The sequence below is a fragment of the Bordetella genomosp. 5 genome (genome assembly GCF_002261475.1).
GTDB lineage: Bacteria > Pseudomonadota > Gammaproteobacteria > Burkholderiales > Burkholderiaceae_B > Bordetella.
The window spans coordinates 458,558-683,511 of the sequence record NZ_NEVN01000004.1 but is presented as its reverse complement, the minus strand read 5'-3'; the positions used below and the strand labels follow the sequence as shown (position 1 = coordinate 683,511).

Annotated in this window: 212 protein-coding genes, 1 tRNA gene and 3 pseudogenes (1 of these 216 cut by a window edge); 104 read left to right on the top strand and 112 right to left on the bottom strand. The window is 67.4% G+C overall.

What is annotated here, in order from left to right; genetic code table 11:
- Positions 1–734, bottom strand: partial view of an NADP-dependent oxidoreductase gene (locus tag CEK29_RS09600; protein ID WP_094799355.1) — the 5' portion only. Its footprint begins 319 nt before the window's first position; the window shows 734 of its 1,053 coding nt (coding positions 1–734); it begins with the start codon at positions 732–734; the stop codon falls past the left edge of the window.
- Positions 735–928: 194 nt separating this feature from the next.
- Here CEK29_RS09600 and CEK29_RS09595 point away from each other — a divergent pair, with 194 nt between their 5' ends.
- The 3 genes from CEK29_RS09595 to CEK29_RS09585 all read left to right on the top strand — a co-directional run bounded on the left by CEK29_RS09595 (position 929) and on the right by CEK29_RS09585 (position 2,866).
- The gene (locus CEK29_RS09595; protein WP_094857938.1) at positions 929–1,477 is read left to right on the top strand and encodes a YbaK/EbsC family protein; all 549 of its coding nucleotides are present in this window, start codon (positions 929–931) and stop codon (positions 1,475–1,477) included.
- Positions 1,478–1,485: 8 nt separating this feature from the next.
- Positions 1,486–2,271, top strand: a complete 786-nt coding sequence (locus tag CEK29_RS09590) for an NRDE family protein (protein ID WP_094857937.1) — start codon at positions 1,486–1,488, stop codon at positions 2,269–2,271.
- 142 nt (positions 2,272–2,413) lie between these two features.
- Complete coding sequence (locus CEK29_RS09585) at positions 2,414–2,866, top strand: carboxypeptidase-like regulatory domain-containing protein (RefSeq protein ID WP_094857936.1); 453 nt, start codon at positions 2,414–2,416, stop codon at positions 2,864–2,866.
- A 124-nt stretch (positions 2,867–2,990) separates the two neighbouring features.
- Here CEK29_RS09585 and CEK29_RS09580 read toward each other — a convergent pair whose 3' ends face one another.
- Entirely contained in the window at positions 2,991–3,365 is a 375-nt protein-coding gene (locus tag CEK29_RS09580) for an MAPEG family protein (RefSeq protein WP_094799351.1), read from the bottom strand.
- A 207-nt stretch (positions 3,366–3,572) separates the two neighbouring features.
- Between CEK29_RS09580 and CEK29_RS09575 the strand changes: the two genes are divergently transcribed.
- Positions 3,573–4,421 (top strand): CPBP family intramembrane glutamic endopeptidase, encoded by an 849-nt coding sequence (locus tag CEK29_RS09575; protein WP_094857935.1) that lies wholly within the window; start codon positions 3,573–3,575, stop codon positions 4,419–4,421.
- Between the two features lie 16 nt (positions 4,422–4,437).
- Here CEK29_RS09575 and arfB read toward each other — a convergent pair whose 3' ends face one another.
- On the bottom strand, positions 4,438–4,854 hold the full coding sequence (gene arfB, locus CEK29_RS09570) for an alternative ribosome rescue aminoacyl-tRNA hydrolase ArfB (protein WP_094799349.1): 417 nt from the start codon (positions 4,852–4,854) through the stop codon (positions 4,438–4,440).
- Between the two features lie 132 nt (positions 4,855–4,986).
- On the opposite strand from arfB, the gene queE reads away from it, so the two are divergent.
- The 7 genes from queE (at position 4,987) to CEK29_RS09535 (ending at position 11,653) form a co-directional block, all read left to right on the top strand.
- Positions 4,987–5,619: a 7-carboxy-7-deazaguanine synthase gene (gene queE, locus CEK29_RS09565; RefSeq protein ID WP_094799348.1), complete on the top strand. Its 633-nt coding sequence runs from the start codon at positions 4,987–4,989 to the stop codon at positions 5,617–5,619.
- A 31-nt stretch (positions 5,620–5,650) separates the two neighbouring features.
- Positions 5,651–6,094 carry a 6-carboxytetrahydropterin synthase QueD gene (queD, locus tag CEK29_RS09560; protein WP_094799347.1) on the top strand — a complete coding sequence of 148 codons (444 nt, stop codon included), beginning with the start codon at positions 5,651–5,653 and terminating at the stop codon, positions 6,092–6,094.
- A gap of 303 nt (positions 6,095–6,397) precedes the next feature.
- Complete coding sequence (locus tag CEK29_RS09555) at positions 6,398–6,871, top strand: MarR family winged helix-turn-helix transcriptional regulator (RefSeq protein ID WP_094799346.1); 474 nt, start codon at positions 6,398–6,400, stop codon at positions 6,869–6,871.
- Complete coding sequence (locus tag CEK29_RS09550; protein ID WP_094857934.1) at positions 6,868–9,015, top strand: FUSC family protein; 2,148 nt, start codon at positions 6,868–6,870, stop codon at positions 9,013–9,015. The genes CEK29_RS09555 and CEK29_RS09550 overlap by 4 nt, the downstream gene beginning before the upstream one ends.
- A complete protein-coding gene (locus CEK29_RS09545) occupies positions 9,012–9,224 on the top strand; it encodes a DUF1656 domain-containing protein (protein WP_094799344.1) in 213 nt (70 codons plus the stop codon). Before CEK29_RS09550 ends, CEK29_RS09545 begins: the two co-directional genes overlap by 4 nt.
- Before the next feature lie 4 nt (positions 9,225–9,228).
- Positions 9,229–10,170 (top strand): efflux RND transporter periplasmic adaptor subunit, encoded by a 942-nt coding sequence (locus tag CEK29_RS09540; protein ID WP_094799343.1) that lies wholly within the window; start codon positions 9,229–9,231, stop codon positions 10,168–10,170.
- Positions 10,171–10,210: 40 nt separating this feature from the next.
- Positions 10,211–11,653 carry an efflux transporter outer membrane subunit gene (locus tag CEK29_RS09535; protein WP_094857933.1) on the top strand — a complete coding sequence of 481 codons (1,443 nt, stop codon included), beginning with the start codon at positions 10,211–10,213 and terminating at the stop codon, positions 11,651–11,653.
- A 34-nt stretch (positions 11,654–11,687) separates the two neighbouring features.
- On the opposite strand, the gene CEK29_RS09530 is transcribed toward CEK29_RS09535, so the two are convergent.
- On the bottom strand, positions 11,688–14,417 hold the full coding sequence (locus CEK29_RS09530) for a hybrid sensor histidine kinase/response regulator (RefSeq protein WP_094857932.1): 2,730 nt from the start codon (positions 14,415–14,417) through the stop codon (positions 11,688–11,690).
- On the bottom strand, positions 14,410–15,222 hold the full coding sequence (locus tag CEK29_RS09525; protein WP_094857931.1) for a response regulator transcription factor: 813 nt from the start codon (positions 15,220–15,222) through the stop codon (positions 14,410–14,412). The genes CEK29_RS09530 and CEK29_RS09525 overlap by 8 nt, the downstream gene beginning before the upstream one ends.
- Positions 15,223–15,411: 189 nt before the next feature.
- On the opposite strand from CEK29_RS09525, the gene CEK29_RS09520 reads away from it, so the two are divergent.
- Entirely contained in the window at positions 15,412–16,791 is a 1,380-nt protein-coding gene (locus CEK29_RS09520; RefSeq protein ID WP_176456869.1) for a TULIP family P47-like protein, read from the top strand.
- 12 nt (positions 16,792–16,803) lie between these two features.
- Here the strand turns inward: CEK29_RS09520 and CEK29_RS09515 are convergent, their stop codons facing one another.
- The gene (locus CEK29_RS09515) at positions 16,804–17,589 is read right to left on the bottom strand and encodes an SDR family oxidoreductase (protein WP_249278986.1); all 786 of its coding nucleotides are present in this window, start codon (positions 17,587–17,589) and stop codon (positions 16,804–16,806) included.
- Positions 17,590–17,778: 189 nt separating this feature from the next.
- On the opposite strand from CEK29_RS09515, the gene gmk reads away from it, so the two are divergent.
- Genes gmk through CEK29_RS09500 form a run of 3 tightly spaced genes read left to right on the top strand, consistent with a single transcriptional unit; the run spans position 17,779 to position 20,966 of the window.
- Entirely contained in the window at positions 17,779–18,411 is a 633-nt protein-coding gene (gmk, locus tag CEK29_RS09510; RefSeq protein ID WP_094799338.1) for a guanylate kinase, read from the top strand.
- A 39-nt stretch (positions 18,412–18,450) separates the two neighbouring features.
- Positions 18,451–18,654, top strand: coding sequence for a DNA-directed RNA polymerase subunit omega (gene rpoZ / locus CEK29_RS09505; RefSeq protein ID WP_003811126.1), 204 nt, complete (start codon positions 18,451–18,453; stop codon positions 18,652–18,654).
- A 23-nt stretch (positions 18,655–18,677) separates the two neighbouring features.
- The gene (locus CEK29_RS09500; RefSeq protein ID WP_094799337.1) at positions 18,678–20,966 is read left to right on the top strand and encodes a RelA/SpoT family protein; all 2,289 of its coding nucleotides are present in this window, start codon (positions 18,678–18,680) and stop codon (positions 20,964–20,966) included.
- A 27-nt stretch (positions 20,967–20,993) separates the two neighbouring features.
- Here the strand turns inward: CEK29_RS09500 and glnQ are convergent, their stop codons facing one another.
- The 3 genes from glnQ to glnH all read right to left on the bottom strand — a co-directional run bounded on the left by glnQ (position 20,994) and on the right by glnH (position 23,211).
- Positions 20,994–21,722, bottom strand: coding sequence for a glutamine ABC transporter ATP-binding protein GlnQ (glnQ, locus tag CEK29_RS09495; RefSeq protein ID WP_094857929.1), 729 nt, complete (start codon positions 21,720–21,722; stop codon positions 20,994–20,996).
- Positions 21,719–22,375, bottom strand: a complete 657-nt coding sequence (gene glnP, locus CEK29_RS09490) for a glutamine ABC transporter permease GlnP (RefSeq protein ID WP_094857928.1) — start codon at positions 22,373–22,375, stop codon at positions 21,719–21,721. The genes glnQ and glnP overlap by 4 nt, the downstream gene beginning before the upstream one ends.
- Positions 22,376–22,458: 83 nt before the next feature.
- Entirely contained in the window at positions 22,459–23,211 is a 753-nt protein-coding gene (glnH, locus tag CEK29_RS09485) for a glutamine ABC transporter substrate-binding protein GlnH (RefSeq protein WP_094857927.1), read from the bottom strand.
- A gap of 200 nt (positions 23,212–23,411) precedes the next feature.
- Between glnH and CEK29_RS09480 the strand changes: the two genes are divergently transcribed.
- The gene (locus CEK29_RS09480) at positions 23,412–24,431 is read left to right on the top strand and encodes a C45 family autoproteolytic acyltransferase/hydolase (protein WP_094857926.1); all 1,020 of its coding nucleotides are present in this window, start codon (positions 23,412–23,414) and stop codon (positions 24,429–24,431) included.
- 2 nt (positions 24,432–24,433) lie between these two features.
- Here the strand turns inward: CEK29_RS09480 and CEK29_RS09475 are convergent, their stop codons facing one another.
- Together CEK29_RS09475 and CEK29_RS09470 are read right to left on the bottom strand one after the other, a co-directional pair.
- Positions 24,434–28,066: a hydantoinase B/oxoprolinase family protein gene (locus CEK29_RS09475; RefSeq protein WP_094857925.1), complete on the bottom strand. Its 3,633-nt coding sequence runs from the start codon at positions 28,064–28,066 to the stop codon at positions 24,434–24,436.
- Between the two features lie 73 nt (positions 28,067–28,139).
- Positions 28,140–28,667 carry a winged helix DNA-binding protein gene (locus CEK29_RS09470; RefSeq protein ID WP_094857924.1) on the bottom strand — a complete coding sequence of 176 codons (528 nt, stop codon included), beginning with the start codon at positions 28,665–28,667 and terminating at the stop codon, positions 28,140–28,142.
- 480 nt (positions 28,668–29,147) lie between these two features.
- On the opposite strand from CEK29_RS09470, the gene CEK29_RS09465 reads away from it, so the two are divergent.
- The 3 genes from CEK29_RS09465 to CEK29_RS09455 are packed head-to-tail and all read left to right on the top strand — an operon-like array spanning position 29,148 to position 31,919.
- On the top strand, positions 29,148–30,122 hold the full coding sequence (locus CEK29_RS09465) for a TRAP transporter substrate-binding protein (protein WP_094857923.1): 975 nt from the start codon (positions 29,148–29,150) through the stop codon (positions 30,120–30,122).
- Between the two features lie 2 nt (positions 30,123–30,124).
- Positions 30,125–30,625, top strand: coding sequence for a TRAP transporter small permease (locus tag CEK29_RS09460; protein WP_094857922.1), 501 nt, complete (start codon positions 30,125–30,127; stop codon positions 30,623–30,625).
- The gene (locus CEK29_RS09455) at positions 30,618–31,919 is read left to right on the top strand and encodes a TRAP transporter large permease (RefSeq protein WP_094857921.1); all 1,302 of its coding nucleotides are present in this window, start codon (positions 30,618–30,620) and stop codon (positions 31,917–31,919) included. Before CEK29_RS09460 ends, CEK29_RS09455 begins: the two co-directional genes overlap by 8 nt.
- A 114-nt stretch (positions 31,920–32,033) precedes the next feature.
- Here CEK29_RS09455 and CEK29_RS09450 read toward each other — a convergent pair whose 3' ends face one another.
- The gene (locus CEK29_RS09450) at positions 32,034–32,924 is read right to left on the bottom strand and encodes a LysR family transcriptional regulator (protein ID WP_176456868.1); all 891 of its coding nucleotides are present in this window, start codon (positions 32,922–32,924) and stop codon (positions 32,034–32,036) included.
- Positions 32,925–33,033: 109 nt separating this feature from the next.
- Here CEK29_RS09450 and CEK29_RS09445 point away from each other — a divergent pair, with 109 nt between their 5' ends.
- Positions 33,034–33,987 carry an alpha/beta fold hydrolase gene (locus CEK29_RS09445; RefSeq protein ID WP_094857919.1) on the top strand — a complete coding sequence of 318 codons (954 nt, stop codon included), beginning with the start codon at positions 33,034–33,036 and terminating at the stop codon, positions 33,985–33,987.
- Positions 33,988–34,085: 98 nt separating this feature from the next.
- Here the strand turns inward: CEK29_RS09445 and CEK29_RS09440 are convergent, their stop codons facing one another.
- The 6 genes from CEK29_RS09440 to CEK29_RS09415 all read right to left on the bottom strand — a co-directional run bounded on the left by CEK29_RS09440 (position 34,086) and on the right by CEK29_RS09415 (position 40,645).
- A complete protein-coding gene (locus CEK29_RS09440) occupies positions 34,086–35,441 on the bottom strand; it encodes an amidase (protein WP_094857918.1) in 1,356 nt (451 codons plus the stop codon).
- Between the two features lie 68 nt (positions 35,442–35,509).
- Positions 35,510–36,190 (bottom strand): DUF2848 domain-containing protein, encoded by a 681-nt coding sequence (locus CEK29_RS09435; RefSeq protein WP_094799324.1) that lies wholly within the window; start codon positions 36,188–36,190, stop codon positions 35,510–35,512.
- Between the two features lie 148 nt (positions 36,191–36,338).
- Positions 36,339–37,622 (bottom strand): TRAP transporter large permease, encoded by a 1,284-nt coding sequence (locus tag CEK29_RS09430; RefSeq protein WP_094857917.1) that lies wholly within the window; start codon positions 37,620–37,622, stop codon positions 36,339–36,341.
- A complete protein-coding gene (locus CEK29_RS09425) occupies positions 37,619–38,239 on the bottom strand; it encodes a TRAP transporter small permease subunit (RefSeq protein ID WP_094858014.1) in 621 nt (206 codons plus the stop codon). The genes CEK29_RS09430 and CEK29_RS09425 overlap by 4 nt, the downstream gene beginning before the upstream one ends.
- A 102-nt stretch (positions 38,240–38,341) precedes the next feature.
- The gene (locus CEK29_RS09420) at positions 38,342–39,385 is read right to left on the bottom strand and encodes a TRAP transporter substrate-binding protein (RefSeq protein ID WP_094857916.1); all 1,044 of its coding nucleotides are present in this window, start codon (positions 39,383–39,385) and stop codon (positions 38,342–38,344) included.
- Positions 39,386–39,730: 345 nt separating this feature from the next.
- The gene (locus CEK29_RS09415; RefSeq protein WP_094799321.1) at positions 39,731–40,645 is read right to left on the bottom strand and encodes a LysR family transcriptional regulator; all 915 of its coding nucleotides are present in this window, start codon (positions 40,643–40,645) and stop codon (positions 39,731–39,733) included.
- 84 nt (positions 40,646–40,729) lie between these two features.
- Between CEK29_RS09415 and CEK29_RS09410 the strand changes: the two genes are divergently transcribed.
- Positions 40,730–41,743 (top strand): DMT family transporter, encoded by a 1,014-nt coding sequence (locus CEK29_RS09410; RefSeq protein ID WP_094857915.1) that lies wholly within the window; start codon positions 40,730–40,732, stop codon positions 41,741–41,743.
- A gap of 25 nt (positions 41,744–41,768) precedes the next feature.
- On the opposite strand, the gene CEK29_RS09405 is transcribed toward CEK29_RS09410, so the two are convergent.
- Complete coding sequence (locus CEK29_RS09405; protein ID WP_170948424.1) at positions 41,769–42,440, bottom strand: ABC transporter ATP-binding protein; 672 nt, start codon at positions 42,438–42,440, stop codon at positions 41,769–41,771.
- Here CEK29_RS09405 and CEK29_RS09400 point away from each other — a divergent pair.
- On the top strand, positions 42,439–43,095 hold the full coding sequence (locus CEK29_RS09400) for an arylesterase (RefSeq protein ID WP_170948423.1): 657 nt from the start codon (positions 42,439–42,441) through the stop codon (positions 43,093–43,095). The genes CEK29_RS09405 and CEK29_RS09400 overlap by 2 nt on opposite strands.
- A 153-nt stretch (positions 43,096–43,248) precedes the next feature.
- On the opposite strand, the gene CEK29_RS09395 is transcribed toward CEK29_RS09400, so the two are convergent.
- The gene (locus tag CEK29_RS09395) at positions 43,249–45,210 is read right to left on the bottom strand and encodes a SurA N-terminal domain-containing protein (protein WP_094857914.1); all 1,962 of its coding nucleotides are present in this window, start codon (positions 45,208–45,210) and stop codon (positions 43,249–43,251) included.
- A gap of 280 nt (positions 45,211–45,490) precedes the next feature.
- Here CEK29_RS09395 and ugpQ point away from each other — a divergent pair, with 280 nt between their 5' ends.
- Together ugpQ and CEK29_RS09385 are read left to right on the top strand one after the other, a co-directional pair.
- Positions 45,491–46,240 (top strand): glycerophosphodiester phosphodiesterase, encoded by a 750-nt coding sequence (gene ugpQ, locus CEK29_RS09390; RefSeq protein WP_094799484.1) that lies wholly within the window; start codon positions 45,491–45,493, stop codon positions 46,238–46,240.
- 9 nt (positions 46,241–46,249) lie between these two features.
- Complete coding sequence (locus CEK29_RS09385) at positions 46,250–47,110, top strand: 23S rRNA (adenine(2030)-N(6))-methyltransferase RlmJ (protein ID WP_094799317.1); 861 nt, start codon at positions 46,250–46,252, stop codon at positions 47,108–47,110.
- A gap of 101 nt (positions 47,111–47,211) precedes the next feature.
- Here CEK29_RS09385 and CEK29_RS09380 read toward each other — a convergent pair whose 3' ends face one another.
- From CEK29_RS09380 to CEK29_RS09370, 3 genes are all read right to left on the bottom strand, one after another.
- Positions 47,212–48,648 carry a dihydrolipoyl dehydrogenase gene (locus CEK29_RS09380; protein ID WP_094799316.1) on the bottom strand — a complete coding sequence of 479 codons (1,437 nt, stop codon included), beginning with the start codon at positions 48,646–48,648 and terminating at the stop codon, positions 47,212–47,214.
- A 131-nt stretch (positions 48,649–48,779) separates the two neighbouring features.
- Positions 48,780–49,508 carry a glutathione peroxidase gene (locus tag CEK29_RS09375; protein ID WP_094799315.1) on the bottom strand — a complete coding sequence of 243 codons (729 nt, stop codon included), beginning with the start codon at positions 49,506–49,508 and terminating at the stop codon, positions 48,780–48,782.
- A 128-nt stretch (positions 49,509–49,636) separates the two neighbouring features.
- Positions 49,637–49,834: a heavy-metal-associated domain-containing protein gene (locus CEK29_RS09370; protein WP_094857913.1), complete on the bottom strand. Its 198-nt coding sequence runs from the start codon at positions 49,832–49,834 to the stop codon at positions 49,637–49,639.
- Between the two features lie 208 nt (positions 49,835–50,042).
- Between CEK29_RS09370 and CEK29_RS09365 the strand changes: the two genes are divergently transcribed.
- Together CEK29_RS09365 and cueR are read left to right on the top strand one after the other, a co-directional pair.
- Positions 50,043–52,310, top strand: a complete 2,268-nt coding sequence (locus tag CEK29_RS09365) for a heavy metal translocating P-type ATPase (protein WP_094857912.1) — start codon at positions 50,043–50,045, stop codon at positions 52,308–52,310.
- A gap of 32 nt (positions 52,311–52,342) precedes the next feature.
- Positions 52,343–52,738, top strand: a complete 396-nt coding sequence (cueR, locus tag CEK29_RS09360; RefSeq protein WP_094799482.1) for a Cu(I)-responsive transcriptional regulator — start codon at positions 52,343–52,345, stop codon at positions 52,736–52,738.
- 4 nt (positions 52,739–52,742) lie between these two features.
- Here the strand turns inward: cueR and rlmD are convergent, their stop codons facing one another.
- The 3 genes from rlmD to CEK29_RS09345 all read right to left on the bottom strand — a co-directional run bounded on the left by rlmD (position 52,743) and on the right by CEK29_RS09345 (position 56,747).
- Complete coding sequence (rlmD, locus tag CEK29_RS09355) at positions 52,743–54,194, bottom strand: 23S rRNA (uracil(1939)-C(5))-methyltransferase RlmD (RefSeq protein WP_094858013.1); 1,452 nt, start codon at positions 54,192–54,194, stop codon at positions 52,743–52,745.
- Positions 54,195–54,291: 97 nt separating this feature from the next.
- On the bottom strand, positions 54,292–55,392 hold the full coding sequence (locus CEK29_RS09350) for a M14 family metallopeptidase (RefSeq protein WP_094857911.1): 1,101 nt from the start codon (positions 55,390–55,392) through the stop codon (positions 54,292–54,294).
- A complete protein-coding gene (locus CEK29_RS09345) occupies positions 55,389–56,747 on the bottom strand; it encodes an MFS transporter (protein ID WP_094857910.1) in 1,359 nt (452 codons plus the stop codon). The genes CEK29_RS09350 and CEK29_RS09345 overlap by 4 nt, the downstream gene beginning before the upstream one ends.
- Before the next feature lie 149 nt (positions 56,748–56,896).
- Between CEK29_RS09345 and CEK29_RS09340 the strand changes: the two genes are divergently transcribed.
- Positions 56,897–57,826, top strand: coding sequence for a LysR substrate-binding domain-containing protein (locus tag CEK29_RS09340; RefSeq protein WP_094857909.1), 930 nt, complete (start codon positions 56,897–56,899; stop codon positions 57,824–57,826).
- Positions 57,827–57,935: 109 nt separating this feature from the next.
- On the opposite strand, the gene CEK29_RS09335 is transcribed toward CEK29_RS09340, so the two are convergent.
- The 6 genes from CEK29_RS09335 to surE all read right to left on the bottom strand — a co-directional run bounded on the left by CEK29_RS09335 (position 57,936) and on the right by surE (position 63,096).
- A complete protein-coding gene (locus CEK29_RS09335) occupies positions 57,936–58,685 on the bottom strand; it encodes a TorF family putative porin (RefSeq protein WP_094799309.1) in 750 nt (249 codons plus the stop codon).
- A gap of 331 nt (positions 58,686–59,016) precedes the next feature.
- Positions 59,017–59,607, bottom strand: coding sequence for a hypothetical protein (locus CEK29_RS09330; RefSeq protein WP_094799308.1), 591 nt, complete (start codon positions 59,605–59,607; stop codon positions 59,017–59,019).
- A gap of 231 nt (positions 59,608–59,838) precedes the next feature.
- Positions 59,839–60,618: a 3'-5' exonuclease gene (locus CEK29_RS09325; protein WP_094799307.1), complete on the bottom strand. Its 780-nt coding sequence runs from the start codon at positions 60,616–60,618 to the stop codon at positions 59,839–59,841.
- Entirely contained in the window at positions 60,615–61,511 is an 897-nt protein-coding gene (locus CEK29_RS09320; RefSeq protein ID WP_094857908.1) for a peptidoglycan DD-metalloendopeptidase family protein, read from the bottom strand. The genes CEK29_RS09325 and CEK29_RS09320 overlap by 4 nt, the downstream gene beginning before the upstream one ends.
- 17 nt (positions 61,512–61,528) lie before the next feature.
- Positions 61,529–62,353, bottom strand: a complete 825-nt coding sequence (locus CEK29_RS09315; protein WP_170948422.1) for a protein-L-isoaspartate(D-aspartate) O-methyltransferase — start codon at positions 62,351–62,353, stop codon at positions 61,529–61,531.
- Complete coding sequence (surE, locus tag CEK29_RS09310; protein ID WP_094799305.1) at positions 62,338–63,096, bottom strand: 5'/3'-nucleotidase SurE; 759 nt, start codon at positions 63,094–63,096, stop codon at positions 62,338–62,340. The genes CEK29_RS09315 and surE overlap by 16 nt, the downstream gene beginning before the upstream one ends.
- Positions 63,097–63,327: 231 nt before the next feature.
- Between surE and plsY the strand changes: the two genes are divergently transcribed.
- The gene (gene plsY, locus CEK29_RS09305) at positions 63,328–63,966 is read left to right on the top strand and encodes a glycerol-3-phosphate 1-O-acyltransferase PlsY (protein WP_094799304.1); all 639 of its coding nucleotides are present in this window, start codon (positions 63,328–63,330) and stop codon (positions 63,964–63,966) included.
- A gap of 74 nt (positions 63,967–64,040) precedes the next feature.
- On the opposite strand, the gene CEK29_RS09300 is transcribed toward plsY, so the two are convergent.
- From CEK29_RS09300 to CEK29_RS09285, 4 genes are read right to left on the bottom strand one after another with little or no spacing between them, the layout of a single operon-like run.
- Positions 64,041–64,625 carry a DUF4286 family protein gene (locus CEK29_RS09300; protein WP_094857907.1) on the bottom strand — a complete coding sequence of 195 codons (585 nt, stop codon included), beginning with the start codon at positions 64,623–64,625 and terminating at the stop codon, positions 64,041–64,043.
- Between the two features lie 13 nt (positions 64,626–64,638).
- A complete protein-coding gene (locus tag CEK29_RS09295) occupies positions 64,639–65,178 on the bottom strand; it encodes a carboxymuconolactone decarboxylase family protein (protein ID WP_094857906.1) in 540 nt (179 codons plus the stop codon).
- A gap of 3 nt (positions 65,179–65,181) precedes the next feature.
- On the bottom strand, positions 65,182–66,150 hold the full coding sequence (locus tag CEK29_RS09290) for a Bug family tripartite tricarboxylate transporter substrate binding protein (protein WP_094857905.1): 969 nt from the start codon (positions 66,148–66,150) through the stop codon (positions 65,182–65,184).
- A gap of 54 nt (positions 66,151–66,204) precedes the next feature.
- Entirely contained in the window at positions 66,205–67,077 is an 873-nt protein-coding gene (locus CEK29_RS09285; RefSeq protein WP_094857904.1) for an amidohydrolase family protein, read from the bottom strand.
- A 105-nt stretch (positions 67,078–67,182) separates the two neighbouring features.
- On the opposite strand from CEK29_RS09285, the gene CEK29_RS09280 reads away from it, so the two are divergent.
- Positions 67,183–68,094: a LysR family transcriptional regulator gene (locus CEK29_RS09280; protein ID WP_176456867.1), complete on the top strand. Its 912-nt coding sequence runs from the start codon at positions 67,183–67,185 to the stop codon at positions 68,092–68,094.
- An 11-nt stretch (positions 68,095–68,105) separates the two neighbouring features.
- Here the strand turns inward: CEK29_RS09280 and tsaD are convergent, their stop codons facing one another.
- A complete protein-coding gene (gene tsaD / locus CEK29_RS09275; RefSeq protein WP_094799298.1) occupies positions 68,106–69,143 on the bottom strand; it encodes a tRNA (adenosine(37)-N6)-threonylcarbamoyltransferase complex transferase subunit TsaD in 1,038 nt (345 codons plus the stop codon).
- Positions 69,144–69,265: 122 nt separating this feature from the next.
- On the opposite strand from tsaD, the gene CEK29_RS09270 reads away from it, so the two are divergent.
- From CEK29_RS09270 to CEK29_RS09260, 3 genes are all read left to right on the top strand, one after another.
- The gene (locus CEK29_RS09270; protein WP_094857902.1) at positions 69,266–70,558 is read left to right on the top strand and encodes an NCS2 family permease; all 1,293 of its coding nucleotides are present in this window, start codon (positions 69,266–69,268) and stop codon (positions 70,556–70,558) included.
- A 274-nt stretch (positions 70,559–70,832) separates the two neighbouring features.
- Positions 70,833–71,849, top strand: coding sequence for an LLM class flavin-dependent oxidoreductase (locus CEK29_RS09265; protein WP_094799296.1), 1,017 nt, complete (start codon positions 70,833–70,835; stop codon positions 71,847–71,849).
- A 91-nt stretch (positions 71,850–71,940) separates the two neighbouring features.
- Positions 71,941–72,321, top strand: coding sequence for a thioredoxin family protein (locus tag CEK29_RS09260; RefSeq protein WP_094799295.1), 381 nt, complete (start codon positions 71,941–71,943; stop codon positions 72,319–72,321).
- 11 nt (positions 72,322–72,332) lie between these two features.
- On the opposite strand, the gene CEK29_RS09255 is transcribed toward CEK29_RS09260, so the two are convergent.
- The 11 genes from CEK29_RS09255 to ggt all read right to left on the bottom strand — a co-directional run bounded on the left by CEK29_RS09255 (position 72,333) and on the right by ggt (position 85,583).
- Positions 72,333–72,935 carry an IMPACT family protein gene (locus CEK29_RS09255; RefSeq protein WP_094857901.1) on the bottom strand — a complete coding sequence of 201 codons (603 nt, stop codon included), beginning with the start codon at positions 72,933–72,935 and terminating at the stop codon, positions 72,333–72,335.
- 138 nt (positions 72,936–73,073) lie between these two features.
- The gene (locus CEK29_RS09250) at positions 73,074–73,919 is read right to left on the bottom strand and encodes a substrate-binding periplasmic protein (RefSeq protein ID WP_094857900.1); all 846 of its coding nucleotides are present in this window, start codon (positions 73,917–73,919) and stop codon (positions 73,074–73,076) included.
- 8 nt (positions 73,920–73,927) lie between these two features.
- Positions 73,928–74,701, bottom strand: coding sequence for an ABC transporter permease (locus CEK29_RS09245; RefSeq protein ID WP_094857899.1), 774 nt, complete (start codon positions 74,699–74,701; stop codon positions 73,928–73,930).
- Positions 74,698–75,696 (bottom strand): ABC transporter substrate-binding protein, encoded by a 999-nt coding sequence (locus CEK29_RS09240; protein ID WP_094799291.1) that lies wholly within the window; start codon positions 75,694–75,696, stop codon positions 74,698–74,700. Before CEK29_RS09240 ends, CEK29_RS09245 begins: the two co-directional genes overlap by 4 nt.
- A 79-nt stretch (positions 75,697–75,775) precedes the next feature.
- Positions 75,776–76,546: an ABC transporter ATP-binding protein gene (locus CEK29_RS09235; RefSeq protein ID WP_094799290.1), complete on the bottom strand. Its 771-nt coding sequence runs from the start codon at positions 76,544–76,546 to the stop codon at positions 75,776–75,778.
- A 200-nt stretch (positions 76,547–76,746) separates the two neighbouring features.
- Positions 76,747–78,351 (bottom strand): ABC-F family ATPase, encoded by a 1,605-nt coding sequence (locus tag CEK29_RS09230; RefSeq protein ID WP_170948420.1) that lies wholly within the window; start codon positions 78,349–78,351, stop codon positions 76,747–76,749.
- A gap of 253 nt (positions 78,352–78,604) precedes the next feature.
- The gene (locus CEK29_RS09225; RefSeq protein WP_255176113.1) at positions 78,605–80,452 is read right to left on the bottom strand and encodes a dipeptide ABC transporter ATP-binding protein; all 1,848 of its coding nucleotides are present in this window, start codon (positions 80,450–80,452) and stop codon (positions 78,605–78,607) included.
- A 14-nt stretch (positions 80,453–80,466) separates the two neighbouring features.
- The gene (locus tag CEK29_RS09220; protein WP_094857897.1) at positions 80,467–81,342 is read right to left on the bottom strand and encodes an ABC transporter permease; all 876 of its coding nucleotides are present in this window, start codon (positions 81,340–81,342) and stop codon (positions 80,467–80,469) included.
- Positions 81,339–82,283: an ABC transporter permease gene (locus CEK29_RS09215; RefSeq protein ID WP_094799287.1), complete on the bottom strand. Its 945-nt coding sequence runs from the start codon at positions 82,281–82,283 to the stop codon at positions 81,339–81,341. Before CEK29_RS09215 ends, CEK29_RS09220 begins: the two co-directional genes overlap by 4 nt.
- A gap of 74 nt (positions 82,284–82,357) precedes the next feature.
- Positions 82,358–83,875 carry an ABC transporter substrate-binding protein gene (locus tag CEK29_RS09210; RefSeq protein WP_094857896.1) on the bottom strand — a complete coding sequence of 506 codons (1,518 nt, stop codon included), beginning with the start codon at positions 83,873–83,875 and terminating at the stop codon, positions 82,358–82,360.
- 79 nt (positions 83,876–83,954) lie between these two features.
- Entirely contained in the window at positions 83,955–85,583 is a 1,629-nt protein-coding gene (gene ggt, locus CEK29_RS09205; protein ID WP_094799285.1) for a gamma-glutamyltransferase, read from the bottom strand.
- A gap of 131 nt (positions 85,584–85,714) precedes the next feature.
- Here ggt and CEK29_RS09200 point away from each other — a divergent pair, with 131 nt between their 5' ends.
- Complete coding sequence (locus tag CEK29_RS09200) at positions 85,715–86,611, top strand: LysR family transcriptional regulator (protein WP_094857895.1); 897 nt, start codon at positions 85,715–85,717, stop codon at positions 86,609–86,611.
- Positions 86,612–86,694: 83 nt separating this feature from the next.
- Here the strand turns inward: CEK29_RS09200 and CEK29_RS09195 are convergent, their stop codons facing one another.
- The 3 genes from CEK29_RS09195 to CEK29_RS09185 all read right to left on the bottom strand — a co-directional run bounded on the left by CEK29_RS09195 (position 86,695) and on the right by CEK29_RS09185 (position 90,207).
- Positions 86,695–87,033: a P-II family nitrogen regulator gene (locus tag CEK29_RS09195; protein WP_094799283.1), complete on the bottom strand. Its 339-nt coding sequence runs from the start codon at positions 87,031–87,033 to the stop codon at positions 86,695–86,697.
- A gap of 34 nt (positions 87,034–87,067) precedes the next feature.
- Positions 87,068–88,702: an NAD+ synthase gene (locus tag CEK29_RS09190; protein WP_094857894.1), complete on the bottom strand. Its 1,635-nt coding sequence runs from the start codon at positions 88,700–88,702 to the stop codon at positions 87,068–87,070.
- A gap of 206 nt (positions 88,703–88,908) precedes the next feature.
- A complete protein-coding gene (locus CEK29_RS09185) occupies positions 88,909–90,207 on the bottom strand; it encodes a mechanosensitive ion channel family protein (RefSeq protein WP_094799479.1) in 1,299 nt (432 codons plus the stop codon).
- Positions 90,208–90,333: 126 nt separating this feature from the next.
- On the opposite strand from CEK29_RS09185, the gene argH reads away from it, so the two are divergent.
- On the top strand, positions 90,334–91,755 hold the full coding sequence (argH, locus tag CEK29_RS09180; RefSeq protein WP_094799281.1) for an argininosuccinate lyase: 1,422 nt from the start codon (positions 90,334–90,336) through the stop codon (positions 91,753–91,755).
- 232 nt (positions 91,756–91,987) lie between these two features.
- Here argH and CEK29_RS09175 read toward each other — a convergent pair whose 3' ends face one another.
- Positions 91,988–92,572, bottom strand: a complete 585-nt coding sequence (locus CEK29_RS09175) for a nitroreductase family protein (protein WP_094799280.1) — start codon at positions 92,570–92,572, stop codon at positions 91,988–91,990.
- Positions 92,573–92,682: 110 nt separating this feature from the next.
- Entirely contained in the window at positions 92,683–93,117 is a 435-nt protein-coding gene (gene cadR, locus CEK29_RS09170) for a Cd(II)/Pb(II)-responsive transcriptional regulator (RefSeq protein ID WP_094799279.1), read from the bottom strand.
- A gap of 145 nt (positions 93,118–93,262) precedes the next feature.
- Here cadR and CEK29_RS09165 point away from each other — a divergent pair, with 145 nt between their 5' ends.
- The 6 genes from CEK29_RS09165 to CEK29_RS09140 all read left to right on the top strand — a co-directional run bounded on the left by CEK29_RS09165 (position 93,263) and on the right by CEK29_RS09140 (position 98,669).
- Positions 93,263–95,779 (top strand): heavy metal translocating P-type ATPase, encoded by a 2,517-nt coding sequence (locus CEK29_RS09165; protein ID WP_094857893.1) that lies wholly within the window; start codon positions 93,263–93,265, stop codon positions 95,777–95,779.
- Between the two features lie 135 nt (positions 95,780–95,914).
- The gene (locus tag CEK29_RS09160; protein ID WP_094799277.1) at positions 95,915–96,829 is read left to right on the top strand and encodes a LysR family transcriptional regulator; all 915 of its coding nucleotides are present in this window, start codon (positions 95,915–95,917) and stop codon (positions 96,827–96,829) included.
- 239 nt (positions 96,830–97,068) lie between these two features.
- Entirely contained in the window at positions 97,069–97,317 is a 249-nt protein-coding gene (locus CEK29_RS09155; protein WP_094857892.1) for a type II toxin-antitoxin system Phd/YefM family antitoxin, read from the top strand.
- Complete coding sequence (locus CEK29_RS09150) at positions 97,307–97,588, top strand: type II toxin-antitoxin system RelE family toxin (RefSeq protein ID WP_094799275.1); 282 nt, start codon at positions 97,307–97,309, stop codon at positions 97,586–97,588. The genes CEK29_RS09155 and CEK29_RS09150 overlap by 11 nt, the downstream gene beginning before the upstream one ends.
- Positions 97,589–97,750: 162 nt before the next feature.
- Complete coding sequence (gene xth, locus CEK29_RS09145) at positions 97,751–98,530, top strand: exodeoxyribonuclease III (protein ID WP_094857891.1); 780 nt, start codon at positions 97,751–97,753, stop codon at positions 98,528–98,530.
- Positions 98,531–98,593: 63 nt separating this feature from the next.
- Positions 98,594–98,669, top strand: a tRNA-Ala gene (locus CEK29_RS09140).
- A 436-nt stretch (positions 98,670–99,105) separates the two neighbouring features.
- On the opposite strand, the gene CEK29_RS09135 is transcribed toward CEK29_RS09140, so the two are convergent.
- From CEK29_RS09135 to CEK29_RS09120, 4 genes are all read right to left on the bottom strand, one after another.
- The gene (locus CEK29_RS09135; protein ID WP_094857890.1) at positions 99,106–101,526 is read right to left on the bottom strand and encodes a TonB-dependent siderophore receptor; all 2,421 of its coding nucleotides are present in this window, start codon (positions 101,524–101,526) and stop codon (positions 99,106–99,108) included.
- An 83-nt stretch (positions 101,527–101,609) separates the two neighbouring features.
- Positions 101,610–102,578 carry a DUF4880 domain-containing protein gene (locus CEK29_RS09130; protein ID WP_094857889.1) on the bottom strand — a complete coding sequence of 323 codons (969 nt, stop codon included), beginning with the start codon at positions 102,576–102,578 and terminating at the stop codon, positions 101,610–101,612.
- Positions 102,579–102,595: 17 nt separating this feature from the next.
- On the bottom strand, positions 102,596–103,102 hold the full coding sequence (locus CEK29_RS09125) for a sigma-70 family RNA polymerase sigma factor (RefSeq protein ID WP_094799271.1): 507 nt from the start codon (positions 103,100–103,102) through the stop codon (positions 102,596–102,598).
- A 71-nt stretch (positions 103,103–103,173) separates the two neighbouring features.
- A complete protein-coding gene (locus tag CEK29_RS09120) occupies positions 103,174–103,521 on the bottom strand; it encodes a carboxymuconolactone decarboxylase family protein (RefSeq protein ID WP_094799270.1) in 348 nt (115 codons plus the stop codon).
- A gap of 185 nt (positions 103,522–103,706) precedes the next feature.
- Here CEK29_RS09120 and CEK29_RS09115 point away from each other — a divergent pair, with 185 nt between their 5' ends.
- Positions 103,707–104,648 (top strand): AraC family transcriptional regulator, encoded by a 942-nt coding sequence (locus CEK29_RS09115; RefSeq protein WP_094857888.1) that lies wholly within the window; start codon positions 103,707–103,709, stop codon positions 104,646–104,648.
- Positions 104,649–104,810: 162 nt separating this feature from the next.
- Here CEK29_RS09115 and CEK29_RS09110 read toward each other — a convergent pair whose 3' ends face one another.
- A complete protein-coding gene (locus CEK29_RS09110) occupies positions 104,811–105,530 on the bottom strand; it encodes a hypothetical protein (RefSeq protein WP_094857887.1) in 720 nt (239 codons plus the stop codon).
- A 337-nt stretch (positions 105,531–105,867) separates the two neighbouring features.
- Here CEK29_RS09110 and CEK29_RS09105 point away from each other — a divergent pair, with 337 nt between their 5' ends.
- Positions 105,868–106,635 (top strand): M48 family metallopeptidase, encoded by a 768-nt coding sequence (locus CEK29_RS09105; protein ID WP_094799267.1) that lies wholly within the window; start codon positions 105,868–105,870, stop codon positions 106,633–106,635.
- A gap of 255 nt (positions 106,636–106,890) precedes the next feature.
- On the opposite strand, the gene CEK29_RS09100 is transcribed toward CEK29_RS09105, so the two are convergent.
- Complete coding sequence (locus CEK29_RS09100; protein ID WP_094799266.1) at positions 106,891–107,916, bottom strand: Bug family tripartite tricarboxylate transporter substrate binding protein; 1,026 nt, start codon at positions 107,914–107,916, stop codon at positions 106,891–106,893.
- Positions 107,917–108,134: 218 nt separating this feature from the next.
- On the opposite strand from CEK29_RS09100, the gene CEK29_RS09095 reads away from it, so the two are divergent.
- The gene (locus CEK29_RS09095; protein ID WP_094858012.1) at positions 108,135–109,889 is read left to right on the top strand and encodes an IlvD/Edd family dehydratase; all 1,755 of its coding nucleotides are present in this window, start codon (positions 108,135–108,137) and stop codon (positions 109,887–109,889) included.
- Between the two features lie 11 nt (positions 109,890–109,900).
- On the top strand, positions 109,901–110,575 hold the full coding sequence (locus CEK29_RS09090) for a GntR family transcriptional regulator (RefSeq protein ID WP_094799265.1): 675 nt from the start codon (positions 109,901–109,903) through the stop codon (positions 110,573–110,575).
- On the opposite strand, the gene CEK29_RS09085 is transcribed toward CEK29_RS09090, so the two are convergent.
- Positions 110,533–111,504: a LysR family transcriptional regulator gene (locus tag CEK29_RS09085; protein ID WP_094857886.1), complete on the bottom strand. Its 972-nt coding sequence runs from the start codon at positions 111,502–111,504 to the stop codon at positions 110,533–110,535. The two genes, CEK29_RS09090 and CEK29_RS09085, sit on opposite strands and share 43 nt — an antisense overlap.
- Before the next feature lie 119 nt (positions 111,505–111,623).
- On the opposite strand from CEK29_RS09085, the gene CEK29_RS09080 reads away from it, so the two are divergent.
- The gene (locus CEK29_RS09080) at positions 111,624–112,589 is read left to right on the top strand and encodes a 3-hydroxyacyl-CoA dehydrogenase family protein (RefSeq protein ID WP_094857885.1); all 966 of its coding nucleotides are present in this window, start codon (positions 111,624–111,626) and stop codon (positions 112,587–112,589) included.
- Complete coding sequence (locus CEK29_RS09075; RefSeq protein ID WP_094857884.1) at positions 112,586–113,428, top strand: 3-keto-5-aminohexanoate cleavage protein; 843 nt, start codon at positions 112,586–112,588, stop codon at positions 113,426–113,428. The genes CEK29_RS09080 and CEK29_RS09075 overlap by 4 nt, the downstream gene beginning before the upstream one ends.
- Before the next feature lie 12 nt (positions 113,429–113,440).
- Here the strand turns inward: CEK29_RS09075 and CEK29_RS09070 are convergent, their stop codons facing one another.
- The 3 genes from CEK29_RS09070 to CEK29_RS09060 all read right to left on the bottom strand — a co-directional run bounded on the left by CEK29_RS09070 (position 113,441) and on the right by CEK29_RS09060 (position 116,528).
- On the bottom strand, positions 113,441–113,980 hold the full coding sequence (locus CEK29_RS09070) for a DNA-deoxyinosine glycosylase (RefSeq protein ID WP_255176112.1): 540 nt from the start codon (positions 113,978–113,980) through the stop codon (positions 113,441–113,443).
- The gene (locus tag CEK29_RS09065) at positions 113,950–114,576 is read right to left on the bottom strand and encodes a class I SAM-dependent methyltransferase (protein ID WP_094857883.1); all 627 of its coding nucleotides are present in this window, start codon (positions 114,574–114,576) and stop codon (positions 113,950–113,952) included. Before CEK29_RS09065 ends, CEK29_RS09070 begins: the two co-directional genes overlap by 31 nt.
- A gap of 95 nt (positions 114,577–114,671) precedes the next feature.
- A complete protein-coding gene (locus tag CEK29_RS09060; protein WP_094857882.1) occupies positions 114,672–116,528 on the bottom strand; it encodes a phosphoenolpyruvate carboxykinase (GTP) in 1,857 nt (618 codons plus the stop codon).
- Positions 116,529–116,856: 328 nt separating this feature from the next.
- On the opposite strand from CEK29_RS09060, the gene CEK29_RS09055 reads away from it, so the two are divergent.
- From CEK29_RS09055 to CEK29_RS09045, 3 genes are all read left to right on the top strand, one after another.
- The gene (locus CEK29_RS09055) at positions 116,857–118,125 is read left to right on the top strand and encodes a Zn-dependent hydrolase (RefSeq protein WP_094799259.1); all 1,269 of its coding nucleotides are present in this window, start codon (positions 116,857–116,859) and stop codon (positions 118,123–118,125) included.
- A gap of 76 nt (positions 118,126–118,201) precedes the next feature.
- Entirely contained in the window at positions 118,202–118,537 is a 336-nt protein-coding gene (locus CEK29_RS09050) for a thioredoxin family protein (protein WP_094799476.1), read from the top strand.
- Between the two features lie 77 nt (positions 118,538–118,614).
- Positions 118,615–119,505 (top strand): DMT family transporter, encoded by an 891-nt coding sequence (locus tag CEK29_RS09045; RefSeq protein ID WP_094858011.1) that lies wholly within the window; start codon positions 118,615–118,617, stop codon positions 119,503–119,505.
- Positions 119,506–119,544: 39 nt separating this feature from the next.
- Here the strand turns inward: CEK29_RS09045 and CEK29_RS09040 are convergent.
- A pseudogene (locus CEK29_RS09040) lies at positions 119,545–120,264 on the bottom strand (GNAT family N-acetyltransferase); the annotation flags it as partial.
- Positions 120,265–120,399: 135 nt separating this feature from the next.
- On the opposite strand from CEK29_RS09040, the gene pdxR reads away from it, so the two are divergent.
- Positions 120,400–121,896: a MocR-like pyridoxine biosynthesis transcription factor PdxR gene (gene pdxR / locus CEK29_RS09035; protein WP_094857880.1), complete on the top strand. Its 1,497-nt coding sequence runs from the start codon at positions 120,400–120,402 to the stop codon at positions 121,894–121,896.
- 4 nt (positions 121,897–121,900) lie between these two features.
- On the opposite strand, the gene CEK29_RS09030 is transcribed toward pdxR, so the two are convergent.
- Positions 121,901–122,281: a DUF2784 domain-containing protein gene (locus CEK29_RS09030; RefSeq protein ID WP_094799256.1), complete on the bottom strand. Its 381-nt coding sequence runs from the start codon at positions 122,279–122,281 to the stop codon at positions 121,901–121,903.
- A gap of 3 nt (positions 122,282–122,284) precedes the next feature.
- On the bottom strand, positions 122,285–122,581 hold the full coding sequence (locus tag CEK29_RS09025; RefSeq protein WP_094799255.1) for a hypothetical protein: 297 nt from the start codon (positions 122,579–122,581) through the stop codon (positions 122,285–122,287).
- Positions 122,582–122,778: 197 nt separating this feature from the next.
- On the opposite strand from CEK29_RS09025, the gene gorA reads away from it, so the two are divergent.
- On the top strand, positions 122,779–124,137 hold the full coding sequence (gene gorA / locus CEK29_RS09020) for a glutathione-disulfide reductase (protein WP_094857879.1): 1,359 nt from the start codon (positions 122,779–122,781) through the stop codon (positions 124,135–124,137).
- A gap of 63 nt (positions 124,138–124,200) precedes the next feature.
- Here gorA and CEK29_RS09015 read toward each other — a convergent pair whose 3' ends face one another.
- Complete coding sequence (locus tag CEK29_RS09015; protein ID WP_176456866.1) at positions 124,201–125,055, bottom strand: DUF72 domain-containing protein; 855 nt, start codon at positions 125,053–125,055, stop codon at positions 124,201–124,203.
- A gap of 197 nt (positions 125,056–125,252) precedes the next feature.
- On the opposite strand from CEK29_RS09015, the gene CEK29_RS09010 reads away from it, so the two are divergent.
- The 5 genes from CEK29_RS09010 (at position 125,253) to CEK29_RS08990 (ending at position 129,094) form a co-directional block, all read left to right on the top strand.
- Entirely contained in the window at positions 125,253–125,885 is a 633-nt protein-coding gene (locus tag CEK29_RS09010) for a LysE family translocator (protein WP_094858010.1), read from the top strand.
- 122 nt (positions 125,886–126,007) lie between these two features.
- A complete protein-coding gene (locus CEK29_RS09005; RefSeq protein WP_094858009.1) occupies positions 126,008–127,138 on the top strand; it encodes a 3-deoxy-7-phosphoheptulonate synthase in 1,131 nt (376 codons plus the stop codon).
- 271 nt (positions 127,139–127,409) lie between these two features.
- Positions 127,410–127,763: a VOC family protein gene (locus tag CEK29_RS09000; protein ID WP_094799252.1), complete on the top strand. Its 354-nt coding sequence runs from the start codon at positions 127,410–127,412 to the stop codon at positions 127,761–127,763.
- Positions 127,764–127,808: 45 nt separating this feature from the next.
- The gene (locus CEK29_RS08995) at positions 127,809–128,621 is read left to right on the top strand and encodes an NYN domain-containing protein (RefSeq protein WP_094799251.1); all 813 of its coding nucleotides are present in this window, start codon (positions 127,809–127,811) and stop codon (positions 128,619–128,621) included.
- Positions 128,622–128,725: 104 nt separating this feature from the next.
- Positions 128,726–129,094, top strand: coding sequence for an I78 family peptidase inhibitor (locus CEK29_RS08990; RefSeq protein WP_094799250.1), 369 nt, complete (start codon positions 128,726–128,728; stop codon positions 129,092–129,094).
- A 179-nt stretch (positions 129,095–129,273) separates the two neighbouring features.
- Here CEK29_RS08990 and CEK29_RS08985 read toward each other — a convergent pair whose 3' ends face one another.
- Positions 129,274–130,152 (bottom strand): hypothetical protein, encoded by an 879-nt coding sequence (locus CEK29_RS08985; RefSeq protein WP_176456864.1) that lies wholly within the window; start codon positions 130,150–130,152, stop codon positions 129,274–129,276.
- A 14-nt stretch (positions 130,153–130,166) separates the two neighbouring features.
- Positions 130,167–130,772 carry an LON peptidase substrate-binding domain-containing protein gene (locus CEK29_RS08980; protein WP_094857878.1) on the bottom strand — a complete coding sequence of 202 codons (606 nt, stop codon included), beginning with the start codon at positions 130,770–130,772 and terminating at the stop codon, positions 130,167–130,169.
- A 47-nt stretch (positions 130,773–130,819) separates the two neighbouring features.
- Between CEK29_RS08980 and CEK29_RS08975 the strand changes: the two genes are divergently transcribed.
- Together CEK29_RS08975 and CEK29_RS08970 are read left to right on the top strand one after the other, a co-directional pair.
- On the top strand, positions 130,820–131,251 hold the full coding sequence (locus CEK29_RS08975) for a VOC family protein (RefSeq protein ID WP_094799248.1): 432 nt from the start codon (positions 130,820–130,822) through the stop codon (positions 131,249–131,251).
- A gap of 4 nt (positions 131,252–131,255) precedes the next feature.
- Positions 131,256–132,695, top strand: a complete 1,440-nt coding sequence (locus tag CEK29_RS08970) for a DHA2 family efflux MFS transporter permease subunit (protein ID WP_255176111.1) — start codon at positions 131,256–131,258, stop codon at positions 132,693–132,695.
- Positions 132,696–132,705: 10 nt separating this feature from the next.
- On the opposite strand, the gene CEK29_RS08965 is transcribed toward CEK29_RS08970, so the two are convergent.
- Positions 132,706–133,617 (bottom strand): LysR family transcriptional regulator, encoded by a 912-nt coding sequence (locus tag CEK29_RS08965; RefSeq protein WP_094799246.1) that lies wholly within the window; start codon positions 133,615–133,617, stop codon positions 132,706–132,708.
- A gap of 151 nt (positions 133,618–133,768) precedes the next feature.
- Here CEK29_RS08965 and CEK29_RS08960 point away from each other — a divergent pair, with 151 nt between their 5' ends.
- The 6 genes from CEK29_RS08960 (at position 133,769) to CEK29_RS08935 (ending at position 140,995) form a co-directional block, all read left to right on the top strand.
- A complete protein-coding gene (locus tag CEK29_RS08960; RefSeq protein WP_094799245.1) occupies positions 133,769–134,743 on the top strand; it encodes an alpha/beta fold hydrolase in 975 nt (324 codons plus the stop codon).
- A 26-nt stretch (positions 134,744–134,769) separates the two neighbouring features.
- Complete coding sequence (locus CEK29_RS08955) at positions 134,770–135,759, top strand: tripartite tricarboxylate transporter substrate binding protein BugE (RefSeq protein WP_255176110.1); 990 nt, start codon at positions 134,770–134,772, stop codon at positions 135,757–135,759.
- Between the two features lie 572 nt (positions 135,760–136,331).
- On the top strand, positions 136,332–136,853 hold the full coding sequence (locus CEK29_RS08950; protein ID WP_094799244.1) for a Csu type fimbrial protein: 522 nt from the start codon (positions 136,332–136,334) through the stop codon (positions 136,851–136,853).
- 13 nt (positions 136,854–136,866) lie between these two features.
- Positions 136,867–137,613 carry a fimbrial biogenesis chaperone gene (locus CEK29_RS08945; RefSeq protein ID WP_255176109.1) on the top strand — a complete coding sequence of 249 codons (747 nt, stop codon included), beginning with the start codon at positions 136,867–136,869 and terminating at the stop codon, positions 137,611–137,613.
- Between the two features lie 122 nt (positions 137,614–137,735).
- On the top strand, positions 137,736–139,961 hold the full coding sequence (locus CEK29_RS08940; RefSeq protein WP_094799470.1) for a fimbria/pilus outer membrane usher protein: 2,226 nt from the start codon (positions 137,736–137,738) through the stop codon (positions 139,959–139,961).
- On the top strand, positions 139,958–140,995 hold the full coding sequence (locus CEK29_RS08935) for a Csu type fimbrial protein (protein ID WP_141218329.1): 1,038 nt from the start codon (positions 139,958–139,960) through the stop codon (positions 140,993–140,995). The genes CEK29_RS08940 and CEK29_RS08935 overlap by 4 nt, the downstream gene beginning before the upstream one ends.
- On the opposite strand, the gene CEK29_RS08930 is transcribed toward CEK29_RS08935, so the two are convergent.
- On the bottom strand, positions 140,996–141,379 hold the full coding sequence (locus tag CEK29_RS08930; RefSeq protein WP_141218328.1) for a hypothetical protein: 384 nt from the start codon (positions 141,377–141,379) through the stop codon (positions 140,996–140,998).
- 133 nt (positions 141,380–141,512) lie between these two features.
- A complete protein-coding gene (locus tag CEK29_RS08925; protein WP_094799241.1) occupies positions 141,513–142,475 on the bottom strand; it encodes a GlxA family transcriptional regulator in 963 nt (320 codons plus the stop codon).
- A 133-nt stretch (positions 142,476–142,608) separates the two neighbouring features.
- Between CEK29_RS08925 and CEK29_RS08920 the strand changes: the two genes are divergently transcribed.
- Complete coding sequence (locus CEK29_RS08920) at positions 142,609–142,980, top strand: DUF1428 domain-containing protein (protein WP_094799240.1); 372 nt, start codon at positions 142,609–142,611, stop codon at positions 142,978–142,980.
- A 14-nt stretch (positions 142,981–142,994) separates the two neighbouring features.
- Here the strand turns inward: CEK29_RS08920 and CEK29_RS08915 are convergent, their stop codons facing one another.
- The 3 genes from CEK29_RS08915 to CEK29_RS08905 form a co-directional block, all read right to left on the bottom strand.
- Positions 142,995–143,450: an SRPBCC family protein gene (locus tag CEK29_RS08915; protein ID WP_249278979.1), complete on the bottom strand. Its 456-nt coding sequence runs from the start codon at positions 143,448–143,450 to the stop codon at positions 142,995–142,997.
- Positions 143,451–143,651: 201 nt separating this feature from the next.
- Positions 143,652–144,623 carry a tripartite tricarboxylate transporter substrate-binding protein gene (locus CEK29_RS08910; protein WP_094799239.1) on the bottom strand — a complete coding sequence of 324 codons (972 nt, stop codon included), beginning with the start codon at positions 144,621–144,623 and terminating at the stop codon, positions 143,652–143,654.
- A 262-nt stretch (positions 144,624–144,885) separates the two neighbouring features.
- Positions 144,886–145,353, bottom strand: a complete 468-nt coding sequence (locus CEK29_RS08905; protein WP_255176108.1) for a GNAT family N-acetyltransferase — start codon at positions 145,351–145,353, stop codon at positions 144,886–144,888.
- 213 nt (positions 145,354–145,566) lie between these two features.
- On the opposite strand from CEK29_RS08905, the gene CEK29_RS08900 reads away from it, so the two are divergent.
- A complete protein-coding gene (locus CEK29_RS08900; protein ID WP_094858005.1) occupies positions 145,567–146,805 on the top strand; it encodes an MFS transporter in 1,239 nt (412 codons plus the stop codon).
- A gap of 111 nt (positions 146,806–146,916) precedes the next feature.
- A complete protein-coding gene (locus CEK29_RS08895; protein ID WP_094857875.1) occupies positions 146,917–147,618 on the top strand; it encodes a hypothetical protein in 702 nt (233 codons plus the stop codon).
- A gap of 7 nt (positions 147,619–147,625) precedes the next feature.
- Here CEK29_RS08895 and CEK29_RS08890 read toward each other — a convergent pair whose 3' ends face one another.
- The 3 genes from CEK29_RS08890 to CEK29_RS08880 all read right to left on the bottom strand — a co-directional run bounded on the left by CEK29_RS08890 (position 147,626) and on the right by CEK29_RS08880 (position 149,758).
- On the bottom strand, positions 147,626–148,555 hold the full coding sequence (locus tag CEK29_RS08890) for a ZIP family metal transporter (RefSeq protein WP_094799235.1): 930 nt from the start codon (positions 148,553–148,555) through the stop codon (positions 147,626–147,628).
- Positions 148,556–148,746: 191 nt separating this feature from the next.
- Positions 148,747–149,061: a hypothetical protein gene (locus CEK29_RS08885; protein WP_094857874.1), complete on the bottom strand. Its 315-nt coding sequence runs from the start codon at positions 149,059–149,061 to the stop codon at positions 148,747–148,749.
- Between the two features lie 16 nt (positions 149,062–149,077).
- Positions 149,078–149,758, bottom strand: a complete 681-nt coding sequence (locus tag CEK29_RS08880; RefSeq protein ID WP_094799233.1) for a DJ-1/PfpI family protein — start codon at positions 149,756–149,758, stop codon at positions 149,078–149,080.
- A gap of 143 nt (positions 149,759–149,901) precedes the next feature.
- On the opposite strand from CEK29_RS08880, the gene CEK29_RS08875 reads away from it, so the two are divergent.
- Positions 149,902–151,182: an allantoate amidohydrolase gene (locus CEK29_RS08875; protein ID WP_255176107.1), complete on the top strand. Its 1,281-nt coding sequence runs from the start codon at positions 149,902–149,904 to the stop codon at positions 151,180–151,182.
- Between the two features lie 81 nt (positions 151,183–151,263).
- Here the strand turns inward: CEK29_RS08875 and CEK29_RS08870 are convergent, their stop codons facing one another.
- Entirely contained in the window at positions 151,264–152,553 is a 1,290-nt protein-coding gene (locus CEK29_RS08870; RefSeq protein ID WP_094857872.1) for a M20/M25/M40 family metallo-hydrolase, read from the bottom strand.
- Positions 152,554–152,810: 257 nt separating this feature from the next.
- Between CEK29_RS08870 and CEK29_RS08865 the strand changes: the two genes are divergently transcribed.
- The 3 genes from CEK29_RS08865 to CEK29_RS08855 all read left to right on the top strand — a co-directional run bounded on the left by CEK29_RS08865 (position 152,811) and on the right by CEK29_RS08855 (position 154,249).
- Positions 152,811–153,491 carry a GntR family transcriptional regulator gene (locus CEK29_RS08865; RefSeq protein ID WP_094799230.1) on the top strand — a complete coding sequence of 227 codons (681 nt, stop codon included), beginning with the start codon at positions 152,811–152,813 and terminating at the stop codon, positions 153,489–153,491.
- A 4-nt stretch (positions 153,492–153,495) separates the two neighbouring features.
- A complete protein-coding gene (locus tag CEK29_RS08860) occupies positions 153,496–153,978 on the top strand; it encodes a GNAT family N-acetyltransferase (protein ID WP_094857871.1) in 483 nt (160 codons plus the stop codon).
- Between the two features lie 91 nt (positions 153,979–154,069).
- Positions 154,070–154,249 carry a DUF3008 family protein gene (locus tag CEK29_RS08855; protein ID WP_094799228.1) on the top strand — a complete coding sequence of 60 codons (180 nt, stop codon included), beginning with the start codon at positions 154,070–154,072 and terminating at the stop codon, positions 154,247–154,249.
- Here CEK29_RS08855 and CEK29_RS08850 read toward each other — a convergent pair.
- On the bottom strand, positions 154,246–155,145 hold the full coding sequence (locus CEK29_RS08850; RefSeq protein WP_094857870.1) for a LysR substrate-binding domain-containing protein: 900 nt from the start codon (positions 155,143–155,145) through the stop codon (positions 154,246–154,248). The genes CEK29_RS08855 and CEK29_RS08850 overlap by 4 nt on opposite strands.
- A gap of 136 nt (positions 155,146–155,281) precedes the next feature.
- Here CEK29_RS08850 and CEK29_RS08845 point away from each other — a divergent pair, with 136 nt between their 5' ends.
- Positions 155,282–156,199 (top strand): alpha/beta hydrolase family protein, encoded by a 918-nt coding sequence (locus CEK29_RS08845; protein ID WP_094858004.1) that lies wholly within the window; start codon positions 155,282–155,284, stop codon positions 156,197–156,199.
- A 13-nt stretch (positions 156,200–156,212) separates the two neighbouring features.
- On the opposite strand, the gene CEK29_RS08840 is transcribed toward CEK29_RS08845, so the two are convergent.
- On the bottom strand, positions 156,213–157,268 hold the full coding sequence (locus CEK29_RS08840; protein ID WP_094857869.1) for a LacI family DNA-binding transcriptional regulator: 1,056 nt from the start codon (positions 157,266–157,268) through the stop codon (positions 156,213–156,215).
- 114 nt (positions 157,269–157,382) lie between these two features.
- Between CEK29_RS08840 and CEK29_RS08835 the strand changes: the two genes are divergently transcribed.
- The 5 genes from CEK29_RS08835 to CEK29_RS08815 are packed head-to-tail and all read left to right on the top strand — an operon-like array spanning position 157,383 to position 163,554.
- Complete coding sequence (locus tag CEK29_RS08835) at positions 157,383–158,402, top strand: TRAP transporter substrate-binding protein (protein ID WP_094799225.1); 1,020 nt, start codon at positions 157,383–157,385, stop codon at positions 158,400–158,402.
- A gap of 21 nt (positions 158,403–158,423) precedes the next feature.
- Entirely contained in the window at positions 158,424–160,319 is a 1,896-nt protein-coding gene (locus CEK29_RS08830; protein ID WP_094857868.1) for a TRAP transporter large permease, read from the top strand.
- 46 nt (positions 160,320–160,365) lie between these two features.
- On the top strand, positions 160,366–160,905 hold the full coding sequence (locus CEK29_RS08825; RefSeq protein ID WP_094799223.1) for a VOC family protein: 540 nt from the start codon (positions 160,366–160,368) through the stop codon (positions 160,903–160,905).
- Between the two features lie 10 nt (positions 160,906–160,915).
- On the top strand, positions 160,916–162,190 hold the full coding sequence (locus CEK29_RS08820; protein ID WP_094799222.1) for a ribulose-bisphosphate carboxylase large subunit family protein: 1,275 nt from the start codon (positions 160,916–160,918) through the stop codon (positions 162,188–162,190).
- Entirely contained in the window at positions 162,187–163,554 is a 1,368-nt protein-coding gene (locus tag CEK29_RS08815; RefSeq protein WP_094857867.1) for a four-carbon acid sugar kinase family protein, read from the top strand. The genes CEK29_RS08820 and CEK29_RS08815 overlap by 4 nt, the downstream gene beginning before the upstream one ends.
- Before the next feature lie 34 nt (positions 163,555–163,588).
- Here CEK29_RS08815 and CEK29_RS08810 read toward each other — a convergent pair whose 3' ends face one another.
- The 3 genes from CEK29_RS08810 to CEK29_RS08800 form a co-directional block, all read right to left on the bottom strand.
- The gene (locus CEK29_RS08810; RefSeq protein ID WP_094857866.1) at positions 163,589–164,161 is read right to left on the bottom strand and encodes a GNAT family N-acetyltransferase; all 573 of its coding nucleotides are present in this window, start codon (positions 164,159–164,161) and stop codon (positions 163,589–163,591) included.
- Positions 164,162–164,233: 72 nt separating this feature from the next.
- A complete protein-coding gene (locus tag CEK29_RS08805; RefSeq protein WP_094857865.1) occupies positions 164,234–165,247 on the bottom strand; it encodes an aldo/keto reductase in 1,014 nt (337 codons plus the stop codon).
- Between the two features lie 81 nt (positions 165,248–165,328).
- Entirely contained in the window at positions 165,329–166,726 is a 1,398-nt protein-coding gene (locus CEK29_RS08800) for a DHA2 family efflux MFS transporter permease subunit (RefSeq protein WP_094857864.1), read from the bottom strand.
- 224 nt (positions 166,727–166,950) lie between these two features.
- Here CEK29_RS08800 and CEK29_RS08795 point away from each other — a divergent pair, with 224 nt between their 5' ends.
- Together CEK29_RS08795 and CEK29_RS08790 are read left to right on the top strand one after the other, a co-directional pair.
- Positions 166,951–167,535 carry a TetR/AcrR family transcriptional regulator gene (locus tag CEK29_RS08795; protein WP_176456863.1) on the top strand — a complete coding sequence of 195 codons (585 nt, stop codon included), beginning with the start codon at positions 166,951–166,953 and terminating at the stop codon, positions 167,533–167,535.
- 114 nt (positions 167,536–167,649) lie between these two features.
- On the top strand, positions 167,650–168,300 hold the full coding sequence (locus CEK29_RS08790) for a DsbA family oxidoreductase (RefSeq protein WP_094857862.1): 651 nt from the start codon (positions 167,650–167,652) through the stop codon (positions 168,298–168,300).
- A 161-nt stretch (positions 168,301–168,461) separates the two neighbouring features.
- On the opposite strand, the gene CEK29_RS08785 is transcribed toward CEK29_RS08790, so the two are convergent.
- A complete protein-coding gene (locus CEK29_RS08785; protein WP_141218327.1) occupies positions 168,462–169,631 on the bottom strand; it encodes a hypothetical protein in 1,170 nt (389 codons plus the stop codon).
- A 248-nt stretch (positions 169,632–169,879) separates the two neighbouring features.
- On the opposite strand from CEK29_RS08785, the gene CEK29_RS08780 reads away from it, so the two are divergent.
- The 4 genes from CEK29_RS08780 to CEK29_RS08765 all read left to right on the top strand — a co-directional run bounded on the left by CEK29_RS08780 (position 169,880) and on the right by CEK29_RS08765 (position 175,105).
- The gene (locus CEK29_RS08780) at positions 169,880–170,401 is read left to right on the top strand and encodes a sigma-70 family RNA polymerase sigma factor (RefSeq protein ID WP_094857860.1); all 522 of its coding nucleotides are present in this window, start codon (positions 169,880–169,882) and stop codon (positions 170,399–170,401) included.
- Positions 170,389–171,381 carry a FecR family protein gene (locus CEK29_RS08775; RefSeq protein ID WP_094799213.1) on the top strand — a complete coding sequence of 331 codons (993 nt, stop codon included), beginning with the start codon at positions 170,389–170,391 and terminating at the stop codon, positions 171,379–171,381. Before CEK29_RS08780 ends, CEK29_RS08775 begins: the two co-directional genes overlap by 13 nt.
- A 67-nt stretch (positions 171,382–171,448) precedes the next feature.
- Positions 171,449–173,914 carry a TonB-dependent siderophore receptor gene (locus tag CEK29_RS08770; protein WP_094799212.1) on the top strand — a complete coding sequence of 822 codons (2,466 nt, stop codon included), beginning with the start codon at positions 171,449–171,451 and terminating at the stop codon, positions 173,912–173,914.
- Positions 173,915–173,920: 6 nt separating this feature from the next.
- Positions 173,921–175,105, top strand: coding sequence for a PepSY-associated TM helix domain-containing protein (locus CEK29_RS08765; RefSeq protein ID WP_094857859.1), 1,185 nt, complete (start codon positions 173,921–173,923; stop codon positions 175,103–175,105).
- Between the two features lie 167 nt (positions 175,106–175,272).
- Here CEK29_RS08765 and CEK29_RS08760 read toward each other — a convergent pair whose 3' ends face one another.
- The gene (locus tag CEK29_RS08760; RefSeq protein WP_094857858.1) at positions 175,273–175,890 is read right to left on the bottom strand and encodes a LysE family translocator; all 618 of its coding nucleotides are present in this window, start codon (positions 175,888–175,890) and stop codon (positions 175,273–175,275) included.
- Positions 175,891–176,042: 152 nt separating this feature from the next.
- On the opposite strand from CEK29_RS08760, the gene CEK29_RS08755 reads away from it, so the two are divergent.
- Positions 176,043–176,966 (top strand): LysR family transcriptional regulator, encoded by a 924-nt coding sequence (locus CEK29_RS08755; protein ID WP_255176119.1) that lies wholly within the window; start codon positions 176,043–176,045, stop codon positions 176,964–176,966.
- Between the two features lie 63 nt (positions 176,967–177,029).
- Here CEK29_RS08755 and CEK29_RS08750 read toward each other — a convergent pair whose 3' ends face one another.
- From CEK29_RS08750 to CEK29_RS08740, 3 genes are all read right to left on the bottom strand, one after another.
- Positions 177,030–177,239 (bottom strand): AbrB/MazE/SpoVT family DNA-binding domain-containing protein, encoded by a 210-nt coding sequence (locus CEK29_RS08750; protein ID WP_094857856.1) that lies wholly within the window; start codon positions 177,237–177,239, stop codon positions 177,030–177,032.
- 124 nt (positions 177,240–177,363) lie between these two features.
- A complete protein-coding gene (locus CEK29_RS08745; protein ID WP_217903866.1) occupies positions 177,364–178,014 on the bottom strand; it encodes an imm11 family protein in 651 nt (216 codons plus the stop codon).
- A gap of 168 nt (positions 178,015–178,182) precedes the next feature.
- Positions 178,183–179,319 (bottom strand): hypothetical protein, encoded by a 1,137-nt coding sequence (locus tag CEK29_RS08740; RefSeq protein WP_094857854.1) that lies wholly within the window; start codon positions 179,317–179,319, stop codon positions 178,183–178,185.
- A 530-nt stretch (positions 179,320–179,849) separates the two neighbouring features.
- On the opposite strand from CEK29_RS08740, the gene CEK29_RS08735 reads away from it, so the two are divergent.
- Positions 179,850–181,463, top strand: coding sequence for an ABC-F family ATP-binding cassette domain-containing protein (locus CEK29_RS08735; RefSeq protein ID WP_094857853.1), 1,614 nt, complete (start codon positions 179,850–179,852; stop codon positions 181,461–181,463).
- 77 nt (positions 181,464–181,540) lie between these two features.
- Here CEK29_RS08735 and CEK29_RS08730 read toward each other — a convergent pair whose 3' ends face one another.
- From CEK29_RS08730 to CEK29_RS24085, 4 genes are all read right to left on the bottom strand, one after another.
- On the bottom strand, positions 181,541–182,779 hold the full coding sequence (locus CEK29_RS08730; protein WP_440588312.1) for a M16 family metallopeptidase: 1,239 nt from the start codon (positions 182,777–182,779) through the stop codon (positions 181,541–181,543).
- Positions 182,780–183,047: 268 nt separating this feature from the next.
- Positions 183,048–183,935: a methylenetetrahydrofolate reductase gene (locus CEK29_RS08725; RefSeq protein ID WP_255176106.1), complete on the bottom strand. Its 888-nt coding sequence runs from the start codon at positions 183,933–183,935 to the stop codon at positions 183,048–183,050.
- Positions 183,936–183,992: 57 nt separating this feature from the next.
- Complete coding sequence (locus CEK29_RS08720) at positions 183,993–184,910, bottom strand: LysR family transcriptional regulator (RefSeq protein ID WP_094857850.1); 918 nt, start codon at positions 184,908–184,910, stop codon at positions 183,993–183,995.
- A 285-nt stretch (positions 184,911–185,195) separates the two neighbouring features.
- Positions 185,196–185,327: a hypothetical protein gene (locus CEK29_RS24085; RefSeq protein WP_255176105.1), complete on the bottom strand. Its 132-nt coding sequence runs from the start codon at positions 185,325–185,327 to the stop codon at positions 185,196–185,198.
- Between CEK29_RS24085 and msuE the strand changes: the two genes are divergently transcribed.
- From msuE to CEK29_RS08705, 3 genes are all read left to right on the top strand, one after another.
- A complete protein-coding gene (gene msuE / locus CEK29_RS08715; protein ID WP_094799201.1) occupies positions 185,326–185,907 on the top strand; it encodes an FMN reductase in 582 nt (193 codons plus the stop codon). The genes CEK29_RS24085 and msuE overlap by 2 nt on opposite strands.
- A 246-nt stretch (positions 185,908–186,153) precedes the next feature.
- Positions 186,154–187,137, top strand: coding sequence for a DUF1852 domain-containing protein (locus CEK29_RS08710; protein WP_094799200.1), 984 nt, complete (start codon positions 186,154–186,156; stop codon positions 187,135–187,137).
- A 30-nt stretch (positions 187,138–187,167) separates the two neighbouring features.
- Positions 187,168–188,196, top strand: a complete 1,029-nt coding sequence (locus CEK29_RS08705; protein ID WP_094857849.1) for a methionine synthase — start codon at positions 187,168–187,170, stop codon at positions 188,194–188,196.
- A 68-nt stretch (positions 188,197–188,264) separates the two neighbouring features.
- On the opposite strand, the gene CEK29_RS23990 is transcribed toward CEK29_RS08705, so the two are convergent.
- The 14 genes and pseudogenes from CEK29_RS23990 to CEK29_RS08635 all read right to left on the bottom strand — a co-directional run bounded on the left by CEK29_RS23990 (position 188,265) and on the right by CEK29_RS08635 (position 203,148).
- A complete protein-coding gene (locus tag CEK29_RS23990) occupies positions 188,265–188,543 on the bottom strand; it encodes a hypothetical protein (RefSeq protein WP_255176123.1) in 279 nt (92 codons plus the stop codon).
- A pseudogene (locus tag CEK29_RS24080) lies at positions 188,470–188,667 on the bottom strand (HipA N-terminal domain-containing protein); the annotation flags it as partial. The pseudogene CEK29_RS24080 and the gene CEK29_RS23990, both read right to left, overlap by 74 nt.
- Position 188,668: 1 nt before the next feature.
- Positions 188,669–188,929: a helix-turn-helix domain-containing protein gene (locus CEK29_RS08690; protein ID WP_094857848.1), complete on the bottom strand. Its 261-nt coding sequence runs from the start codon at positions 188,927–188,929 to the stop codon at positions 188,669–188,671.
- A gap of 134 nt (positions 188,930–189,063) precedes the next feature.
- Positions 189,064–189,468 (bottom strand): annotated as a pseudogene (locus tag CEK29_RS08685) (nucleotidyl transferase AbiEii/AbiGii toxin family protein); the annotation flags it as partial.
- Positions 189,465–190,202: a type IV toxin-antitoxin system AbiEi family antitoxin domain-containing protein gene (locus CEK29_RS08680; RefSeq protein WP_094857847.1), complete on the bottom strand. Its 738-nt coding sequence runs from the start codon at positions 190,200–190,202 to the stop codon at positions 189,465–189,467. The gene CEK29_RS08680 and the pseudogene CEK29_RS08685, both read right to left, overlap by 4 nt.
- A gap of 410 nt (positions 190,203–190,612) precedes the next feature.
- The gene (locus CEK29_RS23665; RefSeq protein WP_141218326.1) at positions 190,613–192,031 is read right to left on the bottom strand and encodes a hypothetical protein; all 1,419 of its coding nucleotides are present in this window, start codon (positions 192,029–192,031) and stop codon (positions 190,613–190,615) included.
- A complete protein-coding gene (locus CEK29_RS08670) occupies positions 192,028–193,752 on the bottom strand; it encodes a VPA1262 family N-terminal domain-containing protein (RefSeq protein ID WP_094857845.1) in 1,725 nt (574 codons plus the stop codon). The genes CEK29_RS23665 and CEK29_RS08670 overlap by 4 nt, the downstream gene beginning before the upstream one ends.
- Before the next feature lie 291 nt (positions 193,753–194,043).
- Complete coding sequence (locus tag CEK29_RS08665; protein ID WP_094857844.1) at positions 194,044–194,943, bottom strand: hypothetical protein; 900 nt, start codon at positions 194,941–194,943, stop codon at positions 194,044–194,046.
- Between the two features lie 309 nt (positions 194,944–195,252).
- Positions 195,253–196,446, bottom strand: coding sequence for an AlbA family DNA-binding domain-containing protein (locus tag CEK29_RS08660; RefSeq protein WP_094857843.1), 1,194 nt, complete (start codon positions 196,444–196,446; stop codon positions 195,253–195,255).
- A 104-nt stretch (positions 196,447–196,550) separates the two neighbouring features.
- Complete coding sequence (locus tag CEK29_RS08655) at positions 196,551–197,738, bottom strand: tyrosine-type recombinase/integrase (RefSeq protein ID WP_094857842.1); 1,188 nt, start codon at positions 197,736–197,738, stop codon at positions 196,551–196,553.
- A 306-nt stretch (positions 197,739–198,044) separates the two neighbouring features.
- Positions 198,045–199,637 (bottom strand): glutamine-hydrolyzing GMP synthase, encoded by a 1,593-nt coding sequence (guaA, locus tag CEK29_RS08650; RefSeq protein ID WP_094799195.1) that lies wholly within the window; start codon positions 199,635–199,637, stop codon positions 198,045–198,047.
- Between the two features lie 95 nt (positions 199,638–199,732).
- On the bottom strand, positions 199,733–201,193 hold the full coding sequence (gene guaB, locus CEK29_RS08645; protein ID WP_094799194.1) for an IMP dehydrogenase: 1,461 nt from the start codon (positions 201,191–201,193) through the stop codon (positions 199,733–199,735).
- Between the two features lie 226 nt (positions 201,194–201,419).
- Positions 201,420–202,451 carry an MBL fold metallo-hydrolase gene (locus tag CEK29_RS08640; protein ID WP_255176104.1) on the bottom strand — a complete coding sequence of 344 codons (1,032 nt, stop codon included), beginning with the start codon at positions 202,449–202,451 and terminating at the stop codon, positions 201,420–201,422.
- Between the two features lie 127 nt (positions 202,452–202,578).
- A complete protein-coding gene (locus CEK29_RS08635) occupies positions 202,579–203,148 on the bottom strand; it encodes a TetR/AcrR family transcriptional regulator (RefSeq protein WP_094857840.1) in 570 nt (189 codons plus the stop codon).
- 281 nt (positions 203,149–203,429) lie between these two features.
- Here CEK29_RS08635 and CEK29_RS08630 point away from each other — a divergent pair, with 281 nt between their 5' ends.
- The 11 genes from CEK29_RS08630 (at position 203,430) to CEK29_RS08580 (ending at position 214,817) form a co-directional block, all read left to right on the top strand.
- Positions 203,430–204,410 carry a LysR family transcriptional regulator gene (locus tag CEK29_RS08630; RefSeq protein ID WP_094857839.1) on the top strand — a complete coding sequence of 327 codons (981 nt, stop codon included), beginning with the start codon at positions 203,430–203,432 and terminating at the stop codon, positions 204,408–204,410.
- Complete coding sequence (locus CEK29_RS08625) at positions 204,407–205,858, top strand: flavin-containing monooxygenase (RefSeq protein ID WP_094857838.1); 1,452 nt, start codon at positions 204,407–204,409, stop codon at positions 205,856–205,858. Before CEK29_RS08630 ends, CEK29_RS08625 begins: the two co-directional genes overlap by 4 nt.
- Entirely contained in the window at positions 205,855–206,829 is a 975-nt protein-coding gene (locus tag CEK29_RS08620; RefSeq protein WP_094799189.1) for an ABC transporter permease, read from the top strand. The genes CEK29_RS08625 and CEK29_RS08620 overlap by 4 nt, the downstream gene beginning before the upstream one ends.
- A complete protein-coding gene (locus tag CEK29_RS08615) occupies positions 206,826–207,749 on the top strand; it encodes an ABC transporter permease (RefSeq protein WP_094799188.1) in 924 nt (307 codons plus the stop codon). Before CEK29_RS08620 ends, CEK29_RS08615 begins: the two co-directional genes overlap by 4 nt.
- Positions 207,746–208,756, top strand: coding sequence for an ABC transporter ATP-binding protein (locus CEK29_RS08610; RefSeq protein ID WP_094799187.1), 1,011 nt, complete (start codon positions 207,746–207,748; stop codon positions 208,754–208,756). The genes CEK29_RS08615 and CEK29_RS08610 overlap by 4 nt, the downstream gene beginning before the upstream one ends.
- Positions 208,753–209,751: an ABC transporter ATP-binding protein gene (locus CEK29_RS08605; RefSeq protein ID WP_094799186.1), complete on the top strand. Its 999-nt coding sequence runs from the start codon at positions 208,753–208,755 to the stop codon at positions 209,749–209,751. The genes CEK29_RS08610 and CEK29_RS08605 overlap by 4 nt, the downstream gene beginning before the upstream one ends.
- Positions 209,752–209,822: 71 nt before the next feature.
- Positions 209,823–211,397, top strand: coding sequence for an ABC transporter substrate-binding protein (locus CEK29_RS08600; RefSeq protein WP_094799185.1), 1,575 nt, complete (start codon positions 209,823–209,825; stop codon positions 211,395–211,397).
- A 3-nt stretch (positions 211,398–211,400) separates the two neighbouring features.
- Complete coding sequence (locus CEK29_RS08595) at positions 211,401–212,720, top strand: acyl-CoA thioesterase/bile acid-CoA:amino acid N-acyltransferase family protein (protein ID WP_094857837.1); 1,320 nt, start codon at positions 211,401–211,403, stop codon at positions 212,718–212,720.
- Positions 212,720–213,253 (top strand): CMD domain protein, encoded by a 534-nt coding sequence (locus tag CEK29_RS08590; RefSeq protein ID WP_094857836.1) that lies wholly within the window; start codon positions 212,720–212,722, stop codon positions 213,251–213,253. The genes CEK29_RS08595 and CEK29_RS08590 overlap by 1 nt, the downstream gene beginning before the upstream one ends.
- Entirely contained in the window at positions 213,250–213,861 is a 612-nt protein-coding gene (locus tag CEK29_RS08585; protein ID WP_249278976.1) for a peroxidase-related enzyme, read from the top strand. The genes CEK29_RS08590 and CEK29_RS08585 overlap by 4 nt, the downstream gene beginning before the upstream one ends.
- Positions 213,862–213,983: 122 nt before the next feature.
- On the top strand, positions 213,984–214,817 hold the full coding sequence (locus CEK29_RS08580) for a class I SAM-dependent methyltransferase (RefSeq protein WP_094799182.1): 834 nt from the start codon (positions 213,984–213,986) through the stop codon (positions 214,815–214,817).
- Positions 214,818–214,881: 64 nt separating this feature from the next.
- Here CEK29_RS08580 and CEK29_RS08575 read toward each other — a convergent pair whose 3' ends face one another.
- The 3 genes from CEK29_RS08575 to CEK29_RS08565 all read right to left on the bottom strand — a co-directional run bounded on the left by CEK29_RS08575 (position 214,882) and on the right by CEK29_RS08565 (position 218,297).
- Complete coding sequence (locus CEK29_RS08575; RefSeq protein WP_094857835.1) at positions 214,882–216,189, bottom strand: acyl-CoA thioesterase/bile acid-CoA:amino acid N-acyltransferase family protein; 1,308 nt, start codon at positions 216,187–216,189, stop codon at positions 214,882–214,884.
- Positions 216,190–216,197: 8 nt separating this feature from the next.
- Positions 216,198–217,184, bottom strand: a complete 987-nt coding sequence (locus tag CEK29_RS08570; protein WP_094857834.1) for a Bug family tripartite tricarboxylate transporter substrate binding protein — start codon at positions 217,182–217,184, stop codon at positions 216,198–216,200.
- A gap of 138 nt (positions 217,185–217,322) precedes the next feature.
- On the bottom strand, positions 217,323–218,297 hold the full coding sequence (locus tag CEK29_RS08565) for a LysR substrate-binding domain-containing protein (RefSeq protein WP_094799179.1): 975 nt from the start codon (positions 218,295–218,297) through the stop codon (positions 217,323–217,325).
- 173 nt (positions 218,298–218,470) lie between these two features.
- On the opposite strand from CEK29_RS08565, the gene CEK29_RS08560 reads away from it, so the two are divergent.
- From CEK29_RS08560 to CEK29_RS08540, 5 genes are all read left to right on the top strand, one after another.
- Positions 218,471–219,382, top strand: coding sequence for an amino acid ABC transporter substrate-binding protein (locus CEK29_RS08560; RefSeq protein ID WP_094799178.1), 912 nt, complete (start codon positions 218,471–218,473; stop codon positions 219,380–219,382).
- Between the two features lie 132 nt (positions 219,383–219,514).
- Positions 219,515–220,261 carry an amino acid ABC transporter permease gene (locus CEK29_RS08555; RefSeq protein ID WP_094799177.1) on the top strand — a complete coding sequence of 249 codons (747 nt, stop codon included), beginning with the start codon at positions 219,515–219,517 and terminating at the stop codon, positions 220,259–220,261.
- A 9-nt stretch (positions 220,262–220,270) separates the two neighbouring features.
- Positions 220,271–220,960 (top strand): amino acid ABC transporter permease, encoded by a 690-nt coding sequence (locus tag CEK29_RS08550; protein WP_094799176.1) that lies wholly within the window; start codon positions 220,271–220,273, stop codon positions 220,958–220,960.
- Between the two features lie 37 nt (positions 220,961–220,997).
- Entirely contained in the window at positions 220,998–221,732 is a 735-nt protein-coding gene (locus CEK29_RS08545; RefSeq protein ID WP_094799466.1) for an amino acid ABC transporter ATP-binding protein, read from the top strand.
- 5 nt (positions 221,733–221,737) lie between these two features.
- Positions 221,738–222,796, top strand: a complete 1,059-nt coding sequence (locus tag CEK29_RS08540) for a threonine aldolase family protein (protein ID WP_094858003.1) — start codon at positions 221,738–221,740, stop codon at positions 222,794–222,796.
- Positions 222,797–222,803: 7 nt separating this feature from the next.
- Here the strand turns inward: CEK29_RS08540 and CEK29_RS08535 are convergent, their stop codons facing one another.
- Positions 222,804–223,367, bottom strand: coding sequence for a DUF1415 domain-containing protein (locus CEK29_RS08535; RefSeq protein WP_094799175.1), 564 nt, complete (start codon positions 223,365–223,367; stop codon positions 222,804–222,806).
- Between the two features lie 82 nt (positions 223,368–223,449).
- Positions 223,450–224,922, bottom strand: a complete 1,473-nt coding sequence (locus CEK29_RS08530; protein WP_094857833.1) for a M20 family metallopeptidase — start codon at positions 224,920–224,922, stop codon at positions 223,450–223,452.
- Between the last annotated feature and the right edge of the window lie 32 nt (positions 224,923–224,954).

The following is a 224,954-nucleotide window of genomic DNA, read 5'->3' as shown; positions in this document are numbered from 1 at the left end:
CGTGCGCGGGTATTGAGACGCGGCAGGACCGCGTCGAAAGTCTTGCCGCCCACGTTCTCGAAATACACGTCGATGCCCTTGGGCGTGACCTCCGCGAGCGCGCCGGCCAGGTCCGGGCCACGATGATCCACGCACGCGTCCATGCCCAGCACTTCGACGGCGTAGCGGCACTTGTCGGCGCCGCCCGCCACGCCGACGACCCGGCAACCCTTCAGCCGTGCCACCTGCGCGACGACCGAGCCCACCGCGCCGGTGGCCGCGCCGACCACCACGGTTTCGCCGGGCTGGGGCTGGCCGATGTCCAGCAGCCCCTGGTAGCCGGTATAGCCCGGCATGCCCAGCACGCCCAGCGCATACGAGGGATGCTCCGGCGCCGCGCCGAGCGGCAGCAGACCCGTGCCATCCGACAGGCTGTAGTCCTGCCAGCCGGCATACGACAGCACCCAGTCGCCGACCTGATATTTGGGATGATGGCTGGCCACGACGCGACTGACCGTGCCGCCCACCATCACCGCGCCCAGCGCCACGGGATCGGCGTACGACGCCGCGTCGCTCATGCGGCCGCGCATGTAGGGATCGAGCGAGAGATAGACGGTGCGCAGCAGCACCTGGCCCTCGCCGGGTGTGGGCACCGCATCGGTCTCGAGCCGGAAATCCTCGGCAACGGGCTCGCCCTGCGGGCGCCGTGCGAGCACGACACGGCGATTGATCGTGGCGGATTGAGATGTCGTCATCGGATACAGCCTCCTCGCGCAATGCGCATGGTGGGCGCGGGTCCGCATGGCCGGTGACGCCGGCCGGGCAACCTGTCCGCGCCCGTTCCCTCTCTTTTACACCATGCGCCTTGCGGGGCCCTACGCACGCGGCGGCGTATCATGGAGCCCCGTTCGACAGCTCATTCCGCCTTCGCGGCGGCGCCCCTCCGACGATGGACATCTTCCAGCAATTGCAAGACCTGCTCGACGCGCAAGGCGCCACCTATCAGCTTCTGCGCCACGCGGCGGAGGGCCGTTCCGCCGAGGTGGCCGCGATCCGTGGCACGCAGGTCAGCCAGGGCGCCAAGGCTCTGGTCTGCCGCGTGAAAATGAGCTCCACCGTGCGCCAGCATGTGCTGGCCGTCTTCCCGGCCGATGGCCAGGCCGATCTCGACGCGATCGCCGCCGCGGCGGGTGGCAAGAAGGCATCGCTGGCCACGCGTGACCTCGCCCGCGAACTCACGGGCTGCGAGATCGGCGCGATTCCGCCCTTTTCGTTCAATCCGGATCTGATGCTGCTGGTGGATCCCACGCTCGAGCACCGTCATGAGCAGATCGTTTTCAACGCCGGCCGCCTCGACGCGTCGATCCTGATGCGGGCGGACGACTACTTTCGCATCGCGCGGCCCCGCGTGGCCCCCCTGGTGCGCCCGCCCGATGCCGCGCCCGTGCAGGCCGATTCCGCCCCGCCCGCCGGCGCGGCCGACGTCGACGCGACCTAGGATCCGCCATGTGCCTTGCCGTCCTCGCCCTTCATCATGTGCCCGGCATGCCGGTCCTGATCGCGGCCAACCGCGATGAGTTCCATGCCCGCCCCACCGAGCCCATCCACCCCTGGCCCGGGCAGCCGGTGCTTTATGCCGGCCGCGATCTGCAGGCCGGCGGCAGCTGGATGGGCACGACGGACCGGGGCCGCTTTGCACTGGTCACGAACTACCGCGAGGTCGGGCGCCAGCACACCGATGCGGTCTCGCGCGGCGCCCTGGTCGAAGCCTACCTGCGCGGCGACGAGGCGCCGGCCGACTACGTGGCGCGTGTGGCCCGCGAGGGGGAGCGCTACAACGGATTCAATCTCATCGTCGGCGATCTGCGTTCGGCCTGGTATTGCAGCAATCGCGACCCGGGCTCGCCGCGCCGGCTGGCGCCGGGCGTGTATGCGGTCTCCAACGCCCTGCTCGACACGCCCTGGCCGAAGCTGGTCCGCCTGAAAGCCGCTTTCACGCACGTGCTGGAACACGCCAACGCGGCCTTCGCGCAACAGATTCCGGCCCTGTACGCGGCGCTCGACGACCGCACCCCGGCCAGCGACGCCGATCTGCCGCGCACCGGCCTGCCGCTGGATCGCGAGCGCCTGTTGGGCAGCCCGTTCATCGTGAGCCCGGATTACGGCACGCGCAGCTCCACGCTGCTCGCCTGGCATGCCGACGGACGCGGCGAGCTGCACGAGCGCACCTTCGATCCGGACGCGCGCATCCGGCGCGAAACCGATCTGGCTTTCCGCGTCAGTCCAGGCTGAAAGCTCTGCCGGATTTGTTCACAACCGGCAACGAACTTGCATGGCTTCCCATGGTCGAATCAGACATTCCGGGATGAACGGCGACCGGGCTTTCGAACTGCCCCGCCGCGCCTGCCGGAACCGACCGATAGGAGTGTTCGCCATGAAGAAAAACCACGAACGTTCGATGATTGCCGCCGCGATGATCGCCGGCACCCTCGCCTTCTCCGGGCTCGCCCATGCCCAGGAAACCCTGCCCGTGCTGCCGCAGGCACAGACCCAGGGCTCGGTGCAATTTGTCTCGGGCGGCATCGGCGAAGGCCAGTCGCAGGCGCTGCAGAAGGCCTCGTCGCAGTACCGCCTCGCCCTCACCTTCGCCCAGCGCGGCGACGGCGGCCGCGGCGTCTACCTGGCCGACGTGCCCGTGCAGATCACCGACGCCAAGGGCGCCACGGTGCTCAACACCACCTCCCAGGGACCTTACCTGCTGGCCAACCTGCCGTCCGGCGAATACACCGTCAAGGCAAGTTCCAGCGGTGTCGAAAAAACGCAGAAGGTGAAAGTGGGCGCAAGCGGCACCACCCGCGCCAGCTTCGAGTGGCCGCTCAGCAAGTAAGCGGGCCACGCGCCTGGCGCCGCGGCGTCGGGCCCATTCGATTGCACGTCTGACCGCTGTGCGCCACGAAGGACGCAGGCCGGCATATTGCCGGCCTGTTTTTTATCCAGCAGCAAAGCCTGGCTCAGCGGCCCGAGAAGAGGATCACCACGTTGAGCACCAGGCCGGTCGCCCAGATGAGCGAGCGCAGCGTGCCGTAGCCGCCCACGTACAGCGCGACGTAGACGACGCGCGTGAGCAGCCAGGCGCCCATGAGCACGGCGAGATGGCGCGGATCGGCGTGGGTGTGCAACGCATACAGCACCGCCGCGTAGAAAAACGGCAGCGACTCGAACCCGTTGTTCTGCGCCGCATGCGCGCGCGCACGCCAGCCCTCCTGACGCGCGAGCCACTCGCGCGGCGCGTTGTTGTCGAAGCGCTTGCCGCCCGCCTTCGCCAGCCCGGCCGACACGATCGGCAGCACAGCGGCCACCACCATCAACCACGCGATCACATGCATCCCTGTCTCCTCCTCCGGCGACGGATGCCGGGCGTCACATGATTGCCTGCCCGTTTCAAGGCGTCAATCGGACCGGTGTCGCTTCGGCAGGTATGCGCCCGCACGGCGTCACGTCACGCAATCTCCGCGCCTTCGTCCGAACGCGCGCCGTGCCGCCCCCGGCCCTCGCATACACTGCTGCGCACCCCTGGCTTCCCTTGCCGCGCCATGCCTGCCCACGCCCCCTGGCTGATCCTGATTCCTTCTTACCTGCTGCTCTGGCCGCCGGCGACCCGGCGCGTCGCGCTGATGGGCATCGCCGCCGGTCTGCTGCTAGCCGCGATCGGCGGACAGATCGACGCGCGCGTGCTCGCCCCGCTCGCGCTGCTGGGCGCGTCCGCGTGGGCGGTGTGGCAAGGCAGCCCGCAAGGCGCGTCCGCGCGCGGCTGGCTCACGCCGGTGGGGCACGCGGTATTCGTGCTGACGGCCCTCGGCCTCGCGCTGCACCTGTTCCCCGGCTTTCACAACACGCGCGTCATCGACGGCGTCCGGTTCGATCCGCGGGCGGTGCCGTTCACGCTCTATCTGAACTTCGACAAACCGCTCGTCGCGGCCTGGATCCTGCTGGTGCTGGCCCCGCCCTGCCTGGGCCGCAGCGCGGCCGCCACGCTGCGCGCCGCGTGGATGGCCACCGCCGCCGCCTGCCTCGCGTGCCTGGGTCCGGCCTGGCTGTTCGACTACACGCGCTGGTCGCCTCATTGGCCGGCCCAGGGCGGGATCTGGCTGCTGAACAACGCCGTGCTCGTGACGCTGGCGGAAGAAGCGTTTTTTCGCGGCTATGTGCAGCAGCAGCTAAGCCGCAGGCTGGGCTTCGCGGCGGCATGCGGCATCGCCGCGTTGCTGTTCGGGTTGGCACACTGGGCGGGCGGGCCCGCCATGATCGCGCTCGCCACCGTGGCGGGACTCTGCTACGGCTGGGCGTACCGGCACGGCGGCCTGGCCGCGGCCGTGGCCGCGCATCTGGGGCTCAACACCGTGCACTTCGGCTTGTTCGTCTATCCCGCGCTGGCGGGCTGAAGCGGCGTGCGCCGGGTCAGTCGTCGCGCACGCGGCCCCGCATGCGCTTGACGTCGCCATGCTGGACCTTGCGCTGCACCCGCCGCTGTTGCGAGGCGCGCGTGGGGCGCGTCGCCTTGCGCGGACGCTCTTCGTGCAAGGCCTTGCGCAGCAGCACCAGCAGGCGCTCGACGGCGTCGGCGCGGTTCTTTTCCTGGCTGCGAAACGCCTGCGCCTTGATCACCACGACGCCCTCTTTCGTGACCCGATGATCGTCGAGCGCCATGACCTTGTCCTGCACCTCGGGCGGCAAACCGCTGGCGCGCAGGTCCAGGCGCAGGTGCACCGCGCTGGAGACCTTGTTGACGTTCTGGCCGCCGGCGCCCTGGGCTCGGATCATGCCGAAGACCAGATCGCGCGGATCCAGGTAGAAAGCGTCCTTGATATGCAACATAGGGCGTGAGTCTACCCCCTTATCGGGCCGCGTGCGGCAGCGTCCGCGCCTCGGTCGGGCGCAGGTTGGCCCGGTGCCGGTAAAATGCGGGATTGTTCTCCACCTCCGGCCTGTCCGCCCGGAGGCACCCGCATGACTTACTCCGCCAAAGAAATCTTCAAAACGCTGCAGGGCGAAGGCGCCCAGGCCGGCCGCGCGGCCGTGTTCTGCCGCTTCGCCGGATGCAATCTGTGGTCCGGCCGCGAAAGCGACCGGGCCAGCGCCGTCTGTACCTTCTGCGACACCGACTTCGTCGGCACCGATGGCGTGGGCGGCGGCAAGTTCGCCACGGCCCAGGCCCTGGCCGACACGCTCGCCCGCACCTGGGGCCCCGAGCGCGCCGGCCGCTATGTGGTCTTCACGGGCGGCGAACCACTGCTCCAGCTCGACACCCCGCTCATCGAGGCGGTGCATGCCGAAGGCTTCACCATCGCCATCGAGACCAACGGCACGGTCGAGCCGCCGCCCGGCATCGACTGGATCTGCGTCAGCCCCAAGGGCAGCTCCACCATCGTGGTGCGCAAGGGCAACGAGCTCAAGCTGGTCTATCCGCAGCGCGAAGCGCCGCCAGAGCGCTACGCCGATCTCGAGTTCGAGCACTTCTTCCTGCAGCCCATGGACAGCCCGCAGCGGCTGGCCCATACCGAGGCCGCGGTGCAGTACTGCATGCAACATCCGCAGTGGCGGCTGAGCGTGCAAACCCACAAATACATAGGCATTCCATGAACGTCCGCATGAGCACGACGAGGTACGCGTCGTGATTTCCGTTACCCGCAGGCTCGAATTCGACGCCGGCCATCGCATTCCCGACCATCGCAGCCAATGCCGCAACCTGCACGGGCACCGCTATGTGCTCGAGCTCACCCTCACGGGCGACATCGTGCAGGCGCCCGGCGAGTCCGACAACGGCATGCTGATGGACTTCTCCGAGATCAAGTCGATCGCAAAGACGCACGTCGTCGACGTCTGGGACCACGCGTTCCTGGTATTCGAGGGCGACACGGCGGTGCGCGCGTTCCTGGAAACGCTGCCCGGCCACAAGACCGTGGTGCTCGACCGCATCCCCACGGCCGAAAATCTCGCCACCATCATCTTCGGCATCCTCGCGCCGCACTACCACGGCCACTACGGCGCCGACCTGCGGCTCACGCGCGTGCGCCTCTACGAAACGCCCAACTGCTGGGCCGACTGCACCGCCTGAGTTCCCGGCACGGGCGCGCCGGCCGGCGCGCCCGCCGCTCGCTCTGCCCCCGCTCGCTCTGCCCCCGCTGCCGCCCGGCCCGCTGCCGTCGTGCCCGCCGCCGCCCTGGCCGCCGGCACTCCCTCGTTGCTCCCCTGACCGCCGCCTTCGACGCCACCGGTTCCCCGCCTCCCTGCCCGACCCTGGTCAATCCGCCCCCTTTTTGGTGAGCCGGGCCGGCTGCTCACCATTAGGCACAATCGATCAGAATTATTGCGATTTCCTATTTATTAGCTTCCTACTAAATAGGATACAATGCACTCCATGAACACGCCTTCCGACGCCCGCCTCATGGCCATGACCGCCAACCTCATGGTGCTCTCGCGCGCCTATCGCGGCGCGGCCGACAAGGCACTGGCCGACTTCGGCATGTCGCAGGCCACCGCCTGGCCGGTGATCCTCACCGGACGGCTCGGCGATGGCGTGCGCCAGGGCGTGCTGGCCGAGGCGCTCGGCGTCGAGGGGCCGTCGCTGGTGCGCGTGCTGGATCAGCTCGTCGCCGCCGGCATGATCGAGCGCCGCGAAGACGCCCAGGACCGCCGCGCCAAGACGATTCACCTGACCGATGCCGGCCAGGTGCTGCGCGAGCGCATCGAGGGCGTGCTCATTCAGTTGCGCCGGCAGCTGTTCGATGGCGTGAGCGAAGCCGATCTCGAGGTCTGCCTGCGCGTGTTCGACACCCTCAAGACCGCGCTGGGCCGCCAGTCGGCCGCCTCCATGGAGGACTACCGGCCATGAAGCTGCCCACCGCCGAGGAATCGCTCTTTTCGATCAAGTGTTACCTGGGCGCCATGTTGGCGCTTTATGTTTCGTACACCATCGGATTGCCGCGCCCCTTCTGGGCGGTCACCACCGCCTACGTGGTGTCGCAGCCCTGGTCGGGCGCCGTGCGCTCGAAGGCGGTGTACCGCCTGGGCGGCACCTTCTTCGGTTCGGCCATGACGGTGTATTGCGTGCCGCGGCTCGCCAACTATCCCGTGCTGATGACGCTGGTGATGGTGCTGTGGGTGGGCACCTGCCTCTATATCGCGGTGCTCGACCGCACGCCGCGCTCGTATCTCTTCATGCTGGCCGGCTACACGGCCGCCATGATCGGCTTTCCCAGCGTGACCGACCCGTCCACCGTGTTCGACACCGCGCTGGCCCGCGTCGAGGAGATCAGCCTCGGCATCCTCTGCGCCACGCTCGCCCACAGCCTGATCCTGCCGCGCGGCATCGCCGCGCCGCTCATGGGCCGCCTCGACGCCACGGTGCGCGATGCCCGCAGCTGGATTCAGGACGTGCTCAATCGCCGCGACGAGGCCCGCCATGCGCGCGACCGCCGCGTGCTGGCCAACGACATCACGCAGCTGCGCCTGCTCTCCACCCATGTGCCGTTCGACACGGGCAACATCCGCTGGACGGCCGACGCGCTGCGCGCCATGCAGGATCACATCGCCGCGCTCACGCCGGCCGTGTCCGCCGTCGAAGACCGGCTCCAGGCGCTCTCCGCCGCTGGCCACGAGCTGCCCGCGCCGGTGGCGCAGGTGCTCGACGATATTTCCGTCTGGATGGACGGCTCCCGCACCGCCACACGCGATCAGGCGGTGAAGCTGCGCGCCGCCCTCACCCGTCTGGAGCCCACGCTCGATGCACAGGCCAGCTGGCAGGACGCGCTGCTCACCAGCCTGCTCGTGCGGCTGCGCGAGCTGGTCGACACCTACGATGCGTGCCTGGCGCTGCGCCTGGACATCCGCGACGGCCTGCACGGCGTGCCGCATCTGTCGGCGCGGCCCCGCCGCCTCACCCGCGGCCAGGCCCTGCATCGGGATCACGGCATGGCGCTGCTCTCGGCGCTCGCTGCCGGCGTCGCGATCTCGATCTGCTGCCTGTTCTGGATCGGCACGGCCTGGACCAACGGCGCGACCGCCGCCATGATGGCCGCGATCTTCAGCTGCTTCTTCGCCGCGCAGGACAACCCCGTGCCCGGCATCATGCAGTTCCTGACCTACACGATCTACTCGATCCCGCTGTCGGCGCTGTACCTGCTCGGCATCATGCCCGCCGTGCATTCGTTCGAAATGCTGGCCCTGACGCTGTTTCCGGTGGCGTTCGTGACGGGCGTGTACATCATGCGGCCGGCCAGCACGGGTAAGGCGATGGCGGTGTTCTTCGGCCTGACCGGCACGCTCGCGCTGCACGACACCAACACGGCCGACCTCGTGTCCTTCCTCGACACGGTGGTCGCCCAATGCATCGGCGTCGCCATGGCCGCCCTGATCGCCGCGCTGTTCCGCAGCGTGAGCGTCGAAGCCAGCGCGCGCCGCATCCAGGCCGCCAATTGGCGCGAGCTGATCGCGCTGGCCGGCAATCGCCGCGTGCCTGGACGCCAGGCCTACGCGAGCCGCATGCTCGATCGCATCGGTCTGCTGCAGCCGCGCCTGGCCCTGAGCAAACGCGCCGACGATCAGTTGGCCGACGACGCCCTGAAGGATCTGCGGGTGGGCAAGGACATCGCCGAATTGCAGCGCGCGCGCCGCCATCTGCCGGTCGCCGACGTGGCGATCCAGCCCGTGCTCGATGGCCTGGGCAATTTCTTTCGCGAGCGCAACGCGGGCCGGCGCGGCACGCGCACGCCCGAGCTGCTCGATCGCATCGATCAGGCGCTGGCCAGCGTGTGCGCCAGCGCGAACCACTCCGAGGGCCCGCGTGCGGACGCCCCCGGTACGGACGCGCCGCGCACGGGCGGACCCCGCATGGGCGGCCCCCGCACGGGCGGACCCCGCACGGGCGGACCCCGCGAGCGCGCCGTGGTGGCGCTGGTGGGTATCCGGCGCGCCCTTTTCCCCGATGCCGAAGACTATCGTCCGCGGCGTCTTGATTCCGCAGGGTATGCATCATGATCGGCGAATTCAATTTCTACGGCGTCTTCTTTCCGTGGCTGCTGGTGCTGGCCGTGCCCACCCTGGCCGTGGCGTGGATGACGCGGCGCGTGCTGGCACGGGTCGGCTTCTACCGCCTCGTGTGGCACCCCGCGCTGTTCGATCTGGCGCTGTTCGTGGTGCTGCTGTATGGCGCCAGCCTGATTTCCCCTTATTTTTTCCAGAGATAGCAGTATGAAACTCCCAACCATGCTTCGCCCCGCTGCGCTCGGCCGTTATGCCGTGACGGCGCTCGTCGTGGCCGCCGCCGCGTACGCCGGCTGGCAGCTCTGGGTGCACTACGAAGTCGAACCCTGGACCCGCGATGGCCGCGTCAAGGCCAACGTGGTGCAGGTCGCACCCGACGTGTCCGGCCTCGTCACCCAGGTGCCGGTGCACGACAACCAGGACGTCAAGGCCGGCGACGTGCTGTTCGAGATCGACCGCGCCCGATTCGCGCTGGCGCTCGACCAGGCCGACGCCGCCGTGCGCGCCCAGCAGGTCGCCCACGATCAGGCCGCGCGCGACGTCAAACGCAATCGTTCGCTCGGACAGCTCGTGTCGGCCGAGACGGTCGAACAGAGCCAGACCCGTCTGCAGCAGACCGACGCCGCGCTCGCGCAGGCCAAGGTCCAGCTCGACGTGGCCAAGCTCAATCTCGAACGCAGCCGCGTGATCGCGGCGGTCGACGGCCGCGTCACCAACCTCGATCTGCGCGTGGGCGCCTATGCCACCGCCGGTCATCCCGTCATGGCCCTGGTCGATGCCCATTCGTTCTACATCGAGGGCTACTTCGAAGAGACCAAGCTGGTACGCATCAAAGAAGGCGATGCCGCCCTCGTCACGTTGATGGGCGACGACCGCCAGATCCGCGGCCATGTCGAAAGCATCGCCATGGGCATCGCCGATCGGGACCGCAGCACCAGCGCCAACCTGCTCCCCAATGTGAACCCGACGTTCAATTGGGTGCGGCTCGCGCAGCGCATCCCGGTGCGCGTCAAGATCGACAGCATTCCCGACGGCGTGCGGCTGGTCGCCGGTCAGACGGCCACGGTCGCCATCGACAACGCCACGCCTGCCGCGGCTACCGCGGCCGCCCCGGCGGCCAGCACGCCGCCGTCCGGTCGCGCGGGCTGATCGCACTTTTCTTTTATCGTTTGCCTACAGAAGTCTTGCCATGAAAACCCGCCTACTCCTGCCGCTTGCGTTCGCGCTCGCGCTGGCCGGCTGCGCCGCCGTCGGTCCCGACTATCACGTGCCCGCCGAGGCCGTGGTCAAGCGCGACGCGGCCCAGGGGCCGTTCACGCAGGCCGAGGCGATGGTCAGCCGGGCGCCGCTGCCGGCGCACTGGTGGCGCCTATATCAAGATCCCACGCTCGACGGGCTGGTCGAACAGGCGCTCGCCGCGAACACCGATCTGCGCGTGGCGGCCGCCAATCTCGAGCGCGCGCAGGCCGTCACGCGCGAGACGCAGGCGGGCCAGGAGCCCACGTTGGGCGTCAACGCCTCGCCGACCTTCGGTCATGGCTCCGGCATCCAGCAACTGCAGCCCGACACCCGCCCGCAAGACCGATGGTCGTATTCGAGCGGCGTCAGCATCGCCTATCAGGTCGATCTGTTCGGCCAGATCCGGCGCGCGATCGAAGCCGCGCAGGGCGACGAGGCCGCCGCGCAGGCCGCCTACGACAGTGCCCGCGTCACGCTGGTCGCCGAGACCACCCGTGCCTACGCCGATATGTGTGCGGCCGGCATGCAGCTCGCCTCCGCGCGGCAGTCGGTCAAGGTGCAACGCGATTCGTTGCAGGCGGTCGAGCGGCTGCAGCAGGCGGGCCGCGGCACCGCCCTCGATGTCTCGCGCGCCCGCGGTCAGCTCGAGCAACTGCAGGCCAATCTGCCGCCTTTCCAGGCCCAGCAGCGCATCGCGCTGTACCGTCTCGCCGCCCTCACCGGCCGGGCGCCGGCCGAGTTGCCCACGACGCTGCTGCAATGCGCGCAGCCCCCGCGCCTGACGCAGACGATCCCGGTGGGCGACGGCGCGGCCCTGCTGCGGCGCCGGCCCGACGTCCGTCAGGCCGAACGCACGCTGGCCGCGGCCACGGCGCGCATCGGCGTGGCCACGGCCGACCTCTATCCGAAAATTTCGCTCGGCCTGTCCGGCGCCTCGGGCGGACCGGCCAGCATGCTGGGCGACCGAGGCACGTTCAGCTGGAGCGTCGGGCCGCTGATCAGCTGGACGCTGCCCAACACCGGCGCCGCGCAGGCCCGCATCGCCGAGGCCCAGGCCTCGACCAAGGCCGCGCTCGCGCGCTTCGACGGCACGGTACTCAACGCCCTGCGCGAAACCGAGAGCGCGCTGGTGAGCTATGCGCGTCAGCTCGATCGCGACGCCGCACTGAGCGCGGCACGCGACCAGAGCCGCCTCGCGGCGCAGCAGGCGCGCCAGCTGTTCACGCTGGGCAAGACCGACTACCTCACGGTGCTCGACGCCGAACGCACGCTGGCTGCCAACGAAAGCGCGCTGGCCGCCTCGCAGGCGCAGCTCTCGTCGGATCAGGTGGCGCTGTTCCTGGCGCTCGGCGGTGGCTGGGAAGACGCCGGCGCGCCTGCCGCGCTGCGCTGAGCAGGCGCCGGCAGAGCGCTCGTCCGCGCGCTGTTCAGGCGGAATCCGGGCGCTCGCACAGCGCACGGATCGCGCCGAGATCGCCCAGACGGGCGAGCCCGCGGATCTGCTCGCCCAATGCGTCGAGCGCGGGATCGCGCGCCCGCAGCGCGCGCGCCCAGTCCATCAGGTCGGAAATGGCGCCGCTGTCGAGCAGCGCGTGCAGCTGTCGCAGATCGTCGGCGGACAGTCGCGGCGCGGACGCCGACACGGGCGCGGGTGCCGCCACCTCGTTCACCGACAGCCGCAACAACCTGGCCAGCACGTGCCTCAGGTCCACCAGGCTGATGGGCTTGAGCAGGCTCGCGTCGTAACCCGCACCGCCGCCCGACCGCGTGTCGTGCGGCGTGGCCGACACCGCGACCACCGGCACCTCGGGCCAGCGTGCGCGCGCGGCCGCCAGCACCGCCGCGCCGTCGGCACCTTCCATGCGGTGGTCCGTGAGGATCAGGTCCGGCCGTGGCGCATCCGCGCGCTGAATGCGCGCCAGCATGCCGAGCCCGTCGGCCTCGCTCTCGACCGCGAAGCCCAGGCTGGTCAGCTCCTCGACCAGGAACTCGCGGATTTCCGGCGTATCTTCGGCCAGCCACAGTTGCTTGCCCTGCCCCTCGAGCGCCGGCAACGCGTGCGCCGCCGTCGCGAGGTAGTGATGCGACACTCGGGATTCGTCCAGCACCCGGACCGGCAGGGTCACGTGCACGGAGGTGCCCTCGCCCACCCTGCTATCGACGCGAACGTGGCCATCCATGCGCTCGGTCCAGTGCTGCACGATGGCCAGGCCCAGGCCCACGCCGGGCTGGCTGTCCGCCGCCGCAAGCCGCTGGAACGGCTCGAAAATGCGCTGCAGGTCTTCCGGCGCGATGCCGCTTCCGGTATCACGCACCGAGAGCACGAGATGCCCTGAAACGGCGTCCGTCGCCGATGCCGCGGCGGCCGGTGCCGCCGCACCGTCCACCTCGCGGTAGTCCGCGGTCAGCGTCAGGACACCGTGCTGCGTGAACTTGGCGGCGTTGTCGATCAGATTGGACAGCACCTGCCGCACGCGCCTGCCGTCGAGATCCAGCACGGTCGGCACCTCGGCCGACACGCGCAGCACGAAGCGATTGCCGTTGCGCGCCGCGATCGGGCCGGCCTCCTTCGCAATCACGTCCAGCAGCGCGTGCACGTATTCGGGCGAAAGCCGCAGCGCCTGGCCGCCCGCCCCCGCCGCGTAATCGATCAGGTCGTTGACCATGCCCAGCATATGGTCGGCGCTGCGGCGAATGATCGTGCCGCGCGGCGCGTCGTCGCGCCCACCGGCCTGGATCAGATCCGCGAAGCCGATGATGGACGTGAGCGGCGTGCGCAGGTCGTGGCTGATGCGGGCCAGGAAGTCCTGGCGCACCCGCCCTGCCTCGTCGGCGCGAATGAGCGCGGCCTGCAGGGCCTGCGTACGCTCGGTCACGGCCTGATCGAGCCGCTGGTGTTCGCGTTCGCGCGCCTGGGTCAGGGCCTCCTGGGCCGCCAGCCGTTCCTGGCGTTGCTGCCGCGCCCGGCCGTGCAACAGCACGCCCAGCATCAACGAGATCGCCATCAGGTCCCACGCAATCTCCGGCCCGCCGCCCCAACTGCCCGGCAACAGCCCGTGGATAAAGGCCAGTCGCAGCACCAGGCACACCAGATAGACCGCGAACGACAGCAGAAACACGCGCGCATTGGCATGACCCCGGCGCCATCCATCCACCATCGACACCAGCCAGACCAGGGCCCACAGCAGCACCAGCCCGATCATCGCCTGTGCGCTGACGCGGTAATCGCCCAGCGCGGCCCACACGCAGCCGATCGCACCGCAGACGGTGAGCGCGTGATACACCCAGCGCCACAGCCGCACGCGCTGCAGATCCGCGAAGCGCATGGCCATGTAGCCGAAGAGTGTCGTGGCCAGCGTCGCGAGCACCGTCGGGGCGCGCAGCACCCATTCGCCGCCGTCGGTCAGCACATAGCGATACAGCAGACCATGAAACGCCAGGCTGTAGAGGATCTCGGCGAGAATGGCCACGGCCAGCAGCAGGAACACCGGATCGCGCTGCGACACCCCCAGCAAGGCCGTGTAGAGGCACACCATCGCCAGCGCGCCGATCAACAGCGCCATCACCAGCGTGCCGCGCTGCTCCACGCCCACGAAGGCCGCGGGCGTCCAGAGCACGGGTTCCATGTTGATCGCAGAGCGGCTCTGCACCCGGACCAGCACCGTCATCCGCTCACCCGGCGCCAGCAGCAAAGGCAGGACCGACACGGTGGCGGGCACTTCGCGCAGCGACAGGGGCTCGCGGTTGCCGGCGAGCAAGGTCTTGAAGGGGCGCTGTGTGTCGTCGTCGAACAGGTAGAAACGGACGTCTTCCAGCCGCGGCACGCCCAGCGACAGCCAGCGCTCCTGGATGTCCGGCGTGGAATTGCTCACTTCGAGGCGCAGCCAGAATGCCGAGGCCGAGTAGCCGCGATTCAGCCAGGCCGCGCTCACGGGCTGCCAGGCCGCGTGCAGCATGTCGGCGGCTTCCTGCCGGCCGGCGCGATCCTCCACGCCACGCAGCACGCCCTCCAGGCGCAGGCTGCCACTGAGCGCGCTCAGATCCACCACGGGTTGCGGCGGCTGGCCGCGCGCGGGCATGAAGAACCCGGACAGCAAGAGCAGAAGAACGAGAACAGAGACCAGCGACCGCGGCCACGCGCTGTGGCGGTCAGGCATGCGGATCCGACTCCTGGCGCAACGCCGTCGGCGGCATACCGAAACGCTCGCGAAACGCCGTGGAGAAATTGCCGCGGTTGCCGTAGCCCACCGCCTGCGAGATCGCCTGAATATCCAGGCCGGTCTCGCACAACAGGCGGCGCGCTTCGCGCATGCGCTCTTCACGCAAAAACTCGAACACGGTGGTGCCCGCGCAGCGGCGGAACGCCTGGTTCAGGCGCCGTGCGTTGGTGCCCAGCGCCTGCGCCAGCGGCATCAACTCCGGCGTGTGGTCCAGCCGCTCGCGCAGCAGCTTGCGCGCGGCCCGAAACAGCACGCCGTCGAGCGAGGCGCCGGCGGCGGCCGCCGACATGCCCTCTTCCGGGCGCGGCTCGGGCGGCGCCGCCGGCGCCACCCGCAGATGAATCAGGAGGCGCAGGCGCACCTCTTCGAAGTCGAACGGCTTGGTCACGTAATCGACCGCGCCGGCCGACAGGCCCGCCACGCGCTCGTTGGGCAACACCGCCGCCGTCAGGAAGATGATCGGGATGCCGTGCGTGGCCCGGTCGGCCTTCAACAGGCGGCAGGCCGCGACGCCATCGCAGACCGGCATCGTGACATCCATCAGGATGATGTCGGGCTGCACCAGCAGCGCCTTCCGATAGCCGTCGTTGCCGTCTTCGGCCACATAGACCCGGCAATCCTGGCTGGTCAGGAAGTCCACCAGCAGCATGCGGTCTTCGGGGCGATCCTCGACGACGAGCACGCGCAAGCCGGCAAGCTGGCCGGGTGCCAGCGGATCGGGGGCGTCATTCATGCCGCGCATTCTTCCACGGCGGCCCGCGGCCGGACGCACTGCGACAGACATCTCTCCTGCCGCCGCACGAATATTTTTCCTTGCGGCAAACCTGTCCTGCATTCCAGCAAACCTCGCAGATCAAAACGCTATCTGGCGATGATAACGTTTGTTACAGCGCCCCACCAACGGGGGCTCCAGCGCAGTTGGCACACAAGCATGAGTTCACTTCTTCAAGCGCCCCGCCGGGGCGTCCCGACCCTGGGCTGGGACCTGGTATACGCCGTCGAGATCTCGCATCTGAACGCGCGCATCGCGGCCGGGCAACCTGCGCCGCGGCAATTTTCCTCGGCCTACGGTGAAGAAATTTCCGTCGAGGGCACGCTGGGCGCATGGCAGATCGTGCCCGGCGGCGGGGCGGATCGGATCTTCCTGCAGATTCCCATCCTGCATGCCAGCATGCGGCACGCCGACCGCATCCAGACTTTTTATGGCTCGGTCACGGTGTCGGTCAGCCTGGCCTACGTGGCCGAGGCTGAAGGTCACACGTTGCGGATCCGGAGCGATCGCGACGACGACAAAGCCGCCTTCCATATCGAACGCACGGACCTCGGCGCGCTGTGCGGGCTGATGGGGCGTTCCATGGTCGAATCCTCGTTGCACGACTGGATCGCCACCCATGCCGGGGCCTTCCGACATGCGCTCGCCACCATCGCGCTCGATCCGCCGCGCACCGACGCGCCGCACGCCTGGCTCAAGCCCACCACCATCAGCTACGCCTATGCCGACCGGCCGGCGCGCGGCGACGGCGTGCTCGCCATTCTGGCCATGACCAACGGCCGCCCGGGCGGACACCTCAAGCAGCAGGTGATGGCCAGCGTGATCGCCGACAAGCAGCCGGCGGCCATGCTGATCTCGCCGCACCTGCTGCTGGACAGACTGATCCTGCCTGCGCTGGCCCTTGCCTATCCGGGCACGCAGCGCGAAGACTTCGAGTTCGTGGGCGACTTCCCGATGCTGCAGCTCAAGGCGCCGCGTCCGCTCGGCGTCGATCAGGACGACGGCTTGCCCGCCGCCCCCACCCTGCACTCGCTCACCCTGTCTTTCACGGGCAATCAATTCGTCTGCGAGAGCGAAACCTCGTTGAGCGACGGCGTCGTCACCGAACATCGGCGCGTGCTGAGCCGCCAGGTGCTGCGCATGCAGACCGACGCCGAGGGCCGGCGTCGCATTGCGTTCGTTCAGGAGGGCGAGGCCGAAGTGCATCCGTGGAGCACGATGCACGCCGACGCGCCGAGCCGGACATCCCCGGCCCCCGCCTGGCAGCCGGCGATGGCCGGCGTCGTGTCGCTGCTGGTGAACGGCCCCGTCATGCTGGGCGGCCTGGCGCTTGCGGCCCTGACGGGCGGCCTGCCGCCGCATGCAGACGCCGAGCCCGCCGACCCATCCTGTGGCGGGCCGTGGGGCCTGCCGGCCGAGCCGCTCGCGTGCGATGCGAGCCGCCCGTTCGCCTGGGATGGCAGCGCATCGTTTGCGCTGAAGTCGGTCGACCTGGCCGAGAGCCTGCGCTTTTCCGGCACGCCCTGGCCCCAGGCCTGACCGCGGCCTGGCTCAGCCGCGGCCGACGAACGGCATGTTGGTCGCCATGATGGTCATGAACTGAACATTGGCGTCGAGCGGCAGCTTGGCCATGGCCACCACGGCGTGCGCCACGTGCGCCACGTCCATGCGCGGCTCGACCGAGGTCGTGCCGTTGGCCTGGAGCACCCCCTTGGCCATGCGCTCGGTCATGTCGGTCGCGGCATTGCCGATATCGATCTGACCGCAGGCGATGTCGTACTGACGGCAGTCGAGCGAAATCGACTTGGTGAGGCCGGTCACGGCATGCTTGGTGGCCGTATACGCGATCGAATACGGCCGCGGCGCATGCGCCGAGATCGAGCCGTTGTTGATGATGCGTCCGCCGCGCGGATTCTGGGCCTTCATCAGCCGGATCGCGGCCTGGGCGCAGAAGAACATGCCGTTCAGATTGGTATCGACCACCTCGCGCCAGGTCTCGATCGGCAGATCCTCGATCGGCACCGCCGGCGCGCCGCGCCCGGCATTGTTGAACAGCACATCCAGGCGGCCATACTCGCGCTGCGTCGTTTCGAACAGCTCGCGCACGGATTCTTCGCGCGTCACGTCGGTGGGCACCACCAGCGCCCGCACGCCATCTTCGCCCGCCGCGATGCGGGTCTGGTCCAGCGGCTCGCGGCGCCGTCCGGCGAGCACGACCCGATATCCCTGGGCCAGGAACTCGAGCGCGACGGCGCGGCCGATGCCGGTCCCCGCGCCAGTGACCAGGGCGACCCGGGCAACCGGGATCTCGGGCGTTTCAGACGTTTGGGAATTCACGGATCGCTCCAGCGGTAGATTTGTAACCGCGCCATCCTACCCCAAAGGTCGCGGGTGCATTGCAAGCGCCGGTGACGATTTTGCTCCAGCCTTGCAACACCTTGGCGTAGCCTTCCGCACGGGGCCGGCGCGCCGCGATCCGTGCCGATTTGCTATGCTTCGCCTCTCGTTCCGTGTGTTTTCCGCTCCATGTCCGCTCACTCCGGCAATGTTTTCATGGTCGTCGCCCCCAGTGGCGCCGGCAAATCCAGCCTGGTCCGCGCTCTGCTCGACCGCGACCCGTCCATCGTGCTGTCGATTTCCTGCACCACGCGCGCGCCGCGTCCGGGTGAAGAGGATGGCCGCGAATATCGTTTCGTTACGCCCGAGGCGTTCAACGAGATGCGCGAAGGCCAGCAGTTGCTCGAATGGGCCGAGGTGCATGGCAACTTTTATGGCACGCCGCGCGACCGGATCGACGCCGCCACCAAGGCCGGCCAGGATGTCCTGCTCGAGATCGACTGGCAGGGTGCGCGCCAGGTGCGCCAGCGTTACCCCGACGCGATCGGGATTTTCATCCTGCCGCCCTCGATCGAAGAGCTCGAGTCGCGCCTGAAGGCGCGCGGCCAGGATGCCCCGCAAGTGATCGCGCGCCGCCTGCTGGCGGCGGGGGGCGAAATCGCCCACGCGCCTGAATGCGAATATGTTATTATTAATCAAGAATTTAGCGTAGCCCTCGCGGAGCTGAACCAGATCGTCAGCGCCGCACGGCTACGTTTTTCGTCTCAGGCTGTCCGAAATTCCCAGTTGTTCGCACAACTCGGCATCCCGGCCGCACACTGAAGCGATCCCCTATCACCCGTCAGCATCAGGTATTTCTCCATGGCCCGTATCACTGTCGAAGACTGTCTGAATCAGATCCCCAATCGTTTCAAGCTCACGCTGGCCGCCACGTACCGCGCCCGCGAGCTGGCTCAGGGCCACGCCCCGCGCCTGGACAGCAAGGACAAGCCCACGGTGACCGCGCTGCGCGAAATCGCTTCCGGCCTCACCGGCCTGGAAATGCTGCGTAAAGTCCCGACCTGATCACGGCCGGGGAGGCGGCAGGCATGGCTTTTCCCGGACTGAAGTACGCATCTTCAGGACTGCTCGCGGCGCTGCGCGCCGGCTCTCGACTGGGCCGGCGCAGCCCGAAAAAAAACGCGGCCCTGCCCCAGGCGCAGGCGGCTGAAGAGGCCGCACAGGCGGCCGCGCTGCCGGTCGCCTCGCTCGCTCCCCTCACCGAGATCATCAGCACCTACCTCGATCCGAAAGAGGTCGAACGGGTGCGCGAGGCGTATCGCTTCGCCGATCAGGCCCACCTGGGCCAGTTCCGCGCCAGCGGCGCCCCCTACATCTCCCATCCGATCGCCGTCACCGAGATCTGTGCGGGCTGGAAACTCGACGCCAATGCGCTGTCGGCCGCCCTCATGCACGACGTGATCGAAGACCAGGGCGTCACCAAGCAGGAGCTGGCCGAGCGCTTCAGCCCCGAGGTGGCCGAACTGGTCGATGGCTTGTCCAAGCTCGACCGCCTCGATTTCGCCACCAAGGCCGAGCAGCAGGCCGAGAGCTTTCGCAAGATGCTGCTGGCGATGGCGCGCGACGTGCGCGTCATCCTCATCAAGCTGGCCGACCGCCTGCACAACATGCGCACGCTGGACGCGGTCAATCCCGAGAAGCGCCGCCGCATCGCGCGCGAGACGCTCGAGATCTACGCGCCCATCGCGCATCGCCTCGGCCTGAACCTGCTGTTCCGCGAACTGCAGGATCTGTGCTTCGCGGCGATGTATCCGAATCGCTATCAGGTGCTGTACAAGGCCGTGCTGGCCGCGCGCGGCAACCGCCGCGAAGTGATCAGCAAGATCGAGGACGCCGTGCGCGCCGCCCTGCCCGCCGCCGGCATCGAGGCCGAGGTCACGGGCCGCGAAAAAACGCTGTTCGGCATCTATCGCAAGATGGCCGACCAGAAAAAGACCTTCTCCGAGGTCCTGGACATCTACGGGTTCCGCGTCATCGTGCACACGCTGCCCGAGTGCTACCTCGCGCTGGGCACGCTGCATCAGCTTTACCGGCCGGTGCCGGGCAAGTTCAAGGACTACATCGCCATCCCCAAGGTGAACGGCTACCAGTCGCTGCACACGACGCTGGTCGGCCCGTATGGCACGCCGGTGGAATTCCAGTTCCGCACGCGCGACATGCATCACATCGCCGAAGAAGGCGTGGCCTCGCACTGGCTCTACAAAGAAGCCGACCTCACGCTCAACGAGCTGCAGAAGCGCACGCACCAATGGCTGCAGTCGCTGCTCGACATCCAGAGCCAGACCGGCGATTCGGGCGAGTTCCTCGAGCACGTCAAGGTCGACCTGTTCCCGGACGCGGTGTATGTCTTCACGCCGCGCGGCAAGATCATCTCGCTGCCGCGCGGAGCTACGCCGGTCGATTTCGCCTACGCCATCCACACCGACATCGGCAACCAGGCCGTCGCGGCCAAGATCAACAACGAGTTCGTGCCGCTGCGCACCGAACTCAACAGCGGCGACGCGGTCGAGATCATCACCTCGCCCGCCTCGCGCCCCAACGCGCAGTGGCTCAACTACGTGCGCACCGGCCGCGCCCGCTCCGAGATCCGGCATTACCTGCGCACGGTCAAATACGAAGAATCGGTCGCGTTCGGCGAACGCCTGCTCACGCAGGCCCTGCAGGAGCTGCACCTGCCGCTCGCGCCCGCCGACGATCCGATGTGGGAAAAGCTGGCCCGCAGCAGCGGTGCCTCGTCGCGCGACGAGATCCTGGCCGACATCGGCCTGGGCAAGCGTCTCGCCGCCGTCGTGGCGCGCCGCTTCGCGCCGGAGCACGCGCTGGTGGCCACCACCGCCGCGGCCGTCGACGAAATCACCTCGGCCCGCAGCGCGCCCATCCTGATCCAGGGCAACGAGGGCCAGGCCGTGCAGCTGGCTCCGTGCTGCGGCCCGCTGCCCGGCGATCCCATCATCGCCGGCATGCGTCTGGGCCACGGCCTGGTCGTGCATATCGACGACTGCCCCGTGGCGGCGCGCCAGCGCGCCCGTGAGCCCGAGCGCTGGGTCACGGTGGCGTGGGACAGCCACACCGCCAAGCACCTGGCCACGCGCCTGGACATCGTCACGCGCAACGAGCGCGGCGTGCTCGGCCGTCTGGCCGCCGAGGTCACCGCGGCCGACGCCAACATCGTGCACGTCACGATGCACGACGATGCGGTATCCACGGTCTCGCTGCACCTCACGGTGCAGGTCGACAGCCGCAAGCACCTGGCCCAGGTCATCCGCGCCATCCGCCACGTACCCCAGGTACAGAAGATCGTGCGCGTGAAGGGCTGAGCGGGTCGCCCCGCTCGCGCGCTTCGCTCAGCTCACGTGCTGCAGAAAGTCCCGCAGCCGCTGGCTCGGCGGGTCGCTCAACAGCGCGGCCGGCGCACCGTCGTGCGCGATCTTGCCGCCGTCGATGAACAGCAGCCTGCTGCCGACCTTGCGCGCGAATTCCATTTCGTGCGTGACCACGATCATGGTCATGCCCTCTTCGGCCAGGTCACGCATCACCTTGAGCACTTCGTGCCGCAGCTCGGGGTCCAGCGCCGACGTGGGCTCGTCGAACAACATCAGCTTGGGCCGGATCGCCAGCGCCCGGGCGATGGCCACGCGCTGCTGCTGTCCGCCCGAGAGCTCCGCGGGATAGTGCCCCGCCCGCTCTGACAGCCCCACCTTGGCCAGCAGATCCAGAGCCAGCTCGTGGGCTTCGTCGCGGCTCATGTCGCGCGTGTGCACCGGCCCGAACATCACGTTCTGCAAGGCGGTCATTTGTGGGAACAGATTGAACTGCTGAAACACCATGCCGGCCTCGCGCCGGATCTCGCGCACCTCGCGCGCCGAGCCCCGCACGCTGAGGCCGTCGACGCGCAGATCGCCGTCGTCGATGGTCTCCAGCACATTGATGCAGCGCAGGAAGGTGGACTTGCCCGACCCCGAGGGCCCGACCACCACCACGACCTCGCCCGCGTCGATCGCGAGCGAGATCCCGTCGAGCACCGTGGTCTCGCCGAAGCGCTTGATGACGTTGTCGAACTCGACCATGCTCATAGTATGCGCATCCTGGTTTCGAGCAGCCGCAGGCCCAGCGCCATCATGCCGGTCAGGATCAGATAGATGATGGCCACCGCCGACCAGATCTCGACCGCGCGGAAGTTGCTGGCCATGATCTCCTGCCCCTGGCGCGTGAGTTCGGCAACGCCGATCACGATGAAGAGCGAAGAGTCTTTCAGGCTGATGATGCATTGATTGCCGAGCGGCGGGATCATGCGCCGGAACGCGATGGGCCCGATGATGTAGAACAGGATCTTGTAGAAAGGCAGGCCCATGGCCTGCCCTGCCTCGCGCAGCCCCTTGTGCACCGACAGCAGCGCGCCCCGCACGATCTCGGCGATGTAGGCGCCGGAGTTGATCATGAGCGTGGCGATCGCGGCCATCACCGGGTCGACCCGGATGTCGAACATCAGCGGCAGCGCGAAATAGATGAACATCACCTGCACGACGATCGGCGTGCCGCGGATCACCGCGACGTAGGTGAGCGCCAGCAGGCCCAGCGCCCTGTTGCCGTAGGCTCGCACGACGCCGGTAAGGGCGCCCAGCAACGCGCCCCCGACCAGACCCAGCGTGGTGATGTACACGGTCATGCGCGTGCCCTCGATCAGGCTGGGCAAGGCATTTTCGATAACGGACCAGTCGAATTCCACGAGCGTCCCCTTCGAACGAAGGCGGCCCCCGACCGGCCCACGATGGACCGGCGGGACGCGCCGTCAGTACCGTTGCGCTGCGCTCAGGGCTTCTTGCCGAACCACTTCGTGTAGATCGCGTCGTACTGGCCGTTGGACTTGAGCGTGGCCAGGGCCTTGTTGACCTCCGGCACGAGCGCACTGCCCTTGGGAAAGGCGATGCCGTAGAAATCGCCGCTCTTCAGGGTGCCCGCGACCTTGACGCGGCCCTTGCCCGCGGTGTTGGCGTAGTACTGCACGTTGGGCGTGTCGTGCACGGCGGCGTCGACCCGGCCCGTGGCGAGCTCGAGGTAGGCGTTGTCGATGTTGGGGAACAGACGCAGCTGCGCCTTGGGGACCTGCGCGCGCAGATAGTCGACCGTGGCGGTGCCGGTCTTGACGGCGACCGACTTGCCGGCCAGATCGGCGGCCGATTTGATATCGGTGTTTTTCTCGCTGACGAGGATTGCCAGGCCGCTTTCGTAGTAGGGATCGGAGAAGTCGATGACCTTTTTGCGGTCGTCGCGGATCGTGATGCCGGCCAGCGCCACGTCGATGTTTTTGGTTTGCAGGCCCGGGATGATGCCGTTGAAGTCCATCGGCTGCAGCTTGTACTTGAGCTTGAGCTCCTTGGCGATGGCTTCCCAGAGGTCGATATCGAAGCCGGTGTAGGTACTTCCCTGCTTGAACTCGAACGGCACGAACGCGGTGTCGGTGGCCACCACCAATTCACGCCCCTGCGCCTGAGCGGTGGACGTGACGCCCGCCACCGAAGTCGACAACCCCAGCAACAACGCAGCAACACTACGCTTGAACATGGAAAGTCTCCTCACTCTGGTTATGTCCGCGACGCCGCGCCTGCGGCGCCTGGATTGCATCGCCTCGTTCAGCCAGGGGCCGAGGGGCTCCGAAGATCTTAGCGCAGCTTGCCGCGCCTGCGATGCTGTAACGAATATTCAGGCCGAACGCGCACGCCGCCTGGCGCCCCTACAATGAATCGACAACCCGGAGGTCTGCCATGCCGTTCAAGCCTGTCTCCATCCGTGGTACCCGCCGTGAGATCGGCGCGGCGCTGGGCAAGCTCGCGCGCCCGATCATGGAACCGTATCTCGACCAGAGCCGTACCTGGCAGGCGCTGCGCCCGTGGCGCGGCCATTCCTATCTCGAAAGCCTGGCCGACACGGCGCAGCTGCGCCTGCCCGCGATCTGGGAAGAGCTCGAAGGGCTGGCCGAGGGTCTGCGGTTGCCGCTCGATGACGTGCTGCTCTGGCACTGCCGGGGCGACCTGCTGCACAAGACCACCGACGGCTGCACGTCGATCGCGCTGCGCGACGCCGGCGGGGTGCGCTGGATCGCGCATAACGAGGACGGCGATCCCTGGCTGTACGGCCGCTGCCAGCTGGTCGATGTGCAGCCCGACGACGCGCCGGGCTACGTCAGCTTCTACTATCCCGGCTCGCTGCCGGGGCACACCTTCGCCGCCAACCGGGCCGGGCTGGTCCAGACCATCAACAATCTGCGCATCCGCCAGCGCCATGCCGGCGTGCCGCGCATGCTGCTGGCGCGCGCCGTGCTCGACTGCGCCACCCTGCCCGACGCGCTGACCCTGCTGCGCGACGCGCCGCGCGCGGGCGGCTTTCATCACCTGCTGGGCTCGGCACACGATCAGCGGCTCTACAGCGTGGAGGCGGCGCCCGCCGCATGCTCGGTGCTGGAAATCGGGCGCGGCTACGTACACACCAATCATCTGGTGCACGCCGGCAGCACCCGGCAGGCTCAGGTCGTGAGCGACTCGTCACGCGCCCGCCACGACAAGGCCGAGCGCGCACTGGACGTCTGGGGCGGCATGGCACAGCCGAGCGATCTGATTGCGTTGTTGCACGATGACGGCGGGCCGTTGCCGATCTTGCGCCGCGCGCCCGACGATCCGGACGACGAAAACACGCTGGCCACCGCCTGCTTTCGCATGGACGGTGGCCAGGTAACGCTGGCGGTGCACGATCGTCAGGAGCTGCCGGCGCAGACGATCGTGCTGTAGGGCTACGCGGCCCGCGGCCGACCGAAGCCGCCGCCGCCCGGGGTTTCGACCACGAACACGTCGCCCGCCTTCAACTGCGCGCTGTCCTGCGGCCCGAGCTCCTGCACGGAACCGTCGGCGCGCTCGACGTAGTTGCGGCCCATCTGCGCGGACTCGCCGCCTGCCAGGCCGAACGGCGCGAAGCGGCGGTTGTTCGACAGGATGGCGGCCGTCATGTCTTCCAGGAAGCGCACCCGGCGTACGCCGCCGTCGCCGCCCGGATAACGCCCGCGCCCGCCCGAGCCGTGCCGGATCTCGTACGACTCCAGACGCACCGGGAACCGCAGCTCCAGCACCTCGGGATCGGTCAGACGCGAGTTCGTCATGTGCGCCTGCACCAGCGAGGTTCCGGCAAAGCCGGGGTCATCGGCGCCCGTCGCGTCGATGCGCACCGGACCCGCGCCGGTGCCGCCGGAGATGGTCTCGTAGTACTGGTAGCGCGCATTGCCGAACGTGAAGTTGTTCATCGTGCCCTGGCTGGCGGCCAGCACCCCCAACGCGCCGTACAGCGCATTGACGACGCACATCGAGGTCTCGACGTTGCCCGCCACCACCGACGCCGGCGGGTTGGGACGCAGCATCGAGCCGGCCGGAATCACGATCTCCAGCGGCTTGAGGCAGCCGGCGTTGAGCGGAATCTCGTCGTCGACGAGCGTGCGAAACACATACAACACCGCCGCCACCGCGATCGCGCCCGGGGCATTGAAGTTGTTCTCGAGCTGCGGCGAGGTGCCGGTGAAGTCGACCACGGCGGTGCGAGCGGCGGTGTCGACCTTGACGCTCACCTTGATCACCGCGCCGTTATCCAGCGGATACTCGTAGCGGCCGTCCTTCAGCACCGAGATCACGCGGCGCACCGCCTCCTCGGCGTTGTCCTGCACATGACCCATGTAAGCGCGCACCACGTCCAGACCGAAGTGGTCGCACATGCGCAGCAGCTCCTGCACGCCCTTCTCGTTGGCCGCGATCTGCGCGTGCAGGTCGGCGATGTTCTGGTCGGGGTTGCGGGCGGGCCAGCGGCCGGACGCCAGGATCGCGCGCGCCTCGGCATCGCGGAACTCGCCGTTCTTGACCAGCTGGAAGTTGGTGAACAGAACGCCCTCGTCTTCCACCGTGCGCGAATCGGGCGGCATGGAGCCCGGCGTCGTGCCACCGATATCCGCGTGGTGCCCGCGCGAGCCCACGAAGAACAGGATCTCTGCGCCCGCGCGGTCGAACACCGGCGTGATGACCGTGACGTCCGGCAGGTGCGTGCCGCCGTGATACGGATCGTTCACCACATAGGCGTCGCCCGGTCGCATCGCGCCGGCATTGGCATTCATCACCGTCTTGATGGACTCACCCATCGAGCCCAGATGCACGGGCATGTGCGGCGCATTGGCGATCAGATTGCCCTCGGCGTCGAAGATCGCGCAGGAGAAATCCAGGCGTTCCTTGATGTTGACCGAGTACGCGGTGTTCTGCAGACGATAGCCCATCTGCTCGGCGATCGACATGAAGAGGTTGTTGAACACCTCGAGCATGACCGGATCGGCCTGCGTGCCGACGGCGCGGCGCTGCACGCGCTCTTCCACCCGCTTGAGCACGAGGTGATCGAGCGCCGTGACTTCGGCCTGCCAGCCCGGCTCGACCACCGTGGTCTGATTGGGCTCGGAGATGATGGCCGGGCCGGGCATCGTGTCGCCGGGCACCAGATCCTCGCGCACATACAGCGGCGTGTCGCGCCAGGCGCCCGCGCTGTACATGCGGACCTGGCCGCGCGCGGACAGCGGCGTGGCGCGGCTGCGCTCGACCGGCGCTTCGGTGGCCTGCTCGCCGCCGCCCGTGGCCTCGACCGAGATGGTCTCGACCACCAGCTCGCGGCCGGGCATCAGGAACGAATAGCGCTGGCGATAGGCGGCCTCGAACGCGGCTCGCATCTCGTCGAGCGCGCCGAACGTGACGTCCAGCGCGGTATCGGTGCCGCGATACTTCACATGCAGACGGCGCACGACGCGGATGTCCTGCGCGGCCACGTGCTGGCGGCGCAATTCGCCCTCGGCCAGATCGGCCAGCTCCTGCAGGCCCGCCTCGAGTTCATCGAGCAGCTCGGCCGACAGCGTCTTCTCGACCGTCTTCTGACGCATGTCGGTCTGGTCGGCCAGCCCCATGCCATAGGCGGAGAGCACGCCGCCCAGCGGATGCGCGAACACGGTGGTCATGCCCAGCGCGTCGGCCACCAGGCAGGCATGCTGGCCGCCGGCGCCGCCGAAGGTGGTCAGCGCGTATTCGGTCACGTCGTGGCCACGCTGCACCGAAATGCGCTTGATGGCCTCGGCCATGTTGCCCACCGCGATTTCCAGGAAGCCCTCCGCCAGTTGCTCGGGCGTCATGTCGCGGCCGGTGGCCTCGCGCACTTCGACGGCCATGGCCTCGAACTGCCGCGCCACCGCATCGCGATCGAGCGCTTCGTCGGCGCCCGGGCCGAACACGCGCGGGAAGTAGTCGGGCTGGATCTTGCCGAGCAGCACGTTGCAGTCGGTGACGGCCAGCGGACCGCCGCGGCGGTAGCAGGCCGGACCCGGGTTGGCGCCGGCCGAATCCGGGCCCACGCGCAGACGCGCGCCGTCGAAGTGCAGAATCGAACCGCCACCGGCCGCGACCGTGTGGATGCTCATCATGGGCGCGCGCATGCGCACGCCGGCCACCTGGGTTTCGAACTCGCGCTCGAACTCGCCGGCGTAATGCGACACGTCGGTGGAGGTGCCGCCCATGTCGAAGCCGATCACCCGCTCGAAGCCGGCCAGTTCGCTGGTGCGCACCATGCCGACGATGCCGCCCGCCGGGCCGGACAGGATGGCGTCCTTGCCGCGGAAGCGGTGGGCGTCGGTCAGGCCGCCGTTGGATTGCATGAACATCAGGCGGATGCCGGGCAGCTCGCCCGCCACCTGATCCACGTAGCGCTTGAGGATCGGCGACAGATAGGCATCCACGACCGTCGTGTCGCCGCGCGACACGAACTTGATCAGCGGGCTGGCCTCGTGCGAGACGGACACCTGCGTAAAGCCGATCTCGCGCGCGATCGCCGCGGCGGCCTGCTCGTGCTCGGGCGACTGCCAGGCGTGCATGAACACGACGGCCATGGCGCGCACGCCTTCGTCGTACGTGGCCTGCATGGCGACGCGCAGCGCGGCCTCGTCGAGCGGCGCGACCACCGCGCCGTCGGCGCCCACGCGCTCGTCGGCCTCGATCACGCGCTCATACAGCAGCTCGGGCAGCTGGACGTTACGCTCGAAGAGACGCGGGCGATTCTGATAGGCGATGCGCAATGCATCGCGGAAACCGCGGGTGGTGACCAGCACGGTGCGCTCGCCCTTGCGCTCCAGCAGCGCGTTGGTCGCCACCGTGGTGCCCATCTTGACGCACTCGACCTGCTCGGCGGGCACGGGCTCGCCGGGCGCGATGCCCAGCAGCTTGCGGATGCCCGCGACGGCCGCGTCGCGATATTGCTCGGGATTCTCCGACAGCATCTTCGCCGTCGTCATGCTGCCATCGGGGCGACGCGCCACGATATCCGTGAACGTACCGCCACGGTCCACCCAGAATTGCCACTTCATAACACCCTCGGAATGTAGGAATAGCGCAGCTCAGCTGCATGCGCGGCCGCCGCGGCGGCGGCCGACGGATTCTTCAGAGCGACGTCGCCGACCGCGCGGCCTGATCGTACAGGCCGGACAGCGCGCGCAGCGTGTTGGCCAACTGGCGCGTGAACTCCAGACCGCGACCCGCGCCGGCTTCCATGCCGTCGATCAGGCATTGCTCGCGGATGGCCGCGTACCGCTCGATATAGGCCGCGCCTTCCGGCGTGACGCTGTAGAACACTTCTTTGCCGCTGCGCTCGCCCCGCACCACGCCCTGCCGCTCGAGCTTCTTGAGCGCGTAGTTGACGATGTGCGTGTCTTCGACGTTGAGCGTGAAGCAGATGTCGGCGAGCTTTTTGGGACGCTCGCGGTGATAGACGTGGTGCATGACCATGACGTCGGTCGGCGTGAGATCGGGCAGGCCCGCCGCCGCCATGCAGCGCACCGTCCAGCGGTCGAACGCGTGGCTCGCGATCATGAGGCCGAACTCGACCTCGGAGAGATCGGGCGCGCGCCCGCTGGCCAGGTGCGCCGAAGACGCGATCAGATTGCTTTTCACGCTGTGATTCCCAGGCATGACTGGCGTCGCCAGCCCTTCAATGGCGAAATACTAATAATTTATCAACGTTTCATCAACAAAATAACGACTCAGAAACCGGGAAACGCCTCATGGTTTTCCCTCGATCGCGGTCGTTCGAGGCGCGCGCACCAGTTTCTTCACCGTCGCGGTGCGGCATGCGCCGGACGGGAGCCCGGCAACGCCCATCGCGGCGGCACGCCGGTGCGGTTCGCGGGACGGCCATTCGCATCGGGTCACCCGATTTCGCGCATCGGTGTCGAACGTTGATGCCTGAAGCATCGAGGCGCGTGCAACGTTAGGACTTACCCGCAAAACAGCGTTTTTTCAGCGCTGTCGCACGCGGCCTCAACATAGAATTGCAGCGTTTTCGACGGCGCGCGCAGGTTCGGCGCCCGGCTCCTCTCCTGGTAACAAACCGCCATCGCGCCGGCTCGCGCGCAAGCGGTTCTTCTAGTCTCAGCACGAAGGATCCACCCTATGTTCAAACGCATCGCATTGCTCGCCGGCAGCATCGGCCTGGCTTTTTCCGCCGGCGCCATCGCTCAGACCAAATGGGATCTGCCCTCGGCCTATCCGGCCAGCAACCTGCACGTCGAAAACCTGACGCAGTTCGTCAAGGAAGTCGATGAGCTGTCGAGCGGCAAGCTCAAGATCCAGCTGCACAACAATGCGTCGCTCTACAAGGCGCCGGAGATCAAGCGCGCGGTCCAGGGCAACCAGGCCCAGATCGGCGAAATCCTGCTGACCAACTTCGCCAACGAAGCCCCCATCTACGAACTCGACGGCCTGCCCTTCCTGGCCACGGGTTACGACGCCTCGTTCAAGCTCTATCAAGCGCAGAAGCCCTTCCTCGAGAAGAAGCTCGAATCGCAGGGCATGATGCTGCTGTACGCGGTGGCCTGGCCGCCCCAGGGCATCTTCGCCAACCGCGACATCAAGCAGACCAGCGACATGAAGGGTCTGAAGTGGCGCGCGTACAGCCCGGTGACCGCCAAGATCGCCGAGCTCGTGGGCGCCCAGCCGGTCACGGTGCAACAGGCCGAGCTCTCGCAAGCCATGGCCACCGGCGTGATCGACTCGTACATGTCGTCGGGCTCGACCGGCTACGACACCAAGACCTTCGAGTACATCAAGAAGTTCTACGACACCCAGGCCTGGCTGCCGAAGAACGCGATCATCGTCAACAAGAAGGCTTTCGACGCCCTCGACCCCGCCACGCAGACCGCGCTCAAGAAGGCCGGTGCGCAGGCCGAAGAGCGCGGCTGGAAGATCTCGCGCGAGAAGAACGAGTGGTACAAGGAGCAGCTCAAGGCCAACGGCATGGAAATCATCCAGCCCACCGCCGAGCTCAAGCAGGGTCTGAGCGATGTGGGCAAGCGCATGCTCGACGACTGGCTCAAGAAGGCCGGCTCCGAAGGTGAACAAATCATCGCGGCCTACAAGAAGCAGTAAGCATGCGCCGCTTTCTCGATACGCTGTACGGTGCCGCCGGCCTGCTGGCCGGCTTTTGCACCATCGGTGTGCTGGTGTCGGTACTGGCGGCCATCCTGGCCCGCCAGTTCGAATGGAACATCCCGGGCACGGACGCCTACGCCGGCTATTTCATGGCCGCCGCGGGCTTCCTGTCCCTGGCCAGCACGTTCAAGCATGGCGAACACATCCGCGTCACACTGCTGCTCAATTCGCTCAAGCCCGGCGCCAGCCGCGGCCTCGACATTTTCGCGCTGGCGGCCGGCGTGCTGCTCGCGGCGGCCTTCGCGTTCTTCAGCGTGAAGCTCACGCTGGATTCGCACACGTTCAACGACGTGTCCACGTCCAACGACGCCACGCCCCTCTGGATCCCGCAACTGAGCATGGCCATCGGCACCGTGCTGTTCCTGATTGCGATGGTCGACGAACTGGTCCGCCGCATCCGCGGTCACGCCGCCCCCTCCTCGCAGCACACCTATGAGTGAAATCTTCGTCATCACGATGCTGGTCGTCTCGATCTTCGCGCTGCTCGGTTGCGGCGTGTGGGTCGGGCTGACCCTGGCCGGCACCGCCTGGATCGGCATGGAGCTTTTCTCCAGCCGCCCCGCGGGCGATGCCATGGCCGTCACGATCTGGGGCGCCTCGTCGTCCTGGACCCTCACCGCCCTGCCGCTGTTCCTGTGGATGGGCGAGATCCTGTTCCGCACCCGGCTCTCCGAAGACCTGTTCCGCGGCCTCGCGCCCTGGCTCAACCGCCTGCCCGGCCGTCTGCTGCACACCAACGTCATCGGCTGCGCCATCTTCGCGGCCGTGTCGGGGTCGTCGGCGGCCACCGTGGCCACGGTGGGCAAGATGACCATCCCGGAGCTCACGCGCCGCGGTTATCCCGAGTCCAAGATCCTCGGCACGCTGTCGGGCGCCGGCACGCTGGGCCTGCTCATCCCGCCCTCGATCATCATGATCGTCTACGGGGTGGCGGCCGACGTGTCGATCGCCCGGCTCTTCATCGCCGGCATCGTGCCGGGTATCGTGCTTGCGCTGCTGTTCATGGGCTACATCGCCTGGTGGGCGCTGCGCAATCCGGAGCAAGTGCCCGCCGCCGATCCCGGCATGAGCTTCGGCCAGAAGCTCAAGCAATCGCGCCATCTGATCCCGGTCATGTTGCTGATCGGCGCCGTGCTCGGCTCGATTTATGCGGGTGTCGCCACCGCCACCGAGGCGGCCGGCGTGGGCGTGGTCGGCGCATTGCTGCTGTCCGGCCTGCAGGGCTCGCTCTCGCGCAGCACCTTCATGCAGTCGCTGCTGGGCGCGACCCGGTTGTACTGCATGATCGCGCTGATCCTGGCGGGAGCGCAGTTCCTCACGCTGGCGATGGGCTATATCGGCCTGCCGCGCGCGCTTGCGGAATGGATCGGCGGGCTCGGTCTGTCGCAGTTCGGTTTGATCATGGCGCTGATGGTGTTCTTCATCATCCTGGGCTGCTTCCTCGATGGCATCTCCATCGTGGTGCTGACCATGGGCGTGCTGCTGCCCACCGTGCAGAGTGCCGGCATCGACCTGATCTGGTTCGGCATCTTCGTCGTGTTCGTGGTCGAGATGGCGCAGATCACCCCGCCGGTGGGCTTCAACCTGTTCGTGCTCTCGGGCATGACGGGCCGCGAGCTGCCGTACGTCGCGAAGGTGTCCCTGCCGATGTTCTTCCTGATGATCGTGGCGGTGCTGCTGCTCTACTTCATCCCGGGCATCGCCACCTGGCTGCCCACGAAGATGACGCTCTGAGCCGCTGCTTCCCGTTCGGCTGAACACGAGCCCCCTGCACCGCAACGGTCAGGGGGCTTTTTCGTTGCACGGCCGAATAGGTTCGGGCGCGCGCACGCTTGCCCCGCGCCCCTATCAGCGCAGCGCCGTCACCAGAAAGTCGACGAACACCCGTACGCGCGGCGACAGATGCCGCGACTTCGGGTACACGATGAAGAGCTCGTCCGGCACCGGCTCGATGCTGTCCAGCAGCGAAACCAGGCGCCCCTCGGCAAGGTCGTCCTGCACGTAATAGTCGTGAATCTGGGCAATGCCGAATCCGGCGCGCACCGCCGCGAGGAGCGCGTGGCTGTCGTTCATGCGCATCGTGCCGACCGGCGCGTGTGCGCAGGGCTCGCCACCGATCTGAAAGCGCCAGCGGCGCGGCCGGCCGGTCTCGTGATAGGTGAGCGCGAGGCCATTGTGCGCGGCCAGATCGTCGCGCGTGACGGGCGTGCCGTGCTTCGCGACATAGGCGGGCGCGGCCACCAGCCGCCGCCGCACCCGGCGCAGCGGCCGCGCGATCAGGCTGGAATCCTGCAAGGGCCCGAAGCGCACGGCCACGTCCACGCCCTCTTGCACCAGATCCACCTCGCGATCGGTGATACCCACATCCACCTCGACCTTGGGATACCGGGCCTGGAACTCGCCCAGCGCCGGCACCACGCAGTGCCGGCCGAACGAGGATGGCAGGCTCAGCCGCAGCAGGCCCGCCGGCTTGCGCCGCGCGCGCGTGAGCACCTGCGTGGCCTCTTCGAGGTCGGCCAGCACCTGCCGGCAGCGGTGATAGAAGGCCTCGCCATCGAGCGTGAGGCTCACGCTGCGCGTGGTGCGCAACAACAGCGCCGTGCCCAGCTGCGCCTCCAGCCGCTTGAGCGCATTGCTCGCGCCGGCCTGCGTGATGGCCAGCGCCTCCGCGGCGCGCACGAAGCTGCGCAGTTCCGCCACCTTCACGAAGATGCGCAGGGTTCGTAGATCGAGGTCCATGCCGGCTCCATTCATCACGGACAGTGATGAGTGATATTACGCCAGCGCCGATGATCTCTCGCGCGCCTGCCGCTAGCATCGAAGGCGATATGACGACCTGGATGCATCCATGACTTACGCCGCCACCGACCTGCTCACCGATGCGTTGAGCGCCGCCCTGGCCGGCGCGCGCGACGACGGCGGCGCCCACCGGGCGAGCCGCCGGCTGAACGAGCCCGGCTCGCACTTCGAACATCGCATGCAGGGTGAGCCGGGCCAGCGGCTGCACTACGTGATCGGCGGCCAGGGCGAACCGGTACTGCTGGTGCCCGGCTGGCCGCAGACCTGGTATGCCTGGCGCAAGACCATGCGCGCGCTGGCGCGGCATTACACCGTGGTGGCGATCGACCCGCCCGGCCTGGGCGACTCCGACCGGCCGCCGGGCGGCTACGACACCGACGCCGCGGCGGACCGCCTGCACGCGTTCACGCAATCCCTGGGCTGGGACCGTTTTCACTACGTGGGTCACGACGTGGGCGTGTGGATCGGCTACGCCTACGCCAGCCGCCACGGCCATACCCTGAACAAGCTCGCGCTCATCGACGCCACGATACCCGGCCTCACGCCGCCGGAGGCCTATGCCTTCGAACCGCAGCGCATCAGCAAGAACTGGCATTTCTACTTCTTCGCCATGCCCGATCTCGCCGAAGCGCTGCTGACCGGCCGCGAGCGCGAGTTCCTCGGCTGGTTGTTTCAGTCCAAGAGCGCCGGGGTGCAATGGATCGAGCCGCACGCGCTGGACGAATACGCACGCTGCTACGGCGGGCTGGGCGGCTGGCGCGCGGGCGCGAGTTACTACCGCGCGCTGTTCCAGGACATGGAGCAGAACCAAGCCCACGCGCGTGCGCGGCTCACGATGCCGGTCCTGGCCATGGGCGGGGAGACGGCGCTGGGCGGCATGATGGAGACAATGCTGAGCCGCGTGGCCGACGACGTGACCGGCGTGATCGCGCCCTGCGGCCACTATGTGCCCGAAGAGGCGCCGGAGTTCCTGGTCGCGCAACTGCGCGCCTTCCTGGGCTGACACCCGCTCCCGGCCTCATACCGCACCCGACAAAAAGCCCGCCGGAATCGCTTCCGGCGGGCTTCGTGTATGACGCGCGCGTGGGTCGCGCCCCGGGCTCAGCCCTGAGCGGCCAGCAGCGCCTCGATGGCCAGCCCGATCTCGAGCACGCGGCGGTCGGCGCCGTTGAGCGCGGAGACCATCAGGCCCACGGGCGCGGTGCCGGGCGCATGGCACGGCAGCGACAGCGAGCAGCCATCCAGGAAGTTGATGAAGGTGGGATTGCGCAGGATCAGCAGGTTGGTGCTGCCGAACTGCTCGTCCTTGGCCTCGAGCGGCGCGATCTCGGGTGCGACCACCGGCACCGTGGGCATCAGCAGCGCATCGTAGCCGGCCATGCGCGCCGACACGCCCGCGATCCAGCGCTTGCGCGCTTCCAGCAGGTCGATGAAGTCGGCCGCCGACATGTCCTTGCCGCGCAGGATGCGGGTACGCACGCGCGGATCGTACTTGTCGCCGGCGCGCTCGAGCAGCTCGCGATGCCAGGCCCAGGCTTCGGAAGCGGTGAAACCGCCCTTGCTGTTGATCTCGGCCAGTTTCGCGAACTCGGGCACCTCGATCTCGTCGATCTGCACGCCGGCCGCGACCAGGCGCGTGACGGCGGCATCGAAGGTGGCCTTGACGTGATCGTCCATGCCGTCGAGCACGATCGTCACGGGCAGAGCCAGGCGCAGACCACGCAGACGGGCGGCCTGCGGGACGTCTGCGGGATCTTCGCCGGCCAGGATGGCGTCGAGGATCGCGCAGTCGCTCACGCTGGCGGCCAGCGGACCGATCGAGTCCAGATTGACCGACAGCGGCAGCACGCCTTCCATCGAGACACGCTGGGCGCTGGGCTTGAAGCCCGTGAGGCCGCACAGCGCCGAGGGGATGCGCACCGAACCGCCGGTGTCCGAGCCGATACCGGCCAGGGCCATGCCGTCGGTCACCGAGATCGCGGCGCCGGACGAGGATCCGCCCGAGATGCGGCCCGTGGCGCGATCCCAGGGATTGCGCGGCGTGCCGTAATGCGGATTCAGACCCAGGCCCGAGTAGGCAAACTCGCTCATGTTGGTGCGGCCCACCAGCACCGCACCCGCGGCGCGCAGGCGTTCCACCACGACCGCGTCGCGGGTGGCAGCGGGCGCGCCCTCGCGCGCCACCGAGCCGGCCAGCGTGGTGCCGCCGGTCACGTCGAACAGGTCCTTGATCGAGATGGGCAGGCCTTCGATCGGCGAACGGGCCAGGCCGGCCGCGCGCAGCGTGTCGCTGGCGCGGGCGGCGGCACGCGCCTGTTCGGCGTAAAGCTGCGTGAAGACGCGGGCGCCCTCGCCGGCCGGATCGGCGGCCCGCGCGAGCGCGGCCTCGGTCAGTTCGGCGGAGGTGGTGCGCCCGTCTTGCAGGGCGCGCTGGGAGTCGGTGAGCGTGGGATACATGGTGGCGGTAGCCGCTCGCGCGGCAAGCTGGATGATCGGTATCGGAAACGCGACAGAGGCTGTCCGGATCAGGCCACGACGGGCAGCGTCGTCACATCATAGCGATGGCGAAGCGTACGGCCCAGACGCGGGTCGTGCAACTCCATGATGAAGGTCGTGGACGGGCGGATACCGCCGATCGCGGCCACGGTGCCGCAGGTCATGCCCGTGCCCTCGGCCAGGCCGGCCTCGCCGGCATAGCCACGGATCAGGTCGAGCGGATTCTGCAGGCTGGCCAGGGTGCCGTCCTGATACAGCACTTCCTTGCCGCCTTCGACGATGTAGGCGCGCAGCACCAGCTCGTCCCAGTGGCCGGCCACCTCGGCATGACGCCAGGCTTCGCGGGCCACGGGCTTCACGCAGGTCTGCTTCGAGAAGGCCACGCTCACGGCTTCGAGCTTGCGGTCGGTGTGGTCGGAGGCCAGGCTGACATACAGCTCGCCGCCGAACTTGAACACGAAGGTTTCGGCTTCGCCCGACGATTCTTCGCCCAGCGCCTGGACCTGCGCGGCCTGGGTCAGCTGGTTTTCGGCGATGCGGTAGTAGAGCGGGACGGTGCTGGGACGCGGCACGCCCAGCGCGGCCAGCTCTTCGATGTGGTGTTCGATGGCGTCGCGGTCACGGCCGGCCCAGCCAGCCACCACGAGTTGGTCGAAATCGATGTCGATGGTGCGGGCATCGGCGCCCTGGACTTGGAAACTCGCTTTCATATAGCACCTGCACAACGTGAGCGGCGCGCCGACGGGCGCGCCCGGGGTATCTGGAACGGACACCGCATGCGCCGTGTCCGGGGAAAACGAAGCGCCGCTCGCGCGGCGCCGGAAGACGGGGCGCCGCGCAGGCGGCGCCCCGTGTCGATCAACTGAAGACTTGCGGCAACCAGAGCGCCAGGCCCGGGAAGAACGCCAGCAACGCGAGCATCAGGAACATCGCGGCCACGAACGGCAGCGCGCCATTGATCACCGCCGTCATGGAACCGCTCTTGCGCAGGCTCTGCACGACGAACAGGTTCAGACCCACGGGCGGAGTGATCAGCGCGGCCTCGACCAGCACGATGATGAGAATGCCGAGCCAGATCGGGTCGTAGCCCAGGCCGATCATGATGGGCGCCACGATGGGGATCGTGGTGATCATCATCGACAGCGTTTCCATGAAGCAGCCCAGCACCAGGTAGAACACGATGATGATGAGCAGCATCATGGTGGGCGACAGGCCGAGATTCGTGATCGATTGCGTCAGCGCATCGGTCACGCCGGTCGCGGACAACACGAAGTTCAGGAAGCCCGCGGCCAGCACGATCAGCATGATCATGGCGGTCGAACGCATCGTGCCTTCGATGGCCTCGCGCAGCATGGTCCAGGTCAGACGGCGGAACCAGGCGGCCAGGATCAGTGCGCCCAGCACGCCCAGCGCGGCGGCTTCGGTCGGCGTCGCCAGGCCGGCGTAGATAGAGCCCACGACCAGCAGGAAGATGCCCAGCGGCGGGCCGAGGTGAATCAGGCTCGCGATACGCTCGCCCCAGCTGGCCTGGATCTTCTTGCCGCCCCACGACGGCTTGAACATGCAGGCCACCACCACGGTCAGCATGAACAGCGCCGCCATCAGGAAACCCGGGATGATGCCGGCCAGATACAGCTTGGGCACCGACGAGTTCGTCAGCACGCCATAGATCACGAGGTTGATCGAGGGCGGGATCAGGATGCCGAGCGTGCCGCCCGCCGCCAGACTGCCCAGGAAGAGCGGCTCGTTGTAGCCGTACTTCTTGATCTGCGGGATGGCGACGGTACCCACCGTGGCCGCGGTCGCGACCGACGAGCCGGAGGTGGCCGAGAACAGCGTCGATGCACCGATGTTGGCATGCATGAGACCGCCCGGCAGCCACGACAGCCACAGTGCCATTGCGCTGTACATCTTCTCGGCGAAGCCTGCGCGCAGCAGCACCTCTCCGAGCAGGATGAACAACGGAATCGCCACGAGGAGGAACTCGTTGTTGGTGCTCCACGCCAGCTCGCCCATGGCGCGCGTGAGCGGCAGCATGGAGAACATCGGGTCGAGGATCAGCCCGAGCACGCCCAGGGCGGCGCCGACGGGAATGGAAATCCCGATCAGCACCAGGAGCAAAATAAGTGTGGTCGAGATCATGCCTGGCCTCCCTTGACCATACGCTCACCGGCGGCCGCTTCTTCCTCGGCCTCTTCCTGCGCCGAACGCACGCCGCAGATTTGCTTCACCAGTTCGATGTCGCCGGTGACGAGCGCTGCGCTGGCGCGCAGCAGCATCAGGGCGACGGTGATGCACATCCAGAACAGACCCAGCAGCCACAGCCCCTGCGGCAGCCACAACGGGGTGGCCAGCGGCGTATTGGCGGTGGCTTTCTGCAGCCAGGACGTATGCACGACGTCGAAGGCGTAGTACGACAGCGTGACCATGAACACGGCCAACGCCACCAGCGAAATCCAGTCCAGCAGCGCGGACACGCGCACCGGCAGATATTGGTAGACCACATCCACACGCACGTTGGCGCGTTGCAGCGTGGCGAAGGCCAGCGCCCACGACGTGCTGATGGCGAACGCGTAGCTCGACAGCTCGTCCGCGCCGCCCATCGTGATGCCGGCGAACTTGCGCGCCAGCACGTCGAACGAAATGAGCAGGACACTGGCGATGGTGAGCGCGCCGCCCACCCATACCGCCACGCGCGAAAGCCCTTCGGCGCGCCGCAACAGCGCGCCGAGCAAGGCGAATTTTTCTTTCTGATTCATGATGTCCTCCGGGTAGAACGTCGCCCGCATGCCGCGGCGCGGCCCTGCGGGCGACGCGCGCACCGGTTCGCACCGGCGCGCATCCACCTTGGATCAAGCGGATTACTTCTTGGCTTGCAGGCCGATCTTGGTGCCGATCGTCTCGTTGAAGTCCTTGACGCATTGCGCCGAGCAACGGGCGGCCCACTTGGGCAGCACGGCGTCGTTCAGGACCTTCTTGAGCAGCGCGCGGTCGGCATCGGTGGGTTGCACCAGGACCATCTTGCCCTTGACGGCTTGCGTGCAGGCGGCGGCACCGGTGTTGCAGTCATAGCCTTCCTGGGTCTGGCGCGCGGCCGCTTCCCAGATCTGGTCGACCAGGCCCTTGACCTGGGCCTGCAGGAACGTGCGCACCTTGGGATCGAGCTTGTCCCAGGCCTTCTGGTTCACGGCGTGGATCTGCTGGTTCCAGTTGATGGGCAGCGCGTACAGGTGGGTCGACACTTCGTACCACTTGGCCGAGTAACCCGACAGCGAGCCGGTGATGGCGCAATCCACCACCTTGTTCTGCAGTGCCGGCACCACTTCGCCGAAGGCCATGGTCACGCTGGTGCCGCCCAGCGCTTCGACGAACTCGGCCGTCGTGCGGCTGCTGGTGCGAACCTTCTTGCCCTTGATGTCGGCCAGGCCGGTGATGGTGGCGTTGCAGAACAGCACCTGTGCCGGGTAGGTCGAGATGCCGAGCAGCTTGACGTTGGCGCCTTCGCCATACAGACGGGCGTAGACCGGCTCGAACGCGTCGGTGACTTCGCGTGCGGTCTTGACGTCGGGCGCGAGGCCGGCCAGGTCGATGGCTTCGTTGATGGGGTTGTCGCTGGCGAAGTACGAGAGCGTGGCGGTACCGAACTCGATCACGCCTTGCGACATCAGGCGCATCAGCTCAGGACCCTTGAGGCCCATTTCATTGAAGCCCTTGATCTCCGCGGTCACCTGACCCTTCGATTGTTCGGGGATGGTCTTGGTCCAGAACGGCTTTTCGTAGTCGTTGTAGGCCGTCAGGTTCGACAGACCACCCACGACCTTGAGCTGGGTCTTGGGCAGATCCTGCGCCTGGGCGGCGCCTGCGGCGCCGATGGCCAGCGCGGCCGCGATCAGAACGTGCTTCATGTGAACTTCTCCTTGCAAGCGGGATTTCGAATGGGCGCCGGGCCCCGCTGCCCGTGGCGCCGTGGATTGATCTTGCTTGGAGGGAGCGCCGCGCGTGCGCGATGCTGGCTTCCCCTGCCCCACCGGCACACGACCGGCCAGTTGGCGGGGCCATTGCACCGCAGCGCCCGCGCCAGAGCCAATCATTAGTTTGGAGGAGGAGGTATAAATTCCTCTTAAGGGTGGCTCGATCCCGGCCGGCCAAATGCCCGCAGCGCCAATGCTGGCGCGGGTTTCGGCGATAAGAGGGGGATCGCGGGACGGACCGGGCGCGACGCGCCTGCGCGCGCCGCCCACGGGAAATCCCTAGGTGGCTGCGGGGTCCACCGAGCCGCCATGACGCGCCGCGACGGCCTGCGCCATCTGCGCCACCGCGCGCGCGGCGTGGCTGTCGGGCCCCTGCATCCAGGTGGCCGTGAACGACAGGCCGGGCAAGGGGTCGGCCTGCACGTCGAGCACGCAGAGCTCGCCACGCGCGAGCTCCTTGTCGAGAAAGATCGGCGCGATCACGCTCGATCCCATGCCGTCGGCGGCCATGCGCACCACCATCGACAGCGAGGCGCTGCCGTACATGCGCGGCGCCTTGACGCCGGCGCGCATCAACATATCGCGCACCATGCGATACGGCTCACTCGCCGAGGGATAGGTGATGATGGGATGACGGCCCATGCATTCGAGCGTGAGCGGCCCGGGCCCGAGGTCGAGCGACGGACTGGCGACCCACGCCAGCGGATAGGTGCAGAGCGGCAGATTCTCCATGCGGTCTTCGAGAATGGGCCCCATCAGAAAGGCCACGTCGATCTGACGTCCGATCAGTTGCGCGCGCAACACATTGGAGGTGTCGACTTCGATCTCGAGCACCAGCGCGGGATGCGCGGCATGCACGGCTTCGAGCAGCTCGGGCAGCCAGGTCTGCACGATGGTCTCGGCCACGCCAATGCGGACGCGGCCACTCATGACGTTCTGGGCGCGAGCGGCCTCGAGCATGTCGCTGCGCACCTGCAGCATGCGCTCGGCATGTGATAGGAGCTCGTGGCCCTTGCCGGTGAGCGTGACGCCGCGCGCATCGCGCTCGAACAGGCGCACGCCGAGGTCTTCTTCGAGCGAAGCGATGCGCTGCGAGATCGCAGGCTGAGTGGTGTTGAGCTTCTCGGAGGCGGCGCGGAAGCTGCCGAGGGTGGCCACCCAGAAGAAGGTCTCGATCTGTCGCAGGTCTATCATGAGCTCATCCGAAGGCGATGAGCGTATCATGATCGCCTTGCACGGCCTAAGCTTCCAATATCTCGTCCCACCGAGGAGACACGCATGCCCCCGGCCCAGACCGGCCTGGCCAAGCCACAAGGCGTAGCGACGCCCGGCGTAGCGACGCCCGGCGCATCGGCGCCCGGCACGGCCACCCCCACTGCCGCGCCCACCCGCACCCTGCTGGGCATCGGGTTGCTGGTGATGTCGATGTGGGTTCTGTCCGGGCTCGATGCCAGCGGCAAATGGGTGATGGCGGCCGGCGTGCCGCTCTTCATTCTGTGCTGGGTGCGTTACGTGGTGCATCTGGTGCTGGTGCTGGGGCTAGTCGTGCCCACGCGCGGCTGGCGCATCGTGCGCGCCAAGCGGCCGCGCGATCAGTTGCTGCGGGGCGGCGCGATGTTCCTCGCCACCCTGGTGTTCTTCACCACCCTCACCTATCTGCCGCAGGCCGAAGCCACGGCGATCAACTTCCTCGCCCCGCTGATCGTGCTGTCGATCGCGCCCTGGGTGCTCAAGGAGCCCCCGCGCATCTCGCGCTGGGTGGCCTGTGGCGTGGCGTTCGTCGGTGTGCTCATCATCATCCGCCCCGGCGGCGGGCTGCATCCGGTGGGTGTGATGTTCGGCCTGCTCACCGCCTGCTGTTTCGCGGCGCAGTTCATCGCCACCCGGCGCGTCGCGACCGACGATCCCTACACCACCCTGATCTGGAGCGGCGCGGTCGGCACGCTGTGCCTCACGCTGGCCCTGCCGGTCACGCTGCCGGCGGCCCTGCCCGTGCTGCGCGAACTGAGCTTCGGCAACTGGGTCCTGCTGATCTCCACGGGCTTCTGGGGTGCCCTCGGGCACTTGCTGCAGATCGGCGCCTATCGCAATGCCGCGGCATCGATGCTCGCGCCATTCGTTTATCTGCAAATCGTGAGCGCCACCGCCGTGGGCTGGCTATTCTGGGATCACTTCCCGGACAGCCTCACCTGGCTCGGCATCGGCATCATCTGCGCCAGCGGCATCGTGATCGGCGTGCTCGAATGGCGCCGCGGCCGCCGGGCCCAGGCACACGCCACCGCCCGGGCCTGAGGGCCAGCCCGGACCGCACACACCCTCAGGCGGCCAGCCGGCCGCCCGCCAGCACCAGCTGCTGGCCGCAGCGGGCCGCCAGATCCTGATCGTGGGTCACCAGCACCAGCGTGGTGCCGTGCTCACGATGCAGGTCGAACATCAGATCGATCACGGTCGCGCCCGTGGCGGCGTCCAGGCTGCCGGTGGGCTCGTCGGCGAACAGCAGATCGGGCTGCACCACGAACGCCCGCGCCAGCGAGACCCGCTGCTGCTCTCCGCCGGACAGCGTGCGCGGGTAGTGGTGCAGACGGGCGCCCAGGCCCACGCGTTCGAGCATGGCCTGTGCCGCGCCCCGCGCGGGCTCGCCCGAGAGCTCCAGCGGCAGCATCACGTTTTCGAGGGCGGTGAGGTTGGGCAGCAGCTGGAACGACTGAAACACGAAGCCCACATGATTGGCACGCAGGCGCGCGCGACCGTCTTCGTCGAGCGCGAACAAATCCTGCCCGGCCAGCTGCACACTGCCGGCCGAGGGAACATCCAGGCCCGCCAGCAGTCCCAACAAGGTGGACTTGCCGGAGCCGGAGCTGCCGGTGATGGCCAGGGCGGCACCGGCCTGCACCGTAAAATCGATGCCATCGAGGATGGCCAGCTCGCCGCCCGCGTCAGCGACCACTTTGCCCAACCCCTTCACTTCGATCGAGTTCTTGCTATCCATGCGCCTATTTTTCCGTGTACTCGTTGCGACAGTCATGACGGCGGCGGCCGTGCCGGCCACCCTGGCTCAGACCCAGGCCCAGCCCGCCAGTTCCCCAAACACCATCGTCGTGGTCGGTGACAGTCTGTCGGCCGAATATGGCATCAAGCGTGGCACCGGCTGGGTCCCGCTGCTGATACAGCGGCTATCCGAACAATACCCCAACTACCGCGTCGTCAATGCCAGCATCAGCGGCGACACCACCAGTGGCGGCGTGGCGCGCCTGCCCGCGCTGTTGCGCGAGCACAAGCCCGGCATCGTCGTGCTCGAGCTGGGCGCCAACGACGCGCTGCGCGGCCTGCCGCTCGACATGACCGAGAAAAACCTGCGCACCATGACGACGGCCTCGCAAAAGGCCGGCGCGCAAGTGCTGATCCTGGGCATGCAGATCCCGCCCAACTACGGGCGCGACTACGCCCAGCGCTTCGGGCAGCTCTTCTCGCGCGTGGCCCAGGACGAACAGACCCGCCTGGTGCCCTTCTTCATGGATGGCATGGCCACCGACCGCGCCATGTTCCAGGCCGACGGCATTCATCCCAACGAGGCCGCGCAGCCGGCGTTGCTCGAGAACGTCTGGCCCGAGCTCGAGCCCTTGCTCAAGGCGTCGAAGGGCTGATCCGGAGTTTGCGGCGTCGGTTCCGCCGGGCGCGCGCCCGAGCCGTGCCGAAGCCAGCGCGGTCAAAAAAAAGCCGGCCCCTCGCGGGGCCGGCATTTTTTGGCTGGCGGGAACGGGCCGGGGCCGGGGCCGTGCGGCCCCGACTCGCCGCACTCAACCTTCGGCGGTGGCTTCGCCCTTGATGGCGTCGTTGGCGGCCGGCAGGGTCTGCACCTTGTAGGCCTCGCGCAGCATCTTGAGCACGGCCTGGTCTTCGGCTTCGCCCCAGGCACCGCTCAGCTGGCGCGCCAGCATGTCGCGATCCTGCTCGGGCGCGGTGCCCGGCTCGATCTTCTCGACCCGCACCACGACGTAGTCCACGCCCACGGCGGCGCCGCCATAAGCGGGCAGCGAACCGGCGGGCTGGCGCATGACCAGATCGAGCACCGGGCGCGGCAGATTCAGCGGCGCCTGACGCGACACGGTCATGGCCTCGCCGAAACCTTCGGGAACCGTCTGCGGGGCGGCCTGCGCGGCCTTCAGGGCGGCCTCGCCGGCTTCCTTGGCGGCAGCGGCGGCACGCTCGTCGGTCAGACGGGCACGGATCGCGTCGCGCACCTTGTCGAGCGGCGGAATCTGCGACGGCGTGACCTGGGCCACGCGCACGGCGACCATGGTGTCGGGCGAGAGCGTGATCACGCCGGAGTTGAGCTTGTCGCGCAGAACCTCGGGCGAAAACAGCACCTGACGCACGCGCGGGTTGTCGAGCAGCTGCGCATCGGCGCTGGTCGCGGCGGCGCCCGGGCCGGCCTGTTCGGCCGACAGCAGGCCCGTGCGGGTGATGCCGGCGGCGCTGCGCAGCTTCAGGCCGAGCGCGTCGGCGGTGGGCTGCAGATTGTCGCGCGTGTCGTAGACCAGCGTGTTCATCTTGGTGGCCATCTCGGCAAAGCGGGTCGCGGCGATCTGGCGGCGGATTTCGGTGGTGATCTGCTCACGCACCTCGGCCAGCGGCTTGGCCTGACCTTCCTTGAGGTCGGTCAGCTTGAGGATGTGGTAGCCGTAGGGGCTGCGCACCACGTCCGACACCTGATCCTTGGCCAGGCCGGCGACGGCCTTGATGATCTCGGCGGGCACCGCGTTGCCGGAAATCCAGCCCAGATCGCCACCCGTGGCGGCCGAGCCGGCATCCTGCGACTCTTTCTTGGCGAGCTCGGCGAAGCCGGCGGGGTTGGCGGCCGCTTCGGCGGCGATGGTCTTGGCCTTGGCTTCCGCATCCTTGCGGGTCTGCTCGTTGGCGCCCGAGGGCACCTGGATCAGGATGTGGCTGGCGCGACGCTGTTCGGGCGTGCCGAAGCGGTTTTTGTTTTGCTCGTAGTAGGCGGTGACGTCGGCGTCGCTGACCTGCACGCCCTGCGTGGCGGCGGCTTCGTCGAGCACGAGGTACTGGGCCTGCACCTGCTCGGGCACGCGCAGGGATTCCTGATTGGCGTCGTACCAGGTCTGGATGTCTTCCGGCGTGACGGTGACCTTGGAGCGGAAATCTTCGGCGGTGAAGACGCGCAGTTGCAGCGTGCGCTGTTGCGACAGGGCCTGCTGCAGGCTGCCCACCACTTCGCCGGGCAGGCGCGCGGTGGTGCCGACGGGCTCGAGCACGCGGGCCACGGCCAGATCACGGCGCAGGCCGTTTTCGAACGAGGTGGGCGACATGCCCTGCGCGGCCAGCACCTGGCGGTAGCGCTCGGGCGAGAAGCGGCCTTCGTCCTGGACCTGCGGGATCGCGGCAATGGTGTTGCGCAGCGTGGCGTCGGACACCGAGAAGCGGTTGTCGATCGCGACCTGAGCCAGCAGGCGCTGGTCGATCAGCTGATCGAGCAGTTGCTGGCGCATGGCCGGCGTGTCGACCACGGCCGGGTCGAACTGCGCGCCCATGCGCTGGCGGAATTGCTCGAGCTGGTTGCGGTGAGCCGCGTCGAACTCGGGGCGGGTGATCGCTTGCCCTGCCACCGTGGCGAGCTCGGGATCCCGGCTCACAAAGCTGTCGTAGCCGGACATACCAACCAGCCCGAACGAAGGCACGATCAGAATCAGCAGGATGAACTGCAGCCAACGCCGATGGTTGCGAATAGTCTCAAACATGGAACCCCTGTTGCCTAAGCTCTGGGGCAGCCCCGCGACCGGCCCCAAGAAAACGCATAAAAAAGGGCGAACGTTTCGCCCGAATCCATCAACCGGCCTGCCGCAGGATTGCGTACCGGTTAGCCGCCGGAGTTTACCACCTCCGGCGCGTCTGCCCAGAGCATCCGCCCCCGGATAAACTGCGGGTTCGGAGTATGCTTGCGTACCCGGCGCCCGCCCCTGCCGCGGCGTTACGAATTCCGCTGACTTTTCTATCCCGAGGCTGTCGTTCATGACCTCCCTGCGCCCGTCCCTGCCGGCCTGGCCCTACTCCCCCTATATCGCGCACCGTGGCGGTGGCCGCCTGGCTCCCGAGAACACGCTGGCCGCCATGCGCGTGGGCGCGGCGCAAGGCTTCACGATGTTCGAGTTCGACGTGAAACTCTCGGCCGACAACGTCGCCATCGTGATGCATGACGACACGGTCGACCGCACCAGCGACGGCCGTGGCCCGGCCGCCGGCCTGAGCTACACGCAGCTCTCGCTGCTGGACGCCGGCAGCTGGCACTCGGCCGACTACGCAGGCGAGCCGATCCCGAGTTTTGCCGCCGTCGCGCGCTACACCCGCGCCAATGGCATCGCCTGCAATGTCGAGATCAAGCCCTGCCCGGGCCGCGAGGTCGAGACCGGCGCCATCGTGGCGCGGCTGTGCAGCCAGTATTGGGAGGGCGCCGACGTCGCGCCGCTGCTGTCTTCATTTGCCGAGGCGTCGCTGGCCGTGGCCCGGCAGGTGGCGCCGAAGCTGCCGCGTGCCCTGCTGGTCGAGGCCGTGCCCGCCGATTGGGAGGCGCGCCTGCGCAAGTACGAGTGCGTGGCGCTCAACATCAACCACAAGGATGCCACCCCCGAGTTGATCGACGCCGTGCATGCCGCCGGCTTCCGCATCGCGGCCTGGACCGTGAACGACCCGGCGCGCGCGCGCCAGCTGCTCGATTGGGGAATCGACGGCATTTTCACCGACGTGCTGGATCAGATCCGGCCCGCCGCCTGAGGCACCGCCGTGTTCAGCTATCGCCATGCCTTTCACGCCGGCAACCACGCCGACGTGCTCAAGCACGCCATCCTCGTCCACGTGCTGGATTACTTCAATCGCAAGGACGCGCCCTACTGGGTGATCGACACCCACGCCGGCGCGGGCCTGTATGCGCTGGACAGCGACTGGGCCAACAAAAACGCCGAGTTCGCCGACGGCGTAGCCCGGCTCTGGGACCGCGATGATCTGCCGCCGTTGCTGGCCGATTATGTCGAGCGCATCCGCGACTACAACCCGGACGGCCGACTGCGCCACTACCCCGGTTCGCCCTGGCTTACCATGGATGCCCTGCGCGACCGTGACCGCCTGCGGCTGTTCGAGATGCACCCCACCGAATCGGGCGTGCTTGCGCGCAACCTGGACCAGCGCGATCGCCAGATCCAGCGCCAGACCACGATTTACGGCACCGATGGCTTCGAGGGTCTGAAGGCCATGCTGCCGCCGCCCACCCGCCGCGGCGCCGTGCTGATCGACCCGTCGTACGAGGATAAACAGGACTATCGCCGTACCCTGACGGCCGTGAAGGAAGGCGTCAAGCGCTTCGCCACCGGCACCTACGCCGTCTGGTATCCGCTGGTGCAGCGGCGCGAGGTGACCGAGATGACGCGCCAGCTCGAGCGCTTGCCGGTCAAGAGCTGGCTGCACGCCACGCTGTCGGTCAAGCGGCCGGCCGGCGACGGCTTCGGCCTGCACGGCAGCGGCATGTTCCTGGTCAATCCGCCCTGGACGCTCGATGCCGCGCTCAAACCGGTCATGCCGTTCCTGGCGCGCGAGCTCGCCCAGGACGATCGCGCCACCTTCACGCTGCAGTACCGCGAGAATCCCTGAGCGCGCCACGGCGCGCAGATTCCCCGCAACGCGCCACGGCACCCGCCATGCAAATCGCCCGGCCATCGGCCGGGCGATTCGCTTTGGCGCGCAACGAAGCTTCAGGCGACCTTGCGCTCGGCCTCGGCCTCCTGCAGGCGGGCCTGGGCCGCGGCCAACCGGGCCGCCGCGTCGCGCAGCGCCGTACGCAGGCCTTCTTCGATCACCGGGTGGTAGAACGGCATCTCGAGCATGCGCGCCACCGTCATCTCCTGCTGCACGGCCCAGGCCAGCAGATGCCCGATGTGCTCCGCGCTCGGACCGACCATCTCGGCACCCAGGAAGCGGCCCGACTCGATATCGGCGTAGACCCGCAACATGCCGCGGTTCTTCAGCATGACGCGTGAGCGGCCCTGGTCGCCGAAGTCGACCTCGCCCGTCACCGTGGTGCCGGCGGGCAGCCGCGCGAACGGCGTGCCGATCAGGGCAATCTGCGGGTCGGAGAACACCACGCCCAGCGGCGCGCGCCGCTGACCCGGGCGCACTTCCGGAAAGCGCGCCGCGTTGTCGCCGGCGATGCGGCCTTCGTCGGCCGCCTCGTGCAGCAAGGGCGCGTCGGCATTGGCGTCGCCGGCAATGAAGATGGCGCTGGCGCCCGCCTGCATGGTGCCGCGGTCGTACACCGGGACCCCACGCGCATCCAGCTTGAGCGAGGTGTGCTCCAGCCCCAGGCCATCCACGTTGGCGCGGCGGCCGGTGGCGACCAACGCGTAGTCGAAGCGCTCGGTGCGTTCGCTGTTGTCGAGCCCCACGTAGCGCACCTCGACCTCGTCGCCCACCCGGGTGGTTTCGAGTACTCGGGCGTCGGGATCGAGATAGAACTCCTGCTGGAACACCTTGCGGGCGCTGTCACGCACCTTGGGATCGGTGATCCCGCCCAGACTGCCGCTCACGCCGAAGACACGCACGGTCACGCCGAGGCGCGACAGGGCCTGACCCAGTTCGAGACCGATCACGCCCGGACCGAACACCGCCACGCGGCGCGGCAGCGTGTCCCAGGCGAACACGTCGTCATTCACGACGAGCCGGTCGCCCAGGGCCTGGAACGGCGCGGGCACCGCCGGGCGCGAGCCCGTGGCGATCACGACGCTGGCCGCCTGCACTTCGGTGTGATCGTCGACGCGCAGCACCGTGTCGCTCACGAAACGCGCATACCCATGCAGCTTGTCCTGCGCGGGGATGTTTTCCACGCCTTCGAGCACGAAGCCCACGAAACGATCCCGTTCGCGCTTGACCCGGTCCATCACGGCGGCGCCGTCGACGCTGACCGGACCTTCCACCCGCACGCCGAACGCGTCGGTATGCGCGGCCGCATGCGCTGCCTCGGCGGCCGCGATCAGCAGCTTGGACGGCATGCAGCCCACGCGGGCGCAGGTGGTGCCATAGGGGCCGCCTTCGATGAGCACGGCGCGCTTGCCGGCGGCGCGGGCCGCGCGATAGGCCGCCAGGCCCGCGGTGCCGGCGCCGATCACGGCGATGTCGGTATGCAGCGTTTTCATGATTATCCTGTGGGTGAAGGGCGCGAACCATGCCGCGACGCGGGCGGCCGCAGGCCGCCGCGCCGGGGTTCGTCTTGATGAGTGCGGTAAAAGCGCCGCGCGGACGGGCTCGCCGCCCGCGCGGACCTGGCTCAGGCGAAGTGCGCCTTGAGATCCTCGAGGCCGCCGATCAGGTTGCCGTTGATGAACACCTGGGGCGCGGTCGCCTTGCCCGACACGGCGCCGATCACGCGGCCGCGCACCTTATGCTCGAGCGGGATCTCGATGGCGTCATAGCCCTTGGCATCCAGCAGCGACTTGGCTTCGACGCAGAACGGGCAGCCCGGCTTGGAAAACACGACGACCTGGTCGGGCTTCTTCGCGTTCGGCGCGATGTAGGCGAGCATCGTGTCGGCGTCCGACACTTCGAACGGATCGCCTTCTTTCTCGGGCTCGATGAACATCTTTTCGACCACGCCATCCTTCACGAGCATCGAATAGCGCCAGCTGCGCTTGCCGAAGCCCAGATCGCTCTTGTCGACCAGCATGCCCATGCCGGCGGTGAACTCCGTGTTGCCGTCGGGCAGCAGCGTGATGTTCTCGGATTCCTGGTCCTTGGCCCACTCGTTCATGACGAAGGTGTCATTGACCGACACGCAGACGATGGTGTCGACGCCGGCGGCACGGAAGGCCGGAGCCAGTTCGTTGTAGCGCGGCAGATGGGTCGAGGAGCAGGTGGGGGTAAAGGCGCCCGGCAGCGAGAACACGACCACGGTCTTGTTCTTGAACAGCTCGTCGGACGTCAGCTTTTTCCACGTGTTGCCTTCGCGAACGGGAAAAACAACATTGGGTACGCGTTGGCCTTCACGGTTTTGCAGCATTCGAAATTCTCCTGGGTGTCTGTGGCGTCGCGCCACCGTAAATAGAACTTTAACTAATAGCTATCGTTCAGGCTAATTCAATTATTTTAAGCAATCGTTAGCCTTAAGCTATCACCCAGGAGAATTCGTTAGATTTGTTTGGGATCATACCCCGCCGCGCGGATCGCGGCCTCGACCTGCGCGGCGAGCGCGTCGGGCGCCGCCTTCACATGATGCGCGGGCAGGTCGAACTCCAGCGTGGCATCGGGCGCGGCCTGTTGAACGGCCTGCGTGATGGTCTTGACGCAATGGCCGCAGGTCATATCGGGGACGACGAAGGTAACCATGGAAAACTCCTTGAGGAATGGGCGCGCCGCAAGCGAAAACCACGCACGGCGCATGACGGTATGACCCATGTTAGACCTTCCCATCGTGGTAAGGTCAAGCGGACCCTCTACGCCGCGGAAGGCGTCGGATGCCGGATTCTGCGACGCTTGACCTTGCCATAATGGGAAGGTTCATACTGGCTTCATCGACATCCACCCTCCTCGCTCCATGACTACCGCCACCCCTCGTCAACTCGAATTCGCCATTGAAGGCATGAGCTGCGCGTCCTGCGTCAAGCGTGTCCAGAACGCGCTTAGCGGCGTGCCGGGCGTCACGCAGGCGCAGGTCAACCTCGCGACCGAACGCGCGCAGGTCGAGGCCGGCGCGGCGGTCACCCCGGACGCCCTCGTGGCGGCGATTGTGCAGGCCGGCTATGAGGCCCATCCGATACAGGCCGACGACGATCACGCCGCCCGCCAGGCCGAACAGCGCGACGCGCACGCCGCCGCGCTGCGGCGCGCGTTCATCGTTTCGCTGGCGCTGACCCTGCCGGTGTTTCTGATCGAAATGGGCGGTCACCTGATCCCGCCGTTGCACCATTGGATTCTCGACCACGTCGGCCAGCGCAACAGCTGGCTGCTGCAGTTCGCGCTGACCACGCTGGTGCTCGCGTGGCCGGGCCGCCCCTTCTTCGTGAAGGGCGCGCTGGCCCTGTGGCGCCGCGCGCCCGACATGAACTCGCTGGTGGCGCTGGGAGCGTCGGCCGCCTGGGCTTACTCGGTGGTGGCGACCTTCGCGCCGGACTGGCTGCCGGCGCGCGCACAAAACGTGTATTACGAAGCGGCCGCGGTGATCGTGACGCTGATCCTGCTCGGCCGCATGCTCGAGGCCCGCGCCAAGGGCCGCACCGGCGCCGCGATCCAGCGTCTGATCGGCCTGCAGGCGCGCACCGCGCGCGTGCTGCGCGACGGAAAGACGCAGGACGTGGACATCGCGTCGGTACGCGCGGGCGACCTGGTGCTGGTGCGTCCGGGCGAGCAGGTGCCGGTGGATGGCGAGATCATCGAGGGCAGCTCCTACGTCGACGAATCCATGCTCACGGGCGAACCCGTGCCCGTCGCCAAGGAAGCGGGCATGGCCGCCACGGGCGGCACGCTGAATACGTCGGGCAGCTTCACGCTGCGTGTCACGCACACCGGCGCCGATACGGTGCTCGCCCGCATCATCCGCATGGTCGAGAACGCGCAGAATGCCCGCCTGCCGATCCAGGCCCTGGTGGACCGCGTCACCGGCGTCTTCGTTCCGGTGGTGATGGGCCTCGCGCTGCTCACCTTCCTGGCCTGGCTGGTCTGGGGGCCCTCGCCCGCGCTCACCTACGCGCTGGTGCACGCCGTGGCGGTGCTGATCATCGCCTGCCCGTGCGCGATGGGGCTGGCCACGCCCACGTCCATCATGGTCGGCACGGGCCGCGCGGCCGAGATGGGTGTGCTGTTCCGTCAGGGCGACGCGCTGCAATCGCTGCGTGAGGTGCGTGTCGTGGCCTTCGACAAGACCGGCACGCTGACCGAGGGCAAGCCCACGCTGACCGACATCGAAGCGGCGCCGGGTGTCGACGCGGATCAGGTGCTGGCCTGGCTCGCGGCCGTGCAGGCGCGCTCCGAGCATCCCATCGCCCACGCCATCGTGCGCGCCGCCGAAGAGCGCGGCATGACGCTGGCGCAAGCCAGCGCGTTCGAGGCGATCACCGGCGCGGGCGTCCGTGCGACGGTGGACGGCCACGCCATCCTGGCGGGCGCCGCGCGCCTGATGCAGCAGTCGGGGGTGGCGCACGACGGCTTCGAGACCCGTATCGCGCAATGGGGCGAGGCCGGCAAAACCCCGGTGTATGTGGCCGTCGACGGTCGCCTGGCCGCGCTGGTCGCGATCGCCGATCCGATCAAGCCCTCGGCCGCGGCCGCCATCGGTGCGCTGCATGCGCAAGGCATCCGTACCGCCATGATCACCGGCGACAACCCGCACACGGCCCGCGCCGTGGCGCGTCAGCTCGGCATCGACGACGTGCGTGCCGAGGTGCTGCCCGACGGCAAGGTCGAGGCCATCGCCTCGCTGCGCGCCACGCACGGCAATATCGCCTTCGTGGGTGACGGCATCAACGACGCGCCGGCGCTCGCCGCGGCGGACGTCGGCATCGCCATCGGCAGCGGCACCGACGTGGCCATCGAGGCGGCCGATGTGGTGCTGATGTCGCCCGGATTGCAGGGCGTTTCGAACGCGCTGGCCATCAGCCGCGCGACCCTGCGCAACATCCGCCAGAACCTGTTCTGGGCCTTCGTCTACAACGCCGCGCTGATTCCCGTGGCGGCCGGCGTGCTGGATCCGGCGTTCGGCATCTCGCTTTCGCCCATGTTCGCGGCGGGCGCGATGGCGGCGTCCAGCGTGTTCGTGCTGGCCAATGCGCTGCGTCTCAAAGCCTACTCGCCGCCGCGCGCGGCCTGACCCCGGAGCTTCACATGCCTGCCACCGACCAGATGAATATCGGACAAGCCGCGGCCGCCAGCGGCATCTCGGCCAAGATGATCCGGTATTACGAAAGCATCGGCCTGATTGGTTCCGCCACGCGCACCGCTTCGGGCTATCGCGTCTACACCGATGCCGACCTGCACACGCTGCGCTTCGTGCGGCGGGCGCGCGATCTCGGATTCTCGGTGGAACAGATGCACGAGCTGCTCGCGCTGTGGCGCGATCGCAGCCGGGCCAGCGCGGACGTCAAGCGCATCGCGCTCGAGCATGTCGCCGAGCTCGAGCGCAAGGCCGCGGAGCTCCATGCGATGGCCGACACCCTCAAGCATCTGGCGCGGCACTGCCATGGCGATGCGCGGCCCGACTGCCCCATCCTCGCGGATCTGGGGCAGCCGGCGGCCTGAACGCTCAGGCCTGCGAGGCCTCGCCCTCGGCCTGCGCCAGAGCGGCCTTCTCGGCCTTTTCCGCCAGCGCGGCCTGTTCGGCCAGCGCAGCCAGCTCTGCCTTTTCGCGGGCCTGCGCCTGCGCGGCCAGTACGGCCTCGGGTTCGAGCGATTCGAACACCGCGATCGACTCCACATGGCCGGTGTGCGGGAACATGTTGATGACGCCCGCGGCCTTCAGGCTGTAGCCGCCTTCGTGCACCATGATCGCGGCGTCGCGCGCGAGCGTGCTCGGCGCACAGGACACGTACACGATGCGGCGCGGACGCTCTTCGGGCCCGAGCAGCGCCAGGGCCTGAGCCACGGCGTGCGCGCCTTCGCGCGGCGGATCGATCAGCATGCGATCGAAGTAACCCAGGCCGCGCAGCCATGACACATCGACCTCGAACAGATTGAGCGTGGCGAAGCTGGTGCGGTCGGCCAGGCCATGGCGGGCGGCCGCCTCGTGCGCGCGGTCGGTGAGCTGCTTGCTCCCTTCCACGCCCACGGCTTCGCGTCCCTGCGTGGCGAGCGGCAGCGTGAAGTTGCCCAGGCCACAGAACAGATCGGCCACGCGGTCGGTGGGCTGCACATCGAGCAGCTGCAGCGCGCGCGACACCATGGCGCGGTTGATGGCGTGATTGACCTGCGTGAAGTCGGTCGGGCGATACGGCATGCGCAGACCGAACTCGGGCATGGTGTAGGCCAGGCGTTCGGCATCGGCCGGCTCCAGCGGCATCACGGTCTCGGGCCCCTTGGATTGCAGCCACCATTGCACGTCGTGCTCGGCGGCGAACCGGCGCAGGATGGCGATGTCGTTATCCGTGAGCGGCTCGAGATGCCGCAGCGTGAGCGCGGTCGAGTTCTCGCCCAGCGCCACTTCGATCTGCGGCATGCGATCGGGCCGCGACATGGATCCGATCATCTCGCGCAGCGGCACCAGCAGCGCGCTCACGTGCGGCGGCAGCACGTGGCATTCGCGCATGTCGGCCACATAGCTGCTCTTGCGCTCATGGAAGCCGACCAGGACACCGCCCTTCTTGGGCACATTGCGCACCGACAGGCGCGCACGATAGCGATAGCCCCACGTCGGCCCCTGCAGCGGCGGCAGCATGCGCGCCGGACGCAGCTTGCCCACGTGCCAGAAGCTGTCTTCGAGCGCGCGCTGCTTGATCGCCACCTGGGCCGAGGGCTCCAGGTGCTGCATCGCACAGCCGCCACAGACGCCGAAATGCGGGCAACGCGGCACGACGCGCTGCGACGACGGGCGCAGCACCTCGTCGACGCGGGCAATTTCATAAGAGGGCTTCTTGCGCACCGTGGTCGAGGTGACGCGCTCGCCGGGCAAAGCACCCTCCACGAACACGACCTTGCCATCACGGCGCGCGATACCCCGGGCTTCGAGGTCCAGGGATTCGATAGTCAATACGTCGAGCATCTCGCACACATCCAGGTTCAGCAGCAGGCGGGCATTGTAAGACACCCGCCACGCGCGCAAGACCGCCCCCCGCGCGGCGCGCCGCTGATCCGGCCCCCTATGCCGCGCCCGCGCTCTCCAGCCCCAGGACCGCCTGCAGCACCGCCACGCGGCACTGGCCCAGCACGCTGCCGTGCCAGTCGGGCTCGTTGCAATAGAACGCGTCGAGGGTCGCCTGCAGGATGGCGTCGCGCCGGGCCTCGGGCACGTCCGGATGCGCGCGCAGCCAGTTGCGCCCCCGCAGCGCCTCGATGATGCCGCCGAACGGCACCGTGCCGTATTCCAGCGCCATCAGGGTGGGCGTGGCGTCCGGACACGCCTGGTAGATCAGCGAGGCGAGGTGCCCGGTGATGTCGACCGAGGCGGAGCTGCCCAGGTAAGGCACGGCGATGTCGGCGCCCCACCACTGCCGCGCCCGCGCCACTTCGGTGTCGCTGCGCCGGCCGGCGTAGATTCTTTCGCCGTGGCCGCGCGGCCCGAGGCCCGTGTGCACATCGATCCAGCCCACGTGCGCGTGACGCGCGGCGTGGATTTCGAGTATGCGCCGCAGATTCTGCAACGACGCCGCCGGACGCGCGCCGCCATAGAACAGGCCGTCGGCGTGCGTGTACTGACCGCGCGACACCGCCTGCGCGTACGCCGCGTGGCCGTGCTCGGCCACGTGGGCGTCCAGCGCGCGCCGATTTTCCTGGGTGGGCGGCCACTCGGCGGGCAGCAGCAGCGGATGCAGCCCGGCATAAGCCGGATTCTCGGGCAGCGGCTTGGCGCCGAACGGCTGGGCATTGCGATTGAGGTCGACGTTGTCCTCGTCGGTACGCGCCAGCCAGGAAAATCCGTGCGGATTGACCGCATGCACCAGCAACAACGCCACCCCGGCCCGGCGCGCGCGCTCGAGCATGGGCGCGTCGTCCATCAGCGCCATCTGGCAGCCCGCGCCGCAGAAGCCTTCCACGCCATGCGTGGCCGACGTCACGATCAACAGCCGTTCGGCATCGCGCGGCCCGAGCAGCGCCACGTCGGTGGCGAGCGCCTCGCCTTCGCGGCCACGCGCCTCGATGGGATAGGACGTGAGCGTCGCGTCCAGGCGCGATGCCTCCTGCAGAAACCGCTCGCGCGATTGCCGGTAGCTCTTGGGGAAGTAGTCGGAACTGCGCGTCATGCTGCCGTCTCCTGGGCGTCGATATCGTGGCCGGTCCGATCCTGGATCCAGAAGAGCACCACGGTCGACAGGGTGACCGTGACCATCAGGTACCAGGCGGGCGCCATGGGATTGCCGGTGACCTGCAGCAGCCAGGTCACGAAAAACTGCGCAAAGCCGCCGAACACAGAGATGCCCAGGCCATAGACCACCGACATGCCGGTCGTGCGCACGGCCTTCGGAAACAGCTCGGGCAGCATGGTGATGGCGGGCGTCATCTGCAGCGCCAGCAGCACCGCCAGCAAGGCGATCACCGTCATGAGGCGCCCCGAGCTCGGCGCCGCCACCAGCCAGTGAAAGCACGGCAGCAGGGCCACCACGGTCGCGGCCCGCGACCAGAAGATGACCCGTTTGCGGCCGACCCGATCGGCCAGCATGCCGACCAGCGGCGCGATCAGGAACCCGATGGCGCCGAGCACCACGCTGGCGAACAAGGTGGACGTGGGCGGCAGGCCGAGCGCCTTGCTGGCATAGGCCGGCATGTAAAAGCCGATGATCTGCGCGCAGACCATCCCGCCGATGACGAGCAGGATGCCCTTGACGATGGCGGGCTTGTGCTCGGCCCAGACCTGGCGCACGGGTTGACGCGCCGGCTGGCGTTGCGCCGCCGCGCCGTCCGCCCGGGCCTGCCCCACCGGGGCGGCCGTCTCGAGCGTTTCTTCGAGGTGGCGACGGATGTAGGCGCCGACCGGCACCGTGAGCACGCCCAACACGAACGGCACGCGCCAGCCCCAGGATTGCATCTGTTCTGCGGTGAGCGACGCCGTCAGCAGCGCCACCGTCAGCGCCCCCAGCATCACGCCGAGCGACTGGCTGCCGAACTGCCAGCTCGCATAAAAGCCTCGCTTGTGCGCCGGCGCGTGTTCGACCAGGAGCGTCGTGGACGCGCCGACCTCACCGCCGGCCGCGAAGCCCTGAATCAGGCGCGCGATCACCATCAGCACCGGTCCGGCCACGCCCATCTGCGCGTGCGTCGGCGCGACGGCGATGAGCGCGCAGCCGATCCCCATCAACCAGAGCGTGAGCGTCAGCGCGGCGCGGCGGCCATGGCGGTCGGCATACGAGCCGATCAGCATGCCGCCGACCGGCCGCATCAGAAAGCCGACGCCGAAAGTGGCGGTGGTGAGCAACAGCTGGCCATAGCTCGATGCCGCGGGAAAAAACAACGGCCCGATGACCAGCATCAGGAAGGTGAACACCGTGAAGTCGAAAAACTCGAGCGCGTTGCCGATGGTGGTGCCGGCGATCACGCGCCGGCGCATGCCCGGCGTATGCAGGCCCGGCGCCGCGGGCGCGGCGGCGATGGCGATTGACATGCTTTTCCCCTATGTCCGTGTTGTGGCGGGTGAGGTCCCCCTCTCCCATGGCGGTGAATATACGGATGGCAAACAATAAGGAAAAGACAGTATTTTCGTCTCCGTGAATACTTTTATGCATAGCCCACCGGCCAGCCAGGACAAGTCTCATGAATCTGCGCCAACTACGCGCCTTCGTGCTCATCGCCGAACACGGCAGCATCCGCGCGGCGGCCCGCGCTCTGTTCATCACGCAGCCGGCGGCGACGCGCAGCCTGCGGGAGCTCGAAGCCAGCGTGGGCGCCGAACTGGTCCAGCGCAGCGTCCGCGGCATCGAACTCACGCCCTACGGCGAGGCGCTGTACAAGCGCGCGGTGCTCATGTTGCAGGAGGCGCGCCGGGCCCAGGAAGAAATCGCCCAGATGCGCGATGGCGCGGGCGGCACGCTCAATCTCGCCATCAGCTCCGCCGCTCTCACCGTGCTGCCCGCGGCACTGGCGGCGTTCCGCGCCCGCATGCCGCGCGTGGCGGTCTCGTTCAATGAGGTCGCCCCGCCGTATAGCCACGACCAGCTCGAGGCAGGCCATTACGACTTTCTGGTGCAGACGGAATACGACGGAGAAATCCAGGACGGCTTCGCCCGCAGCACGCTGTTCGCGCTGCCGCTCGCGGTCGGCGCGCGCGCCGGTCATCCTTTACGCGATGCCCGGCACCTGAGCGAACTGCATCACGCGCTGTGGCTGTTGCCGGGCAACATCCAGGCGCCGGCCAACCTGCTGCGGGAAGCCTTCGCGGCGCATGGACTGCCCGCGCCGCAGGACATCATCGCGTGCCAGTCGATCGCGGTGGCGCTCGCCATCATCGCCGAGAGCGATGCGCTGGGCATCTTCGTGCGCAATCTGTTCGAGCATCGTTTGCTGCCGCGCGGACTGCGCATGGTGCCGCTCGCGCACGCGCTGCCGGCGGCGCGCGTGGCCATCCTGACGCGGGCCGACTCGCCGCCCACGCCGGCGGCCCGGTGTTTTATCGAGTGTCTGCACGACGCGCACGCGGCGGGCGCACCGGGCCACGGGCCACGGCGGCGGGCCGTGCCGGTCTGAGCGGAGCACGGGCGACACCGAGGCGCGCGGCGCAGCCGAAGCGTGGGGCGCAGCCCGGCGCGGGCCGGCGAACCGGGGCGCACGCGGCGCCCCGCCCGCCGCGCCGCGATCAGAACGCGCGCGACACCGAGAACACCGCACCCAGCCGGCCCGAGGGATGGCCATACTTCGTGGGCAGCCAGTTGTCCTTGGTGGCGCCGACGGCGGCCAGGCCCACGACCCAGCCCTTCAGGTCCTTGGTGACACCCAGCTTGTAGTCGACGTAGTGGCCGATGCCATCGCCGTCCATGTCGACCTGCTTCTTGAGCTTCTGGTAGCCCAGGTGGCCGACCAGACCCCAGCCGTCGCCCAGGTCGAACGTGGCCGTGCCATCGAGATACCAGGTGCCTTTGGTATCGGGCGCGGAGAAGAAGTCGCTGGGCGTGTAGGAATACTTCAACGAATAGTTGGCGTAGCTCAGGCCCACGTACAGATCCGTGTTGTTGTAGTTGCCGCCTTTGGGCGAGCTCGAGCCCGGGTAGTAGTAGTGCAGCACGCCGACGTCCAGCCCGAGGCCGCCGCCCACGTCGCCCTTCCAGCCGCCGTAGAAGTCCATTTCCAGATTGCCGTCGGTGAACACGAAACTCGAGACGTTGGAGTTCCAGTTGCCGAGATAGAAGCCCGAACTGTGCGCCAGATCGAAGCCGACCTGCACGGCCGGCCGGAAGTCCGTCTGCGAGTAGCCACGGAAACGGTAGTCGCTCACGATGGCGGCGTTGCCACTGAGGGAGAAGCCGGCGCCGAGGTCGGTGGGTTCGGCCTGCGCGGTGGCGGCACATGCGGCAAAAACGAACGGCAGGGCAAGAAAGGACTTTTTCATTTGCGAGATCCTGATGGGATGGCTACCAGGGCGGATGTGGGCTGCGCATCACGCCTGTCCAGCCGATCGCGGCACTGCTCCCCTCCCCGATCGGCCCATCCTGGCTCAAGCACTTTCCATGCCAACTTTTAACAATTGCGTCATACGGTAGCCGGCAAACGCGGCACGACCCGGCGCGCACCGGCGCGGTGCAAAAGCCCGCCAGATCCCCGGTCTGCATGCGCCTTCATGGCGCAGCCCGCGCCATAAACAGGCATCGCGAGGCACGGCGCGCGCGCCCATGAAAAATGCCCCGGCTTGCGCCGGGGCATCGAGACCCAGAGGGTGAGGATCAGTTGGTGGCGGCGGGTGCGCCGGGAGCGCCAGGGGCACCGGGCGCGCCGCGATGGTGCGGAGCCTTGGCCATGCGCTCCTGCATCTTGGCGGCACGGGCCTTCACCACTTCGGTGACCTGGGCGCGCTGCGCGTCGTTCAGGCTGTCCCAGAGGGCCAGCCATTGATCGCGCACCTTGCCGCCTTCGGTACCGAACTGGTCGCGGCCCTTCTCGTTGGCGGCGGACAGCGCACGCGGGTCGAGCTTGCCGGCGGCGAGCTGCTCCTGCAGCAGCTTATGCTCGGCGCGCTTGGCCTCGAAACGCTGCTTCATGAGCTCGCCCTGCGACTTCTTGGCGGTGTCGAACAGCGCCTGCTGCTTGGCGTCGAGCTTGAGCGCGTCGATCTGAGCCTTGGAAAGCGGTCCCACGCCCGGGATGAATGCGCCGTCGCGCATTTCACCGTGGTGGCGCGGACCCTTGTGATGGGCTTCGGCGGCAGGCTTGCCTTCTTGCGGGGCAGCCACGGCCGGCGCAACGACGGCGCCAGCGGAAATGACCATGGCCAGGCCGGCCAGCGTGCTGCGCAGTGCGAAACGATTACGGGACATGTTGGAAACTCCTGAGTGATTGGAACGCGAGACCATTGTTGGCCAGGCCCGATTTCAGTGAAGTTTCGTTTGCGCCCGTTGTGTTTCAGTCGATTGCTCGCCGGGCGGCGGATCGTCTGAAGCAGCACGTCGGGGGCGCCCGGCGAGGGGCGCCCGGCGAGGGGCTATCGGCGACGGGCCACCGGCCGCGGCGCAACCCGGCACTCGGCCGGGCCCGCTCGCGTCAAGCGCTCAGGGCGCGTCCCAGGCGGCGAGGTACTCGCGCCAGTGCGGCGCATCGCTGGCGGCCAGGGTGTCGCGCACCAGCGCGATTTCCTGGTCGTAGGCGATATGGTCGATCTCGCCCCGCATGAAGCGGAAGCGGCAATACACGAGCCAGGTATTGACCACGTCGGTTTCGCAATAGGCGCGCACCGCGTCGGCCTGCCCTTCGTTCCAGGCCTGCCAGACCTTGCTGCCGTCCATGCCGAGCTTGCCCGGAAAGCCGCACAGCTTGGCGAGCTCGTCGAGCGGCGCATTGGCGCGGCCGTTGTACTTGGCCAGCACGTCCATCAGATCGGTGTGGCGATTGTGATAGCGGCTGATGTAGTTGTTGAACTTGAAGTCGCGGTCTTCGTCGCCCAGGTCCCAGTAGCGCGGCGCCTGGATCTTATGGATCAGGCTGCGGTAATGGAGCACGGGGAGATCGAAGCCGGAGCCGTTCCAGCTGACCAGACGCGGCGTGTAGCGCTCGATGGTCTTGAAAAACTGGCTGAGCAGCACTTCTTCGGGATCATCGGGCTGGCCGAGCGTCTTGACGCGAAAGCCCTGGTCGTCGCGAAACACGCAGCCCACCACCGCCACGCGCTGCAGGTGCAGCGGCAGGAAGTCGTGGCCGACGGCCTCGCGCCGGGCGGCGAAGGCGCGCTCGGCCACCTCGAGATCGCTCACCTCGCTGCCCCAGCCGTGCAGCCGGCGCAGGCCGGGCACGTCGGGCAGGGTTTCGAGGTCGAAAACCAGCGTGGGGGTCATCGCGCGGGCAGGTATTGCAGCGGGTCGACCGGCGTGCCCTGGCGGCGGATCTCGAAGTGCAGCCGGGGCGAGGTGGCATCGGTCTGGCCGATCTCGGCGATCTTCACGCCGCGCTTGACGTTCTGACCGGTCTTGACCAGCAGCGCGCGGTTGTGCGCATAGGCCGTGATGAAGCCGTTCTGGTGATTGATGATGATCAGGTTGCCCAGGCCGCGCACGCCGTTGCCGCTGTACATGACCTTGCCGTCGGCCGCCGCGATCACCGGATCGCCCGGATTGCCGGCGAAATCGATGCCCTTGCTGTTGCTGTTGAAGGTCTGGATGACCTGGCCGGTGGCCGGCCAGCCCCAGCTGATCACGCTGGCATCGGCCGCGCGGGGCGGCTGCTTGGGCGTGTCGACGGGCGGCGGCGTGGCCGAGGCCTGCGCGTTGGGATCGGCTTCGGTGGGCGGCGGCGTGGTGCCGGCGGTGTCGGTGCCGGGCGCGGGATCGAGCGGACGCGGTTCGGTCTTGGTGGTGCCGACCGGCGCGGTGCTCGGGCCGGTACTCGCGGAGGCCGTACCCGACAGGCGCAGCACCTGACCCACGTGGATCTGGTTGGGATCGGCGATGTTGTTCAGGCGCTTGACGGTCTCGATGTCGACGTTGTTCGCCCGTGCAATCTTGTAGAGCGTGTCGCCCGGCTTCACGACGTAAGAGCCGCCGCTCGCCTGGCTGCCGCCGGAGGATTGGCCGCCGGTCATGTCGACGACAGGCGCACGCGTGCCCTTGGAGGCGCATCCCGCCAGGATCGCCAGGCTCAGCACGCCGGCAATCAGGGCAGGACGACGCAGACGCGCGACAAGCGCGCCGCGCAGATGGGGTTCGGTCAGTTGCAACTGCCCGTTGAGCATACGATTCTCCTGTTTGCTCAAGATTGTATTCCGGCCTTCAGAGGCACGAAACGCACCGCCTCGAGCTCGGTGCGTTTCCAGCTTGCGGTGCCGGTTCGTTCGATCAGGACCAGCCTCTGGCTGGTGGTGCCCTCGGGGGCGATCAGGCGTCCGCCGGGCGCCAGCTGCGTGAGCAGCGCCTGCGGAATGGCCAGTCCGGCCGCAGCCACAACGATAGCATCGAACGGCGCGACGCCGGGGACGCCCAGCATGCCGTCGCCGTAAATCAAGCGGACCCGGGTGGTGAGGCGCAAGGCGCGCAGATTGGTGCGCGCCAGCTCGTACAGCCCGCGGATGCGCTCGATCGCATGCACCTCGCGGATGAACTGCGACAGCACGGCCGCCTGGTAGCCGCAGCCGGCGCCGACCTCGAGCACGCGGGTGGGCGTGCGGCCCTCGCACACGGCCGCGATCATGCGCGCGACGACCCAGGGCTGAGAGATGGTCTGCGAATGCCCGATCGGCAGCGCCGCGTCTTCGTACGCCCGGCTGGCGAGCGCTTCGTCGACGAAGATATGACGCGGCACGGCGGCCATGGCGTTGAGCACCCGCTCGTCGAACACGCCCTGCGCCCGCAGGCGCTCGACCATGGCCTGCCGCAGGCGATCCGAGTTCAGGCCCATGTTGTTGCCACTGGCGGCGGCCGGCGCGCTGGGCGCCGGGCGCTGCAGCGTGGCGGCGGAAATCCGGGTGTTGCTGTTGGTGGCCGTGATGCCGGGCGCCAGGCCCCGGCCGTCGTAGCGCGACGAGGAACTCAGGCGCGTGGGCGTGGGCGACTCTTGCGGACCTAGACGCTTGCGCATAACGGCCCCGCCCAGGTGCGAACTTCGTCGAGCTGCCCGGTGTGGGTCAGGTCGAGCCGCAACGGGGTGACGGACACCGCCCCCTCGGTCACGGCATGAAAATCGGTGCCGGGCGTGGCGTCGAGCGCCAGGCCCACGGGGCCGATCCAGTAGATCGGTTCGCCGTAGGGCGTGGTGCTGCGCACGACCGGCTCTGAAGGATGACGCTTGCCCAGCCGCGTGACCCGCACGCCGTGCAGGTCTTCGAAGCGGCGGTTGGGGATATTCACATTGAGCAGCACCGGCGCGCCGAGCGGATCGGCGATCTGGCGCTCGACGATCTGCCGCGCGGCGCGCGCGGCGGACTCGATATGCTCCCAGCCCTTGTCGACCAGCGAAAACGCGATCGCGGGAATGCCGAACAGATACCCTTCGGTGGCGGCGGCGACCGTACCGGAATAGAGCGTGTCGTCGCCCATGTTGGCGCCGTTGTTGATGCCCGAGACGACCAGGTCGGGCCGGGCATCCATCAGGCCGGTGAGCGCCACGTGCACGCAATCGGAGGGCGTGCCGTTGACATAGACAAAGCCATTGGCGGCGGTGCGCACCGACAGCGGGCGATTGAGCGTGAGCGAATTGGAGGCGCCGCTGTGATTGGTTTCGGGCGCAACGACGGTGATGTCACCCAGCCCGGACAAGGCCTCGACCAGCGCCTCCAGACCCGGCGCGTTGTAGCCGTCGTCGTTGGAAACCAATATACGCATCACCCCTCCGAAACACCCGGACCGCTCAGCCGCGATCCGACAGGCACGGATTGTACCGTCAGACTTGCCGCGCCGGAGACGCGCGGCGCGTCATCCACATGACGGACGACGCGGGGCGGGTTGAGCCCGATGCCTGCCCGCCTGTCATCGCGGTAGAATCGCCTGCCCCCGGCGCCCGGCCCCAGGCCGAACGGGGGAGACTCACACGACAACAAGGACGTCCCTTCCACCATGCTGACCACCCCTCCTTCCATGGCGATCGCCGCCGGCTTGATCCTGATGGCCTACCTGATCGGGTCCATTCCGTTCGCCGTGGTCGTCAGCAAGCTCATGGGGCTGCAGGATCCGCGCAGCTATGGATCGAAGAACCCCGGCGCCACCAATGTGCTGCGTACCGGCAACAAGAAGGCGGCCGCGCTCACGCTGCTGGGCGACGCGGCCAAGGGCTGGTTCGCACTGTGGCTGGCCGGCGTGCTGGTGCCCGGCATCACCCCGGGCATCTTCGCCCTGGTGGCGATCGCCGTGTTCCTGGGCCACCTGTATCCGGTCTTCCTGGGCTTCAAGGGCGGCAAGGGCGTGGCGACGGCGCTGGGCGTGCTGGCCGCGATCAGCGGCTGGCTGGCCCTGGCCGTGGTGGTCACCTGGCTGCTGATGGCGGTGATCTCCCGCTACTCGTCGCTGTCGGCGCTGGTGGCCGCGTTCTGCGCCCCCCTCTTCTACGTGCTGGGCAGCGGCATGGCCTGGTATGCCCATACCCACATCACGCTCGCCATCGTGGTCATCACCGCGCTGCTCTTCTATCGCCACGCCGCCAACATCTCGCGCCTGATCAAGGGCACCGAAAGCCGGATCGGCTCGAAGAAGAAATAACCGCCGCGCGAGCTTGCGCGCATGACAAAACGCCGATGGCACGCGCCATCGGCGTTTTGCTTTGGACGCGGCGTTCAGGCCGGCACGCGCCGGAACATGGTGCGCTTGGTCGCCCGAAACGCGGGGCGCACGCGCGAACTCCAGTCGGTGGCGCGCACGGCCAGCCACGGCGGGCTGCCGAAGGTCTCGCGGCTGACGAGGTCGTAGCAGGCGTGATAGCGAGGCCCGCCCTCCGGCGCGCGCCACCGGCGTGCCCGCACCGATCCCGGCACCGCGGCCAGACCCGGCATGTGCTCCTCGCCGTACCAGGCATTGAAATCGTCTTCGGCCTCGGGCAGCACGTCGGTCTCGACCACGTAATGCCAGGCGCTCGCCTGCCCCGCGCTCGCGCCCTCGAGATCGGCGAGCGCGTCCAGCACCCGCGCGTCGCCCGCCAGCCCGTCTGCGGTGGCCAGGGCGCGCACGGCGGCGAATTCATGCGCGGCTTTATCGGCCGAGGCCGGCGTGCAATAGACGTAGGTTTCGGGCGCGTCGGCCTCGGCGGCGGCGTAGATCTCGACCTGCATGCCGGGGCTGGCGGCCTGCAGCCGGGTGCGCAGCGCGCGCGCGGCGTCGACGTCGAACACCACGCCGGGGACTCGCAACAACAGAGTTTGCATGACGTATCCTCGTTCAGTGGCCCACGCGCAGCGCCACCAGCAGGCGCGACACCATGTTGTAGGCGGCCACGGTGGCCGTCAGATCGAGCAGGCCCTGGTCCGAAAAGTGTGCGCGCAGCGGGTCGAACACGGCATCCGGCACCTCGATGGCGCGCGTCATGGCATCGGTGTAGGCCAGCGCCTCGGCCTCGCCCGGCGCCAGGCCGGGCACCGCGCCGGGCGCGGGATGATCGCGCAGGGCCGCGATCGTGGCCGGCGCCACGCCCGCGGTCTCGGCGTGCGGTACGTGCGCGTCGAACTCGTACGGCGCGCCGTTGAGCACGGCCACGCGCAGGATCACCAGTTCGCGCAACCGCGCCGGCAGCGAGTTGCGGTTGCGCACCGCGCTCAACATGGCCTCCCAGCCTTCGCAGATCGGGGCACTGTTGAGCAACACCTGATACAGCGGCGAGATGCGGCCGCGCGCTGCCTGGATGCGCGCTTCGAGCGGCGCGAGTTCGGGGCGGCTGCCCGGCGCCACTGGCGCCAGGCGGGATTGCGAGGAATCGGACATCGTTTACTCCGGACGGATCTGCTTGCGTTCGATCAGGCTCGACCACTTGGCGCGGTCGGCCTGCATCAGCGTGGCCAGCTCGGCGGCGGTCGACGGCGCCGGCTCGGCGCCGAAGGCCTGCAAGCGCTTGCGCGTCGCCTCGTCGGACAGTGCGGCGCGCACGGCCTGATTGAGTTTATCGACCGTGGCGGGCGGGGTACCCGCCGGCGCCAGCAGGCCGTACCAGTTGTTGGACTCGACGCCGGCGATGCCCTGCTCGGCCAGGGTGGGCACGTCGGGCAGCAAGGGATGACGACGCGGCGCGGCCAGCCCCAGGGCCTTGAGCTTGCCGCCCTGGATGTGCCCGATCAGGCCAGGCACATCGCCGAAGAAGCCGGCGACCTGATTGCCCATCACGTCGTTGATGACCGGCGCCGCGCCCTTGTAGGGCACATGCATGACCTTGGCCTTGCTGGCATCGGTGAACATCTCGAGCGTCAGATGCGGGATGCTGCCCACGCCGGACGAACCGATCGCCACCGGTTGCGACGCGGCCTGGGACCGCTTCACAAAATCGGCCGCGTCCTTGGCCGGATTGTCGGGATTCACGACGAACACGGTGGCGTTGTTGACCACCAGCGACACCGGTGCGAAATCCTGGTCGGGCTTGTAGGGCAGCTCTTTATAGAGCGCGGGGCTGATCGCGACGGCGCCCACGCTCGTCAGGAACAGCACCGAGCCGTCCGCCGGGGCCTTGGCCACGAACGCCGCACCGATGTTGCCATTGGCGCCCGCCTTGTTCTCGACGATCACCTGGCGGTCGAGCGCCTTGCCGAGCCGCTCGGCCAGCACGCGGCCCACCATGTCGACCGGCCCGCCCGGCGGGAAGGCCACGATCAGGCGCACGGGCGCCTCCGCATGCGCCGCCTGCGCGAAGCCGCCCAGGACGGAAGCCGCCAACAGCCCCGATGAGAGCAGGTGTTTGATTTTCATGATGTCTCCTCTGCGTATTGATATGAGTATGTGTAGGTCTGGCTGCGCGACCGCTCAGCGCGCGTCGAAGCCATAGAGCCGTGCCGGGTTGTCGACCAGGATGCTTTGGCGCAGCCCCGCGTCGGGCACGGCCTCGAACAGGGCATCCACGACCTCGCCGTCGTCGGGCATGTCGCCGCGTACGTTGGGATGAGGCCAGTCGGTACCCCACAGGGTGCGCTCGGGCATGGCCTCGGCCAGCGCGCGCATGAAGGGGAGGCCCTGGTGAAACGGCCGCTTTCCTGCGCCGATGCGATCGATGCCCGAAATCTTGACCCACGCGTTGGGCTGCGCGGCCAGGCCGAGCAGCGCGGTGAACGCCGGATCGGTCAGGCCGCGCGCCGCCTCGATGCGGCCCATGTGGTCCACCACGAAGGGCACGGGCAGCCGGCGCAGCAGGGGCAGCAGGCCCGTGAGTGCCGCGCCGTCGACATGCAGGCACAGGTGCCAGCCCAGGGGTGCCAGTCGCGCGGCCAGCGCCAGCACCGCGTCGTCGGTGGGCGGCGCGCCCAGATGCGGGACGTAGTTGAAGCGCGCGCCCCGCACGCCGCCGGCATGCAGGCGCCGCAACTCGTCGTCGGTGGCATCGGCGCGCAGCACGGCCACGCCTCGATAGCGGCCCTCGGCATGCGCGATCGCGTCGAGCAGCGCCGCGTGATCCGCGCCGTGGCAGGCCGCCTGCACGATCACGGCGCGCTCGAGGCCCAGGTGCGCATGCAGCGCGGCCAGCTTCTCGAAGGGCGCATCGGGCGGCGTATAGCTGCGGCCCGCGGCATACGGAAAGCGCTCCGCCGGTCCGAATACGTGGCAGTGCGTGTCGCAGGCGCCGGCGGGCAGGCGCGAGACGGGCACGCTCGGGTGAGAGAGGGGCGGCGGGCAATCGGGCATCGAAACTCCGTGCAAAGCGCCATGGTGGAGGATTGCGATGCCGCCAACAATGCTATATCTTTTATTTCAGATATTTGTTTTCTCTATAGCTTGTTGGCGCAATCCATGGACCTGAAGCAGATCGCCTATTTCGTCGAGGTGGCGGAGCGCCGCAGCTTTTCGCGCGCGGCCGAGGCGCTGGACGTGGCGCAGCCCACGCTCAGCCGGCAGGTGCGCCTGCTGGAGCTCGAGCTGGGCCAGCATCTGCTCTATCGCAATGGCCGGGGCGTGGAGCCCACGGAGGCAGGCACACGCCTGCTCGGCCACGCGCGCGGCCTGCTGCACCTGGCCGAGCGCGCCCGCGAAGACCTGCGCACGCTGGGCGATACGCCGGCCGGCAAGGTGGTGGTGGGGCTACCGCCGCGCATCGCGCGCGTGCTGACACCCCCGCTCGTGGCGCGCTTTCGCCAGGCCTTTCCGCAGGCCTCGATCGCCGTCGCCGAAGGCTTGTCCGCGCAGGTACGGGAATGGGTGCTCGGTGGCCGGGTCGATCTGGCCTTGCTCTACGATCCGCCCGCCACGCCGCAGATCAGCATGGAATCCCTGCTGCGCGAGGAGCTGGTGCTGGTGGCGGCGACCGACGCGTATCCGGCGCTGCCTGCCCGCGTGGGCGTGGCGCAACTCTCCGCCTATCCGCTGATCCTGCCCAGTCTGCCCAATGCCATCCGCACGCTGGTGGAAGGGGTGTGCCGCCGTGCCGGGGCGCGGCTCAACGTCGTGACCGAAGTCGATGCCGTGCAGACGATTCTGGAGCTGGCCGCGCAGGGCCAAGCCTGCGCCATCCTGCCGCGCTCCGCGGCCCTGGCCTGGCCGGCGCTGGCGGTATGCCGCATCGATACCCCGGTGATCCGCAATCGGCTGGTGCTGGCCACGCCGCGCCAGCGGCCGGCCACCCGCCTCGCCGATGCGACGGCCGCGCTGCTGCGCGAGCTCGACCTCCATGCCCTGCTCTATGGAGAAGCCGCGCCCGCCGCCTGAGGCGGCGCGGCTCAGGCCGTGCAGATGTCGGCCAGATCCCAGCGTGGCCGCACCGTGAAGGCATGGCTCGTGTCGCGCAGATCCACCAGACCGGCCTTCACGCGCTCGGCGGCGGCGAAGGCGATCATGGCGCCGTTGTCGGTGCAGAGCTCGAGCGGCGGGAAATATGCCGTGGCCTTCATGCCGGTGAGCGAGCGGTCGAGTTGCGCACGCAACAGACGATTGGCGCCCACACCGCCCGCCACCACCAGCCGGCGCAGGCCGGTCTGCTTGAGCGCGCGCACGGCCTTGGCGGCCAGCACGTCGACGATGGCGGCCTGCGTGGCCGCAGACAGATCGGCGCGGGTCTGGTCGTCGATGGCGCCGTCGGCCTGAGCCGCCTTCACGCGCGTCAGCACGGCCGTCTTGAGGCCGCTGAAGCTGAAGTCCAGGTCACCGCTGTGCAACATGGGCCGGGGCAGCTCGAAGCGGCTCGCGTCGCCCTGCTCGGCCATGCGCGAGAGCGCGGGCCCGCCGGGATAGCCCAGGCCCAGCAGCTTGGCCGACTTGTCGAAGGCCTCGCCCGCGGCGTCGTCGAGCGTTTCGCCCAGGAGCTCGTAGCGCCCGACACCGTCGACCCGCATCAGCTGGGTGTGGCCGCCCGACACCAGCAGCGCCACGAACGGAAACTCGGGCCGCGGCTCGGCAAGCAGCGGCGACAGCAGATGGCCTTCGAGGTGATGGATGGGAATCGCGGGCAGCCCCTGCGACCACGCATAGGCCTGCGCCACGCTCGCACCCACCAGCAACGCACCCGACAAGCCCGGGCCCGCGGTGTACGCCACGGCGCCGATGTCGGCGCGCGCGATGCCGGCACGCGCCAGCACCTCGCGCGTGAGCGGCACGACACGGCGGATGTGGTCACGCGAGGCGAGCTCGGGCACCACGCCGCCATACTCTTCGTGCATGGCGACCTGGCTGTGCAGGGCGTGGGCCAGGAGTCCGCGCTCGGTGCAGACGGCGGCAACGCCGGTCTCGTCGCACGAGCTTTCAAAACCGAGAATAATCATGGGCCGGTATTTTACAACTGGTGCGAAAATACGCGCCAACGCGGAATGACGCGTAACAACGGGGACATGCCGCGGCCGGGCCGAGCCCGCCGTGCCCGACTCATCCATCCGGGGACCTAGCAATGCTGGAGAAGCTCTTTCAACTCAAGGCGCACGCCACCAGTGTGCGCACCGAAGTCGTGGCAGGTATCACTACCTTCCTCACGATGTCGTACATCATTTTCGTCAATCCGGACATCCTGTCCTCCACCGGCATGGACCGCGACGCCGTGTTCGTGGCCACCTGCCTGGCCGCGGCGCTCGGCTCGCTCATCATGGCGCTGCTGGCCAACTGGCCGATCGGCATGGCGCCGGGCATGGGTCTGAATGCGTTCTTCGCATTCACCGTGGTCAAGACGATGGGCTACACGTGGGAGCAGGCGCTGGGCGCCGTGTTCATCTCCGGCGTGATCTTCCTGCTGCTCACCGTGACCGGCGTGCGCGCGTGGCTGATCAAGGGCATTCCGCATTCCCTGCGCAGTGCCATCGCCGCCGGTATCGGGCTGTTCCTCGCGATCATCGCCCTCTCCACGGCCGGCATCGTGGTCGACCACCCGGCCACCAAGGTCACGCTGGGCGATCTGCGCCAGCCGGGCCCGCTGTTCGCGGTGCTGGGCTTTTTCATCATCGCGGCGCTCGACGCCATGCGCGTGCGCGGCGCCATCCTGATCGGCATCCTGGTCGTGACGGTGCTGTCGATGCTGCTGGGCTACAACGAGTTCAAGGGCGTGTTCGCCACCCCGCCCAGCCTGGCGCCCACCTTCATGCAGCTCGACATCATGGGCGCGCTGCACACGGGCTTCGTGCACGTGATCCTGGTGTTCGTGCTGGTCGAGGTGTTCGACGCCACCGGCACGCTGATGGGTGTCGCCAAGCGCGCCAACCTGATTCCGGAAGGCAAGCCCAATCGCCTCGGCCGCGCCCTGTTCGCCGACAGCAGCGCCATCGTGGCGGGCTCGATGCTCGGCACCAGCAGCACGACGGCATTCGTCGAAAGCGCCTCGGGCGTGCAGGCGGGCGGCCGCACCGGCCTGACCGCGCTCGTCGTGGCCGTGCTGTTCCTGGCGGCCCTCTTCATCTCGCCGCTCGCGGGCTCGGTGCCCGCCTACGCCACCGCGCCTGCCCTGCTCTACGTGGCCGGCCTGATGATGCGCGAGCTGATCGACATCGGCTGGAACGACGTCACCGAAGCGACGCCGGCCGCCCTGACCGCGCTGATCATGCCGTTCACCTACTCGATCGCCAACGGGCTGGCGTTCGGCTTCATCAGCTATGTAGTGCTCAAGGCCGCCACCGGCCGCTGGCGCCAGATCCACCCGGCCACGTGGCTCGTGGCCGTGCTGTTCGTGATCCGCTACGCCTTCTTCCCGGAGTAAGGGCGCACGCGCCTCGCGATCCGAGGCCCGCCCTTCCGGCGGGCCGTTTGCTTTTGCGCCCCCGAAAATCCCGCCCCCGCGACCCGGGCGCGGGCACGCCACATGCTCGCGCATGCAGGCCGCTCAATGACGGCCATACAGGATGACTATCGACCCGGCCAAGGGTAAGGTTGCTCGGTGGCTGCATTGAATTCGCCGATACACTCCCCATATACATTCGACGAATCCCATAGTTGCACGCTCAGGCGCGCGGCGTAGAACACTGGAGTCCCTCATGAGCGCATTGGCCAGCGTGCCCTTCTCGGTCCTCGACCTCGCCCCCATCGTGGCGGGCAAGACCGCGGCCGACGCCTTCCGCAGCACGGTCGACCTGGCCTGTCATGTGGAGCGTCTGGGCTATCGCCGTTACTGGCTCGCCGAGCATCACAACATCAACGGCATCGCGAGCAGCGCGACCGCCGTCCTGATCGGCCTGGTGGCGAGCCACACGCAGACGCTGCGCGTGGGCTCCGGCGGCATCATGTTGCCCAACCACGCGCCGCTCATCATCGCCGAGCAGTTCGGCACGCTCGAAACGCTCTACCCCGGCCGCATCGATCTGGGCCTGGGCCGTGCGCCCGGCAGCGACGGCGCCACGCAGCACGCGCTGCGCCGCGGACCGCGCAGCGGCCTCGAGTTTCCGCAACTGCTCGACGAGCTGCGCGGATTTTTCGCGCCCGAGCGTCCCGGCCAACCGGTGCGCGCGATCCCCGGCGCGGGCCTGGACATTCCGATCTGGCTGCTGGGCTCGAGCGATTTCTCGGCGCGGCTGGCGGCCGAACTGGGCCTGCCGTTCTCGTTTGCCGGGCACTTCTCGCCCGAAGGCATGGCCGCGATGCGGCTGTACCGCCATCTGTTCAAGCCTTCGGCCACGCTGGCCAAACCCTACGCCATGATCGGCGTGCCGGTGATCGCCGCCCCCACCGACGAAGAGGCGCAGTTCCTGTCGTCCACGCAGCAGCTCAAGTTCCTGTCGCTGATCCGGGGCAATCGCCTGCAGCTGCAGCCGCCCGTCCAGGACATCGACAACCACTGGAACGAGATGGAACGCGCCGCCGTGGCCCAACGCCTTGGCGCCTCGATCGTGGGCGGCCCGGAGACGGTGAAGCGCAAGCTCGAAGCGCTGATCGCGCAGACCGAGGCCGACGAAGTGATGATCGTCTCCGACTTCTACGAGCACGCCCATCGGCTGCGTTCGTACGAGATCGTGGCCAATCTCAAGCAGGATGCGGTGGCCGCGCAAGCGGCGTGACCATCGGATTTCAGTATCGTGATGGCCGCGAGGCATCACGCAACCAGGGCTCAGCCCGAAAAGCCGTGCACGACACGGCAAGGACGACACTATGAGTATCGTTGAACTCACCAAAGATTCCTTCCAGGATGCCATCACGCCCGACGGCACCCTGATCGTCGACTTCTGGGCACCGTGGTGTGGCCCCTGCCGTGGCTTCGCGCCCGTGTTCGAGCAGGCCGCCACCAAGCATGCCGACGTCACCTTCGCCAAGGTCAACACCGACGTCGAGCAGGAGCTCGCCGGCGCGCTGGGTATCCGTTCGATCCCCACGCTGATGGTGTTCCGCGAAAAGGTCCTGCTGTTCTCGCAACCGGGCGCGCTGTCGGCCGGTCAGCTCGATGAGCTGCTTGCCAAGGTCAAGGAAGTCGATATGGCGCAGGTCCATCGCGACATCGAACAGGCCCGCGACCAGGAAGGCGAGCAGGCCTGATCCGGCAGGCGTCAGTCGGGGACGTGCTCGTCCTCGACGCGCCAGCCCGAGCGTCCACGCGTGATGTTGGCCACCGTCTGGGCCAGCCCCTCCAGGGCCGCGCGTGGCAGCTCCAGCACGAGTTGCGCGCCTTCGCCGTCGTAATCTTCGCTCACGACCTGCGCGCCGCCCTCCGCCAGCCTGGCCTGCAGGATCGGCAGCTCGGCAAAACTGGCGCGGCAATGCACGCGCGCCAGGGCCACGATCTCGGTGCGCACGCCTGCCCGCAGGCAATTGGCCGCGCAGCCGCCATAGGCGCGCACCAGCCCGCCCGCCCCCAGCTTGATGCCGCCGAACCAGCGGATCACCAGCACCGCCACGCGGTCCAGATCCTGACCGTCGATGGCCTGCAGGATCGGCCGGCCCGCGGTGCCCCCGGGCTCGCCATCGTCGTTGTACCGGTAGCTCTGGCCGATGCGATAGGCCCAGCAGTTTTGGGTGGCATCGGGCACGCTGTGCGCGGCGAAGAAAGCCATCGCCGCGTCGACGTCCGCCACGGGCGCGGCATGCGCCACGAAGCGGCTTTTCTTGATGTCTTCCTGGTGCGTGCAGGCGGCGGTGAGCGTGTGCGTCATACGCCGCGATTGTAGCGGGTGGGCCGCAGCGCGATCCGATCAGGCGGGGCGAGGCCAAGGCTCGGGCCGGTGCGCGGAACGGGTGCGGCGCCAAGACCGTGACCGCTCAGGCCGCCGCGCGCTCGACGCCCACGGGCATCAGCCGTGGCAGTCCGGCACTTCCTGATCCAGATAGACGTCGAACGCGACGTCGCGGGCCCATTTGTCGGTCATGGCTTTCCAGGCGCCGTCGCGCGTCCAGCGCTGCATCTCGCCCTTCAGCCAGGCGGCCTGCGCGGGAGGGGCGTACCAGCCCAGCTCCTGGCGCGGCCCCGCGGCCGTCAGCGTCGCGGAAAATTTGCGCCATTCGGGATACGCCATCAGCGGCGCCCAGACCGTGTCGTCGAGCACGCCCACGTCGCAGCTGCCCTCGCGCACGGCGACCAGGGCATCGGACGGCACCTTGTGGATCTGCAGGGTCGCGCCGTGCTGCCCGGCGAGGCGCTGCGCGGCGGTGGCCGCGCTCGTCATGCACACAATCTTGCCGCGCACGTCTTCCCACTGCCGCAACGGGGTGTCGCTGCGGATCACGGCCTTGGGCCGCGGCGCATAGCCCGCGGCCACCCACGACGCCGCCGCGTCGGTCCCGGCGGCCTTGCCCTGCGCCTGCGCGGGCCGGCTGACCAGCACCACGTCGACGCGGCCTTGCGCGAGCGCCTGCGCGGCCGCCGCCGGATCGACCTGCACCCATTGCACGGGCAGCCCCAACCGCTCGCCCAGGCGCGTGGCGACCGGGCCGTCGAGGCGCTCGGCGGTGCGGATCTTGGCGCCCGCGGCCGGCACGGGCGTGACATACGCCACGCCCACCCGCAGCTCGCCGCGCGCGCGCGCCGCCTGCCACGGGTCGCCGTCGGAGGCGGTGGCCCCGTCGGCGAGCGCGAGCGTGGCGACCGCCGCGCAGGCGCTCACCAGCACGGGCAGCAGGAATCGGGAGGCGCGCCGCATGATGAGCCTCAGACGTATTGGTAGCGCAGGAGCCGGTGCTTGAGCTTCTCGAGCACGAACTGATCGATCAGCGCGGCCAGCACCGCGATGACCAGGATGTTGGTCATCACGCCGGTCATGTCGGCGATCTCGCCCGAATAGGCCAGCGAGCGGCCCAGGCCCTTGCCGAAACCGATCAGCATTTCCGCCGAGATCAGCGCGCGCCACGCATTGCCGAAGGCAAGCTGGGCACCCGTGATGAGCTCGGGCATCACGGCCGGCAGGTAGACCCGCTTGACCAGACCCCAGGGCGTGGCGCCCATCACACGCGCGGCCGACACGTGCACGCGCTGCACGGATTCGGTCGCGTTCATCACGGACAGCGCAGCCGGGAAGAAGGCCGACAGCGCGACCACCACGATGATCGGGGTATTGCCGAAGCCCATCACGATGAGGAACAACGGCACCCAGGCGATCGACGGAATCGACTGCAGGATGACGATGGCGCTGCGCAGCACTTCACGGAAAAAGAACAGCAACGCGGCGACCAGGCCGAAGCCGATCCCCGCGAGCAGCGCCAGCCCGTAGCCCGCGCCCAGACGCGTGAGCGTCCCCATCAGCGCCTGATGGAAGGCCGGGTTGCCGATGTCTTCGGCAAGGCGGGCGAGCACGCTGGGCACGTCCGGCATCAGGAAGTCGGGCAGCACCCAGGCGGCCGACTGCCACAGCAGAAGAATGAAAAGCACGCCAAGTACCCCCGCGAGGTACTTGCGCGTGCCGGTGACTCGGGTAGCGGAACTCAAAGCTTGCGCGCCTCTTGCCAGGACAGGTCGACGATCGAGCTGACGTCGTACGGCTTGCCGTCACGCGTCTTGAGCGAACCCTGAGCCTGCAGGATGTCGGCGATCTCCTGCATGCGCTTGGTGTCCTTGTCGGTGAGCTTGGGCGTGAACACCTGCGTCGTGATGGCTTCGGTGATCACGGTCTCGCGCGGCAGGTCGCCACGCTTGAGCGTCTTGAGCGTGGGCTCGGCGATGAAGTACGAGGCGATCAGCTTGGAGGCCTCGGCGGGCTTTTGCTGCAGCAGGTCGATGGCCGACTTCTGCGCGTCGAGCGCCTTCCAGACGTCGTCCTTGCGCTTGGTCAGCGTTTCGCCCGAGGTGATCACGACCATGCACGGGAACGGCCAGGCCTCGCCCACTTCGTAGATCTGCTTGACCGGCGCGATCAGCTGCGCGATGCGGTCATAGGGCTCGAACAGGAACGCCGCGTCGACGCGCTTGCCCACCAGCGACTGCACCGCCACGGCCGGGCTCACGCCCATCACATTGACGTCGTCGGCCTTCAGGCCGCCCTCTTTGAGCACCACGCCCTTGAGCACCACGTCGGCCGTGCTGCCCTCGGCCTGCGAGGCCAGCGTCTTGCCCTTCAGGCCGGCGATGTCCTTGATGCCGGCGTCGTCACGCACCAGCAGCGAGTGATAGCCCTGCTGTGCGCCGCCCACCACTTTGAGGTCGGCGCCCTTCGAGGCCCAGGCCACGGCATTGGTGAAGCCGAGCACGCCGATGTCGAGCTGGCCGCCCACGATGGCCTTGATGAGGTCGGTGCCCGACTTGAATTCGATCAGCTCCGTATCCAGACCGGCGTTCTTGTAGAACCCGCCTTCCTGCGCCACGATCGCCTGCGCGTCGTCCATCACGCGCAGATAGCCCACGCGGAACTTCTCGGCGGCCATCACGGGCGCGGCGGCCAGCAGGGCCGCGGCGAGCGGCAGGGAAAGCCATTGCTTCAGTTTCATCTTCGGAACTCCGGTAAGGATCGGGCAATAAGGGGCATGACGCCGCGCGAGGGCGGCGCGATGAAAGTGGGGAGAACGCTCAGGCGGCCAGGACCTGCGGGGCGGCCTGGGCGTGGGCATCGACGGTGATGCCGAGCAGGCGCAGGATCTCGCGCTTCTCGCCGGCCAGATCGGCCAGATCGTGCGTCTTGGCGCGATGGCGCAGATTGAACTCCTTCAGCACGCGCGCGGGCCGCGGGCTGAACACCACGATGCGGTCGGCCAGGAACAGGGCCTCGTCGACATCGTGCGTCACCAGCAGCACGGTGGGCTTTTCCTGCTCGATGAGCTGGCGCAGCACGTCCTGCAGCGACAGGCGCGTCAGCGCGTCCAGCGCGCCGAAGGGCTCGTCCATCAGCATGGTCTTGGGCTGCGCGATGAAGGCGCGGGCCAGCGCGGCGCGCTGGCGCATGCCGCCGGACACCTGATGCGGGTAATAGGCTTCGAAACCATCCAGGCCGACGCGGGCCAGCCAGCCGTCGGCGCGTTCGCGCGCCGCCTTCTTCGGCACATTCTGGAATTCCAGCGCCAGGGCCACGTTGTCGCGCAGCGTGAGCCAGGGATAGAGCGCGTGCTCCTGAAACACCAGCGTGCGGCTGGGGTGCGGTCCGGTGACGGGCTGACCATCGGCCAGCACGCGGCCGTCCGTCGCCTTCTCGAGGCCGGCGGCCAGGTGCAGCAGCGTCGACTTGCCGCAGCCCGAGGGGCCCACCAGCGCGACCAGCTCGCCGGTCTTGAACTCGCTGGAAAAGCCGTCCACGACCTGGAGGGAGCCGAACTGTTTGTGCACGTGGTCGAAAGTCAGGTTCATAGGGCAAAGGGCGCGGGTCGCGCGCGGCCGGCGCACAAGGCACCAGGGTTTGTGAAGACCCTAATCTAACAATCTGTTATATGAACCCAAACTATAAATATCTTCTTTTTTAAGACCCATAAGTAATAAAGCCCGCCGCGGCGGGTGCCGGGCGGGCTTCATCGGACCGGGCGCTGAGGCCCGGCCGGCGCGGCGGCGGATCAGCCGTCGATGCCGCGCGAGGAGAGGTAGTCTTCGTAGTTGCCGCGGTAATCGATCAGCTCGCCCGACGGCAGGATCTCGATGATGCGGGTGGCCAGGCCCGACACGAATTCGCGGTCGTGCGACACGAAGATCAGCGTGCCTTCGTACTTCTCGAGGGCAAACTGCAGCGATTCGATCGATTCCATGTCCAGGTGGTTGGTGGGCTCGTCGAGCAGCAGGACGTTGTGGCGGCCCAGCATCAGGCGGCCGAAGGTCATGCGGTTCTTTTCGCCGCCGGACAGCACCTTGGGCGCCTTGGGCAGATCGTCGTTGCCGAACAGCAGACGGCCCAGCGCCGAGCGGATCGCCTGGTCGTCGTCGCCCGGCTGGCGATGCTCGGCCATCCAGTCGAACAGGTTGATGTCGGTCTGCTGGAACTGATCGGAGACGTCCTGGGCCATGTAACCCAGATCGGCGTTTTCCGACCACTTGACGCTGCCCGAGTCGGGCGCCAGATCATTGGCCAGCAGGCGCAGCAGCGTGGTCTTGCCGACGCCGTTGGCGCCGATGATGGCGATCTTTTCGCCGGCGTCGACCATGGCCGAGAAGTCGCGGATAACCGGCTGGTCGTACGACTTGGACAGGCGCTCGACCGTGACGGCCAGGCGGTGCATGACCTTGTTCTGCTCGAAGCGGATGTAGGGATTCTGGCGCGACGAGGGCTTGACCTCGACCTGGTCGGCCTTGATGCGGTCGATCTGCTTCAGGCGCGAGGTGGCCTGACGCGACTTGGACTTGTTGGCCGCGAAGCGGCGCACGAAGTCCTGGAGTTCGGCGATGCGTTCCTTGGCCTTGGCGTTATCGGCCGAGACGCGGGTGCGGGCCTGGGTGGAGGCCAGCATGTAGTCGTCGTAGTTGCCCGGATAGATCCGGATCTCGCGGTAATCCAGGTCGGCCATGTGGGTGCAGACCTGGTTCAGGAAGTGACGATCGTGGCTGATGATGATCATCGTGCTCTGGTAGCTGTTGAGCACGTTTTCGAGCCAGCGGATCGTGTTGATGTCGAGGTTGTTGGTCGGTTCGTCGAGCAACAGCACATCGGGATTCGAGAACAGCGCCTGCGCCAGCAGCACGCGCAGCTTCCAGCCCGGCGCGATTTCGTTCATCAGCAGGTTGTGCTGGTCGACCGCGATTTCCAGGCCCAGCAGCAGCTCGCCGGCGCGCGCTTCGGCCGTGTAGCCATCGAACTCGGCGAACTTCGCTTCGAGGTCGGCCGCGCGCATGTAGTCGTCGTCGGTGGCTTCGGGGTTGGCGTAGATTGCGTCGCGCTCTGACATCGCGTTCCACATTTCGGTGTGGCCCATCATCACCACATCGAGCACGCGCTTGTCTTCGAACGCGAACTGGTCCTGGCGCAGCTTGCCCAGGCGCACGCCGGGCTCCAGCGACACGTTGCCCCCGCTCGACTCCAGGTCACCGCCGATGATCTTCATGAACGTCGACTTGCCGGAGCCGTTGGCGCCGATCAGCCCGTACCGGTTGCCTTCTCCGAACTTGACGCTGACGTTTTCGAAGAGGGGCTTGGGACCGAACTGGATAGTGAGATTGGCTGTGGAGATCACGGTGTATGAAGGAGGCTGCGGCAGCGCGCCAGACCCGCGGAAAAGCCGCCGGGAACGCGCATGCGAAACCCGGTAGTGTACCAAGCCCGCGCGGCGGATGTGTGGCGCCCCTGCCCCACCCCGGCCGCCGCGCGCTGGCGTGCACGCACGCCCAACGAAAACGGCGGCGCCGAGGCGCCGCCGTATCGGAACATCGTCCGGGCTGGCCCGGGCGCGCGCGGCGCCCGGTCGGGGCAGCCGCGTGATATGTCCCCTAGTAGACCCCCACCGAGTGCCGTGCCACGTAATGGCCCTCGCCCACCTGCACCAGCGGCTCCACGCGCGGCTCGTCGCCCACCTTGCGCACCGGGCTCGGAATCTCGTCGACCAGCAGCGAACGCTGACGATGGCGGCGCTGCGGGTCGGCGATCGGCACCGCGGCCATGAGCTTCTTGGTGTAAGGATGCTGGGGGTTCTCGAAGATCGCGCGGCGCGGGCCGATCTCCACGATCTGCCCCAGATACATCACCGCGACGCGATGGCTGACGCGTTCGACCACCGCCATGTCGTGCGAGATGAACAGGAACGACACGCCCAGCTCGCGCTGCAGGTCGAGCAGCAGATTCACGATCTGCGCCTGGATCGACACGTCCAGTGCCGAGACCGACTCGTCGGCGATCACGACCTTGGGGTTGAGCGCCAGGGCCCGTGCGATGCAGATGCGCTGGCGCTGGCCGCCCGAAAATTCGTGCGGATAGCGATCGATCATGTCCGGCAGCAGCCCGCACTTGTCCATGAGCCAGCGCACGCGCTCCTGGGCCGCCTTGCCGCTCGCCGCCTTGTGGATCAGGAGCGGCTCCATGATCGAATCGCCCACCGTCATGCGCGGATCGAGCGAGGCGAAGGGATCCTGGAAAATGAACTGGATGTGGCGACGCAGCGATTGCATGGCCGCGCCGCGCAGGGCGCCGATGTTCTGGCCATCGAACTCGATGCTGCCGCCCTGGCTCTTCACGAGTTGCAGCAGCGACCGCCCGGTGGTGGTCTTTCCGCAGCCGGACTCGCCCACCAGCGAGAGCGTCTCGCCGGGGTACAGATCGAAACTGACCTTCTCGACCGCATGCACGCGCTTCTGCACACCGCCAAAAATGCCGCCGTGGATGTCGAAGCGGGTGATGAGGTCACGCACCTTCAGCACCGGGCCCGCCTCGCGGCGCACGGTGTCGAGCGGTTCGGCGTCGGATTGCGCTTCGGTCACGCCGTCCACCCGCAGCAGCGGAAACGGCGCGGGCTGATTGGTACCGTGCATCGCGCCCAGGCGCGGCACCGCCGACAGCAGCGCGCGGGTATAGGCATGACGCGGCTCGGCGAACACGTCGTCGGACGTGCCCTCTTCGACCTTGTCGCCGCGATACATCACGAGCACGCGGTCGGCGACCTCGGCCACCACCCCCATGTCGTGGGTGATGAAGATCACGCCCATGTCCATCTCTTCCTGGAGCTGACGGATCAGCTGCAGGATCTGAGCCTGGATCGTGACGTCCAGCGCGGTGGTCGGCTCGTCGGCGATCAGGAGCTGGGGCTTGCACGAGAGCGCCATCGCGATCATCACGCGCTGGCGCATGCCGCCCGACAACTGGTGCGGGTAGCGGTCGAGGATGGCCTTCGCTTCGGGGATGCGCACGCGCTCCAGCATGCGCAGCGTCTCGGCGCGCGCCGCGGCGGCGTCCAGGCCCTGGTGCAGCTGCAGCGCCTCGGCGATCTGGTTGCCGGCCGTGAAGCTCGGGTTGAGCGAGGTCATCGGCTCCTGGAAGATCATGGCGACATCGGCGCCGCGCACGCGTTCGAGCGTGCGCTCTTCGGCGCGCGCCAGATCCAGCACTTCGCCGCTGCGCCGGCGCAGCAGCATGTCGCCGGAGGCGATGCGGCCGCCGCCGTATTCGACGAGGCGCATCAGCGCGAGCGAGGTGACCGACTTGCCCGAACCCGACTCGCCGACGATGGCGAGCGTCTCGCCGCGATCGACGTGGAACGACACATTGCGCACGGCCTCGACCGTGCGCGTGGGCGTATTGAACCGCACGGTGAGGTCCTGGACCTGCACCACGCGTTGAGAATCCATGCTTGCCATCGTATTCATTTCTCTTGGCGCGGATCGAGCGCGTCGCGCAGCCCGTCGCCGAGCAGGTTGAAACCCAGCACCGCCAGGAAGATCGCCGATCCGGGGAAGATCGACATCCAGGGCGCCTGCGTCATGAAGTTTTTCGCCGTGTTCAGCATCGAACCCCAGGACGGGTTCGGCGGCTGCAGACCCAGGCCCAGGAACGACAGGCTGGCCTCGGCGATGATGGCCGTGGCGATCGTGATGGTGGCCTGCACGATGAGCGGCGGCATCACGTTCGGGAAGATGTGGCGGCCGATGATGCGCAGGTCGGAGGCCCCGAGGGCCCGCGCGCTCTGCACGTAATCTTCGTTGCGCACCGCCAGCACCTGGCCGCGTGTGATCCGGATGAACTTCGGCGCGGCGGACACGCCGATCGCGATCATCGCGTTGATCAGGCTGGGGCCCAGGAAGGCGGCCAGCGCGATCGCCAGGATCAGGAACGGAATCGCGAGCAGCGCTTCGGTGGCGCGCGAGATCACGCTGTCGGTCCAGCCGCCGAAGTAGCCGGCGGCCAGCCCGAACGGCACGCCGACCACCAGCGCGATCAGCACCGAGACCATGCCGGCCATCAGCGACGCGCGGGCGCCGTAGATCATGCGGCTATAGATGTCGCGGCCCAGCTCGTCGGTGCCCAGCCAGAACGCCGACGAAGGCGCCTTGCGGATGGTCATGAAGCTGGTCTGGAAGGGATCGTGGCTCGCGAGCAGCGGGGCGAAGATCGCCAGCACCACGAAGAACAGCACGATGAAGGCGCCGACGAGGGCCACCTTGTTGCGTTTGAATTTGTTCCACGCGCGGTTGCCGGCGCGGGGCGGCACGGCGGGCGCCGTTGCGGTCGTTGCGCTCATTGGTGCCTCAGGCGGGGATTGACGAGAATGTAGAGAACGTCGGCGATCAGGTTCATCACGATGAAGCCCACGGCCACGCAGAGCACCACGCCCTGCACCACCGCGTAGTCACGGTTGAACACCGCATCGACGATCAGCTTGCCGAAGCCCGGAATCGTGAACACCTGCTCGGTCAGCACCGCGCCGGCGAGCAGCTCGCCGAACAGCAGCGTGACCAGCGTCACGATGGGCATCAGCGCATTGCGCAGCGCGTGGCGCAGCACCACCTTGCGCGCCGACACGCCTTTGGCGCGCGCGGTGCGCACATAGTCGGCCGACAGCGCCTCGAGCATGGCCGAGCGCGTGTGCCGCATCAGATACGCCGCGATCGCCGTCGACAGCACGAGCGACGGCATCAGCATGGTCTTGAACGAGAGCCAGAGATCCTCGGAGGGCGGCACATAGCCCGAGGCGGGCAGCAGCTTCCATTGCACCGACACCACCATGATGAGGATGATGCCCAGCCAGAAATTCGGTATCGACATGCCTGAGAGCGCCGCGACGTTGGCACCCATCTCGACCGAGGTGCCCTTGCGCACCGCGGCGATGATGCCCAGCGGAATCCCGACCAGCACCGCGAAGAACATGGCCATGGCGGCCAGCTGCAGCGTCACGGGCAGCTTCTGGGCGATCAGCGAGGTCACGGGCACATCGGTACGGATCGACTTGCCCAGGTCGCCCTGCATCACCTGCGAGACCCAGGCCACATACTGCATGGGCAAGGGATCGTTGAGCCGGTATTTGTCGCGCAGATAGTCGAGCACGGCCGGGTCGCGCTCTTCGCCGGCCAGTGTCAGCACCGGGTCGCCGGGCAGAATTTTTTGCAGCATGAACACGATCATCGACACCAGGATCAGTGTCGGGATCGCGACCACCATGCGGCGCAGGATCAGTTTCAACATGTGCGTAAAACCATAAAACAACGAAACACGCCCGGGCGCCCCGCAGGCAGCGGCGCGTCCGGGCGATCAGGCTCTTACTTCTGGGCCAGCGTGACGCCCTTCAGGCGGATCATGCCATCGGGGTACGGCGCGAAGCCGCGCACGTTCTTGGCCAGCACGAAGGGCCAGGGTTGGTAGTACAGGTAGATGTTGTGCGCGTCGTTGTGCAGGATGGTCTGCGCCTGGTCGTAGATGGCCTTGCGCTTCGCTTCATCGGGCACCGTGCGCGCGTCGGCGAGCAGCTTGTCGACCTCGGCGTTGCAGTAGCGGCCGTCGTTGAGCGCGCCCTTGCACGTGACGAACTGATAGATGTTGCCATCGGGATCGACGCGGCCGGACCAGCCGCGCAGAATGATCTCGAAGTTGCCGGCGGAGGCTTCGTTCAGCAGCGCCGCGTACTCGGTCGGACGCAGGTTGAGCTTGAAGCCCGCTTCGGCCGCCATGGCCTGGATCATCTCGGCGATGGCCGACGTGGTGGTGTTGTTGCCGAAGGCAAACTCGCCGCGCACTTCGGTCAGGCCGGCTTCCTTGAGCAGCGCGCGCGCCTTGGCCACGTCACGCTTGGGCACCGGGAACTTGTCGCTGTGGTAGGGGCTGGCGGGCGGGAACGGCTGGCTGGCCGCATCGAAGATGCCGCCGCCGACGACCTGATTGATCACGTCGCGGTCGATCGACAGCTCCAGGGCGCGGCGCACGCGCACATCCTTGAAGGCGTTGTCGGCGCGCTTGCCGTTGTTCAGATTGAAGAACATTTCCTGGAAGCCCAGGCCGGCCACGGGCGCGAACTGCACGCTCTTGTCGTCCTTCACCTGCGGCGCGTCGGAGGGATTCAGGCGCTCGAGGATGTCGAGGCCGCCGGCGCGCAGGTTCTGCAGGCGCACGGTGGTGTCGGGGATCGGCAGGAAGACCAGCCGCTTGAACGCGTAATCCTTGGCGTCGTAGTACTGGTCGAACTTCTCGAGCACGATGCGATCGTTCTGCACCCGCTCGACGAACTTGTACGGGCCCGAGCAGACCGGCTTGCGGCCGACGTTGGCCGAGTCGCCTTCGAAGGTCTTGGGCGAGAGCATCATGCCGGCGCGGTCGGACAGCTGCGCGAGCAGCGTGGCATCCGGCCGCTTGAGCGTGAGGACCAGCGTGTCGGCCGCCGGCGCGTCGATCTTCTCGACCGATGCCAGCTCGCCCTTGCGCATGCTGTCCTGCAGGTTCATGGCGCGCTCGAGGTTGGCCTTGGCCGAGGCGGCGTCGAACTTGCTGCCGTCGTGGAAGGCGGCGTCGGTGCGCAGCTTGAAGGTCAGGACCTTGTTGTCTTCGGACCAGCTCCACGAGGTGGCCAGCTGCGGCACGAAATGCAGCTTCTGGTCGATGTCGACGAGCTTGTCGCACAACGAGGTGAACACGATGCGGCCCACGTAGGTGCGCGCGCGGTGCGGGTCCAGTACGTCGGGATCTTCTTGCAGGCCGATGCGCAGATCCTGCGCCGCCACGGTGCCGCCGATCATCGCCAGCAGCGCGCCGCCGAGCGCGAGACCAAATCGTTGCTTCAGTTTCATTATCCGTTTCCCCTTGGATGTCGTTGACTGATTGCGTGGAGAGAGTGTGGCGGCGCGGCCGGGGCCGCGCCGCGCGCCGTCAGAAGCCGACGGCCTGGCCGTCGCGGCGGCTGTCGCTGGCCGCCACATAGCCACGTTCGTTGTCGCTTTCGTCGAGGCGCCAGATGAACTGGCCGGCGCCGAAATCCATATAGGGATCGTCGACCGACTTCAGGGCATGGCCCAGGTCCTTCAAACCCTGGACGACAGACTGATTCATGGACGACTCGACGTCAAGCGTGAAATCGCGGTTGACCTTCCAGCGCGGCGCGCAGCAGGCGGCCTGGGGCGACTGGTGGTAATCGAGCATGCGGATAACCGTCTGCAGGTGACCCTGGGGCTGCATGTCGCCGCCCATCACGCCGAAGCTCATCACGGGCTTGCCGCCACGGGTGAGGAAGCCCGGAATGATGGTGTGGAAGGGGCGCTTGCCGGGTTCCACCACATTGGCCGACGCGGGGTTCATGGAGAAGCCCACGCCGCGGTTCTGCATGCTGATACCGGTGCCCGGCACAACCACGCCGGAGCCGAAGCCCATGTAGTTGGACTGGATGAACGAGATCATCATGCCGTTTTCGTCGGCGGCGGTCAGGTAGACCGTGCCACCGGCATGCGGACGGCCAGCCTCGAAATGCGTCGCGCCATCCAGGCGGATCAGCTTGGCGCGGCTGTCGAGGTAGGCGTCGGACAGCATCTGCTCGGGCGTGACTTCCATGCTGCGCGGATCGGCCACGTAGCGATACAGGTCGGAGAAGGCGAGCTTCATCGCCTCGATCTGCACGTGCTGCGATTGCACCGAGTCCACCGGCATGTTGGCCAGATCGAAGCGCTCGCAGATGCCCAGCGCGATCAGGGCGGCGATGCCCTGGCCGTTCGGCGGGATCTCGTTGAGCTCGTAGCCGCGATAGGACTTGCTGATCGGCTCGACCCATTCCGGCTTGTAGTTGCGCAGGTCGTCGAGCGTCATGGCACCGCCGCACTCCTTGCTGAAGGCGGCGATGCGCTCGGCCAGCTCGCCTTCGTAGAAGTCGCGGCCCTTGCTGGCGGCGATGCGGCGCAGCGTGTTGGCCGCGTCGGGGAAGCGGAAATGCTCGCCCACGGCCGGTGCGCGGCCCTCGGGCATGAAGGCGGCGGCGTAGCCGGGCTGGTCCTTGAGCTCGGACGCGGCGGCGGCCCACTTGTGCGCCACCACCGGCGGCACGGTGTAGCCGCGCTCGGCGATTTCGATCGCCGGGTCGAACAGTTGGTCGAACGGCAGCTTGCCGAGCTTCTCGTGCAGGGCGGCCCAGCCGGCCACCACGCCCGGCACCGTCGCCGAATCCCAGCCGCGCTTGGGCTGCTTGGCAAAGCCATCGGGGCCCGTGCCGTACTTCTGCTTGAAGTAGTCGACGTTCCAGGCGGCCGGGGCCACGCCGGAGGAATTCAGGCCGTGCAGCTTGTTGCCATCCCAGACCAGCGCGAAGCAGTCGCCGCCCAGCCCGCACGACACCGGCTCGGTCAGCACGATCGTGGCCGCGGCCGCGATCGCGGCGTCGACCGCGTTGCCGCCCTTGAGCAGGATGCGCAGGCCCGCCTGCGCCGCCAGCGGGTGCGAGGTCGACACCACGTTGCGCGCGAACAGCGGAATCCGATGGGAAGGATAAGGATTGGACCAATCGAAGGATTTCATGGCAGCAGCCCCACGGCTCAAAGCAAAGGAAGCTGGCGAAGGTACTCCCGTGCTTTAATTAAATCAATTTGATTTGTTGATCCGTCATCAAAGAATTTTTTATATAACGCCACGCTTACGGGTATACCCGAATGAGCTCTTTACGCTTCATGCGGACCTTTCTGGCGGTCGCCCACCACGGCACCTTTTCCGAGGCCGCCGAGCAGGTCGCCCTCACCCAGGCCGCCGTGAGTTTTCAGATGCGCGCGCTGGAGGCCGAATTGGGACGCGAGCTGTTCGATCGCAGCGGCCGTCTCGCCATCCTGAACGCCGCGGGCCGCGAGCTGCTGCCCGAAATCAAGCAGTTAGTGGATTTTTACGACCGACTGCGCGTGCCGCGCAATCCCGCCGACGAACTGGCGGGCGCCGTGTCCGTGGGCGCCATCGTGTCGTGCATGGGCACGCTCTCCAAGGTGGTCACGCGCATGAAGCGCGAGCATCCGGGTCTGGACGTGCGGGTGTTCTCGGGCAAGGCCAGCGAGCTGGCCGGCAAGGTGGAGGCCGGCGAACTCGATGCCGCCTTCGTGGTGGAGGCCGGCCGCAAGATGGCCAGCACGCGCTGGACGCCGCTCTATGAAGAGCCGCTGGTGGTGCTGTCGCATCCCTCGGCCACCGGCAGCGGCGTGCGCGAGCTGCTGATGCAGAACCCGTTTCTGCGCTTCGACCGTACCCAGCGCACCGGCCTGCAGATCGACCGCGTGCTGCGCCGCCTGGGCGTGACGGTGGACGATTTCCTCGAGCTCAATGCGATCGAAACGCTGGTGGAACTGGTGCGCCAGGAAACCGGCGTTACCTTGCTGCCGCTGCTCAATGGCAGCCACTGGCTCAACGCGCCGGATCTGCGGGTGTGGCGTTTGCCCGCCGATCTGGACGCGGTGGCTCGCACGATCGGCATGCTCGAACGGCGCGAACACGCGCGCCAGCACATCACGGCGGCGATCTGCGAAGCCTGCCTGCCGGTGTTCCGGGCGCGCCAGCCCAGCGCCTGATCACGGCCGCCCCAAAGCAAAAGCGGCCGGAATGCGGCCGCTTTTGTGGAGCGTGGCGGCCCGGGCCGCCCTGCGTGCGCCGATCAGAGCGCCTGCTCGTCGGCCTCGCCAGTGCGGATGCGGATGGCCTGCTCGACCGGCGTGACGAAGATCTTGCCGTCGCCGATCTTGCCGGTGCGCGCCGCCTTCAGCACGGCCTCGATGGCCTGATCGACCAGCTCGTCGGCCAACACGACCTCGACCCGGATCTTGGGCAGGAAGTCCACCACGTATTCGGCGCCACGGTAGAGCTCGGTGTGACCCTTCTGGCGGCCGAAGCCTTTGACTTCGGTCACGGTCAGGCCGCTGACGCCGACCTCGGCCAGCGCTTCGCGGACCTCGTCGAGCTTGAACGGTTTGATGATGGCGGTGACTTGTTTCACGTTCTGCAGTCCTGGAGATGTTGAACGGGTCGGCTCAAAGGCGTTCCCGGAATCCGTTGGTGACAGGATAACGCCAATCGCGGCCGAACGCGCGAGGCGTGATGCGCGGGCCGGGAGGCGCCTGGCGCCGTTTGTATTCGTTGATGCGGATCAGCCGCACGACCTGCTCGACGGCCTCCGGCGCGAAGCCCTCGGCCACGATCTCGGCCGGCGCCGCGTTCTGCTCCATATAGCGGGCCATGATGGCGTCGAGCACGTCGTACGGCGGCAGGCTGTCCTGGTCGGTCTGGTCGGGGCGCAGCTCGGCCGATGGCGCACGCGTGATGATGCGCTCCGGAATCACGTCGCCGCGCGTATTGCGCCAGGTGGCGAGGCGGTACACCAGCGTTTTGGGCACATCCTTGATGACCGCGAAGCCGCCCGCCATGTCGCCATACAGCGTGCAGTAGCCGGTGGTCATCTCCGATTTGTTGCCGGTGGTGAGCACCAGACGGCCCGTCTTGTTCGACAGCCCCATGAGCAGCGTGCCGCGAGCGCGGGCCTGGATATTTTCTTCGGTGGCGTCCACGGGGCGGCCGGCAAAGTGCGGCGCGAGCGCGGCCTCGAAGGCCTCGACCACCGGCCCGATGACGATCTCGTCGTATTGCACGCCGACGCGGCGCGCCATGTCGGCGGCGTCGGTGAGCGAGATGTCGGCGGTGTAGCGCGACGGCATCATCACCGCGCGCACGTTGTCGGCGCCGATGGCGTCGACCGCCACCGCGAGTACCACGGCGGAATCGATCCCGCCAGACAGACCGATGATCACGCCCGGAAAGCCGTTTTTGCCGAGGTAGTCGCGCACACCCAGCACCAGCGCGTTCCAGACCTGCTCCTCGAGGGCGTACGGCGCGACATCGGCGCCGGCGCTCAGAGGCCGCACAGCACCCGCCGCGTCGACCTCGATCAGGTTCACGCCTTCGGTGAAATCCGGCAGACGCGCGGCGCAACGGCCCTGCGCGTCGAGTGCGAACGACGCGCCATCGAACACCAGCTCGTCCTGGCCGCCCACCAGATTCGCATAGACCAGCGCGCAGCCAGTGGCCTGCACGCAGCGCGCGGCCACGGCCTGGCGCGCCTCCTGCTTGCCGGTGTTGTAGGGCGAACCATTCGGCACCAGCAGCACCTGCGCACCGGCGCGCGCGCTCTGCACGGGCGCGCGGTCGAACCAGATGTCTTCGCAGATCACCACGCCCAGGCGGACGTCCTTGACCGTGAAGACCAGCGGCTCGCTGCCCGCCTCGAAATAGCGCTGCTCGTCGAAGACCGCGTAGTTGGGCAGCTCCTGCTTGCGATAGGTGCCGATCACCCGGCCCTCGCACAGCACGGACGCGGCGTTGTAGAGCCCCTGGGCGTCGGCCGCCACATGCCCCACCACCACATGCAGACCGGCGAGGCCGGCCAGGTCGGCGCGCAGCTGCTCGAGCACGGCCAGCTGACGCGTCACGAAAGACGGACGCAGCAGCAGGTCTTCAGGGGGATAACCGACCAGAACCAGCTCGGGCGTGACCAGCACATCCGCGCCTTGGGCGTGGGCATCGCGGGCGGCGGCGAGCACCTTGCCGGCATTGCGATCGAGATCGCCCACACAGGCGTTGATTTGGGCGATGGCGACCCGGACTGCACTCATGAACGACGATTCCCGCTGACGGTATGAAAGGCGGGGGCGATTATCGCACGGGGCGCACGGCGTGGAACCGCCTCGATCCGCCTGCGCAACAGGGCCGGAAACCGGTGAAAACGCCCCGGTTTGGTGCATGCGGGAGCGCGGCTGGCGAGGCGCGGCTGGCGAGGCGCGGCCGGCCAGGCGCGGCCGGCGGCGCGCCTCGCCCTCCCCTAACGCTCCGTCGACGCGATCTGCTCGCGCTGCGCTTCGTTGAGCGCGGCGGCGCGCATGTCGCCGGCGAACTTGCCGAAGTCAGCTCCGGACGGCGCCTGATACAGACGCAGGCCCAGTTCGGGCAGCACGGCCAGCAGATGGTCGAAGATATCGCCCTGGATGCGCTCGTACTCGACCCAGGCGGTGATCGCGGTGAAGCAATACACCTCGATCGGAATCCCTTCGGTCTGCGGCTCCATCATGCGTACCATCATCGCCATGTCCTGGCGCACTTCGGGATGTTGGCGCAGATACGCCAGCGCGTACATGCGGAAGGTGCCGATGTTGGTCAGGCGGCGCCGGTTGGCGGGCACCGACGCCAGCTCGCCGAGCTTGTTGTTCGTCTCGGTGATCGCATCTTCCTTGGCGATCAGGTAATCGTGCAGCAGATGCACGCCCTTCAGGCCGCGGGCGTCGTTCTCGTCCAGAAAGCGCACGCTGGTGGCGTCGATGCGCAGCGTGCGCTTGATGCGCCGGCCGCCCGACTCGAACATCTGACGGTAGTTGCGGTAGCTCTCGGAAAACAGCTTGTAGGTCGGCACGGTGGTCACCGTGTTGTCCCAGTTCTGCACCTTCACCGTATGCAGCGCGATGTCTTTGACGAAGCCGTCGGCGTTGGCCTGCGGCATCTCGATCCAGTCGCCGATGCGCAGCATGTCGTTGGAGGTGAGCTGGGTGCTGGCCACCAGGGACAGCAGCGTGTCCTTGAACACCAGCAGCAGCACGGCCGACAGCGCACCCAGACCGGAGATCATCCACAGCGGCGAGCGGTCGATCATGATCGACAGCACCAGCACCGTGCACACCGCGTACAGCATCAGTTTGCCGATCTGGATGTAACCCTTGATCGACCGCGTCTGCGCGCGCGTGGTGGCCGAGTAGGTGTCCTGCCAGGCGCTGAGCAGGCCGCTCACGCCGATGAACACGCAGATCCAAGCGGCCGCGTGCGACAGCCGCCCGACCACGGTCACGACCCGCTCGGCATGCGGCACCATATCGATGCCCAACGACACCACGGCGAACGGCACCGCATACCAGAAGTTGTGATACGCCCGCCGCTTCGCGAGCGCCTTGTCCCAATCATCGCGGCCCGTCGCCACCAGCAGCCGGTGCGCGAAGTAGAGCACCAGGCGCGCGACCACCCACTGGGCAAACAGCGCCGTCAGCACCAGCGCCCCCACCCCGACCAGGGTTTGCGCCCACGGCTGGGACGGCACCGAGTGGTCGAGCACGTCGACGAGGTTTTCCCATTGCATGGCCAAGACAGCATTCCTTCTAACAATCCGGGCCCAGATTATCCGCCATCGGGCCGCCGCGAAGGGTTTCAGACTGTGGCGGCGGCTCGCAAGGGCGCCGCCGCTGGCCCTATAATCCCCGCCATCATGGCAAATACTCCCGACTCCAATCAGAACCAGTTCGCCAACAAGGCGAGCGCCTGGTCCGCCCGTTTCTCCGAACCGGTCTCCGATCTCGTCAAGCGCTACACGGCCTCCGTCGATTTCGACAAGCGCCTCGCGCGCCACGACATCCGTGGCTCGCTGGCGCATGCCGACATGCTGGCCGCCCAGGGCATCATTTCGGCCGACGATCTCGCCGCCATCCAACGCGGCATGCAACAGATCAGCGGCGAAATCGACGCGGGCACGTTCCAGTGGCTGCTCGACCTCGAAGACGTGCACCTGAACATCGAAAAGCGCCTGGTCGAGCTCGTCGGCGATGCCGGCAAGCGCCTGCACACCGGCCGTTCGCGCAACGATCAGGTGGCCACCGACATCCGCCTCTGGCTGCGCGACGAAATCGACGGCCTGATCGAGCTGCTGCGCCAGCTGCGCCGCGCGCTGGCGACCGTGGCGCTGGACAACGCCGGCACCATCCTGCCGGGCTTCACCCATCTGCAAGTGGCGCAACCGGTCACGTTCGGCCATCACCTGCTCGCCTACGCCGAGATGTTCGGCCGCGACGCCGAGCGCCTGGCCGACGTGCGCAAGCGCGTGAACCGCCTGCCGCTGGGCGCCGCCGCGCTGGCCGGCACCAGCTTCCCGATCGACCGCGAGCGCGTGGCGCGCACGCTGGACTTCGACGGGGTGTGCCGCAACTCGCTCGACGCCGTGTCGGATCGCGACTTCGCCATCGAGTTCTGCGCCGCCGCCGCGCTCATCATGACCCACGTCTCGCGCCTGTCGGAAGAGCTCGTGATCTGGATGAGCCCGCGCGTGGGCTTCATCGACCTGGCCGACCGCTTCTGCACCGGCAGCTCGATCATGCCGCAAAAGAAAAACCCCGACGTGCCCGAGCTGGCACGCGGCAAGACCGGCCGCGTCAACGGCCACCTCGTCGCGCTGCTGACCCTGATGAAGGGCCAGCCCCTGGCCTACAACAAGGACAACCAGGAAGACAAGGAAGGCCTGTTCGACACCGTCGACACCGTGCGCGACACGCTCACGCTGTTCGCCGACATGGCCGGCGGCATCAAGGTCAAGCCCGACAACATGCGCGCCGCGGCCCTGCAGGGCTTCGCCACCGCCACCGATCTGGCCGACTACCTGGTCAAGCGTGGCCTGCCGTTCCGCGACGCCCACGAAGTCGTGGCCCACGCCGTGCGGGATTGCGAGCAGCGCGGTTGCGATCTGGCCGACCTCACCACCGACGAGCTCAAGGCGTACAACCCCGCCATCGCCGACGACGTGCACGAGGTGCTCACGCTCGAAGGCTCGGTGGCGGCACGCAACCACATCGGCGGCACCGCCCCTGAGCGCGTGCGCGAAGAGGCCCAACGCGTGCTGGACCAGACCGCCCAGGCCTGAGCCCGGCCGCGCGGCGCGTGCGGGCCCGATCGCGGGCCGACGCGCCGGCACCAAGCAAAAGCCCCGCCATGGCGGGGCTTTTGCTTAAGGGTACTGCCCGCGGCCGATGGGCCGGGCCGGGCCGGGCCTGGCTTGGCTTGGCTTGGCCTGGCCTGGGCTGGCCGGGCCTGACCTGGCCTGACCTGACCTGACCGGGCCTGACCGGGCCCGACCGGGCCGGGCCGCTACCGACTCAGACGCCGGTCCACTCGCTGGTGAACTTGCGGAAATCCGGGCGCTCGATCTTCGGCACCTCGCAACCGGGCGTGCCGATCGCCAAAAAGCCCAGGAAACGGTGATCCAGCGAATCGAAGCCGAGCTTTTCCTGCACTTCTTCGACATAGGTGCCCAGGCCCGTGCTCCAGAACGCGCCGTAGCCCAGCATATGGACCGCGTTCAGGATGTTCATCACGGCGGTACCGGCCGCCAGGATCTGCTCCTGCTCCTGGATCTTGCCGTCTTCGATCTTGGCGGCCAGGGCCAGGAAGAGCGGCACGCTCGCCATCCACTCGCGCACCGACTTCTCTTTCTCGGGCGTCATGCGCGGATCGCCGCTGCGCTTGACCGCGTCGAGCGCCATGTCCGCCAGCTTGGCGATGTTCTCGCCGCGGATGATCTTGAAGCGCCACGGCCGCAGCGCGCCGTGGTCCGGCGCGCTCATGGCGGCCTGCAGAATCTGTTCGAGCTCGTCGGGCTTGGGCGCCGGCGCACGCAGGAATTTCATCGAACGGCGGCTGCTCAGGGCGTGGAGCGGGGAAACGGTATCGGTCAAGGACATGGGTGACAGAGCCAAATGCAAAAAAGATAGATTCTCATATTACGCCAGGCATGTGCCCGGCGCGGACAAGTCCCGCCCGGTGACAGGGACTTCGAACGGAGTCGGGCTGTTCAACCCAGGTGGGTGTGCCGCTCGGGCCGCTCTTCCACCTGCATCTCGGACAGCCCGTGCAGAATGCCGCAGTCTTCGGCGTCCGGATGGGCCGACAGGCAACGCTGCCGCAGCTCATCGAGCTGGGCTTTCAACTGCGTGAGCTCGGCGATGCGTTCGTCGACGTGAGCGATGTGCTCGTCGAACAGCTCGTTGATCGGCCCGCACCCCGTCGTGTGATTGTCGGCCAGCGTCAGGATCTGCCGGATCTCGTCCTGCGTCATGTCGAGCGCGCGGCAATTGCGGATCAGGCGCAGCCGGTCGAGATGCACTTGGCCATAGCTACGGTAGTTGTTCAGGCCGCGCTCGGGTGCCGGCAACAGCCCTTCCTTCTCGTAATAGCGCACCGTCTCGACCGTCGTGCCGGCCGCCTTGGCGAGTTCACCGATCTTCATGGGACCTCCCTCGAATGCCGGGCGCCGCAATATCGGCGCCCCGCTTGACCCTATAGTAACTCCAGGGTGTTGAATCGCACCATACCCGGCCGGTCCCCAACAGGACGGCCCCCGTCTCGTTGGAGACGCTGCCGTGGAATGCGATATGTCCCGATTTTCCGAATCCGCTACGGCGCCGCTGTCCGGCGCCGCACCCCGCTCCGGCGCCGACCGCGATCACGCCGGTCAGGCGCACGACCGTGATCGCGCGGGCCATGCCCAGGACCACGCCCGCGATGCGCACGGGCACGACCACGACCACGCGGCCACCTGCGGTCACGATCATGCGCACGGGCACGGCCACACCCATGACGACGAACAGGGTCATGCGCACCGGCACGCGCACGCGCCTGATCCCGAGCACGGTCATGCGCACCGGCACGAGCACGCGGCTGAACCCGACTATGGTCAGGACGGCTCCCGCGCGCACGCCGACCCTGCCGCGCATCGGCATGGCGGCTGCTGCGCCCCGGCCGCCGTGGCCGCCGCCCCCGCCGCCGCGCTCCAGGCCGGCCCGGGCCAGGCGGTGGCGCGCGTGCGCATCGGGCAGATGGACTGCCCCACGGAAGAAACCCTGATCCGCAAGAAGCTGGGCGGCATGGACGGCGTGCACGCGCTGGACTTCAATCTGATGCAGCGGATTCTGACCGTGGTGCATGCCGAAGCGGCGCTGGATCGCGTGCTGGCCGCCATCAAGTCGCTGGGCATGACGCCGGAATTGCTGGCGGAAGATGCGCCCGCGCGCGCGGCGGAGCCCGCGCCGTCCGGCGCATGGCGCTGGCTCGCGGCGGGCGGCGTGCTCGCCGTGGCGGCCGAGGCCGCGCACTTTGCCGGCCTGCCGTCCGGCGTTACGGCCGTGCTCGCGCTGGCCGCCATTGCCGCCTGCGGCCTGACGACCTACCGCAAGGGCTGGATTGCCGTGCGCAACGGCAATCTCAATATCAACGCGCTGATGAGCATCGCCGTCACCGGCGCGGTACTGATCGGCCAATGGCCCGAGGCGGCCATGGTCATGTTCCTCTTCAATGTGGCGGAGCTGATCGAAGGCCGCGCGCTGGACCGCGCACGCAATGCCGTGCGCGGCCTGATGGATCTCGCGCCGCAGACGGCGCATGTGCGCCAGCCGGATGGCCAGTGGCGCGATGTGCCCGCCTCGGCGCTGCGCATCGGCGACCGGGTGCGCGTGCGTCCGGGCGAGCGCATCGCGGCCGACGGCGAGGTCGCCGAAGGCCGCTCAACGGTCGACCAGGCGCCTATCACCGGCGAGAGCATTCCGGTCGACAAGGCGCCGGGCGACGCGGTGTATGCCGGCACGGTCAACGCCTCCGGCTCGTTCGACTACCAGGTGACGGCCGCCGCGGGCAACACCACGCTCGATCGCATCATTCATGCGGTCGAGCAGGCCCAGGCCGCGCGGGCGCCCACCCAGCGATTCATCGACCGTTTCTCGCGGGTCTACACCCCCACCGTGGTGGTGCTGGCGGCGCTGGTGGCGCTGGTGCCGCCGCTGCTGCTCGACCACGGCTGGCTCGATTCGATCTATCGCGCACTCGCGTTGCTGATCATCGCCTGCCCCTGCGCACTCGTGATTTCGACGCCGGTAAGCGTGGTGAGCGGTCTCACGGCCGCCGCGCGCCGCGGCATCCTGATCAAAGGCGGGGTCTACCTCGAAGAAGGCCGCAAGCTGCGCCGGCTGGCGCTCGACAAGACCGGCACGCTGACCCAGGGCCGGCCGGTACAGCGCGACCTGACCGTCGTGGCGCCGCAGGATCACGCCGATGCCGCGCGCATCGCGGTGAGCCTGGCCGCGCGTTCGGATCACCCCGTATCGCGGGCGCTGGTCCAGGCCGACACGGCCGATGCCGCCACGCGTCTGGAGGTGCAGGACGTCGAGGCCCTGGCCGGTCGCGGCGTGGCCGGCACGATCGCCGGCGTGCGTTATCACCTGGGCAACCGCCGTCTCATGGCCGAGCTCGGCGTGCTCACCGACGCGGCCGAGCGCTACATCGACGAGGCCGAGAACGCCGGCGCCACCGCCATCGCGCTGGCGGATGGGCAGCGCGTGCTGGTGCTGGCCAGCGTGGCCGACATGCTCAAGCCGACCAGCGCGGCGGCCATCGCCGACCTGCACGCGCTCGGCGTGAAGACGCTGATGCTCACCGGCGACAACGCCCGCGTCGCCACGCGCATCGGCGCCGAACTCGGCATCGACGAGGTGCGCGCCGACATGCTGCCCGAGGACAAGCTGGCTCAGATCGAAGGCGCCCTGGGCCGCGAAGGCCAGGTCGGCATGGTGGGCGATGGCATCAACGACGCGCCGGCGCTGGCGCGCGCCGACATCGGCTTCGCCATGGGCGCGGCCGGCACCGGCACCGCGATCGAGACGGCCGACGTCGCGTTGATGGACGACGACCTGCGCAAGGTCGGCACCTTCGTGCGCCTGTCGCGCGCGACGCACCGCGTGCTGATGCAGAACATCATCCTCGCGCTCGGCATCAAGGCCGTGTTCCTGGCGCTGGCCGTCACCGGCCACGCCACCCTGTGGATGGCCGTGTTCGCGGATGTGGGCGCCAGCCTGCTGGTGGTGGCCAACGGGCTGAGGCTGCTGCGCGCGGGGCGCTGATGGGCGTCGTGGCCGGAAGACGAGACCGCGTCAACGGCCCAGAGGCCACCCTGCGCCCGCGCCGCGCACCGGCTGCGATATAGTGCGGTTCATTCTCGCCTACCTTCCTGACCGCGCCGCACGCGGGTCCACCGGATGCAAGACCTCAACGACCTTTATTACTTCGTTCAAGTGGTGGACCACGCCGGCTTCGCGCCGGCCGGCCGCGCCCTGGGCATCCCCAAGTCCAAGCTCAGCCGCCGCATCGCGCTGCTCGAAGAGCGCCTGGGCACCCGCCTGATCCAGCGCTCCACGCGGCGCTTCACGGTCACCGACATCGGCCAGACGTATTACGGCCACTGCCGCGCCATGCTGGTCGAAGCCGAGGCGGCCGACGAGGCCATCGCGGTCAACCGGGCCGAACCTCGCGGCGTGGTGCGCATGACCTGCCCCGTGGCGCTGCTCGAAGCGCAGGTGGGCGCGATGGTGGCCGACTTCATGGTCGCGCACCCCTTGGTGCATGTGCATCTCGAAGACACCAACCGCCAGGTCGACGTGGTCGGCGAAGGCATCGACGTCGCGCTGCGCGTGCGGCCCGGCCCGCTGCAAGACAGCGATCTGGTGCTGCGCATCCTGTCCGAACGCGGCCAATGCCTGGTGGCCAGCCCCACATTGCTCAAGCAGATCGGCGCCGAGCCCTTCACCTCGCCGCTGGACCTCACCCGCCTGCCCAGCCTCGCGCTCGGCCTCGGCGCGGCGCAGGCCGAGCAAGCCTGGCACCTGATCGGCCCCGACGGCCAGACGGCCACGGTGCCGCATCGCCCGCGCCTCATCACCCGCTCCATGCTCGCCCTGCGCGCATCGGCGCTGGCCGGCGTGGGCGTGGTGCAGCTGCCCAACATGATCGTGCACGAACAGCTCGCCCGCGGCGAACTGGTGCATCTGCTGCCGGGTTGGGCGCCCCGCCGCGAAATCGTGCACGCCGTCTTCGCCTCCCGCCGCGGCCTGCTGCCCTCGGTGCGCACGCTGATCGACTTCATGGCCGAACGCTTCGAGCAGATCGGAGACTGAGATCGGTCAACGCGGCGCCCCGCCCTGGGGCGTCGACCTCCGCTGGTACGAACCCGCTGTGCGCATTCCGTGCACACGCGCTCTCCCGTTGCGTTCCATCGGGTCCAATGCTGTACGCCGGCGGCAGGCGCGGGCGCGCATCAGTCTGAGCTTAGCTCGGGGAGGTGCCTTCTTACGTATCCATAGGAGTACCATTGATGGCACCACTAATTGCGCTCAAGCCGCCCCGGGAGTTCGCCATGGCCCACGTCATCCTCGCTGAGATTGCCGCGAGCGTCACAGATCTGAAACGCGACCCGATGGGCACCGTCGCGGCGGGCGGCGGGTTTCCCGTGGCGATCCTCAACCGCAACGAGCCCGCCTTTTACTGCATCCCCGCGCAGGCCTATGAGGCACTGCTCGATCGCCTCGAAGATCTCCAACTGAACGCGACCGCCGACGCGCGCCGCGACGACCGCGAGATCGAGGTGTCGCCCGATGAGCTATAGGCTGAGGTTTAAAGCCGCGGCCTGGAAGGAATGGCACGATCTCGACGCCACCGTGCGAGCGCACTTCAAAAACAAGCTGCTGGAACGCCTCCTGAATCCACGGGTGCCGCCCGCAAAACTGGCGGGCCATCCCGACCGATACAAGATCAAGCTCCGGAGCGAGGGCTATCGGCTGGTCTACGAAGTGCGCGACGGCGCACTGGTGGTGCTGGTGGTCGCGGTCGGCAAGCGAGACCGCGACGCGGTGTATAGAGCGGCGGCGCGTCGCTAGGCACGCCCGCGAACGGCGGCCTGTCCCATCCCGCGCGGTATCATGTGCCGACCCGGGATCGCCCGCGGCGCCCTGGCCCGGCCATGCGATCCGCCGCCGCCCGCGGCCAACGCCCGAACCGGCTTGCCGCGCGCCGACAAACCATAAAGAACACCGAACGCCATGCAGTTAACCACCTGGAACGTCAATTCCCTGAATGTCCGCCTGCCACAGGTACTCGCTTGGCTCGAGGCCAATCCGGTCGACGCGCTGTGCATCCAGGAGCTCAAGCTCACCGACGACAAGTTTCCGGTCGAGGCCTTTACGCAGCTCGGCTATCACGCGGCGTGGGCGGGCCAGAAAACGTATAACGGCGTGGCGATTCTGTCGCGCGAGCCGGGCTTCGCCCTCACGCGCAACATCCCCGGCTACGACGATCCGCAGCAGCGCATCCTGGCCGTCACCCTGCCCTCGCCGGCCGGCGACGTGCGGGTGATCTGCGCCTACTGTCCCAACGGCCAGTCCGTGGGCAGCGACAAATACGCCTACAAGCTGGAATGGTTCGGCAAGCTGCGGCACTGGGTCGAGGAAGAGATGCGCACCTACCCGCGCCTGGCGCTGCTGGGCGACTACAACGTCGCCCCCGCCGACGCCGACGTGCACAACCCCGAAAAATGGGAAGGCCAGGTGCTCGTGTCCGAGCCCGAGCGCGCGGCCTTCCGCGCCCTGCTGGATCTGGGCCTGGCCGACTCGTTCCGGCTCTTCGATCAGCCCGAAAAATCGTTCACCTGGTGGGATTACCGGCAGTTCGCCTTCCGCCGCAACGCCGGCCTGCGCATCGATCACGTGCTGCTCTCCGATCCGCTGCGCGACGCCTGCACGTCGGTGGTCATCGACCGGGCCATGCGGGCCAACGAACAGCCCTCCGACCACGCGCCGGTAACGGCCACGCTCAAATTCTGAGCACCCCACGAGCCGCTACACGCCCGGAAAATTTTCGGGTATAGTTTTGCTCTTGCTTGATTTGGGGCGGTAGCTCAGCTGGGAGAGCGTCGCGTTCGCAATGCGAAGGTCGGGAGTTCGATCCTCCTCCGCTCCACCAAATTCAGCAAAAAGGCCTCCGATTCGTCGGAGGCCTTTTTCTTTGGTTGATGGCATTTGCCGCCGCGCCCCGCGCTCCGGGTTCACCGCATCCGCATCGACTTGGGCGAATGGCCGTAGGCGGTGAAGCTGCCCAGGTGCGGGTAGCCCACCTTGTGGGTCACGGTGGACACGCGTTTTCCCGCCTCGAGCAGGTCGAGCGCGGCAACGTGCTGCCGCGGGCAGGCGAGATTCCGGCGGCGATACTGGCCGCCGGCCTGCAGCAGGTGCAGGCGCTGGGCCGGCTGGCATTCCCCCTCGGGCCAATCTGGGTCTACCAGGGACGCCGGCCCGAACGAGCGGACGCGGATGTCCCTTGCGCTTGAGATCGCGCGTGAGGTTGAGCGCGCGGCGGGCAGGCTCCACCTGACACGGCTGCCCCCGGCTCGCTCACTTTCTCAATACTGCGCGCGCACCGTCAGCATCACGTTGGCGGGCTCGCCGTAGTAGGTCTGGCGCGCCGACCCGCCGGCATAGCGTTCGAAGTAGCGCTTGTCGAATACATTGTTCACGGTGAGCGTGGCCGAGAGACGCTCGCTCCAGGCGTACCCCGCCTGCACCGTGAAGACCGAGTGGCCGCCCTGGCGCCAGCGAACGTTGCCGTAGTCGGCATACGTGGCGCTCGACGTGCGCATGCCCATGCCCACGAACGCGCCGTGCGCCAGCTGATCCGAGAAACGGTAGCGCGTCCAGAGGTGGAACTGATGACGCGGAAAAGTCGAGTCGAAGGCAGTGCCGACCACCTCGGGCAGGCCGTCGCGATGCTTGGTCTGGGTGTAGGCGTAGCCGGTGGTGATGTCCCAGCGCGGCGTGACGCGGCCCGTGAGCTCGGCCTCGAAACCCTGGCTGCGCACCTTGCCCGCCGCGATCGAATAGTCTTCGTTCAGCGGGTCATCGACCGCCCTGCCCTTGTCATCGATGCGGAACACCGCGACGTGCGCATTCAGCCGATCATCGAGAAACGCGCCCTTCAGACCCAGTTCGACCTGCGCGCCGGTGCGGGGCGACAGGAACGTGTCGCCCAGCGCGCGTTCCGTTTGCGGCGCGAAAATCCGGTTGTAGCTGGCGTAGGCCGATACCTGGCTGGTCAGATCGTAGATTGCGCCGACGTTCGGCACGAAACGCGCGTTGATGCTCTGATCGTTTTGCGGCGCGTCGGGATCGCGCGACTTCCACCAGGCGAGCCGGCCGCCGACCAGCACGGTGAGATCCTGCATCGGCTTGATGCGCGTGGATGCGTACGTGCCGTATTCCAGCGTGCGCGGCTCGGGCGGATCGCCGAGGTCATTGTCGGGCAAGTGCAGATCATTGTCGGGCGTGTCCACGTTCTGGCGCCAGATGCGATAGCGCTCCTGGATCTGCCCGCCCTTGAACTCCTGCAGATTGGCGCCCACTGTGAACGAATGCGTGCGGCCCCAGGCTTCGAACGGCTGGGTCACAAAGGTGTCGAGGCCGCGATTGATCTGGGTGGACTTCTGCCAAGCGCCCTCGAGGTCGAACTCGCGCGTGACAGGATTGACCATGCTGTTCGAGATGAAGCGGTCCATGCTGTTGCGTGTCACGTACTGGTTGGCGGTGGTGCGCCACCGTGCGCCACTCTCGAAACGATGATCGAGCTCGACAAACGCGCTGTGGCCACGGTCTTCCTTCACGCCATGGCGCGATCCCAGGAAGGTCGAACGCGAGTAGTCCGGCGTGCGGCCGCCCGCGATCAGCGGCAGGCCGGCGAATGCCACCGACTCGCCACGCTGCTGCGTCATCCCTGCCGACAAGGTGGTGGACGGGGTGAAGTCGTACTCGAGCGTGGCGTACACCGTCTGGGTGCGCTGACTCACCTCGTCGACAAAGCTGCGGCCTTGATCGTGGATCGCCACGATGCGCCCGCGCAGCGAACCGTCGGCGTTCAGGCCGCTGGTCAGATCGAGCTCGCCGCGATAGCGGTCCCAGCTGCCGACCATCGCCGCGCCGGCGATGCGCGTCTCGGCATGCGCACGCTTGCGCGCCAGGTTGATCGTGCCGCTGGGCTCGCCCGCGCCCTCGAGCAGGCCCGCGGGGCCGCGCCAGACTTCCACGCGGTCATACAGGCCCATGTCGAGCAGCGCGCTGCCCCACATGCCCTGACCGCCACGCAATGGCATCCCGTCGACCAGATAGTTGTTCAGCCGGAACCCCCGCGAGCGCAGATTGACCACGCCGGTGGATGTGGCGAACACCCGGATGCCCGTGACATGCTCCATCGCGTCGCCCAGCGACACGGCGTTGCGGTCATCGAGGTTGGCGCGTGTGAGTACCGAGACCGACTGCGGAATTTCCTTCAGCGGCACCTCTTCCTTGCCGATCGACACGGCACGCGCCGTGTACTCGCCCGTGCCTTCGCTGACCGGATCATTCCAGCGGCCGGACACCACGACCGGCGCCAATTCCGCGGCGGGCGAACCGGCGGCGGACGGCAGCGCGCGCAGGCTCAGCGCCCCGCTCGGCGTATGGACAAGCTCCAGACCGGTGCCCCGCAGCGCGGCCCGCAGGGCCTCTGCCGGCGTGGCGGTGATGTTCACGCCCGGACTCTGGCGCCCCTCGACGAGCTGCGCCGGCACCGCGAGCGCCAGACCGCTGCCGTTGACGATGGCGTTGAGCACATCGCCCAACGCCCCCGGCGCGATCACATAGGGCCGGGCCGCGTCAGGCCGGGCCGCGTCAGGCCGGGCCGCGTCAGCTTCGGTCGTTCGTGTATCGGCGGGAAGGGTCTGGGCCAGCGGGGCCTGCCAGGGCAGCGCCCCCGTGGCCACGATGGCCAGGATCGGGGCAATCCGGTAATGCATGAAGAAAACTCCTGTCGCGTTGCGTTCCTGATGGAGTGCAAAACCATCAGGCGCACTGGACAGGCATTTTCAAAAAGTTACATTCAAGCCGCTGCCGCGAGATCGATGGTGATCCACCACGGCCCGATCCTCTGGATCTGGATGGGCAGGGTGTCGGCCAGCGCATCGAGGGCGCGCGGTACATCGTTGAGCGGCAGGCTCGCGTGCACGGGCAGACGCGCCGCGGCGGGCGAGACACGCAAAATGCCGGGGGTGTAGCGGCGCAGCGCGGCCACGACTTCGCCCAGCGGCAAAGGCGCCGCCGAGAGATAGCCCGATTCCCATTCCGCACCGGTGACCGCTCCTCGCAACGCCAGGGCATGGCCGTCCTCGCCCATCAGCAGCCCTTCGCCCTGCTCCACGCGATGCGCCGCGGTGCCGCGCCATGCGACCTCCACGGCATCGCGCAGCGCAAAGATGCGCACTGCGGCGTCGAGCCGGCTCGCCACGAAGCGCCCCTGCGCGGCCTGCACGCGCACGTCTCCAGCGATGAGCTCGAACGCGGGCCAGGCCTCGCGAGCGGCCGGCGCCACCTCGGCGATCACATCGCCGCCGCGCAGCCTGACCTGCCGATGCGTGGCATCAAACCGCACGTCGGCCGCGGACCGGGCGTTGAGCATCAGATGGCTGCCATCCGGCAGGTCGAACGACTTGCGTTGCGCCGTACGCGTGGCCATGTCAGCCGCCAGCGTTCCCAGAGGCACGACACGATCAGTACCCCACGCGCCTGCCCCCACGCCGGCCAGCAGCAACAGCGACTTGAGCGCGGAGCGGCGCGCCGGCTGACGCAGCATCTGCCGCAATGCCGCCTGCTCGCGGCCCGGCAGGCGCCCATCCACCGCGGCGATGGCGTGCAACGGCGTGGCCAGCCCTTTTTGCAGGCGCTGCCAGGCTGATTCATGCGTGGGAGATGCGGCCAGCCAGGCATCGAAGCGGGCCTGGTCCTTGGTGGTGGCCCGGCCGGAGCTCAAGAGCGCCATCCAGTCCATTGCCTGATCGATTGCGCGTTCCATGGTGTCCGGGGCCCCGCTCAGAAAAGACCGTTCTTTTCGCAGCACTGCAGGGCCTGCTTCATGTACCGCACCACGGTGCGAAACGACACCTGCAGGCGCTGCGCGATTTCGTCATAGCTCAGACCGTCGACCTGGCTGTGAAAAAACGCCGCGCGCGCGGGCGCCGACAGGCCGTGCAAGGCATGGTCCAGACGCTGAATCGCATCGATCATCAAGGTCACGTCTTCGGCCGAAGGCGCGACCTCGGGTGCGAGTTGGGCCAGCGTATCGAGGCAGGCCCGCTCCAGCTCGCGCTCACGGTAGCGCCGATACACCAGCCGCTGGCCGATGCGCATCAAAAAGGCGCGGGGATGCTGGATGACCGAAAGATCGGTCTTGCGGAACAGCAGCTCGGTGAAGGTATCGCTGCACAGATCCTCGGCCTCGCCGTGGTCGCGCACGTGCCGCAGCAGGCGCGAGGTCAGCCACCGATGGTTCTCTTTGAAGAGCGTATGCAGCGAACGATCGGTGAGATCGGAAGACATCCCGCACGCGGGCCCCGGGCCCTGTAATTGATAATAATTACCATTATAGAGGCAAGCCGGGGCGGCGAGCGTCAGCCCTGTTTGGGCGGCAGTTCCGCCAGCGCGTCCATCACGCGCGCCGAGTACACCATGGCGGCGCCCGCGTTCAGCGCGACGGCCACGCCGAGCGCCTCGGCGACTTCTTCGCGCGTCGCGCCCGCCTTGTCGGCCGCCGCCGCATGCACGGCGATGCAGCCATCGCAACGCGTGGTCACGGCCACGGCGAGCGCGATCAGCTCACGCGTCTTGGCGTCGAGGTGGCCGGTTTTTTCGCCGGCGCGCGCGATCGTCTGGTAGCCGGCCAGCGTGTCCGGCGTGAGCTTGCCGAGTTCGCCGATGCGGCCGCCGAGTTGTTTGCGATAGTCGTTCCAGTCCAGCATGGTGAGGCTCCTTCATGAGACCGGCCGTCATGGCCGGTGGGATTCGAGGTGTCCCGCCGGCTCGTGCCGGCGAGGTGATGGAGTCATTCTGCGCCCGACGGCACGCGCCTTTAAGACTTAGAATCCTCATTCTCTAGCGAATTCGTCTCAAGCCCGAGGTCCGGACGCGGGAAGGAGACAAGAACATGGATGCACTGAGCCAGCTGCTGACGCTGGGCCGTTTCGAAGCGCGCATGGACGTGCGCTGCCTGCTGGACGGCCCGTTCGTCATGCCGCACGACGCCATGCCCACCAACGAGCTGCCCTTTCACCTGCTGCTCTCGGGCCAGTGCACGGTGCGAACGGCTTCGGGCGAGATCCCCATGCAGGCCGGTGACTTCGTGCTGATCAGCCACGGGCAGGCGCACACGATGGCCCATAGCGGCGCCGCGCGCGTTCGCAGCGCCGGCCGCGCCCTCACACGCAGCACGCCCGGCGAGCATGCGACGCTGCCGTTGGTCAGCAACCTGGGCACGCAGGCCCGCGCCAGCGTGGATCTGGTCTGTGGCCGCTATGTGCATCCCCCCGGCGCCGGCGCGCTGCTCACGCAGGTGCTGCCGCCGGTGTTGCACGCCACGCTTGCCGCGGCGACGGAGAGCCCGCCGCTGGATGCGCTCATCGCGCTGCTGCGCGCCGAGTCGGCCACCGCGCGGCCCGGCGCGCATGCCTTGATCAACGCGTTGGGTCAGGCCCTGCTGGCGCTTGCGCTGCGCGCGCATGGCCGCGCGGCACATGCCCCGCCCGGCATGCTGCGGCTTCTGGCCGACGCGCGGCTCGCCCCGTCGATTCAGGCACTGCTGCGCGAACCGGGGGCGGACTGGACGCTCGATACGCTGGCCGAGCGCGCCGCGATGTCGCGCGCCACTTATGCACGGCAAGTGCAGGCGGTGGCGGGAACGGCGGCGGGCGCACTGGTGTCGCGGCTGCGCATGATGCAGGCCTGCGAACTCCTGCAGGACCCGCGCCGATCGGTCGCCGACGTGGCCGACGCCGTGGGCTATCGTTCCGAAGCGGCTTTCGGCAAGGCGTTCCAGGCCGTGCTGGGCGAGCCGCCCGGACGCTGGCGGCGCGCTCGCGCGCAGGGTTGATTCGCGGGCAACTGATGCACACGCCTGCTGCGCGCGCCTGTTGCACGCGCCTGTTGCACGCGCCTGCTGCGTGCGCCGGTTGCACGCGTCTGCTGCACGCGCCTGCTGCGGGCACCTGATGCACGCGCCTGCTACACGCCCAGGCGCGCGCCCGCTGCTTTCCTACAGCCTGCCCACGCCCACCCACACGCGGGTCTGCACCACGCGACTGACGAGATCGTGGAAGTGCGCGGGCGCATCGCGCAACACGGCCACGCCCTGGATCATGGTGCGCAGATCGAAGGTCAACGCGCGCCTGACTCGCGCGGGCGCGGGTTCGCCGGGCGGCAGGTGCAGCGCTTCGGGCGCGGGCTCGGTTTCCTGAATCGCCACCACGCGCGCTTCGCGATCGCGGCGCCGCTGGGCCGGGCCCGTCAGCAGATCGGGGAGGCGGCGGATGCCGTTGCGCAGCATGTTGGGCGCGGCATAGCGGACCGGTGCGATGACGAGGCGTACGCCTTCGGCACCCAGGGCCGCTTCGGTAATGGCCGATACCGATGACTGCACGATGACCGTGCCTTCGGGCGCGGCGTCCGACGAGGTGGCGGCGGCGTTGGCTTCGCCGCCGAGAAACCAACGCTGCATGCCGATCAGGGCCTGCGCGCCGTCGAGATCGGCCTGGCCGCGCCATGGCACCAGACGTTCGCGCCAGACCGCGGGCACTTGCACGGCCTGCCCACAGGCGAGGCCGGCCGACAAGGTCTGGCTCGCGGGCCAGACCGTGTTGCGTCCATGAAAACGCACCTGCTCGAACTCGAGCAGTTCCATCAGCTCGCGGAAGTTCATGCGGCAATACAAGCGCGCGGAGGTATCGAGCCGCTTATCGATATAAACATTGCTCACGGCGGGTCTCCTTGGCGTAGATGGGTTTCGTCAAGGGGCCGGCACATGCGCGCGGGTGCTTGCCGCGGACATGCTGCGCGAGGGTTTGTCGACTCGAGTCAATCGCGGCGTCATGCACGCCAGCCGCTCGCGCGTGGACGCGAACGACATGTCTGATTCCCACATTTTGGGCGCCCGCTAATTATTTGTAGCGATTTGATAAGCACCCAAACCACGCCCCCGCGCGGCCCTCATTACAGTTTAGGCCGCGAAGCTTTCAATCGCCTGTGGCACATCCACTCCTATACCGATATGGGGTGTGCCTAATCTGTTTCACGAGAAAGAGGAAAAATCCAGAATGAAAAAGCAAACCGCTCTGCTCTCCGCACTGACGGCCAGCCTTCTGCTCGCCGGTTGCGCAAACCTGAGCAGCATGAACACCGACGGCCTGATGTCCGCCGGTAGCGACATGGCGAAGGCAATGAGCCTGACGGATGCGGACATCGTCCAACTCTCTGACGCAGCCTGCAAAGAAAGCGATTCGCAGGAAAAAATCGCCCCGGCCAACAGCAAGTACACGAAGCGCCTGAACACGCTGATGCGCGGCTTCGGCAACATGGATCTGAATGGCCAGAAGATCAACTACAAGGTCTACATGACCAAGGACGTGAACGCCTGGGCCATGGGCAACGGTTGCGTGCGCGTCTACAGCGGCCTGATGGACATGATGAACGACGACGAACTGCGCGGCGTCATCGGCCACGAAATGGGCCACGTCGCCCTGGGTCACAGCAAGAAGGCCATGCAGACCGCCTACGCGGTGAGCGCTGCCCGCGGCGCCGCCACCTCGGCCGGCAACAGCGCCGTCTCGGCCCTGTCGTCGTCGCAACTCGGCGAGATGACCGAAAAGCTGGTCAACGCCCAGTTCTCGCAATCGCAGGAGACCGCGGCCGACGATTACTCGTTCGACCTGCTGACCGAAAAGAAGATGAACCGCAAGGGCCTGATCACGGCCTTCGAAAAGCTGGCCAAGCTCGACGGCGGCGAAAGCAGCATGTTCAGCTCGCACCCGTCCTCGCCGGACCGCGCCGCGCGCCTGCAAAAGCGCCTGCAAAACGGCAAGTGATCGACGGCCGCCGGCTCACGCTGGCGGCTTTGCAGACGCAACCGGGAGCCCCTGCGGGCTCCCGGTTTTTTTTTAGCCGGGCCGTCCCAAGAAAAAAAGCCCCCTCGGGGGGCAGCAAGCCGAAGGCGCAGCGTGGGGGCAACCCGCTTTGTTGCGTCTGGCATAAATGGCGCACGCCAGACGCAACAAGGGCGACCCTCGGGTCGCCCTTGTTGCGTCGGGTCGCCTCTCGGCGGCCCGCGCCTTACCGGTCGATCACTCCGCCTTGACGTTGGCGTCGCGAATGACCGTGGCCCATTGCTTGCGCTCGGCGCTGATGCGCGCGGCGGCATCCGCGGGCGTGGTCCAGGTGGCGATGGCGCCCTGGCGTTCCAGCGCGTCCTTCACTTCCTGCTTCGCAAGAATGGTCTTGAGCGTCGTGTTGAGCTTCTCGATCACCGGCGCCGGCGTGCCGGCGGGCGCGACGATACCGAACATCGAGCTGACCTCGAAGTTGGCGAGGCCCGCTTCCGCGGCCGTGGGCGTGTCGGGCAGCGCCGCGGCACGATCCTTCGAGGTGACGGCGAGCGCGTTCAGCTTGCCTGCCTTCACGTGCGCCTGAGCGGCGGGCACGGTCTCGATCATGGTCAGCACCTGGCCGCCCATCAAATCGGTCATGGCGGGACCGCTGCCCTTGTACGGCACGTGCAGCATGTCGACGCCGGCCACGCGCTTGAACATCTCCGCGGCCAGATGCTGCGGCGAACCGTTACCGGCCGACGCGATGGTGAGGCTGCCCGGCTTGCTCTTGGCTTCATTGATCAGCTCGGGCAAGGTCTTGGCAGGCACCTTGGGATTGACCACGAACACGAGCGGCACGGTACCGACGATGGAGATCGGCGCGAAGCTTTTCTCGATGTCGTAGTTGACGCGGCCTTCGTACAGCACGGCATTGATCGAGTGGCTCGTGAGCGCACCCATCAGCAGCGTGTAGCCATCCGGGGTGGCCTTGGCCACCACGTCGGCGCCGATGTTGCCGGCGGCGCCGCCACGGTTCTCGACCACGACGGTCTGGCCCAGCGCACCGGTGAGCTGCTGTGCCAGAACGCGGCCGATCACGTCGGTTGCGCCTCCGGGCGGATACGGCACGACCATGCGGATCGGGCGATCGGGGTAGGCCTCGGCGGCCAGCGCGGACGCGCCGGTACCGAGCGTGGCGGCAGCACAGAGCGCCAGAAGGGAGTTCAGCACGGCGCGGCGCGGCATGCGCGCAACACCGGCCGTCGTGCGACGGTCGGACATCAGTGTCTCCTCTACTTGCCGGGTTGAGAATGAAGGTAGGTGCCCGGCTCACTTCCGGCGCAGTGTAAGCACCCGAAGTTGATAAATTAATCAGTATTTTTCGATGATTTGATCGCATAAACAGATCAATCAAACACAAGTGAAATACCGCTTGCCGCGTCAAATCCCTTGGATTTATGATGCTCGCGCTGATTATCGATAATATTATCGGGATGGTTATGGACAAGAAAAAAGACGCGAAATCGCCCGCTCCGGCGGCGGCCACCGGCCTGAAGAAGGGTCTCACCAACTACGGGGACATCGGCTTCTCGCTGTTCCTGCGCAAGGCGTTCATCAAGGGCGCCGGCTACACCGATGACGCCCTCGACCGTCCCGTGATCGGCATCGTCAATACCGGCAGCAGCTACAACCCCTGTCATGGCAATGCGCCGCAGCTCGTCGAAGCCGTGAAGCGCGGCGTGATGCTCGCCGGCGGCCTGCCGGTCGACTTCCCCACGATCTCGGTGCACGAGAGCTTCTCGCAGCCCACCAGCATGTATCTGCGCAACCTGATGTCCATGGACACCGAGGAGATGATCCGCGCGCAGCCCATGGATGCCGTGGTGCTGATCGGCGGTTGCGACAAGACCGTGCCGGCCCAGCTCATGGGCGCCTCGTCGGCCGGCGTGCCGGCGATCCAGCTCGTGACCGGCGCGATGCTCACGGGCGGCCACCGCGGCGAACGCGTGGGCGCCTGCACCGATTGCCGCCGCTACTGGGGCCGCTACCGCGCCGAAGAAATCGACGCGGTCGAGATCGCCGACGTGAACAATCAGCTCGTGGCCAGCGTGGGCACCTGTTCCGTGATGGGCACGGCTTCCACCATGGCCTGCCTGACCGAAGCCATGGGCATGATGATCTCCGGTGGCGCCTCGGCGCCCGCCGTGACGGCCGACCGCATGCGCATCGCCGAACAGACGGGCACGACCGCCGTCGCGATGGCCAAGGCGCGCCGCACGCCCGATCAGATCCTGACCGGCAAGGCCATCGAAAACGCCCTGCGCGTGCTGCTGGCCATCGGCGGCTCGACCAACGGCATCGTGCACATGACGGCCATCGCCGGCCGTCTGGGCATCGACATCGACCTCGCCGGCCTGGACCGCATGAGCCGCGAGACGCCGGTGCTCGTGGACCTGAAGCCGTCGGGTCAGCACTATATGGAAGACTTCCACAAGGCGGGCGGCATGCTGGCGCTGCTGCGCGAGCTGCGTCCGCTGCTGCACCTCGACGTCATGACCGTGTCGGGCCGCACCCTGCGCGAAGAGCTCGACGCCGCGCCGCCGCCGTTCAAGCAGGATGTGATCCGGCCGTTCGACAACCCCATCTATCCCGTGGGCGGCCTGGCCGTGCTGCGCGGCAACCTGGCCCCGGGCGGCGCGATCATCAAGCAATCGGCCGCCAATCCCGAGCTGATGGAGCATGAAGGCCGCGCCGTGGTGTTCGAAGACGCCGAGGACATGGCCCGCCGCATGGACGATCCGGACCTGGACGTGACCGCCGACGACGTGCTCGTGCTCAAGCGCATCGGACCCACCGGCGCGCCCGGGATGCCCGAGGCGGGCTACATGCCCATCCCCAAGAAGCTGGCCGTGGCCGGCGTGAAAGATATGGTGCGCATCTCCGACGGCCGCATGAGCGGCACGGCGGCCGGCACCATCGTCCTGCACGTCACGCCCGAAGCCGCCATCGGCGGACCGCTCGCCTACGTGCAGAACGGCGACCGCATCCGGCTGTCGGTGAAGTCGCGCGAGATCTCGTTGCTGGTCTCGGAGGCGGAGCTGGCGCAGCGCGCGGCCGCCGCGCCGCAGGTCCGCCCCTCGGCCGAACGCGGCTACCGCAAGCTGTTCCTCGAGACCGTCACGCAGGCCGACCAGGGGGTAGACTTCGACTTCCTGCGCGCCACCGAAACCCACGACAAGGTGCCGCGCGCCTGACCGACCCTGCCATGAGCCTGCCTGCCGCCCCGACCGAATGGACCCTGGACGACGCCGTCGCCGCACTGGAAGAAGACATCGTCTTCGGCCGGCTGCATCCGCGCCAGCGTCTGACCGAAGACGAGCTCATGGCCCGCTTCGGTCTCAAGCGCCATGCGGTGCGGCAGGCGCTGGCCCGGCTCGAGCAGATCGGCGCGATCGAACGCCGGCCCAACGTGGGCGCCGAGGTGCGCGCCTTCGACACGGCCGAGGTGATGGAGCTCTACGCGCTGCGCGAGCTGCTCGAGTCGCGCGCGGCCACGCTGATCCCGCTGCCGGTCGCGCCGCCGCGCCTCGACGCCCTGATGCAGATACAGCGTGAGCACGACGCCGCGGTCACCGCGGGCGATGCGCGCCATGTGTTCCGCTGCAATCATCAGTTCCATCGTGAGCTGTTCGCGCTCACCGACAATCCGGTGCTGCAACACGCGATCGAAGAATATGCGCGCCGCACCCATCCGATCCGCTTCGGCACGTTGGCCGCGGCCGGGTACCGCGAGCGCGCCCGCCAGGAGCACTGGGCCATGATCGAGGCGCTGCGCGCCGGCGACCGCGAGGCGCTCGTCGCGCTGTGCCGCCAGCACATCCTGCCCTCGCGCGACGCCTATCTCGCCGCCGAACGCTTGCGCTCCGGCCGCGCGGCCTGAGCGCCCGCCCCACCCCGCTTGCCCGCCGGCGGCGCCGGCAGATGCCGCCGCAGCTCGTCCACCAGCGCCAGCGCCGCGGGTGACAGACTGCGGTTGCGCGAGGTCACGAGCCCGATCGAGCGCTCCGCCACCGGCCCCACCAGCGGCCGTTCCACGACGCCCCCGTGCGCCACGGCGCGTGCCGCGATCTCCGGCAGCGCCGCCACGCCGAAGCCGCACTCCACCATGGCCACGATCGTGGCGAGGTGTTCCGCCTCGAAGGCCGGCTGGAAACGGATGCGGTTCTGCAGAAAGGCCCACTCGGTGTATTGCCGCACGCTGCTGGGCTGCACCATCGACACATGCGGCGCATCCACGGTGTCGGCCCAGCGCAGCGGCCCCGTCGAACGCGCAAGGGCGTGGCCCTCCGGAATCAGCAGCAGAAAGCTGTCCGACATCATCGGCACATAGTGCAGATCCGCCTGCTGCGGATCGGCCGCGGTGAGCGCGAAATCCACGGTGCCGGCGCGCACCAGATCGAAGGCCGGGCCCGACAGGGTGTCGTGCACCTTGAGCGCCACGCCGGGATGCGACTGGCGATACGCCATCAGCACGCGCGGCAGAAGTCGTGCCGCCAACGATGGCAGGGCCGCCACCGCCACCTGGCCGCGATCGGCGCTGGCGCTGCCGCTCACGGCCGCGATCGCCTCGCGAAACGCCACCTGCAGGGCGGCCGCCTGCTGCATGAACACCTCGCCAGGCGCGGTGAGGCGCACGCTGCGCGTCGTGCGATCGAACAGGCGCACGGCGAGCGATTCCTCGATGCGCAGGATCTGCGTGGACAGCGCCGACTGCGACAGGTGCAGCTGTGCCGCCGCCTGGCGGAAATTGAGCGTGCGGCCCAGCACCAGCACCGTTTCGATATCGCGCATCGAGAGGTTGATCTTCATGCGGCGTCTCCTGCCATTGATCTTGTAATTCGATCATTCTATAAAAAAAATCTGATTCATCAATCAACGGCCGTTCCCTAAACTTGCGCCCCATACGAGGATCGAGAAAGGAGCGATCGATGCAGACGACGAATTCCGCGCCGCTGGCGCGTCCCAGCACGGCACACGTGGTGGTGGTGGGTGGCGGCACGATGGGCGCCGACGTGGCCGTGGTGCTGGCCCGGGCGCAATGCCGCACGACCGTGATCGAACCGCACGCCGAGCGCGCCGCCGCGCTGCCCGCGCGCGTGGCCGCCAATCTGGCCGCGATCGGCCATGAAGACTATGCCCGTCACGTCAGCGTGGCGCCCAGCCTCGACGCCGTGCAATGGCAGGACGTGGGCCTGGTGATCGAATGCGTGCCCGAGCGCCTGGACATCAAGCAGTCGCTCTATGCCGAGCTGGTCAAGCGCGCCCCGCGCGAGGCCATCCTGGCCAGTAACAGCTCGAGCTTCCCGATCAGCGCCATCGGCGCCGGCCTGGACACGCGCGACCGCATGCTGGGCCTGCACTTCTTCATGCCGGCGCACCTGGTGCCGCTGGTCGAGGTGGTGCTGTGCGAGGCCAGCGCGCCCGCCAGCGCCGACGCGCTGATCGCGTTCATGCGCCGTTGCGGCATGGTGCCGGTGCGCGTGGCGCGCGACCTGCCCGGCTTCCTGGCCAATCGCCTGCAGCACGCGCTGTCGCGCGAGGCCTTCAAGCTGATCGACGACGGCATCGCCACGCCCGAAGACGTGGACGCCGCCGTGCGTTTCGGCTTCGGCTTCCGGTTCCTGGCCGCGGGCCCCGTGCTGCAGCGCGACCACGCCGGCATCGACGTGCACGCCGCCGCCGGCGCTACCATGTACCCGACGTTCTGCAACGACGACCATCCGGCGCGCTGCCTCACCGAGCGCGCGGCCGATGGCCGTCATGGCATGAAGACCGGCGAAGGCTTCTATGCCTGGACGCCCGAAACGATCGCCGCCGAGCGCGCACGCTACGACCGCCTGCTGCGCGCCGGCCTGGACCTGCTCAACGACGAACTGCCGGAGATCCAGCCATGAGCACCCCCGCCCTGTTGTCGCAATCCCCGCTCATCGTGTGCGTGGCGCCCAACGGCGCCTACAAAACGGCCGAGCAGCACCCCGCCGTGCCGATGACGCCGGCCGCGCTCGCGCGTGAGGCGCAGGCCTGCCTGGACGCCGGCGCCGCCATGATGCACATGCACGTGCGCACGCCGGACGGCAAGCATTCGCTCGACGTGCAGGCCTACCGCGACGCGCTGGCGGCCGTCGAAGCCGCCGTCGGCGAGCGCCTGCTGGTGCAGGTCACCAGCGAGGCCGCCGGCGTGTACAAGGCGCCCGCCCAGATCGCGATGGTGCGCGAGCTGCGTCCGCGCGCGGTGTCGATGGGCCTGCGCGAGATCGCCGTGCCCGAGGTGCCCGAGAGCGAGCTGGCCGCGTTCTTCGCCTGGATCGCCGCCGAGCGCATCATGGCGCAGATCATTCTGTACGACGTGGCCGACGTCGAAAAGTGGCAATCGCTGCGCGCGCGTGGCCTCGTTCCGCCCGGCGCCTGGTCCACGCTGTTCGTGCTGGGCCGCTACAGCGCGGGCCAGCAGTCTTCGCCCCACGATCTGCTGCCCTTCCTCAACGCCTACGATTTCACGCTGCCGTGGGCCGTGTGCGCGTTCGGCCGCGAAGAAAACGCCTGCGTCACCTCGGCCGCGTCGTTCGGCGGCCATATGCGAGTGGGGTTCGAGAACAACCTCACCCTGCAGGACGGCAGCATCGCGGCCGGCAACGCGGCGCTGGTCGCGCAGGCCGTCACGGGCGGCCGCGCGCTGGGCCGGCCGATTGCCGACGCCGACCAGGCACGCGAGATCTACGGCGCGATCGCCTGAGGCAGCCGGGTCTCAGTCCCGCGTCAGCGCGCGCCAGGCCGCGAGCTTGGCCGCGAATGGCTGCGCCGCGTGCGCGGGGCTGGTGGACGGCAGGCTGACGTAGTCCAGCGGCCGGCCGACGCCGGCCAACGCCGGAAGCGCGTGGCGCCTGAACAGCGCCGCGGCTTTCGCGCCATTGAAGGCAATGCGCACGATGCCGGGATGCGCCTGCAGAAAGCCGGCGAAATCATTGGCGCGCGCGCTGTCGGCCACGATGGCCGAGTCCAGGCTGCCCGGCCGCTCGCACTGGGCCAGCACGTCCCACAGCGCGACGCCGGCATCGCTCAGCTGCGCGAGCCGCGCGTCGTAGCCGGCCGCCGCATCGATGCCATAAAGCTCGGCCATGATCGGCCAGAAGGCATTGCGCGGGTTGGCGTAATAGCGCCCCGCGGCCAGTGACACCGCGCCCGGCATGGTGCCCAGCACCAGCACGCGGGCGCGCGCATCGGCCACGGCGCCGAAGCCTCGCACGCTGGCCGGGGTCAAGGCCGGCGCCACACGCTCGCCAGCCACGGCTGCTGCTCACGCGGCAGGCCTTCGGGCCGGTAGTAATGCTCGAGCGGCTCGAAGCCGGCGCCGATCATCAGCGCCTGCCATTGCGGCCAGTCGTGCCACACACCGTAGCGCCCGCGCAGCCACCCTTCCTGATTGGTGCCACGCGGGTTCGACGAGAACAGCGCGCCACCGGGCCGCAGCGCATCGCGCAACTGCGCCAGCACGCGCGGCAAGGCCTCGCCGGGCACGTGGAAAAGGCTCGCGTTCGCGAAGACGCCGTCGAACGCCTCGCGGGGCAGATCGAGCTCGAGAAAATTCTGCAGCAGCACGGGGCCCGCGCCCGTGGCGCGCGCCATCTCGGCGAACTCGGGCACGCCATCGAGCCCGGTCGGGCGGTGCCCCCGCGCGGCAAACGCGCGCAGATCGCGGCCCGGGCCACAGCCGAAATCGAGAATGTCGAGCGCACGGTCGGCCGGCAGATGACGCAGCAGCGCGTCGATGTTCTGGCTTACGTCGTGGTCGCGGGTGCCGGCCTCGAACGACACGGCGTTCGAAGCGTAATCGGCCAGGGTGCCGGCGCTGGCGCGGCGGAGGTCGGAAGCGGAATCGGTCATGCCTGCAATGTACAACGGCCGCCGGGGCAAGCCCGGCGGCCGTCGAGGATTGGCTGTCGCGGACCGGGTGAACGGCCCGCGCGCCGGGCGATCAATCAGGCCGCCAGGCGGCGCTCGATCTCGGTCTTGGTGTGCGGCAGCTCCTGGGGCAGGCCCTGCTGCAGCTGATCGAACAGCTCGGCGTGCAAGGCCAGCTCATCGCGCCAAGCCGGACCGTCCACGGAAATCACCTGCTGGAACGCATCCGGGCTGAACTCCAGGCCGGTCCAGTCGATGTCGCCGTAGTTGGGCGAGATGCCGAACACCTGATCGGCGCCGTTTGCCGTGCCTTCGAGGCGGCCGAGAATCCACTTCAGCACGCGCATGTTTTCGCCGAAGCCCGGCCAGACGAACTTGCCGTCCGGACCCTTGCGGAACCAGTTAACGCAGTAGATGCGCGGCAGCACGGCGCCGGCATCCTGCAGGCGCTTGCCCAGACGCAGCCAGTGCGCGAAATAGTCGCTCATGTTGTAGCCGCAGAACGGCAGCATGGCGAACGGATCGCGCCGCACCACGCCCTGCTGGCCGGCGGCCGCGGCGGTGGTTTCGGAGCCCATCGTGGCCGCCATGTAGACGCCCTCGACCCAGTTGCGCGCTTCGGTCACGAGCGGCACCGTGTTGGAGCGGCGGCCACCGAAGATGAAGGCGTCGATGGCGACGCCCTTGGGATCTTCCCAGGCGGGATCGATCGAGGGGCATTGCGAGGCCGGCGCCGTGAAGCGCGCGTTCGGGTGCGCCGCCTTGCGGCCGGCCTTGGCCGCGATCTCGGGCGTCCAGTCCTGCCCCTGCCAATCGATCAGGTGCGCGGGCGGCGTGTCGGTCATGCCTTCCCACCACACGTCGCCGTCGTCGGTGCGCGCCACGTTGGTGAAGATCACGTTGGCCTTGAGCGTGGCCATCGCATTGGGATTGGTCTTCTCGCTGGTGCCCGGCGCCACGCCGAAATAACCGGCCTCGGGATTGATGGCGTAGAGCTTGCCGTCCGGGCCCGGCTTGATCCAGGCGATGTCGTCGCCCACCGTGCTGACCTTCCAGCCATCCATGCCTTGCGGCGGGATGAGCATGGCGAAGTTGGTCTTGCCGCAGGCCGACGGGAACGCGGCGGCGATGTGGCGCTTCTCACCCTTGGGCGAGGTCACGCCCAGGATCAGCATGTGTTCGGCGAGCCAGCCCTGGTCGCGGCCCATGGTCGAGGCGATGCGCAGCGCGAAGCATTTCTTGCCCAGCAGCGCGTTGCCGCCGTAGCCCGAACCGTAGCTCCAGATCTCGCGCGACTCGGGGAAGTGCACGATGTACTTGGTGTCGTTGCACGGCCATGCCACGTCGGCCTCGCCCTGCGCCAACGGCTTGCCCACGCTGTGCACGCACGGCACGAACTCGCCGTCGGTGCCCAGCACGTCGTACACGGCCTTGCCCATGCGGGTCATGATGCGCATGTTGACGGCCACATACGGGCTATCGGAGAGCTCGACGCCGATGTGGGCGATGGGCGAACCCAGCGGGCCCATCGAGAACGGCACGACGTAGAGCGTGCGGCCGCGCATCGAGCCGGCAAACAGGCCATCGAGCGTGGCGCGCATCTCGGCGGGATCGGCCCAGTTGTTGGTGGGGCCGGCGTCTTCTTCGCGCGCGGAACAGATGAAGGTGCGGTCTTCGACGCGCGCCACGTCGGACGGATCGGACCAGGCCAGATACGAGTTCGGACGCTTGACCGGATCGAGGCGCTGCATCGTGCCAGCCTCGACCATCAGCTCGCACAAGCGGTCGTACTCTTCCTGCGAACCGTCGCACCAGACCACCTGGTCGGGCTGGGTATGCGCCACGACACCGCGCACCCATTCGATAAGGCGCGGATGTTTGACGTAGGCGGGCACGTTGAGCGCGATGGCTGCGGCCTCGGAAGCATGATTCATGGGAAGCGTCTCCTGGAGGGGGTTGCGAAAGCGGAACGACGCGCCAGCCAAGGATCCGGCAGGCGCGCGCCGCTATGGGGCATTGCCAAAAAAGCCGGCCCGGCGGCCAAGGCCGCCGGGCGATCAGGACCGATATTACTTGCGGGCCAGTACCGGTCAAACCGCCTTTACCCCTAGTCACGTCTCTTGCTACGGGTTAACCCCTGCGACTTTTCTGCCCGCAGTGCAACATGGGCGCTATGACATAATCGGCCGGTTCCCCAAGCCACCGCCACGGCGCGCGCCCCGCGTGCCGCCGCTGCATTTCTCTGGTTCGCAACGCCGCCTCATGTCCCTGCCTCAGCCTCCCCTGAACGCCGACCGCCTCTGGTCGCGCGTCGACGCCCTGTCGCGCTTCACCCTGCCCGATCAACCCTGGACGCGCCGCGCCTTCACGCCCCTGTGGGCCGAAAGCCGCGAATGGTTGCGCGCGCAATTCGAGGCCGCGGGGCTCGTGACCCACGTGGACGCGGGCGGCAATCTGGTCGGGCGGCGCGAAGGCCGCCGCGCGGGCGCGCCGGCACTCGTCACGGGTTCGCACTGCGACACGGTGGTCGAAGGCGGCCGATTCGACGGCATCATCGGCGTGCTGGCCGGCATCGAAGTGGCGCACACCTTGCACGAGCAAGGCATCGAACTCGACCACCCGCTCGAGGTGATCGACTTCCTGTCCGAAGAGCCGAGCGATTACGGCATTTCGTGCGTGGGCAGCCGCGCGCTTGCCGGCGTGCTGCACGCCGACATGCTGGCCGCGCGCAACCCCTCTGGCGAAACGCTCGCGGAGGGGCTGGCCCGCGCGGGCGGCGATCCGCTGCGCATCGTCGACGCCATCCGCCCGCCGGGCAGCACCGCCGCTTTCGTCGAACTGCATATCGAACAGGGGCCCGTCCTCGAAACCCGTGGCCTGCCCATCGGCGTCGTGACCAACATCGTCGGCATCCGGCGCGTGGCGATCACGGTGCTGGGCCAGCCCGATCACGCCGGCACTACCCCCATGGATATCCGCCGCGATGCGCTGGTGGGCGCGGCCCGCGTCATCGACGCCGCGCACCGGCTGGCCTCGCGGGCCAGCGGCAATCCGCATTACGTGGTCGCCACGGTGGGCCGCATCGCCATGACGCCCAACGTGCCCAACGCGGTGCCGGGCAAGGTGGAGATGGTGCTCGAGGTGCGCAGCGACAGCGATGCGGTGCTCGAACAGTTTCCGGAGCAGGTGTTGGCCGAGGTCCAGGCGGACCTCACCGCGCTGCGCCTGTCGGCCTCGATGAGCGCGCTGAGCCGGGCGCGCCCCACCGACTGCCAGCCGGTCGTGATGGAGGCCGTGGAGCGCGCCGCCAATGCGCTGGGCTATGCCCATATGCGCCTGCCCAGCGGCGCCGGCCACGATGCGGTCTACATGGCGCCCAGTGGGCCCATCGGCATGATCTTCATCCCGTGCCTGAACGGTCGCAGCCATTGCCCCGAAGAATGGATCGAGCCCGCGCAACTGCTCGATGGCACGCGCGTGCTGTACCAGACGCTGCGCGACCTCGACGCCACGCTGCCGTCCGGCCGATAACCCTGCTGGCGCGTGGCCCAGGCCGGTGGCGCCGCCCTGGCTTGGGTATGCTCACGGCAACCTTGCGATGGACACCATGGAACAGATCGATCTCGACGACGGCACCGCCGACCGCTTCCTGCTGGACGCCCCGGGCGTCTCGCTGCTGGTCTTTCACAGCAAGACCTGCGCCAATTGCCGCGTGGCCCGAGAGCGCCTGCCCGAGTTCGAGCTGCCGGTGGATCGCCTGTGCTGGATCGATGCCGGCCACAACGGCGGCCTGGTCCAGCGCTACGAGGTGTTCCACCTGCCGGCGCTCTATGTGGTGCGCGACGGCGCGTTCTACGGTCCGGTGAGCGCGCAGCTCGCCGACTGGGATCTGCGCCAGCAGATCGGGCTGGCCTTCGACAGCTATCCGGGGGAGCTGCCGTGAGCCGCGCCGGCCAGGCCGCCCTGCCCGCCACCGCCGCTCAAAAACGCCTGCCCCTGGACGCCTTCGCGACCAGCGTGATGCTGATGCTGTGCATCTGCTGGGGCTTTCAGCAGATCGCCATCAAGCTCATCGCGGCCGACGTGTCGCCGATGCTGCAGATCGGTCTGCGTTCCGCCTTCGCCGCGGTAGTGCTGGGCGTTTATGTGCTGCACAAGCGCGGACTCGCCGAGCTGCGCGATGGCACCCTGCCCGCGGGCCTGCTGGTGGGCGCGCTGTTCGCCGGCGAGTTCGTGCTGGTGGCGCTGGGTCTGAACTACACCACGGCATCGCATATGTCGGTGTTTCTGTACACCGCGCCCATCTTCGCCGCGCTCGGCCTGCACGTGCTCGTGCCCGACGAGCGCCTGCGCCCCTTGCAATGGCTGGGCGTGGTCGTGGCGTTCGGCGGAATCGCGCTGGCGTTTCTGGGCAAGGGCGTGCCCGCCGCGACGGCGGCCGCGCCCAATATGCTGCTGGGCGACTTCCTCGGTCTGCTGGCCGGCGCCGCCTGGGGCATGACCACGGTCGCGATCCGCCGTTCACGCCTGTCGGAGGCACCCGCCGCCAAGACGCTGTTCTATCAGATGGTGATGGCCGGCATCGTACTGCCCGCGTTCTGGGCCGCCGGCCCGGCAGCGCCGCCCAACTGGACCGCGCTGGCCGTGGCCAGCGTGCTGTTCCAGTGCGTGGTGGTGGCCCTCACCAGCTACCTCACCTGGTTCTGGCTGCTGCGCCGCTACCTCGCGTCGCGCCTGTCGATCCTGTCGTTTCTCACGCCGCTCTTCGGCGTCGGATTCGGCGTGTGGATTCTCGACGAGCCGCTCGACGCCAGCTTCGCGGCCGGCGCGGTGCTGGTGCTGGCCGGCATCATGCTCGTGAGCGCGGCCGGCCTGATCCAGGAGCAGTGGGCGCGGCTGCGCGCACGCTGAGCGGCCCCCGCGGCGGGAGGCCGCCCGGGGCGGTCAGGCGGCGGCGCGGTGCCCCGCGCGCAGCGCCGCCAGCGACTGCCGCTGATTGCCGTCGGCGTCGAAGTTCGACGGCGCCAGCCAGGCCTCGAAGCCCGCCTTCACGGCAGGCCATTCCGAATCGAGTATCGAGAACCACGCGGTGTCGCGGCTGCGGCCCTTGTAGACCGTGGCCTGTCGGAACAGCCCCTCGTACTCGAATCCCAGGCGCTCGGCCGCGCGCCGCGACGGCGCGTTGAGGCTGTCGCATTTCCACTCGTAGCGGCGATAGCCGAGTTCGTCGAAGGCGCGCCGCATCAGCAGGTATTGCGCTTCGGTCGACGCGCGCGAGCGCTGCAGCAGCGGCGAGTAGGTCACGAACCCCACCTCGATCACGCCGGCCGGCGGGTCGATGCGCATCAGCGCCAGCGTACCCACGGCACGGCCGGTAGCCAGATCGATCACCGTGTGGTGCAGCGGATCGTTGCTCGCGGCGGCGCGCTCGGCAAAATCCCGATAACGCGCGGCGTCTTCGAAGGGGCCCACCGACAGATAGGTCCAGTCGCGCCCGTCCGGGGCCTGCGAATACGCGGCGTGCAGCTCGGCGGCGTGGCGCGCCGCGTCGAGCGGTTCGAGGCGGCAGTACCTGCCCTCGATCGGCGTGCGCGGCGGCACCGGACGCGCGGTCCAGCCGGGCAGCGGTTCGCCGATGGGTTGACCAAACGGGTTGAGCACCGAAGACATGTTTTTCCTTGTCAGACAGCGGCGCCTCGGTCGACACGACCGGGCCAGCTGCTACGGTAGCGTGGTTCGTGGCATGATAAAAAGACCACGCCAACCCAACCTGATAGAGCCACGCAGCTCGCCTGCCTGCACGCCATGTCCGACTCCGCCCTCGCCGCCTCCGCCCTGGACCTGCTCGATGCCCCGCTGGACGACCCCGGCGCCGCCGGCCAGCCGGTCTCGCTGCAGCGGCAACTGCAGCAGCGGCTGCGCCAGGCCATTCTGAGCGGCCGGCTGGCGCCCGGCACGCGCCTGCCCGCCTCGCGGGCGTTGGCCGAATCGCTGGGGATTTCTCGCAACACCGTCACGATCGCCTACGACCATCTGGCCGCCGAGGGCTACGTGCTGGCGGATCGGCAAGGCACGCGCGTCGCGGCGCTGGCCCGGCCGGCCGCTGCCAGCGCCCCACCGCCGCCGGTCAGCGCGCTGCCGGCCCTGTCGGCCCGGCTCGCGCAAATCGCGCCGCATCCGGTGCGGCACGACGTGCATCTGGCGCTGCGCCCGGGCACGCCCGCGCTGAATCATTTTCCGCAGGCCGCGTGGCGCGGCGCCCTGGAGCGCGCGGTGCGCGGCAGCGGCGCGGCGGCGCTGGGCTATGGCGACCCCGTGGGCGAACCGGCGCTGCGCACGGCGATTGCCCGCTACCTGGGCATCGCGCGCGGCGTGCGCTGCGACGCCAGCCAGATCGTGATCACCGAAGGCGCCCAGGAGGCGCTGGCACTGTGCGTGAAACTGTTGTCGAATCCGGGCGACACCGCCTGGGTCGAAGAGCCCGGCTATCGCGGCGCCAAGACCGCGTTCGCGGCCGGCGATCTGCGCATGGTCCCGATCCGGGTGGGCGCCGAAGGCCTGGCCGCGAGCGCCGAGGATTGGCGCACCCGCCCGCCGCGCCTCATCTACGCCACGCCCTCGCATCAATACCCCACGGGCGCGGTGCTCTCGGCGGCCCGGCGCCTCGAGCTGATCGCGCTGGCGCGCAGTCACGGCGCCTGGATCATCGAAGACGACTACGACAGCGAGTTCCGCCATCACGGCGAGCCGATCGCGGCCATGCAGGGCCTGGTCGACGCGGCGCCCGTGCTGTACGTCGGCACCTTCTCCAAGACCATGTTCCCGTCGCTGCGCATCGGCTTTCTGGTACTGCCACGGGCGCTGGCGCCGGCCGTGGCCGCGCCGCTGGGCGAGCTGCTGCGCGGCGGCCATCGGCACGAACAGCTCGCGCTGGCGGACTTCATCGAGAGCGGCCAGTTCAGCCGTCATCTGGGCCGCATGCGCAGGCTCTATCGCGAACGCCAGACGGCGCTGCGTGCCGCGCTGGCGCGGCATTTCGACCTTCCCCATCAGCTCGAGGGCGGCCATTGCGGCCTGCACCTGACGCTGCGTCTGCCGCCCGAATATCCGGATCGCGCCATCGTGGCGGCGGCCGCGCCGCACGCGATCGCGCCGGCGGCGCTATCGGCCTTCGCGCTGTCGCCCGATGCCCGCGACAACGGTCTGGTACTGGGCTACGGCAATACCTCCGCCGAGCGCTTCGACACGATCGTGACGCGGCTGGCGCAGCTCGCGCGCCAGGCGGGACGCGCGTCCGGGTGAGAGATCAGCCGGCCGCCTGCAGCGCGCGGCGGCGGCGCCACCAGCGGGCATACACGAACAGATTGAGGCTCATGGCCGCCAGTCCCAGCCCGGCCTGCACGGGGCGCGTCAGGCCCTCGGGGTACAGCAGCGACCATACGTAGTGCGCAATGAAGCCGCCTTCGTAACCCTCCTGGCCGGCGCGCCAGCGCAGGTCGTTTTCGAGCGGCGTGAGCGGACAGATGCCGCCGGTCACGGTGATTCCCACGGCCCAGGCGATTGCCGGCAGGTGCAGCCAGATCAGCCGCGGCCAGCGCGCGAGCAGCAGCCCGCCCAGCACGGCGAACAGCACGAAGAGCCCATGAAACAGAACGACGGCGTCCGCCAACAGACCGTAAAAAGACATCGCTCAGCCACCGATCAATGCGCCGAGCAGCAGCATCGCGAGCAGCAGCCAGAAGAGGCCACTGAAGATCGAGCGCCCCAGAAACGCCTTGATGGCGGCCCACACGAACAGCAGGCCCAGGATGAGCAGCGCAAAATTGAACACGCTGGCGCTCATGCCCATGGCCTGCGCCAGGCCATTGAAGAAGTCCGACAACGCCCCGCCCAGGCCGCCGAACAGCCAGCGCAGCCCATCGACGATGGCGCGGATGATGCCGCCGAGCATCGCGCCGGCGGAGGAAAAGAAACTATCGTCCTGCATGGATATGCCAATGGGGACACGCCCCCGAATCCTGAATTCCTCTTTATATCCCATCCCCGTCTGGGGGCAAGCCGGGCGGCGGCGCGCAGTCTCGGGTTTAATAGAGCCCGATCCGTTCATTCCGGCCATCGCAACCCGGCCCGCGCCCAGGCGCGGCGCGCGGCGCGGCGGCCCAGGCTACGCAAGGAACCGTATTCATGGCTTTTGATTTCGATCTGTATGTAATTGGTGCGGGCTCGGGTGGCGTGCGTTCGGCGCGCTTCGCGGCCGGTTACGGCGCGCGCGTCGCCGTGGCCGAAAGCCGCTATCTCGGCGGCACCTGCGTCAATGTGGGCTGCGTGCCCAAGAAGCTGCTGGTCTACGGTGCCCACTATCGCGAAGACTTCGAACTGGCCAACGGCTACGGCTGGACGCCCGGGCACCCCGGCTTCGACTGGCCCACGCTGATCCAGAACAAAAACCGTGAAATCGAGCGCCTGAACGGCATCTATCGCAACCTGCTGGTCAACAGCGGCGTCACGCTGCACGAGGGTCATGCACGCATCCTCGACGCTCACACCGTCGAGGTCAATGGCCGCCAATACAGCGCCGCGCACATCCTGATCGCCACCGGCTCCTGGCCGTTCGTGCCGGAGATCCCGGGCAAGGAATACGCGATCACGTCGAACGAGGCCTTCTTCCTGAAGCAGCTGCCCCGCCGCGTGCTGGTGGTGGGCGGCGGCTACATCGCCGTCGAGTTCGCCTCGATCTTCAACGGCCTGGGCGCGCAGACCACGCTGATCTACCGCCGCGAGCTGTTCCTGCGCGGCTTCGACGGCTCGGTGCGCGAGCACCTGCGCGACGAGCTGCAGAAAAAGGGCATGACGCTGCGCTTCCAGGGCGACATTTCGCGCATCGACAAGCTGCCCGACGGCACGCTGGCGGCCACCCTGACCGACGGCTCGGTGATCGAGGCCGACTGCGTGTTCTACGCCACCGGCCGCCGCGCCATGACCGACAACCTCGGCCTGGAGAACACCGGTGTCGAGCGCGACGCCAACGGCTTCATCAAGGTGGACGACGAGTACCGCACCACCGAACCCTCGATCCTCGCCATCGGCGACGTGATCGGCCGCGTGCCGCTGACGCCGGTGGCGCTGGCCGAGGGCATGGCCGTGGCCCGCCGCCTGTTCAAGCCCGATGAATATCGCAAGGTGGATTACACCCATATCGCGACCGCCGTGTTCAGCCTGCCCAACATCGGCACGGTGGGCCTCACCGCCGAGCAGGCGCTCGAACAAGGCCACAAGATCAAGCTGTTCGAAAGCCGCTTCCGCCCGATGAAGCTCACCCTCACCGATTCGCAGGAAAAGACCCTGATGAAGCTGGTGGTCGATGCCGAAACCGACCGCGTGCTCGGCTGCCACATGGTCGGCCCCGATGCGGGCGAGATCGTGCAGGGTCTGGCTGTCGCGCTCAAGGCCGGCGCGACCAAGGCGGTGTTCGACGACACGATCGGCATCCACCCCACCGCCGCCGAAGAGTTCGTGACCATGCGCACGCCGGTCGCGGCCTGAGGCGGCGAGAAGACCTGGGCCCGGAGCGCGAGTGCATGCGTGCGCTGCGCGCGGCGGGCAACCTCAGCCGCGCAGCCGTCCCAGCAGGGCCTGCGCGGCGCGCGGTGCCCTCGCCTTCTCGCCGTTGATGAAATAAACGAACACCTGCCGCACGCGGCCCCGCGGCGCGGTGGGCACCAGGCGTGCCAGATCGGCCGGCGCTTCGCCGCGGGCCCATTCGAGCGCCCGTTCGTGCCAGCGGGCCAGCGCCGCGGGCGCATAGCCGTTGGCATACCGGTCGCTAGCCTGCATCAGGCGGGCGTACACGATGTCCGAGGTGCGATCGGCGATGTTCGGATACTCCTCGCTGTCGGTATAGACCGTGGCGATGCCGTGCTTGCGCGCCAGCCGCACATAGGCGCCACAGGCGAAGCTCGGATGCCGGGCGTCCAGCACATGCGACAGCTCACGCCCCTGCACCTGCTCGGGCAGCAGGGCAAAGAATGCCTCGAGCTCCTGGGCATCGAACGGCTTGGTCGCCGGCAATTGCCACAACAGCGGACCGAGCTTGTCGCCCAACTCCGCGATGCCGCTGTCCATGAAGCGCTGCACCGATTCGCCCGCCTCGCCGAGGTTGCGCCGATGCGTGGCGTAGCGCGGCGCCTTCAGACTGAAGATGAAGTCGTCCGGCACCTGCTCCGCCCAGACGGCGAACGTGGTGGGCTTCTGCGAGCCATAGAAGGTGCCATTGACCTCGATCGCCGTCAGTTTGCTGGCGGCATACTCGAGCTCGCGCGACTGCGGCAGGTCGGCGGGATAGAACACGCCGTTGCGCCAGGGCGGAAAGGTCCAGCCGCCGATGCCCACGCGGATGGGCGCCTGGCGCGCGGCCGATGCGGCGCGTGACGGGCTGGCTGGCGTGTTGCGGGTGGTGACCATGTCTGCTCCGTTGATGCACTTCTCTGCGCCCTAGCATTCCGCATTCCCGGCCCGCCTGCCACGGCCGCCGATGCCCGTCGGCCAGGGTCCGTGGCGTCCCCGCGACATTTCGCTGTTCCGGAACAGTTCTGGATTAATCTGCCTCTCGCTCGCACCGCATCCCGCCGGTGCGTACCTCACTCGACGCGCGTGCCACCATGTTCGACTTCGGCAGTTTTCTCGGCTTTGTCCTGATCTGTATCGGCATGGTCCTCACGCCCGGACCCAACATGGTCTACCTGATTTCGCGATCGCTCTCGCAGGGGCGGCGCGCAGGCCTGATCTCGCTGGCGGGCGTGGCGCTGGGTCTGATGTTTTTCGTGCTGTGCGCCGCGCTGGGCATCACCGCGCTGCTGATGGCGGTGCCCTATGCCTACGAGGCGCTGTGCATCGGCGGCGCGATCTACCTGTTGTACCTCGCCTGGCAGGCTCTGCGTCCGGGCGGCCGCTCGCCCTTCGAAGTGCGTCAGCTGCCGGTGAGTTCGCCGCGCCGCCTGTTCTCGATGGGGCTCCTGACCAGCCTGCTCAATCCCAAGATCGCGGTGCTGTACCTCTCGCTGCTGCCGCAATTCATCGACCCGTCCCGCGGCCACGTCCTGGCGCAGTCGCTGATCCTCGGGTTCACGCAGGCGGCGATCAGCGTCACGTTCAACGCCATGATCGTGCTGGCGGCCGGCTGGGTGTCGGCGTTTTTCGCGCGCAGCCCGGCCTGGATGGTGGCGCAGCGCATGATCATGGGCAGCCTGCTCGGCGCGCTCGCGGTCCGCATGGCGCTCGACGCCCGCCGCTGAGCCAGGCCCGCCCCCGGGACGCTCGCGCCGGCCGGAGGGGCCCGCGCGTCACCCCGGCAGGCGGAAGCCCTTGCCAAAGTGCGATAATCCCGGGGATGCGCGCGCTGCGCCCGGAGAATGCTTTGACCCGTATCGACGACCCCCTGCACGACCGCGAAGTCGGTCTTGCCGATTCCACCCACGACACCACCCGCATCGACGACACCCGCATCGGCGCGGTGCGTCCGCTGATTTCGCCGGCCCTGCTGCAGGACGAGCTGCCCACGCCGCAGCCGGTGCAGGATCTGGTCGAGACCAGCCGTGCCCGCATCGCCGACGTGCTGCACGGCCGCGACGACCGCCTGATCGTGGTGGTGGGCCCCTGCTCGATCCACGACCACGGCCAGGCCATGGAATACGCGCGTCAGCTCAAGCAGACCGCCGACGCCCTGAGCGACGATCTGCTGGTGGTCATGCGCGTGTACTTCGAGAAGCCGCGCACCACCGTGGGCTGGAAGGGTTACATCAACGACCCGCACCTCGACGGCAGCTTTGCCATCAACGAAGGCCTGCGCCGCGCGCGCCGCCTGCTGCTCGAGATCTCGGGCCTGGGCCTGCCGATCGCCACCGAATTCCTCGACCTGCTCAGCCCGCAGTTCATCGCCGATCTGGTCGCCTGGGGCGCCATCGGCGCGCGCACCACCGAAAGCCCGAGCCACCGCCAGCTCGCATCGGGCCTGAGCTGCCCGCTCGGCTTCAAGAACGGCACCGACGGCGGCATTCAGATCGCCGCCGACGCGATGGTGGCCGCCGCCGCCAAGCACGCCTTCATGGGCATGACCAAGATGGGCACGGCCGCCATCTTCGAGACCCGCGGCAACATCGACACGCACGTGATCCTGCGTGGCGGCAAGCAAGGCCCGAACTACGACGCGGCCAGCATCGACGCCTGTTGCGCCGCGCTGGCCCGCGCGGGGCAGCGCGAGCAGGTCATGGTCGACTGCTCGCACGCCAACTCTAACAAGTCCCACGATCGCCAGATCGACGTGGCGCGCGAGCTGGCCGAGCAGATCGCCGGCGGCGATCAGCGCATCACGGGCATCATGATCGAAAGCAACATCAACGCCGGCCGCCAGGATCTCAAGCCCGGCGTGCCGCTGGCGCACGGCGTGTCGATCACCGACGCGTGCATCAGCTGGCCGCAGACGCTGCCGGTGCTCGACGACCTGGCGCGCGCCGTGCGCGCCCGCCGCGAGCGCGCCGCCAGCCGCTGAACGCCGCGGTCACCGCCGTGCCGGGGGCCCGGGCGCCACGCGCGTCCGGGCCTTATTCTTTGGCGGGCGCTGCGGCCGCTGGCCGACCCCGGGCGCCAGGGAGGTGGCTTATCCTTGGCCCAGGATCAAGACAGCGGCCCGGCCCCCCTGGCAGAATCATGATCAACCCCTATCATCGGAGTCGGAGGCCGTTGCCCATGCCGGCCGTCCCGACCCGCCACTCCGCTGGCCGCGGCGCACGCCCGGCCGGCCCCACCCAGGAGACTTCCCGATGCGCATCAAACGTATCGTTGCCAATCTCGCGGCCCGCGACCCGGCCCAGGCCGAACGCTTTTATCGCGACGTGCTCGGCCTGGAACTGCTGATGGACCAGGGCTGGATCGCCACCTATGGCTCCGACCACGACACGACCCCGCAGCTCAGCATCGCCGCCCACGGCGGCAGCGACACGCCCGTGCCGGACCTCTCCATCGAGGTGGACGACCTCGACGAGGCCCTGGAACGCGTGCGCGCCGGCGGCTACGCGGTCGAATACGGGCCCGTCCTCGAGCCCTGGGGGGTGCGGCGCTTCTACGTGCGCGACCCGCTGGGCAAGCTCGTCAACCTGCTCCAGCATGTGGATTGAATCCGCGCCCGCCGTCTCCTTCGCGCCCTGCCCCTGGAATAACCCATGCCTTTGAATCCGGAACCCCACGAAAGCCGCGTCGCCGTTTTGGTCGACTGCGACAACACCACCCCCGAGATCCTCGAGTACGCCTTGCGCGTGGTCGCGCAGTTCGGCCGCGTCGTGCTGCGCCGCGGTTACGGCAATCACAGCACGCTGGCCAATAAATGGCAGGAGGCGCTGGTCCGCCTGGCCTTCACGCCCTGCCTGCAGTATCAGTACGCCGCGGGCAAGAACACCGCCGACATCGCGCTCGCGCTCGACGCCTTCGAAGCGATGTTCGACAACCGCGCCGACACGTTCTGCCTGGTCACCAGCGACTCCGATTTCGCCTATCTGTGCCGCAAGCTGCGCGAGCGTGGCGCCACCGTCTGCATCGTGGGCGAGGCCAAGACACCCGACGCGCTGCGCAATGCCAGCGATCAATTCTTCGAGTGGACCCCGCCGGAGCCGGTGGAATACGCCAGCGCCGGACGCGCCAGCGCACGCCGCGCACCGCGTCCCGCCAAGGCCATGGTCGCCGCAGTGGCGCTGCTCGCCGGCGACACCTCCGAGGGCCGCGTGGGGGTGGGCGAACTGGGTCAGTACCTCAAGCGCACCGATCCGGCGTTTTCGCCCAAGACCTTCGGCTACTCCGGCCTCGTCGACATGCTGCGCAACTTCCCCGAACTGGTGTTGCAGCAGGCCGGCAACTCCTACTGGGTGAGCGTCAAGCCGGTGGAGGTGATCGAGGCGCCCGCCAAGCCCGCGCGCAAACGCGCCACCAAGACCACCAAGAGCCCGAACAAGCGCGCCAAGAGCAACGGCAACGCCGAATGACCCCGCGCGCGCCCGGTCACAATGACCGGCGCGCGGGCGCGCCGCAACCGCCCGCGGCGCGCTACTATAGGTCGTCTTTACCCCGTTCGATCGAAGGAGTCCGCATGATCTGGAAATTCATCCCCCTCGCCCTGCTCGCCGGCCTGACCGCGTGCGCCTCGCCCGGCGGATCGGGCTCGAGCTCGAGCGGCGGCACGGGCGCCTCGCCCTCCGCGGACGTGGCCCCTTCGGCAACCCAGCCCAGCGCTGGCGCGATGCCCGGCAGCGGCCGCACCTGCGATGCCCAGCCCGCGCAAAACATGCTCGGCCAGACCTTCAACGACTCGGCCGCTCAAAAGGTCCGCAGCAGCGCCTCGTCGGACACCGTGCGAGTACTGAAGCCGGGCCAGGTCATGACGCTCGAGTACAACGCCACGCGCGTCAACATCATCGTCGATGGCCAAGGCAAGATCAGCGCGATCCGATGCGGCTGATTCCGCCTCGCAAGAAGACAAACCCGGCCGAGGCCGGGTTTATTTTTTCGCCGGGCCGCCCCAAGAAAAAAAGCCCCCTCGGGGGGCAGCAAGCCGAAGGCGCAGCGTGGGGGCCCTTTTTCGCTGGGCCTTCCCAAGAAAAAAGCGCTCCCTCGGGGGGCAGCAAGCCGAAGGCGCGCTCACGTCTTGTTGCGCGCCTCGGCCAGCGCCACCGTCAGGTGCATCACGCGCTGCTTGAGGCCGTCGCGCTCCTCGGTCAGGCGCTGGATCACCTTGTTCAAGCGCGCCACTTCGGCCGGATAGTCCGTGATCACCGGTGTCGAGCCATCCGGATCAAACGGCGGATCGCCGTCCGCGCCGGCCTCGGGCTCGGCCTCGCCGCGGGCATCCCGACGGGCGCGCAGCCGCTCGGCCTGGACGGTCTGGCGCACCTCGCGCGCGGTCATGCGCAGCTCTTTACGCCCGCCCTGCACCGCCTGCTTCTGGCGCTCGACCGGCAGCGTCGCCACGGCCGCGGCCGCGTTGATCGACACCTCGCCGGCACGCACCGCTTCGACCAGCTCAGGCGCGGCCTGCTGGCGAATGCGGTCGATCTGGGTCAGGGTGTTGCTGCTCACCCGCGCCTCGCGGGCCAGCGCCTGCCGGCTCGGCATCGCCGGCGCCTGGGCCTCGGCCGGGCTGGCGGCGTCGCCCGCCTCTTCGCCCGGCGCGGCCGCCGGCGCGCGGGACTGCAGAATTTCTTTCTTGCGCAGCGCGAGCACGCCGCGCTGGTAGTCCGACACACTGCGCCGTCCCAGATGATTTTCGATCATCCACAGGCGCACATCGTCGAGCGACTTGAACTTCTCGTGCTGGATGGTGCGAAACGGAATGCCGTGTTTCTGGCAGATGGCGTAGCGGTTGTGGCCGTCGACGAGCAGCTCGCCCCACAGCACCAGCGCGTCGCGGCAGCCTTCGGCCAGCAGACTGCGCTCGAGCGCGGCATGCTCGTCGGGCGTGAGCGGATCGATATAGAGCCGCAGCTCTTCATTGATGACGATATTCATGGGCGGCAGCATAACCCGCCCGGCGCTCAGAGCAGCCCGCCCTCGGCCAGGGCATCGCGCACCTCGCGCAGCCGGGCGATCGGATCGGTCAGTGACAACAGCCGCGCCTTCATGGCGATAGGCAGCGGCAGCAGCTCGCACCAGCGGTCCGCCACCCATCCCGCCTCGTCGAGCCGGTAGGGCGCACCGACGGGCAGATCGTCGGCGCCACGTTGCTGGGCATCGGCAATCAGGGCGCCCAGCATGTCGGCCACGCCCTCGAACGCGGTCGGCACGGGCTCGATCGGATCGTCGTCGATGTCGCTGGCCTCGCCGTGCCACAGCCCATACTGACCGCGCTGGGTGTCGCCAAGCCGGAAGCGGCCCAGACCGGTGCAACTGAGCGCGAGCAGCGTGGGCGTGACCGCCTCGCAGCGATCGATGCGGGCGTAGGTGCCGACCGGGGCCAGCACCTCGATGCCCTCGGGCGTGCGGACCTCCTGGCCTGCCAGCAGCGCGACGACGCCGAAGGGCTCGCCGTCTTCCTGGCAGCGCCGCACCATGTCGAGATAGCGCACCTCGAACACCCGCAGGTGCAGGACCCCGGCGGGAAACAAGGCGTTGCTCAATGGGAAGAGTGCAATGTCGCGCATAAGCCTATGATGACACGATGCCCGGCCCGGCGGGCAAGGAGACGACGATGCCCCAGATTTCTCCCTATCTGTCCTTCGATGGCGACTGTGCCGAGGCGATGCGCTTTTACGAGCGCGTGCTCGGCGGCAAGCTCGTGGCGCTCATGACCTACGGCGAAGGGCCTCCCGAGCTGCAGGCCACGGTGCCGGTGGCGTTTCACGGCCGCGTACTGCATGCCTGCCTGGACCTCGACGGCCAGACGCTCATGGCATCGGATACCGCCGGCGAAGCCTGTGGCGGCCCTTACGAGGGCCAGAAAGGCGTATCCCTGGCCCTCACCTACCCAACGGTATCGGATGCGCAGCGCGTGTTCCAGGCCCTGTCCGAACACGGCAAGGTCGTGATGCCCATGCAACGCACCTTCTGGGCCGAGACCTTCGGCATGGCGGTCGATCAGTACGGCACCTCCTGGCTGATCAACGGCGGAGCGATGTCCTGACCCCATGAACCCCGCCATGACGGAGCGCCGCCGCTGGCTGGCGTTGATGGTGCTGTGCCTGGGCGTCTTGATGATCGTGCTCGACACGACCATCGTGAACGTCGCCCTGCCCTCCATCAAGGCCGACCTGAAGTTCGACGAGGCCAACCTGGTCTGGGTCATCAATGCCTACATGCTGACCTTCGGCGGCTGTCTGCTGCTGGGAGGACGGCTGGGCGATCTGTTCGGGCACCGGCGCATGTTCCTCGCCGGGCTCGTGCTGTTCACGCTGGCATCGCTCGCCTGCGGCATGGCGCACACGCGCACCCTGCTCGTCGCGGCGCGGGCACTGCAGGGCGTGGGCGGCGCGGTGGTGTCGGCCGTGTCGCTCTCGCTCATCATGACGCTCTTCACCACCCCCGCCGACCGGGCCCGCGCCATGGGCGTGTACGGCTTCGTCTGCGCGGGAGGCGGCAGCATCGGCGTGCTGCTGGGCGGCCTGCTCACCGGCGCCCTGAGCTGGCATTGGATCTTTCTGGTGAACCTGCCGATCGGCGTGCTGGTGTATGCGCTGTGCGTGGCGCTGCTGCCCGCGCACACCGCGCAGGGCCCGCGCCCCCGGCTCGATCTGGCGGGCGCCTGCGCGATCACCGCGGCGCTGATGCTGGCGGTGTATGCGGTGGTCAATGGCAACGAGGCGGGCTGGACCAGCCTCGCCACGCTCTCGATGCTGGGCGCGGCGGCGGTGCTGCTGGCCGCCTTCATCGCGATCGAGGCCCGCGTACGCGAGCCGCTGATGCCGCTCGGCCTGTTCCGCCTGCGCAACGTGGCGACCGCCAACGTGGTGGGCGTGCTGTGGGCGGCGGCGCTGTTCGCGTGGTTTTTCATCTCGGCGCTGTACATGCAGGTCGTGCTGGGCTACAGCCCGATGCAGGTGGGCCTCGCATTCCTGCCCGCCAACATCGTCATGGCGCTCTTTTCGCTCGGCGGATCGGCGCGGCTCGTGATGCGGTTCGGCATCCGCGCGCCGCTGGCCGCCGGGCTGCTGCTCGCCGCGCTCGGGCTTGCCTGGTTCGCCCGCGTGCCCGAAGCGGGGGGATTCTGGATCGATGTGATGCCCGGCATGACGCTGCTCGGCGTCGGCGCGGGCATCGCGCTCAATCCGATCCTGCTGGCGGCCATGAGCGATGTAGAGCCCGCCGACGCGGGCCTGGCGTCGGGCGTGGTGAACACGGCGTTCATGATGGGCGGTGCGCTCGGACTGGCGCTGCTGGCGGCCCTGGCCGGCGCGCGCAGCGCCGCGCTGGCGGCGGCGGGCGCCCTGCCGGCCACCGCGCTCACCGGCGGCTACCGGCTCGCGTTCGCGGTGGGCGCGGCCGCCGCCCTGCTGGCGGCCCTCGCGGCGGGCCTGGTGATGCGCACGCCGCGTAACCGTCCGGCCGACCAGCCCGCCCCGCACGCCTGACTCGGCGGCCTCACACCGCCAGGCTGCGCTCCGTCTCGGACCAGATCTGACGCGCCAGCGCGCGCGGGTTATCGGCCGCCACGTAGAGGCGGATTTCCATGTCGATATCGTTGACCTCATGGTCGGCCCGCACCAGAGTGCCCGCCTTCAGGTCCTGCTCGACCAGCGTGTACGGCAGCCATGCCAGGCCCAGCCCCTGACGCGCCACGGCCAGGATCGCGTCGGCCAGATCCGACTCGTAGACGGTGTTGAGCAGCGCCGGCGTGCAGATGCCCTTGAGGCGGCTGCGCATGATCTTGCCCAGCGACATGCTGTCGGAATAATCCAGGAACGGCACGGCAGGATCCGTGCGGATGCGCGGCACCTGAAAACGCGGATGTCCCGGCGCCAGCGGCGCGCTCACCGCGACGAGCTTGTCGGCGCCGACGCGGCGGTACTTGAACGACGGGTTATCGATTTTTTCGTAGATCGGGTCGTGCGCGTGGCACAACAGAAAATCCACCTCGCCGTCGACCAGCATGTCGATGCCGTAATTCAGCGTGGTGGTGATGACCTTGGTCTGGAACGGCGGCAGGCTCTGTTGCAGACGCAGCATCAGCCCCGGCAGCACCAGGTGCGACAGCGTACGGCCCGAGGCGATCAGCACCCGGCGGGCGCGGGCCTGCTCGGGCTTCTGCAGCGACGCGCGCGTGTCGTTCAGGATGTCCATCACCTCGAGCGCCGCCGCCAGCACGACCTTGCCCGACGCGTTGAGCTGGGTGTGCTGCGTGCCACGTTCGACCAGCGGCACCCCCGCCCACTCTTCGAGCGCCCGGATGCGCCTGCCGAACGCCGGGTGCGTGACATTCCGGCTTTCGGCCGCGCGGAACAGGCTCGACGACTTGGACAGCGCGATGAAGTCTTCCAGCAATTTGAGGTGCATGGTCGGCCCGCAAGAGAGCAACGGTGGGCCGGACGCGCTGCCCTGCGTGCGTCCGGCTTGTGCCATATCGGCACAGGGTCTGCGCATTTTGCACAAACCTGGTGCGTCTCACAACTACCATTTGATACATCCTGAGAACGTTGCCCTGCCCATGTCGCTCGCTTCCGTCCGTCTCAAATCGATCCGCAGCCGCCATATCGGCGGCCAGGATGCCGTTGTCCGGGGCGTTCCCGTGCAGCGCCGCCAGGTGGTCGAGAACGCGGAGCCGCGCGCCGTGGACATGAACGGCACTTATGCCGTGGGCCAGCTCTATGTGCAGGAATATCGCCTCGAATCGCCCGTCTGCCCCTACCCCGTGCTGCTCTGGCACGGCGGCGGCATGACCGGCGCGCAGTGGGAATCCACGCCGGACGGCCGCGATGGCTGGCTCTGGCGGCTGCTGCAGGCCGGCTTCGACGTGAGCGTGTGCGATGCGCCCGAACGCGGCCGCGCCTCGTGGGCGATGTATCCGCAGGTGTATCCCACCGAGCCGCAGTTCCGTACCAAAGAAGAAGCCTGGAGCCTGTTTCGCATCGGCGCCGCCCAGGGCTATGCGCCGCATCCGGCGCTGCGCCAGGCCTATCCCGGTCAGCAGTTTCCCGTGCAGGCGTTCGATCAGTTCGCCAAGCAGTTCGTCGCGCGCTGGCTCGACCACGACGCCATGACGCTGCGGGCCTATCGCGAGCTGCTCGAGCAGACCGGCCCGTGCATTCTGCTGGCGCACAGCCAGGGCGGTGGTTACGCCACGCGACTGGCGCGGCTGTGCCCGCGACTCGTGCGTGCCGTGGTGGCCGTCGAGCCGACCGGGGTGCCCGACCAGCCCTCGGCCACCTGCGCGCCGCATCTGTTGATCTGGGGCGACCATTTCGGTGATAACGGAACCGGTGCCCCTGGCGTCTGGGCCGATTATCGCGACCGCACCGACCGCTACTGGTCGGCGCTGCAACGTCATGGCTGTACGGCGGAGGTCTACGATCTCCCGGCCATGGGCATTACGGGTAACTCCCATTTCTGCATGCTCGACCTCAACAGCGACGAGGTGGTGGCCAAGGTGAATGCCTGGCTGCTGCATCACGCTGGCACATAACTTAAAGAACGCAAGACAGGAGAGGAATGATGTTGTTGAACAAGCTCCAGCTCGCCACGGTCACGGCAGTGGCCCTGGCGGCGCTCGCCCCGGCGGCGCACGGCCAGACCAGCTATCCGGCCGACAAGCCGATCCGCATGGTCGTGCCGTTTCCCCCCGGCGGCACCGCCGACATCATCGGCCGTGTGTTCGCCGCGCAGTTGGCCAAGGAGCTCAAGACCAGCGTCGTCGTCGAGAACAAGGCCGGCGCGGGCGGTTCGATCGGTACGCGCTTCGTGGCCGACTCGGCCCCTGACGGCTACACGGTGCTCCTCGCCTCCTCCAGCACGCACGGCACCAACCCCGCCGTGTACAAGAATCTGAGCTATGACGCCGTGGCCGACTTCACGCCGATCACGCAGCTCGTGACCGTGCCGGGTCTGCTGAGCGTGACCAAGGAGTTCCCCGCGCAAGACCTCCAGGGCCTGATCGAGCTCACCAAGGCCAACCCGGACAAGTACTCGTACGCTTCGTCGGGCGCGGGCGGCCTGGGCAACCTGGCCATGGAACTGCTGAAGTCGACCACCGGCGCCAAGCTGCTGCACATCGCCTACCGCGGCGCGGGTCCGGCGTTCACCGACGTGATCAGCGGCCAGGTCAGCATGATCTGGGAGCCCGTGCCGGCCTCGCTGCCCTACGTGACGAGCGGCCAGCTGCGCCCGATCGCCATTGCCGCCGAACAGCGTTCGTCCGAATTGCCGAACGTTCCCACTTTCAAGGAAGCGGGTCTGGCTAACTACGAAGCGGTGGCCTGGAACGGCTTCCTGGCGCCCAAGGGCCTGCCGGCGGACATCCAGAAGACCCTGCACGACGCGTCGGTGCGTGCCCTGAAGGATCCCGAGCTGCAAAAGAAGCTGGCCTCGCTGGGCGGTACGGTCGTCGCAAACACGCCGGAAGAGTTCCGCGCCGTGATCAGCAAAGACACCACCAAGTGGAAGCAGGTGGCCCAACAGGCCAATATTTCGCTGGACAACTGATCCGGGCCTCGGCCGCCGGTTCTCGCCGGTTCCGGCGGACGGGCACGGATGTTGTGTGTGATGGGTGTGGCATCAGTTGGCCGGCCGCAGGGGGGAGCCTCCCTGACGCGGCGCCGAGAGCGGCGACGCAGAAGGCTGCGGTCCGGTCGCCACGCAGCGAAACCCATCGCAGTAGTAATGAAACCGGCCGCGGCCCTGACCACGACCGCGCCGGTTTCAGAAGTGCGAGTAGTCGAAGTCCGTGCCCGGGGGGTGACCTCCGGGCATTTTTTTGGTCCCAGTATTTCGAATGTTGTCTAAATATGCCCTAGATATGTAACTAAAAACATCCGGCTGCCCGGGCACTGCCTTGCCGGAACACGGAACTGCACACATGAACGCCGCTGCTGCGCGGACCCTTCCGCCCGATGTTCCCGCGCGCGAGCGCTGAAAAGAACAGATGCATTCCGTTGAATCTGGAGTTTGAACAGTCATGGCCCGCACACATAAGTTCAGGGCATGCGACGCCTCTGAGCGGTAACGGCACGATCCTCCCTTCAACACAGGGGCGCCCCGCAAAGGAGGAGTTCGTCATGCTGCATCCCACTGCCCGTCTGTCTCTGGCCGGACTCGTCCTGGCCTGCGCTGCTCCTGCCGCTCACGCGCAGGTCTATACCAACGGCACCGCCACGGCCACGTTCACGGTCTCGTTGCAGGTGCTCGCGAACTGCTCGATCTCCGCCGCGCCGCTCGCCTTCGGCACCGCCGGCACCCTGGCCTCGCCGTTGCAGGGACAAACCACGCTGAGCGTACGCTGCACCAACTCCACGCCCTACAACGTGGGCCTGGACGCCGGCAACGTCGCCAGCTCCACCGTGGCGAACCGCCTGCTGGCCGGCACCTCGACCGGCAACACCACCACCACGGTGGCCTACCAGCTCTACCAGGATGCCGCCCGCACCACGATCTGGGGCAACACCCAGGGCACCAACACGGTGGGAGGCGTGGGCAACGGCACCGCGCAGACGCTCAACGTGTACGGCCAGGTCGCCACGCAGACGGCGCCCGCGCCCGATACGTATCAGTCCACCGTGACGGCCACCGTCTACTTCTGACAGGAGAGCGGCAGTGCCCAAGCTTGGGATATTGCGCCAGGCGGCGCGCGCCTGCCTGCTCGCCGGTGCGCTGTGCGCCGGCCCGGCCGCGCTGGCCGCCAGCCTGCAGATTTCGCCCGTCATCATCAATCTCGCGCCGGGCGAACGCGCCACCACCATCCGGCTCGAGAACACCGGCATGGAGCCGATCTACGGACAGGTCCGCGTCTTCGCGTGGTCGCAACGCGATGGGCAGGATGCGCTCGAACCGACGCAGGCCATCGTCGCGAGCCCGCCGCTGTTGCAGATTCCGCCCCGTAGCAGCCAGATCGTGCGTCTGCTGCAGGCCGGGGATCTGCCGGCCGGCGAACAATCGTTCCGGATGCTGATCGACGAAATCGCCCCGCCCGGGCAGGCGCCGCGCACCGGCGTGGACGTGCGCCTGCGGTACTCCGTGCCGATCTTCGCCGGCGCGCAGACCGCGCAGCCGGTGGCCCAGGCGCTGACCTGGTCGCTGGTGCGCGAGGGCGATGCGCTGCGTCTGCAGTTGCACAACGCGGGGCCGCACCGCGCCCAGGTGAGCCAGGTCGTGCTGGAGTCCGCCGGGCGGCGCTACGCCTACGAGCCCGGCCTGCTGGGTTATGCGCTGGCCGACAGCACCCGGCGCTGGCCGCTGCCCGATGGCTTTCCCGCCAGCGCCGCCGGCGGCGCGGTGCAGATCCAGGCCGTGGTGAACACGGTGGCTACGCGCGCGCCGGTGGGTGCCGCGCCGCAACGGTGAGCATCCGCCATGCGCGCGTGTGCCTTCCCTGGCAATTTGCCCTGCGCTGCGTTCTGGCTGCCGCCGGGACGACCGCGGGCGGCCTCGCAACCGGCCAGTCGGCGCCGCCAGGCGGCTGGCTGATGACACAACAGACCGATCAGGAGGTCTATCTGAGCGTGCGGCTGGACCGCCAGCCCACCGCGCTCATCGCCCGCTTCCGCCTGACCCAGGGCCGCCTCTACGCGCGTGGCTCCGATCTCTCGCACATCGGCCTCGACATCGGCGCCCTGGGCATCCGGCCCGACCAGGAGGTGGGCCTGGACGACATCCAGGGCCTGAACTACGACTACGACGCGGGCCAGCAGACCGTGGCCCTCGACACCCGCGAAGGCATGCGCACGCCCTATCGGATCGACGCGCGCGGTTTGCCCGCGACCGGTCCGGCGCAGGCGGGGCGCGGCCTGCTGCTGAACTACGACGTCTATGCCCGGACCGCGCGCGAAGCGCCGCTGGCCGCGTGGAGCGAACTGCGGTACTTCGACCGGCATGGCGTGCTCAGCAACACCGGCATCGGCTATTGGTATCAGGACCTGCGGCGCTACGTGCGCTACGACACCACCTGGGCCAGCACCGACCAGGACGGCATGCGCACGCTCGAGGTGGGCGACACCGTGACCGGATCGCTGAACTGGTCGCGCTCGATGCGCCTGGGCGGCGTGCAGTGGCGCCGCAACTTCGCCACCCGCCCCGACCTCGTCACGTTTCCGATGCCGGAGCTCGGCGGCTCGAGCGTGGTGCCCTCGGCCGTCGACGTCTACATCAACAGCATCCGGCGCTACTCCGGCAACGTGCCCAGCGGGCCCTTCATGGTGGATAACGTGGCCGGCATCACGGGGTACGGCCAGGCCAATGTGGTGACCCGCGACGCCCTCGGCCGGCCGGTGTCGCTCTCGGTGCCGATCTATGTCGACACCCGGCTGCTGGCCGCCGGCCTGTCGAGCTACTCCGCCGAGGCCGGTTTTCTGCGCAGACAGTATGGCTGGCGCTCGTTCGAGTACGCCGCCACGCCGGCCGCCAGCGGCACATGGCAGTACGGTCTGAGCAATACGCTGACCGTGCAGGCGCATGGAGAAGCGACCTCCGGCGTCTACAACGCCGGGGTCGGCGCGCTCGTGCAACTCGGCACCCGCGGCGTGCTGAGCGCCTCGCTCGCCGGCAGCGGCGGGCACGACACCGGCGCGCAGATCGGGCTCGGCTACCAATACGTGGACAGCCGGTTCGCGATCGACGTGTCGACCCTGCGCGCCGTGAGCGGCTACAGCGACCTGGCCACGGCCGAAGGCATACCGGTCACGCGCGCCACCGACCAGGCCACCATCACGGTGCCGGTCGGCCAGGGCCAGACGCTGGCCGCCAGCTATATCGGCGTGCGCTATCCCAAGACCGACCCGGCGCGCATCGGATCTCTTTCGTATTCGATCAACGTGGGCGGCAACCTGACGTTCAGCCTGAGCGCCTACAAGGACTTCAATCGCGACGACACGCATGGCGCGTTTCTCGGCGTGGCCCTGGCGATGGGCCAGATCTCGGCCAGCACCATGGTGGGCCGCCAGGGCGACGATGCCTACGTGAACGCCAGCGCGCTGCGGGCTCCGGACTACGAGGGCGGCTTCGGCTGGGGTGCGCAGGCCGGCCAGGCCACCGGCACGCGATTCGGACAGGCCTGGACCCGCTACCTCGGGCGCTACGGTGAAATCACGGCGGGCGCTCAGCACACCGACGGCCACACGGAAGGCACGCTCGATGCCAACGGCGCGCTCATTCTGATGGGCGGCACCGTGCAGCCCGCGCGTCGCGTGATCGATTCGTTTGCGCTGGTGAGCACCGATGGCCGCGCGGGCGTGCCGGTGCTCAACCACAACAACGAGATCGGACGCACCGATCGCGGCGGTTTCATGGTCGTGCCCGATCTGAACAGCTATCAGCAGAACCGCATCGACATCGATCCACTCGAACTGCCGGCCAACGCCGCGGTGGACAGCTTCAGCCAGACCCTCGTGCCCCAGGCGCGGGCCGGGGTGGTCGCGCGCTTCGGCATGCGCCAGCAGGCGGCGGCGAGCGTGGTGCTGGCCGACGAACAGGGCCAGCCGCTGCCGGTGGGCGCGCGCGTGCTGCATCGGGAGAGTGGCGAAGTCGGCGTCGTCGGCTACGACAGCGTGACCTTCCTGACGCAGCTCGTCGCGCAGAATCATCTCGATGTGCAGGGCGAGTCGTTTGCCTGCAGCGCGGAGGTGGCGTTCGTGCCCCCGGGCGACGGCAGCCTGCCGCGCCTGGGCCCGGTCACGTGCCGGAGGGCGGCGCCATGAGCCATGCCCTGCCGATGACTGCCGGAAGCGCGCGCGCCGCGGCATCGCTGCAGCGCGCCCTGCTGCTCGCGTTGCTGGCCCTGGTGGCGTGCCTGTTCAGCCCGCGGGCGCAGGCGGACACCTGCACCGCAAGCATGACCCCGATCACGTTTCCGGCGGTCAATCCGATTCTGGGCGCGGCGGTGGCGGGCCAGGGCACGCTCACGGTGTCCTGCGATTTCACCTCGGCGCTCGCCATCGGCGCGCTCGTCTGCGTCAATCTGGGCGCGGGCGCGAACGGCCAGCAGGACCCGCGACTCATGAGCAACGCCGGCAGTGCCGTGCGGCTGCAGTACCGGCTCTCGCAAAACTCGAACATGTCGCCGGTGTGGGGCACGGTCACGTCGGGCCAGCCGATCCAGCTCACGTTCATCCGCCCGCTGCTGGGCGGTCAGCCGCCCGCGCAAAGCGTCACGATCTATGGCCAGGTGCTGCCCAATCAGTTCACGGTGCCCACGGTCAACAACGCCACCACGACCTATACCGAGGCCTTCAGCGGCAACGCCACGCTGAACTATCTCTTCTATACCGTGACGCTGGCCAACTGCAGCTCGGTGCCGCTGGTGCGCACAGTCCCGTTCACCGTGTCGGCGCCGGTCACCAACAACTGCACTATCTCGACCAGCCAGAACATGGTGTTCGACGGCGCGGGCACGCGCTCGCTGCTCAACAGCCCGATCGACGCCAGCGCCACGCTGGCGGTCCGGTGCACCAACAACGATGCCTATCGCATCCGGCTCGACGGCGGCCGCTATGGCACGGTGGCGCAGCGCTACATGCAACGCACGGGCGGCACGCAGCGCATCCCCTATGCGCTCTACACCAACAGCACGCGCACCACGCTGTGGGGCGACGGCACGGGCGGCACGAACTTCTTCACGGCGACCGGCACGGGCAACATCCAGACCGTGACCGTGTACGGCCGGGTGCCCGCGCAGCCCGCCCCGGTGCCGGGCAGCTATTCCGACACCGTCACCGCCACCATCGAATTCTGATCAGAAGGTGACCTGCCAGGCAGGCGGCGCGCCGTCATCGGCGGGCGGCAACGGCGCGGCAAGAAAACGCGCGTCGCGGTTGCGCACCGCCTCGACCCGCACAGGCATGGGATGGCGGCACAGCACCACGGGAATCGCCTCGTCGTAGGCGGGCGATCCGCTCTCGATACTGCATAGCGTGAGCACGCGCAGCTCGACCTGCAGCGGCGCCTGAGTCACGTAGGGCTCGAAGGCCGACGCGTCGGCGGTGGCAATGCCCAGACTCGCCGCGATCAGCACCACAGATGAGGGGGATGCCCGCGTGATGCGGGCCAGGGCCGCCATCCGGGCGAATGCCGGCCGGCCTGTCACGGGGCGGCGCCCCGCACGAAAACGCACGAACATGATGACTCGGGTGGAAACCGGCCGCGCCGGACAGCGGGGCCGGCACAGAATGTAGCGCGGCCCCGCGGCGGGCTTTGCAACATTTACAGCTTGCTTGACCTCGGACAAGCCGGCGTGGCGGCAGCGCCACGGCTCAGACGTAGCGTTCCCGGTAGTCGACCGGCGACATGCCGCTGTATTTGTTGAACGTGTCCCGGAACGCCTTGGTGTCGCTGTAGCCCACCTCGTACATCACCTCGGCCACGCTCTTGCGGGTGGTCTCGAGCTGCTTCTTGGCCACTTCGACCCGCACGCGCTGCAGATACTCCACGACGCTGGCGCCGGTGGCCTGGCGAAACCGGCGCTCCAGCGTGCGCCGCCCCAAGGCATGCCGGTCGGCCAGCGCCTCGACCGTCAGTCGCTCGGCGTAGCGGCTCTCGATGTCGTCCTGCACGGCGCGCACCGCGCCATCGGCATGCGCCTTTTGCCCGGCAAAGACGGCAAACGGCAGTTGGCTGCTGCGGCTCCAGTCGAGCTGGAAGTATTTGGCGCACCAGATCGCGGTGTCGCGGTCGGTGTACTTCTCGACCAGATGCAGCACAAGATGCGCCGCCGAAAAGGCGCCGCCGCTGGTATAGAGCCCGCGTTCGGACCACAGGATGCGGTCGCTCACCCACGACACGCGCGGGAACATCGACTCGTATTGGTTGCGAGCGACCCAATGCACCACGGCACGCTGCCCGTCGAGCAGCCCGCCCGCCGCGGGTAACGCAGCCCCCACGCACAGGCTGGCGACTTCGCCGCCCGCCCGATAGCGCTCCGCCAGCCAGCCGATCAAGGCGCCATTGGCCTGCACGGCCTCGGGCACGTCGCCCTGCAGCGGCGGCACCATGCAGACATCGGCCTGGGGCGCGTCGCGCAGCAGCGCATCGGCGCGGACCGTGTAGCGACCGCCGTCCATCGCGACCGTGGGCGTATCCGCCACGAGCCTGACCGCGAAGCCGGGTGGACGCCCCTGCGCGGCCAGATATTCGTTGGCAGCCAGAAAGCCCTGACGGGCGATTTCCAGCGTGGCGACATTGGCGCGCGCAGGCAACAGCATGGCGATATGTTTCATTGACCGAGCATAGCGCCTAAGTGTGTCGCAATCCACCTGCAAGATTGTCGCGATCGCCCATCGCCGCCGGGGCCCCGCGCCGCTACAGTATTTCCATAACGCGCCCGTGTGCGGCGCGCTCACGGAGACGACCATGACCCAGACGACCCAGCAACAATATGTGGACGGCTTTCTGCTGTCGGTGCCGGCCGACAAAGTCGAGGCCTATCGCGCCATCGCCAGCAAGGCCGGAGAGATCTGGAAGGAGCATGGCGCGCTCGACTACCGGGAATGCGTGGGCGATGACCTGGAGATCCCCGGGCTCGCGAGCTTTCGCACCGCCAGCAATGCACGCGAAGGCGAGGTCGTCGTGTTTGCCTGGATCGTCTACGAAAGCAAAGCCGAGCGCGACCGGATCAATGCGGCCGTGATGGCCGACCCGCGGCTCGACTGCGACGCGGCCAAGGACATCTTCGACTGCGCCCGCATGGCCTGCGGCGGCTTCAACACGCTGGTGCACCGCTAGGCGCACGGCGTCGATCAGTTCGCCGGGCCCGTGGGCTGCAGCAACGCGCGCAGCCGCTGAAGATCGCGCTCCACCCACTGGCGATCCGCCTCGAAGCTCGCGTCGGTGTGCGCGGGCTGGCGAAACAGCGTGAACATCACCAGACTGCCCTCGCCATGCGGCACCACGCGCAGCGGCACGCGCACGGTTTCGCCGCTATCGAGCCTGACTTCGTGGTCGGCCACGCCATAGTCGTTGCGCGGCGAGAACCGCACGCGGATCGGGCCCGCCGGGCCGTCCGCGCTCCACCATTCGCCATCGGGAGCCAGGCCGTCCGAGAGGCCGCTCGCCCAGCGCGGAAAGTTACGCGGCTCGGCCAGAAACTCATACACGGCGTCGGCCGCCCGAGCGATCGTGACACAGAGCACGTGCACGTCGGGGGTGGCGGAGGGTGACGTGGCGGGCGCGTCACGGCGATCGTCGGATGGCATGCGAGGTCTCCTTCGTGTCGTGGTCGAAGCCCCATGGTGACATGGCGCTCCCCCCGCTGCCTAGCGCGCAAGCCCCGTGCCGCATGCCACCGCCGGCAGCGCCGTCCCGCGCCACCGCGGCGCCGCGGCGCGACCGAAACAAAACGGGCCGCGATCGCTCGCGGCCCGTGGCGTCGTGCGGGCGATGTGCCCGGTTCGGCCTTACTCGACCTTCGCGCCCGAATCCTTCACCAGCTTCTCCGAGGCTTTCCAGTCGGCCGCCAGGATCTGCTGGAACTCGTCGGCCGACTTGGCGGCCGACTCCACGCCCAGCGTGGCGAGACGTTCCTGCACCTTGGGATCGGCCAGGGTCTTGTTGACGGCGGCGTTCAGCTCGGCGCGCTTGTCGGCCGGCAACGCGGCCGGCGCCAGCAGGCCGATCCACGAGTTGAAGGTGTAGCCGGGAACGCCACTCTCCGCCACGGTGGGCAGGTCGGGCACGAAACGCGAACGCTGGGCGCCGGTGTAGGCGATCAGCTTGATGCGCGGATCGTTGCGGTACGGCATCGCACCGATCGTGGCCGAGGTCACGCCCTGCACGCGGCCGGCGAGCAGCTCGTTCACGGCGTCGCCGGTCGACTTCATCGGAATGTGCTGCATCTCCAGGCCGGCGGCCGCGAGGAACGAGGCCATGCCCAGGTGCGAGGCGCTGCCGTTGCCGGCCGACGCATAGTCGTAACCGCCCGGCTTGGCCTTCACGGCCTGGATGAACTCGGCGGTGTTTTGGGCGCCCAGCCCGGTCGAGGCCATGATGATGTAGCCGAAGTTGCCCAGGTAGCCGACGCCCGTGAAGTCTTCGTACGGGCGATAGCTCAGGCTCTTGTACATGTAGCCGGCGATGTTGTGGCTGGCCGCGGCCAGCACGAGCGTGTTGCCGTCCGGCGCGGCCTTGGCGACGGCGGCGGTGCCGACCGTGCCACCCGCGCCGGCGCGGTTCTCGACCACCACCGTGGCGCCGAGGTTGCGGCCCAGCTCTTCGCTGATGGCGCGGGCGATGGTGTCCTGGACGGCGCCGGTGCCGAACGGCACGACGACGCGCACGACACGGTCGGCGGCGTGCGCGGTCCCGCCCAGGGCGAGCGCGACAAGGGAGGCCGAAGCGGCGGATACAGCGTACGACAGGCAGGATTTCATGGTTCTCGTTCGTGGAACGGCCGCCGGGTAGGCGGCGCGGAGATTGGAATGGAGGAGACGACCAACCGCTCGCGCGGCCGGCCGCTGATCATTCCGGCGGCGTGGAACGATCGGCGCTGGCTGCGCGTGGATACCGGGAACCCGGCATCAGGAATGAAACGACGAGGGCAGACCTCGCCGCGAGCCGGCGTGCGACTCTACGCCAAGAAGAAATGGCGCGGCCACGATTTAATGGCAGTTTGCTTATGCCAGGTAGCGGGGTTTACACCGATGCGCGGCCAGGGCGGCGCATGTGGTACTCATGCTCGCTTTCGTGGTCGATCACGAATCCGCAGCGCTCGTAGAGGCGGCGCGCCGGATTGACCTTGAGCACGTCCAGTGTGACCGCAAGGCCCTGCGCGTCGGCCGGGTCCAGCACTAGGCGCAGCACCTGCTCGCCCCAGCCCTTGCCCTGAAACCCCGGCGCCAGCTGGATCTGCACCACGTGCCAGCGGTCTTCGTCGTCGATCAGGCCGCGATAGGCCTTCAGCAGACCGGCCGGCTCGCCATCGATGCGCAGCAGGCGCGCGTCTTCCCAGTGATACAGGATGCGGGCCATGTGCGCGGCTTCGTCGGCCGGGATGCCCTGCGCGTCGAGGTGCGCGTCCATCGTGCTGCGGCGTAGCGCGAGCAGATATGGCACGTCGGTCTCGGACGGCACCTGGAGCCGGATGCGCGGATGAGTGCTCACAGGATTGACGAGGGTCATGATCGACGAAGAATTCGAGAAACGGCGGACGAAGGGGGCGCTATCTTATCAAGCAGGACGCGGTGGCGCGTGACGCGGCAGCCCGCGCTCCGGATGCGGCGGATGCGGCGACCGATGTGCTGGAGTATGCTCTCGCCCCGCCGCGCCCGCATTCCCTTTTTTCAACCGGCGGCGCGTCGATGGCGGAGCATTCTGGTGGGCAACAACCTGCGTTGGCTGCGCGCGTTTTATTTTCTGTTCTATGGTCTGCAGGGCATCAGCATTCCGTTCCTGCCGCTCTGGTTTGCGAGCCGGGGGCTGGACACCGACCTGATCGGCCTGATCGTGGCGACGGCCTTCCTGCCGAAGATTCTGTCCGCGCCGCTGCTTGCGCATGTGGCCGATGTCACGGGCCGGCTCAAAATCCTGATCGCGGCCCCGCTGGCCACCACCGCCCTGCTGTTCGCCTGCTATCCGTGGCTGGACGCACCGGCCTGGGTCTTCTGGGCCACGCTGGGCATCAACATGCTGTTTCCGGCGGTGCAGCCCGTGCTGGACCGGATCGCGCTGTCCCACGTGGTGGGCGGCCGCCCGGTCTACACCACGGTACGCGTGTGGGGATCGATCGGGTTCGCCGCGACCACGCTCGCGGGCGGGTACGTCATCCGCGCGACGGACCCGCTGGCCATTGTCATCATGAGTGCGCTGCTCACGCTCACCTGCGCAATCTGCGTGCGTGCGCTGCCCGGCATGGGCGTCGTCCCGCCCCGCTCCGCCCCGGCGACGCCGTCGACCCCGGCGGCCACGGCGGCAAGCCCGGCGCCCACGCCCACCGACGCCGGGCCGCGCGCCGCGTTGCCGGCCACGCGCTGGCCCCTGTTGCAAGTGCTGCGCGACAACGCCGCGGTGCTGACGATCCTGGCCGCCTCGCTGATCCAGGCCAGCAACGGATTCCTGTACTCGTACGCCTCGCTGTTCTGGACGGACCGCGGCCTCTCGACCTCCGACATCGGCTTGCTCTGGACCGTGGGCGTGACCGCCGAGGTGGTGTTCTTCTACTTCGCCGCCCGCATCGTGCCGCGGGTCGGCGCCGAACGGCTCATCTGGCTCTCGGCCGTGATGAGTGCCGTCCGCTGGCTCGGGCTGGCCTTCTGCACCTCGCTGGCGCCGCTCCTGGCCTTGCAACTGCTGCAGGCGTTCACGCTCGCGGGCAACAACTCCGCCGTGATGACCTACATCGCCCGCCGGGTGCCGGCCGGCTGCCAGACCTCGGCGATCGCGCTGTACGCCATGCTCTCGGGCGGGGTGCTGATGTTTTTCAGCGTGAACGCGGCCCGTCTGGTGTATCCGCAGGTGAGCTGGGGCGGCTTCGGCATGATGGCCGTGTTCGCGCTCTGCGCCGTGCCTCTGGTGCTGTGGGCCGCCCGCCTGGGCCGCGCGCGGGATGCGGCTTGAAATCGACCGAAACCGGCTTAACCTCTGGACACACCGCCGAGCGCTGTGCCGGCCGCGCCGGCGCAGTACAGTAATGGTGGGAACCGGGCTTTTCGGTTCCGGAGAGCAATCATGAAGTCGCACTTTTTGCGGCGAGCGGGCGCGGCCGTGCTGCTGGCGGCGATCACCGCCCCCGCCTTCGCCGGCCCCGGCTGGGGCAGTCACGGCTATTACGGGCATGGCCGCCACGGCTATTATGGCAGCGGGTACAACCACCACCGTGGTGGCGGATCCTCGTCGGATGGCTGGTGGATCGGCGGCGCGATCGCGCTGGCCGCCGTCGGCGCCCTGCTGGTGGCCAATGCCAATGACCAGGCCTATGCCTCGTCGGGCGCGCAGATCGGCGGCGGTGGCGTGACGTACACCACGCCGGGCGGCGTCTATGACCCGGGATACGGCGACGCCGGCTATGGCGGGACCTACGTGGCCCCCTACGAAAGCGCGCCGGTGTATGGCAACCCGCCCGTTTATTCGGGCAACAACCTGACCGCCGCGCCCACCTACGAGACACCGCAGGGCTATCCGATGCCGCAGTACGGCCAGGGGTCGCCCGGCGCGGGGTCGCCCGCCGCGGGATCGCCCGCCGCGGGATCGCCCGCCGCGATTCCGGTGCCGGAGGCGCCGCCGGTGCAAACCACGGCACGCGCCGACTGCCAGCGCTATGCGGTCAACCAGAGCGGCTACGACCCGTCGATCCGCTCGGCCTGGACCACCCAGGTCATGGTCGACACCTACCAGCGCTATCTGCAGAGCTGCCAGCGCGGCCCGGGCTGAGCGGCGTTCAGCTCAGCGCCGTGTCCAGAAACATCATCACGGCAAACCCCGCCATCAGCCCCACGGTGGCGGCGGTCTGGTGACCGTTGCGGTGCGTCTCGGGGATCACTTCGTGCGACACCACGAAGATCATCGCACCTGCCGCCAGACCCATGCTCACCGGATAGGCGAGCGGAAAGCCCGTGGACATGCCCACGCCCACGAGCGCACCGATGGGCTCCATCAGCCCTGACGCCACGGCGACCATCACCGCGCCCATGCGGCTCATGCCCACGGCGCGCAGCGCCAGCGCCACGGCCAGCCCTTCGGGAATATCCTGGATCGCGATCGCCGTGGTGAGCGGCAGGCCCACGCTCAGATCGCCGTTCGACAAGCTCACGCCGATGGCCATGCCCTCGGGCAGGTTGTGCAGCACGATGGTCAGCACGAACAACCACACGCCGCCCACCCGGGCACTTTCGGGGCCTCTCTGACCGGTCTGCTCGTGCACGTGCGGCGTGAAGTAATCCAGGCCGAGCATCAGCAGCACGCCGAGCCCCAGCCCGAGCACCACGACACCGGCCGCGAGCGGGCCTTCGCCAACCTGCTCGGCGGCCGCGGCCAGTCCCGGCAAGATCAGCGAGAACGCGCTCGCCGCCAGCATCATGCCGGCGGCCAGCCCCAACATCACATCCTGCGTGCGCTGCCGCACATCGCCGAGCACCCCGGCCAGCACGGCGCCGAACGCGGTGGCGGCGAATCCGGCCAGCCCGCCCAGCACGGCATAGCCCACGTGGGCGCGCTTGTCGCCGGTGAGCGCATCGTAGCCGCTGGACAGAAGCAGCAGCACCACCGCGGCGACGGCCGCCACGAGGCTCGCTGCAATCCAGGGATGCTGGCGGGCCTGTTGCTTCCAGGCGGAAAAAAGATCGGCGGCGGCGAGGGAACTCGTATTCATGGACCGGCTTTGAACAGGGAACGCAATCATCTTGCCAGAGGCGCGCAGCGCGCCCAAGAAGATTCCACCTATGGTTGAGATAGAGTCGCCGGCTGCGCCTAGCCGGCCGCGCCTAGCCGGCCGCACCTAGCCGGCCGCACCTAGCCGGCCGCACCTGGCCCGCCGCACCTCGCCTTCCTTCGCGCGCGCGCTCAGGGCCGCGGGACGGCGCCGGTCAGGCCGGCGAGCAGGCCGCGGGCCCGCTCCAGCTCATAGGCAAGCAGCTCAGCGCGGTCGCCCAGCTCGACGGCGAGCGCGCTCTCCAGCAAGCGGCGCGCCTCCTCGCGCTCACCGGCGTCGATCAGGCATTCGCCGAGCACCACCTGGGCCTGCACCAGCACCGCGGCGGGTCCGTCGGCACGCGCCATATCGATGGCACGGCGCAGCGCCGCCTGCGCACAGGGCACGGCGCCCCGGTCGAGCAGCAGCAGCGCCTTGTTCATCTGGAAGGTGGCGGGCGTGGTCATGGTGCGGCGCGCGGCGTCACGATCCCGTCTGCGCCTCGCCGACCGCGCGCGCCACGTCTTCGCGCCGCGCCTGGAACGCCGCGCTGGCCGCCATGACGGCATCGATCACCGGCGCGCCGGCCGTGCGCGGCGATCCGCTCGCAAACGGCGGCTGAGGGTCGTACTCCATCGACAGCTGAATTCGCTCGGCCCGCTCCTGGCCATACAGACCCGCCACCAGCGTGAGCGCGAAATCGATGCCCGACGTGACACCGGCGCCCGTGATGCGGTTGCGGTCCCAGACCACGCGCTCGGCCACGGGCTCGGCGCCGAGCAGCGCCAACTGCGGCAACGACAGCCAGTGCGAGGTGGCACGGTAGCCGCGCAGCAAACCGGCAGCCGCCAGCACGAGCGAGCCGGTACAGACCGACGTGACGTACTGCGCGCCCGCGGCCTGGCGGCGCAGGAAGTCGAGGGTGGCGGCGTCCTGCATCAACTCGAGCTGGCCCGGCCCGCCCGGCACGAACAGCAGATCGGCGGGAGGACAGTCGTCGTAGCCGTGCTCGGCAAACAGGCGCAGGCCGCCGCCGTCCGTCACGAGGCCGGCCTGGCTCGACACCAGCGTCAGCTGCATTTCCTTGACGCGCGTGAAGACCTCGAACGGGCCGGTCAGGTCGAGTTGGGTCAGGCGTGGATACAGCAACATCACGACGTTCATGCGGCGTTCCTCATCTCGCGCCCACCCGGCGCACTCCCCGATGGTAGCGGCTTGCACCCGGGAAATCGATGAGTGCGTTTTGTACACAATTTTTGTGTATTGAGATTAAATGGAAGCAGGTCCACTCTTCCACCCTCGCCGCCATGCCCCCTGACGATCTTCGCGATTCCGGTTCCCTCCCCGCGCAACATCCCGCGGGCGCCAGCGTTATGGAATGGGCCGACACGCTCGCGCAGCATACCGACGTGCCCGGCCAGCTCACGTGCACTTACCTGACCGAAGCGCATCGCGCCACGGCTGACCAGCTGGCGCGGTGGATGCGCGAGGCGGGCTTCGACACGGTCCGCGTCGACGCCGTGGGCAACGTCATCGGCCGCTACCGCGCCGACGCGCGGGTCGCCGAGCCGCGCCTCGTCGCAACCGGCAGCCACTACGACACCGTGCGCAACGGCGGCCGCTACGACGGCCGGCTCGGAATCCTGCTGCCTGTCGCCGTCGTGGCGGCGCTGCACGCCGCCGGGGAGCGTCTGCCGTATGACCTGGAAGTGATCGGGTTTGCCGAGGAAGAAGGCGTGCGCTACGGCAGCACCTTCCTCGGTTCGTCGGCCTACCTGGGTCAGTTCGACATGGCGCTGCTGGATCAGGCGGACGCCAAGGGCATCCCCATGCGCGATGCGCTGCGCACGGCCGGGCTGGACCCCGACGCCATCGCCCAGGCGGCCGCCGACCGGACCCGCCTCGCACACTTCTTCGAAGTGCATATCGAACAGGGGCCGGTGCTGTTGCAACGTGAGCTGCCGCTGGGCATCGTGAGCGCCATCGCCGGCTGCGTGCGGCGCCGGCTGGTGCTTACCGGCCAGGCCGGCCATGCGGGCACCACCCCCATGGGCATGCGGCGGGATGCCGCGTGCGCGGCGGCCGAGATCGTGTTGATGGTCGAAAACCGCTGCCGCAGCGAGGACGGACTGGTCGGCACCGTGGGCGTGCTCGATGTCCCGGGCGGCTCGATCAATGTGATCCCGGGCGCCTGCGTGCTCACGCTGGACGTGCGCGCCGGCGATGATGCGGTGCGCGATCAGGCGCTGGCGGACATCGAGCGCGAGATCGCGGCGATCTGCGCGCGCCGCGCCATCGAATGGCACAGCGAAGAGCTCATGCGCGCCGCGGCCACACCCTGCACGCCCGCGCATCGCGCCCACTGGCGCGCCGTGCTCGAATCGCTGCATGCCCCGGTGTTCGAGCTGCCGTCGGGCGCCGGTCACGACGCGATGCTCATGGGTCGTGCCGTGCCCACCAGCATGCTCTTCGTGCGTTGCGGCAACGGCGGCATCAGCCACAACCCCCTCGAAACGATGACCGCCGAGGACGCCGCGCTGGCCGCCCGCGCGGTAACCGGCTTTCTGCACAGGCTCGCGCAGGACTGAGGCCGGACCGCCCGCGCGAGCGCGCTGCACGCGCTCGCGCGGCGCCAGATGCACCGCCAGATGCACCGCCTGGCCAGACCCCTATCGTTGCGCGCGCAACAGATCGTGCAGCGCCAGCGCCACCACGCGGGTCGCGCGTCGCAGGTCTTCGAGACGCAGGTTCTCGTCGGTATTGTGGCCCCGCGCTTCGATCAGCGTGCGCGGCCCGGCGCCGTACAGCACGGTCGGCACGCCATACTCGGTGTAATGCCGGGCGTCGGTGTACAGCGGCACGCCGTGCACCGGGATCTCGCTGTCGAACTCGGCGCGCGCATGGGCGCCCAACGCCTCGATCAGGCCCTTGGCGCCGGGCAGCTCGGCCAGCGGCTCGGCCTGCATGATGCGGCGCACCTGCACCTGGATGCCCTCGCGTCCGGCGACGGTGTCCTGCGCCAGCGCGCGCAGCTCGCCTTCGGCATCCACACCCTGCTCTTCGGGAATCATGCGGCGGTCGACCCGCATGCGGACTTCGTCGGGCACCACGTTGGTGTTGATCCCCCCTTCGATCAGCCCCACCGTAAGTCCGGGCGTGTCGATGCCCGGCACGGCCGAATGCTTCTGCGCCAGCACGCGCCGGTGCGCATACAGCGCATTGAGCACCGCGGTCGCGGCCTCGAGGGCGTCGGCCCCGGTGTGCGGCATGGCGGCGTGGGCCTGCCGGCCGCGCACCGTGATCTCGGCATGCAGGCAGCCGTTGTGCGCGGAGGTGATGCCGTACGAGAAGCCCGCGGAAATGGCGTAATCCGGACGGGTCAGGCCCTGGGCGAGCAGCCAGCCCGGACCGATCGCCCCGCCCGCCTCCTCGTCGTACGTGAAGTGCAGCTCGACGGTGCCCCGGTAGCTCGCGCCCGCCTCGCGCGCGGCCAGCAGCGCGAGCAGCGCCCAGGTGTAGGTGGCGAAGTCCGACTTCGACACCGCCACGCCGCGGCCGATCATGGTCGGGCCGTGCACCGCATCCTGCACGATGTCGCCGCCATAGGGATCGTGGCTCCAGCCCGTGCCGGGCGGCACCACATCGCCGTGGGCGTTCAGTGCAATGGTGGGACCGCCCTCGCCGAGCACGACGCGGACGATGAGGTTGGTGGCCGAGATCATGCCGTTGTCGCGCACCAGATTCTCGGGCACGGCATGCGCCTCAACCTCGAATCCCAGGGCCTGCAGCAAGGCCTGCGCGCGGGCCGCGTGGGGCGCGCAGTCGCCCCCCGGGTTGTCGGACGGCACGCGCACGAGCTCACGCAGAAAATCCACCTGCGCGGCGTGTTCCTGGTCGATGAACGCACGGATGCGCGTGGCCGGCGATGAGGCCGTGGAAGGAGAGGCTGGCGCGGACATGGCGGCTCCGAGGGGTGGGTTGCGAAGCGACGGGACGGGCGGCGGCCCCCGGTGCCGGGCTGCAAACCTGGATCGGCGCGGATCGGCGATCGAGTCGAAAGCAGGAACGGCGGGCCACCGGTCAAAGTTGCAGCCACTCTATCGTATTCAAGTTTTGTATGCAATTAATGACAACCCAAACCTGTGCCCAATCTTTGCGCGCTTTTTGCTAGACTGGCCTGCCCTGCGGCCTGCCGGCCGCGTTTTTGCAGCATCCGATGTCGTCCACCCCCGATCCCAGCGCCGAAGACATTGCGCGCGCCCTGGCCGAAGCCATCGTCTCGCACCGCCTGCCGCCCGGCACCCGCTTGCGGGAAGAGGCACTCGCCCGCGTTTACGCGGTCAGCCGCACCAAGATCCGCGCCGCCCTGTTGATGCTGTCCAAGGACAAGCTGATCAACATCGTGCCGGACAAGGGCGCCTTCGTGAGCAAGCCCGACGCCAACGAGGCGCGCGAGGTCTACGCGGTGCGCGCGATTCTCGAAGCCGCCGTGGCGCGCGAGTTCGTGTCGCGGGCCCGTCCCGCCGATTACCGCCGCCTGCGCGAGCATCTCAAGCGCGAGCGTGCGGCCATCGAGTCGGGCACCGTGCCGCTGCGCAACCAGCTGCTGTCGGATTTCCATCTGCTGCTCGCCGACATCGCGGGCAATTCGGTACTGACCGACATGCTGCGCGAGCTGCTGGCCCGCAGCGCGGTCATTACCGCGCTCTACCAGACGCAGCACGACGCCAACTGCTCGTCGCAGGAGCATGAGGCCTTTTTGCTGGCGGCCGAGGCCGGAGAGGTGGAACGCGCCTGCGCGCTGATGCACGAGCACCTGCACCACACGCAGGCCGCGCTGGACTTCGCCGAGCCCGGCGACCGCGACGGCGATCTGGTCGCGGCCCTGCTGAGCTGAACGGATGATCACGATTACCCCGTGGCAGGCCGGCCAGGAAGCGGCCCCGCCCGCCACCGTGCTGGCGCAGCTCTGGCTGCGGTCCGTGCTGGCCACGCATGATTTTCTCGATTCGGCGGCCATCGCCGAACTCCATCCCCTCGTGCGCGACGTCTACCTGCCCGCGGTGCAGGTCTGGCTGGCGCACGACGAACATGGCGCGCTGCTGGGCTTCTCGGGGCTCGGCCTGCCCGGCGCCGACGCGCCCCCGCCGGCCTACGCCAAGGTCGAAATGCTGTTCATCGATCCTGCGGCGCAGGGTCGTGGCGCCGGCACCGCCCTGCTCGATCACGCCCGCGCGCGGCACGGCGGACTGGATGTCGATGTGAACGAGCAGAATCCCCGCGCGCTGGGCTTCTACCTTCATTACGGTTTCGGGCAGATCGGTCGATCGGCCGTCGATGCGGCGGGTCGGCCATATCCCCTGCTGCACCTGCGGCGCGACTGAACCGCCCCGGGTGCGCCTGCGGGCAGGCACGCGGCATGCTGCCCTTCCGGACACCGCACAGCGACGTGCGGCATCACTCCAGGAGCACGATATGCCAGCGAAATCCAAGGCTCAGCAAATGGCCGCCGGAGCGGCGCTCTCGGCCAAGAAAGGTGAGCGTCCCAAGGGCGAGCTCAAGGGCGCGTCCAAGCAGATGTACGAATCCATGTCCAAGAAGGAGCTCGAGGACTTCGCCTCGACCAAGCGCAAGGGCAAGCCGGACCACGTCTAGCCGGCCGTCTGCGCCCGGATCCAGTCGGCCACGCGCCTCACCGCGGGCCGCGCCTGCGCGGGCGGGTCGCTGGCCTGCAAAAGCCAATAGGCATGCGACAACGGGGCGGGGCTGGCGGGCGCCTCCGTGACCCGTAACAGGCCGCTCTCCAGCTGTGCACGCAGCAGCTCCAGCCGGCCCAGCGCCACGCCCTGCCCGGCCAGGGCCGCCTGAATCGCCTGATCGTACTGATTGAAACGCGAAAACCCGGCGTGCGCGGCCGCGGACCAGCCGCGCGCGTCCAGCCACGCCTGCCAGCGCAGCTGCGGATGAATCGCGTCGTCCAGATCGAGCAACCGTAGCTCGCGTAGCGCGCGCGCCGACCCCAGCTTGCGCAGGCCCAGCGCCGGATGCGCCACCGGCGCGATCGTCTCGCCGAACAGCCGGACCGCGCCCGGCGGCGCGTCCTCCGCGCGGCAATATCGGATCGCCAGATCGATGTCTTCCGCGCGCAGATCATTGAGACGGTTATCCGCCGACAGCCGCACGTCGATGTCGGGCAGCGCCACCTGCAGCGCACTCAAGCGTGGCAACAGCCAGAGCCCGGTCACGCCCACGCTCGCGGTGATCGTCACGGGCCGCTGCGCCTCCTCCTGCCTCAGCGCACGCACGCAGCGCCCGACATCGTCCAGGGCCGCGTCGGCGACCTCGAACAGCTGCCGCCCGGCCGGCGTAAATTCCACGGCGCGATGCCGACGCACCAGCAGCGCCACGCCCAGTGCCGCTTCCAGCGCCGCCACCTGCCTGCTGACCGCAGACTGGGTCAGAAAGAGATCCTGGGCCGCGAGCGTGATGCTCATGCGCCGTCCCACGGCGACGAAGCCACGCAGCAGGTCCAGCGACGGCAGTCGTGCCATACGCGCCGCGTCGTTCACATTCCCGTTACGCATGCGAGTGCCCCGATTTCTCAGTTGAGAATGCATTTATAGCCGGATGTAATGGCTTTACGCATTCGTCTTTCTCATCCTGATGACGGCCCCGCCCGCCACGACCATGACTGCCCGCCCCTCACCCGAATCCTTCACCGCGCCCGCGCGCGACGGCTACGTGATCCACGGCACGCGCTGGCTCCATCCCCGCAGCGAACGCGCGCCCGTAGTGGTGATCAATGCCGCCACGGCGGTACACAGCCGCTACTACGCGCGCTACGCGGCATGGCTGCACGCGCGCGGCCGCGACGTCTACACCTACGACTATCGCGGCATCGGCCTGTCGCGACCGGCCACGGGCCTGCGCGGTCTGGACGCGAGCTGGACGGATTGGGGCGCGCTCGATTGCGACGCGGTGCTGCGCCAGGTCGCGCATCGCCACGATGACGTGCCGGTCGACGTGGTCGCGCACAGCTTCGGCGGCTGCGCGCTCGGCCTGGCGGCGAATGCCGCCCGTGTCAGGCACGCGGTGACGGTCGCCGCCCAATACGCCTACTGGCGCGACTACGCGCCGCGTCAACGCCACGCAATGTGGTGGCGCTGGCATGTCCTGATGCCGCTGCTCACGCGGCTGTGCGGCTATTTTCCGGGCAAACGGCTGGGCTGGCTCGAAGACACGCCAGCTGGCGTGGTGCGCGACTGGAGCAGCGCGCGGCCGGATTATCGCCAGCGGCCCAGCATGCGGACCTCGCCGCCCGCCGTGGCGTTCTCGCATCTGCGCGCCCGCATGCTGGCGATCGGTCTCGAAGACGATCCGTTCGGCACGGAGGCGGCCCTCGACCGGCTGCTCGCCCATTACGGGCAGTGCGCGCGCACGCAGCTGCGCATCGCGCCGGCCGACATCGGCGCACCGGCGATCGGCCATTTCGCGCTGTTTCACGAGCGCCATGCCGCGTCGCTCTGGCCGCTCACGCTGGCATGGCTGGAGCAAGGCCGCCTGCCCGCCGGGCACGTGGGCCGGGTGAGCCCGGCAAGCGCCTAGCCCGGCCCGCGCGTCAGGGCAGGTTTTCGCGAAAGATCACCTGACTGCGGGCGAACTCGACGCCGGTCATGGGGCTGCGGCGATCGCGCAGGTTGGTGAAGATGCGCACGCAATTCATCAAGGCCTCGAGCGGGCTCTGCGTGATGACGGCGTCCATCGTGCCATCGATCAGCAACGCACGCGTATCGGGCGTGAGCCCATGGCCGATGAAGACCACGCGATGCTGCAGGCCCGCCTCTTTGAGCGCACGGGCCACGCCATCGGACGCGCCCCCGATGTTGTAGATGCCCGCGAGCTGCGGGTACTGTTCGATGAGCTGCCGCGTCTGCTCGTAATTGCGCTGTTCGTCGTCGTAGCCTTCGCGCAGTCCCACCACCTGCATGGCCTGGAAGCGCTCGGCATACAGCTGCAGGAATCCGGCCTCGCGCTCTTCGTGGCCACGGTAATGGCGCGAGCCGGCGATCAGGGCCACCTGGGCCGCGCGGGGCCCGATGAAGCGGCCGATCAGATAGCCGGCGGTGCGCCCCGCCGCGCGGTTGTCCAGCCCCACATAGGCCGCGCGCGCGCAGTTGGCGATATCGGAGATCAGCGTCACTGTCGGCACGCCGCGTTGCGCCAGCGTATCGACTGCCTCGCGCACGGCGGGATGCTCGAGCGCCATGAACGCGATGCCATCGGCGCGGCGTCCGCGCTTGAGCAGCGCACGCGCGAGCGCATCGGGATTGAAGCTCTCCACATACTCCACCTGGCAGCGCGCGTTGAGCGGCGCGACGTGTTCGGCGGCATAGCCCACCGTATCGCCCAGCATGCGCAAGAAGCGATTGCTGCCGCGCGGCAGCAGAAACACCAGCCGCATGGGCTCGCGCACCGGCGACACATCGGCCTCGGCCGGGAGGTAGTCGAGCTCGGCCGCCGCCTGCAGCACCTTCTGCGCCGTGACCTGGCGCACGCCGGGCCGGCGGTTCAGCACCCGATCGGCGGTGGCTGTGGAAACACCGGCGAGCGCGGCTACATCCGACAGGCGTGCGAGGCTGCGTAAAGGCTTGGATTTCACATCAGAATCCATCATTTTTCCGATTTGACGTTGCGGTAGCGGCTCACCTATTGTGCACACAGCCTGCGAGAAGCATCGGGCGATGGCTCATAGAAGCACATCAAATTACATCAAAAATCTGGAGACAACATGAAGCTGATCACCCGTCGCAGCGCCTTGCGCCGTCTGTGCGCCGTGCCCGCCGCCGCCCTGGCAGGCGGTTTCCCCTTCATCGCCAAGGGGGCCGAATTCAACCTGAAGTACGGCAACAACCTGCCGGTCACGCATCCGCTGAACGTTCGCGCCCAGGAAGCCGCCGACCGCATCCTGAAGGAAAGCAACGGCCGCGTCGACATCAAGATCTTCCCGAACAACCAGCTCGGCGGCGACACCGACATGCTGGCGCAGGTGCGCTCGGGTGGCATCGACTTCTTCACGCCCTCTGCGCTGGTGATCGCCACGCTGGTGCCGGTGGCCGCGATCAACGCCGTCGGCTTCGCCTTCAAGGACTACGACCAGGTGTGGGGCGCGATGGACGGCGCACTCGGCGCCCACGTGCGCGCGGCCATCGCTCAGCGCCGCCTCTATGCGTTCGAGAAGATGTGGGACAACGGCTTTCGCCAGACCACCAGCAGCAAGGCGCCGGTACAGAGCGCGGCCGACATGGCCGGCCTGAAGATCCGCGTGCCCGTGAGCTCGCTGCCGATCTCGATGTTCAAGGGCCTGGGCGCCGCGCCCGCCAGCCTGCAGTTCAGCGAGGTCTATTCGTCGCTGCAGACCCGCGTGGTCGACGCGCAGGAGAACCCGCTGCCCATCATCCAGGTGGCCAAGCTCTACGAAGTGCAGAAGTACTGCTCGCTGACCAATCACATCTGGGACGGCTACTGGTTCATCGCCAACGGCCGCATGTGGGAAGGCCTGCCCGCCGACCTCAAGACGGTGGTGGCGCGCGGGATCAACGAAGCGGGCCTGGCCCAGCGCGAAGACATCAAGAAACTCAACGCCTCTGTGCAGTCCGACCTCGAAGGCAAGGGCCTGACATTCAACCAGCCGTCGGCCGACAGCTTCCGCGAGCAGCTGCGCACCGCCGGGTTCTACAAGGAATGGCAGGAACGCTTCGGCAAGGAAGCCTGGGGCCTGCTCGAGCAGTCCGTCGGCAAGCTGGCATAAGGGCGAGCGATGAGCACGCCCATGACCACCCTGCCGGGCGGCCATGCCGCCCCCGGCGCACCGCTCGCCGGCGCCCCCGACGGCCCGCTCGCGCGCGTGGCCGGCCGTATCGAAAGCGTGCTCGGCACCGTGGTCGAGCACGTCGCCGCGGCCATCGTCCTGATCGAGATCATCGTGCTGTTCGCCGGCGTGGTGGCGCGCTACGCGCTGCACAGCCCGCTGGTGTGGTCCGACGAGCTCGCGTCCATCCTGTTCCTGTGGCTGTCGATGCTGGGCGCGGTGGTGGCGCTGCGGCGCGGCGAGCACATGCGCATGACGGCCCTCGTGAACAACGTGCGCCCGGCCGTGCGGGCGCGGCTCGAAGTCGCGGCCCTCGCGGCGTCGCTCGCGTTCCTGGTGCTGGTGCTGGGCCCCGCCATCGAATACGCCCACGAAGAACACTTCATCATCACGCCCGCGCTCGAGCTGAGCAACGCCTGGCGCGCCGCGGCGCTGCCGGTCGGCATGGGCCTGATGGCGATCGTGGCGCTGCTCAAGCTGGTGCGCACGCAACGTTTGTCCCAGGTCGGGCTGGCCCTCGGCCTGGCCGCCGCCGTCGTCGCGCTGTTCTGGCTGGCGCAGCCGCTGTTCGCCCCGCTGGGCAAGCTCAATCTCGTGATCTTCTTCGTGGGCATCGTGGCCGCCACCGTGTTCACCGGCGTGCCCATCGCCTTCTCGTTCGCACTGGCCACTTTCTCGTACCTGGCGCTCACGACCAACACGCCCATGGTGGTGATGGTCGGCCGGCTCGATGAAGGCATGTCGCACCTGATGCTGCTGGCCGTGCCGCTGTTCATCTTCCTGGGCTCGCTGATCGAGATGACCGGCATGGCGCGCGCCATGATCCAGTTTCTCGCCAGCCTGCTCGGCCACGTGCGCGGCGGGCTGTCGTATGTGCTGATCGGAGCGATGTATCTGGTGTCCGGCATCTCGGGCTCCAAGATCGCCGACATGGCCGCAATCGCGCCGGTGCTGTTCCCCGAGATGCGCAAACGCGGCGCCAAACCGGGCGACCTCGTCGCCCTGCTGTCGGCCACCGGCGCGCAGACGGAGCCCATTCCCCCGTCCATCGTGCTGATCACCATCGGCTCGGTGACCGGGGTCTCGATCGCCGCGCTCTTCACGGGCGGCCTGATGCCGGCCGTGGTGCTGGGCCTGGCGCTGGCCGCCGTGGTGTGGTGGCGCTACCGCAAAGAAGACCTCTCGCAGGTCAAGCGCTACGCCGCCCGCGAGATCGGCAAGCTCTTCATCGTGGCGCTGCCGGCCGTGGCCCTGCCCTTCGTGATTCGCGCAGCCGTGGTGGAAGGCGTGGCCACCGCCACGGAGGTCTCGACCATCGGGGTGGTGTATTCGGTGGTGGTGGGCCTGCTGGTGTATCGCCAGTTCAACTGGGGCCGCGTGAAGCCCATGCTGGTGGAGACGGCCTCGCTGTCGGGCGCCATCATGCTGATCGTGGGTTGCGCCACGGCGATGGCCTGGGGTCTCACCCAGTCGGGCTTCTCGGGCGACCTGGCCAGGCTGATGGCCGACATGCCCGGCGGCGCCTACGGCTTCCTGGCCGTCTCGATCGTGGCCTTCATCATCCTGGGCAGCGTGCTCGAAGGCATCCCCGCCATCGTGCTGTTCGGGCCGCTGCTGTTCCCGATCGCGGTGCAGGCCGGCGTGCACGAGGTGCATTACGCGATGGTCGTGATTTTCGCGATGGGCATCGGTCTGTTCGCACCGCCCTTCGGCGTCGGCTACTACGGCGCCTGCGCCATCAGCCGCGTGGATCCCAACGAAGGCATCCGCCCGATCTGGGGCTACATCGGCGCGCTGCTGGTGGGCCTGCTGATCGTGGCCGCGTTCCCGTGGTTCTCCATCGGTTTCCTCAAATGATCAACGGGCGTCCGTCCGGACGCCCTCTTCTTGCAGAACAGACAACATGAGCCGTTTCCTGGGTGAAATCCGTCAACTCGGTTATGTGGTGCCCGATATCGAGGCCGCCATGCATTACTGGAGCGAGACGCTCGGCGTGGGCCCCTGGTACTACAACCCGCGCGTGCCGATCGAAAACTATCAATACGATGGCGAACGCCACGAGCCGCACAACTCCGTCGCGCTGGCCAATTCGGGCTTCGTGCAGGTGGAGCTGATCCAGACCCGCAACGACGTGCCGTCGATGTACCGCGACTTCCTGCGCGCCGGCCGCACCGGGCTGCAGCACGTGGCCTACTGGACCGAGAGCTACGACGCCGACCTCGAGCGCCTGCTGGCGCAGGGCTTCAAGCCCAAGATGAGCGGCGAAGTCGGCGCCAATGGCCGCTTCATCTACTTCGATACCGAATACCACCCCGGCACCGTGATCGAGCTTTCCGAAGTGGCGGGCCCCAAGGGCAAGCTGTTCGACCTGATCCGCTCGAGCGCCCAGGGCTGGGACGGCCGCGATCCGGTGCGCGCGTTCCCCGACCTGAAAACCCTGTGAGCGCCGCCGCATGAACTCCCAGATGATTCGCGCCACGTATCTGATCGAGACCCCGCTGGACCCGGCGCGCGTCGCCGAAGTGATGGCGGGCGAACAGTCGTGCGGCACGTTCACCCGCGTGCAGGGCGAGACCGACGAGCTGCGGGCACGCGCCCGCGCGGTGGTCGAAGACATCACGCTGCTCGACGCCGCGGACCGGCCCGCGCTGCCCAATGCCTGGCTCGAACGCCAGCATCCGGACGCGGCGCGCTACCAGCGGGCGCGCGTGCGCATCGCATTTCCGACCGCCAATATCGGCGCGAACCTGCCCACGCTCGCGGCCACGGTCAGCGGCAATCTGTACGATCTGGGCGAGGTGACCGGGCTGCGGCTCGAGCGCCTGAGTCTGCCGTCGAACTACCGTGCGCAGTTCGACATGCCACGCCTCGGGATCGCCGGCACGCGCCGCGCCACCGGCGTGGCCCGCGGTCCGCTGGTCGGCACCATCATCAAACCCAACGTCGGCCTGTCGCCCGAGCAGACCGCGCATCTGGTCGCGCAGCTGTGCGCGGCCGGCGTGGACTTCATCAAGGACGACGAGGTCTGCGCCAATCCCGCGCACGCGCCACTGGCGCAGCGCGTCGAGGCCGTGATGGCGGTCGTGCGCGCGCACCGCGACCGCACCGGGCGCGACGTGATGGTGGCCTTCAACATCAGCGATGAGACCGACGCCATGCTGCGGCATGCCGATCTGATCGAACGCGCGGGCGGCTCATGCGTCATGGCGAGCCTGAACTGGTGCGGCTATTCGGCGATCCAGACGCTGCGACGCCACACCCCGCTCGCCTTGCACGGCCATCGCAACGGCTACGGCGCGCTGGCGCGGCACCCCTTGCTCGGCATCGGCTTTCAGGCGTATCAGGTGCTGTGGCGTCTGGCCGGCGTGGACCACATGCACGTACACGGCCTGCAGGGTAAGTTTTCGCAGACCGACGACGAGGTGGTCGAATCGGCGCGCGACTGCCTGGCGCCGCTCGCATCCGGCCTGGACGACGCCGTCATGCCCGCCTTCTCGTCGGGCCAGTGGGCCGGCACGGTGCCCGCCACCTGGGACGCCTTGCACACCGACGATCTGATGTTCATGTCGGGCGGCGGCATCCTCGCCCATCCCGACGGCCCGGCCGCGGGCGTGCAGAGCATTCGCGACGCCTGGGATGCGGTACGCGCCGGCAAAACGCTGGCCGAGTACGCCGCCCAGGCGCCCGCGCTGCAACGCGCGCTGGCGCACTTCGGCGGCGCGGCATGAGCATGCCCCCGCGTCTGGCCTGGTACGGCGACGACTTCACCGGCGCGACCGACACGCTGGCCGAAGTGGCGCGCGCGGGCTGGCGCAGCCTGCTGTTCATGAGCGTGCCGACACCCGCACGGCTTGCCGCCGTGGGGCCGCTGGACGCCATCGGCATCGCGGGCGCCGCGCGCGGCATGACACCCGCGCGCATGGAGACGGAGCTGCACGAGGTCGGGCGTTTTCTGGCGGGCACCGGCGCGCGCATCCTGCACTACAAATGCTGCTCGACCTTCGACAGCGCGCCTCACGTGGGCAGCATCGGCAAGGCGGTAGAGGTGCTGCGCCAGTACGCGCCGCATCCGCTCGTGCCCATCGTGGGGGGCCAACCCAGCATCGGCCGCTACTGCAGCTTCGCGCACCTCTTCGCGCGAGCCGGCGCGGCGCCCGAGATTCACCGGATCGACCGGCATCCGGTCATGAGCCGCCATCCCGTGACGCCGATGCACGAGCCCGACCTGCGGCGCCATCTCGAGGCCCAGGGGCTGCACGGGGTGATGTCGCTGCCGCACACCCGCTACCCCGCGCCGCGCGGCCCGGGTGAAGCGGCCGGACTCGACCCGTGGATCGACCGACTGCTCGGCGAGGCCTCGGGTCCGCTGCTGCTGGATGTGACCGACGAACACCACCTCGCGCCGCTGGGCCGTCTGATGTGGCGGGCCGCGCGCCACGCTCCGTTGCTGGCCGTGGGCGCGAGCAGCGTGCAACAGGCCCTGGCGCGCGCGATCGCGGCCGACCCCGATCTGATCCCTGCCCCGCCCCGGCCGCGCGGCGAGGGCAGTGCGCTGCGCCCGGCAGCGGGCCCGGTGCTGATGCTGGCGGGCAGCCTGTCGCCCGTGACCGCACGACAGATCGAGGCCGCGCGCCACTACCAGCGGCTCGCGGTGGACGCCGAGCGCCTCGCCCGGGATTCAGCCTACGCGCGGCAATGCGCGATGGATGCCACGGCCCTCCTCGCGGCCGGCCATCACGCGCTGGTCCACACGCTGGCGCCGGCACAGCCTCCGTCGGCCGAGCAGACCGCCGCCACGGCTCAGGCCACGGCCGGCCTCCTGGCCGCCATCGTGCGCGCCTGTGCGGCCGCGGGCCACGGCCTCACCCGCATCGGCATCGCGGGCGGCGACACCTCGAGTCAGGCCGTGCTTGCATTGGGGCTGTGGGGACTTTCGTTCCATTCGGTCCTGGCGCCGGGCGTGGCCGTGAGCGTGGGCCATGGCGACGACCCCGCCACCAACGGCATCGAGCTGATGCTCAAGGGCGGGCAGATGGGCGGCGAGCAACTGTTCGACGCGCTGGTCGACGGGACCTGCGCCGTGGCGGCGTAGCGCGCAGGGGCGCGGGCCTCCCGCGTCGTACGCGTCAGCGCGCGACCCGCCGCGCCGCCCATTCCCGCGCCAGCACGGCATACACGAACTCGTCGCCCCAGACGCCGTCATAGCGATCATTCTGGATGAGGTGCGCTTCGCGCCGCAGGCCCAGCCGCTCCACCACGCCCACGGAGCCGGCATTTGCCGCGTCCAGCCGCGCGAAGATCCGGTGCAGTCCCACCTTGTCGAAACCCAGACCCAGCATCGCCGCAACGGCCTCCGTTGCGTAGCCACGGCCCGCATGGCGTGGGTCGAAGATGTATCCCACCTCGCCCTGCAAGGCCGCGCGTTGCGCGTGCTTGAGCAGCACCTCGCCCAGCAGCACGCCATCTTCCGCGCGAACAACGGCCAGCCGCAACGTATCGCCATCGTTCTCGAACGGCGCGTCGAGCAAGGCATCGAACTGCGCCCGCAAGGCCTCTCCGGTGGGTGCCGGCGCATAGAGGTAGCGGTACACCTCGGGCAATGCATGATAGGCCGCATACGCCTGGAAATCGGCGGCCTCGAAGGGGCGCAGCAACAGCCTGCCGGTGGCCAGGGTGATTTCGCGCGGGCTTAGCGACATGCGGGGCTCCTTGTGTGACAGGAGCAGATGAGGGCGGCACGCCGATTAATCAAGCATCGCCGCCCTCGCACATCAGGCGACCGGCGCCGCTCCACGCGGTAGAACGGGATGCCGCGCGGCGGCGCCCTGCTCCATGGCGGTATCCTCGAGCGCGCTGGCCGCGTCGAGCCGCGCGAGGTGTGCCTCATCGAGCCGGAGCGACTGTGCACCCAGGTTGCTGCGCAGCTGCACCATCGAGCGCGGACCGATCAGCGGAATCGCGCCGCGCGCCATGGCCCACGCGATGGCCACTTGATCGGGCTGCGCGCCGATCGCGTCGGCCACGTCAAGCACCGCATCCACCGTGGCGGTGCGGCGCGGAGAATTTTCGGCCTGGAACACCTTGCCGCCGAGCGCCTCGGCCCGCCCCTGTTCGCCGCGGCGATACTTGCCGGTCAGCAGGCCGCCGCCCAGCGGAGACCAGGTGACCGCGGCCAGACCCAGCGCGGCCGCCGCCGGCAGCAGGTCCGCCTCCGGCTCGCGCCGCACCAGGCTGTATTCGAACTGCACCGCCGCCAAAGGCGAGAAGCCGCGGCACTGCGCCAGCGTGGCCGCGTGCGCCACGCGCCATGCCGGGAAATTCGACAGGCCCGCATAGTGGATCTTGCCGGCCCGGATCAGGTCTTCGAGCCCGCGCAGAATCTCGTCGCTGGGCGTCACCCCGTCGGGATGGTGCACCCAGTAGAGGTCGACGTGATCGGTCTGCAATCGGCGCAGGCTGGCCTCGAGCGAGGACGCCATCGCCTTGCGGCTGTTGCCCAGCACCAGCCGGCCGGCATCCGGCGCGGCGCCGTTGCCGAACTTCGTGGCCAGAACGAAGTCGTGCCGGCGTCCCGTCAGCCACCGGCCGATGATCTCTTCGGACTGCCCGAACTGGTAGATGTCGGCGGTGTCGATGAAGTTGCCGCCCTGCTCGGCATAGTGGTCCAGCATGTCGCGGCTGTCGCCCTCGACGGCGCCATGGCCCCAGCCCGTGCCGAAGTTGGCGGTGCCCAGCGCGATCTGCGACACCTTCACGCCGGTGCCACCCAAGAGTGTGTAGTTCATTTCGGTGTCCTTTCTGGAAGGGACGACACACGCGGCGCAGGCGCGGTCCCCTGTCGGAGCGCGCCCGCCGCACCTGCCGTTTTACTGCGGGCGCCCCACCCGCGAACAGAGGGCGGCGGTAACAAGCGCAAGCACCACGTGCAGGCCGTAAACCACGTCGAAATCAGCGCGCACGAGCGCACCATGGCCCAGCATCATGACCGTGAGCGCGACGCCGATCACCGCGCCCATCTGGCGCGTGGCCTGGTTCACCGCGCTGCCCACCGCGTAACGCTCGGGCGGAAGCTGGCTCACGGCCGCGCCGGACAGCGAAGGCATCACGAGGCCCACGCCCATGCCGCTGAGCAGCAGCCCCGGCAACCAATGCGTGAGGTAGGCGGGCTCGGTCGTCGGCATCAGCAAAAACCACAGACCGGCCGCGGCGTACACCAGAGACCCGCCGACCAGAAAACGGCGATAACCCAGCCGCCCCGCCAGCCGCCCGGTCAGGATTGCCACCGGCACGACGGTCAGCGGACCCGGCATGATCGCCAGCCCCGCGCGCACCCGGTCGTAGTGCCACACGTGTTCCATGAAGAAGAAAAACGTGAAGAACATGATCGCGAAGGCCGTCCCGAAACTCAGCGTCGCGAGGTTGACGCGGCTGTATCCGGGGATGCGAAACAGATTCAGATCCACCAGCGGCGCGGGCGCCTGGCGCGCCCAGAACACGAACGCCACCCCGGCCGCCACGCTCACCGCCAGCGTTGCCACGAAATGCGCCACCGTGGCCTGTGGCCCTTCGAGGTCGACGATGGCCAGCGCCAGCGCGCCGAGCGACACCATCAGAAGCGCCATGCCGATCAGGTCGAGCCGAACCTGGCGCCGGCTCGCGGGCGCGGCGGGCAGACGGCGATAGCCGACCAGCAGTGCCACGGCCGCGATCGGCACATTGATCAGGAAGGCCCAGTGCCAACCCAGGGCCTGTTCCAGATACGAGCCCAGGCTCGGGCCGATCGCCGCCGCGAACCCGCCGACCGCACCCCAGGCGCTGACGGCCAGCGCACGGCGTTCGCGCGGAAACACGTCGAGCACGATGGAGAGCGACGCCGGCGTGAGCAAGGCGGCACCCAGAGCCTGCACCGCCCGCGCGCCCACCAGCAGGCTCACGCTGTCCGCGAGTCCGCACAGGGCGGAGGCCAGCGCAAACAGGATCACCCCCGCCACGAACACGCGGCGGCGGCCATAGGCATCGGCAAGTCCGCCCGCCGGGATCAGCATGGCCGCGTAGACGATCGTGTAGGCGTTCAGCACCCACGACATCTCGGAGGCCGTGGCGCCCGCGAAGCTGGCCCAGACCGCCTCGAAGATCGAATACAGCATCGTGCCGTCGAGCGACACCAGAAACACCGCGACGCTCGTCACGGCAAACACCGGCCACGGGCTCGCGGGCCGTGCCTCGCCTGCCGCGCGTAGCTCGAGGGAAGCGCTCTCGCTCATGCCAGGCCCCCGATTAGCCGAAACATGCCCGGCGGGCGCCGGATACCCGGGGGGCTGACACAGCAGGAGGCCGTCGGGCGGCCCGCGATTCGAACGTTCATGGGGAGTCCAGTAGCAGAGCGGAAATGCGGACCGAAGCCGGGCACTCTTTAAATGTCGATCGACATCTATTTATAAATGTCGTTCATCATGTAAAATTCGTCAATCGCTTTTTGGAGCTCGCCATGAAAGTCAGCCGCGCCCAGGCCGCCGCCAACCGCGAACGCGTGGTGGAGTCTTCATCGCGCCTGTTTCGCGATCGCGGCTTTGCCGATGTGGGCCTGAACGAATTGATGCAGGCCGCCGGGCTGACCCGTGGCGGCTTTTATGGCCAGTTCGAGTCCAAGCAGGATCTCGTGCGCCTGGCGCTCGCTCAGGCCATGGCGCAAAACCTCGCCAACTGGGAAACGCTGACCGGCGAGGACGGGCCGGCGCGCCTGCGGGCGTTCATCGCCCGCTATCTGTCCGAACGCCATCAGGAGGCGCGCGCCGCGGGTTGCACGCTGGCGGCCCTCGGTAGCGACATGGGCCGCGAAGACGACGCGACGCGCGGCGTATTCGAAGCGGGCCTGCGGCGCATCGAGGAGACGGTGCGCGCCGCCATGCCGGGTGCCGGCGAGGCGCAACGGCGCCAGCAAACCTGGATGTGTCTGTCGGCACTGGTCGGGGCCCTGACGCTGGCACGTGGCGTGGCCGACGCCACCCTCGCGGCGCAGATCCGCGAAGACACCATCGCCGCCCTGATCGAGGCGCTGGTGCCTGCCGCATAACAGGCGGCCTCCCGGGCCGCGGCACCCGGCTTTTGCCGGCGGCGCATGCGCGGATACCATAGGAACGATGCGCGCCCCGAGCGGCGCATCCGACATTGCCCAGGAGCCGTGCTCATGCCCATCGATATTTCCATCACCTCGGACTTCATCTGCCCGTGGTGCTTCATCGGCGAACGCCGCCTCGCCCGCGCGCTCGCGCTGTTGCCCGCCGACACCCTCGTCACGCTGCGCTGGCAGCCGTTCGAGCTCAACCCCGACATGCCGGCCGCAGGCGTGGAACGCGAAGCCTATCGCGCGCAGAAGTTCGGCAGCCTGGCGCAAAGCCGCTTGCGCGATGCGCAGACCATCGACGCGGCGCGCGATGACAACATCGCGTTCAATTACGACGCCATGCGCAAGACGCCGAACACCTTTCTGGCGCACCGACTGTTGTGGCTGGCGCAGCGCGAAGGCCTGGCCACGCCGATGGCGCGCACCCTGTTCGCGGCGTACTTCGAGCAAGGCCTGGACATCGGCGACCCGGCCACCCTCGCCGGCCTCGGCGCGCGCGCGGGCCTGCCGCGTGAGGAAGTGGCCGCGTTTCTGCAGGGCGACGAAGGCAAGGACGAGGTCCGCGCCATCGAGCGCGAGGGCCTCGCTCGCGGCATCCGCGGCGTGCCGTTCTTCGACATCGGCGGCGAAATCGTGAGCGGCGCGCAGCCGGTCGAGACCTTCGCACTGGCGTTGCAGCGCGCGCACGAGCGCAGCCTGCATCCGACCGCGTGAGGGCTGAGTGACGGGCTAAGTGACGGGCTGAGTGAAGGGCTGAGTGACGGGCTGAGTGAAGGGCTGAGTGAACGGCCTAGCGAGCGGCTGAAGCGGCTAGCCGAGCCGGCCCTGCACCGTGCGAGTCGGCGCCGCGGGCATAGCGCCGTTCCATCGATGCATCACCCGCCGCTCGATGGCCAGCGCCGCCCGACCATCACGGCCTCTCGCAGCACGTCATAGGTCGTCAGTCCCGGCAAACGCGAGAAGAAAAGATTGCGGCCTTCCGCGCTCGCCTTGTTCTCGACGGGAGCGCGCCAGGTCGACCACAGGCTGAGCACCACCAGATTGCCGTTCTGCCACGTCACCGTGGCCTCGATCTCGCCGGCGTCCTCGCCGCTCTTGCGGGTCACGTCAAAGCGCAGAACCCGGGCCTTGACCCCCTGCTGCGCCAGATCGGCTTCGTCTTCGCTGGTGCGCAGTTCAGGCGGCCGGGTGTCGGGCGTCTGCAGCATGAAGTACTGCCGCACCGCCTGCGCACCGGCCGTATCGAGATCGGGGCGCGCCTTCATGGGCTGCACCCACAACCAGATCAGGCCCACGTCCTTGCCCTGACTGCGCCGCAACAGGTGCAGCTCGGCGGGCAACTTGCCCTTGAAATCGTTGATGGAGATTTCCCAACCGCCGGGCACCTCGGGGCGCAACGTCGTGCCGTCCAGCGCGATCGGCACCCGCTGCGTGGCATCGCCGAAGTTGGCCTGCTTGTCGTCTTCGAAGCGCAGCGCCGCCATGAAGTGCTGCGCATACTCGTCGGCTTCGTCCACGCGCGCCTTCGCCGCCTTGAGCGTGGTGGTCTGCCTCACATCCACCCCGAAGTGCACGGCCAAGGCCTGATTGCCGCGTGCGAAGCAATAGCTGAACAAGGCGCTGCGCGGTTTGCCGTCGTCGGCCTGGTTGCCATAGAGCTGCGCCTCGGTCTGGTCGGGCGTCGCCTGCGAAATGCGCTCGATATAGCCCGCCGCCTCCGACTCGTAACGGCAGATGCGCAGCGCCGACGCAGGGGTGCGCAGGTCGTAGCCCACGATGGTGGCCTCGACCTGCGGACCGCCCTCGACCGGCGGAATCTTGCCCACGATCTTCACGCGCCCGAGCGTGCCGGGCTCCGCGGCCGACATCGGCACCGTCTCGACCTTGGCGCCTGGCGGCACGGCAGCCTTGAAATTCAGGCTCGGCACGCCGAAATCGAACGCGTGCGGCACCCATTCGTCGGACGCCGTGGTGGCCGCGCCGGCACTTCCTGCCGCCGCGACAACCACCAGGCCTGACAACACCCGAACCCATGCACTGTGCATTGCTTCTCCATGACAACGGGCAGCCGCCTGGCGCCCTGGCTGTACGCACGCTGCCCGCACTCTAGCGCGCCACACGTCACCGTTTTGGTTCAGAACACAACGATTTGCTTCATGAACGCGGCCACAGCGGGCCTGCCCGTGGCCTGCGAGCCGACTTCAGGTTAAGATTTATCAAGAATGGCTCTTATTTACATTTCGATCTTCGCGGATCGCGCCCGACCCCGCCTCGCCTGACCCCGTCCGCTCCCATGACGTCCCCCGCCCCCACCCGCCTGGCTGGCCCGCTCGGTCCGCCCCTCGAGTCCCTGTACCGAGACCACCAGCCCTGGCTGTTGGGTCGTCTGTGCGCACGGCTGGGCAACCGGGCCGACGCGGAAGACGTGGCTTCCGAGACCTTCACCCAGCTGGCCGAATCGGGCGACGCGCCGCATCTGCGCGAGCCGCGCGCCTTTCTGACCACGATCGCCAAGCGCGTGCTTTTTCACCTGTGGCGGCGGCAGGACCTGGAGCGCGCCTATCTGCAATCGCTGATGGCGGTGCCCGAGGCCGTGGCGCTCTCGGCGGAGCAGCGCGCGCTGCTGCTGGAAGCCATCGCGCGCATCGATCACGCCCTCGAACAGCTGCCTGTTCCGGTCAAGACCGCATTTCTGTACAGCCGGCTCGACGGCATGACCTACCCCGAAATCGCGCAGGCGCTCGGCGTGTCGCTCGCTACCGTAGAGCGATACATGAAGCGCGCCCTCCTGCAGTGCCTGGCATGCGAGCCCTGAACGACGAACCGGCGCTCCCCGACGCGGCCATCATGGAAGCGGCGGTGAATTGGCAGGTCCGCCTCGAGGCCGGGCGCATGACGGAAGCCGACCGCGCCGAGTTTCAGCGTTGGCATGATGCCGACCCGCGCCACGCCCAGGCCTGGCGCCGCGTGACCGGCGTGCTGCAACAGCCCCTCTCCGTGATGCGGGAGCTCGACGGACCGTCGCATGGGCAGCTGGTCGCGGCGCGCAAAACGCTCCTGCAGACGCGCCGCCGGCGGCTGCTGCAGGGCGCGCTGGTCCTCGCGGGCACGGCGGGCGCCGCATTGCTGGCGCTCGACCGCGTGCGTCCGATGGGGCAGCTGCTGGCCGACCTGCGCACCGGCACGGGCGAACGGCGCGCGTTCGACCTGCCCGACGGCAGCCATGCGTTGCTCGACGCCCGCTCGGCCATCGACCTGGATTTCAGCCGCTCGCGCCGTCGCGTGGCGCTGCGCGCGGGCGGCATGATCGCCGAGGTGCAGGCGCAATCGGCGCCCGATGTTATGGTCGACACCCCGTACGGCACGTTGCGCTCGGCCGGCGGACGCTTCATGGTGGCCTATCACGGCGAGTCCGTCCGCGTGGTGGCGCTCGCCGGCCCGCTCAGCGTGCAGGCAGAGGATGGCGGGCAGACCACGTTGCAGCCAAGCCGGGGGCTGCAGCTCTCCCGCCGCGGCCTGCAGACCCTGCCGGGCGACGCCCGCGCGCTCGCCAGCTGGGAAACCGGCATGCTCGCCGTGGAGAATGCGCCGCTCGAAGACGTGGTGCAGGCGCTGCAAGCGTATTACGTGGGCATTCTGCGTGTCGCGCCCGAGGCGCGGCGCCTGCCCGTGTTCGGCGTCTTTGCGCTCGACGATCCCGAGCAGGCGATCCAGGTCCTGGCCGCCAGCCTCGGGCTGCGCACGCGCCGCCTGGGCTGGCTCATCTCGCTCGACCTCCCCGAAAAAAATTCATGAATTGGTGAGGGGTTTTTCGTTTTCGCTCCACAAGAAGGGTGAAACGAAACCAAGAGGAGAAGCTTTCATGCCTTACCGATTTGCCCCGCCCCTGCGCGGCCTCGCCGTCGCGGGCTGGCTGGCATGCGCCGCCACGCCGCTGGCGCTGCCCGTCCCTGCCGTCGCGGCCGAAGCCGCCGATGCCCAACTCGATCTCGACCTGCCCGCGGGGCCGCTGGCCACGAGCCTGACCCGCATCGGCCAACTGGGCGGACGCAGCATCGCGGCGGATCCCGCGCTCGTCGCGGGCCGTCAGGCCCCGGCCATCACGGGCCGCATGACCGCATTCGAGGCCGTGCAACGCGCGCTGGCCGGCTCCGACCTGCGCCCGGTGGGCGTGGCCGGCGGCGCGATCACGATCCAGCGCATGCCCGGCGGCCCCAGCGCCGCCGCGCCCGAAGTGCAGACCATGCCCGCCGTGTCGGTAAGCACCGACCGCCTGGCGAGCGATCTGATGGCGCCGACGCGCTCGGTCACGGTGATCGACGGCGAAACGCTCGAGGACCTGCGCGACAGCTCGCCCAACCTGGCCACGATGCTGACCAAGGCCGTTCCGGGCATGTCCGACTCGAGCCGCAACCTGACCGATTTCGGTCAGACGCTGCGCGGGCGCAACGCGCTGATCCTGGTGGACGGCATTCCGCTGAACACCAATCGCGATTCGTCGCGCAACCTCGTCAACATCGATCCGGGCCGCATCGAGCGCATCGAGGTCGTGCGCGGCAGCAACGCCATCTACGGCAGCGGCGCCACCGGCGGCATCATCTCGATCACCACGCGCCAGCCCGGCGGCGAACCCATCTCCGAAACGAAAGTCGGCATGGACATGTCGCTGTCGAACCCGGGCGCCAAGGGCATGGGCGGTGATGTGCAGCACTTTTTCTCGGGCAGCAAAGACCGCCTCGACTACGAGCTGGATGTCTCGTACCGCCGCATCGGCGGCTCGTACGACGCGCATGGCGACCGCATCGCGCCCGATGCCAGCCAGGGCGATCTGTTCGATTCGAACACCTACAGCCTCGGCGGCAAGCTGGGCTTTCGCATCGACGCCAACCAGCGCGTGCAGCTGGCCGCCAGCTACCTGCGCGCGCGCCAGGACACCGATTACGCCAGCGATCCCGCAGTGTCGCGGACGCCGCTCGGCTCGACCAATGCGCGCGCCATCAAGGGCCTGGACCTCGCGCGCCAGAACGAGGTCGAGAACACGCTCGTCAGCCTGAGCTACGAGCACAAAGACCTCTGGGGCAGCAGCCTCTCGGCCCTGACCTACGCGCGCGACAGCAGCACGCGCTTCGCTCCCTCGGATTCGCGCAGCAACGTGAACCGCGGCAACAACGTCGATCAGGTCATGCAGAACAACAAGGTGTTCGGCGGCCGGCTCACCATCGACACGCCGCTGACCGCCTCGCGCGACACGGCGCTGACCTGGGGCGCGGACTTCATCCAGGAGCGCAGCGAAATGCCCCTGGACGTGTTCGACCCGGTGATCTACGACCAGAGCGGCGGCCTGCAATTCCGCCGCACCGGCACCAACACGTATCTTCCGTGGACCACCACGCGCAGCATCGGCATCTTCACGCAGCTGCAACACCGCTTCAACGAGCGCTGGTCGGCCGAGGCCGGCGTACGCTACGAGCGCTCCAGCGCCTGGTTCGACGACTTCCAGCCGCTCTCGCAATCGCGCCTGGCCAATCCGGCCACCGTGGACGGCGGCCGCGTCAGTTACGACGCGTTCATGTACAACGCCGGCCTGCTGTTCAAGCCCACCGACAACCACGAGTTCTACGGCTCGTTCAGCCAGGGCTTCGACCTGCCCGACGTCGGCCTGCAACTGCGCAACGCGCGCGCCGGCTTCGACATCAACTCGTCGGACCTGCAGGCGGTCAAGACCAACAACTACGAACTGGGCTGGCGCGGTCGCTTCGCCAGCACCGCGGCAACGGTGGCGGTGTTCCGGTCCGACTCGAAGCTGGGCGCCGTGCAATCCTTCAACAACGGCCTCACCCTCACCCGCACCCGCGAACGCATTCACGGCGTCGAAGCCACGGTCGATCATTACTTCGATGACGACATCTGGGCCGTCGGCGGCACGTTCACCTGGATGTACGGCAAGGAGAAGGCACCCGGCGCAAGCAGCGAACGCATCATGACCGGCTACCGCATCCCGCCGCTCAAGCTCACCGCCTACACGCAGTATCGGCCCAACGAGCGCTGGCGCACCCGGGCCGAGCTCACGTGGTTCGGTGCCCGCGACTATCGTCTCTCCGATGGCCGCACGCAGTTCGCACGCGCCGATGTCAAGAGCTACCTCACCGTCGACCTGATGGCTCGCTACGACCTCGACAAGCAGAACGCCTTCACCTTCAGCGTGCAGAACCTCTTCAATCGCCAGTATCTGCCGCTCTACAGCCAGCTGCTGCGCAGCGGCAACAACAACAGCCGCCTGCCGGCGGCGGGCGCCGTGGCGAGCGTCACCTACACGCACCGCTGGTAAAACAGCGTGACGCGCAAGGGCTGGGTGGCGGTCCACCGCTACGTGGGCCTCACCATGCTGGTACTGCTGCTGGTCAATGCCCTGACCGGCAGCGTGCTGGCGTTCCAGCACGAGCTGGATCGCTGGCTCAACCCCCGCCTGTTCATCCTCGAGCAGCCCGGCCCGCCCCTCTCGCCCGAGGCGCTGATCGCCCGCGTCGAAGCGGCCAATCCGCGCCTGCGCGTCACCCTGCTGCCGCTCGACACTCGGCCGGGCGACGCCATCGAACTGCGCGTCGCCGCGCGTCCCGCAGCCGACGCCCGCGCGCGCACGCCGCTCGGCTTCGACCGCCTGTTCGTCGATCCCGCCACCGGCGCCGTGCTCGGCCAGAGGCAGTGGGCCGCCTTCAAGCTCGACCGCCCGCACTTCATGGGCTGGATGAACCAACTGCACCGCACCCTACACTTGCCCGCACCGTGGGGCATGTGGCTCGTGGGCGGCCTCGCCCTGGCGTGGCTGCTGGCATCGATCATCGGAGCCTGGCTCACCCTGCCGCGGCTCGCGGGCGGCCTGCGCGCGATCTGGCACAAATGGACGCCCGCCTGGCAGATCAAGCGCGGCGCCTCCCGGCAGCGGCTGACGTTCGACCTGCATCGCGCCGGAGGCCTCTGGACGCTGCTCATGGCGATCATGCTTGCCGGCACGGGCGTGTATTTCAATCTCGGCAACGAGCTGTTCCGCCCCGCCGTCAGGCTGTTCTCGCTCGTAACGCCCCACCCGGTGCAAAGTCTCCCCCGGCACGCCGCCCCCGCACGCGCGCCGGCCTACGGCATCGACACGGCGATCGCACGCGCCCGCGGCCATCTGCCCGCGCCGGCACGAGACTTTCTGCCCTGGTACGCGAGCCACCTGCCTGACAAAGGCGTCTACCGCATCGCATTCAAGGAAGACGGCATGCGCGAACGCGCGCTGCGTCTGCGTTACGAACAGGTCTTCATCGACGACCAGACGGGCGCCCTGCGCGGCATGACCGGCTACGACAGCGGTACGGCGGGAGACCGTTTCCTGATCTGGCAATACCCGCTGCATACCGGCCGCATCCTGGGCTGGGCCGGCCAAGTGGTGGTCGCGGTCAGCGGACTCGTGGTGGCGATGCTGTGCGCGACCGGATTGCTGGTGTGGAACGCGCGACGCCGGGCGCGGCGCAAGTAGACACCGCGCACGCAAGGCGGATACGTCGACGGAACGCCCTTGGTCTCGCGTCCCCCCGGGCCGGCTGAACCAAGTACGAGGACACCAAGCGGCGCTCGATTTCACCCCATGTGCAGACGGCCCGCCACTCATTGGCCCGTTCCTGGCGCTGGGCCGGCCAGCACGAGTCAGCGTGCCCCGCGATCCACCGCCAGCAGCACCCCGAACGTCACCAGCAGGCCACCGAAGACGCGATCGATCAGGTGCCGCACGGCCAGCAGCCGCTCGCGCACCCGGCCGGCCGAAAAACAGATCGCCACCAGACTGAACCACGTCACGTGCGCCCCCGCGATGAACACGCCGTAGGCGATCTGCACCGACAAGGGCGTCTCGGGCCGGACCACCTGCATGAACAGGCTCACGATGAACACCGTGGTCTTGGGATTCAAGACATTGGTCAGAAACCCTACCCGCAGCGCCGCCGCATCCGACAGCGGCGCTACGGTCCGTTGCGCCGACGCGCCACCCGGCTTCGCGCGCAGCATCGTCACGCCGAGATAAACCAGATACACGGCACCCACCAGCTTGATGGCATTGAAGAGCCAGAGCGACTGCTGAATCAGCAGCCCCACGCCCACCAGGGTGTAGGCCACATGCACGAAACATCCCATCCCGATGCCCAGCGCCGTCAGCACGCCCGCGCGGCGCGACAGCAACAGGCTATTGCGCGTCACCATCGCAAAGTCCGGCCCGGGGCTGATCACGGCCAGCACGGTAATGGTGATCACAGCTATCAGTTCAGTCATGGCGTATCCTGTCGGCATCAACGATTTGGCAGCATCGTAAGGCGCCTCCCTTTCTATGAATAACGATGATTTCTGACATGATCGGTGAGCCAGATTCACCTTTTTACGCGGATCGAGCCCCGGAAGATGCAGCCTCGCGGCAAGCCCGTGACATGCCCTCGCACGCATCGCTTGCGGACGAGACCCGTCTGCCCTCCCTAATGGCCTTGCGCTGCTTCGAGGCCGCAGCCCGCACCGAAAACTTCAGCCGCGCCGCGGCCGAGTTACACCTTACCCACGGCGCCATCAGCCGCGCCGTGCGCCTGCTTGAAGACGAACTCGGCCTGGCGCTCTTCGAGCGCCGCAATCGCCGGGTGTTCCTCACCGACGCCGGCCACACCCTCGCCCGCGCAGTCGGCAGCGGACTGGACCTGATGCGCCGGGCCGTGAGCGAGCTGCGAGCCAGCGCCCGGCAGCAGCGTCGCTGGGTGCTCTCGTGCGAGCCCACGCTGTTAATGCGGTGGCTGATCCCGCGCTGGCCAGACTTCCAGGCGCGCCACCCGAGCCTCGACGTCCACCTCGTCGCGGGCGGCGGCCCCTTCTCGTTCGCCAACGGCATCGACCTCGCGATCCGCCGCGACGACTTCCCCCGGCCGGACAGCTATCACGCCGACCCGCTCTTCGACGAACAGGTCGGCCCGGTATGCCGGCCGGACAAGGTCGAGGCCTGGTTCAGCGGCCGCAAACGGAACGCCGCACTGAAGCCCAGTGCGCCCCGTCTGCACACCCGTACCCGTCCAACCGCGTGGCAGGAATGGGCGGCCGCCAGCACACAAGCACCCGCGGCCGCGCGCGCGGCCCGCGCCTCCGACCAGACCTTCGAACACTTCTACTTCAGCCTCCAGGCCGCCGTCGCGGGCCTGGGCGTCGCGATCGGCCCTTGGCAACTGGTGCGCGACGACATCGGAAGCGGCGTCCTCACGGCGCCGTTGGGCTTCGTGGAAGATGGCACGCGCTACTGCCTGCTGTCCCCGCGCGAGCCGGAGGCGGGCAGCGTGCCGGAGGCGTTACTGGCGTGGTTGCGGGGGGGTGCGTAGGCACCTGCAGGGCGTTACGAGATCATGCCGGCACACGACCCGAGCACCGTTACGCGCGGTGGACTAGCGACAGACGCCACTGATGGCTTCCGTCGGCTTACACAGAATGCCTTTCAGGTCGGTCACCGACGGCTTCGCCGGCACCACCTCGTAACGTCCGCTGGCTGCATTGAGATAAAACGCGATGCGGTCGCCCGCCTGCAATCCAAGGCGCTTGCGCACATCGACGGGGATGGTGACCCGACCTTTCGACGTCAGCGTGGTGGTAGGCATTCCGAGCTCCCGAGGAAGAACGCCTTAGCCTAGCGCAAGCGATGGTCCTTCCGCTAGCGCATCTGTGCCGGCCCTCGACAACGAGCGCATCCTTCCGTCTGTTTCGCGGCAGCGCTTCCCCGAATTAAAAATCCGCCGCATCCCGCAAGTCGATCCCCTCCAGATCCGCGGCCACCAGGGCCTCGTACATCACCCGATCACAGATCGACTCCACGCCAAGCCGTGGCTGCGTGAAAATGTGCGCGGCGCCGACCACCTCCGGGCGAAATACGAGGCTCGCGCCACCGAGCGCGCTGTAGAGCTTGACGCTCTCGCCGGTGATGAAATCCCGGTCGTACTTGATCTTCATGCGCGAGGCGCTCTCGTCGATCGCGTCCAGCGCTCGTACGACGCTGCAAAAATAGTATTGCGGGCCGCGCGAACCATCCGCCAGGCTGAAATCGCACTCGACGAATGCGAAGCCCGCGGCGTCCACGGATTCGAGCACACGCTTGAACCGCTCGGAGATGATCCAGATGCCGGACCAGATTTCAAAATCGCGAAGCATGCCGCCCTCGATGGGCACATGCAGCAGATGCGGCCGCTCGGGATACTGGCCGGGCTCGCCCGTCGGAAGGGGAACCACATATTGCCCCGGCGGAATGAGCCTGTCTTCGTTGTGGATGCGCAGCCCCGGACCGATGCCATCGGCCCAATGGCTGGAATTGAGTATGTAGTATTCGCCCATGCGCGAGGCCGGGTCAGCACCTGAAGTCTTCTGTGTGAGATCGTTCATCCGGAAACCCATGGTTTTGAGGCTCGCGCTGGCGGACGGCGATGCCGCCCTCGCGCGGCATCGCCGCTCGGAAATACTTTCTTGGCCGATGCCGTCTCATTCACGCAGAAAAGGCGCCGTGGCGCCCTTTCCATTGACTGCGCCGTGCGATGGCGACGCTGCCCACTTTTACTTCGACGTCCCGATCTGCAGCAGGGTCGGCTGACGCTGTATGTATCGATTCACCAGCTCGGTCATGATCGGGTTACCCGCATTCTCGGCCTTGGCGGCGGTCAGGCTGACCACTGCCGCGCACTGCTGCCCCGTCTGCACGGTGCGCCCGTCGAACTTGGCGTTCGCCGCGTTCGGCATCGTTTCTTTCCAGGTCGCGCCGATGCCGTCCACCGCCGTCTTGGCGCTGGCGCAATCCGCGTATGCCAGCGACACCACGAGCGCCGGCACGTTATTGATCTGCGCATCCGCAATGATGCCCGCCGAGTAGGGCGGAACGCCGCGGCCCGCGGCAGCGGCGGCCGCCTCGAGATTGCGCTTCGCCGTCTCCAAATTGCCGGACGGGCCGGGCAGGATCGACATCGGATCGACCGCCTGCAGGCCGATCACCGGCGAAATGACCGCCGCCTGCACGATCCGACCGTCTTTCGCGGGCACAGCCTCTTTCAAACCGGCCAACGTAGCGGCAACGCCCGCGCTATCTGCAACCGAGGGCTTGGGCTGCGCCAAAAACTTGATGCCCTCGGCCGTCGGCGTCTGCACCAGCGCCGACTCCAGCGGGAAAACGAAGCTCGTGGTGCCCATCTGCCCGCGCCAGGGATCCCGGGCGTTGGCTTTCTTCAGATCCATCTTGTTGGCCTCGCCATTGGCGAGCACGCCCGGCACCTCGGCTTGCACCGGCACGAAGTCGACCTGCTTCAGCTTGCCGACGAAGGTCTCGACCGCCTGTTTATCTTTCAAGCCCCAGTACGTGAGATTGGCCGGCCCCTGCCCGAACGCGGCGAAATAAGAAACCTCTTCGAACGCGATCTTCGCATTTTGCGACCAGGCGTCCAGCCCATATCCGATCGACTGCAGCGGACGGATCGATTGCGCCAGCGAGAGGCGCCGCATGCCGTCCGGCGTGGGACCGGCCTTCTCGAGCGACCGCCAGGCTTGTACGTCCATGAACGACACCTGCATCGCCTCGGGGACCGTCAGCACCATTTGAGGAATCCGCTGCAAGGCCTGCTGCAACGTCTGGGTACTGTCCTGCGCATAAGCGCCGGTACCAAACCCCGCCATCAAACACAGTGCCAAAGCCTTTACGCGCATCGGTTCTCTCCGTTTTTCAAAGTGGTTCCCTGACCGTACTCATCCGACGCATCGGACATGCCGCAAAGACAGGGATAGGTTGCGTCTGCGCGTCATGATGCCGCGGCGTTTCACCTCCCGAGCGCGCGCCTGTCGATGGCGCGCACGGGAGATATCACCGAAGCGCGACCGCGCCGATACCCTCGCTAACCGCATGAATGGTACCCAATGTGCGAAACATCGCAAAAAAAGCGCTTGGCGCGGGGTCGCCGGGCTCACGATGAAGCGCGCTTTCCCGGCGGCCGTCGCGTGCGCCTTCTGCTCCCTGCGGCCGGCACATGCAACGGCGGCCCGCAGATGCCGAGCACGGATCGCGCTTGCGAAACAACGCCCTTGTTTGGCTTGCAGCGCCCTTGGCTTCTACAATGGCGCTTCGCCACACCACACAGAGGTATTCGTCCCATGCGCCATTGATGCCGCCGTCTCCCCGACGGCCAGCCTCCACCCGCCCCCACTCGCAGGGGGAGTTCTTGGCATCCCTGGAATCCCGCATGACGAATCCATCGATCACGCTCGACAGCGTGACCCATGTTCTGCCCGATGGCCGAACGCTATTCTCCGACCTGAACGCCACCATCGACGCGCGCCCGACCGGCCTGGTCGGCAGCAATGGCGCGGGCAAGTCCGTGCTCGCGCGTATCCTGGCGGGGCAGCTCGCCCCGACCAATGGCCGTTGCACCCGCAGCGGCACGGCGTTCTACCTGCCCCAGCAGGTCAGCCCGGCACCCGACGCCACCGTTGCCTCGCTTGCCGGTGCCCAGCCCACACTCGACGCGCTGGCGCACATTGAAACCGGCAGCACCGACCCCGCCGACTTCGACGCCCTGGCCGATCGCTGGGACATCCGGCAGCGGCTTCGCAACGAGCTCGAGCGTCACGGCCTCGGCCACCTGAAGGCGCAAACGCCGGCCACCCGACTCAGTGGAGGCGAAGCCATGCGCGTGGCCCTGGCCGGCGCCATGCTGAGCGACGCCGACTTCCTGATTCTCGATGAGCCCAGCAACCACCTCGATCGCAACCATCGACAGGCATTGATCGAGCAACTCCGACACTGGCGGCGCGGACTGATCGTCGTCAGCCACGACCGCCAGCTGCTCGACAGCATGGCGCACATCGTGGAGCTCTCTTCGCTGGGCCTGCGCAACTACGGCGGCAACTACGGGTTTTATGCCACCGCCAAGGCACGAGAGCATAAACATGCCCTGCACGAACTCGAACAACGCAAACTCGAGCGCCGTCGCGAAGAACACGCCATGCGGGACCAGCGTGAACGGCAGGCACGCAGACAGGCTCAAGGCCATCGAGAGGGCAAGGAATCCAACCAGGCCAGGATCCTGCTCGGCCGTCAAAAGGAGCGCAGCGAAGCCTCGGCCGGCAAGTTGCGCCAACAACAGTGCGACGCGCAACGAACGCTCAATCAACGGGTCCATCAGGCCGCACAGCACGTGCAACGCGATGCTGCCGTCAGCCTGCATGCGATTCCGGTCGAGCAGCGCAAGCAGCGGCGCGTCGTCGAGCTCGACGGCGTCGAACTCCCGCACGTTCCTCCGACCACGCGCCGCATCGATCTCACCCTCCAGGGCCGACAGCGCCTGGGCGTCGTGGGCCCGAACGGCTGCGGCAAGTCCACGCTGCTCAAGGTCATCGCCGGCCTCGTCGCGCCGCGGGTGGGCACGCGCAAGACCATCCCGGGCACGGTCTACCTCGACCAGCGCCTCGCCGCGCTGGATCCGCAGCGCACGGTACTGGCGCAACTCCAGACGGCCAATCCCGCCTTGAGCGAAAGCGATCTGCGCACGCGCCTGGCCCATCTCGACCTCGACGCGCACAAAATCGTGGCGCCGAGCGGTGCATTGAGCGGCGGCGAACGACTCAAAGCCGCCTTGGCCTGCGTGCTCTATGCCGACCCGCCGCCGCCACTGCTCTTGCTGGATGAACCCGGCAATCACCTGGACCTCGCGTCCACCGAAGCGCTCGAAGCCATGCTGCGGAGCTACCCGGGTGCGTTGATCGTCGTGTCGCACGACGACGTATTCCTGGGCAATCTGGGCCTGACCGAGCGGCTGCTTGCCACGGCGAGAGGCTGGACGCTGACGGCGTGGTGATCCAAAGAGAAAGGCGCCGAAGCGCCTTTATCCATACCGTTCAGCGTCGCAGGGAGCCATGCGTCGGCACCCGCCACTCACGCATTCAAACCCGCCACCAGTTGCCGCGCCGCCTTCGCGCTGACACCCTTGCCCGTGACGGCCAACGCCGGTGGCTTGGCCAGCATCCGCTCGAACACCCCGCGCACTTCCTCGGCCGTGATGTCCTCGATCATGGCCAGCGTGTCGGCTGCGGGCGTGACCGTGCCGCGCGCAAAAAGCTCTTCGACGGCCTGCTCCATCGTCGCGTAGGGCCGCTCGCCCGAGCGAACGCGCGACACGGTGAGCTGGTTCTTGGCGCGCTCGAGGTGCACCGGGTCGATACCCGCCGCGTGCTCGCGCAACAGACGCCCGGTCGCTGCGAACAAGGCATCGAGCTTGTCCGGGGTGGTGACGGCGTGGACGATGAAGTTGGCCCAGACGTCGCCCCCTTCCATCGCCGCGTAGGTCGTATAGGCCAGTCCAAGCTGCTCGCGGACCGTATCGCTCAGCGGCGACGACATGCCTTCGCCGAACACATATGCCGCCAACGATGCCGCCAGCCGCGCACGCGGCCCGGCGGTCTCGCTCTCGCCCTCGGGAAACAGCGGGTAGGCGATGTTCACGAACACCTGCGAGACCTGCGTGAAACGCCGCGCGAGCGCCTGGCTCACGTACTTCGCCGGGACCGGCTGCGCGACCACATCCTCGTCGGCCGACGTGCGCATCCCGTCGAACAACGCCGCAGCCAGGCTCATCCACGCGTCCACGTCGAAGTTACCTGCCGCCACGACGATGGTCTTCTCGGCGACATAATGTCGCTGCACGTGGTCGATCACGTCCTGCCGGCTGAAGCCCTCGATATTGGCCACGGTGCCGATCACCGGCATGCCCATGGGATCCTCGCCCCAAAGCGCCCGGTCGAGCAGATCGCTGGCGCTGTCGCCCGGATCCTCGTCGTACTCGATCGCTTCCTGGCGGATCACTTCCAGCTCGCGCTGCAGCTCGTGCTCGGGAAACGTGCTGTTCAGCACGATATCCGCCGTCATGCGCAGAAGCGCGGGCGCATGCCGACCCAGGCCCGTCATGAAATACCCGGTCATGTCCTTGCCGGTGAAGGCGTTCACCTCCGCGCCCAGACGCTCGGCATCCAGGTTGATCTCCTGGACCGTGCGCGTTTCGGTGCCCTTGAACGCCATGTGTTCGAGCACATGGCTGATGCCATTGGTGGCCGGCGTCTCGTCGCGAGAGCCGACACGCAGGAACACACCAACGCTCGCGCTCTGCACATGCGGCATCGGAATCACAAGAAGGCGCACCCCATTCGCGAGGGTCTGCTGAACAACGGAAGGACTGGTCAATTGAGTGGCCGTCATCGGCTGATTTTTACGCATGCTGCATTGTCGCAGTTCCGCGCGATCTGAGTGCGTGGACAAGCAACGGCGCCCTCTGAAATGCCCCTACTCCTCCTGGGGGATTGACGGGCAGATCCCCCTTCTGCCCAGCGGCGATCCTTCCCGCTGGCGACGATCCCCCGCCCGCGGCCATGACGCGCTCGCGCAGTGCTCAGCGCGAAGACGCGGCGGCGCGCATCGACTCGGCGCGACCGCGATATTGCGCGATCCATTTCAAAGACTGCGCAATCCCGCCGAACGGGAAGAAATGCAGGCTCACCTCGCCGTGCGCCTGCGTCAGGCCGGCCGCCAGGCGATCCACGAAAACGTCGGGTCCCGCCGTGCCGAACAGCTTGCCGAGCGAGATTCCGTATTTGGACCACATCGAGGCGCAGGCATTGACGCCACAGAGCGCGGCATAGCGCGCCAGCACGGCGATCCCGGCCGGACCCGGCACGCCCACCCGCACGGGAAAATCGATGCCACGCGCGCGCAGCGTCACCAGCCACGCCAACACGATGTCGGCATCGAATCCAAACTGAGTGACGATCTCGGGCCGCATACCGCGTCGTGCAATAGCGCGGCATTTGCGCTCGAGCACCGCCCATCGTTCTGTCTCGCTCATGAACGCATGGCCCTCCGGATGCCCGGCCACCCCGACCACCCGAATGCCCGAACGCTCGAGCACGCCTGTCTCGATCAACGAGGTGCTGTCGGCGAACGGGCCCCACGGCGTCGCCGGGTCGCCGGCGACCACGAAGCAACGCTCCACGCCGGCGCGTGCGGCCGCAAGCGCAACAAAGGACTCGAGTTCCCCGGCAGAGCCGATACGGCGGGCAGAGAGGTGCGGCATTGGCGTAAAGCCCAGATCCCGCACGGCGCGCGCCGCGGCCAGCCGCGTGGCATCGTCCTGACCCGGCAGGTAGGGAATCGACAGCGTCGTCCCCGGCAAGATTCGATCCGCCGCAGCGGTCAGCGCCGGAATGTCTTTCGCACTGACTTCCAACGAACAGGCTTCGGTGATGTCACGCACGGACGTGCGCATATCGACTTGATTCAATAGCATCGTAAAAAAACAAACGCCCGAGACCCGCGATCCGGACTCAACATTGCGAAATCAGGCAAGGGATTTGGGCGCCACGCTCGCGACGGCCTCGGAGTGGCGCGCCAGTTCGATGAACGCGCGCACATAATCGATCGCCGTCTCCGCCTCGCGCGCACCCAGAAAAATCTGCTTGGCAATGCCGCGCTGGCCCAGCCGCACCGGCACCACGTCCATGCGGACCGCGTATTCCTCGACCAGCCAGCGCGGGAGCGCCGCCACGCCGCGTCCGCTCGCGACCATCTGCAGCATGATGTCGGTGGTTTCAATGGCCTTGTGGCGCTTGGGCGTGACACCGGCCGGAAGCAGGAACTGGTTATAGATATCCAGGCGCTCGATATCCACGGGGTAGCTGATCAGCACTTCCTGGTTCAGTTGCTGCGGCTTCACATACGCCACCGAGGCCAGCGGATGCCCCTTCGGCACGACCAGAACCTGTTCGTAATCGAACACCGGCTCGAACTTCAATCCCGGCTTGAACAGCGGATCGGGCGTGACCAGCAGGTCGATCTCATACCCGAACAGCGCGCCGATCCCGCCGAACTGAAACTTCTGTTTGACATCCACGTCCACATCCGGCCACGCGGCCAGATACGGCGACACCACCTTGAGCAGCCACTGGTAGCAAGGGTGGCATTCCATCCCGATGCGCAGCGCGCCGCGCTCGCCCTGCGCGAACTGGCCCAGACGCTCCTCGGCCAGGTCCAACTGCGGCAGCACGCGATTCGCCACCGCCAGCAAGTATTGGCCCGCCTGCGTCAGCCGCAGGCTGCGGCCCTCGCGCAGCCAGACGTCGGTGCCCAACTGCTGCTCCAGCTTCTTCATGCTGTGGCTCAGGGCCGACTGGGTGAGGTTCAACACGCCGGCAGCCGCCGTCAGCGACCCCTGCTTTTCGACCTGCTGGACGATGCTGAGATGGATACGCTCAAGCATTCAGATGATTTCCGCTCATGGATTCGTGAAATAAAACCATTTTACTTCATCGGTACCGTTCTCTAGTATCTGTCCCTATTGTTCGTTCGCAGGTGTCCCTGGCGCCGCTGCTGTCAGGCAAAAAGTTGCACCGCGCCAGTCGGCGGAGCGCGCCAACGGGCCGGACAGGCCCCGCCTGCCGCCCTTCGCCCGGGCCCGCATGACACGCACGTCGAAGCTCGGGTGAGGCTCCGCTGCCCCCAGCGGCCAGCACCGGAGCTCGATGGCTTGCACCCGAGTCGGCTGTCAGCCCTGCTCAGCAGCGGATCGCCACCGATGCGAACGAACCCCGACCCAGTCGTCGAAGCCCCACCGCCACGCTTGTGCACGCGGCAAGGCCTCGGCAACGTGCAAATCAATACCGGTGAAGTCCAACATGACCCGTCCACTCCGTCTCGTCGCCGTTTCCGGCGGACTGCAACGCCCCTCGAAATCCGCCGCCCTGGCGGAGCACCTGATGGAGCTGATCGCGGATGTCGTCCCGTGCGAGCAACGCCTGGTCGAACTCGGCCAGCTCGCGCCGCAACTCGCCGGCGCGGTCTGGCGCTCGCAGCTGCCCGAATCGGTGGAGCGCGAGCTCGCCGCGGTGGAGCAGGCCGACATCCTGGTCGTGACGACGCCGGTCTATCGCGGCTCCTATACCGGGCTCTTCAAGCATTTCTTCGACTTCCTCCACCAGGACGCGCTGGTCGACACGCCCATCCTGCTGGCCGCCACCGGCGGCAGCGAGCGTCACGCCCTGATGATCGATCACCAACTGCGGCCTCTGTTCAGCTTCTTTCAGGCGCGCACGCTGCCGTTGGGCGTCTACGCCACCGACAAGGACTTCGTCGACTACCGCCTGCAGGACGCCGCGCTGATCGAGCGCGCCCGCCTGGCCGTCGAGCGCGCCTTGCCCTTGATCGAACTGACCTACGCGCTGCGGGCAGCCCACGCAGAGGAAGCGATCGCAGCCTGAGGCAGAAATTCGACCGCGGAGGGTCGCGAGCGTCCCGATGCATGGTTGCCCTGCACTGCCTTATGAATACGCCGAGCGGCGCGCCTGTCTCGAGGCCTGACCCGATTGAAGGCTACGGGCCGGATGGCACTGAAGTCCGCTCTGCCCGGCCTTATGAATACCCAGCGTTTCGCGACGCAAACAGATAAAACGAACCGGCGCCCACCCGCCACCCATCTTTACATCATCACCAGCGCACCCAAGACCATGAGCAACGACTTCACCTTCGACATCAAGCGCCTTCGCTTCGATGAAAACTATCGCCCGTCGGACAACACGCGCATCACGACCAACTTCGCCAATCTGGCGCGGGGGGACAGCCGCGAACAGAATCTGCGCAACACGTTGAAGATGATCGACAGCCGCTTCAACAACCTGGCGCACTGGGACAACCCGACCGGCGACCGTTACGCCGTCGAGCTCGACATCATCACCGTAGAGATGACGATCAACGCCGAAGCCGGCAGCAACGTCTTTCCGCTGATCGAGATCCTGCAGACGAACATCGTCGACCGGAAAACCAATCAGCGCATCGAGGGTATCGTCGGGAACAACTTCTCATCGTACGTGCGCGACTACGACTTCAGCGTGGTGCTGCCGGAGTTCAACAACGACAAGCCCACGTTCAGCACGCCGGAGAACTTCGGCGATCTGCATGGCAAGCTCTTCAAGCACTTCCTGAATTCGAGCGCTTACAAGGCGCACTTCGCCAAGCCCCCGGTGATCTGCATCAGTGCGTCGAGCAGCAAGACCTATCACCGCACCGAGAATCACCACCCGATCCTGGGCGTCGAATACCAGCAGAACGAGCTCTCCTCGACGGACCAATACTTCGAGAAGATGGGCCTGGAAGTGCGCTACTTCATGCCGCCCGGCAGCGCCGCCCCCTTCGCCTTTTATTTCCAGGGCGACCTGCTCGGCCAATACACGAATCTGGAACTGATCAGCCTGATCGCCACGATGGAAACGTTCCAGAAGATCTACCGCCCCGAGATCTACAACGCCAACTCCGCGGCCGGCCGACTCTACCGCCCGAGCCTGAAGAATCAGGACTACTCGCTCACGCAGATCGTCTACGACCGCGAAGAACGCAGCCAGCTCGCCGTGAAACAAGGGAAGTTCACGGAAGAGCATTTCATCAAGCCCTACAAGAACAAGCTCGACAGCTGGGCTGCCAGCGTCTCTCACTAATTACTCAAGCCACACTCGAGATCATTCACAATGAAAAAACTATTGCCCACGTCGACCGCCGGTAGCCTGCCCAAGCCCTCCTGGCTGGCCCAGCCCGAGAAACTCTGGTCGCCCTGGAAGCTGCAAGACGAAGAGCTCGTCGAAGGCAAACAAGATGCGCTGCGCCTGGCCCTGCAAGAACAACAACACGCCGGCATCGATATCGTCAGCGACGGTGAACAGACCCGCCAGCACTTCGTCACCACGTTCATCGAACACCTGAGCGGCGTCGACTTCGAAAAGCGCGAAACCGTGCGCATCCGTGATCGCTACGACGCGAGCGTCCCGACCGTCGTCAGCGCCGTCAGCCGCCAGAAGCCCGTGTTCGTCGAAGACGCGAAGTTCCTGCGTCAACAGACCAAGCAGCCCATCAAATGGGCGCTGCCTGGCCCCATGACGATGATCGACACGCTGTACGACGCGCACTACAAGAGCCGCGAAAAGCTGGCCTGGGAATTCGCCAAGATCCTGAACCAGGAAGCCCGCGAACTCGAAGCCGCCGGCGTCGACATCATCCAGTTCGACGAGCCCGCCTTCAACGTCTTCTTCGACGAAGTCAACGACTGGGGCATCGCCACCCTCGAGCGCGCCATCGAAGGCCTCAAGTGCGAAACCGCCGTGCACATCTGCTACGGCTACGGCATCAAGGCCAACACCGACTGGAAAAAGACGCTGGGCTCCGAATGGCGCCAGTACGAGGAATCCTTCCCCAAGCTCCAGCAATCCAGCATCGACATCGTCTCGCTCGAATGCCACAACTCGCATGTGCCGATCGACCTGATCGAACTCATCCGCGGCAAGAAGGTGATGGTCGGCGCCATCGACGTGGCCACCGACAAAATCGAAACCCCCGAAGAAGTCGCCGCCACCCTGCGCAAGGCGCTCAACTTCGTCGACGCCGACAAGCTCTACCCCTGCACCAACTGCGGCATGGCCCCCCTCGCGCGCCGCGTCGCGAACGGCAAGCTCAACGCGTTGGCGGCCGGTGCGGAGATCGTGCGCAAGGAAATCGCGGGTTGATTTCGGTGTAAAGCCGTAAGGCTGATGCAAAAAACAAAAGGCGCCTCGGCGCCTTTTGTTTTGCTTGTTTACGCGGGCATCTCACCGAGATTCTTGGCCGCTTGCTCGAGCCCACCCAGAATCGAGTCGACGACAAACGGCGAGATGTCTTGCGGCAGGTCTGCCTGCACCTCCGCGATGGCGGCGGGGGTTCGGGCGAGGATATCTTCGATGATGGGTTCCGCGGCGAGCCATAGCCCACCGTCTTTGCCGTGCTGTTGAAGTGCCTGCGGTTGCGACCGCCGCTCCCTTAACTGGAAGATTCTGAAGATTGAATGGCAACGACAAAGACAGCGGCCGTCCCACATCCGCTTGAAACCATCCCGAGTCGTACTGCAGCTCCATCTCGCCACGCGCGGGAATCGTCCAGCGCCCGACGCGAACCCCATTGGTCCAGAGAGACAGACTGCGGCCGTGCGATCGACGTCCCACGTCACCAGTCCGTGGCGGAGTCGGCGCGCGCCCCGGCGGCGCGATTGCCGATGACGACTTCCAGACCCAACGCGCCACACCAGGCGAGCAGCTGCTCCACGCTCAACTCGTGTGCGTTGAGCTCCAGATGAGAGATGCGCGATTGGCTAAGACCGACGCGACTGGCCAACTCGGATTGGGTCCAGCCTTTAGCCTTGCGCGCTGCCTGCAGCATTGCGCTGAGCTGGCCTGCGCTGACCACGGGATGAGAGATCGGAGACATGGCTATTAGCTGAAATTCAGATCTACGATCAGACTGCAATTTCTAAACATGGGCTTTCACCGTGGCTCCGACCGTTAGAAGCGCCTATTGTCTGCTGAATCGGGTTTTCGGGTCATGCGCCTATCACCAAACGGATCGGCCATCAGCAGGTCGCGAGCGGTCGGCGTGAGCGGAGCACGACGCACCGGTTGCACGGTGCCTCGCATCACGAAGTTGGCTTCGATCTTGACCTGTATCGAGCCGCGGCGCACTAGCAACTTGGTCTCGCCCGATGCCGCCGCCGGAGCATGCGTTTGGAATCCTCGCTTTTTCAGGCGCTCGGCAGCCTCTCTAATAGCGGTGTTGATGCGGCCCAGCGCCGTGTCGCGGGAGAGCGTGTGATCGGGGAAAACCAGATCGAGGTCCACCGACAAGCGCGGCATGTCGCGCACGAACAAATTGATTGCCGTACCGCCCTTCAATGCGAAGGTGTCGTCCACGAACACCAGCGGAGCGAGTTGCGTCAGCAGGCGCGCGGTGTCGAGATAAAGCGGGTTCATGCCTTGAGTACCAACAGGCCGTCAGGCGATCTGGACACCCACGGCCGGTCGCTGCCCGTTGGCAGCATGCCCGGGTCGAGCTTTTCTGCCCAAGGCAATGCGCCCTCTCGGCCGAGCTGCAGGCACAGCCGTACTGTCTTGACGCTGGTACAGCGTTGCAGCAGTTCGCGCAAAACGTCAGCACGAAGGCCGTAGGCGTTCTCCACGAGTTCGCGGGCCTCTTGCAGGGGCTGACGCACACCGACCTCGCTCAAAAGCTCCAGCAGGGCGCGCTCCGGCGTGGAGACTTGCGGCGCCCCGCTGCGCTTCTCGAACAGGCTGACCTGCAGTAATGCATCTGGCGTCTCGTCGAACAGGCGCTTGCGATGGTACTCGGCCGGAAAGCGTTGGGTAAACCACTCCGGCAGGCGGGCTGCAGTCCAGCCGTACAGCTGCAGCACGGGCTGCTGCGAAACGTACTGGCGCACGCCATACCAGTCGAGCGCCGACTTGCCACCGACATGCAAGCCTTCAAACCTGCGCTCCAACAGCGACAGGCAAGGATGCAGAGCGAGGGCATCGCTTGGGCGGGCGTAGACGCCGCGCGCCAAACGAGTGAGCCACCCCGCCCTGACGTAATGAACGGCCAGGTCTGCCGAAATGCCCAGCGACGCCAAGTCCTCTGAAACCAGGGGCGCACCCGGCACCAATCGGGTGTAAAGGGCTTTTAGTTTGGTGGTTTCAGTCGTAGCCATACTACGATTTCTACAACCTTTTCAAGGACACGTCAATTTAGTATTATTTTTCTAATCGTAGCCAAACTACGACAATAGCAATTTATCTAAATTCCGACGCGGCCTTCTGATTCTTTGTAAAGGCCCGGCGGGCGGCGCATTTCTTAAGGCGGACCTCTCCGGATCGCCCGGCCCTCATGCTGCCTCAACGGCAACGACAAGTTGGGAGCGCACGTTCACCCAACCACCACCCAAAACAAAAGGCGCCAAAGCGCCTTTTGTTTTACCCAGCTACCTCAAGCGAGATCACTCCACCCATACCATGTGAAATACCATGCTCGGAATATTAACGTCAGCACCACCTTAAGTAGCACATCATCTCCTCATCGACTGAGGCTCTTTGCCGGAAAGAGCGACTACTCAAAAGCGGTTCAAAAGATATTCACGTCATGGTAGTGATACCTTGTCTCGGCGTAACGGTCCGCATCCGGCTGAATCGGGGGCGGCAGCGCCTGGTCACTCCCATTTACCAGTGCAGTCCCATGCTGCACAAGGCGTAGACGGGATTTGAGCCTGTTTCTCTCGGTCACCAACTCCGTGACGGAGTTAAACCATTCTTGTTCCACCGTCTCGATGGCTTCATGTAGCTTGCTTTCCTCTGTTGAACGCTCGTCGCTTTGCATTGATGCGTAATACATGGCCACGGGAAAGTCTAAGGCGCAGGCGGCAGGGGCAAACATTGCGCTATCGCTTTCATGCTTGCCGTAGCCCCAGTCAGACCAGACTTGATGAGCGGCGGCCCATATCAAAGCCTTCCCCCCCGCGTCGGGCGACTTTGCCAGAGGGATAAGGATATTTGCAACTGGCGCTGCTGCTCGGTGTGAGTAATTGAGCGAAAGCGCCTTGAAGAATGCTGTCCAATGCGCTTGGGACAGTTGTTGAAGTACCTCCCCTAAGGCGGCATCCAGGGATGGGTTGTGACCAGGAGCCTTGAACATCGCTTGCATCCACGCAGCCCAGTCTGCGGCAGACGTATGTGCAACTTGAAGCAGCAAAGCCTGCAGCGTGCTCTGGGTGCTTTGGCTGGGGCCGGCCGAGCGGTCTTGCCACGAATTTTCAACACTAACGAATTTGAAAACTAGGTTATTAACCCTGGATGCCAGGACTATGGCTTGCGTGCCGAGCACGCTGCAAATCATGAGCGAAAAAAGAACGTCATTTCGCCTCTCAATAATGGCAGCAAGCTCAGCAGGTTCGGCGTTGTACATGATTACTACTGCTGCCCAAAAATCTGGCGACGGAAAGATGTTCATGTGCGGGACCATGTACCACAACCGCTCAAGGTTGCCACTGCTGGCCAAGGATTCTATTTGCTGACGGAGTTCTGGAAATCGCTGCTCATTGAACCCAGGGCCTACGTCGGTGCGCTCTATGAGGTGCCGTAACCCCGCAATCAGGTGGCTTGACGCGACTTGAGTGGCAACACTGGAGAGCCCTGCCAGGTTTGCATCTAGTGCCATTATGGCACCAAGCAGCGCGCGAAGCTGGTTGAGCGAATTTGCGTCGCTGGCATCCCAGTTGCGCAATGCACTCAGCAACCACCGTATTGCTGCCTCCCATGCTGCAGATGCAGCAGCATCAGGAGGTGTCCCCATTGCATACATGTAGGGTAGAAATGGGAACTCGTCGCCAGTGCTGTGGCCGATAGTTTCGGCGTCAACGGCTGGCGACTGAGAGTCCGTGCTGAGTTGAGCAAGTAATTGGCTCAGGGCAAACGGAGCCGTGGAGGCACCCGGGGTCAGGGCAGCTTGGAAGCGGGCCTGGGCAAGGCTCAATGCAGCCGGGTTCATGGCGTGCTCCATACGAGATAGTCGCTACCGCTCAGTTCGTCCCAAAGGTCCAGAAACGCTTGCCGAATCAGCTCGCCATCGGCGACCTTTTGAAGGATGTGGTGCTTCTGGCCAAAACTGTTGACCGATGTTCCAAGGGACCACGCTGTTGCCGGCCCGAAGTCAGAGGGGAAAATCAAAAAACGGTCATGAAACGGCCAGCCAGCGCTGCCTTCGCGTATGCGGAACTCTAACCGCAGGTCTTTGCAGTTGCCCTTCAAGTTCATGAAGGTCTCAACTTGTTTATCTTGCCAAGATTGTTTGGGAGGCGGTGCAGACTGTGGCTTCAACCCTACCCTGCCTGCAAGGGGGTGACTGCGAAGCCATATCTCAACTCTTTGGCAAAAAGCGACGGCTTCGGATAACTTTTCCTTATCCTTTGCCACCGGAGGTTCCGCGCCAGCCGTGAGTGCGCGCAAGTCAGCACCTTTGTATGGGCAGTGGAAGAGCGTAGCAAGAACGTCTTTCGCATCAAGATATGGGTCCCACAACCATGCACCAGTCCTGCCATGCATTCGAAGTAGTGCGCGAATGTCCTTGAATGCATCGTTCGTTCCGGCGCCCGAGTTCCCTCCGTACTGAATGAATTCCTTCCGCTCCCGGATGCTCTTTAGGCTATCTCTAAAGACTCTGTTTTCCCGCCATGGCTCACGCGGATTGGCTGTTGGGGTTCCGATAATGTTTGGAGATCGTTCTTCAATGAGCGGAACGGATACCGACTCCAGTTCCCCATTTGGCGATGGAAGATAGAAATTCCGGGTGCTGATGCTTTCCCCTACAACATGGACGTTCATGCTGATGCTCGTAATGAACGAAGTTTGCGCGGATGCGCCAAGCACTAATTGATTCTGGTCATCCCATAGAACGTATCGGGCTCCGCCTCCGGGTGAGTGAAGCGGGAAATTCGCCAGTGAACCAGTGACATCTTCGGAGCCGTATCCCTCCACGGTTGTGTCTTCATACTTCTCACATGACACTCTTAGCCGTCGCGCAGGCGTGGCGCTGTGCCAGATGGGCTGTACAAGAAAATCCCCGTTTTGGGAGCTTGAAACCTTTGTCGTCACGACGGTCACGGGCAGTTGGATGAGAACATTTCCAAGCCGGTCAGACAGACCATCAATGCCCATCTTTACGAAGGGCCTTAGGTCCGCTGCCAGTTGCTTGAGAAGCTTTGGCTCATCCAAGAGAAATTTCACATCTGTTTTCAAACCATCGAAAAGCTCAAGGACATGGGAGCCTTCCCAGAAGTTATTCTTGAGAACACCGTTCCATGGGTGTGGAAGCGCTGTGTCAGCAGGCACAAATTGTGGTGGAATCGGCATAAGCGAGCCGACTTCCAATGCTGAAACGCCAGGCTTCCACTCACCAGTGGTGCTGAAATTCTGAAGCGCCTGTAGAACTTGTTGCGTAGACACCCGATAGCGCGCGATGCCGAACTTCCATGGTGTTTCACGCAACTCAATGCGCTTCTTGCCATTGAGTATGCCTGGCTTGGTAGGAGAGCCTACTGGCGGGTCACTTGGCTCTGCAACCAGGAGGCTCATGAAGTTCGTTATGTGCCCCGGTCTGTCTTCGTGGAGGCCAAATATCTCCGTTACCTCGAAGCTATTGTAGTTGCCGATGGCACCAGGAACTAGCAGCTTTTGCAGGTGGTTGATGTGTTCTGTAATACCCCAAGGCATTGCGCTCCCCTTGTTTATGCAACCGCTTTTTTTCGATTGGCGTCTAATTCTTCATCAGATGCCATTCAGGTAGGAATGAGAATTCTGGCACTGACATTCACTATGACCTGACATGGTATCGGTAACGCATTCACTTGAGCGTTCACTTCATGTCATAAAAAATACCATGCAAAGAATTTATTGGTTTTCGATGATGGCATTCTATTAGCCATACCTTGCCGAAAAAACACACCAGGACGCTGACATACCAGCCTCAACCTCCCTCCATTCCTCCCACCCACGATAAGGCTGTCAACCGTTATCCTGCGCATTTTCAGCAACGGCCGCGCTCCGGATAGCGTTTTCATCAGGTTTGATCAGAGTATCAGGTAAACCCACTTGCTCCAACGAAGCGGCGATATTCATCTGCGCGCGACGAGAATCCATCACTAAACGTTCAGCAGATTCAGCATCCCGCGCCATGTCATCGGCACCAGATATTTCGTGGCGAAGCGCCCGCAATATTTCATCGTGAAAATAAGTTGCCCAGTGATATGCATAACCCTCACCAAATTTCTCAAACCCTTCCTTTGAGGACGGAACCAACTCAATTATTGTTTTACTTAAGTTGCTCTCCTTAATAAAGCGGCCCTTTTTAGGCAAATTTATAGCAAAAAACTTCATCATCATCACAGCATTTAGAATGATACTTTCATACGCATCAAAAGCTTTCAATGACTTTTCACTAAGATATAGTCGTGGATAAGTTTTATCGATGCATCCAAGCTGCTTGAGTTTCTCATCAATATCGAATGGCTTCACAAGAAGATCAACAAACTCGGCTATCTTTGGGTCCGCCGCCTCATTGAGTATCTGCTCTGTATTGAGAACCTTCATATACTCAACAAGCATCGCCAACTGGGCAAGAGCGTGACGTGCACGCAGTAACATTTCTGCCGCTTCCAACCGTCTGGATTGGATTGCGGAGTCCCGCTCTCTGCGAGAAGATACGAGAAATGATCTAATTTGCTCTAGCTCTTTCTCATTATTACGAATATCTGCTTTAAATTTTTCTAACTTTCTCTCAAATCGATGCTCAATAGCTTTCGCAAAAAAACCGCCCAAAGCATCACGCAGAAAATATGCAATAGCGCCTATTAAACCCGTAGAAACGGCCACACTTAGTAGCAAGCTCCAAAAATCAGATAGCATGTATATCCCTCAGTATCAACTCCGACAAAAATATCTCAACATCTTCATAAAAAAACAATACTTCAATTTTTCACTTGCCATGCGGGCTCATCATTCAGCTTTTCAAGCCTATTCCGAGCCATAGCTTCAACCACGAGTTCCCCCTCTATCAGCCAAGGGAAAAGCCATGCCACCGCTCCTCAAGTGTCAACAAAGCATCCTCGATGCCGCCGGCATTCTATCGAGTTGTCTATCAGCGCCATCCTGCCAATCTATATAACCAAATAGAGCAGTAACAACCCAAATAACTTAAAGAAAAAGCTAAACCTCTTACTCTTCTCCATGCTCCGCTTGGTATCTGGCTATTAAAGCTCGACCGTGCATCTCATCGAGGTCGGCGACATTGAGGGACACCGACTCTCCTGTTATTTCCAGGAAACGCTCTGATTCTTGGGGTACGGCGAGCTCACCGGCTAGGATACGAAAGCGTAACTGTAGTTTTCCCGGTCCAGACGGCAAAATAGCTAGGGTGTCTGACGAACGCCCCTCTTCGCCAGGAAGCAATGAGCCGAATTGAACGTGACAGATGGGATGCACACCGTCTTCGTCGACGATAAGACGGGCTTCCCGCCGGTCGAGAATGTCCGGCAAGCTACGCAAGCCCGATATGGAACTCCATTGACTACTCGGTTCGTCTGGCAGATCTATGCCAGCTCTCATCTGGCAAGACTGTCCGTCTAGAGGATTCACCGAAACCTCCAACTTGGCGTTCGACAATGACATCTCTGAATTATTCGTCAGTAAAAACTTAATTTCGATAAGGGCCGCATTAACGCGAGCATATTCCGCATATTCCCGCCAAAAGTCCCTATTGTCGTGCCACATATGATTGCGAATCGAAATTTCAAACGGCCCCGACTTCTCGGATGGACTTTCGTAATCAGGTAATTTCTCAGGGAAATTAAAATACTTCAGAGCGATGCATTCAGGCAGAATCTCATTTTTAGGTGTGAGCACGGAAAGGTCCAACAGCACCCGTCCACGCCCCGAATCTGCCAATGCCATGGCTGCGACTTCCGTTGGCTCCGCCTCCTCTGTACTACTTCCACGGCGAACATAGGCCACATTGCTCTTCAACTTTCCGTAGGGGTTCGCAATAAAAAACGGACGTTTTTGTTTTGGGATAACAATGACCCCAACGGTCTTGCCTTCATATAAGTGCTCTTCGTAGCGAAATGTCAACTTTGGCTTAACTTTACTATTAATAAATTGTTGCAATCTGGAGTCATCAATACTCTCTGAGATACCCACTACCTCAGCTAGGTGGGGTCGGTTGTCCTGAAGACCAAGCAAGATGTATCCCGCCCCATCACGCCACGCATTTGCCATAGCCAGAATGTCTTTCAGCAACTCTGCTTTTTGAAAATCGTTGCCTCCTGCGAAACGATATTGCTCACTTTTAAAGTCCAAATCTGTGCCTTCACTTCTGTAGCGGAGCGCATCTAAAAGCTCGTTATTCACCATTCCATCACCTCAATTGTTATGGCGTCGGCAGAATGAGGGACTGCAAGTGTATTCTGCTAGCCTCTACCACTCGGATCTTGACCAATTTCTACCCTCGATACCCGTCACGCAGTCCACTCATCAATCATATTCGCCCAATCCTGCAACATCGCCGCCCGCTGCTCACGGTATTCAGCCTTGTTGTAGACGGCTCTGACACCCTTCTGCTCGTGCGCCAGGCACTTCTCAATCCAGTCAGTGTTGTAGCCTGCCTCATGCAGCAGCGTGCTAGCTGTACGCCGCAAATCATGTGGCCCAAACTTGGTAAGCGACTTTCCATCTTTCTGCGCCGCTTTGTATGTCAGCGTCAGCACCTGGTTGAGTGTTGCACTGCTCATTGGCGCATCCGAGTCATATCGTGATGGCAAAACGAAGTCAGAACCACCGGCAAAGGTTTTCAGGGCAATGAAAATATCCAGCGCCTGCTGGGATAAGAACACCAGGTGCGGATTGCGCCGCCTCATCCTTTCCTTCGGAATAGTCCAAAGCGCTTCACTGAAACTGATTTCACTCCAGGTGGCGTTAGTCAGCTCGCTTTTACGCACCATCGTCAGCAACAGCAGCTTGGCCGCTGCACGGTTTGTTGGGCTTGTACCCACCCGCTCCATGTACTGATACATCAACCCGATTTCTTCTGGTGTCAGCGCTCGGTCGCGTGGCTCGAATCGAGCGATGCTGGTTGGTCGCACCAGCTCCGCCGGGTTTTCGACCTTCTGCCCTCGCTCAATTGCCCAGCGAAACACCTGCATAACGATTTCACGCACATGAACGGCAGTCGCCGGTGCCCCTCGCTCGACGATCGCATCAGTCAGCGCCCGCAAGTCCTCATGGGTGATCTCCACCAGCTTCTGATTGCTGAATTTGGGCTTCAGCTCGCGCTCATAGACCGAACGGCGCATATCGCGGGTGGAGTCGGCCATCTGGTAGCCGCGCAGCCACTTCTCCGCCCAGGCACCGAACGTCTCTGCATCCTTGACCCGCGCCTTGTCTCGGGCTTTCTCCTTGGCCGGGGATTTGCCCGCCGCGACCATCTTCTTGGCGTCACCCAACTGCTCACGGGCTTCGGCCAGCGTGATGCCGCCAACGCCATAACGGCCAAAGGTGATGGTCTCTTGCCGTCCGTTGATTGAGTAGTTGTAACGGAACGAGATGGAACCGGCTGGAGTCACGGCCACATAGAGACCTTCTCGGTCATTCACCTTGTAGAGCTTGTCCCTGGGCTTGAGATTTCTCAGCTTGGTATCGGTCAGCATATAGCGTGTCCCCCTTCATCCTCGATACCATGCTAAAAAAACGCCAAATTTCCATCGTTTTTTCTATACAAAACAACAGCTTATAAAATTTTGATACCATGAACGCATAAAAAAATGCAGCATGGTATCGGCATTAATCATGGGATCATCAACGGATAGTACCGGCTTTAATGCCATGCTCAAACAGTGCTTGGCGCTTCCTAAAGTTGCCAGATCGTGCCAGACATCAAATGCAAAAAAGCCCGCAATTACGCGGGCTTAGCGGCTTTTTATGCCATCAGGTGCCTGGCCGTGCCAGACGCGGGATCACTCCCACTCAATAGTCGCCGGCGGCTTGCTCGAGACGTCGTACACGACACGGTTGATCCCCCGCACTTCGTTGATGATGCGCGAAGACACACGCGCCAGCAGCGGGTGCGGCAGCGGGGCCCAATCGGCCGTCATGAAGTCGAAGGTTTGCACGGCGCGCAGGGCTACGACGTATTCGTAGGTGCGGCCGTCGCCCATCACGCCCACGGACTTGACCGGGAGGAAGACGGCGAAGGCTTGGGAGGTGAGCTCGTACCAGCTCAGGCCCGAGGCGCTGTCCTTGGTGTTGCGCAGCTCTTCGATGAAGATCGCGTCGGCGCGGCGCAGGAGTTCGGCGTATTCGTGCTTCACTTCACCGAGGATGCGCACGCCCAGGCCGGGGCCGGGGAACGGGTGGCGGTAGACCATCTGCGGCGGCAGGCCGAGGGCGACGCCGAGTTCGCGGACTTCGTCCTTGAACAGTTCGCGCAGCGGCTCGAGCAGGCTCAGGTTGAGCGTGTCGGGCAGGCCGCCCACGTTGTGGTGCGACTTGATCGAGGTGGCCTTGCCGGTCTTGGCGCCGGCCGATTCGATCACGTCGGGGTAGATCGTGCCCTGGGCCAGCCACTTGGCGGTCTTGAGCTTGCCGGCTTGTTCCTGGAAGACTTCGACGAACTCGCGGCCGATGATCTTGCGCTTGGCTTCGGGGTCCGACTGGCCCGCGAGCTTGCCCATGAACTGGTCGGTGGCATCGACGTGAATGATCTTCACGCCCATGTTTTCGGCGAAGGTCTCCATGACCTGCACGCCTTCGTTCAGGCGCAGCAGGCCGTGGTCGACGAACACGCAGGTGAGCTTGTCGCCGATGGCGCGGTGGATCAGCGCGGCCGCAACCGAGCTGTCCACGCCGCCGGAAAGGCCCAGGATGACTTCATCGTCGCCCACCTGCTCGCGGATGCGCGCCACGGCTTCGGAGATGTAGTCGGGCATGTTCCAGTCGCCCTCGCAGCCGCAGATCTCGCGCACGAAGCGCGACAGCATGGCCTTGCCCTGCACGGTGTGCGTGACTTCGGGGTGGAACTGCACGGCGTAGAAGCCGCGGGCTTCGTCGGCCATGCCGGCGATCGGGCAGGACGGCGTGGAGGCCATCAGCACGAAGCCGGGCGGCAGTTCGGTGACCTTGTCGCCGTGGCTCATCCAGACCTTGAGCATGCCGTGGCTTTCTTCGGTCGTGAAGTCCGACAGGCCGTTGAGCAGCTTGGTGTGGCCGTGGGCGCGCACTTCGGCGTAGCCGAATTCGCGGTGGTCGGAGAAGCTCACGACGCCGCCGAGCTGCTGCGCCATGGCTTGCATGCCGTAGCAGATGCCCAGCACCGGCAGGCCCAGTTCGAATACGGCGTGCGGCACGCGCATCGAGCCTTCTTCGTAGGCCGAGGCGTGGCTGCCCGACAAGATGATGCCCTTCAGGCCCTGAGCTGCTTGCTCACGGATGAAGGCGTCGTCGACGTCGCCCGCATGGATTTCGGAATAGACGCCAGCCTCGCGCACACGGCGTGCGATCAGTTGCGTGACTTGCGAACCGTAGTCGAGGATGAGGATGCGTTGGTGCATAGTGACTCTGCCGGTTGGAAATAAAAGCGCACCGGCCAGAACCTTGCGGGCTCTGCCGGTGCGCGATGCATTGCTGGTATGACGTGATCAGAGGATCAGTCGGCGCGATAGTTCGGCGCCTCCTTGGTGATCTGCACATCATGGACGTGGGACTCGCGCACGCCCGCCGAAGTGATCTCGACGAATTGCGTTTTGGTGCGCATGTCGTCGATCGTGGCGCAGCCGCAGTAGCCCATCGAGGCGCGGATGCCGCCCACCAGCTGATAGATGATGGCGAGGACGCTGCCCTTGTAGGGCACGCGGCCTTCGATGCCTTCGGGCACCAGCTTGTCGGCGTTGTTGGCGGGATCCTGGAAGTAGCGGTCGGCCGAACCATCGGCCATCGCGCCCAGACTGCCCATGCCGCGATACGACTTGTACGAACGGCCCTGGAACAGCACGACTTCGCCCGGCGCCTCTTCGGTGCCGGCGAACATGCCGCCCATCATGCAGGCGAAGGCGCCGGCCGACAGGGCCTTGGCGACGTCGCCCGAGTAACGGATACCGCCGTCGGCGATCAGAGGCACGCCCGTGCCTTCGAGGGCCTGGGCCACGTCGGAGATGGCGGTGACCTGGGGCACGCCCACGCCAGCCACGATACGGGTGGTGCAGATCGAGCCCGGGCCGATACCGACCTTGACGCCGTCGGCGCCCGCTTCGACCAGCGCCAGCGCGGCGGCGGCGGTGGCGATGTTGCCGCCGATCACTTCGACCTTGGGGTAGTTTTGCTTGACCCAGCGCACGCGCTCGATCACGCCGGCCGAGTGGCCGTGCGCGGTGTCGACGATGATGACATCGACGCCCGCGGCCACCAGCTTCTCGACACGCTCTTCGGTGCCGGCGCCCACGCCGACCGCCGCGCCCACGCGCAGCTGGCCGAAGGCATCCTTGCAGGCGAAGGGGTGTTCGGTGTTCTTGACGATGTCCTTGACCGTAGCCAGGCCGCGCAGCTCGAATGCATCGTTGACGATGAGCACGCGCTCCAGGCGATGCTTGTGCATCAGGGTCTGGGCTTCTTCGAGGGTGGCGCCCTCGCGCATCGTGACCAGGCGGTCCTTCGGCGTCATGACGTTGGTCAGCGGGACGTCGAGGCGGTCTTCGAAGCGCAGGTCGCGGTTGGTGACGATGCCGACCAGCTTGCCATTCTCGACAACGGGCAGGCCCGAAATGCCGTGTTGGCGCTGCAAGGCGATCGCGTCGCGCACCTTCATGTCCGGCGTGACGGTGACCGGGTCGATCACGATGCCGAATTCATGACGCTTGACGCGGGCCACTTCGCGGGCCTGCTCATCAGCGGACAGATTCTTGTGGATGATGCCGATACCACCCTCTTGCGCCATGGCGATGGCCAGACGCGACTCCGTCACGGTGTCCATGGCAGCGGACACGAGCGGGATGTTCAGGGTGATATTGCGGGTGAGGCGGGTGGTCAGCGAGGTGTCGCGCGGCAACACCTCGGAGTACGCAGGCACCAACAACACGTCGTCGAAGGTGAGCGCTTTTTGGACGAGACGCATGGGGAACTCCGGGCGCAAAGCAAGATTATACGCCGTGCGTGTGTTTTTACTAGGTGTTGACCCTAGGTTTTTGGCAGGAAAGCGGCGAGGAAGTGGCACGCGCGGCACATCCCCCGGCGTATCCCCGGCCGCGCTTGAACCGACCCCGATTCATCGGCCGACGCCCGGAATACGGGTCGGGCGCCCGGCGGCACCCGCCTGCCGCCGCCCCGCTGCTCCCCCAGCATCACCGAGCGGCCTCGCGCCACCAGGCGCGGCCCGGGTGTGGCGCGCGCAGATCCAGGCGCTCGCCCATCTGAGGCGTCGCCAGCGGGATGCCGGCCTGCGACGCGAGCACAGCCACGCGCTCGAACGGTTCGTCCCAGGTATGCATGGCGAGGTCGAATGTGCCGTTATGAATCGGCATCAGCCAGCGCCCGCGCAGATCCCGATGCGCTTGAACGGTCTCTTCGGGCTGCATGTGCACATAGGCCCACTGCGCGTTGTACGCGCCGGTCTCCAGAACCGTGACATCGAATGGCCCATAACGCTCGCCGATCTCGCGAAAGCCGGCGTGATAGCCCGTGTCGCCGCTGAAGAAGAGACGCAGGCCCTGGTCGAGCACGGCCCACGAGGCCCACAACGTGCGATTGCCGTCGCGCAGGCCACGGCCCGAGAAGTGCTGCGCGGGGGTGGCGACAAAGCGTACGCCGTCGATCTCCGCTTCCTGCCACCAGTCGAACTGACGGACGCGCTCGGGCGCCACGCCCCACGCGATCAGCCGGTCCCCCACCCCCAACGGCGTGAGGAACACCTCGGCGCGCTCGGCCAGATACTGGATGGTGGCGTGATCGAGGTGGTCGTAGTGGTCGTGCGACAACAGCACGCCCCGCAGCGGCGGCAGGTCCTCGAGCGCGATGGGCGGCGCATGGAATCGCTTGGGACCCGCCCACTGCACGGGCGAGGCACGTTCGGAGAACACCGGGTCGGTCAGCCACCAGCCGTTGGCCAGCTTGATGAGCAAGGTCGAATGGCCCAGGCGGTACAGGCTGTGCAGAGGCGCCGCAGCGAGCGCTTCGGCGCTGAGCGCCTGCACGGGCATCGCCCCGGCCGGACGGGTGCCTGCGGGCTTATGCAGCAGCACATCCCAGATGATGCGCAGCGTCTTGGCGAGCGAATCGTTGGGCTTGGGCACGGGATTGGCGAAGCCGGTTCCGACGGATTGCGGCGACGTCGGATAGGCGGCAATGGGCGTACGGGTCAGCAGGCAGGCCGTCATGAACAAAGCTCCAGCGATAAGGAGGATGAGTGAGTAACGCGCGCGGCGGGACATGGGTTCAAGGTAAGGTCAAAGCTATAAATGAGTGATTGATCGATCATTAATGGGCTAAAAAATGAGGCTCGTGTCATCGCTGGATACCGCGCCAGAACAGATCGAACGCGGCCTGACCAAACTCATCGCGCCGGGCGGGGTGGGCGGCAATGGCGTCGAGCGTGGTCTCGAACAGGCCGATGAAGACGTGTTCCATATAGAAGCTCAAGCGGTCGGGCGCCACGTAGGCTTGCAGGCTGGTTTGCAGCCGCGACAGCACATCGGCAAACAGCGCCGAACATTGGTCCCGGGTGCAGGAAGCGATGCGCTGCGACACCTTGAGCTGCTTGAGCGCCTTGCGTTCCAGCGGCTGGGCCGCGCCCCACGCGATCAGCGTGTTCCAGATGTGGAGCAACTGGCTCCGGGCGTCGCCATCGGCCGGATAGCCCTCGGCAATGGTCTGAGAAAGCCGCGTCTCGAGCTTCACGAACAGCGCATTGAGCAGCGCGTCCTTGTTGTCGAAATAAATAAACAGCGTACCTTCGGCAACTTTGGCGGCGCGCGCGATCTGGGCGGTGGAAGCACCGACGCCCTGCTCCGCCACGAGGCGGGCGGCGGCATCGAGGATTGCTTCGCGCTTGAGATCGCTTAACGGGCGGGCCATGGCGATGAATGAGTGAGTGTTTTGTCATTTATAGCCGATTACGCGCGCAGGGTGCAAGCATTGCGTCCATGCGCGAAAGGTAGGCGTTGGCCGTTGGGCGTCGGGGCATTGGGCGTCGGCATCGGCATCCGGTCCACTCGACCGGCACCGTAGAGGCGCCCCATCGCCCGCCCACCCTCGCCGCTGTGAGCTGCTCATAGGGTATTTGCTTATGCGCTTTAATTATTTGTGAGGCGCATACTGCATCGGCAAGAATTCATTCTGAGCATTAAAAGTATCAGATGGAATTACGCCAACTCGAGGCCTTCGCGGCCGTCATGTCCACCGGTAGCGTGACCGCCGCCGGGCGACTTCTCGGACGGTCACAACCCGCGATCACCCGGCTCATTCAGGAGCTGGAGGCGGAGCTTGGCTATGCGTTGTTCGCCCGCAGCGGCCCGCGCGTCATGCCCAGCGAACAGGGTTTCCTGCTCTACGAAGATGTCGAGCAGACCCTGGCCAACCTCAAGCAACTTCAGCGCCGCGCGCAGGAAATCGGCGCGGGCACCCCTCGTGCCCTGCAGTTGGCCGCCACGCCGGCACTGGCCGCGGGTTTGTTGCCGCAGGCGCTCGCGCAGGCCGAGGCCAGGTTTGGCGTGCGTCCGACGCACGTGCGCAGCGCATCGCCCGAGCGCGTGATGCAGGCCGTGCTCAACGGCTCGGCACAGCTGGGCGTGACCAGCCTGCCCCTCGAGCACCGCGGCCTGACCGTGCACTGGATCGGCGAATCGCGTTGCGTGCTGGCCGTGCCGCAAGAGGATCCGCTGTCCGCGTTGCCGGTGGTGCCGCTCGCCCGGCTGGCGGGCCGCCGCGTGATCACGATGGCCAACCCGTATCGCTTGCGTCATCGTCTGGACCAGGCCTTGCAGGCCGCGGACGTGAGCAGCGAAGCCTTGATCGAGACCAACGCCTCTGTCAATGCGCTGACCGCCGTGCGCCATGGTCTGGGCGTGGCCATTCTCGAGCCCGTGTCCGCCTACGGCACGCCGCTCGCGGGCGTGGCGATCCGTCCTATCGATACCTCCATTCCCTTTTTCTTCGGGGTCATCACGCCGCAGGCCTGCCAGCTCGGCGCCGATATGCCCGTGCTGGCGCAGGCGCTCGCGGACAGCGCGCGCGCACTGCTGCCCGACCTGGTGATGCACGAGGCAGGCGCGCACGCGAGCCTGCTCAACCAGATCCATGGCGATGACCTCTTACCGTTGGAATCCGCAGCATCATGACTGACCTCACGCCGCCCGCCGGCCTGCCCGCGCTCGAAGCGCGGCTGCGCCAGGATCTCGCCTGGCTCGAATTGCCCGCAAAACCCTGGGTGCCCGCGCGCACGCACGACGGCCAGGACGTGCTCGAAGTGGCCGTGATCGGCGGCGGCATGGCGGGCCTCGCGGCCGCGGCCTCGCTCAAGCATCTCGGCATTCGCGCAGTCATCTTCGATCGCGCGCCCGCGGGCTTCGAGGGTCCATGGGCCACGACGGCGCGCATGGAGACCCTGCGTTCGCCCAAGCAGCTCACCGGCCCCGCGCTCGGCCTGCCCGCGCTGACGTTCCGCGCCTGGTTCGAGGCGCAGTTCGGCGCCGCCGAGTGGGAAGCGCTGGACAAGATTCCGCGTCTGCAATGGATGCACTATCTGCGCTGGTATCGCCAGGTGCTGGCCATCGATGTGCGCAACGATCACAGCGTGCGCGCAGTGCGTCCGCGTGCCGACGGGCTGGTGCAGCTCGATCTGGATACGCCCGCCGGCGCGCAGACGGTGCTCGCGCGCCGCGTCGTGCTGGCCACGGGCCGCGACGGACTCGGCGGCGCCTACGTGCCCCCGATGGCCGACGCGCTGCCGCGCGATCGCTGGGCGCACTCCTCCGACGCGTACGATTACGGCACCTTGGCCGGCAAGCGCGTGGGCGTGGTGGGCGCGGGTGCGTCGGCCATGGATAGCGCCGCCACCGCGCTCGAGGCGGGCGCGGCCAGCGTCGATCTGCTGATCCGCCGCGCCGACATCCCTCGCATCAACAAGGGCAAAGGCGCTGGCAACCCGGGCCTCACGCACGGCCACCTGACGCTGCCCGACGCATGGAAATGGAAGATCCGCCACTACATCAACGTGCAGCAGGTGCCGCCGCCCCGTGGCAGCACGCTGCGTGTATCGCGCCATCGGAACGCCCGCTTCAATCTCGGCGCGGCCGTGCTGGATGCACGCATGGACGGCGACGAGATCAAGGTCACCACGCCCAAGGGCGTGTTCCGGCTGGACTTTCTGATCTTCTCGACCGGCTTTCGCATCGACTGGAAGGCGCGTCCCGAGTTCGCCCCCTTTGCCGAAGCGACCCGCATCTGGGGCGACCGCTACGTGCCGGCCGCGGGCGACGAAGACCAGGAGCTGCACGATTCGCCCGACCTGGGCCCGGCCTTCGAATTTCAGGAACGCACGCCGGGCGCCTGTCCGGGGCTCACGCGCGTGCATTGCTTCAGCTACCCGGCCGCGCTGACGCACGGCACGGTGTCGGGTGATATCCCCGCCGTGAGCGAAGGCGCGCGGCGACTCGCCCAGGGCATCGCCGCCCTGCTCTACCAGGAAGACGCCGACGTGCACTTCGCCAACATGCAGGCCTTCGGCGAACCCGAAGTCTTCGGCGACGAGTGGGTGCCGGCTCCGCCCCCCGAGGAGCGCGCATGACACTCTGGCTCTTGCGCCGTCTGGCCCAGGCCGTCGTCGTCGTGCTGCTCATGACGGTGATCGTCTTCGCCGGGCTCCATGCGATCGGCAACCCGGTCGACATCCTGATCGGTCAGGATGTCGATCAGGTCGACCGCGCCCGCATCATCGCCGAGCTCGGCCTGGACCAGCCGCTCTGGCGCCAGTACATCGGCTTTCTGAATGGCGCGTTGCACGGCAACCTCGGCAATAGCTTCGTCTACAACATCCCGGCCGTGGAGCTGATCCTGCAGCGCCTGCCCGCGACGCTCGAACTGGCCGTGGCCGCGCTGATGCTGGCCGTGCTGATCGGCCTGCCGCTCGGCCTGTTTGCCGGGCTCTATCCGGAGAACCCGGTGTCGCGCATCATCATGACCGGCAGCATCGTGGGCTTTTCCTTGCCCACGTTCTGGGTCGGCCTGATGCTCATCATGGCGTTCTCGGTGTCGCTGGGCTGGCTGCCGGCCAGCGGCCGCGGCGAAACGGTGGAGTGGCTGGGCGCGAAGTGGTCGTTCCTCACGCTCGACGGCTGGCGCCACATGCTGCTGCCCGCCATCAACCTGTCGCTCTTCAAGATCTCGCTCGTGATCCGCCTGACGCGCGCCGGCGTGCGCGAGGTGCTGCCGCTCGACTATGTGAAGTTCGCGCGTGCCAAGGGGCTCTCGCCCGTGCGCGTGATCGGCGTGCACGTGCTGCGCAACACGCTGATTCCGCTCGTCACGGTGCTGGGTCTGGAGCTCGGCTCCACCATCGCGTTTGCGGTCGTGACCGAGAGCATCTTCGCCTGGCCCGGCGCCGGCAAGCTGATCCTCGACAGTATCAATGCCCTCGACCGCCCGGTCATCGTGTCGTACCTGGTCGTGGTGGTGTGCCTGTTCGTCACGCTCAATCTGATCGTCGACATTCTTTATAAAGTGCTGGACCCGCGGGTACGGCTGGAGGGCACGGCATGAGCGGCTCCGCAACGACGCCGGCGACCGCGCCGGCCGCGCTCAAGCGCGAATCTCCCTGGCGCCGCAATGTGGCCGAGTTCATGAGCTCGCGCACGGCGGTGTTCGGCCTGATCGTGGCGGTGCTGCTGATCCTGGCGGCGCTGCTCGCGCCGTGGATCACGCCGCAGAACCCCTACGACCTGAACCAGCTCGACGTGCTCGACGCGCGCCTGCCGCCCGGCACCGAGAATGGCCTGGCCACGTTCAAATACTGGCTCGGCACCGACGGCCAGGGCCGCGATCTGTACTCCAGCATCCTGTATGGTCTGCGCATCAGCCTGATGGTGGGCGTGGGCTCGGCCGTGATCGCCGGCCTCGTGGGCACGCTGCTGGGCCTGATCGCCGCGTACGCTGGCGGCCGGGTCGACGCGCTCATCATGCGCGTGGTCGACCTGATCCTGTCGTTCCCGTCGATCCTCGTGGCGATGATGATCCTCGCCTATCTGGGCAAGGGCGTGGGCAATGTGGTGCTGACACTGGTGTTGCTCGAATGGGCCTACTACGCCCGCACGGCGCGCGGCCAGGCGCTGGTGGAGCGCCGCCGCGAGTACGTGGAAGCCGCCCGCTGCCTCGACATCCCGAACTGGCGCATCGTGTTGCGCCACATCCTGCCCAACTGCCTGCCGCCGCTGATCGTGATCGGCACGCTGCAGATCGCCCGCGCCATCACGCTCGAAGCCACGCTGAGCTTTCTGGGCCTGGGCGTGCCGGTGACCGAACCGTCGCTCGGCCTGCTGATCTCCAACGGCTACCAGACCATGCTGTCGGGCCAGTACTGGATCAGCTTCTACCCGGGCATCGCCCTGCTCGTCACGCTCGTCGCCATCAATCTGGTCGGCGACCGCCTGCGCGACGTGCTCAATCCGAGGACCCACAAATGAGCGCCGGTCAGCATTCCCCGGCGGTCACGCTGGAGGTGCGCAATCTGCGCACGTATTTCCATACCCGCGCCGGCGTGCTGCCGGCCGTCGACGACGTGTCGTTCACGCTCGAGCGCGGCAAGATCCTGGGTCTGGTCGGTGAGTCCGGCTCGGGCAAGTCCGTGACCGGCTTCTCGATCATGGGCCTGGTGGACGCGCCGGGCCGCATCGAGGCCGGCAGCAGCATCCTGTTCCAGGGCCGCGATCTCACCACGCTGCCGCCGCGCGAGCTGCGCAAGCTGCAGGGCAACCGCATCGCGATGATCTTCCAGGATCCGATGATGACGCTGAACCCGGTGTTGCGCATCGATGCCCAGATGATCGAGGCGGTGCGCGCGCACGAACGCGTGAGCCGCGCCGAGGCACGCGAGCGCGCCCGCGACACGCTGGGCATGATGGGCATTCCGAGTCCGGAAGAGCGGCTGCTGGCGTACCCGCATCAGCTCTCGGGCGGCATGCGCCAGCGGGTTGCGATCGCGATTGCCATGCTGCATCGCCCCGACCTCATCATCGCCGACGAGCCGACCACGGCGCTGGACGTCACCATCCAGGCGCAGATCCTGTCGGAAGTGCAGAAGCTCGCGCGCCAGCACGGCACCAGCCTGATCTGGATCACCCATGATCTGTCGGTGGTGGCAGGCCTCGCCGACGAAGTGGCCGTGATGTATGCCGGCCGCATCGTCGAGTATGGCGCGGTCGACCCGGTGCTCGACGCCCCGCTGCATCCTTACACCACGGGCCTGATCGGCAGCCTGCCCAGCAACAACCAGCGCGGCCAGCGGCTGCGCCAGATTCCAGGCATGACGCCCAACCTTCTGACCCTGCCCGCCGGCTGTGCCTTCAAGTCGCGCTGCGACCGCGCCACGGCTGCCTGTGACGCCCGACCCGCGCTTACCGAGCCCCTGCCGCAACGCCTGGTGCGTTGCTTCCATCCGGCCGTAACGCCGGTGGTGGAGGTGTCGGCATGAGCACGCCCCTGATCGAACTCAAGCAGGTCAGCAAGCGTTTCGGCGAACGGCCGGTCGGCCACGTCGAGCGCCTGCTGTCGCGCGCCGGTCTTGCCAAGCCGCCCGCCGTGACGCGCGCGGTCGATGGCGTCGATCTGATCGTGCGCCCCGGCGAGGTGGTCGGCCTGGTCGGCGAATCCGGCTGCGGCAAGTCCACGCTCGGACGCATCGCCGCCGGCCTGCTCTCGCCTACCGAGGGCCAGGTGCTGGTCAACGGCCAGACGGCCGCCGAGATGAGCCCCGAGGCCGCGCACCGCGCGCGCCTCAAGGTGCAGATGATCTTCCAGGATCCGTACGCCAGCCTCAATCCGCGTCTGCGCGTGGACGAGATCGTGGGCGAGGCGGCCCGCATCCATGGCCTCGTGGGCCGCGCCGGCTTCGACGACTACGTGAGCGAGCAGATGCAGCGCGCGGGGCTCGACCCCGCGCTGCGCCAGCGCTATCCGCATCAGTTCAGCGGCGGCCAGCGCCAGCGTATCGGCATCGCCCGCGCGCTCGCGGTGCAGCCCGACATGCTGGTGTGCGACGAGGCCGTGGCCGCGCTCGACGTGTCGATCCAGGCCCAGATCCTGAATCTGTTCATGGATCTGCGCGAGGAGCTCAACCTCACCTATCTCTTCATCAGCCACGACCTGGGCGTGGTCGAGCATGTGTCGGATCGCGTGGTGATCATGTACCTGGGCCGCGTGGTCGAGTCCGCGCCGGTCGACGAGGTGTTCCGCCACGCCAACCATCCCTACACGCAGGCGCTGCTGGCCGAGATTCCGCGCATGGACGCGCGCCACAAGACGTTTACCGCGATCAAGGGCGAGATCCCGAGTCCGCTTGCCCCGCCGTCGGGATGCCATTTCCATCCGCGATGTCCGCACGCGATGCCGCGCTGCAAGACCGAGGTGCCGCAGCTCAAGGGAATCGCGATCAACCACCTGAGCGCCTGTCACCTCAACGATCAGTAAGAACCCCGTGACGCGGCATCGCCGCGCCCACCTACGTATACGAACCGCTGTCCCTCGAGAGGATCCTGACCATGAAACACCGTCTTCTGAACACCCTGGCCGCCGCGCTGCTGGCGGCCTCCGCCTCGGCCGGCGTGCACGCCGAATCGCTGTCGATCGGCTTCGCCGACCCGCTGTCCTCCCTCGACCCGCAACTCAACAACCACGCCGGCGACCGCTCCGTGGCCCTGCACTTCTGGGACCTGCTGGTCGAAAACAAGTGGAACAAGCTGCAGCCCGGCCTGGCCCTCTCGTGGAAGCCGCTGGACGACAAGACCTGGGAATTCAAGCTGCGCCCCAACGTGAAGTGGCAGGATGGCCAGCCCTTCACCGCCGACGACCTGATCTACTCGTACACCCGTGCCAAGGCCGTGCCGGGCAGCGTCGCCACCTACGCCGGCTACCTGCGCACGATCGAATCGATGAGCGCGCCCGATCCGCTGACCTTCGTCGTCAAGACCAAGGCGCCGAACCCCGACCTGCCGCTGAACCTCGCGTCGGTGCACGTCGTGAGCAAGCACGTGGGCGAGAAGTCGAGCACCGAAGACTACAACTCGGGCAAGGCCATGATCGGCACGGGCCCGTACAAGTTCGTCTCGTACACCCCCGGCGACCGCGTCCTGATGGAACGCAACGACGCCTACTGGGGCGACAAGCAGATCTGGGAGAAGGTCAACTACCGCTACATCAACAACGCCGCCTCGCGCACGGCCGCGCTGCTGGCCGGTGACGTCGACGTGATCGACAAGGTGTCGGTGTCCGACCTCGAGCGCCTGTCCAAGGCGCCGAACATCTCGGTGTATCCCTACGCCGGCCTGCGCGTGATGCTGCTGCAACCCAGCTTCAGCGACAAGCCTTCGCAATACATCACCGACAAGAACGGCAAGCCGCTCGACAAGAACCCGCTGCTCGACGTGCGCGTGCGCCAGGCGCTGAACCTCGCGATCAACCGCAAGGCCATCGTCGACCGCGTGCTGCAGGATGCCGCCACCGAAGCGAACCAGTGGATGCCGGAAGGCACCTTCGGCTACAACCCGGACATCAAGAACATTCCGTTCGACGCCGCGCAGGCCAAGAAGCTGCTGGCCGAAGCCGGCTACCCCGACGGCTTCCAGCTGACCATGCACGTGCCCAACGACCGCTACCCGCAGGGCCCGGAAACCGCCCAGGCGGTCGCGCAGTTCTGGACCCGCATCGGCGTGAAGACCAACGTGGAAGTCGTGCCGTGGGCCGTGTACTCGGGCCGCGCCAACAAGAACGAATTCGCGATGAGCATGCTGGCCTGGGGCAACGGCACCGGCGAAGCCAGCTACGCGCTGGTCAACATCCTGGCCACGGTCGATCCGTCCAAGGGCCTGGGCGCGTCCAACTGGGGCCGCTACAGCAATGCCAAGGTCGACCAGGCGCTGGACCAGTCCACCTCGGAATTCGACGTGCCCAAGCGCGAAGCCATCCTGCGTGAATCGGCCAAGGTCGTGAGCGAAGACGCCGGCATTCTGCCGCTGTTCCACTACAAGAACATCTGGGCGACCAAGAAAGGCCTGAAGGTCACTCCGATGACCAGCGACCGCACCGCGGCGCAGATGGTCACCAAAGTGGCGAAGTAAGCCATGATCACGCTGACCCTCGAACCGGCCGACGATCTGATCGACGTGCCGCGCCAGGTGCGCGTGAGCGGCGCCGTGCCGGGCCAGGGCGTGACCCTGCGCACCCGCACCGCGCGCGCGGGCGTGACCTGGACCAGCGCGGCCACCTTCGTGGCCGACGCCACCGGCACGGTCGACCTGTCGCGTGACGCGCCTGTGTCCGGCAGCTATGCCGGCGTGGCGCCCATGGGCCTCATCTGGTCCCAGGTGCCCGAGGTGGCGGGCAAGCGCGAGCTGTTCAACCAGAACGTGACCGAGCCGCTCGTGACCACCGTGAGCGCCGAAGTGGGTGGCGGCACCGGCGCGGGCGTGGCCGAAGCCACGCTGGTGCAGCGCCTTGCCGCCGAGGGCGTCACCCGCACCGAGGTGCGCGAAGACGGTCTGGTCGGCACGCTTTACCTGCCGCCCGGCCCCGGCCCGCACCCCGCCGTGCTGATCCTGAACGGCTCGGGTGGCGGCATCAACGAACCGCGCGCGGCGCTCTATGCCTCGCGCGGCTACGCCGCCTTCGCGCAGGGCTATTTCAAGGCTCCGGGCCTGTCCGGCTACATCTCCAACACCCCGCTGGAGATGTTCAAGCAGGGCATGGACTGGCTGCGCCGCACGGTGCGCCCGCTGCACGACTTCGTCGCGATCAGCGGCCAGTCGCGCGGCGGCGAGCTGGTGCTGCTGCTGGGCGCCACCTACCCCGAAGACGTGTCCGCCGTCGTGGCCTACGTGCCGGGCGCGGTGGTGCACAGCGGCCAGAACGCCGCCGACCCGGCCGTCGGCCGCGAAGGCCCGGCCTGGCTGCTCGGCGGCAAGCCGGTACCGCACGTGTGGGAGAACAACCGCACCGCCACCTGGAAGCCCTTCGACGAAGGCCCGGCGCCGCACCGCCACGAACGCGCGATCCTGACCGCGCTCGAGGATCCCGACGCCGTCGCGCGCGCCCGCATCCCGGTCGAGCGCATCCAGGGTCCGGTGATCCTGCTGTCCGCCACCGACGACGGCTCCTGGCCCTCGAGCCTGTACTCGCGCATGGTGCGCGACAAGCTGGCCGAGACGCGCCATCCCTATCCGGTGGAGTGGCTCGACTACCAGGATGGTGGACACTTGATCCTCTTCCCCTATGTGCCGACCACGCAGCACGTCTATGCCCACCCCGTCTCGGGCAAGATCAGCACCAGTGGCGGTACGCCGCACGACAACGCCCGCGCCGACGCCGAATCCTGGTCCGGCGTACTGCGCTTCCTGAAAGACGCCGTGGCGGCCCGCGCCGCCCGCACCAAGGAGCAAGCCTGATGGCCTCGCAAACGCTTCCCGCCTATGACCCGGCCAACGATCTGATCGATCGTCTGCTGGGCCTGAACGCCGCCGATCCGCTTTACGCCGTTCGGCACCAGCGCGACAAGGTCGCGGCCGCCACGCAAGGCAGCTACGACGCGCTGTTCGACCCCGACCTGCCGGGCCTGGCCCTGACGGACCGTCTGCTGGTGGCGCAGTACGCCTGCCGCATCAGCGACGCGAGCGAGCTGGCCGCGCACTATCGCGAGCGGCTCGTGCAAGCCGGCGCCAGCGCCGACCTGCTGGCGCTCGCCGATGGCGGCGCGCCCGAGGCAGCGAAGGATGCCCGCCTCGCCGCCATCCTGGCCTACACGCGCACGCTGATCGAAAACCCCGTCGAAGGCGACCGCGCCGCGCTCGACACGCTGCCCGCCGCCGGGCTGAGCACGCCGGCCGTGGTCACGCTGTCGCAACTGATCGCCTTTCTTTCGTATCAGACCCGCCTGCTGGCCGGTCTGAAGGCCATGAAAGCGCTGGAGCAAGCCGCATGAGCACGCAAAACCCCAATGTCATCAGCACGCTGATCAAAGCCCACGGCTTCACCAACGAAACGCTGGGCTGGAAGGCCTGGCTCGATACGGTCAAGCTCGACTCCGCCACGCCCGAGCAGATCGCCGTGCTCGAAGAGAGCCATCCGAAGGCCAAGGTCTCGGATTACTACCTCTTCCTGGTGCATCAGCCCGAGATCCTGCGCCAGCGCTCCACCGCGTTCAACGCCATCATGTACGCCCCCGGCGGCCTGTCGCGTGCGGAGCGCGAGCTGGGCGCGACCGTGGTGTCGCGTGTGAACGGTTGCGTGTACTGCGCGTCGGTCCATGCGCAACGCTTCGAGCAGCTCGCCAAGCGCAACGATGTCATCACCGAGGTGTTCGAGGATCCGGCCACGGCCGGCACCACCGAACGCGAGCGCGCGATTTCGGCGTTCTCGATCAAGATCACCGAGTCGCCAGCGGCGATCGGCCCGGCCGACATCCAGGCCCTGAAAGACGTGGGACTGAATCAGGGCGAGATCCTCGACCTGCTGCATTCGGACGCCATCTTCGCCTGGGCCAACCGGCTCATGCTGAATCTGGGCGAGCCGGTCTTCCCGCAGGCCTGAGCGGCGTCACGCCCTCGGCCACGCGCGCCCGGCCCCTCGCGGGCTCGGGCGCGCCCATTCGGTAAAATGGCGCTTTCGCCTCTCTCGGGCCGCGCCCTGCGCGCCGCCCTCCCGCGCTTCCGATGTCCAATACCCACGAAATCCGCCCCGGCCAGTCGATCGAGCTGCTCAAGGCCCTGCACATCCTGACCCGCGACGGCAAGATGAACCAGGACAGCCGCCGCAAGCTCAAGCAGGTCTATCACCTGTTTCAGTTCATCGAGCCGCTCATGCAGGACGTGAAAACGGACAAGGGCAGCGTCACGCTGGTCGACCACGGCGCGGGCAAGTCGTATCTGGGCTTCATCCTCTACGACCTGTTCGTCAAGGAGCTGAAAGACAGCTCGCACATCTACGGCATCGAAACGCGCCAGGAGCTGGTGCAGACCTCCGAGGCGCTCGCCTCGAAGCTGGGTTTTGGCGGGATGTCGTTCCTGAACCTGTCGGTCGCCGATTCGATCACGTCCGACAAGCTGCCCCCCACGGTCGATATCGTCACCGCGCTGCACGCCTGCAACACCGCCACCGACGACGCGATCCGCTTCGCTCTCGAAAAGAAGGCGCGCCACATCGTGGTCGTGCCCTGCTGCCAGGCGGAGGTCGCGTCGGTGCTGCGCAAGAACAAGCAACGCGCGCTGGCCGACCCGCTGGCGGAGATCTGGCGCCATCCGCTGCACACCCGCGAGTTCGGCAGCCAGATCACCAATGTGCTGCGCTGCCTGCAGCTCGAGGCGCATGGCTATCAGGTCAGCGTGACCGAGCTGGTGGGCTGGGAGCACTCGATGAAGAACGAGCTCATCATCGCGCAGTACAAGGACGCCCCGCGCCGCAAACCCTCGGAACGCCTGACCGAGATGCTGGAGCGCATCGGGCTGCAGGAGCTCAAAGACCGCTTTTTCGTGCCCGCCGCGGCCTGAGCGCGGCCAGGCCGGCCGCCGCGCGCCGTTCGGCTCGACGCCGCGCCGCGTGTTGCGCGGCGCTTCAGCCTCCCGCCGCGCTCGTGCCCGACGCGCGGCCCAGAAACTCGAGCACCGCCAGATACGAGCCCTCGTTGCCCGCCGCGTTGGCCGACGGGGTGCCGCCCGCGTCGAGCAGCAGGCCCGACATCGCGTGGGGTTTGGCGATGAGCGTGCCGGGTAGATACGGGTAATGCACGTGGTGGCCCGCGCCCATGCAAACATGATGGAAGGTCGGCAGGCCGTGTTGCTGGCGCTGCCGCATCACCACTTCGGAGTACGCCGTGCTCGGCCAGAACCCGTCGTCGGACGCGCTCACCAGCAACACGGGACCCGGAAAACGCTCGACTGGAATAAGCGCCCGCTCGAACGCCGCCGCATCGCGCGAGGCGCTCAGGAACGCATGCGTCTGGCGGTACGGCGGGTCGGTGGCATAGGCCGCGTCCCAGTTGGCGCTGGCGTTGTTCTGCCACAGATGCGGCAGAGGCTGGCCGTCGAGCGTCCAGACCTGCGCGTCGCGGCCCGTGCCCGGCGACCCGGCGCTCACCACGCCGTGCGTGACGGGCGACGGCACATAGGCGACCACGGCGCTCACGAGGTCGGGGAAGTGCGAGGCCACGAGCAGCGAGGTCTCGCCACCCCGGCTGATGCCCGATACCGCCACGAAGCCGTCGCGCGGCTTGAGCTCGGCGCGAGCCCAGCGCAAGGCGCGCTCGAAATACTCGAGCGGCATGTCGTTCAGGTACTTGGGCCGTCCTTCGTAGTTGAAGATGGCCAGTGCCAGACACTGATAGCCGCGCGCGGCAAACAGCGCGGCACGCGGCGCGTTCACGCCGCCCGACGAGCCGTTCATGTAGATCACCAGCGGGTGCGGACCCGGGCCGGCGGGCGTATAGAGCTCGCCCGACAGCGTCATGCCGCCCAGGTCTGCGCGGATCGCGCGGTGGGTCACGCCCTCGTCGACGAAGTCCTGGATGAGCGTGGCCTGCGCGCTGCGCGTGCCGTCGGTGGCCTCGAGCCGGATCACGAGCGGATCGGTGCGGTCGGGCGGAAACACCACCTTGCCCATGTCCTCGCACACCATCGACCACACCAGGCCCATGGCCGAGGGCTCGTTGTAGCTACCCGACACCGGGCAATCACGCGCGAGGTCGAGGCTGCCGTCGTGGCCCGCCATGAACACGGCCTGCGAGCGCCAGGGCGCGCCGCACATCGTCATCGCGGCGGTCACGGTGATGAACGCATACGGCGCGAAGCCGTCGATGCGGATCTCCCGCGCCACGTCGATGAGCGCGACTTCGGGGTTGACGATAATGGCGGCGCGGTCGGTCACGGCGGTCCTCAGCTCTTCAGGTCGGTCTTGGGTACGTTGTTGGCCTTGATCACGCCCGCCCACATGGCGGACTCTTCGGCGATCACCTTGTCGAGATCGGCGGACGAGGTGAACTCCACCTGCACGCCCTGCTCGGCAAACTGCTTGATCAGGCCCGGATCGTTGGCGCCCTGCCGCACGGCGTCTTCGAGCACCTTGACCACCGGCGCCGGCATCGCCGCCGGGCCCGAGATCATCATGCGGGTGTACAGCTCGAAGTCGTCCACCCCGGCCTCTTTCATGGTGGGCACGTCGGGCAGGCTGGACAGCCGCTTGTCGGCGGTCACCGCCAGCACCTTGAGCTTGCCGGTCTTGATGTGACCGAGCGCCGAGGTCGGGAAGTCGAAGGTGCTCTGCACCGTGCCCGCCATCAGATCGATCAGCGCCGGCGCGCTGCCCTTGTACGGCACGTCCTGGAACTGCGTGCCCGTCTTGGACTGGAAATGCAGCAGCGCCAGATGATTGATGACGCCGCGGCCCGCGTGGGCGCAGGTGATCTCGCCCGGCTTTTTCTTGGCCAGGGCGATGAAGTCCTTCACGTTGTCCACGCCCAGCTCGCCGTTCACGATCAGCAGCATGGGCGACTTGCCCATCGAACCCAGCTGTTTAAAGTCGGATTGCTGATACGGAAGATTGTTGTACAGCAGCGGGTTGAGGATCATGCCGTTGGTGCCGGCGAAACCCAGCGTGTAGCCATCGGGCTCGGCACGCGCCACCGCCACCGTGGCGATGATGGCCTGACCGCCGGGACGATTCTCGACCACGACGTTTTGCTTCAGGACCTGGCTCATGCGCTCGGCCAGAGCGCGCGCGGCGATGTCGGTCAGGCCGCCGGGCGCGAAGCCCACGAGCAGCCGCACCGGCCGATTCGGAAAGGCACTCTGGGCCCAGGCGGGGCGAACGACCAGCGGCAGCGCGGCAAGCGCGCCCAGGGCCTGGCGGCGGGTGTATCGCATACGGTTCTCCGGACAGACAAAGATCTTGCGCGCCGGGTCGGCGCGCACGGACGTTGACGAAAGGAAGGCGGCACAGGCCGGCCGCGGAACCGCGGGCGGTCACACGTACGGTATGTTGTATGCAATCGGTAGGGGCGGCTATCTAGGGATATCCCGGTCGTGTCGTGCCCGAGCCCGTCGCGCCGCCGGGGGCCGCGCTCGAAGATCGGCCATTTCCTCGAGCATCAGCGCGCGGGCATGGCGCGAGAACACGGTCACCAGCCGCGTGCGCGTGTGCGCCGGCGGATAGAGCAACGCCACCGACACGGGCACGGCAGGACTGAACGGCCGCATTTCCACGCCATTGACCTCGTACTCTTCACGCGCCGCCAGCGGGTTGATGAGCGACACGCCCAGCCCTGCCCCGACCAGCGCGCAGATCGACGCCCCCAGACCGGCCTCGGCGACCACCTGCCGCTCGACGCGCGCCTTGGCGAACACCGCATCGATGCGCTCGCGCAGCGGCGTCGTGCTCGTGAACGCCACGAACGGCTCCCCTGCGAAATCCGCCGGCTTGATCCGCGCCAGCCGCGCGAGGCGATGGCCGCGCGGCATCACGGCCACGCAATTCATGGCCAGCACCGGCTCCACCTGAATGCCCGGCGCATCGCCCGACAGCATGGCCAGGCCCAGATCGCAGAACCCGGAGCTGATCCAGTTGTGCACCGTGCTGGCGTTGCCCGAATGGATGGACACCATCACGTCGGGGTATTCGAGCTTGAATTGGGCCACGATGCGCGCCAGCAGCCCGCCGGCCAGCCGCGGCATCGCGGCCACGCTCAGCCGGCTCGCGCTGAACGAGCGAATGCCGGCCGCCGCCGACTCCAGGCCCGCCAGCCCCAGAAATGTCTTCTCCACCTCCTGAAAGAAGCGTGCCCCGTCGAGCGTGGGCGTGAGGCGGCTGCCGTTGCGATCGAACAGCGCGAACTGCGTAATGGCCTCGAGCTGCGCGATCAGCCGGCTGATGTGAGGTTGCGAGGTGTGCACGCTGCGGGCGGCGGCGGTCATCGAGCCGGTCATCATCACAGCCCGAAAGGCTTCGATGTGACGCAATCCCATGCGCTGTGTAGCCATATCAGATCCGTATAGAGCAATATCGAATTGGAATTGGATAAAACCATAGCGCTGGCCGATACTTTTTGCCAGTCGCGGGAGACACCGCGCAACGCGGGCCCCGTCGACGATCGGCGGGAACCGATCGTGAACACGCAAAAAACGCCGGTCCGTCCGGCGCCAAGGGAAAACAGATGAAAGCCATTGCAGCGCTCATTGCCGCCGCCAGCCTGGCCGGCCTCGCCACGTCCGCCTTTGCCGACGGCCCCAGCCGCCTCGACAAGATCCGTGAAACCGGCGTGATCACGCTCGGCCACCCCGAAACCTCCGTGCCGTTCGCTTACCTCGACGGCAACCAGAAGCCGATCGGCTACACGGTCGAGATCTGCCAGGAGGTGGCCCAATACGTGAAGGCCGCACTGAAGCTGCCCAAGCTCGAGATTCGCTACAACCCCACCACGTCGGCCACACGCATTCCGCTGCTGGCCAACGGCACCATCGATCTCGAGTGCGGCAACACGACCAATCTCGTCGAGCGCCACAAGTTCGTCGCCTTCGCCCCCACGACCTTCGTGGCCCAAGTGGTGCTGGTGGCGCGCAAGGATGGCGGCGTCGATCCGGACGACCTCGCGTCGTTCCGCGGCAAGTCGATCGCGGCTCAGGCGGGCGGCCAGACGTTCAAGCTGGTCTCGCAGCTCAATGCCCAGCACAAATACGGCATCACCATGGCGCCTGCCAAGGACACCGCAGAGACCCTGCTGATGGTCGAATCGGGCCGCGCGGCCGGCTCCGCCAACGATGACGGCATTGCTTACGGCTCGGTCGCGGCGTCAAAGAATCCCGACGCGTTCGTGATCGGCAAGAAGGGTCTGCAACTGGCCCCCTACGGCATCCTGCAACCCAAGGACGATCCCGCCTTCAAAAAGGTCGTGGACGACGCCGTCAAGGATCTGATGAAGACCGGCAAGGTGGCGGCGATCTACGACAAGTACTTCAATTCGCCGATTCCGCCCAAGCAGATCAACCTCAAGTACCCCATGAGCGACGCGCTCAAGCGCGCACTCGCCAATCCCACGGATTCGGGCGACCCCAAGGTCTACGAGTAAAGGTCGCGGGCGCACGGCACCCGTGCCGTTCGCCCGTGCATCCCGATCGAAGCGGGCGGCCCGCGCCGCGTCTGGCGGGCCCGGCGCGGCCCTGAGCGGCCGCGTGCCGTCGCGCAATCATCAAGGCATCACATGAATTACGACTGGAGTTGGGGCATCTTCCTGGAGATGTCGCCCGACGGTGTGCACACGTTCCTGGAAACGTTGCTGATCGGCACCGGCTGGACGCTCGCGCTGGCGCTGACCGCGTGGATCTTCTCGCTTCTGCTGGGTTCGGTGCTGGGCGTCATGCGCACGGCCCGCTCCCGCACCCTCAATGTGCTGGGCGCCTGCTACGTCGAGCTGTTCCGCAACATCCCGCTGCTGGTGCAGATGTTCCTCTGGTATTTCGTTCTGCCCGAGCTGCTGCCCCACGCCTGGGGCACGGCCATGAAACAGATGCAGCAGCCCTGGGGGCAGTTCGTCCCCGCGGTGCTGTGCCTCGGCTTTTACGGCTCGGCCCGCGTTGCCGAGCAGCTGCGCGCCGGCATCCAGTCTCTGCCGCGCGGCCAGTTTCAGGCCGGCACGGCGCTCGGGCTGACCGAGGCCCAGGTGTATCGCTACATCATCCTGCCCGAGGCGTATCGCATCGTGCTGCCGCCGCTCACGTCGGAATTCATGGGCACGATCAAGTATTCCTCGGTCGCGCTGACGATCGGTCTGCTCGAGCTCACCGGGCAGGCGCGCTCGATGCAGGAGTTCAGCTTCCACATCTTCGAGGCCTTCAGCGCGGCAACCGTGATCTACCTGATCCTCAACGGCATCGTGGTCATGGGCATGCGGCTGCTCGAACACCGGGTCGCCGTGCCCGGGCTGATCAGCGCCGCGAGCAAGAAGTAGGAGGACGTCATGGATAAATTCGATTTCGACGTCATCCTGGACGCGGCCCCCTACCTGTTCAAGACCGGCATGAGCTTCACGCTCACGCTCACCGTGATCGCCGCCATCGCCGGCCTGGCCCTGGGCACCTTGCTGGCCATGATGCGGCTGTCGCGCTTCAAATGGCTATCGGTGCCCGCGGGCATCTACGTCAACGTGATGCGGTCGATCCCGTTGCTGCTGGTGATCTTCTGGTTCTATTTCCTCGTTCCCTACATGGCGGCCTGGGTGATCGGTTCGCCCACGCCGCTGCGGGTCGGCGCGCTGAATTCCGCGGTGATCACGTTCACGCTGTTCGAGGCCGCGTACTTCTGCGAAATCATGCGGGCCGGCATCCAGTCGATCTCGCGCGGTCAGGTGTCAGCGAGTCTCGCCATCGGCCTGACGCCCTGGCAGGGAATGCGTCACGTCGTGCTGCCGCAGGCGTTGCGCAACATGACGCCGGCCCTGCTCACGCGGGTGATCATCCTGTTCCAGGACACGTCGCTCGTGTATGTGCTCTCGCTCACCGACTTCCTGGGTGCCGCATCCAAGATCGGCCAGCGCGACGGCCGGCTCGTCGAGCTCTATCTCTTTGTGGCGGTGGTGTATTTCGTCATCTGCTTCACCGCCTCCCGATTGGTCAAACGGCTGGAGCGGCGCACCCGCGTGCTGCGCTGATCGCCCCTAAGGAATACTCATGACGCAACATTCTCCGATGATCGACATCCGGCAGGTCAGCAAGTGGTACGGCGACTTCCAGGTGCTCAGCGAATGCTCCACCCAGGTCGCCCGCGGCGAAGTGGTGGTCGTATGCGGCCCCTCGGGCTCCGGCAAGTCCACGCTGATCAAGACCGTCAACGCGCTCGAGCCCTTTCAAAAAGGCGACATCCTGGTCAACGGCACCTCGCTGGCCGACCCGCGCACCAACCTGCCGCGTCTGCGCGCCGAGGCCGGCATGGTGTTTCAGCACTTTGAGCTGTTTCCGCACCTCACCGTTACCGACAACCTCTGCCTCGGACAGGTCAAGGTGCTCAAGCGCGGCCGCGACGAGGCGCGCCAGCGCGCCCACGCCCTGCTCGACCGCGTCGGCCTGTCGGCGCACAAGGACAAGCACCCCGGTGAGTTGTCGGGCGGTCAGCAGCAGCGCGTCGCCATCGCGCGGGCGCTCTCGATGGATCCGGTGGTCATGCTGTTCGACGAGCCGACGTCCGCGCTCGATCCCGAGATGGTCAATGAAGTGCTCGACGTAATGACCGATCTGGCGGCCGAGGGCATGACGATGATGGTCGTCACGCACGAAATGGGATTTGCCCGCCGGGTCGCGCACCGCGTGATCTTCATGGACGCCGGTCACATCGTCGAGGATTGCCCCAAGGACGAGTTCTTCGGCAACGCCGACGCGCGCGCGCCCCGCACGCGCCAATTCCTTTCCAAGATTCTGCAGCACTGAACATGATGAACGCGCCGCTCTACTCCCAACTGCCCAGCCACCCCGTCGATCTGCGCAGCGACACCGTCACGCGTCCCACGCCCGCGATGTACGAGCGCATGCTCGAGGCGCCGATCGGCGACGACGGCCTCGATGGCGATCCCAGCGTGGCCGAACTCGAACACGACGTGGCCGCGCGTCTCGGCAAGGAGTGCGGGCTGTTCATGCCGAGCTGCACCATGGCCAACCTGGTCGCCGTGCTGGCGCAATCGAGTCGCGGCGAACAGGTCGTGCTGGAAGGCACCTCGCACATGTACACCTCCGAACGCGGCGCGGCCACCTTCACCAATCTGTTTTATGTGGGGGTGCCCGGGCAGGACGGCGCGATGGACTTGAATCGTCTCGCAGATTCGGTGCAGTCCGGCGGGCACAAACTCCCGACCGCGTTGATCGCTATGGAAACGACGCACAACAACGCGGGCGGCACGGTGCTGCCCCTCGATCACATGCAGGCCGTGCACGCCATGGGGCAGGAACGCGGAATCGCCGTGCATCTGGACGGCGCCCGCCTGTTCAACGCCGCGGCCGCGCTGGGCCTGCCGCCCGCCGAGATCACGCGGCACACCGACACCGTGTCGCTATGCCTGTCGAAAGGGCTGAGCGCGCCCGTCGGCGCGGTGCTGGCGGGCCCCCGCTCCGTGCTGGACCGTGCCCGCACGTTGCGCCGCATGCTGGGTGGCACGCAGCGCCAGTCCGGGCTCATGGCCGCCGCCGCACTCGAGGGCGTGCGCACCATGGGAGACAGACTGAGCGAGGATCACGTGCGCGCCCGCCGGCTGAGCGACGCCATCAATGCGCTGGGCGGTCCGATTCGCGCCACCTCGCCGCAGACCAACATCGTGCAGATCGAGGTCGGCGCCACGAAGATGAGCAACAAAGAATGGGTGGCGGCGCTCGAGGCCGCCGGCCTGCGCACCCGGCCCTGGGCCAATACCCGCCTGCGCTGCGTCACGCACCGGCACACCACCGACGCCGACATCGATGCGGCCGTGGCCGCGTTCCGACAGGTGCTGGCCTCGATCTGAGGCTGCCTCAGTTGGTCTTGCCGTCCAGCACCTGCTGGAAACCATCGTGGCCAAGGCTCTTGAGCGTCTCGATGTTCTTCTCGTAGATCTCGGCGGCATCCGGAAACGCCTCGACCGCACGATCGATGCTGTCTTCGCGCAGCAGATGCAGGATCGGGTACGGCGAGCGATTCGTGTAGTTCTCGATGTCGTCGGGTTCGGTCTCGGCGAACTGAAACTGCGGGTGGAACGTGGCCACCTGCAGGTCGCCCACCAGACGCATGCGCTTGAGCAGGCGCTCCGACAACTCTTCGAAGTCGTTGAAATCGTAGAAGTCGTGCAGCGCCTCGGGCAGGATCAGCAGCGTGGTGTCGATGGCTTCCGGATCGGCTTCGGAAATCAGCATCAGCTCGTCTTCCAGGTCGGTCAGCACGCCTTCGGCGTCCTGCGCGTCGCTCACGGCATAGCGGACCTGGCCTTTGATCTGCACCGCCTTGGCGAACGGACAGAGGTTGAGTCCGATCACCGCGCGGTCGACCCACGTGCGGACTTCGTCGGCCACGGCTTGGGCGGCGGGGGTATTGATAATCATGGTGTCGCGGCGTCGAGGCCGCCTTGAAGAGAAAAAAGCGCCGGCCCGCGAGGGCCGGCTTGAGTCAGGCAGCGCGATGCGCTCAGGCGGCGGGCATCGCGGCCATGGTCTGCGCCACGGCGGCGGTGAGCTTCTTGCCGTAGGGCACGTGCAGGAACTCGTTGGGACCATGCGCGTTGGACTTCGGGCCCAGCACGCCGCACACCATGAACTGCGCCTTCGGGAAGCCCTTCTGCAGCATGCTCATCAGCGGGATCGTGCCGCCCTGGCCGATGTAGCCGCACGGCGCGCCGTAGTACTGCTGCGACGCGGCGTCGAGCGCCTGCGACAGCCACTCGGCCGAGGTGGGCGCGTTCCAGCCGGTGGCCGAGCCTTCGCGGGGATTGAACGTGACCTTGGCGTTGTACGGCGCGTCGCTTTCGAGCAGCTCTTTAATCTCTTGCGCGGCGGCCACGGCGTCGACCAGCGGCGGCAGACGCAGCGAGAGCTTGAATGCGGTGCGCGGGCGCAGCACATTGCCGGCGCTGGACAGCGGCGGCAGACCTTCGGCGCCCGTGACGGACAGCGTCGGACGCCAGGTGCGGTTGAGCAGCGCTTCTTCGGGCGCCGTCGTCATGGGCAGCACGAAGCTGCCGTCGCCGCCGCAGCTCCAGGGGAAACGGCGCCAGACTTCGTCGCCAAGAATCTGCGCGGTGGCCTTGGCCTGCTCGATGCGGTCGGCCGGGATCTCGCAATGCAGGCTCTGCGGCAGCAGACGGCCGTTGGCGCTGTCTTCGAGACGGTCGAGCAAATGGCGCAGGATGCGGAACGACGACGGCACCACGCCGCTGGAGTCGCCCGAGTGCACGCCTTCGTCGAGCACCTGCACCTCGAGCGTGCCGGCGACCATGCCGCGCAGCGACGTGGTCATCCAGAGCTGATCGTAGTTGCCCGCGCCGGAATCCAGACAGACCACCAGCGCCACATTGCCCATGCGTTCGCGCAGGGCGTCGATATAAGGCAGCAGATCGTAGCTGCCCGACTCTTCACAGGTCTCGACGATGCCGACGCAACGCGGACGCGGGATGCCCTGCTTGTCGAGCGCCATGATCGCGGTGAGCGAGGCATACACGGCGTAACCGTCGTCGGCACCGCCGCGACCGTACAGCTTGCCGTTCTCGTACTTGGGCGTCCAGGGGCCCAGATCGGAACGCCAGCCGGAGAATTCCGGCTGCTTGTCGAGGTGACCGTAGAGCAGCACGGTGTCGCCGTTGTCGCTGCGGGTGGCGGGCGCCTCGAAAAAGATCACCGGCGTGCGACCGGGCAGGCGGATCACTTCGAGCTTCAGGCCCGAGACCTTTTGCGCCTCGACCCACTGGGCCGCGTCGCGCACCACACGCTCGATGAACGCGTTCTTTTCCCAGTCGGCGTCGAAGGCCGGGCTCTTGGCGGGAATCGCGATGTAGTCGGTCAGCGCGGGAATGATTTCGTTGTCCCACTTTTCGTCGACGAAGGCCTGCAGGGCCTTGGGATCGAGGGTGGGCGGCAGGGCGTCGTCGGGGATGCGCGCATTCATGTTGGCGTCTCGGCAGGAGGGCGAAGCCGCCA

Coding starts and splice junctions, on each gene's coding strand:
- CEK29_RS09395 (WP_094857914.1), bottom strand. CDS start 45,210: ATGTTTGAGACTATTCGCAACCATCGGCGTTGGCTGCAGTTCATCCTG.
- CEK29_RS08705 (WP_094857849.1), top strand. CDS start 187,168: ATGAAAAAACTATTGCCCACGTCGACCGCCGGTAGCCTGCCCAAGCCC.
- CEK29_RS09220 (WP_094857897.1), bottom strand. CDS start 81,342: ATGAGCGCAACGACCGCAACGGCGCCCGCCGTGCCGCCCCGCGCCGGC.
- CEK29_RS08935 (WP_141218329.1), top strand. CDS start 139,958: ATGAGCCATGCCCTGCCGATGACTGCCGGAAGCGCGCGCGCCGCGGCA.
- CEK29_RS08930 (WP_141218328.1), bottom strand. CDS start 141,379: ATGTTCGTGCGTTTTCGTGCGGGGCGCCGCCCCGTGACAGGCCGGCCG.
- CEK29_RS08550 (WP_094799176.1), top strand. CDS start 220,271: ATGGATAAATTCGATTTCGACGTCATCCTGGACGCGGCCCCCTACCTG.
- CEK29_RS09105 (WP_094799267.1), top strand. CDS start 105,868: ATGAAAAAGCAAACCGCTCTGCTCTCCGCACTGACGGCCAGCCTTCTG.
- CEK29_RS09120 (WP_094799270.1), bottom strand. CDS start 103,521: ATGCTGGACTGGAACGACTATCGCAAACAACTCGGCGGCCGCATCGGC.
- CEK29_RS08870 (WP_094857872.1), bottom strand. CDS start 152,553: ATGTCCGCGCCAGCCTCTCCTTCCACGGCCTCATCGCCGGCCACGCGC.
- CEK29_RS08890 (WP_094799235.1), bottom strand. CDS start 148,555: ATGAATACGAGTTCCCTCGCCGCCGCCGATCTTTTTTCCGCCTGGAAG.
- CEK29_RS09460 (WP_094857922.1), top strand. CDS start 30,125: ATGCGCCGCTTTCTCGATACGCTGTACGGTGCCGCCGGCCTGCTGGCC.
- CEK29_RS08635 (WP_094857840.1), bottom strand. CDS start 203,148: ATGGCCCGCCCGTTAAGCGATCTCAAGCGCGAAGCAATCCTCGATGCC.
- xth (WP_094857891.1), top strand. CDS start 97,751: ATGCAGTTAACCACCTGGAACGTCAATTCCCTGAATGTCCGCCTGCCA.
- CEK29_RS09375 (WP_094799315.1), bottom strand. CDS start 49,508: ATGCTGCAAAACCGTGAAGGCCAACGCGTACCCAATGTTGTTTTTCCC.
- CEK29_RS08565 (WP_094799179.1), bottom strand. CDS start 218,297: ATGGCTACACAGCGCATGGGATTGCGTCACATCGAAGCCTTTCGGGCT.
- CEK29_RS09370 (WP_094857913.1), bottom strand. CDS start 49,834: ATGGTTACCTTCGTCGTCCCCGATATGACCTGCGGCCATTGCGTCAAG.
- CEK29_RS09480 (WP_094857926.1), top strand. CDS start 23,412: ATGCCGTTCAAGCCTGTCTCCATCCGTGGTACCCGCCGTGAGATCGGC.
- CEK29_RS09350 (WP_094857911.1), bottom strand. CDS start 55,392: ATGACGCGCAGTTCCGACTACTTCCCCAAGAGCTACCGGCAATCGCGC.
- CEK29_RS08585 (WP_249278976.1), top strand. CDS start 213,250: ATGAGCACGCAAAACCCCAATGTCATCAGCACGCTGATCAAAGCCCAC.
- CEK29_RS08950 (WP_094799244.1), top strand. CDS start 136,332: ATGCTGCATCCCACTGCCCGTCTGTCTCTGGCCGGACTCGTCCTGGCC.
- CEK29_RS08680 (WP_094857847.1), bottom strand. CDS start 190,202: ATGGCTACGACTGAAACCACCAAACTAAAAGCCCTTTACACCCGATTG.
- CEK29_RS09155 (WP_094857892.1), top strand. CDS start 97,069: ATGGCCCACGTCATCCTCGCTGAGATTGCCGCGAGCGTCACAGATCTG.
- CEK29_RS08825 (WP_094799223.1), top strand. CDS start 160,366: ATGAGCCGTTTCCTGGGTGAAATCCGTCAACTCGGTTATGTGGTGCCC.
- CEK29_RS09325 (WP_094799307.1), bottom strand. CDS start 60,618: ATGACCCCCACGCTGGTTTTCGACCTCGAAACCCTGCCCGACGTGCCC.
- CEK29_RS09225 (WP_255176113.1), bottom strand. CDS start 80,452: ATGGATTCTCAACGCGTGGTGCAGGTCCAGGACCTCACCGTGCGGTTC.
- tsaD (WP_094799298.1), bottom strand. CDS start 69,143: ATGATTATTCTCGGTTTTGAAAGCTCGTGCGACGAGACCGGCGTTGCC.
- CEK29_RS09540 (WP_094799343.1), top strand. CDS start 9,229: ATGAAACTCCCAACCATGCTTCGCCCCGCTGCGCTCGGCCGTTATGCC.
- CEK29_RS08710 (WP_094799200.1), top strand. CDS start 186,154: ATGAGCAACGACTTCACCTTCGACATCAAGCGCCTTCGCTTCGATGAA.
- CEK29_RS08580 (WP_094799182.1), top strand. CDS start 213,984: ATGTCCAATACCCACGAAATCCGCCCCGGCCAGTCGATCGAGCTGCTC.
- CEK29_RS08665 (WP_094857844.1), bottom strand. CDS start 194,943: ATGCTATCTGATTTTTGGAGCTTGCTACTAAGTGTGGCCGTTTCTACG.
- CEK29_RS09210 (WP_094857896.1), bottom strand. CDS start 83,875: ATGAAACTGAAGCAACGATTTGGTCTCGCGCTCGGCGGCGCGCTGCTG.
- CEK29_RS08720 (WP_094857850.1), bottom strand. CDS start 184,910: ATGCTTGAGCGTATCCATCTCAGCATCGTCCAGCAGGTCGAAAAGCAG.
- CEK29_RS09415 (WP_094799321.1), bottom strand. CDS start 40,645: ATGATAGACCTGCGACAGATCGAGACCTTCTTCTGGGTGGCCACCCTC.
- CEK29_RS09550 (WP_094857934.1), top strand. CDS start 6,868: ATGAAGCTGCCCACCGCCGAGGAATCGCTCTTTTCGATCAAGTGTTAC.
- glnQ (WP_094857929.1), bottom strand. CDS start 21,722: ATGAGCATGGTCGAGTTCGACAACGTCATCAAGCGCTTCGGCGAGACC.
- CEK29_RS09445 (WP_094857919.1), top strand. CDS start 33,034: ATGACTTACGCCGCCACCGACCTGCTCACCGATGCGTTGAGCGCCGCC.
- CEK29_RS09500 (WP_094799337.1), top strand. CDS start 18,678: ATGGCTTTTCCCGGACTGAAGTACGCATCTTCAGGACTGCTCGCGGCG.
- CEK29_RS08815 (WP_094857867.1), top strand. CDS start 162,187: ATGAGCATGCCCCCGCGTCTGGCCTGGTACGGCGACGACTTCACCGGC.
- CEK29_RS09330 (WP_094799308.1), bottom strand. CDS start 59,607: ATGTCCCGTAATCGTTTCGCACTGCGCAGCACGCTGGCCGGCCTGGCC.
- CEK29_RS09235 (WP_094799290.1), bottom strand. CDS start 76,546: ATGAACCTGACTTTCGACCACGTGCACAAACAGTTCGGCTCCCTCCAG.
- CEK29_RS08920 (WP_094799240.1), top strand. CDS start 142,609: ATGACCCAGACGACCCAGCAACAATATGTGGACGGCTTTCTGCTGTCG.
- CEK29_RS09000 (WP_094799252.1), top strand. CDS start 127,410: ATGCGCATCAAACGTATCGTTGCCAATCTCGCGGCCCGCGACCCGGCC.
- CEK29_RS09085 (WP_094857886.1), bottom strand. CDS start 111,504: ATGAAGATCAACCTCTCGATGCGCGATATCGAAACGGTGCTGGTGCTG.
- CEK29_RS09175 (WP_094799280.1), bottom strand. CDS start 92,572: ATGTCCTTGACCGATACCGTTTCCCCGCTCCACGCCCTGAGCAGCCGC.
- CEK29_RS08845 (WP_094858004.1), top strand. CDS start 155,282: ATGACTGCCCGCCCCTCACCCGAATCCTTCACCGCGCCCGCGCGCGAC.
- CEK29_RS08535 (WP_094799175.1), bottom strand. CDS start 223,367: ATGATTATCAATACCCCCGCCGCCCAAGCCGTGGCCGACGAAGTCCGC.
- CEK29_RS09535 (WP_094857933.1), top strand. CDS start 10,211: ATGAAAACCCGCCTACTCCTGCCGCTTGCGTTCGCGCTCGCGCTGGCC.
- CEK29_RS08995 (WP_094799251.1), top strand. CDS start 127,809: ATGCCTTTGAATCCGGAACCCCACGAAAGCCGCGTCGCCGTTTTGGTC.
- CEK29_RS08690 (WP_094857848.1), bottom strand. CDS start 188,929: ATGTCTCCGATCTCTCATCCCGTGGTCAGCGCAGGCCAGCTCAGCGCA.
- CEK29_RS08555 (WP_094799177.1), top strand. CDS start 219,515: ATGAATTACGACTGGAGTTGGGGCATCTTCCTGGAGATGTCGCCCGAC.
- CEK29_RS08745 (WP_217903866.1), bottom strand. CDS start 178,014: ATGAACGATCTCACACAGAAGACTTCAGGTGCTGACCCGGCCTCGCGC.
- CEK29_RS09030 (WP_094799256.1), bottom strand. CDS start 122,281: ATGTCTTTTTACGGTCTGTTGGCGGACGCCGTCGTTCTGTTTCATGGG.
- CEK29_RS09470 (WP_094857924.1), bottom strand. CDS start 28,667: ATGCCTGGGAATCACAGCGTGAAAAGCAATCTGATCGCGTCTTCGGCG.
- CEK29_RS08840 (WP_094857869.1), bottom strand. CDS start 157,268: ATGATGGATTCTGATGTGAAATCCAAGCCTTTACGCAGCCTCGCACGC.
- gmk (WP_094799338.1), top strand. CDS start 17,779: ATGTCCGCTCACTCCGGCAATGTTTTCATGGTCGTCGCCCCCAGTGGC.
- CEK29_RS08880 (WP_094799233.1), bottom strand. CDS start 149,758: ATGAACGTCGTGATGTTGCTGTATCCACGCCTGACCCAACTCGACCTG.
- CEK29_RS08780 (WP_094857860.1), top strand. CDS start 169,880: ATGACGTCCCCCGCCCCCACCCGCCTGGCTGGCCCGCTCGGTCCGCCC.
- CEK29_RS09400 (WP_170948423.1), top strand. CDS start 42,439: ATGCGCCTATTTTTCCGTGTACTCGTTGCGACAGTCATGACGGCGGCG.
- CEK29_RS09475 (WP_094857925.1), bottom strand. CDS start 28,066: ATGAAGTGGCAATTCTGGGTGGACCGTGGCGGTACGTTCACGGATATC.
- CEK29_RS09295 (WP_094857906.1), bottom strand. CDS start 65,178: ATGTCCGATTCCTCGCAATCCCGCCTGGCGCCAGTGGCGCCGGGCAGC.
- CEK29_RS09545 (WP_094799344.1), top strand. CDS start 9,012: ATGATCGGCGAATTCAATTTCTACGGCGTCTTCTTTCCGTGGCTGCTG.
- CEK29_RS09100 (WP_094799266.1), bottom strand. CDS start 107,916: ATGTCCGACCGTCGCACGACGGCCGGTGTTGCGCGCATGCCGCGCCGC.
- CEK29_RS09125 (WP_094799271.1), bottom strand. CDS start 103,102: ATGTCTTCCGATCTCACCGATCGTTCGCTGCATACGCTCTTCAAAGAG.
- CEK29_RS09285 (WP_094857904.1), bottom strand. CDS start 67,077: ATGCCCGATTGCCCGCCGCCCCTCTCTCACCCGAGCGTGCCCGTCTCG.
- CEK29_RS09045 (WP_094858011.1), top strand. CDS start 118,615: ATGCTGATGCTGTGCATCTGCTGGGGCTTTCAGCAGATCGCCATCAAG.
- CEK29_RS08590 (WP_094857836.1), top strand. CDS start 212,720: ATGGCCTCGCAAACGCTTCCCGCCTATGACCCGGCCAACGATCTGATC.
- CEK29_RS08570 (WP_094857834.1), bottom strand. CDS start 217,184: ATGCGATACACCCGCCGCCAGGCCCTGGGCGCGCTTGCCGCGCTGCCG.
- CEK29_RS09050 (WP_094799476.1), top strand. CDS start 118,202: ATGGAACAGATCGATCTCGACGACGGCACCGCCGACCGCTTCCTGCTG.
- CEK29_RS08790 (WP_094857862.1), top strand. CDS start 167,650: ATGCCCATCGATATTTCCATCACCTCGGACTTCATCTGCCCGTGGTGC.
- CEK29_RS08775 (WP_094799213.1), top strand. CDS start 170,389: ATGCGAGCCCTGAACGACGAACCGGCGCTCCCCGACGCGGCCATCATG.
- CEK29_RS08830 (WP_094857868.1), top strand. CDS start 158,424: ATGACCACCCTGCCGGGCGGCCATGCCGCCCCCGGCGCACCGCTCGCC.
- CEK29_RS09410 (WP_094857915.1), top strand. CDS start 40,730: ATGCCCCCGGCCCAGACCGGCCTGGCCAAGCCACAAGGCGTAGCGACG.
- CEK29_RS09055 (WP_094799259.1), top strand. CDS start 116,857: ATGTCCCTGCCTCAGCCTCCCCTGAACGCCGACCGCCTCTGGTCGCGC.
- CEK29_RS09590 (WP_094857937.1), top strand. CDS start 1,486: ATGTGCCTTGCCGTCCTCGCCCTTCATCATGTGCCCGGCATGCCGGTC.
- guaA (WP_094799195.1), bottom strand. CDS start 199,637: ATGCACCAACGCATCCTCATCCTCGACTACGGTTCGCAAGTCACGCAA.
- CEK29_RS09095 (WP_094858012.1), top strand. CDS start 108,135: ATGGACAAGAAAAAAGACGCGAAATCGCCCGCTCCGGCGGCGGCCACC.
- CEK29_RS09335 (WP_094799309.1), bottom strand. CDS start 58,685: ATGAAAAAGTCCTTTCTTGCCCTGCCGTTCGTTTTTGCCGCATGTGCC.
- rpoZ (WP_003811126.1), top strand. CDS start 18,451: ATGGCCCGTATCACTGTCGAAGACTGTCTGAATCAGATCCCCAATCGT.
- CEK29_RS09130 (WP_094857889.1), bottom strand. CDS start 102,578: ATGGAACGCGCAATCGATCAGGCAATGGACTGGATGGCGCTCTTGAGC.
- CEK29_RS08975 (WP_094799248.1), top strand. CDS start 130,820: ATGCCCCAGATTTCTCCCTATCTGTCCTTCGATGGCGACTGTGCCGAG.
- guaB (WP_094799194.1), bottom strand. CDS start 201,193: ATGCGTCTCGTCCAAAAAGCGCTCACCTTCGACGACGTGTTGTTGGTG.
- CEK29_RS08850 (WP_094857870.1), bottom strand. CDS start 155,145: ATGGCACGACTGCCGTCGCTGGACCTGCTGCGTGGCTTCGTCGCCGTG.
- CEK29_RS08770 (WP_094799212.1), top strand. CDS start 171,449: ATGCCTTACCGATTTGCCCCGCCCCTGCGCGGCCTCGCCGTCGCGGGC.
- CEK29_RS08910 (WP_094799239.1), bottom strand. CDS start 144,623: ATGAAATCCTGCCTGTCGTACGCTGTATCCGCCGCTTCGGCCTCCCTT.
- CEK29_RS08750 (WP_094857856.1), bottom strand. CDS start 177,239: ATGCCTACCACCACGCTGACGTCGAAAGGTCGGGTCACCATCCCCGTC.
- CEK29_RS09190 (WP_094857894.1), bottom strand. CDS start 88,702: ATGAGTGCAGTCCGGGTCGCCATCGCCCAAATCAACGCCTGTGTGGGC.
- CEK29_RS09450 (WP_176456868.1), bottom strand. CDS start 32,924: ATGGACCTCGATCTACGAACCCTGCGCATCTTCGTGAAGGTGGCGGAA.
- CEK29_RS08940 (WP_094799470.1), top strand. CDS start 137,736: ATGACACAACAGACCGATCAGGAGGTCTATCTGAGCGTGCGGCTGGAC.
- arfB (WP_094799349.1), bottom strand. CDS start 4,854: ATGTTGCATATCAAGGACGCTTTCTACCTGGATCCGCGCGATCTGGTC.
- CEK29_RS08530 (WP_094857833.1), bottom strand. CDS start 224,922: ATGAATGCGCGCATCCCCGACGACGCCCTGCCGCCCACCCTCGATCCC.
- cadR (WP_094799279.1), bottom strand. CDS start 93,117: ATGAAGATCGGTGAACTCGCCAAGGCGGCCGGCACGACGGTCGAGACG.
- CEK29_RS09580 (WP_094799351.1), bottom strand. CDS start 3,365: ATGCATGTGATCGCGTGGTTGATGGTGGTGGCCGCTGTGCTGCCGATC.
- CEK29_RS23990 (WP_255176123.1), bottom strand. CDS start 188,543: ATGTGGGACGGCCGCTGTCTTTGTCGTTGCCATTCAATCTTCAGAATC.
- CEK29_RS08600 (WP_094799185.1), top strand. CDS start 209,823: ATGAAACACCGTCTTCTGAACACCCTGGCCGCCGCGCTGCTGGCGGCC.
- pdxR (WP_094857880.1), top strand. CDS start 120,400: ATGTCCGACTCCGCCCTCGCCGCCTCCGCCCTGGACCTGCTCGATGCC.
- CEK29_RS08545 (WP_094799466.1), top strand. CDS start 220,998: ATGATCGACATCCGGCAGGTCAGCAAGTGGTACGGCGACTTCCAGGTG.
- CEK29_RS08740 (WP_094857854.1), bottom strand. CDS start 179,319: ATGCGCGTAAAGGCTTTGGCACTGTGTTTGATGGCGGGGTTTGGTACC.
- queE (WP_094799348.1), top strand. CDS start 4,987: ATGACTTACTCCGCCAAAGAAATCTTCAAAACGCTGCAGGGCGAAGGC.
- CEK29_RS09260 (WP_094799295.1), top strand. CDS start 71,941: ATGAGTATCGTTGAACTCACCAAAGATTCCTTCCAGGATGCCATCACG.
- CEK29_RS08730 (WP_440588312.1), bottom strand. CDS start 182,779: ATGCCGCATGTGCAGAGCGCGAGCGTTGGTGTGTTCCTGCGTGTCGGC.
- CEK29_RS09025 (WP_094799255.1), bottom strand. CDS start 122,581: ATGCAGGACGATAGTTTCTTTTCCTCCGCCGGCGCGATGCTCGGCGGC.
- CEK29_RS08980 (WP_094857878.1), bottom strand. CDS start 130,772: ATGCGCGACATTGCACTCTTCCCATTGAGCAACGCCTTGTTTCCCGCC.
- CEK29_RS08810 (WP_094857866.1), bottom strand. CDS start 164,161: ATGTCGCTAAGCCCGCGCGAAATCACCCTGGCCACCGGCAGGCTGTTG.
- CEK29_RS08560 (WP_094799178.1), top strand. CDS start 218,471: ATGAAAGCCATTGCAGCGCTCATTGCCGCCGCCAGCCTGGCCGGCCTC.
- CEK29_RS08855 (WP_094799228.1), top strand. CDS start 154,070: ATGCCAGCGAAATCCAAGGCTCAGCAAATGGCCGCCGGAGCGGCGCTC.
- CEK29_RS09530 (WP_094857932.1), bottom strand. CDS start 14,417: ATGCCTGACCGCCACAGCGCGTGGCCGCGGTCGCTGGTCTCTGTTCTC.
- CEK29_RS08835 (WP_094799225.1), top strand. CDS start 157,383: ATGAAGCTGATCACCCGTCGCAGCGCCTTGCGCCGTCTGTGCGCCGTG.
- CEK29_RS09280 (WP_176456867.1), top strand. CDS start 67,183: ATGGACCTGAAGCAGATCGCCTATTTCGTCGAGGTGGCGGAGCGCCGC.
- CEK29_RS09520 (WP_176456869.1), top strand. CDS start 15,412: ATGAGTTCACTTCTTCAAGCGCCCCGCCGGGGCGTCCCGACCCTGGGC.
- CEK29_RS08760 (WP_094857858.1), bottom strand. CDS start 175,890: ATGACTGAACTGATAGCTGTGATCACCATTACCGTGCTGGCCGTGATC.
- CEK29_RS09425 (WP_094858014.1), bottom strand. CDS start 38,239: ATGAATCAGAAAGAAAAATTCGCCTTGCTCGGCGCGCTGTTGCGGCGC.
- CEK29_RS09065 (WP_094857883.1), bottom strand. CDS start 114,576: ATGACCGATTCCGCTTCCGACCTCCGCCGCGCCAGCGCCGGCACCCTG.
- CEK29_RS08785 (WP_141218327.1), bottom strand. CDS start 169,631: ATGCACAGTGCATGGGTTCGGGTGTTGTCAGGCCTGGTGGTTGTCGCG.
- CEK29_RS09150 (WP_094799275.1), top strand. CDS start 97,307: ATGAGCTATAGGCTGAGGTTTAAAGCCGCGGCCTGGAAGGAATGGCAC.
- CEK29_RS08630 (WP_094857839.1), top strand. CDS start 203,430: ATGGAATTACGCCAACTCGAGGCCTTCGCGGCCGTCATGTCCACCGGT.
- CEK29_RS09405 (WP_170948424.1), bottom strand. CDS start 42,440: ATGGATAGCAAGAACTCGATCGAAGTGAAGGGGTTGGGCAAAGTGGTC.
- CEK29_RS09200 (WP_094857895.1), top strand. CDS start 85,715: ATGAGCTCTTTACGCTTCATGCGGACCTTTCTGGCGGTCGCCCACCAC.
- CEK29_RS09365 (WP_094857912.1), top strand. CDS start 50,043: ATGACTACCGCCACCCCTCGTCAACTCGAATTCGCCATTGAAGGCATG.
- CEK29_RS09060 (WP_094857882.1), bottom strand. CDS start 116,528: ATGAATCATGCTTCCGAGGCCGCAGCCATCGCGCTCAACGTGCCCGCC.
- CEK29_RS09420 (WP_094857916.1), bottom strand. CDS start 39,385: ATGAAGCACGTTCTGATCGCGGCCGCGCTGGCCATCGGCGCCGCAGGC.
- CEK29_RS08960 (WP_094799245.1), top strand. CDS start 133,769: ATGTCGCTCGCTTCCGTCCGTCTCAAATCGATCCGCAGCCGCCATATC.
- CEK29_RS09240 (WP_094799291.1), bottom strand. CDS start 75,696: ATGAAACTGAAGCAATGGCTTTCCCTGCCGCTCGCCGCGGCCCTGCTG.
- CEK29_RS08970 (WP_255176111.1), top strand. CDS start 131,256: ATGAACCCCGCCATGACGGAGCGCCGCCGCTGGCTGGCGTTGATGGTG.
- argH (WP_094799281.1), top strand. CDS start 90,334: ATGGCAAATACTCCCGACTCCAATCAGAACCAGTTCGCCAACAAGGCG.
- CEK29_RS09185 (WP_094799479.1), bottom strand. CDS start 90,207: ATGCAATGGGAAAACCTCGTCGACGTGCTCGACCACTCGGTGCCGTCC.
- CEK29_RS08640 (WP_255176104.1), bottom strand. CDS start 202,451: ATGACGGCCTGCCTGCTGACCCGTACGCCCATTGCCGCCTATCCGACG.
- CEK29_RS09465 (WP_094857923.1), top strand. CDS start 29,148: ATGTTCAAACGCATCGCATTGCTCGCCGGCAGCATCGGCCTGGCTTTT.
- CEK29_RS09340 (WP_094857909.1), top strand. CDS start 56,897: ATGAATCTGCGCCAACTACGCGCCTTCGTGCTCATCGCCGAACACGGC.
- CEK29_RS08670 (WP_094857845.1), bottom strand. CDS start 193,752: ATGCCTTGGGGTATTACAGAACACATCAACCACCTGCAAAAGCTGCTA.
- CEK29_RS09250 (WP_094857900.1), bottom strand. CDS start 73,919: ATGCGGCGCGCCTCCCGATTCCTGCTGCCCGTGCTGGTGAGCGCCTGC.
- CEK29_RS09075 (WP_094857884.1), top strand. CDS start 112,586: ATGAGCACCCCCGCCCTGTTGTCGCAATCCCCGCTCATCGTGTGCGTG.
- CEK29_RS08540 (WP_094858003.1), top strand. CDS start 221,738: ATGAACGCGCCGCTCTACTCCCAACTGCCCAGCCACCCCGTCGATCTG.
- CEK29_RS09595 (WP_094857938.1), top strand. CDS start 929: ATGGACATCTTCCAGCAATTGCAAGACCTGCTCGACGCGCAAGGCGCC.
- CEK29_RS09315 (WP_170948422.1), bottom strand. CDS start 62,353: ATGCGCAAGCGTCTAGGTCCGCAAGAGTCGCCCACGCCCACGCGCCTG.
- CEK29_RS09160 (WP_094799277.1), top strand. CDS start 95,915: ATGCAAGACCTCAACGACCTTTATTACTTCGTTCAAGTGGTGGACCAC.
- CEK29_RS09300 (WP_094857907.1), bottom strand. CDS start 64,625: ATGCAAACTCTGTTGTTGCGAGTCCCCGGCGTGGTGTTCGACGTCGAC.
- CEK29_RS09265 (WP_094799296.1), top strand. CDS start 70,833: ATGAGCGCATTGGCCAGCGTGCCCTTCTCGGTCCTCGACCTCGCCCCC.
- CEK29_RS08925 (WP_094799241.1), bottom strand. CDS start 142,475: ATGAAACATATCGCCATGCTGTTGCCTGCGCGCGCCAATGTCGCCACG.
- CEK29_RS09165 (WP_094857893.1), top strand. CDS start 93,263: ATGTCCCGATTTTCCGAATCCGCTACGGCGCCGCTGTCCGGCGCCGCA.
- rlmD (WP_094858013.1), bottom strand. CDS start 54,194: ATGCTCGACGTATTGACTATCGAATCCCTGGACCTCGAAGCCCGGGGT.
- msuE (WP_094799201.1), top strand. CDS start 185,326: ATGACCCGTCCACTCCGTCTCGTCGCCGTTTCCGGCGGACTGCAACGC.
- CEK29_RS08895 (WP_094857875.1), top strand. CDS start 146,917: ATGAAGTCGCACTTTTTGCGGCGAGCGGGCGCGGCCGTGCTGCTGGCG.
- CEK29_RS09255 (WP_094857901.1), bottom strand. CDS start 72,935: ATGACGCACACGCTCACCGCCGCCTGCACGCACCAGGAAGACATCAAG.
- CEK29_RS08655 (WP_094857842.1), bottom strand. CDS start 197,738: ATGCTGACCGATACCAAGCTGAGAAATCTCAAGCCCAGGGACAAGCTC.
- CEK29_RS08610 (WP_094799187.1), top strand. CDS start 207,746: ATGAGCGCCGGTCAGCATTCCCCGGCGGTCACGCTGGAGGTGCGCAAT.
- CEK29_RS09215 (WP_094799287.1), bottom strand. CDS start 82,283: ATGTTGAAACTGATCCTGCGCCGCATGGTGGTCGCGATCCCGACACTG.
- CEK29_RS08955 (WP_255176110.1), top strand. CDS start 134,770: ATGATGTTGTTGAACAAGCTCCAGCTCGCCACGGTCACGGCAGTGGCC.
- CEK29_RS24085 (WP_255176105.1), bottom strand. CDS start 185,327: ATGTTGGACTTCACCGGTATTGATTTGCACGTTGCCGAGGCCTTGCCG.
- CEK29_RS23665 (WP_141218326.1), bottom strand. CDS start 192,031: ATGAACCCGGCTGCATTGAGCCTTGCCCAGGCCCGCTTCCAAGCTGCC.
- CEK29_RS09435 (WP_094799324.1), bottom strand. CDS start 36,190: ATGAAAGCGAGTTTCCAAGTCCAGGGCGCCGATGCCCGCACCATCGAC.
- CEK29_RS09290 (WP_094857905.1), bottom strand. CDS start 66,150: ATGAAAATCAAACACCTGCTCTCATCGGGGCTGTTGGCGGCTTCCGTC.
- CEK29_RS08755 (WP_255176119.1), top strand. CDS start 176,043: ATGCCCTCGCACGCATCGCTTGCGGACGAGACCCGTCTGCCCTCCCTA.
- CEK29_RS08915 (WP_249278979.1), bottom strand. CDS start 143,450: ATGCCATCCGACGATCGCCGTGACGCGCCCGCCACGTCACCCTCCGCC.
- CEK29_RS09585 (WP_094857936.1), top strand. CDS start 2,414: ATGAAGAAAAACCACGAACGTTCGATGATTGCCGCCGCGATGATCGCC.
- ggt (WP_094799285.1), bottom strand. CDS start 85,583: ATGAAATCCTTCGATTGGTCCAATCCTTATCCTTCCCATCGGATTCCG.
- CEK29_RS09135 (WP_094857890.1), bottom strand. CDS start 101,526: ATGCATTACCGGATTGCCCCGATCCTGGCCATCGTGGCCACGGGGGCG.
- CEK29_RS08875 (WP_255176107.1), top strand. CDS start 149,902: ATGCCCCCTGACGATCTTCGCGATTCCGGTTCCCTCCCCGCGCAACAT.
- CEK29_RS08615 (WP_094799188.1), top strand. CDS start 206,826: ATGAGCGGCTCCGCAACGACGCCGGCGACCGCGCCGGCCGCGCTCAAG.
- CEK29_RS08620 (WP_094799189.1), top strand. CDS start 205,855: ATGACACTCTGGCTCTTGCGCCGTCTGGCCCAGGCCGTCGTCGTCGTG.
- CEK29_RS09270 (WP_094857902.1), top strand. CDS start 69,266: ATGCTGGAGAAGCTCTTTCAACTCAAGGCGCACGCCACCAGTGTGCGC.
- CEK29_RS09115 (WP_094857888.1), top strand. CDS start 103,707: ATGGATGCACTGAGCCAGCTGCTGACGCTGGGCCGTTTCGAAGCGCGC.
- gorA (WP_094857879.1), top strand. CDS start 122,779: ATGGCTTTTGATTTCGATCTGTATGTAATTGGTGCGGGCTCGGGTGGC.
- CEK29_RS08805 (WP_094857865.1), bottom strand. CDS start 165,247: ATGAACTACACACTCTTGGGTGGCACCGGCGTGAAGGTGTCGCAGATC.
- surE (WP_094799305.1), bottom strand. CDS start 63,096: ATGCGTATATTGGTTTCCAACGACGACGGCTACAACGCGCCGGGTCTG.
- CEK29_RS08965 (WP_094799246.1), bottom strand. CDS start 133,617: ATGCACCTCAAATTGCTGGAAGACTTCATCGCGCTGTCCAAGTCGTCG.
- glnH (WP_094857927.1), bottom strand. CDS start 23,211: ATGTTCAAGCGTAGTGTTGCTGCGTTGTTGCTGGGGTTGTCGACTTCG.
- CEK29_RS09320 (WP_094857908.1), bottom strand. CDS start 61,511: ATGCTCAACGGGCAGTTGCAACTGACCGAACCCCATCTGCGCGGCGCG.
- CEK29_RS08595 (WP_094857837.1), top strand. CDS start 211,401: ATGATCACGCTGACCCTCGAACCGGCCGACGATCTGATCGACGTGCCG.
- CEK29_RS08800 (WP_094857864.1), bottom strand. CDS start 166,726: ATGAGCGAGAGCGCTTCCCTCGAGCTACGCGCGGCAGGCGAGGCACGG.
- CEK29_RS09015 (WP_176456866.1), bottom strand. CDS start 125,055: ATGGTCACCACCCGCAACACGCCAGCCAGCCCGTCACGCGCCGCATCG.
- plsY (WP_094799304.1), top strand. CDS start 63,328: ATGCTGACCACCCCTCCTTCCATGGCGATCGCCGCCGGCTTGATCCTG.
- CEK29_RS08985 (WP_176456864.1), bottom strand. CDS start 130,152: ATGCTGCCGCCCATGAATATCGTCATCAATGAAGAGCTGCGGCTCTAT.
- CEK29_RS09345 (WP_094857910.1), bottom strand. CDS start 56,747: ATGTCAATCGCCATCGCCGCCGCGCCCGCGGCGCCGGGCCTGCATACG.
- CEK29_RS08820 (WP_094799222.1), top strand. CDS start 160,916: ATGAACTCCCAGATGATTCGCGCCACGTATCTGATCGAGACCCCGCTG.
- CEK29_RS09430 (WP_094857917.1), bottom strand. CDS start 37,622: ATGATCTCGACCACACTTATTTTGCTCCTGGTGCTGATCGGGATTTCC.
- CEK29_RS09010 (WP_094858010.1), top strand. CDS start 125,253: ATGTTCGACTTCGGCAGTTTTCTCGGCTTTGTCCTGATCTGTATCGGC.
- CEK29_RS08990 (WP_094799250.1), top strand. CDS start 128,726: ATGATCTGGAAATTCATCCCCCTCGCCCTGCTCGCCGGCCTGACCGCG.
- CEK29_RS09525 (WP_094857931.1), bottom strand. CDS start 15,222: ATGCGCGGCATGAATGACGCCCCCGATCCGCTGGCACCCGGCCAGCTT.
- CEK29_RS08605 (WP_094799186.1), top strand. CDS start 208,753: ATGAGCACGCCCCTGATCGAACTCAAGCAGGTCAGCAAGCGTTTCGGC.
- CEK29_RS08860 (WP_094857871.1), top strand. CDS start 153,496: ATGATCACGATTACCCCGTGGCAGGCCGGCCAGGAAGCGGCCCCGCCC.
- CEK29_RS08735 (WP_094857853.1), top strand. CDS start 179,850: ATGACGAATCCATCGATCACGCTCGACAGCGTGACCCATGTTCTGCCC.
- CEK29_RS09575 (WP_094857935.1), top strand. CDS start 3,573: ATGCCTGCCCACGCCCCCTGGCTGATCCTGATTCCTTCTTACCTGCTG.
- CEK29_RS09555 (WP_094799346.1), top strand. CDS start 6,398: ATGAACACGCCTTCCGACGCCCGCCTCATGGCCATGACCGCCAACCTC.
- CEK29_RS08625 (WP_094857838.1), top strand. CDS start 204,407: ATGACTGACCTCACGCCGCCCGCCGGCCTGCCCGCGCTCGAAGCGCGG.
- CEK29_RS09455 (WP_094857921.1), top strand. CDS start 30,618: ATGAGTGAAATCTTCGTCATCACGATGCTGGTCGTCTCGATCTTCGCG.
- CEK29_RS08865 (WP_094799230.1), top strand. CDS start 152,811: ATGTCGTCCACCCCCGATCCCAGCGCCGAAGACATTGCGCGCGCCCTG.
- CEK29_RS09440 (WP_094857918.1), bottom strand. CDS start 35,441: ATGTATCCCACGCTCACCGACTCCCAGCGCGCCCTGCAAGACGGGCGC.
- CEK29_RS08885 (WP_094857874.1), bottom strand. CDS start 149,061: ATGACCACGCCCGCCACCTTCCAGATGAACAAGGCGCTGCTGCTGCTC.
- CEK29_RS09090 (WP_094799265.1), top strand. CDS start 109,901: ATGAGCCTGCCTGCCGCCCCGACCGAATGGACCCTGGACGACGCCGTC.
- cueR (WP_094799482.1), top strand. CDS start 52,343: ATGAATATCGGACAAGCCGCGGCCGCCAGCGGCATCTCGGCCAAGATG.
- CEK29_RS08660 (WP_094857843.1), bottom strand. CDS start 196,446: ATGGTGAATAACGAGCTTTTAGATGCGCTCCGCTACAGAAGTGAAGGC.
- CEK29_RS09080 (WP_094857885.1), top strand. CDS start 111,624: ATGCAGACGACGAATTCCGCGCCGCTGGCGCGTCCCAGCACGGCACAC.
- CEK29_RS09380 (WP_094799316.1), bottom strand. CDS start 48,648: ATGAAAACGCTGCATACCGACATCGCCGTGATCGGCGCCGGCACCGCG.
- CEK29_RS08795 (WP_176456863.1), top strand. CDS start 166,951: ATGAAAGTCAGCCGCGCCCAGGCCGCCGCCAACCGCGAACGCGTGGTG.